The organism is Staphylococcus lugdunensis, assembly GCF_001558775.1.
Lineage (GTDB): Bacteria > Bacillota > Bacilli > Staphylococcales > Staphylococcaceae > Staphylococcus > Staphylococcus lugdunensis.
In genome coordinates this window covers 1,242,501-1,473,186 of record NZ_CP014022.1, presented here as the reverse complement: position 1 = coordinate 1,473,186, position 230,686 = coordinate 1,242,501, and the positions used below count along the sequence as shown (strand labels likewise).

The 230,686-nt window shown below is 34.9% G+C and carries 206 protein-coding genes, 11 tRNA genes, 6 rRNA genes, 1 other RNA gene, 1 pseudogene, 2 riboswitches and 2 other annotated features (2 of these 229 only partly in view); of the genes and pseudogenes, 153 read left to right on the top strand and 72 right to left on the bottom strand.

Going from position 1 to position 230,686, the window contains the following annotated elements:
• From AL499_RS06970 to AL499_RS06960, 4 genes and pseudogenes are all read right to left on the bottom strand, one after another.
• Positions 1-217, bottom strand: the 5' portion of a protein-coding gene (locus AL499_RS06970) for an ABC transporter permease (RefSeq protein WP_002460972.1). The gene continues 518 nt to the left of window position 1, outside the view; only the first 217 of its 735 coding nucleotides appear in the window; its start codon is at positions 215-217; its stop codon lies beyond the left edge, outside the window.
• Positions 214-1,077, bottom strand: a complete 864-nt coding sequence (locus AL499_RS06965; RefSeq protein ID WP_002492018.1) for an ATP-binding cassette domain-containing protein — start codon at positions 1,075-1,077, stop codon at positions 214-216. Before AL499_RS06965 ends, AL499_RS06970 begins: the two co-directional genes overlap by 4 nt.
• A 59-nt stretch (positions 1,078-1,136) precedes the next feature.
• Positions 1,137-1,289 (bottom strand): stapholysin S, encoded by a 153-nt coding sequence (stsA, locus tag AL499_RS12535; protein ID WP_103284522.1) that lies wholly within the window; start codon positions 1,287-1,289, stop codon positions 1,137-1,139.
• A gap of 292 nt (positions 1,290-1,581) precedes the next feature.
• Positions 1,582-1,770: pseudogene (locus AL499_RS06960) on the bottom strand (IS5/IS1182 family transposase); the annotation flags it as partial.
• A 706-nt stretch (positions 1,771-2,476) separates the two neighbouring features.
• Here AL499_RS06960 and AL499_RS12835 point away from each other — a divergent pair.
• Positions 2,477-2,542, top strand: coding sequence for an epsilon family phenol-soluble modulin (locus AL499_RS12835; protein WP_095658920.1), 66 nt, complete (start codon positions 2,477-2,479; stop codon positions 2,540-2,542).
• 450 nt (positions 2,543-2,992) lie between these two features.
• Positions 2,993-3,973 carry a tRNA dihydrouridine synthase gene (locus tag AL499_RS06955; protein ID WP_002460979.1) on the top strand — a complete coding sequence of 327 codons (981 nt, stop codon included), beginning with the start codon at positions 2,993-2,995 and terminating at the stop codon, positions 3,971-3,973.
• Between the two features lie 421 nt (positions 3,974-4,394).
• On the opposite strand, the gene AL499_RS06950 is transcribed toward AL499_RS06955, so the two are convergent.
• Entirely contained in the window at positions 4,395-5,033 is a 639-nt protein-coding gene (locus AL499_RS06950) for an SDR family oxidoreductase (protein ID WP_002492065.1), read from the bottom strand.
• A 21-nt stretch (positions 5,034-5,054) separates the two neighbouring features.
• The gene (locus tag AL499_RS06945) at positions 5,055-5,969 is read right to left on the bottom strand and encodes an alpha/beta hydrolase (protein WP_002492060.1); all 915 of its coding nucleotides are present in this window, start codon (positions 5,967-5,969) and stop codon (positions 5,055-5,057) included.
• Positions 5,970-6,144: 175 nt separating this feature from the next.
• Here AL499_RS06945 and AL499_RS06940 point away from each other — a divergent pair, with 175 nt between their 5' ends.
• Positions 6,145-6,699 carry a TetR/AcrR family transcriptional regulator gene (locus AL499_RS06940; RefSeq protein WP_002492048.1) on the top strand — a complete coding sequence of 185 codons (555 nt, stop codon included), beginning with the start codon at positions 6,145-6,147 and terminating at the stop codon, positions 6,697-6,699.
• 107 nt (positions 6,700-6,806) lie between these two features.
• Here AL499_RS06940 and sph read toward each other — a convergent pair whose 3' ends face one another.
• From sph to AL499_RS06925, 3 genes are all read right to left on the bottom strand, one after another.
• Positions 6,807-7,787 (bottom strand): sphingomyelin phosphodiesterase, encoded by a 981-nt coding sequence (gene sph, locus AL499_RS06935; protein ID WP_172412345.1) that lies wholly within the window; start codon positions 7,785-7,787, stop codon positions 6,807-6,809.
• Between the two features lie 474 nt (positions 7,788-8,261).
• Positions 8,262-8,747: an immunodominant staphylococcal antigen IsaB family protein gene (isaB, locus tag AL499_RS06930; RefSeq protein WP_002492049.1), complete on the bottom strand. Its 486-nt coding sequence runs from the start codon at positions 8,745-8,747 to the stop codon at positions 8,262-8,264.
• A gap of 784 nt (positions 8,748-9,531) precedes the next feature.
• On the bottom strand, positions 9,532-9,891 hold the full coding sequence (locus AL499_RS06925) for an Lrp/AsnC family transcriptional regulator (protein WP_228865515.1): 360 nt from the start codon (positions 9,889-9,891) through the stop codon (positions 9,532-9,534).
• Between the two features lie 156 nt (positions 9,892-10,047).
• On the opposite strand from AL499_RS06925, the gene AL499_RS06920 reads away from it, so the two are divergent.
• Positions 10,048-10,464 (top strand): carboxymuconolactone decarboxylase family protein, encoded by a 417-nt coding sequence (locus AL499_RS06920; protein ID WP_002492050.1) that lies wholly within the window; start codon positions 10,048-10,050, stop codon positions 10,462-10,464.
• A 189-nt stretch (positions 10,465-10,653) separates the two neighbouring features.
• Here AL499_RS06920 and rlmH read toward each other — a convergent pair whose 3' ends face one another.
• Together rlmH and AL499_RS06910 are read right to left on the bottom strand one after the other, a co-directional pair.
• Positions 10,654-11,133: a 23S rRNA (pseudouridine(1915)-N(3))-methyltransferase RlmH gene (rlmH, locus tag AL499_RS06915; protein WP_037540905.1), complete on the bottom strand. Its 480-nt coding sequence runs from the start codon at positions 11,131-11,133 to the stop codon at positions 10,654-10,656.
• A 404-nt stretch (positions 11,134-11,537) separates the two neighbouring features.
• Positions 11,538-12,338, bottom strand: a complete 801-nt coding sequence (locus AL499_RS06910; RefSeq protein WP_037540904.1) for an MBL fold metallo-hydrolase — start codon at positions 12,336-12,338, stop codon at positions 11,538-11,540.
• A 589-nt stretch (positions 12,339-12,927) separates the two neighbouring features.
• Between AL499_RS06910 and AL499_RS06905 the strand changes: the two genes are divergently transcribed.
• From AL499_RS06905 to icaC, 5 genes are all read left to right on the top strand, one after another.
• Entirely contained in the window at positions 12,928-13,962 is a 1,035-nt protein-coding gene (locus tag AL499_RS06905) for a family 20 glycosylhydrolase (RefSeq protein WP_002492037.1), read from the top strand.
• Between the two features lie 251 nt (positions 13,963-14,213).
• Positions 14,214-15,437 carry a poly-beta-1,6 N-acetyl-D-glucosamine synthase IcaA gene (gene icaA, locus AL499_RS06900; RefSeq protein WP_037540903.1) on the top strand — a complete coding sequence of 408 codons (1,224 nt, stop codon included), beginning with the start codon at positions 14,214-14,216 and terminating at the stop codon, positions 15,435-15,437.
• Positions 15,407-15,733 (top strand): intracellular adhesion protein IcaD, encoded by a 327-nt coding sequence (gene icaD, locus AL499_RS06895; protein ID WP_002461006.1) that lies wholly within the window; start codon positions 15,407-15,409, stop codon positions 15,731-15,733. The genes icaA and icaD overlap by 31 nt, the downstream gene beginning before the upstream one ends.
• Complete coding sequence (gene icaB / locus AL499_RS06890; RefSeq protein WP_002492063.1) at positions 15,717-16,580, top strand: intercellular adhesin biosynthesis polysaccharide N-deacetylase; 864 nt, start codon at positions 15,717-15,719, stop codon at positions 16,578-16,580. The genes icaD and icaB overlap by 17 nt, the downstream gene beginning before the upstream one ends.
• On the top strand, positions 16,570-17,643 hold the full coding sequence (gene icaC / locus AL499_RS06885) for a polysaccharide intercellular adhesin biosynthesis/export protein IcaC (RefSeq protein ID WP_002461010.1): 1,074 nt from the start codon (positions 16,570-16,572) through the stop codon (positions 17,641-17,643). Before icaB ends, icaC begins: the two co-directional genes overlap by 11 nt.
• Before the next feature lie 170 nt (positions 17,644-17,813).
• Here icaC and AL499_RS06880 read toward each other — a convergent pair whose 3' ends face one another.
• The 15 genes from AL499_RS06880 to serS all read right to left on the bottom strand — a co-directional run bounded on the left by AL499_RS06880 (position 17,814) and on the right by serS (position 33,818).
• The gene (locus AL499_RS06880; protein ID WP_002492053.1) at positions 17,814-18,605 is read right to left on the bottom strand and encodes a two-component system regulatory protein YycI; all 792 of its coding nucleotides are present in this window, start codon (positions 18,603-18,605) and stop codon (positions 17,814-17,816) included.
• Positions 18,606-19,937, bottom strand: coding sequence for a two-component system activity regulator YycH (gene yycH / locus AL499_RS06875; RefSeq protein WP_002492045.1), 1,332 nt, complete (start codon positions 19,935-19,937; stop codon positions 18,606-18,608).
• Positions 19,930-21,753, bottom strand: a complete 1,824-nt coding sequence (walK, locus tag AL499_RS06870; protein ID WP_002461016.1) for a cell wall metabolism sensor histidine kinase WalK — start codon at positions 21,751-21,753, stop codon at positions 19,930-19,932. The genes yycH and walK overlap by 8 nt, the downstream gene beginning before the upstream one ends.
• Before the next feature lie 12 nt (positions 21,754-21,765).
• On the bottom strand, positions 21,766-22,467 hold the full coding sequence (gene yycF / locus AL499_RS06865) for a response regulator YycF (protein ID WP_002479194.1): 702 nt from the start codon (positions 22,465-22,467) through the stop codon (positions 21,766-21,768).
• A gap of 454 nt (positions 22,468-22,921) precedes the next feature.
• A tRNA-Asp gene (locus AL499_RS06860) sits at positions 22,922-22,994 on the bottom strand.
• Between the two features lie 8 nt (positions 22,995-23,002).
• A tRNA-Glu gene (locus AL499_RS06855) sits at positions 23,003-23,077 on the bottom strand.
• Between the two features lie 349 nt (positions 23,078-23,426).
• On the bottom strand, positions 23,427-24,710 hold the full coding sequence (locus AL499_RS06850) for an adenylosuccinate synthase (RefSeq protein ID WP_002492010.1): 1,284 nt from the start codon (positions 24,708-24,710) through the stop codon (positions 23,427-23,429).
• A gap of 285 nt (positions 24,711-24,995) precedes the next feature.
• Positions 24,996-26,393, bottom strand: coding sequence for a replicative DNA helicase (gene dnaB, locus AL499_RS06845; protein WP_002461019.1), 1,398 nt, complete (start codon positions 26,391-26,393; stop codon positions 24,996-24,998).
• A 69-nt stretch (positions 26,394-26,462) separates the two neighbouring features.
• On the bottom strand, positions 26,463-26,909 hold the full coding sequence (gene rplI, locus AL499_RS06840; protein ID WP_002461020.1) for a 50S ribosomal protein L9: 447 nt from the start codon (positions 26,907-26,909) through the stop codon (positions 26,463-26,465).
• Positions 26,906-28,873 carry a DHH family phosphoesterase gene (locus AL499_RS06835; RefSeq protein ID WP_002461021.1) on the bottom strand — a complete coding sequence of 656 codons (1,968 nt, stop codon included), beginning with the start codon at positions 28,871-28,873 and terminating at the stop codon, positions 26,906-26,908. The genes rplI and AL499_RS06835 overlap by 4 nt, the downstream gene beginning before the upstream one ends.
• A 21-nt stretch (positions 28,874-28,894) precedes the next feature.
• Entirely contained in the window at positions 28,895-29,824 is a 930-nt protein-coding gene (locus AL499_RS06830; RefSeq protein ID WP_002479195.1) for a DUF2232 domain-containing protein, read from the bottom strand.
• 173 nt (positions 29,825-29,997) lie between these two features.
• On the bottom strand, positions 29,998-30,966 hold the full coding sequence (metX, locus tag AL499_RS06825; protein ID WP_002492027.1) for a homoserine O-acetyltransferase MetX: 969 nt from the start codon (positions 30,964-30,966) through the stop codon (positions 29,998-30,000).
• A gap of 66 nt (positions 30,967-31,032) precedes the next feature.
• Positions 31,033-31,131, bottom strand: a riboswitch (SAM riboswitch).
• Between the two features lie 88 nt (positions 31,132-31,219).
• Positions 31,220-31,549: an AzlD domain-containing protein gene (locus AL499_RS06820; protein WP_002479197.1), complete on the bottom strand. Its 330-nt coding sequence runs from the start codon at positions 31,547-31,549 to the stop codon at positions 31,220-31,222.
• On the bottom strand, positions 31,546-32,241 hold the full coding sequence (locus AL499_RS06815) for an AzlC family ABC transporter permease (RefSeq protein WP_002461029.1): 696 nt from the start codon (positions 32,239-32,241) through the stop codon (positions 31,546-31,548). The genes AL499_RS06820 and AL499_RS06815 overlap by 4 nt, the downstream gene beginning before the upstream one ends.
• A gap of 293 nt (positions 32,242-32,534) precedes the next feature.
• Positions 32,535-33,818 carry a serine--tRNA ligase gene (gene serS / locus AL499_RS06810; protein WP_002479198.1) on the bottom strand — a complete coding sequence of 428 codons (1,284 nt, stop codon included), beginning with the start codon at positions 33,816-33,818 and terminating at the stop codon, positions 32,535-32,537.
• A 66-nt stretch (positions 33,819-33,884) separates the two neighbouring features.
• Positions 33,885-34,088 (bottom strand) — a binding site (T-box leader).
• A gap of 251 nt (positions 34,089-34,339) precedes the next feature.
• On the opposite strand from serS, the gene AL499_RS06805 reads away from it, so the two are divergent.
• On the top strand, positions 34,340-35,158 hold the full coding sequence (locus AL499_RS06805) for an NAD(P)H-hydrate dehydratase (RefSeq protein ID WP_002461032.1): 819 nt from the start codon (positions 34,340-34,342) through the stop codon (positions 35,156-35,158).
• A 157-nt stretch (positions 35,159-35,315) separates the two neighbouring features.
• Here the strand turns inward: AL499_RS06805 and gyrA are convergent, their stop codons facing one another.
• The 6 genes from gyrA to dnaA all read right to left on the bottom strand — a co-directional run bounded on the left by gyrA (position 35,316) and on the right by dnaA (position 44,472).
• On the bottom strand, positions 35,316-38,000 hold the full coding sequence (gyrA, locus tag AL499_RS06800) for a DNA gyrase subunit A (RefSeq protein WP_002492068.1): 2,685 nt from the start codon (positions 37,998-38,000) through the stop codon (positions 35,316-35,318).
• A 36-nt stretch (positions 38,001-38,036) separates the two neighbouring features.
• On the bottom strand, positions 38,037-39,971 hold the full coding sequence (gene gyrB / locus AL499_RS06795; RefSeq protein ID WP_002461035.1) for a DNA topoisomerase (ATP-hydrolyzing) subunit B: 1,935 nt from the start codon (positions 39,969-39,971) through the stop codon (positions 38,037-38,039).
• Between the two features lie 9 nt (positions 39,972-39,980).
• Positions 39,981-41,096: a DNA replication/repair protein RecF gene (gene recF, locus AL499_RS06790; RefSeq protein WP_002492041.1), complete on the bottom strand. Its 1,116-nt coding sequence runs from the start codon at positions 41,094-41,096 to the stop codon at positions 39,981-39,983.
• Positions 41,093-41,335 (bottom strand): S4 domain-containing protein YaaA, encoded by a 243-nt coding sequence (gene yaaA, locus AL499_RS06785; protein ID WP_002461038.1) that lies wholly within the window; start codon positions 41,333-41,335, stop codon positions 41,093-41,095. Before yaaA ends, recF begins: the two co-directional genes overlap by 4 nt.
• 349 nt (positions 41,336-41,684) lie before the next feature.
• Positions 41,685-42,818, bottom strand: coding sequence for a DNA polymerase III subunit beta (gene dnaN, locus AL499_RS06780; protein ID WP_002461039.1), 1,134 nt, complete (start codon positions 42,816-42,818; stop codon positions 41,685-41,687).
• Positions 42,819-43,104: 286 nt separating this feature from the next.
• Positions 43,105-44,472, bottom strand: coding sequence for a chromosomal replication initiator protein DnaA (gene dnaA, locus AL499_RS06775; protein ID WP_002492036.1), 1,368 nt, complete (start codon positions 44,470-44,472; stop codon positions 43,105-43,107).
• A gap of 650 nt (positions 44,473-45,122) precedes the next feature.
• Between dnaA and rpmH the strand changes: the two genes are divergently transcribed.
• The 15 genes from rpmH (at position 45,123) to AL499_RS06700 (ending at position 60,137) form a co-directional block, all read left to right on the top strand.
• Positions 45,123-45,260, top strand: coding sequence for a 50S ribosomal protein L34 (rpmH, locus tag AL499_RS06770; RefSeq protein WP_000240855.1), 138 nt, complete (start codon positions 45,123-45,125; stop codon positions 45,258-45,260).
• A 79-nt stretch (positions 45,261-45,339) separates the two neighbouring features.
• Positions 45,340-45,687, top strand: a complete 348-nt coding sequence (gene rnpA, locus AL499_RS06765; protein WP_002461042.1) for a ribonuclease P protein component — start codon at positions 45,340-45,342, stop codon at positions 45,685-45,687.
• A gap of 149 nt (positions 45,688-45,836) precedes the next feature.
• The gene (gene mnmE, locus AL499_RS06760; protein ID WP_002492059.1) at positions 45,837-47,216 is read left to right on the top strand and encodes a tRNA uridine-5-carboxymethylaminomethyl(34) synthesis GTPase MnmE; all 1,380 of its coding nucleotides are present in this window, start codon (positions 45,837-45,839) and stop codon (positions 47,214-47,216) included.
• A 52-nt stretch (positions 47,217-47,268) separates the two neighbouring features.
• Complete coding sequence (mnmG, locus tag AL499_RS06755) at positions 47,269-49,149, top strand: tRNA uridine-5-carboxymethylaminomethyl(34) synthesis enzyme MnmG (protein ID WP_002479206.1); 1,881 nt, start codon at positions 47,269-47,271, stop codon at positions 49,147-49,149.
• Complete coding sequence (gene rsmG, locus AL499_RS06750) at positions 49,146-49,868, top strand: 16S rRNA (guanine(527)-N(7))-methyltransferase RsmG (RefSeq protein WP_002492043.1); 723 nt, start codon at positions 49,146-49,148, stop codon at positions 49,866-49,868. Before mnmG ends, rsmG begins: the two co-directional genes overlap by 4 nt.
• Positions 49,869-49,910: 42 nt before the next feature.
• Positions 49,911-50,750 (top strand): ParB/RepB/Spo0J family partition protein, encoded by an 840-nt coding sequence (locus AL499_RS06745; protein WP_002492074.1) that lies wholly within the window; start codon positions 49,911-49,913, stop codon positions 50,748-50,750.
• A gap of 445 nt (positions 50,751-51,195) precedes the next feature.
• A complete protein-coding gene (locus AL499_RS06740; RefSeq protein WP_002461048.1) occupies positions 51,196-51,549 on the top strand; it encodes a DUF3147 family protein in 354 nt (117 codons plus the stop codon).
• Between the two features lie 19 nt (positions 51,550-51,568).
• On the top strand, positions 51,569-51,964 hold the full coding sequence (locus AL499_RS06735) for a DUF3147 family protein (RefSeq protein WP_002461049.1): 396 nt from the start codon (positions 51,569-51,571) through the stop codon (positions 51,962-51,964).
• Positions 51,930-52,475: a TetR/AcrR family transcriptional regulator gene (locus AL499_RS06730; protein ID WP_002479208.1), complete on the top strand. Its 546-nt coding sequence runs from the start codon at positions 51,930-51,932 to the stop codon at positions 52,473-52,475. Before AL499_RS06735 ends, AL499_RS06730 begins: the two co-directional genes overlap by 35 nt.
• Positions 52,476-52,777: 302 nt before the next feature.
• Positions 52,778-53,857, top strand: coding sequence for an NAD(P)-dependent alcohol dehydrogenase (locus AL499_RS06725; RefSeq protein ID WP_002479209.1), 1,080 nt, complete (start codon positions 52,778-52,780; stop codon positions 53,855-53,857).
• A 429-nt stretch (positions 53,858-54,286) separates the two neighbouring features.
• Complete coding sequence (locus AL499_RS06720) at positions 54,287-55,888, top strand: xylulokinase (RefSeq protein WP_002492011.1); 1,602 nt, start codon at positions 54,287-54,289, stop codon at positions 55,886-55,888.
• 35 nt (positions 55,889-55,923) lie between these two features.
• Complete coding sequence (locus AL499_RS06715; protein ID WP_002461056.1) at positions 55,924-57,219, top strand: MFS transporter; 1,296 nt, start codon at positions 55,924-55,926, stop codon at positions 57,217-57,219.
• 3 nt (positions 57,220-57,222) lie between these two features.
• Positions 57,223-58,005 carry a glucose 1-dehydrogenase gene (locus AL499_RS06710; RefSeq protein ID WP_002479212.1) on the top strand — a complete coding sequence of 261 codons (783 nt, stop codon included), beginning with the start codon at positions 57,223-57,225 and terminating at the stop codon, positions 58,003-58,005.
• Between the two features lie 251 nt (positions 58,006-58,256).
• The gene (gene phnD, locus AL499_RS06705; protein WP_002461059.1) at positions 58,257-59,162 is read left to right on the top strand and encodes a phosphate/phosphite/phosphonate ABC transporter substrate-binding protein; all 906 of its coding nucleotides are present in this window, start codon (positions 58,257-58,259) and stop codon (positions 59,160-59,162) included.
• Positions 59,163-59,567: 405 nt separating this feature from the next.
• Positions 59,568-60,137, top strand: coding sequence for a helix-turn-helix domain-containing protein (locus AL499_RS06700; protein WP_037540915.1), 570 nt, complete (start codon positions 59,568-59,570; stop codon positions 60,135-60,137).
• Between the two features lie 64 nt (positions 60,138-60,201).
• On the opposite strand, the gene AL499_RS06695 is transcribed toward AL499_RS06700, so the two are convergent.
• The 3 genes from AL499_RS06695 to AL499_RS06685 are packed head-to-tail and all read right to left on the bottom strand — an operon-like array spanning position 60,202 to position 63,058.
• Positions 60,202-60,399 carry a VraH family peptide resistance protein gene (locus AL499_RS06695; protein WP_002461061.1) on the bottom strand — a complete coding sequence of 66 codons (198 nt, stop codon included), beginning with the start codon at positions 60,397-60,399 and terminating at the stop codon, positions 60,202-60,204.
• Between the two features lie 24 nt (positions 60,400-60,423).
• On the bottom strand, positions 60,424-62,310 hold the full coding sequence (locus AL499_RS06690) for an FtsX-like permease family protein (protein WP_002492061.1): 1,887 nt from the start codon (positions 62,308-62,310) through the stop codon (positions 60,424-60,426).
• Complete coding sequence (locus AL499_RS06685; protein ID WP_002492014.1) at positions 62,300-63,058, bottom strand: ABC transporter ATP-binding protein; 759 nt, start codon at positions 63,056-63,058, stop codon at positions 62,300-62,302. The genes AL499_RS06690 and AL499_RS06685 overlap by 11 nt, the downstream gene beginning before the upstream one ends.
• 284 nt (positions 63,059-63,342) lie before the next feature.
• On the opposite strand from AL499_RS06685, the gene lepB reads away from it, so the two are divergent.
• Both lepB and AL499_RS06675 read left to right on the top strand, forming a co-directional pair.
• Positions 63,343-63,921: a signal peptidase I gene (lepB, locus tag AL499_RS06680; protein WP_002461066.1), complete on the top strand. Its 579-nt coding sequence runs from the start codon at positions 63,343-63,345 to the stop codon at positions 63,919-63,921.
• 127 nt (positions 63,922-64,048) lie between these two features.
• The gene (locus AL499_RS06675; RefSeq protein ID WP_002492069.1) at positions 64,049-65,473 is read left to right on the top strand and encodes a DUF6056 family protein; all 1,425 of its coding nucleotides are present in this window, start codon (positions 64,049-64,051) and stop codon (positions 65,471-65,473) included.
• A gap of 212 nt (positions 65,474-65,685) precedes the next feature.
• Here AL499_RS06675 and glpT read toward each other — a convergent pair whose 3' ends face one another.
• A complete protein-coding gene (glpT, locus tag AL499_RS06670) occupies positions 65,686-67,041 on the bottom strand; it encodes a glycerol-3-phosphate transporter (protein WP_002479215.1) in 1,356 nt (451 codons plus the stop codon).
• A gap of 344 nt (positions 67,042-67,385) precedes the next feature.
• Here glpT and AL499_RS06665 point away from each other — a divergent pair, with 344 nt between their 5' ends.
• Complete coding sequence (locus AL499_RS06665) at positions 67,386-67,949, top strand: GNAT family N-acetyltransferase (protein WP_002479217.1); 564 nt, start codon at positions 67,386-67,388, stop codon at positions 67,947-67,949.
• Between the two features lie 244 nt (positions 67,950-68,193).
• Here AL499_RS06665 and AL499_RS06660 read toward each other — a convergent pair whose 3' ends face one another.
• Positions 68,194-69,072, bottom strand: coding sequence for a YwqG family protein (locus AL499_RS06660; protein WP_002492033.1), 879 nt, complete (start codon positions 69,070-69,072; stop codon positions 68,194-68,196).
• Between the two features lie 296 nt (positions 69,073-69,368).
• Here AL499_RS06660 and AL499_RS06655 point away from each other — a divergent pair, with 296 nt between their 5' ends.
• Positions 69,369-69,773 (top strand): hypothetical protein, encoded by a 405-nt coding sequence (locus AL499_RS06655; protein WP_002479219.1) that lies wholly within the window; start codon positions 69,369-69,371, stop codon positions 69,771-69,773.
• Between the two features lie 108 nt (positions 69,774-69,881).
• Here the strand turns inward: AL499_RS06655 and AL499_RS06650 are convergent, their stop codons facing one another.
• The 3 genes from AL499_RS06650 to AL499_RS06640 form a co-directional block, all read right to left on the bottom strand.
• Positions 69,882-70,859 carry a LacI family DNA-binding transcriptional regulator gene (locus tag AL499_RS06650; RefSeq protein ID WP_002461073.1) on the bottom strand — a complete coding sequence of 326 codons (978 nt, stop codon included), beginning with the start codon at positions 70,857-70,859 and terminating at the stop codon, positions 69,882-69,884.
• 179 nt (positions 70,860-71,038) lie between these two features.
• Positions 71,039-72,454, bottom strand: coding sequence for a glycoside hydrolase family 32 protein (locus tag AL499_RS06645; protein ID WP_037540913.1), 1,416 nt, complete (start codon positions 72,452-72,454; stop codon positions 71,039-71,041).
• 20 nt (positions 72,455-72,474) lie between these two features.
• Positions 72,475-73,752, bottom strand: coding sequence for an MFS transporter (locus AL499_RS06640; RefSeq protein WP_002461076.1), 1,278 nt, complete (start codon positions 73,750-73,752; stop codon positions 72,475-72,477).
• A gap of 278 nt (positions 73,753-74,030) precedes the next feature.
• Here AL499_RS06640 and AL499_RS06635 point away from each other — a divergent pair, with 278 nt between their 5' ends.
• From AL499_RS06635 to AL499_RS06615, 5 genes are all read left to right on the top strand, one after another.
• A complete protein-coding gene (locus tag AL499_RS06635; RefSeq protein ID WP_002492051.1) occupies positions 74,031-74,702 on the top strand; it encodes a response regulator transcription factor in 672 nt (223 codons plus the stop codon).
• Between the two features lie 90 nt (positions 74,703-74,792).
• Complete coding sequence (locus AL499_RS06630) at positions 74,793-75,707, top strand: ATP-binding cassette domain-containing protein (protein ID WP_002492044.1); 915 nt, start codon at positions 74,793-74,795, stop codon at positions 75,705-75,707.
• Positions 75,700-76,449 (top strand): membrane protein, encoded by a 750-nt coding sequence (locus AL499_RS06625; protein ID WP_002492056.1) that lies wholly within the window; start codon positions 75,700-75,702, stop codon positions 76,447-76,449. The genes AL499_RS06630 and AL499_RS06625 overlap by 8 nt, the downstream gene beginning before the upstream one ends.
• A 22-nt stretch (positions 76,450-76,471) precedes the next feature.
• Positions 76,472-77,374, top strand: coding sequence for a sensor histidine kinase (locus tag AL499_RS06620; protein WP_002479225.1), 903 nt, complete (start codon positions 76,472-76,474; stop codon positions 77,372-77,374).
• A 36-nt stretch (positions 77,375-77,410) separates the two neighbouring features.
• Entirely contained in the window at positions 77,411-77,716 is a 306-nt protein-coding gene (locus AL499_RS06615) for a hypothetical protein (RefSeq protein WP_037540900.1), read from the top strand.
• Between the two features lie 246 nt (positions 77,717-77,962).
• Here the strand turns inward: AL499_RS06615 and AL499_RS06610 are convergent, their stop codons facing one another.
• Positions 77,963-78,379, bottom strand: coding sequence for a VOC family protein (locus AL499_RS06610; RefSeq protein ID WP_002492055.1), 417 nt, complete (start codon positions 78,377-78,379; stop codon positions 77,963-77,965).
• Positions 78,380-78,546: 167 nt separating this feature from the next.
• Between AL499_RS06610 and AL499_RS06605 the strand changes: the two genes are divergently transcribed.
• The 3 genes from AL499_RS06605 to AL499_RS06595 are packed head-to-tail and all read left to right on the top strand — an operon-like array spanning position 78,547 to position 81,540.
• Positions 78,547-79,668 (top strand): efflux RND transporter periplasmic adaptor subunit, encoded by a 1,122-nt coding sequence (locus AL499_RS06605; protein ID WP_037540899.1) that lies wholly within the window; start codon positions 78,547-78,549, stop codon positions 79,666-79,668.
• Positions 79,665-80,360: an ABC transporter ATP-binding protein gene (locus AL499_RS06600; protein WP_002492046.1), complete on the top strand. Its 696-nt coding sequence runs from the start codon at positions 79,665-79,667 to the stop codon at positions 80,358-80,360. Before AL499_RS06605 ends, AL499_RS06600 begins: the two co-directional genes overlap by 4 nt.
• Positions 80,344-81,540 carry an ABC transporter permease gene (locus tag AL499_RS06595; protein WP_002492042.1) on the top strand — a complete coding sequence of 399 codons (1,197 nt, stop codon included), beginning with the start codon at positions 80,344-80,346 and terminating at the stop codon, positions 81,538-81,540. The genes AL499_RS06600 and AL499_RS06595 overlap by 17 nt, the downstream gene beginning before the upstream one ends.
• 71 nt (positions 81,541-81,611) lie before the next feature.
• On the opposite strand, the gene AL499_RS06590 is transcribed toward AL499_RS06595, so the two are convergent.
• The 8 genes from AL499_RS06590 to AL499_RS06555 form a co-directional block, all read right to left on the bottom strand.
• Positions 81,612-82,499, bottom strand: coding sequence for a CobW family GTP-binding protein (locus tag AL499_RS06590; protein ID WP_002492020.1), 888 nt, complete (start codon positions 82,497-82,499; stop codon positions 81,612-81,614).
• A 15-nt stretch (positions 82,500-82,514) separates the two neighbouring features.
• The gene (locus tag AL499_RS06585; RefSeq protein WP_002492013.1) at positions 82,515-83,864 is read right to left on the bottom strand and encodes a nucleoside recognition domain-containing protein; all 1,350 of its coding nucleotides are present in this window, start codon (positions 83,862-83,864) and stop codon (positions 82,515-82,517) included.
• Complete coding sequence (locus AL499_RS06580; RefSeq protein ID WP_002492021.1) at positions 83,858-84,973, bottom strand: NAD(P)/FAD-dependent oxidoreductase; 1,116 nt, start codon at positions 84,971-84,973, stop codon at positions 83,858-83,860. Before AL499_RS06580 ends, AL499_RS06585 begins: the two co-directional genes overlap by 7 nt.
• Before the next feature lie 226 nt (positions 84,974-85,199).
• A complete protein-coding gene (locus tag AL499_RS06575) occupies positions 85,200-85,943 on the bottom strand; it encodes a cyclase family protein (RefSeq protein ID WP_002461090.1) in 744 nt (247 codons plus the stop codon).
• 224 nt (positions 85,944-86,167) lie between these two features.
• Positions 86,168-88,396: a 5-methyltetrahydropteroyltriglutamate--homocysteine S-methyltransferase gene (gene metE, locus AL499_RS06570; protein ID WP_002479233.1), complete on the bottom strand. Its 2,229-nt coding sequence runs from the start codon at positions 88,394-88,396 to the stop codon at positions 86,168-86,170.
• Positions 88,393-90,231 (bottom strand): bifunctional homocysteine S-methyltransferase/methylenetetrahydrofolate reductase, encoded by a 1,839-nt coding sequence (locus AL499_RS06565; protein ID WP_002492034.1) that lies wholly within the window; start codon positions 90,229-90,231, stop codon positions 88,393-88,395. Before AL499_RS06565 ends, metE begins: the two co-directional genes overlap by 4 nt.
• A complete protein-coding gene (gene metC, locus AL499_RS06560; RefSeq protein ID WP_002461093.1) occupies positions 90,185-91,360 on the bottom strand; it encodes a cystathionine beta-lyase MetC in 1,176 nt (391 codons plus the stop codon). Before metC ends, AL499_RS06565 begins: the two co-directional genes overlap by 47 nt.
• A 4-nt stretch (positions 91,361-91,364) precedes the next feature.
• Complete coding sequence (locus AL499_RS06555) at positions 91,365-92,459, bottom strand: PLP-dependent transferase (protein WP_002479235.1); 1,095 nt, start codon at positions 92,457-92,459, stop codon at positions 91,365-91,367.
• Positions 92,460-92,527: 68 nt separating this feature from the next.
• Positions 92,528-92,920 (bottom strand) — a binding site (T-box leader).
• A gap of 272 nt (positions 92,921-93,192) precedes the next feature.
• On the opposite strand from AL499_RS06555, the gene AL499_RS06550 reads away from it, so the two are divergent.
• The 4 genes from AL499_RS06550 to ychF all read left to right on the top strand — a co-directional run bounded on the left by AL499_RS06550 (position 93,193) and on the right by ychF (position 96,440).
• Positions 93,193-94,020, top strand: a complete 828-nt coding sequence (locus AL499_RS06550) for a ParB/RepB/Spo0J family partition protein (RefSeq protein WP_002492025.1) — start codon at positions 93,193-93,195, stop codon at positions 94,018-94,020.
• A gap of 208 nt (positions 94,021-94,228) precedes the next feature.
• The gene (locus AL499_RS06545; protein WP_002479237.1) at positions 94,229-95,110 is read left to right on the top strand and encodes a mechanosensitive ion channel family protein; all 882 of its coding nucleotides are present in this window, start codon (positions 94,229-94,231) and stop codon (positions 95,108-95,110) included.
• 17 nt (positions 95,111-95,127) lie between these two features.
• Positions 95,128-95,343: a DUF951 domain-containing protein gene (locus AL499_RS06540; RefSeq protein WP_002479238.1), complete on the top strand. Its 216-nt coding sequence runs from the start codon at positions 95,128-95,130 to the stop codon at positions 95,341-95,343.
• Complete coding sequence (ychF, locus tag AL499_RS06535) at positions 95,343-96,440, top strand: redox-regulated ATPase YchF (protein ID WP_002479239.1); 1,098 nt, start codon at positions 95,343-95,345, stop codon at positions 96,438-96,440. Before AL499_RS06540 ends, ychF begins: the two co-directional genes overlap by 1 nt.
• A 239-nt stretch (positions 96,441-96,679) precedes the next feature.
• Here the strand turns inward: ychF and AL499_RS06530 are convergent, their stop codons facing one another.
• Both AL499_RS06530 and AL499_RS06525 read right to left on the bottom strand, forming a co-directional pair.
• Positions 96,680-96,871, bottom strand: a complete 192-nt coding sequence (locus AL499_RS06530) for a hypothetical protein (RefSeq protein ID WP_002479240.1) — start codon at positions 96,869-96,871, stop codon at positions 96,680-96,682.
• A gap of 61 nt (positions 96,872-96,932) precedes the next feature.
• A complete protein-coding gene (locus AL499_RS06525) occupies positions 96,933-97,718 on the bottom strand; it encodes a GH25 family lysozyme (RefSeq protein ID WP_002461100.1) in 786 nt (261 codons plus the stop codon).
• A 317-nt stretch (positions 97,719-98,035) separates the two neighbouring features.
• Between AL499_RS06525 and rpsF the strand changes: the two genes are divergently transcribed.
• The 3 genes from rpsF to rpsR are packed head-to-tail and all read left to right on the top strand — an operon-like array spanning position 98,036 to position 99,152.
• Positions 98,036-98,332: a 30S ribosomal protein S6 gene (rpsF, locus tag AL499_RS06520; RefSeq protein ID WP_002461101.1), complete on the top strand. Its 297-nt coding sequence runs from the start codon at positions 98,036-98,038 to the stop codon at positions 98,330-98,332.
• Between the two features lie 21 nt (positions 98,333-98,353).
• A complete protein-coding gene (gene ssb / locus AL499_RS06515; RefSeq protein WP_002461102.1) occupies positions 98,354-98,863 on the top strand; it encodes a single-stranded DNA-binding protein in 510 nt (169 codons plus the stop codon).
• A 46-nt stretch (positions 98,864-98,909) separates the two neighbouring features.
• On the top strand, positions 98,910-99,152 hold the full coding sequence (rpsR, locus tag AL499_RS06510; protein ID WP_002461103.1) for a 30S ribosomal protein S18: 243 nt from the start codon (positions 98,910-98,912) through the stop codon (positions 99,150-99,152).
• A gap of 145 nt (positions 99,153-99,297) precedes the next feature.
• Here rpsR and AL499_RS06505 read toward each other — a convergent pair whose 3' ends face one another.
• Genes AL499_RS06505 through AL499_RS06495 form a run of 3 tightly spaced genes read right to left on the bottom strand, consistent with a single transcriptional unit; the run spans position 99,298 to position 101,846 of the window.
• Positions 99,298-100,518, bottom strand: coding sequence for a tyrosine-type recombinase/integrase (locus tag AL499_RS06505; RefSeq protein WP_002492008.1), 1,221 nt, complete (start codon positions 100,516-100,518; stop codon positions 99,298-99,300).
• Between the two features lie 36 nt (positions 100,519-100,554).
• On the bottom strand, positions 100,555-101,247 hold the full coding sequence (locus AL499_RS06500) for a hypothetical protein (protein WP_002459649.1): 693 nt from the start codon (positions 101,245-101,247) through the stop codon (positions 100,555-100,557).
• Positions 101,248-101,273: 26 nt separating this feature from the next.
• The gene (locus tag AL499_RS06495) at positions 101,274-101,846 is read right to left on the bottom strand and encodes a helix-turn-helix domain-containing protein (RefSeq protein WP_002459648.1); all 573 of its coding nucleotides are present in this window, start codon (positions 101,844-101,846) and stop codon (positions 101,274-101,276) included.
• Between the two features lie 171 nt (positions 101,847-102,017).
• Between AL499_RS06495 and AL499_RS06490 the strand changes: the two genes are divergently transcribed.
• The 16 genes from AL499_RS06490 to AL499_RS06415 all read left to right on the top strand — a co-directional run bounded on the left by AL499_RS06490 (position 102,018) and on the right by AL499_RS06415 (position 113,217).
• Complete coding sequence (locus AL499_RS06490) at positions 102,018-102,239, top strand: helix-turn-helix transcriptional regulator (RefSeq protein ID WP_002492076.1); 222 nt, start codon at positions 102,018-102,020, stop codon at positions 102,237-102,239.
• The gene (locus tag AL499_RS06485; protein ID WP_002492070.1) at positions 102,240-102,512 is read left to right on the top strand and encodes a helix-turn-helix domain-containing protein; all 273 of its coding nucleotides are present in this window, start codon (positions 102,240-102,242) and stop codon (positions 102,510-102,512) included.
• Between the two features lie 16 nt (positions 102,513-102,528).
• Entirely contained in the window at positions 102,529-102,687 is a 159-nt protein-coding gene (locus tag AL499_RS12650; protein ID WP_002492040.1) for a hypothetical protein, read from the top strand.
• Entirely contained in the window at positions 102,677-103,096 is a 420-nt protein-coding gene (locus AL499_RS06480; protein ID WP_002492019.1) for a hypothetical protein, read from the top strand. Before AL499_RS12650 ends, AL499_RS06480 begins: the two co-directional genes overlap by 11 nt.
• Positions 103,096-103,398, top strand: a complete 303-nt coding sequence (gene tscT, locus AL499_RS06475; protein WP_002492064.1) for a type II toxin-antitoxin system toxin TscT — start codon at positions 103,096-103,098, stop codon at positions 103,396-103,398. The genes AL499_RS06480 and tscT overlap by 1 nt, the downstream gene beginning before the upstream one ends.
• Before the next feature lie 93 nt (positions 103,399-103,491).
• Positions 103,492-104,361 carry a primase alpha helix C-terminal domain-containing protein gene (locus AL499_RS06470; protein ID WP_002492075.1) on the top strand — a complete coding sequence of 290 codons (870 nt, stop codon included), beginning with the start codon at positions 103,492-103,494 and terminating at the stop codon, positions 104,359-104,361.
• Positions 104,362-104,374: 13 nt separating this feature from the next.
• On the top strand, positions 104,375-106,084 hold the full coding sequence (locus AL499_RS06465; RefSeq protein ID WP_002492057.1) for a DUF927 domain-containing protein: 1,710 nt from the start codon (positions 104,375-104,377) through the stop codon (positions 106,082-106,084).
• A 324-nt stretch (positions 106,085-106,408) separates the two neighbouring features.
• Positions 106,409-106,930, top strand: coding sequence for a hypothetical protein (locus AL499_RS06460; protein ID WP_002492062.1), 522 nt, complete (start codon positions 106,409-106,411; stop codon positions 106,928-106,930).
• 1 nt (position 106,931) lies between these two features.
• Positions 106,932-107,573, top strand: coding sequence for a pathogenicity island protein (locus AL499_RS06455; RefSeq protein WP_002492071.1), 642 nt, complete (start codon positions 106,932-106,934; stop codon positions 107,571-107,573).
• A gap of 285 nt (positions 107,574-107,858) precedes the next feature.
• Positions 107,859-108,203, top strand: a complete 345-nt coding sequence (locus tag AL499_RS06450; protein ID WP_002445374.1) for a hypothetical protein — start codon at positions 107,859-107,861, stop codon at positions 108,201-108,203.
• A gap of 13 nt (positions 108,204-108,216) precedes the next feature.
• On the top strand, positions 108,217-108,450 hold the full coding sequence (locus AL499_RS06445; RefSeq protein ID WP_002492317.1) for a hypothetical protein: 234 nt from the start codon (positions 108,217-108,219) through the stop codon (positions 108,448-108,450).
• A gap of 11 nt (positions 108,451-108,461) precedes the next feature.
• Positions 108,462-108,983 carry a coiled-coil domain-containing protein gene (locus AL499_RS06440; RefSeq protein WP_002445376.1) on the top strand — a complete coding sequence of 174 codons (522 nt, stop codon included), beginning with the start codon at positions 108,462-108,464 and terminating at the stop codon, positions 108,981-108,983.
• A gap of 62 nt (positions 108,984-109,045) precedes the next feature.
• Positions 109,046-109,618, top strand: coding sequence for a terminase small subunit (locus AL499_RS06435; protein ID WP_002445377.1), 573 nt, complete (start codon positions 109,046-109,048; stop codon positions 109,616-109,618).
• Between the two features lie 634 nt (positions 109,619-110,252).
• Positions 110,253-110,870, top strand: coding sequence for a CadD family cadmium resistance transporter (locus tag AL499_RS06425; RefSeq protein WP_001832940.1), 618 nt, complete (start codon positions 110,253-110,255; stop codon positions 110,868-110,870).
• Positions 110,871-110,888: 18 nt separating this feature from the next.
• Entirely contained in the window at positions 110,889-111,236 is a 348-nt protein-coding gene (locus AL499_RS06420; protein ID WP_002492180.1) for an ArsR/SmtB family transcription factor, read from the top strand.
• A gap of 1,783 nt (positions 111,237-113,019) precedes the next feature.
• Positions 113,020-113,217, top strand: coding sequence for a hypothetical protein (locus tag AL499_RS06415; protein WP_002492167.1), 198 nt, complete (start codon positions 113,020-113,022; stop codon positions 113,215-113,217).
• A gap of 343 nt (positions 113,218-113,560) precedes the next feature.
• On the opposite strand, the gene AL499_RS12645 is transcribed toward AL499_RS06415, so the two are convergent.
• Complete coding sequence (locus AL499_RS12645; protein WP_002479244.1) at positions 113,561-113,725, bottom strand: hypothetical protein; 165 nt, start codon at positions 113,723-113,725, stop codon at positions 113,561-113,563.
• Positions 113,726-114,207: 482 nt separating this feature from the next.
• A complete protein-coding gene (locus tag AL499_RS06410) occupies positions 114,208-114,465 on the bottom strand; it encodes a hypothetical protein (RefSeq protein WP_002461107.1) in 258 nt (85 codons plus the stop codon).
• Between the two features lie 238 nt (positions 114,466-114,703).
• Here AL499_RS06410 and AL499_RS06405 point away from each other — a divergent pair, with 238 nt between their 5' ends.
• From AL499_RS06405 to AL499_RS06395, 3 genes are all read left to right on the top strand, one after another.
• Positions 114,704-114,934 (top strand): DUF3923 family protein, encoded by a 231-nt coding sequence (locus AL499_RS06405; RefSeq protein WP_002492175.1) that lies wholly within the window; start codon positions 114,704-114,706, stop codon positions 114,932-114,934.
• A gap of 148 nt (positions 114,935-115,082) precedes the next feature.
• Positions 115,083-115,334, top strand: coding sequence for a GlsB/YeaQ/YmgE family stress response membrane protein (locus tag AL499_RS06400; protein WP_172412362.1), 252 nt, complete (start codon positions 115,083-115,085; stop codon positions 115,332-115,334).
• 469 nt (positions 115,335-115,803) lie between these two features.
• Entirely contained in the window at positions 115,804-116,382 is a 579-nt protein-coding gene (locus AL499_RS06395; protein ID WP_002461110.1) for a histidine phosphatase family protein, read from the top strand.
• Between the two features lie 224 nt (positions 116,383-116,606).
• Here AL499_RS06395 and AL499_RS06390 read toward each other — a convergent pair whose 3' ends face one another.
• From AL499_RS06390 to AL499_RS06370, 5 genes are all read right to left on the bottom strand, one after another.
• Complete coding sequence (locus AL499_RS06390) at positions 116,607-116,792, bottom strand: hypothetical protein (RefSeq protein ID WP_230578665.1); 186 nt, start codon at positions 116,790-116,792, stop codon at positions 116,607-116,609.
• Between the two features lie 272 nt (positions 116,793-117,064).
• On the bottom strand, positions 117,065-117,688 hold the full coding sequence (locus AL499_RS06385; RefSeq protein WP_002461112.1) for an NDxxF motif lipoprotein: 624 nt from the start codon (positions 117,686-117,688) through the stop codon (positions 117,065-117,067).
• 415 nt (positions 117,689-118,103) lie between these two features.
• The gene (ahpF, locus tag AL499_RS06380; RefSeq protein ID WP_002461113.1) at positions 118,104-119,627 is read right to left on the bottom strand and encodes an alkyl hydroperoxide reductase subunit F; all 1,524 of its coding nucleotides are present in this window, start codon (positions 119,625-119,627) and stop codon (positions 118,104-118,106) included.
• Positions 119,628-119,644: 17 nt separating this feature from the next.
• On the bottom strand, positions 119,645-120,214 hold the full coding sequence (gene ahpC, locus AL499_RS06375) for an alkyl hydroperoxide reductase subunit C (RefSeq protein WP_002461114.1): 570 nt from the start codon (positions 120,212-120,214) through the stop codon (positions 119,645-119,647).
• A gap of 526 nt (positions 120,215-120,740) precedes the next feature.
• The gene (locus AL499_RS06370; protein WP_002492158.1) at positions 120,741-121,520 is read right to left on the bottom strand and encodes a 2-keto-4-pentenoate hydratase; all 780 of its coding nucleotides are present in this window, start codon (positions 121,518-121,520) and stop codon (positions 120,741-120,743) included.
• A 165-nt stretch (positions 121,521-121,685) separates the two neighbouring features.
• Between AL499_RS06370 and AL499_RS06365 the strand changes: the two genes are divergently transcribed.
• The gene (locus AL499_RS06365; RefSeq protein ID WP_002492181.1) at positions 121,686-122,441 is read left to right on the top strand and encodes an NADPH-dependent oxidoreductase; all 756 of its coding nucleotides are present in this window, start codon (positions 121,686-121,688) and stop codon (positions 122,439-122,441) included.
• A gap of 183 nt (positions 122,442-122,624) precedes the next feature.
• On the opposite strand, the gene AL499_RS06360 is transcribed toward AL499_RS06365, so the two are convergent.
• The 4 genes from AL499_RS06360 to AL499_RS06345 form a co-directional block, all read right to left on the bottom strand.
• Positions 122,625-124,013 carry an L-cystine transporter gene (locus AL499_RS06360; RefSeq protein WP_002492171.1) on the bottom strand — a complete coding sequence of 463 codons (1,389 nt, stop codon included), beginning with the start codon at positions 124,011-124,013 and terminating at the stop codon, positions 122,625-122,627.
• A 619-nt stretch (positions 124,014-124,632) separates the two neighbouring features.
• Positions 124,633-125,643 (bottom strand): hypothetical protein, encoded by a 1,011-nt coding sequence (locus AL499_RS06355; protein ID WP_002492179.1) that lies wholly within the window; start codon positions 125,641-125,643, stop codon positions 124,633-124,635.
• 116 nt (positions 125,644-125,759) lie between these two features.
• Positions 125,760-126,431 (bottom strand): hypothetical protein, encoded by a 672-nt coding sequence (locus tag AL499_RS06350; RefSeq protein ID WP_002492160.1) that lies wholly within the window; start codon positions 126,429-126,431, stop codon positions 125,760-125,762.
• Positions 126,432-126,576: 145 nt separating this feature from the next.
• A complete protein-coding gene (locus AL499_RS06345) occupies positions 126,577-126,984 on the bottom strand; it encodes a general stress protein (protein ID WP_002461120.1) in 408 nt (135 codons plus the stop codon).
• Positions 126,985-127,200: 216 nt separating this feature from the next.
• Positions 127,201-127,303, top strand: a riboswitch (purine riboswitch).
• Between the two features lie 214 nt (positions 127,304-127,517).
• Here AL499_RS06345 and xpt point away from each other — a divergent pair.
• The 8 genes from xpt to AL499_RS06305 all read left to right on the top strand — a co-directional run bounded on the left by xpt (position 127,518) and on the right by AL499_RS06305 (position 136,276).
• Positions 127,518-128,099, top strand: coding sequence for a xanthine phosphoribosyltransferase (gene xpt / locus AL499_RS06340; RefSeq protein WP_002461121.1), 582 nt, complete (start codon positions 127,518-127,520; stop codon positions 128,097-128,099).
• Positions 128,096-129,364, top strand: coding sequence for a xanthine permease PbuX (pbuX, locus tag AL499_RS06335; protein ID WP_002492170.1), 1,269 nt, complete (start codon positions 128,096-128,098; stop codon positions 129,362-129,364). The genes xpt and pbuX overlap by 4 nt, the downstream gene beginning before the upstream one ends.
• 36 nt (positions 129,365-129,400) lie before the next feature.
• Positions 129,401-130,867 carry an IMP dehydrogenase gene (guaB, locus tag AL499_RS06330; protein WP_002492164.1) on the top strand — a complete coding sequence of 489 codons (1,467 nt, stop codon included), beginning with the start codon at positions 129,401-129,403 and terminating at the stop codon, positions 130,865-130,867.
• A 128-nt stretch (positions 130,868-130,995) separates the two neighbouring features.
• Entirely contained in the window at positions 130,996-132,537 is a 1,542-nt protein-coding gene (gene guaA, locus AL499_RS06325) for a glutamine-hydrolyzing GMP synthase (protein WP_002479253.1), read from the top strand.
• 216 nt (positions 132,538-132,753) lie between these two features.
• On the top strand, positions 132,754-133,620 hold the full coding sequence (locus tag AL499_RS06320) for a patatin-like phospholipase family protein (RefSeq protein ID WP_002492159.1): 867 nt from the start codon (positions 132,754-132,756) through the stop codon (positions 133,618-133,620).
• Positions 133,621-133,725: 105 nt separating this feature from the next.
• A complete protein-coding gene (locus AL499_RS06315; protein WP_002492186.1) occupies positions 133,726-134,151 on the top strand; it encodes a MarR family winged helix-turn-helix transcriptional regulator in 426 nt (141 codons plus the stop codon).
• Between the two features lie 17 nt (positions 134,152-134,168).
• Complete coding sequence (locus AL499_RS06310; protein WP_002492184.1) at positions 134,169-134,987, top strand: N-acyl homoserine lactonase family protein; 819 nt, start codon at positions 134,169-134,171, stop codon at positions 134,985-134,987.
• A 95-nt stretch (positions 134,988-135,082) separates the two neighbouring features.
• Entirely contained in the window at positions 135,083-136,276 is a 1,194-nt protein-coding gene (locus tag AL499_RS06305) for a GTP-binding protein (RefSeq protein WP_002492172.1), read from the top strand.
• 59 nt (positions 136,277-136,335) lie between these two features.
• Here AL499_RS06305 and AL499_RS06300 read toward each other — a convergent pair whose 3' ends face one another.
• Positions 136,336-136,578, bottom strand: coding sequence for a hypothetical protein (locus AL499_RS06300; protein ID WP_002461134.1), 243 nt, complete (start codon positions 136,576-136,578; stop codon positions 136,336-136,338).
• A 754-nt stretch (positions 136,579-137,332) separates the two neighbouring features.
• Here AL499_RS06300 and AL499_RS06295 point away from each other — a divergent pair.
• The 7 genes from AL499_RS06295 to AL499_RS06265 all read left to right on the top strand — a co-directional run bounded on the left by AL499_RS06295 (position 137,333) and on the right by AL499_RS06265 (position 145,278).
• The gene (locus AL499_RS06295; protein ID WP_002492182.1) at positions 137,333-138,832 is read left to right on the top strand and encodes an NADH dehydrogenase subunit 5; all 1,500 of its coding nucleotides are present in this window, start codon (positions 137,333-137,335) and stop codon (positions 138,830-138,832) included.
• A 14-nt stretch (positions 138,833-138,846) separates the two neighbouring features.
• The gene (locus tag AL499_RS06290) at positions 138,847-141,417 is read left to right on the top strand and encodes a DUF2309 domain-containing protein (RefSeq protein WP_002492183.1); all 2,571 of its coding nucleotides are present in this window, start codon (positions 138,847-138,849) and stop codon (positions 141,415-141,417) included.
• A gap of 120 nt (positions 141,418-141,537) precedes the next feature.
• Complete coding sequence (locus AL499_RS06285; RefSeq protein ID WP_002479260.1) at positions 141,538-141,900, top strand: Na-translocating system protein MpsC family protein; 363 nt, start codon at positions 141,538-141,540, stop codon at positions 141,898-141,900.
• 182 nt (positions 141,901-142,082) lie between these two features.
• On the top strand, positions 142,083-142,751 hold the full coding sequence (locus tag AL499_RS06280; protein WP_002492169.1) for a phosphatase PAP2 family protein: 669 nt from the start codon (positions 142,083-142,085) through the stop codon (positions 142,749-142,751).
• A gap of 40 nt (positions 142,752-142,791) precedes the next feature.
• The gene (locus AL499_RS06275) at positions 142,792-143,520 is read left to right on the top strand and encodes an alpha/beta hydrolase (RefSeq protein WP_002492156.1); all 729 of its coding nucleotides are present in this window, start codon (positions 142,792-142,794) and stop codon (positions 143,518-143,520) included.
• Positions 143,521-143,549: 29 nt separating this feature from the next.
• Positions 143,550-143,804, top strand: coding sequence for a hypothetical protein (locus AL499_RS06270; RefSeq protein WP_002461144.1), 255 nt, complete (start codon positions 143,550-143,552; stop codon positions 143,802-143,804).
• A gap of 142 nt (positions 143,805-143,946) precedes the next feature.
• Positions 143,947-145,278 carry a sodium-dependent transporter gene (locus tag AL499_RS06265; protein ID WP_002479263.1) on the top strand — a complete coding sequence of 444 codons (1,332 nt, stop codon included), beginning with the start codon at positions 143,947-143,949 and terminating at the stop codon, positions 145,276-145,278.
• Positions 145,279-145,384: 106 nt separating this feature from the next.
• On the opposite strand, the gene AL499_RS06260 is transcribed toward AL499_RS06265, so the two are convergent.
• Complete coding sequence (locus AL499_RS06260) at positions 145,385-145,915, bottom strand: pentapeptide repeat-containing protein (RefSeq protein WP_002492161.1); 531 nt, start codon at positions 145,913-145,915, stop codon at positions 145,385-145,387.
• 288 nt (positions 145,916-146,203) lie between these two features.
• Here AL499_RS06260 and AL499_RS06255 point away from each other — a divergent pair, with 288 nt between their 5' ends.
• The 8 genes from AL499_RS06255 (at position 146,204) to AL499_RS06220 (ending at position 156,641) form a co-directional block, all read left to right on the top strand.
• A complete protein-coding gene (locus AL499_RS06255; protein WP_002492154.1) occupies positions 146,204-147,100 on the top strand; it encodes a PLP-dependent cysteine synthase family protein in 897 nt (298 codons plus the stop codon).
• Positions 147,101-147,106: 6 nt separating this feature from the next.
• A complete protein-coding gene (locus AL499_RS06250) occupies positions 147,107-148,252 on the top strand; it encodes a bifunctional cystathionine gamma-lyase/homocysteine desulfhydrase (protein ID WP_002492168.1) in 1,146 nt (381 codons plus the stop codon).
• Between the two features lie 283 nt (positions 148,253-148,535).
• Positions 148,536-150,317, top strand: a complete 1,782-nt coding sequence (locus tag AL499_RS06245; protein ID WP_002461151.1) for an ABC transporter ATP-binding protein — start codon at positions 148,536-148,538, stop codon at positions 150,315-150,317.
• Complete coding sequence (locus AL499_RS06240) at positions 150,314-152,056, top strand: ABC transporter ATP-binding protein (protein WP_002492165.1); 1,743 nt, start codon at positions 150,314-150,316, stop codon at positions 152,054-152,056. Before AL499_RS06245 ends, AL499_RS06240 begins: the two co-directional genes overlap by 4 nt.
• Before the next feature lie 204 nt (positions 152,057-152,260).
• Positions 152,261-153,283, top strand: a complete 1,023-nt coding sequence (locus tag AL499_RS06235) for a methionine ABC transporter ATP-binding protein (RefSeq protein ID WP_002492178.1) — start codon at positions 152,261-152,263, stop codon at positions 153,281-153,283.
• A 2-nt stretch (positions 153,284-153,285) separates the two neighbouring features.
• Positions 153,286-153,945 (top strand): methionine ABC transporter permease, encoded by a 660-nt coding sequence (locus AL499_RS06230; protein ID WP_002492153.1) that lies wholly within the window; start codon positions 153,286-153,288, stop codon positions 153,943-153,945.
• Positions 153,946-153,976: 31 nt separating this feature from the next.
• A complete protein-coding gene (gmpC, locus tag AL499_RS06225; protein WP_002492176.1) occupies positions 153,977-154,816 on the top strand; it encodes a dipeptide ABC transporter glycylmethionine-binding lipoprotein in 840 nt (279 codons plus the stop codon).
• 853 nt (positions 154,817-155,669) lie between these two features.
• Entirely contained in the window at positions 155,670-156,641 is a 972-nt protein-coding gene (locus AL499_RS06220) for a LysM peptidoglycan-binding domain-containing protein (RefSeq protein ID WP_002479270.1), read from the top strand.
• A gap of 205 nt (positions 156,642-156,846) precedes the next feature.
• Here AL499_RS06220 and AL499_RS06215 read toward each other — a convergent pair whose 3' ends face one another.
• On the bottom strand, positions 156,847-157,116 hold the full coding sequence (locus tag AL499_RS06215) for a hypothetical protein (RefSeq protein WP_002461160.1): 270 nt from the start codon (positions 157,114-157,116) through the stop codon (positions 156,847-156,849).
• 128 nt (positions 157,117-157,244) lie between these two features.
• Between AL499_RS06215 and AL499_RS06210 the strand changes: the two genes are divergently transcribed.
• The gene (locus AL499_RS06210) at positions 157,245-157,631 is read left to right on the top strand and encodes an NUDIX hydrolase (RefSeq protein WP_002479271.1); all 387 of its coding nucleotides are present in this window, start codon (positions 157,245-157,247) and stop codon (positions 157,629-157,631) included.
• A gap of 332 nt (positions 157,632-157,963) precedes the next feature.
• On the opposite strand, the gene AL499_RS06205 is transcribed toward AL499_RS06210, so the two are convergent.
• The 3 genes from AL499_RS06205 to gltC form a co-directional block, all read right to left on the bottom strand.
• Complete coding sequence (locus AL499_RS06205) at positions 157,964-158,746, bottom strand: YibE/F family protein (protein WP_002461163.1); 783 nt, start codon at positions 158,744-158,746, stop codon at positions 157,964-157,966.
• Entirely contained in the window at positions 158,743-159,855 is a 1,113-nt protein-coding gene (locus AL499_RS06200; protein ID WP_172412361.1) for a YibE/F family protein, read from the bottom strand. Before AL499_RS06200 ends, AL499_RS06205 begins: the two co-directional genes overlap by 4 nt.
• Positions 159,856-159,953: 98 nt before the next feature.
• Entirely contained in the window at positions 159,954-160,838 is an 885-nt protein-coding gene (gene gltC, locus AL499_RS06195) for a glutamate biosynthesis transcriptional regulator GltC (RefSeq protein ID WP_002492177.1), read from the bottom strand.
• A 143-nt stretch (positions 160,839-160,981) separates the two neighbouring features.
• On the opposite strand from gltC, the gene gltB reads away from it, so the two are divergent.
• The 16 genes from gltB to AL499_RS12735 all read left to right on the top strand — a co-directional run bounded on the left by gltB (position 160,982) and on the right by AL499_RS12735 (position 187,258).
• Entirely contained in the window at positions 160,982-165,478 is a 4,497-nt protein-coding gene (gltB, locus tag AL499_RS06190) for a glutamate synthase large subunit (RefSeq protein WP_002492174.1), read from the top strand.
• 17 nt (positions 165,479-165,495) lie between these two features.
• Positions 165,496-166,971 (top strand): glutamate synthase subunit beta, encoded by a 1,476-nt coding sequence (locus AL499_RS06185; protein ID WP_002492163.1) that lies wholly within the window; start codon positions 165,496-165,498, stop codon positions 166,969-166,971.
• Positions 166,972-167,018: 47 nt separating this feature from the next.
• Positions 167,019-167,111: transfer RNA gene (locus AL499_RS06180), tRNA-Ser, on the top strand.
• A gap of 292 nt (positions 167,112-167,403) precedes the next feature.
• Positions 167,404-168,849 carry a PTS system trehalose-specific EIIBC component gene (treP, locus tag AL499_RS06175; RefSeq protein ID WP_062248884.1) on the top strand — a complete coding sequence of 482 codons (1,446 nt, stop codon included), beginning with the start codon at positions 167,404-167,406 and terminating at the stop codon, positions 168,847-168,849.
• 77 nt (positions 168,850-168,926) lie between these two features.
• Entirely contained in the window at positions 168,927-170,564 is a 1,638-nt protein-coding gene (treC, locus tag AL499_RS06170) for an alpha,alpha-phosphotrehalase (RefSeq protein ID WP_002492157.1), read from the top strand.
• Between the two features lie 11 nt (positions 170,565-170,575).
• Positions 170,576-171,313 carry a trehalose operon repressor gene (treR, locus tag AL499_RS06165; protein WP_002461171.1) on the top strand — a complete coding sequence of 246 codons (738 nt, stop codon included), beginning with the start codon at positions 170,576-170,578 and terminating at the stop codon, positions 171,311-171,313.
• A gap of 87 nt (positions 171,314-171,400) precedes the next feature.
• Positions 171,401-171,670, top strand: an RNA gene (gene ffs / locus AL499_RS06160) — signal recognition particle sRNA large type.
• Between the two features lie 327 nt (positions 171,671-171,997).
• A complete protein-coding gene (locus AL499_RS06155; protein WP_002492187.1) occupies positions 171,998-172,522 on the top strand; it encodes a GNAT family N-acetyltransferase in 525 nt (174 codons plus the stop codon).
• 65 nt (positions 172,523-172,587) lie between these two features.
• A complete protein-coding gene (gene dnaX, locus AL499_RS06150; RefSeq protein WP_002492162.1) occupies positions 172,588-174,318 on the top strand; it encodes a DNA polymerase III subunit gamma/tau in 1,731 nt (576 codons plus the stop codon).
• Between the two features lie 87 nt (positions 174,319-174,405).
• Positions 174,406-174,723 carry a YbaB/EbfC family nucleoid-associated protein gene (locus AL499_RS06145; protein WP_002479279.1) on the top strand — a complete coding sequence of 106 codons (318 nt, stop codon included), beginning with the start codon at positions 174,406-174,408 and terminating at the stop codon, positions 174,721-174,723.
• Positions 174,724-174,729: 6 nt separating this feature from the next.
• A complete protein-coding gene (gene recR, locus AL499_RS06140) occupies positions 174,730-175,326 on the top strand; it encodes a recombination mediator RecR (protein ID WP_002461175.1) in 597 nt (198 codons plus the stop codon).
• 520 nt (positions 175,327-175,846) lie between these two features.
• A 16S ribosomal RNA gene (locus AL499_RS06135) occupies positions 175,847-177,397 on the top strand.
• 491 nt (positions 177,398-177,888) lie between these two features.
• Positions 177,889-180,810, top strand: a 23S ribosomal RNA gene (locus AL499_RS06130).
• Positions 180,811-180,877: 67 nt separating this feature from the next.
• A 5S ribosomal RNA gene (rrf, locus tag AL499_RS06125) occupies positions 180,878-180,992 on the top strand.
• Together the 16S, 23S and 5S rRNA genes form the textbook arrangement of a ribosomal RNA operon.
• Positions 180,993-181,276: 284 nt before the next feature.
• A complete protein-coding gene (locus AL499_RS06120) occupies positions 181,277-185,638 on the top strand; it encodes a MucBP domain-containing protein (RefSeq protein WP_002491862.1) in 4,362 nt (1,453 codons plus the stop codon).
• Complete coding sequence (locus AL499_RS12735; RefSeq protein WP_002491859.1) at positions 185,639-187,258, top strand: LPXTG cell wall anchor domain-containing protein; 1,620 nt, start codon at positions 185,639-185,641, stop codon at positions 187,256-187,258. It abuts the gene before it with no gap.
• Positions 187,259-187,310: 52 nt separating this feature from the next.
• Here the strand turns inward: AL499_RS12735 and AL499_RS06115 are convergent, their stop codons facing one another.
• Positions 187,311-187,532: a hypothetical protein gene (locus AL499_RS06115; protein ID WP_037555147.1), complete on the bottom strand. Its 222-nt coding sequence runs from the start codon at positions 187,530-187,532 to the stop codon at positions 187,311-187,313.
• A 269-nt stretch (positions 187,533-187,801) separates the two neighbouring features.
• Here AL499_RS06115 and AL499_RS06110 point away from each other — a divergent pair, with 269 nt between their 5' ends.
• The 49 genes from AL499_RS06110 to AL499_RS05870 all read left to right on the top strand — a co-directional run.
• Positions 187,802-188,329, top strand: a complete 528-nt coding sequence (locus AL499_RS06110) for a GNAT family N-acetyltransferase (RefSeq protein WP_002461496.1) — start codon at positions 187,802-187,804, stop codon at positions 188,327-188,329.
• 25 nt (positions 188,330-188,354) lie between these two features.
• A complete protein-coding gene (locus AL499_RS06105) occupies positions 188,355-189,698 on the top strand; it encodes an Orn/Lys/Arg family decarboxylase (protein ID WP_002491853.1) in 1,344 nt (447 codons plus the stop codon).
• A gap of 3 nt (positions 189,699-189,701) precedes the next feature.
• Positions 189,702-190,319 carry a dTMP kinase gene (tmk, locus tag AL499_RS06100; protein WP_002491855.1) on the top strand — a complete coding sequence of 206 codons (618 nt, stop codon included), beginning with the start codon at positions 189,702-189,704 and terminating at the stop codon, positions 190,317-190,319.
• Positions 190,320-190,346: 27 nt separating this feature from the next.
• Positions 190,347-190,676, top strand: coding sequence for a cyclic di-AMP receptor DarA (locus AL499_RS06095; protein WP_002461491.1), 330 nt, complete (start codon positions 190,347-190,349; stop codon positions 190,674-190,676).
• Between the two features lie 296 nt (positions 190,677-190,972).
• Complete coding sequence (locus AL499_RS06090) at positions 190,973-191,899, top strand: DNA polymerase III subunit (RefSeq protein ID WP_002461490.1); 927 nt, start codon at positions 190,973-190,975, stop codon at positions 191,897-191,899.
• Entirely contained in the window at positions 191,900-192,703 is an 804-nt protein-coding gene (locus AL499_RS06085; RefSeq protein WP_002461489.1) for a PSP1 domain-containing protein, read from the top strand. It abuts the gene before it with no gap.
• Between the two features lie 16 nt (positions 192,704-192,719).
• Positions 192,720-193,067 (top strand): DNA replication initiation control protein YabA, encoded by a 348-nt coding sequence (gene yabA, locus AL499_RS06080; protein ID WP_002461488.1) that lies wholly within the window; start codon positions 192,720-192,722, stop codon positions 193,065-193,067.
• A gap of 94 nt (positions 193,068-193,161) precedes the next feature.
• On the top strand, positions 193,162-193,887 hold the full coding sequence (locus AL499_RS06075; protein ID WP_002491869.1) for a tRNA1(Val) (adenine(37)-N6)-methyltransferase: 726 nt from the start codon (positions 193,162-193,164) through the stop codon (positions 193,885-193,887).
• Positions 193,880-194,128 (top strand): GIY-YIG nuclease family protein, encoded by a 249-nt coding sequence (locus AL499_RS06070; protein WP_002479480.1) that lies wholly within the window; start codon positions 193,880-193,882, stop codon positions 194,126-194,128. The genes AL499_RS06075 and AL499_RS06070 overlap by 8 nt, the downstream gene beginning before the upstream one ends.
• A gap of 1 nt (position 194,129) precedes the next feature.
• The gene (gene rsmI / locus AL499_RS06065) at positions 194,130-194,975 is read left to right on the top strand and encodes a 16S rRNA (cytidine(1402)-2'-O)-methyltransferase (RefSeq protein ID WP_002491867.1); all 846 of its coding nucleotides are present in this window, start codon (positions 194,130-194,132) and stop codon (positions 194,973-194,975) included.
• A 228-nt stretch (positions 194,976-195,203) separates the two neighbouring features.
• The gene (gene metG, locus AL499_RS06060) at positions 195,204-197,177 is read left to right on the top strand and encodes a methionine--tRNA ligase (protein WP_002461484.1); all 1,974 of its coding nucleotides are present in this window, start codon (positions 195,204-195,206) and stop codon (positions 197,175-197,177) included.
• Between the two features lie 25 nt (positions 197,178-197,202).
• Complete coding sequence (locus AL499_RS06055; protein WP_002491870.1) at positions 197,203-197,973, top strand: TatD family hydrolase; 771 nt, start codon at positions 197,203-197,205, stop codon at positions 197,971-197,973.
• 139 nt (positions 197,974-198,112) lie between these two features.
• A complete protein-coding gene (gene rnmV, locus AL499_RS06050; RefSeq protein ID WP_002491856.1) occupies positions 198,113-198,664 on the top strand; it encodes a ribonuclease M5 in 552 nt (183 codons plus the stop codon).
• On the top strand, positions 198,661-199,554 hold the full coding sequence (gene rsmA, locus AL499_RS06045; RefSeq protein WP_172412360.1) for a 16S rRNA (adenine(1518)-N(6)/adenine(1519)-N(6))-dimethyltransferase RsmA: 894 nt from the start codon (positions 198,661-198,663) through the stop codon (positions 199,552-199,554). The genes rnmV and rsmA overlap by 4 nt, the downstream gene beginning before the upstream one ends.
• A 99-nt stretch (positions 199,555-199,653) precedes the next feature.
• Complete coding sequence (gene veg / locus AL499_RS06040) at positions 199,654-199,917, top strand: biofilm formation stimulator Veg (RefSeq protein ID WP_002461480.1); 264 nt, start codon at positions 199,654-199,656, stop codon at positions 199,915-199,917.
• A gap of 235 nt (positions 199,918-200,152) precedes the next feature.
• Positions 200,153-201,001, top strand: a complete 849-nt coding sequence (gene ispE / locus AL499_RS06035; RefSeq protein WP_002461479.1) for a 4-(cytidine 5'-diphospho)-2-C-methyl-D-erythritol kinase — start codon at positions 200,153-200,155, stop codon at positions 200,999-201,001.
• A gap of 13 nt (positions 201,002-201,014) precedes the next feature.
• The gene (gene purR / locus AL499_RS06030) at positions 201,015-201,839 is read left to right on the top strand and encodes a pur operon repressor (RefSeq protein WP_002461478.1); all 825 of its coding nucleotides are present in this window, start codon (positions 201,015-201,017) and stop codon (positions 201,837-201,839) included.
• 16 nt (positions 201,840-201,855) lie between these two features.
• On the top strand, positions 201,856-202,233 hold the full coding sequence (locus tag AL499_RS06025; RefSeq protein WP_002461477.1) for a RidA family protein: 378 nt from the start codon (positions 201,856-201,858) through the stop codon (positions 202,231-202,233).
• 71 nt (positions 202,234-202,304) lie between these two features.
• Entirely contained in the window at positions 202,305-202,610 is a 306-nt protein-coding gene (gene spoVG, locus AL499_RS06020) for a septation regulator SpoVG (RefSeq protein ID WP_002461476.1), read from the top strand.
• Positions 202,611-202,817: 207 nt separating this feature from the next.
• Positions 202,818-204,173: a bifunctional UDP-N-acetylglucosamine diphosphorylase/glucosamine-1-phosphate N-acetyltransferase GlmU gene (glmU, locus tag AL499_RS06015; RefSeq protein ID WP_002491861.1), complete on the top strand. Its 1,356-nt coding sequence runs from the start codon at positions 202,818-202,820 to the stop codon at positions 204,171-204,173.
• 152 nt (positions 204,174-204,325) lie between these two features.
• Positions 204,326-205,291, top strand: a complete 966-nt coding sequence (locus tag AL499_RS06010; RefSeq protein WP_002479488.1) for a ribose-phosphate diphosphokinase — start codon at positions 204,326-204,328, stop codon at positions 205,289-205,291.
• A gap of 157 nt (positions 205,292-205,448) precedes the next feature.
• A complete protein-coding gene (locus tag AL499_RS06005; RefSeq protein WP_002461472.1) occupies positions 205,449-206,099 on the top strand; it encodes a 50S ribosomal protein L25/general stress protein Ctc in 651 nt (216 codons plus the stop codon).
• Between the two features lie 324 nt (positions 206,100-206,423).
• On the top strand, positions 206,424-206,996 hold the full coding sequence (pth, locus tag AL499_RS06000; RefSeq protein WP_002461471.1) for an aminoacyl-tRNA hydrolase: 573 nt from the start codon (positions 206,424-206,426) through the stop codon (positions 206,994-206,996).
• Positions 206,993-210,514: a transcription-repair coupling factor gene (gene mfd / locus AL499_RS05995; protein ID WP_037540660.1), complete on the top strand. Its 3,522-nt coding sequence runs from the start codon at positions 206,993-206,995 to the stop codon at positions 210,512-210,514. The genes pth and mfd overlap by 4 nt, the downstream gene beginning before the upstream one ends.
• Positions 210,492-212,021 (top strand): polysaccharide biosynthesis protein, encoded by a 1,530-nt coding sequence (locus AL499_RS05990; RefSeq protein ID WP_002491854.1) that lies wholly within the window; start codon positions 210,492-210,494, stop codon positions 212,019-212,021. Before mfd ends, AL499_RS05990 begins: the two co-directional genes overlap by 23 nt.
• A 1-nt stretch (position 212,022) precedes the next feature.
• Entirely contained in the window at positions 212,023-213,213 is a 1,191-nt protein-coding gene (locus AL499_RS05985; RefSeq protein ID WP_002491865.1) for a MazG nucleotide pyrophosphohydrolase domain-containing protein, read from the top strand.
• Entirely contained in the window at positions 213,210-213,488 is a 279-nt protein-coding gene (locus tag AL499_RS05980) for an RNA-binding S4 domain-containing protein (RefSeq protein ID WP_002461464.1), read from the top strand. The genes AL499_RS05985 and AL499_RS05980 overlap by 4 nt, the downstream gene beginning before the upstream one ends.
• Positions 213,489-213,511: 23 nt before the next feature.
• Complete coding sequence (gene divIC / locus AL499_RS05975; protein WP_002491863.1) at positions 213,512-213,910, top strand: cell division protein DivIC; 399 nt, start codon at positions 213,512-213,514, stop codon at positions 213,908-213,910.
• A 167-nt stretch (positions 213,911-214,077) separates the two neighbouring features.
• Positions 214,078-214,476, top strand: coding sequence for a S1 domain-containing RNA-binding protein (locus AL499_RS05970; RefSeq protein ID WP_002461461.1), 399 nt, complete (start codon positions 214,078-214,080; stop codon positions 214,474-214,476).
• A 103-nt stretch (positions 214,477-214,579) separates the two neighbouring features.
• Positions 214,580-215,872 (top strand): tRNA lysidine(34) synthetase TilS, encoded by a 1,293-nt coding sequence (tilS, locus tag AL499_RS05965; RefSeq protein WP_002461460.1) that lies wholly within the window; start codon positions 214,580-214,582, stop codon positions 215,870-215,872.
• 2 nt (positions 215,873-215,874) lie between these two features.
• Positions 215,875-216,414 carry a hypoxanthine phosphoribosyltransferase gene (gene hpt, locus AL499_RS05960; RefSeq protein WP_002461459.1) on the top strand — a complete coding sequence of 180 codons (540 nt, stop codon included), beginning with the start codon at positions 215,875-215,877 and terminating at the stop codon, positions 216,412-216,414.
• A gap of 277 nt (positions 216,415-216,691) precedes the next feature.
• Positions 216,692-218,779 carry an ATP-dependent zinc metalloprotease FtsH gene (gene ftsH, locus AL499_RS05955; RefSeq protein WP_002461458.1) on the top strand — a complete coding sequence of 696 codons (2,088 nt, stop codon included), beginning with the start codon at positions 216,692-216,694 and terminating at the stop codon, positions 218,777-218,779.
• 180 nt (positions 218,780-218,959) lie between these two features.
• Positions 218,960-219,844, top strand: coding sequence for an Hsp33 family molecular chaperone HslO (gene hslO, locus AL499_RS05950; RefSeq protein ID WP_002461457.1), 885 nt, complete (start codon positions 218,960-218,962; stop codon positions 219,842-219,844).
• A 177-nt stretch (positions 219,845-220,021) separates the two neighbouring features.
• The gene (gene cysK, locus AL499_RS05945) at positions 220,022-220,954 is read left to right on the top strand and encodes a cysteine synthase A (protein ID WP_002479495.1); all 933 of its coding nucleotides are present in this window, start codon (positions 220,022-220,024) and stop codon (positions 220,952-220,954) included.
• A gap of 222 nt (positions 220,955-221,176) precedes the next feature.
• Positions 221,177-221,980: a dihydropteroate synthase gene (gene folP, locus AL499_RS05940; RefSeq protein WP_002491860.1), complete on the top strand. Its 804-nt coding sequence runs from the start codon at positions 221,177-221,179 to the stop codon at positions 221,978-221,980.
• Positions 221,958-222,323: a dihydroneopterin aldolase gene (gene folB / locus AL499_RS05935; protein WP_002461453.1), complete on the top strand. Its 366-nt coding sequence runs from the start codon at positions 221,958-221,960 to the stop codon at positions 222,321-222,323. The genes folP and folB overlap by 23 nt, the downstream gene beginning before the upstream one ends.
• Positions 222,324-222,803 (top strand): 2-amino-4-hydroxy-6-hydroxymethyldihydropteridine diphosphokinase, encoded by a 480-nt coding sequence (folK, locus tag AL499_RS05930; RefSeq protein WP_002491868.1) that lies wholly within the window; start codon positions 222,324-222,326, stop codon positions 222,801-222,803.
• A gap of 524 nt (positions 222,804-223,327) precedes the next feature.
• Positions 223,328-224,815: a lysine--tRNA ligase gene (gene lysS / locus AL499_RS05925; RefSeq protein ID WP_002491864.1), complete on the top strand. Its 1,488-nt coding sequence runs from the start codon at positions 223,328-223,330 to the stop codon at positions 224,813-224,815.
• Positions 224,816-225,224: 409 nt separating this feature from the next.
• A 5S ribosomal RNA gene (gene rrf, locus AL499_RS05920) occupies positions 225,225-225,339 on the top strand.
• An 11-nt stretch (positions 225,340-225,350) separates the two neighbouring features.
• A tRNA-Val gene (locus tag AL499_RS05915) sits at positions 225,351-225,426 on the top strand.
• 8 nt (positions 225,427-225,434) lie between these two features.
• Positions 225,435-225,510, top strand: a tRNA-Thr gene (locus tag AL499_RS05910).
• A 6-nt stretch (positions 225,511-225,516) separates the two neighbouring features.
• A tRNA-Lys gene (locus AL499_RS05905) sits at positions 225,517-225,589 on the top strand.
• Positions 225,590-225,604: 15 nt separating this feature from the next.
• Positions 225,605-225,679 (top strand) — tRNA-Gly (locus AL499_RS05900).
• Positions 225,680-225,686: 7 nt separating this feature from the next.
• Positions 225,687-225,775, top strand: a tRNA-Leu gene (locus tag AL499_RS05895).
• A gap of 9 nt (positions 225,776-225,784) precedes the next feature.
• Positions 225,785-225,858, top strand: a tRNA-Arg gene (locus AL499_RS05890).
• 23 nt (positions 225,859-225,881) lie between these two features.
• A tRNA-Pro gene (locus tag AL499_RS05885) sits at positions 225,882-225,955 on the top strand.
• A gap of 14 nt (positions 225,956-225,969) precedes the next feature.
• Positions 225,970-226,045 (top strand) — tRNA-Ala (locus AL499_RS05880).
• Between the two features lie 121 nt (positions 226,046-226,166).
• Positions 226,167-227,717, top strand: a 16S ribosomal RNA gene (locus AL499_RS05875).
• Between the two features lie 491 nt (positions 227,718-228,208).
• Positions 228,209-230,686, top strand: a 23S ribosomal RNA gene (locus AL499_RS05870); it runs 445 nt beyond the window's last position.

The following is a 230,686-nucleotide window of genomic DNA, read 5'->3' as shown; positions in this document are numbered from 1 at the left end:
ACCAAATTGGAAAGCTAATAAAAGCAATCGGTAGCAGTCCAATACTCGTACTAATTAAAAAATATTTATCTATAAAGTGTCTCCCATTTCCTATACTAAAATTTCCATAAGACATAATAATAACTAACATCATGATGATTGGAAAAATTAATGAAAAGAACACTGATATAGGAACTCTAAATTGCATTTTTATGCTTAACAAAATTTTATTTATCATATTTCCTCCAAAGTTGAGATTAAATATGTTGAGTATATATTTTGCATGTTGATTTTAAATTCTATTTTTCGTTCATTTAATATGTTAATAACGTCGTTCATTTGCTCTTTATTGTGGGTAACAATTTTGGCATTAAAATATACATCAGCATTTATATTTTCAATATCATCTCTAACTAGATGATCTAACTCTTGATTCACTATTTCAATCAGCGCATAGTGATAAAATTTTGAGAAAAATTGATCTATACTCCCGTAATACAATAATTCTCCTTTATCTAATATGATTAATTTATTTGCCCAATTTTCAACCTCATCAAAGTAATGCGTAATTTTAATTACTGCTTTATTTTGGGTGATTTCTTTAGTTTTCTGTAATAAATTTTGTCTTTTTTCATAGTCTAATCCAGATGTTAATTCATCAAATATGTATAGCTTTTTTTGTTTATTTAAGACTAATCCTACAGTTAAGCGCTTTTGTTCTCCCAAGGATAAATCTTTAACAAATTTATTTATAAGATGTTCTAAAGAGAAAGCTTTTGTAAATGCTTTAAATTGTTCACTTCGTTTGCTGTAAGCTGTTGCTAAATAAATTAATTCATGTACTTTGATTAAATCTCCATACTTATTTTCCTGAAAAACAATCCCTATATCTTTAGAACTTATCTTTCTATCAATGACGCCGCTGTAATTTATCTCATTTAATAAACAATTAATTAAAGTCGTTTTCCCCGCGCCATTTTTCCCAATCAGTGCTATTTTATCTTCACTATAAATATTTATAGTACTATTATTAAGGTTTAGAATTTTTCTATTATTGATATCAACCTTTAAATCCTTAATAGTCATTAAACTTTCCATATACTCACCTTTAAAATTTGGAAAAGCTTGATCTATATAGACCAAGCTTCACCTTTGATTTATTGCTCTGCTGTTGAGGCACATGTACAAGAACATGAACAGCTACAAGAACATGAACAACTACAAGAGCAGCAACCTCCTGCATATTGCATCGCTTCAGAACTATTAATGTCTGAATATCCATTAATTGAATGGTTATTGATTTTCATTATTTTTCACCTCCTTCTCCCTAATAATAAATAATGTAAAATTACTATTTATTTAACTAAAAGTTAGCATCCGGTTTTTAAAAAGTCAATAAATTATAATTTTTAAAATATTAATTTTTTGTAAATTTTACAATTTTGTTAATATGCGATTTAATCAACCGTCAAAGTTGTGTTTATGTGTTTGATATGTATATAGAAAAAAGCGGGTCCGGGACATTAAGTTCTTAAACAATGTAAAAAAGACAATTTCTATTAAAATTATTTGATAGAAATTGTCTTTCTCTTATGTATTAGATAATATACAGCTCGTTATCATTTTAGGGTGATAAGATGTAGCCCCACGATGGTGTTTGAGTTCATCGAATTCATTATCTGGGATTGTTTCAACAATTTCATTTACATATCGAGAAATATTATTTGTAGGAATAAGAATTGAAGTTTCCATTGGTAGTGTAAATTGATTCATGCTATAATCTTTATACATAAGGCACCTCGTTCATTTAGTTTAGTGAAGTTTATTAAATGATACGAAAGTGCCTTATTTTTAAAGCATTTAAAGGTAAAATTACATGTTAATACGCAGTATTTATGGCGAGACTCCTGAGGGAGCAGTGCCAGTCGAAGACAGGGGCCCCAACAAAGAGAAATGCGAAAAGCATTTCGCCAAGCAAAGCAAGTTGGGGTGGGGCCCCAACAGATAGGCTTTCGAAAAGAAAGCCATCGGACCAAGCAAGTTGGAGTGCTGAGACGGCACCCTAGGAAAGTGAAGCCATGCAATACGAAGTATTGTGAAAATAGAGAACAGCAGCAAGATATTTTCTAATTGAAAATAATCTTACTGCTGTTTTTCTGACATTTATGTCCCAGACCCTATGAACTAAATATTGGCAGTAGTTGACTGAATTGAAAATACGCTGACACCTCAATAATTTAATAACCATGCATGCTATCACTCAGCTATATGTAGCAGACGGTCTCCATTTTAAATCGTTCCACAAAAATACTATCAAGCTTGTTTGAATTTATTTTATATTTGATGTTGAATTTTTAACATAAAAGTATTCTTAATTGTTATCATGAATTTTGTTTTTTTACATATATGTATAGTTTTTTATGTATTATGAATTATTAAACAAATAAAGCGCAATTCATTATACAATTAACTCAAGAAATAACGGGAGGTGAGTCAAATGTTTATCGTAAATTTAATTAAAAAAGTAATCGAATTCATCAAAAAATTATTTGGCAACAAATAATTAAAAGTAGCGATTTGATGTCAAAAGAGCTCAAAACCGCCCGTTCACTCGGGTGGTTTGTCGTGCGGCCTAAATCACCAGTTAATAATATGCGCTAACTATTTAACCAATTTTCAACTTTTTTCTCTTCATATCATCCTATCTACATGACATCCTTTATACCAAAACTTCGTCATTGATTATCCGCTTCTACTTATCAGTTAATTATGATCATATGAGAAATCCTTAAAGTATCACTTCACACTTATCCTCAAAAGTTAAATTACAATATCCCATCATTTATATTGCGCTAGAATTATGATGTGCACATACGTATTTTAGACTCCCCGTAGGCCTCCCTTTTAAAGCCTGTGCCTTTTCAAATTCCCTTTGTATAAGTTCATCATTTGTGGTAATATCATCATGCATAAAAATTCGAGATACTAATAAAGAAGAAGGTTTAATTATATTATGAAAGAAAACTTTTGGCGTGAATTGCCACGTCCATTTTTTATTTTGGCGCCTATGGAAGACGTGACAGATATCGTCTTTCGTCATGTAGTGAGTGAAGCAGCAAGACCGGATGTCTTCTTCACTGAATTTACAAATACTGAAAGCTATTGTCATCCTGAAGGGATCCACAGCGTACGCGGACGCTTAACATTTAGTGAAGATGAGCAGCCTATGGTCGCGCATATATGGGGTGACAAACCTGAGCAATTCCGAGAAATGAGTTTCGGTTTGGCTGAGATGGGCTTCAAAGGGATTGATTTGAATATGGGCTGTCCCGTAGCAAATGTTGCCAAAAAAGGTAAAGGATCTGGCTTGATTCTACGTCCCGAAACCGCAGCCGAGATTATTCAAGCAACAAAAGCGGGCGGTTTACCAGTAAGCGTTAAAACACGCCTTGGCTATTATGATATTGATGAGTGGAAAGACTGGTTAAAACACGTCTTCGAACAAGACATCGCAAACTTATCAATTCACCTCCGTACGCGTAAAGAGATGAGTAAAGTAGATGCACACTGGGAATTAATCGAAGCCATCAAGCATATGCGCGACGAAATTGCACCAAACACATTGTTAACAATTAACGGAGATATTCCAGATAGAAAAACTGGTATGGAACTCGCAACCAAATATGGTATTGATGGTGTCATGATTGGTAGAGGCATATTTCACAATCCCTTTGCCTTTGAAAAAGAACCACGTGAACATACGAGTGAAGAACTTTTAAGCCTATTTAGATTACACCTAACATTATTCGACAAACATTCTAGCGATGAAACGCAACAATTCAAAAGTTTACGCAGATTCTTTAAAATTTACGTACGTGGCATTAAAGGCGCTAGCCAACTACGTCATCAACTCATGGACACACAAACCACAGACGAAGCCCGCGCATTACTTGATGCATTTGAAGCCCAAAGACACGATGAGGTAGAGTCTTAATATACAGCGGTATAAATAAGGTTAAGCTTTTTTATCCCTTTAAAATTTTATGATTTATCGCATGACTTAAGCTGAAACATAAATGTCTTGGGCAAGATGAAGAAGTTCATTTACGATAAAAATAAAGGTGCACGTTCTTTAAATTCAATTAGCGGACTTAATAGCTTAAAAATGGTTCTGTGACAAAGTTGAATGCGCCTTATCTCGTAAAGATTATATTTATCGTGAACAAACATGTCATGATGATCTAGATAGCCGTTGCAGTTGCAATGAGTATGCTGATATATGATAGAAATGATAAACATGCTAAATAGAATCACAACTTGCTCGCAAAAAGCGACTACTTTAAGAAAGCAAAGTAGTCGCTTTTTCTTACTTTATAACTATTGATTATAACAGCATTAAAACATTTTAATTACATCTACATCCAGCTAGGTTTGTCGCCGTCTGTATTCGGTTTATTTAATCCAATATTTTCTTTTGAATGTCGTTTTGGATTTTGAGAAATTTTAACTGCTAAATCTGCAACACTTTTGCGAGAAACCTCTGTCCCTTTGAAAGGTTCATCTCTTTGTGTTACTTCATAATCTATTTCATCATAATTCGTTAACCAAGCCGGTCTGAATATTGTGTAGTCTAAATCTGAATTTTCAATGGCTTCAGTTGCTTCTCTAAAAGGTCCAAGATACGGGCCAATATTTTCATCATTCCACTCGCCAAATTTTCCTGGAACTTCATGAAGTGTATTAAGCGCAGTGACAAAGATTAAACGTTTCGTACCATTATCATTCATTGCTTCAATAATGGTCTTAGCTTGGTCTCCTAAAGTATCTCCGGTAGAACTAACAAACACAGTATCTACATTTTCTAAAGCCTTTGAAACAGCATTTTTATCTGTCGCATCACCTTCAAAGACTGTCACTCTATTTGAATCATAGTCAGGTAATTTCGATTTGTTTCTTGCTAATAGCGTTAAATCAAAATCTGTGTTCTGCAAATATAAGTCAATCGCCTCTTGTGAAATTTGACCACTAGCACCAATAATTAAAATACGAGTCATTGTTATACCACCCTTTTAAATTTATAGTGTTTCTTTATAGAATGATTCAAGTTTTGGTAGTACTTGATTGACATATTCTGGTATATCGTATAAATCGACGTGTGATGCGCCTTCTATTTTATATAATTCGTTGTTATTTCCAGCTGCTTTTTCAACTGCTTCCTCACTGTACTCAAAAGTGTCCGCTTCTGTACCTGCAATTGCTAAAAATGGTTGTGTTAACAGTTCATCAATATACGTAAATGGCGCAAATGTTAATACTTCAGAAAAGCTTCTTAATAAGATTTTGTTTGGTGCATTTTTATGATAACCACGTTCAGTTAAATAGTAATCATGACCTTGCACCATTGTTGAATTTTCAGGCATAGCATCATCAATTTCTTCTGGCACATAACCTGTATATGCATAGTCAGCACCACTTGCTTCTTCTGTACGTTGATCAGCAACTTGAGTCATGAAGCTTAGTTGATCTTCTATGGATATCACATCGCCAGGCCCTTTACGGAATAATGCACCAATATCAACCATACTTACTGTTGCTAGTGTTTTGATACGACGTTCAGTTCTTGCTGCACTGACTGTATAACCCCCACCAGCACAAATACCAAGGCCACCAATTCTACCATTATCTACAAAGTCTAATGTTGTAAGATAATCAACTGAAGCTCTCACATCTTCCGTTCTCGCAAATGGATCTTCTAAATATTTAGGTGAACCTTCACTTTCACCTTGATGAGAAGCATCATAGACCACAGTCACATAACCAAATTCAGCAAGTTTCTCTGCGTACATACCTGCAGTTTGTTCTTTAACGCCACCACCTGGATGGCACACTGTAATTGCAGGATACGTTTTACTTTCATCAAATTGTTCAGGTGTATATAAATGAGCTGTTAGTAAGTTCGTTTTACTTTTGAAATTAACTGATTGCTTCATAACTTTATTCCTCCATTTTATATATATAAAATTAATTCTCTGTGGATTTTTATTACTCTCGTGTGTATAATGCCATGGTAGAGTAATTAATTAAGTCTTTCAATTAATATATAGCCACATCTGTGTGTTACTACACAAATTGCTGATAATGGGTCTTAAGTAGGGGTGATTCACAATGAATATCAAGGATTTACGTGTCGTTAAAACAAGAGCAAGCATAAACAAAGCCTTTATTACACTTTTTTTCGAAAAAGATTTTGACACAATTTCAATTAAAGAAATTACAGAATATGCTCAAGTTGGGAGAAAAACATTTTATCTCCATTATATTGATAAATATGATTTACTAGATCAAGTCGTATCAGAAAAGCTTACGGAGCTCGAAAAAATTTGTGAAGCTAAAAAACTTCTTGGTCTACAAGAAGGTACACAATTATGGTTTGAGTTTTTCGAAAATAATAGGTCTTTTTTCATGAAACTTTTCAATATTAGTAACGCTTCAAGTTATAAGAAAAAACTTCTTCATTTTATTGAAGAAGAATTTAAGAAAAAAGTACCGACAACAGTCGCTACTGATAAAGGGCTAGATTATCATTTATATATTAACTTTATCAGTAACGGTATAATCGGCTTACTAGACAGCTATCTAAACAGCAGTGATAACACACAAGAACAAGAAAAAATACCTTTACACGTATCACGATTGTTATCTTTATATGATTTAGCCTAAAAGTAAAAAATAGGGAGCTATATGAGAAATCAATTTGGAACTTTGATCTCCGTATAGCTCCCATTTTAAGTATTAAAATTTAACAGTTTAATGCAAATATAAAAATGTTAATTCGCTGCATATGCAGAAACTGGATAATGGTCTGAATAGTCATTGTATCGGTAAGTCTTACCCCAAGATTTTACAGACCATTCTGGTGACTTCACTTTGTGTGTATGATTATGCCATGAACTTGGTTGTGCATGGTCTCGATCTAGTAAAATATAATCTAAATGTTGCGGCTCTAATTTAGGATAATTATAATTCGCAATGCCGTTAGTTTGTGTATCCCAACTATACGCGTTACCCTCGTATTGTTTAGGCATTGAAACATTCAAGTTATCAGACATTTTCTGATATTCCGCTGAACCTTTAATGACATTTAAATCACCGCCAATATATACAGGTTCATCTTTTGGAATATTTTTATCTTTGATAAATTGTTTGATTTCTTCCATTTGACTCTGTCTAATCGTTTGATCTTTCCCTTTCATACACACTGGATCTTCTGCTTGAAGGTGCGTTCCAATAATATGTTGGTATTTACCGTTTTTATTAATTTTAATGTATGCAAAGCCTTTATTGCCTACACTGTCAGCGCCGCAACCATTTTTGTAAATATGTTGTTCTTGTTGTACGATTGGCCATTTACTCACGATACCAACGCCACCGCTCACTTTTTTCAATTTTCTATAAGATCCAGATGTCTTTTGCCAACCTTCTGTACCTTGACCAACAATTGGTGTTTGATAAGGATATTGTGATTTTAAATTTGTTAAAAGTCGATTTGATGCCTTGTGATCAAATAATTCATTTAAAATTACAACGTCTTGACCTTGGATATAATCCGCTTTTGAAATTAAATCAGCACGCTGAGATTGCCCCCAATTAGGATATATTGCTGTGGGCAAGAAATAAACATTATGTGTTGTAATTTTAAGGCTGTCTTCAGTATTGCGTTCGCTAGCATATGTAATTGATGAAAATACTAATAATAAACTGCTCAATACGACCATCGTAGTTATGATACATTTACGTTGCCAATCCAAATACATCATTTATACACCTCATTTCATTTGATGCAATGATTATAACAAATGAAATAAAGTTATTTTTAAAAATTACTATAACTAAATAAAATTTTAATAAAAAATTAAAACCTAAATATTCTGTTTAATTCTATTGAAAGTATTACAGCGTTATCTAATTATATTCAAATTTAGTCTAGTCACGGGGCTGGTAGTATTTGTGATAAGTATCTAGATTCTGTTAAACGTCATCTTGTCATTTATTATAAAGCTGAAAACGATTGATTTACCGATGCTTTAATACTTGAATCACTCAGAAAAAAATTGAAAGCATAAGTTTTTAAAATATCATAAAGATTAATACTACTAATAAGAAAAAAGCTGTAAACTGAGCATCAAGACAAAAAAGCTAAGTTTAAAAACGCTCTAAATAATAAAACATGAGACTAAGTAACATCCATTTACTTAATCCCATGCTTTAACATAAAAATCATTCTACTCACTAATTATTTGACATTTAATTACATATCCCTTTTTATCAACATAAAATCTTACATCTTTGTTTCCAATTTTATAAGTACATTCTTTTCCCCATGCTGATGAAGAATAATATTTTGGTTCCCCGTAATGTTTAATTAATTCTTTTTTACTAACAGATTTGCCATCTAGTGAGAAAAAAACACCATTAGCTTTATGATTAGAAACCCAATAATATGTTTGATCATATAAATTTTTATGATTTTTAACTGATGAATTTTTAGTAATCTTATAACCATTAATCTTGAAAGTATCGAATTTTAAAGATTTTTTAAAATTCTTATCCAGTATAAACCGACTTTGATATGCTGTATAACCACTATAATTATAATAAGGTTTAACAGATTCTTGCGCATGTGCTTGAGTTACATTAAATAATTCGGGCGTTACGGAAAAGCCCAAAACAAGACTACTAGCTAAAATAATTTTAGAAACTTTTTTCATAAAAAACCCTCCTCATTAATTGTGTTACAGTTTTATTGTTACATTAATGTAACAATATTTCAAGAATATTACAAACGAAAATTTATATTTTGCCAATTACAATGTAAAATGCGTAATATAATTAAAAAAGAGCACTATATAAGTTATTTTAGATATCAAAAATTTGATAAAGATGTAATAGCAGTAGTTGATGGATATTAGTTTTATATTATTTACTAAAATTACCTTATAATAATAACTTTCTTCATTTGCTAAATTACCTATATAAAAAGCAGATGTCCTTTTTTAACTTTTATACCTAACTTATAACCATTCCCTTTCAATTTATATCCTCTTTTACTTTATAATTATTAATATAAACATATAATGGCATATAACAATTTATGATTATGTTCCGTTGAGTGATATTGTTTATAATCCCAGTAGCTACCTACATTTTTTAAGTCAATCAACTCAAATATCTTCTGTTTCAATGATTGATTTCTCATGCCAAAACAACTTCCAAATTTGTTACCTTTTATTATTTTTTCAAATGTATTATCTAACAATAGTATTGGCAAAAATATTAAAATATCATTTAAACTACAGTTATAAATAATGATTAATTATTAGTTTTACAATCTAAATCACTTATGATACTCTTCACAAAAACACAAGAGCAATTCTCATAAGCTTCATGTTTTCTAATACGTCCAAACCCCTTTACAAAGGTGCTAAAAAAACGTATCTATTAAGCATTTACTTTATTACAATTATTAATTACATTTACACATACTCTCTTCAGCTATATGACTTTTGAAAAAATAAACTGGCTTTTCGTGTGTCCATATGGCTGTAGTAAATCTATGAATGATTCTACTGAACTCATGTTTTCCAATCGAACTTTGAACACAAAGCAAGCGTCACCAGATACTCGATAACAAAAATCCACATTATCTTGTTCCGATATAAATTTTTTAAAATCTACGTATCTATTATTCTTGATAGTTATCTCAATCAAAATTTCAACGTCATATCCTAACTTCTCATAATCAATATTAATTGTGTAACTTTTTATTATGCCTAAATCTACCATCTTATTTATTCTTTCTCTTACAGCAGGTGCAGATAAATTCACCTGTTTACTTATTTCATTAATAGTCATTCTACTATTCTTTTCTAATATATTTAGTATTTTTTCATTTATTAAGTCATTCACTTATTTTACCTCATTTATTAAATAATTTAACAACATCTACCTTTGAATTGGTATTCATTATTTATTATAACATGTGTATTATTAATTAAAGGAGATGATAAAATGGCGTTAATAAATTATAGTAATATTGGTAAGACACCTTTTCAACAGTTATTAGGACACAATGAAAATATACTAAAATCTTGGAATGATTTAGCTAATCTTTTAAGTGATGATGGTGCTCTAAGTAAAGAACTTAAAGAAGAACTAAGAAGAATACTTGCTCAAGAAAATGGATGTCTATATTGTAAAGCAAAAGGTAGTCCTAGTAATGAATATCAAGATGAAAAATCATTACTATGTACTGGTTTTGTTGAAGTTTATTTAAAAACAAAAGAAAACGTACCTGAATCTACAATTCAATTACTGAAGAATGTAATGACAAATAAAGAAATTATTGAATTAATTACATTTACTTTATTTACTACAGCACAACAACATTTAGGAGCAATTTTGAAATTATCAAGTGAAACTAACTGATTTATTAAATCTTTGTATTTTAGCATCATCTCACATCAAATGAAGAAAGTTATGACTTGATGTTAAAATATTAAATATATTTTTAGTTTTCAAAAACCGTTGCTAAAGGAGATATGGAAAGCCATAACTACTGGTGAATTAGTAATAATTCCCAATAAACTCTTACTAGAAACTAGCTAAAAAACAGCATCACTTATGATACGCTTCGCCTCGCATAATTTTAAACGCACGGTAAACTTGTTCTATTAAAATCACGCGCATCATTTGGTGTGGAAAAGTCATTTTGCTGAATGAGAGTGCGTAGTTGCTACGTGTTAAGACGTCTTTATGTAATCCGTTTGATCCGCCAATAACAAAGACGAAGTCACTTTGGCCTTGGATCATACGTTGTTGTAATTCTTGTGCTAAGCCTTCTGATGACAGCATTTTCCCTGCAATTTCTAATGTAATGACTGTTGCTTGAGGCTTAATTTTAGCCAGGAGGCGTTGGCCTTCTTTGGCTTTTACTTGTTCTATTTCTTTGTTGCTCATATTTTCTGGTGCTTTTTCGTCTGGTACTTCTATCAGTTCTATTTTACTATAGGCACTCAAGCGTTTTTCGTATTCTGCAATAGCCTGCTTCCAATATTTTTCTTTTAATTTTCCTACTGCAAGTATTGTGATTTTCATATTAAACCTCCGTGATGAAGTAACTTATTCTAGTTATCCACAAGTTATTCACTTATCAACACTATACCCTCTTATTATACCAATAATGAATAAAAATAAGCCTTATTTTTGTGATTTATTTAGAAAAAAGCGTTAATAACTTGTGATTATGTGGATAACTCTGTGAATAATGTGTATATTTTTGTGTGTATTGTTCACAACACTGGATAACTTTGCATGAATTTGGGGATAACTTGCTTACCGTCTTACATAGTTATACACATATATTATGTGTTAACTGACAGCGTTTTAATTATTCATTTCTTAGACTGCCCTTCTACTTAATTAATTACAAATAAAAAGAGCAGGATTAAGTCTCTTATGTTAAGACTTTGTCATCCTGCTCATTAAAATAGCATTTAAAACTATAGTGTATAAATAGGTGTTGCTTGTGCTTTATCCGTATCACATAATAACACTTCTTTTTGTGTATCAATGTCATGTTCATTCAATACTTGACCGACACTCATACGTGCTAAATCTTTCATATTATTATCTTGAGATAAGTGCGATAAATAAATGCGCTTTGTGTTTCCTGTGATTACATCTGTCATTGCGTGTCCTGCATCTTCGTTAGACACATGCCCCATATCACTGAGGATACGTTGCTTTGTCTTCCATGGATATCGACACATGCGCAACATATCTACATCGTGGTTACTTTCAAACATAAAGACGTCACTACCATGTATCATGCCTTTCATGCGGTCTGAAATATATCCTGTATCCGTAATCATTGTAAATTTCTTATAATTATTATGAAAAATGTAAAATTGTGGATCGATCGCATCATGTGAAACGTTAAATGATTCAATATCAAAGCCTGCGATTGACTTCGTTTCATATGGATTGAATATAAATTTTTGTTCCATCGGTATTTTGTTATCTTTCTTTTCAATCATTTTCCATGTCTTTTCATTCGCATAAATTGGCAAATGATACTTACGTGCTAAGACTCCTAATCCTTTAATATGATCACTATGCTCATGTGTCACGAGTATACCGTTTAAATCGCTTATATTTCTGTCGATTTGGCTAAACAGATTTTCCATTTTCTTACCTGTTAAACCGACATCAACTAACAAGCTGCCTTTTTCACTTTCTACATAAGTAGCATTACCAGTACTGCCGCTAGCTAAGACGCTCATACGTATCACGTCACTCATCCTTCCTACTATCTGTCATGCTGTGTGTTATTATTTACACTCCCCTTAGAGGTCCTCCTATGTAAATCAACCATCCACACGTTATACATCAGTGACCGTTATTATCAATGATATGTTATCACGCTGTATCACAAGCACATCATCGTATTCCGTCCTCTAAAATATCTTTATATATTACTATACCAATTATAAGAACAATGTGCCAATACACAGATTTAAAATAGCGCGCATATTTTTATTTTAAGTTTCTGTATGTACGCTTATACATCTAGAAAATACTTCATATGTTATCACCTTTTGATCCTGCGCACTTCTTCTATCAATAGTTGCATCGTATATATTTTGTTTTCCTTATTGTGCTATATTTTATACTACCTTCACAGTTCCTTCTCTATACTGTAAGTCTTCCCTTATTGGATTATGCCGTTTGTTTTGTACTTCATAAAACTATAAATAAGCCTTGTGATATATAGATGGAAAATTACTATATATTGAAAAATGTAAACTTTTATTTTATTATCTTAAACAATTGTTATTGCACTATTACTAATTACTTATGCACCATATTAAAAATAAAAGAGGGGCAATTATGAAAAAGCTTAGTGCCATTATTGTTATTTTATTACTTATTGTATTCACTTTCTTTCCTAAGCATAGTAAGCAAGCTGATATTGAAAAGGGTATTTCTATTGATATTGCACGGACGCATTATACTAAAGAGAGTATTAAGAAAATCATCGGCGAGCTTAGCCGTGTCAATGGGCGTTATCTACAATTACACCTTGCTGACAATGACAATTATAGTATTTACTCAAATGTCTTAGGTCAAACGTCTACCCATTCAAATCACTATTACCTCACAAAAGCAGAATTGCGTGAGCTTGTTCAATATGCCAATAAACACCATGTCCAGCTTATTCCTGAATTAGACTTCCCTGCACATTCAAAAGCCATGCTGACGTTACTCCATAAACATCATCCCTCTCAATATCGACAGGTTGTTTCTAGCTATGATAATACAATGCTTGATTTTCAACAAAATCAGACAGCGCTTGATGTATCTCGTCAGTTAATCAATGAAGTTGCTGATATTTTCTATCAAACACCGTATAAAGACAATTTAAAAATGGTTATCGGTGGAGATGAGGTACCTGGTGGAGGCGCACAGCAACGTGATTTTGTTTCATACATGAATCAGCTTGCAGACACTGTCCAAGCAAAGCATTATACGCCTAAGATGTGGAATGATTCTTTGACACATGAAGGACTCAAAAATTTAAATCACAGCATTATTATTATGTATTGGCATCAACCATCCAAACAGTCACCATCGCCAACTGACTTTTTCACTAACCACTTTATGGTCGAAAATTTTAATCGTTCTGTTTACTACGTCTTTCCTAGAGCACAGCAAAGCACACATTCGTTAGTTAAGCAGAAAGCTGATATAGCCGACACACGTTTAACAGATTTTAATACAGCTAATATGCGTAAAGACCCGCATTTCAATAGTTATATTAATGGCGAATATCTCACATTTTGGGGAGAATTTGCTTCAGATTTAAAACAGACCAATTTAATCGAGTATGTATATAAGTTTATTCGCATTTATTTTAATTCCTAACTCCTTAAGGTTAATTTTTTTCAGCAAAAAAGATTTTCTTCACGATAATTGTTTTCGCTAGAAGAAAAGAAACACATATTGATTTTTCTTACAGATAAAATTTTTATTTGAATTTAGTGAGTTCATTTGTAGATTTTTTACAAACAAAATTATTTTTATATGTCTTTTTTATAAATTAAAAAAGTGTTGCAATACCTAAATTTTTACCTTATCATCATCAATGCACAATACATTTTTGATGGAGGGCGAAAATGAAATATTTAAATTTGTTAATTCTCTATCCACTTTTCATGTCAATGTTTTGGATAGTAGGAACGGTTATTTATATGCTCTTTTCAGAAATTTGGCTTAAAAGGAAGCCAAATAAAGACATCGGTGATCAAGGTATTTCCTTTTTAATTCCTTGTTTTAACGAGGAAGAGACGATTGAAGACACAATTTCGAATTTGTTATCGTTAGAGTTTCCAAATAAACAAATTATTGTGATTAATGATGGGAGCTCTGACAATTCTGCTGAAGTTATTTACAAGCTGCAAAAAACATTAGATTTCACTTTTGTTGATTTAGAAGAAAACCAAGGAAAAGCAAACGCCTTAAATCAAGGTTTGAACTATGCACAATATGATTTAGTGATGGGCATTGATGCAGATACCTTAATTGATGATGACGCACCTTATTTCATGTTAGAACATTTTATCGATAATCCGAAATTGGCTGCGGTAACTGGCAATCCTCGTATTAGAAATAAGAAGTCTATTTTAGGTAAAATTCAAACAATTGAGTATGCTAGCATGGTTGGCAGTATTAAACGTGCCCAATCTTTAACTGGCAAGGTCAATACTATATCAGGAGTTTTCACACTATTCAGAAAGCGTGCGATTGAACAAGTAGGTAAGTGGGATATCGATATGATTACAGAAGACATTGCGATTTCTTGGAAATTTCATCTTGCCAACTTACACATTAAATATGAGCCACGCGCATTATGTCGAATGCTTGTTCCTGAGACGATACCTGGCTTATGGAAACAACGTCTTCGATGGGCACAAGGTGGGCAAGAAGTTCTGATTCGGGACTTCAAACAAGGTATCAAAACACTTAATCCAGCAACGTATATGTTGATATTTGAACAAATCTTTTCATTGCTTTGGGTTCATTGCGTTGTGATTCTTTTAATTATCGATATCATTAACGCTAATTTTTTAGATTATTATTTCTTAAATTATCAATTTTCTTTATTAATCCTGTCAGCGCTGCTTTTGACTTTTATCAATACTGTACAATTTGTTATTGCGCTATTCGTGGATAGTCGCTATGAAAAAATTAATCTTTTAACCATATTTTACTTAAGTTGGTATTCAACAATATATTGGCTGTTAAATGCTTTGGTCGCTATTTCTGCCTTTCCAAAAGCATTAAGACGTAAAAAAGGAGCGTTTGCGACATGGACAAGTCCAGACAGAGGAAAAAATTAGTAATCCATGCTTTTTGCCATGCATTACGTGAAATAATTACATTTATTATTAGTTTAATATTTTGGCTCTATTTTATGATTGCTTGCATTTTAGTTATTGGTTCACTCTTCACGTTTAATATTGACATCGTGTTAATCATAAGAACGTTATTAAACGTTGAAGCAGTTACGATGAGTGACATCTTTTTTACCTTACTTAAATTTATCATCATTGACATTATTATCTTCTCACTTTGTTTAATTAGCAGAAAAATAATATATAAAAAAGAAGGTATTAATCATGGCAAAGTTTTTTAAATTATGTAGCATTTTAACGTTGTTAACAATCTTATGTATCTTTCAAACACATACCATTTCTAGTGCAAAAAGCAAAGAAAAAACGCTTAACGTCAAAGGTAATAGTGCATTAGCACTCAATTATCATCGTATCCGAGATGATAATTGGTTTAAAAACACCCTTTTTACCTTATCTAACAGTAAAGAAATTAAAAATTATAGTATTAGTAAAGAAGCGTTTGAGGCTGAAATTAAATGGCTTAAAGCACATGGGGCACATTTTTTAACAGAAAAAGAATTTCAACATTATAAAGAAAAAGGTAAATTCCCACCTAAAAGTGTCTGGATTAGCTTTGATGACATGGAACAATCCGTCTATGATAATGCAAATCCAATTATTGAAAAATATAAAATACCTGTTACAGGATTTATAATTACTGGTCAAATTGGCAATGAAAATTTTCATAATTTAAATCTTAGTGATTTAAGTACTTTAAAAATATTAAATCATTCTAAATATTGGACCTTTAGTTCACATACGGATAATTTACATTCACTGACTAAAGACAGAAAAGCCATCATGACAAGTACACCTGATGACAAGTTAAAAGATGATATTGTCAAAAGTAATCTTTTCATTCATAAACAGTTTCATAAAAATAATGATTCTATTGCTTATCCTTATGGTGAAGTAAGCAATCAAAATATAAAAGTACTTAAAAAAGAAGGTATTCGCTATGGCTATACACTCGAAGATAAAGCTGTTAAACCTAGTGAAAACAACTATCGTATTCCTCGTGTCTTAATGAATGAAGATGCGTTTAATAAATTAATTAAAAAATGGGATGGTTTTGCTGATGGCCGTTAAAAATAAAAAAAGGAAAGAACTTATTTATTTAAGAGCAATGTTGTGTATTATCATTATTATCACACATACATTAACACAATATATGCGAGGTATTGATGGCGATGATCTTAGACAATTAAAAGTCATCTATTATGCACAAAACATTTTTATCTTTGGCACGCCTTGCTTTATTATCTTGTCACAACTGTTAACAACATTAAATTATGCTTCATTACGCATCACCTATTTAACGTCACGTTTTAAATACATTATTTTGCCTTATTTATGTGTCGGTTGTTTCTATTGTTACAGTGAATCGCGTAAATTAGGTGATCCATTCTGGCATCAGTTTTGGCAAAATGTTGTATTAGGTTATTGGTATGGCTATTTTATTCTAATTATTATTCAATATTTTATCTTAAGCTATCTTATCTACAAAATAACACCTAAAATTTTTAATAGTAAATTATTATTAATTGGCTCATTTTTTGTACAGTATTTCTTTCTATACTATTTACATCATAACCACCAATTTGAGACATTTGTACATAAAATTTATCCTTTAAGTGATAATACCTTTATTTTAGGATGGATATTTTTCTTCTTCTTAGGTGGCTATATTGGTTATAACTATCATAAAATTATCGCATTTTTACATGATTTTCCTTTTATTATATTAACCTTAGCTGTTGGTTCGTATTTAATGTTTGTCTTTTTATTTGGAAAGCACGATTACTGGAATGTTACCAGCTATAGTGAATCGTTAATGTTATATCATATGAGTATGTTTTTACTATTATTGAGCTTATGTATTCATTATAAATACTTTATGTTTGGTGTTATTAATTTAATTAACTCATTCTCTTTCTTTATCTATCTCTTACATCCAATTGTATTAGAATATGTATATGAGTATACGTCTATTTTTATTAATACAAGTATTATTTTTATCATCTTTTCTGTTGTTGGAACGCTAGGTATTTGTATTGGCATTGGTATTATTTTACGTGAATTCTATATTTGCCGCTTTATTATTGGTAAGCAACCTTATAAGTTGGATATTGATTTTAAAGGAACATACTAATTTCTCGTTTCATCAATAACATGTTGCTACTGTCTGAGATGTAAATCCTTTAAAAAATTTAGCCAGTAAATGCGTTTTTGTAAATGCATTTACTGGCTTCTTTGTTTATCGTATTGTTGGCTCGCTTTCTTAGGGGACAGCTTCAGGCCACCCCAACCTGCGATGCGTGTTTAATGATCGATGACTTTAGGGTTATCTGAAGTGGCTTCTACATAATATGTCTTCACGGTATCTTTATTTTTATGTTTGACTTTGATTTCCCAGTTAGGTTGTAGCAACTGCACATTTGTTTCTCTCACGACAGAATAATAACCAAGACGTGCATCAATAACTTTGTCATTTTCTTTTAAATAGCGATTAAAGTATAGTGTTTCAACTGCTTTACGTGGTGTTATGATTTGCTTTTTATCATTGTTATCACTTTTTGCAGGTTCGATTTTATCCATAATGGTTTGTTCATATGCTTTTGCTTTGCCACCATCGATTGAGAACTTTAATTCGGCTTTACTATTATTCATAATAGGATAATCTTGATACGTTTGTTCATACGTAACGCTATTATTATTTACCCCACCTAACTGATAGAGTTTTCCATTATAAATATGTTCCATTAAGTACTTTTTCAAATCACTAAAGTTACTATCGCTCACATTTACGGTTGAATCTATGTCACCTTTTAACATTTTGCCTGATTTTTCGGCTTTTAGTGAAGAATGTGCTTTAGCATAACTTGTGAAGTCTTTAGAACTTGCTGTAATCATCTGCATTTTAATTCCTTTAACATCTTTATCTAAAATGTCTTTAGAAATTTTAATCTCTTCTTGTTGAAAATTGACTTGATTCTCATTTTCGGAATCATTAATTTGAGATTGTGTAACTTTATTAATATAGATGACGATAAGCGAAATGTTCACTAGAATAAATACGAAAATAAACAGTGTCTTTGTTAGTTTCCAGTTCATTTATTCAAGCCTCCCATTCTCATAGGCATACCACTCGCCATCATATTCAATATACCATTTAGGCATAAATTCACTATTGCGCTGTATTTCAATATCATTTTGTTCTGGCTTGTCATTTTCTTTGTAACCTACTGTGATATTGGTTACTTTTTCAAAATCTACATTAGGATCATTAGCCAATGAGGAACGAACGCTTTCTACGCTTGGCAATTTACAGCTCTTACCTTCTAACGGAACGCTAGAGCGTAATAAGGCACGTTGGTAATCATAAATACCTTTATCTCCCCATGTGACTTGAATTTGATTTAGATGCTGTTTACTAAAGGTTGGGTGGCCATTTAAGAACATTTGATATGTCAGTTGGCCATTATGATTATCTGTGCTGAACAGACGATAATCATCATTGACAAAGCCACCATGACTATTTATATAGTCAAAGGTACTTGGTATCGTTGTTTCCATATCGCTAGAGCTGGATTCGTCTTCTGAGAGATTACGATAATGATACTTTTCACTGTCGTTGTTGTAATTGGCAACTCCCGTATTGTTGTTATAGGTTGTTGCGCCGCCTCGACCGCTTCGTACAATGACAGAATCATCAAAAAGAATTGCATTCATCACCTCTACATTAATGGTATCGAATACCATGCGATATGACATCATTTCTTTGGGTTTCTTCGGTGCAAACACATGTGTTGCTTTATCAATCGTATTTTTATTAGTAATAATTTCTGAGTAATTGGTCATTCCTTTTTCAAGTTGATCCAACGATTTTATAAATGACTCTGCTTTAGCATCCATTGTTAATTTGATAGCATCATGGCGATCTTTACTAATCGCATACAACACGAGACGGTCATATGGATCTTTATCAATTAATATACGATTGAAGTTAAAGTTTTTAGGAATTTTAGCGCTAATATCGAGTACCTGTCCTAAATAGACATTCAATGGAAGGTCATATGTAAAATCAAGCACTGCATAATGGTTAGTTAACTCGGGAATGGTTAAATTATAGTCGTGATGTAACTTTTCTACCTTTTTAACTTTGTGTTTTTTTAATGGCTCAACCATTTGTAATATATTGGCCTTTGAACCTTCGATACCTTTTACATCATCGCCCCTTTTACGGATAATTTGAAATGGCGAGATTACCGTTTCTTCTTTCGCTGACATAGGTTTTCCAATACTCTTTGAACTTACTTTTTTACTATCCGTGCTGTCTAAATGTGTTAAATCTGGAGTGAAATTCCAAATCATATAGGTTAATACCACACTCATAAGTACTAGTAGAATTAAAATAATTGATTTGATATTCTCTCTATTACTCATCCCAATCACCATCATCAATCACTTCACATGGAAGTGTAATAAAGATTGATGTACCTTGCCCTTCGACACTATTTGCCCAAATGCGACCATGATGTGCCTCAACAATTTCTTTAGAGATAGCTAAACCTAGTCCAGTACCACCCATTTTACGCGTACGTGCTTTATCGACACGGTAAAAGCGGTCAAAGATTTTTTCAACTTTATTAATTGGAATACCAATACCATTATCTTTAATACGAATGGTCATACGATTATATAAAGCATTTTGTTTCACGTGAAACTCAACACGTTTATCACCGCGAGAATATTTCATAGCATTTGTAATTACGTTATCGAATACCTGTGTCATCTTGTCTGGATCAATTTCCGCAAAGATGGTTTCATTAGGAATTTCTCGCACAAAGGTTGTATCTTTGGCCGACATTTCATGGCGATTAATAATTTTATTGATAAACATATTGAAGTCGACAATTTCTTTATTAATTTGATCGGACTCGTTGTCCATTTTAGATAATTGCAATAAGTCATTAACTAAACGAATCATTCTTTCGGTTTCTTCACGTGTAACCGATAAGAATTGTGGTGCGAGTGCGCCATCTTTCCATGCGCCACTTTCTAACGCTTCAATATAGCTATTCATTGATGTTAATGGTGTCCGTAATTCATGTGAAACATTGGCAACAAACTCTCGGCGCTCACGTTCGACTTGTTGTTGCTCTGTAACGTCATGCAACACCGCAATATAACCAGTGACAAAGCCTGTTTCTTGCACAATTGTACTAAAGTTAACCCGGGCAATAATGCCTTCTTCTTCATTTATATCCAATAAGAAACTATCATTGTTCTCTTGAATTTCATCTAATGAAAATTCTTGTTCTAAATTTAACACGCTTAACATATAATAACCGATTAAATCTTCTTTAGCCATGCCAAGCATTTTAAGCGCCATATCGTTGATAATCCGAACACGGCCACGTCTATCCGTTGCGATAATACCATCGCTCATATGTGTGATGACAGAATCAAGACGACGCTTTTCACTTTCTGTATTCGCTTGGGCTTCTTGTACACGTTTAGATAAATTGTTAAACGCTAATGCTAATTCCCCGATTTCATCGTTTCCATAGATCTTCACGCGTTGTGTATAGTTACCTTTAGACATCTCAACCGTCTGATTACGCATATCGGTAATTGGTCGAGTAATGGTTCGCGCAATAAAGAAACCGAGTATCACCGTAATAAAGAGTGAAATCGCCGTACCTATAATAAATATTTGGTTAATATTGTTTAATTGATTGTACACATCATTGATATTTGCTTCGATATAAATATCGCCCACGGTATCTTTACCATTTTTCACGGGAAGATTATATACCCAGATTCGTTCCTTACCATTGCCATAGTCTTTTAGCACATTATGACTATTAGACTGTCCAAGTGAAATGGCCTTTTGAACGGAACTATCATTGACCTTTTGATTAATCATATTATGTGATGACAAACGTGCCGTTGCCATAATAATTTGATCTTTATCAATAAAGCGAATTTCTTCAATTTCTTGACGGTTGGCATACTCATTAAGTAAATTTTGAACTTCTTTCTGCATATTTACAGAATCGTCTTTATAACTACGCTCAATATTGACTTCTAATTGGGTTGCATATTGTTTAATATTCTTTCTAAAATTATCTGTCAGTTCCTTTTCTAAACTATTTGTAAAATACAAACCGATAATTTGCATTCCAATAATAATCAAAAGAACATATACAACAACCAATTTAGTGTGAAGGGATTGTAATTGTTTCAGCCACTTCATGCAAAGACTCCTCTAATCATGTTGTTGGAGGAAATATCCAACGCCTCTTCTAGTTACGATATATTCTGGATGTGATGGATCGTCTTCGATTTTTTCGCGTAAACGACGAATTGTTACGTCAACCGTACGTACATCTCCAAAATAGTCATAGCCCCAAACAGTTTGAAGCAAGTGCTCACGTGTCATCACTTGACCCATATGCTTAGATAAGTAATGGAACAACTCAAATTCACGATGTGTTAATTCAATATCTTCACCGCGTTTTTTAATAGAATATGCGTCTGGATAAATCACAATATCTTTAATTGTGATTTCGTTTGATGCGTTATTCACTTCTTGGGCAGGTTGTGAATAATGACGACGTAAATTAGCTTTAACTCGAGCAATTAATTCACGTGTACTGAAAGGTTTTGTGACGTAATCGTCAGCACCTAATTCAAGGCCTAATACTTTATCAATTTCAGAGTCTTTTGCCGTTAGCATGATAATTGGCATTTCGAATTTTTTACGTACTTCACGGCATACTTCCATGCCGTCTCGACCAGGTAACATGATATCTAATAACACAATGTCTGGTTCTTCCTCATAAATTAAATCAACGGCATCGTTACCATCATAGGCACAATAAACATCGTATCCTTCTTTTTTTAGATTAAATTCTAAAATATCAGCAATTGGTTTTTCATCATCAACTACAACAACTTTTCTTGCCATATCTAAAAACCTCATTTCTAAAATTGTAGTTCTTCACATCTGTTCTATTAAAAAGTTCTTTACTTATATAAAATAAATCTTCTGTGTAGAAATATCCAACAATCGTTCCTATCTACACAAGTATCTACTATATAATTTACCATTAATATACTGCGAATTCTATTTTCATAAGTAAAATTATAGAATAATATTTTTTATAAGTTTACCACTCTATGCCTAATTTACAAATAAGTTAGTCTATTCTATCTTTTGAATTTAGCCGATTTTTAAAAATCCAATTAAATATTACAAAATGATGTTATAACAATGGGTATTCATTGCGGGATTTCTTATCCATATCATTTAAAATATTAAGTTTTTATTGCAACATGCTATTGTAGTATTAACCCATGAGTGACTCAACTACTTTTATATAAAAGCATAAAAAAATGCCTACCCTATTGGGTAAGCAATACGGTCTCGACGGGAATCGAACCCGCGATCTCCTGCGTGACAGGCAGGCGTGTTAACCGCTACACTACGAGACCTAAATCAATGGTGACTCCTACGGGACTCGAACCCGTGTTACCGCCGTGAAAGGGCGGTGTCTTAACCGCTTGACCAAGGAGCCGTTCTTAAGCACAAGATAGATTATAGCATAGCTAATATTTTAAATACAAGACATTTTTACAGCATATTAATGTTTTTTTAATAAATTAATTCAACAGCAACACATTCCATTTTTACCATATAATATAGTAAAAGAACGCGCAGTAAAATTTTACCGCACGTTCCTAATTGTCAGTAACAGTTTGGAACATCATTATATTTTAGACTATGAACGATATATTGGCAGTAGTTGACTGGAATGAAAGCACGCTTATACCAAGCTTTTTTCAATCCTAGTCAACCTTGCCGGTACGGGACTACGAATTCATAATGTATTCTGTCCCGCTCTCCCTATGCATGCATTTATCTTTTTACCATAATTTTTCTAATAAGTTCGTTTGTTCACGGTCTGGACCTACTGAAAAGATTGAAATATGAACGCCGCATAATTCTGAAATACGTTCTAAATAGCGACGTGCATTATCAGGCAACGCTTCTAATGAACGACAGCCTGTAATATCTTCTGTCCAACCAGGTAATTCTTCAAATATTGGTTTACAACGTTTTAATTGATCAAGGTTAGCTGGATACTCTGTAATTTCTTCTCCATCTAACTCATAAGCTGTACAAATTTTTACCGTATCTAAACCTGTTAGTACATCAACAGAGTTAATAGATAAGTCTGTAATACCACTAACACGACGTGAGTGACGTAGCACGACTGAATCAAACCAACCCACGCGGCGTGGACGTCCTGTCGTCGTACCATATTCACGACCAACCTCTCTAATATGGTGCCCATCTTCATCAAATAGTTCAGTTGGGAAAGGACCATCGCCTACGCGAGATGTGTATGCTTTACACACACCAATTACTTTAGAAACGAAGGTTGGACCTACACCTGTACCAACAGTGACATTGCCGGCTACAGGATTGCTTGATGTGACGAAAGGATATGTACCATGATCAATATCTAACATAACACCTTGAGCACCTTCAAATAAGACTTTTTCTTCGGCAACAAATGCATCATCTAAGATTTTCGCTGTGTCCGTTACAAAGTCTTTTAAACGTTGACCAGCTGCATAATATTCTTCAAAAATGTCATCAAAAGTTGGGCAAGATTCATTGAACATACCTTTGAAATATGCGTCTTTATATTCAATATTTTCTTTTAAACGTCTTTCAAATGTCTCTTTTTCTAATAAATCTGCCATGCGGATACCGATACGTTGTACTTTATCTACATACGCAGGACCAATACCTTTCTTCGTTGTACCTATTTTGTTATCTCCTCGACGACGTTCTTCAAATTCATCTTGAGCAATATGATATGGCAAAATAACTTGTGCGCGGTTTGAAATACGTAAGTTACTTGTTGATACACCACGTTCATTTAAACCGTCTAACTCTTTTAACAGAGCTACAGGATCGACAACAACACCATTTCCAATTACAGCAAGTTTATCTTTATAAAAAATACCAGATGGTACTAAATGTAATTTATAGGTTTCTCCACCAAACTGAATGGTATGTCCAGCATTATTACCGCCAGAAAAACGTGCAATAACATCTGCCTGTTCCGCTAAGAAATCCGTGATTTTACCTTTACCTTCGTCTCCCCATTGTGTCCCAACTACTACGATTGATGACATAAGAGCACCTCCAAGTTTTCTCGATTAACCACTAGATATTCTATCAATAACAATCTGATATTGCAAATAAAAATCGAACATTAATTTTATAGTGTTTTTCACATTATTATTTTAGAATTTTGATGTCTATCCACTTCAAAAACACTTTAATATCAAGGTTTAAAGATGTTTTTACAAATTTCCAAGATACATACTTAGCTGTTAAAAAGTATGTTAAAACAAAATAAAAACCGTACATTTAAAATTAATCAAAATTAAACGTACGGAAATAAAAATATTCTTTTCTTACATTTCAGCATGTGCATAATCAATATCGGTAAATTTATTATATTGCTTCATAAAGTGAAGTTTGACGGTACCGGTTGGGCCGTTACGTTGCTTAGCTATAATAATTTCGATTTCACCATTATCATCATTTGTTTGTGGTTCGAAATTGCCACCATCTTCATCTTCTTCACCATCGCCACGATTATAATAATCATCACGATATAAAAATGCAACAATATCAGCATCTTGTTCTATAGAACCTGATTCACGAATGTCACTCATCATTGGTCGTTTATCTTGTCGTTGTTCAACACCACGAGATAGCTGACTTAACGCAATAACAGGACATTCTAATTCTCTAGCGATTGCTTTTAGTGTTCGAGAAATTTCTGAAACCTCTTGCTGACGATTATCAGATAAACGTGAACCGCTTCCTTGTATTAATTGCAAGTAGTCAATCATAATCATATCTAAACCATGTTCTTGCTTTAAGCGACGACATTTAGAACGGATATCTGTAATACGAATACCTGGTGTGTCATCGATAAATATTTTCGTACGTGATAATTTACCTACCGCAATGGTAAAGCGATTCCAATCTTCTTCAGTCATCGTCCCTGTTCTTAAACGGTTAGAATCTACGTTGCCTGAGCTACATATCATACGCGTAGCAAGTTGGTCTGCCCCCATCTCTAAAGAAAAGATACCTACTGTATAATTATCCTCGTGAACCGCTACTTTTTGAGCAATATTAAGTGCGAAGGCAGTCTTACCTACTGATGGTCTAGCTGCAATAATAATCAAATCATTACGATTAAAGCCAGCTGTCATTTGGTCTAAGTCACGATAGCCTGTTGGTATCCCAGGCGTTTGACCGCTATTTTGGTCAAGTTCTTCTGCTGTTTCATAAACTTGGCCTAAAATATCTCTAATATCTTTAAATCCTTCACTATCGCGTGTTGATGATAATTCTAAGATACGTCTTTCTGCATCACTTAAAATAGCATCTAACTCTAATTCATCATTATATCCGTCATTAGCAATACTATCTGCCGTTTGAATGAGCTTCCGCTTTAAAGCATGCTTCGCCACAATGTCAGTATAGTATTGAATGTTACGTGTCGTGGGTACGTTATTAGAAAGCTCAGCTAAATATTGCGGACCACCCGCTTCACTTAATGTACCATCATTTGTAAGTTGATCCATAAGTGTAACGACATCAATTTCTTTAGTATCTTCATTTAAATGCATCATTGCACGGAAGATATGTTGATGGGCGCCTCTATAAAATGACTCAGGAAGCAATACCTCCTGAGTCGAACTTAACAATTCTGGATCAATAATAATCGCACCTAAGACAGATTGTTCAGCTTCATTATTATGGGGCATTTGATTTTGCTCATATGATCTATCCATTATTGATTACACCTCTTAATCAAAAAGTTAAACCTCTTTGATATCAATCTTATCTTAATTAACAGCGTCTTATTGTTCTACTACATGTACACGAATTGTACCATCAACTTCTTTGTCTAATTTCACTGGTACATTCGTATAACCTAAAGCATGAATACCTTGTGGTAAGTCCATTTTACGTTTATCTAATTTAATATCATGCTGTTTTTTTAAACCTTCAGCAATTTGTTTTGTGCTTACAGAACCAAATAATTTGCCACCTTCACCTGTTTTAGCACTGATTTCAACTTCAATATCAGCTAATTTGGCTTTTAGCGCTTTGGCTTCATCAATTTCTTGTTGTCTATCTGCTGCTGCACGTTTATTTTGTTGTTCTAATTGTTTTAAATTGCCAGGAGTTGCTTCTACGGCATATTTATTTTTTAGTAAAAAGTTATTCGCATATCCTACTGGTACGTCTTTAACTTCTCCTTTTTTGCCTTTACCTTTAACATCTTGTGTAAAAATTACTTTCATGCATCTTCACTCCTACTGATTTGTTCTGTAATTGCTTGTTGTAATTGTTCGATTGCTTCATCAATGGTTACATCTTTAATTTGCGTTGCTGCATTGGTAAGATGGCCACCGCCACCTAATGCTTCCATAGTTAATTGTACATTAATTGAGCCTAACGAACGAGCAGAAATACCAATTAAATTGTCTTCTCTTTTTGCGACAACATATGACGCTTCAATACCTTCTAAACTTAACAGCTCATCTGCTGCTTGTGCAACAGTCACGGGATGGTAAATTTTATCATCTGAACCATGTGCAATAGCAATGCCATTATCTTGCACTTCTACAGTTTGAATCAGTTCAGAACGATTAATATACGTATCGACATCATCTTTTAAGAAATGCTGAGTCAATATCGTATCAGCACCATGTGCACGTAAGTAACTTGCAGCATCAAAAGTTCTAGAACCTGTTCTTAATGTAAAATTACGCGTATCAACGATAATTCCTGCATACATAACTGTTGATTCTAAGCGTGTTAAACGCTGTTCTGTCGGTTGATACTCTAATAATTCTGTAACAAGTTCAGCTGTTGAACTTGCATAAGGTTCCATGTAAATTAATAACGGGTTTGAAATAAAGCTTTCACCTCGTCTATGGTGGTCAATAACGACTTTACGATTAGCTTTATTTAAAATATTTTCGTCTAATACCATTTCTGGTTTGTGCGTATCGACAATGACGACTGTCGTTTTAGAAGTCATCATATCCCAAGCTTCATCTGATGTAACAAAGCGCTCTTTTAGTTCTGGCTTTTTATCAATTTCATTCATCACACGGCGTAAAGTTGGGTCAATATCCTCTTCATTTAACACAACATAGGCTTCTAAGTTATTCATTAGTGCAAAGCGAGAAACACCAATTGCAGCTCCGATTGCATCTAAATCTGGACGCTTATGTCCCATAATAATTACTTTGTCGCCTTCTGTTAAAATATCTTTCAAAGCATGAGATATAACACGCGCTCTCACACGCGTACGTTTTTCCATTGGGTCAGTCTTACCGCCGTAGAAACGTACATTACCATTCATACTTTTAATCGCAACTTGGTCTCCGCCTCGACCTAAAGCAAGATCAAGACCTGATTGTGATAATTCACCCAAATCTATAAGATTTTCTGTGCCTTCTCCAACACCAATGCTTAGTGTAAGTTGGGCGCGATAACCAACACTTTTTTCTCGCAACTGACTTAAAATTTCAAAGTTAGACTTCTCAATTTCAGCTAAAATCTTTTGATTAAGATAAGCTACGAATTGATCTGAACTATAGCGTTTAAAATAAATATTATATTCAGAAGCCCAACGACTGATAACACGTGTTACCATTGAGTTGATTTCTGAACGTTGCGTATCGTTCATATTCTGTGTTATTTCATCATAATTATCTAAAAATAACGTTGCTATAATTGGCTTAGAGTCTTCATACAACTTATTTGTATGCACCTCATCGGTAATATCAAAGAAATAAAGACAATGATCATCTTCACTATAGCGCACGTGATAATGATAATTATTATTCTCAATTTCTACTTCTTGAATCTTTTCCAATTGCTTTAAAATATTGGGGAAAACCTCATTAATAGGTTCAGAAATTACGTTTGATTCTAAATGATCTGACATAAACTGATTGATCCATTCAATATGATCATCCGCATCTAAAACGACCATTCCTATTGGCAAACGTTTAATTGCCCTATTACTTCCTGCTGAGATATGGCCACTTAAATCATCCACATAGTTATCCATTTTTATCATTGCTTGTCGGGCTAATACCGCACTGATAACGATAATTACAAAGAGAATCGCTGCCGCTATCCCTGCAACAAGTGGTTTAAAGATAAACCCCAATATAACAAGGGCTATCGCCGTTAGAACCATTAAAATGTACGGAACAAACAAAGCTTTTTTTGTGGATTGTCGGTTCATTTTTCCACCTCTATTCGCTTTTTAGTATCTTTTTTTTATTATCTGTTTTAAGTTAATTCCTAAATCAAGCACCCCTATAAGTGCAACAATATGCGTTACTGGCGAAATAATTGTCCCAATTACCATTAATATTATTGTTACTACGTCTGGCATGCGTTTTGCTTTTCCGAAGAAATGAATCACGCTTAATCCTTGGATGTACATCAATAATGATAACATAATCTGTAAGTTTATAACGATACTTTGGAAGATACTCGGTTGTGTTGCAAACATTACACATATTAAATCAATAACATATAACCACAAGACTGAACGTTTAAACTGCCATGCGAATAATGGTTTGAATATTGGTGTTGCTATTTTAAACTTTCTAAGAATTGGGAATGTGACAAGCAAATTGATTAAAATAAGGATAAATATTGCTATTATCATATAACTTGGAAGCTGAATAGACAATTGTTTAATGATAAAACTTAATGTTTGTTCATATTCTGCTTTCATGCCACTTTGAACATACGCTTGATCCAATAAATCTTCTAGTGGTTTTACTGCTGTTCGAACTAATACTTGTGCCTTGGGAATATGACCAAACACTTGTAATAACATAAAACCAATAATAGTTATTGTGCTGGCGACCGTCGTCGCTATGTAAAGAATCTGTTCTTTAGATGCACGTTCTTTAAGTAATTGTCCGATGACAATACTTGAGATAAGTACTAATATCATGGCACTTAATACGATTGTATTGCCGAATAATACTGCAATAACCAAAGTCACAATTGTAGCCAAACCAAATGATGGTATTGACTTATTCCAGAGAATAATTCCAGGAATGGTTGCAAATAAACATAACAGCCAACCCACTTCTGGTAATATATATGTGACTAAAGCGACTACAATTAATGCAAGCGTACCGATAATAGTAGCTTTAGGTTCTATTTTTGAAAACAACTTCGCCACTCCTATACTAAATTTAACTATAAGCACTATTTTAACCCGTGTAGCATATTAAAACAAATAAAGGACTTATTGGCATAGTAACTTTCATTTAAATGTCTAAATTAGCTTATCTTTAGACATTTTACACAGTCGTATGTCTTACCTCAATATCCATGATTGTCACTTCATTTACGTTTAAATGTTGATACCTTTAAAAAATGATATAAATTAGGTGCCCAAGTATTAAAATTAAGCAAAAAGCCATCATGTCCAACATTATCTGGAACAAAGAAATGACGGTGATATTTAAAGCGTACGCCTAATTGCTGTACCAGGTCATCTGGATATAGTAAATCATCGATAAATCCCATTGTCAGTACTTTAGTATCTAAAGATTGATATACTTCATCAACATCTGTTCTACCACGGTCAACGTTATGACTGTCTAAGACATCTAACATAGTTAAATAGCAATCCAAATCATAATGTTCTTTAAATTTATCACCTTGGTAACGTTGATAATTGACTACCTCATCAGGAGTAAAGCGTTCATCATAACTTTTAGATGAACGATATGTTAAAAATCCTAATTGTCTTGCAATACTCAAACCTTCTTTACCACCGATATGAATGGCTTGACGAGCAATCTCATTAAATGCACGACTGTATGATGATGTCTTATCGGTGGCTGCTAAAATTACTGCTTTATCAACAACAAATCGCCGATTATATAGTAATTCCATCACTTGCATCCCGCCAAGACTTCCACCAATTAATATGTTAATCTTGTTAAAACCTAATGCTTGAATTCCTAATTCTATTGCTTTGGTAACATCTCTTAAAGTCAATTTCTTAGGAAAATGTTGGTCTGTAAGATGTGAGCTAGAGCCAAATGGGCTTCCTATCACATTAAACGTTAGGAATTGATAATCATGAATTGGCATATAACCACCATCGATAATTTCACGCCACCAACCTGGCTGTTCATTGGTTCCATACGTTAAATGATTTCCAGTTAAGGCATGGCAAACCACAACCAAAGGCTGCCCTTGATAACCTACATGCTCATATCGCAGTTTTAAATTTTCTATTTTTTCGCCAGACTCTGTAGTAAATGCTCCAAGTTCCAAAGTATCGACAGTATAATTTATCATGACTATTCCTCCTTTAAATAATATAAAAAACCGCTCCTACTCTAAATGAAGTAAGAAGCGGTCATTGACTTATCATTCGAGTATCTCGTTGGTTTTAGCACCGTGCATTACTGTCGGTTGCTGAAGCGTCACTGGGCCAAATCCCTCAGCTTCTCATAATAAGATATATTTATGTCTATTATTAAGTTAAATTTAAATTTATTTTATCTAAAAAATATGATAACTGCAATGCCTTACTGCGATTTAGTATAGGTTAAAAGAATAAACGAAGCCCCGCCATTAACACAATGCCTGTCACAACTGTTATGGTCAAACTGCGTGAAATAAAAGCAACAACAATAGTCGGAATCGTAATAATCACGAATGATAAATTAATAGTAAAGCCTAAGCCGTGCGATGGTTGTTTTATCATAGCGTCTACAACTAATGCAGTAAACAGTGTAATAGGAATATAAGACAGCCATTTAACAACCTTCTCAGATAATTGTATGCGTGTAATCATAATAAAAGGCACAATTCGAATTATCAAAGTAACTAAACCACTAAAAAAGATAATAGCAAACATATACCAAGATGTTGTCATCGTTCCATCACCACCCCTAATGTCGAAGCAATGATAGCAGACAATAATATTGCCACATAAGTTGGCATAAACCAGCTAAAGATAAACATCATGACAATAACAGAGATGATTAAAACAATGTATATTTTAAGTTTAGAATTGGTAATAGCATCAAACTGCGCAATAGCTAAGAAGACAAACATTGCTGTAATAGCGTAATCTAGTCCAAAAACTTCAGGATTACTTATGAATTTGCCAAACACGGCACCGCCAATCGACGCAATCGTCCAAAAGACATATGCCGTAATATTTAAGCCATGAAGCCAGCGATCATTAATTTTTTCACCTTTTAAATAAGGTGAAATAGCCACGCCAAATGTTTCATCTGTCAATATTGAAGATAGCCCTACCCTATTCCATAACCCATATTGCTTATAATTGGGTGCAAGTGTCATTGATAATAAGAAAAAACGTGAATTGACAATAAGCGTCGTCACGATAATTGCTGTAATCGGTGTACCTGCAATGACTAACGCACAAATAATAAACTGAGCTGCTCCCGCATAAACAATCAGACATAAAAGGATAATTTCTAATAAACTAAAATGTTGTGATGCAGCTACAATGCCAAAAGAAATACCTACACCTGCATAACCTAATAATGTAGGTATACATTCTTTAACACCTTGTTTAAAGGAAAGATGTGTATCCATTTTATGCCTCCTCTTTTTATTTAATAACCAAGATAAGTCTAATATAACACTAGAACTGTATCAATCCTTTTATAATTCCGTTTGTCTGACGTTAGACAAACGAATGTCTAAAAATCTTTATATAAGTACCTTTAATTTTAATAAATTTTTCTGATAATTATTTAGACTACTCGCATTCAAATAACTTATCATTAAAAAAACAGGGAAACCATTGAGTTCGTATCTTTCTCAATCTTTCCCTGTATGATGATTTAATCTATGACATATAACGATGCGTCAACAAATAACGCTATTTATTTAACTGGTTTAATTTCTGTTTTACCGCCCATGAATGGCACTAAAGCTTCTGGAATAGTAATTGAACCGTCAGCATTTTGATAGTTTTCAACAATTGCCGCAAACGTACGTCCTACAGCAAGTCCACTACCGTTTAAAGTATGTGCTAATTCTGGCTTAGCAGCATGATCACGTTTGAATCGAATATTTGCACGACGCGCTTGGAAATCTGTACAGTTTGAGCATGAACTAATTTCTTTATAATCATTATAACTTGGTAACCATACTTCTAAGTCATATGTTTTAGCAGCACTGAATCCAATGTCTCCAGTACATAGAATAACACGACGATATGGTAATTTAAGCTCTTCTAAAATCGCTTCCGCATTCGTTGTCATTTCTTCTAGTGCATTCCAAGAATCTTCTGGTTTTTCAAAGCGAACCATTTCAACTTTATCGAATTGATGCAAACGGATTAAACCTCTTGTATCTCTACCAGCAGATCCAGCTTCACTACGGAAACAAGCAGATTGGCCAGTGAATTTTTCAGGTAAGACACCTGGTTGAATAATTTCATCACGATAATAGTTTGTTAATGGTACTTCTGCTGTAGGTATTGTGTATAGACCCTCTTTTTCTACTTTAAATAAATCTTCTTCAAATTTAGGTAATTGTCCAGTACCAAACATTGTATCAGCATTTACTAACTGAGGAACCATCATTTCAGTATAACCATGTTGTGTTGTATGTTTCGTAATCATATAGTTCATCAAAGCACGTTCCAATTGTGCACCGTCTTTTGTTAAATAAACAAAACGCGCACCTGATACTTTTGCAGCACGTTCAAAGTTAGCCATGTTTAATTCTTCAACTAAATCCCAATGTGCTTTTGGCTCAAAGTCGAAGTCACGTGGCGTTCCCCATTTTTTAAGTTCTACGTTTTCTTCATCAGAAGCCCCTTGTGGCACATCATCATGGATTAAATTAGGAATGCGGATTAATGTATCTTTGATCTTGTTATCAATTTCGTTAAGTTTAGTGTCAATTTCTTTAATTTTATCGCCTAGCTCACGCATTTCTTTAATAACATCATCCGCATTTTCTTGATTGCGTTTCTTTTCAGCAATTTGCTCACTTACTTTATTGCGATTCGCTTTCATTTCTTCAGTTTGACCAATTAATTTACGGCGTTGTTCATCTAATTGAAGCACGTCATCAACTACTTTAGGATCATCCCCGCGTAGTTTAATTTTATCCTTAACTTTTTCAGGCTCAGTTCTAAATAATCTAATATCTAACATGTAATATTCATCCTTCCCAAAATTTATATATAGTGCAGCAAAACACAAAAAAGACCACATCCCTAGACAAGGGACGTGGTCTTTACGCGTTGCCACCCTATTTAACAATTCATGCTAAAGCATCAATTGCACTTCACTATTATAACGGTATTACCGATTGCTCACATGAGTAGGTAGATTCATATAAATAGTGATTACTTGTTCACACTTTTACCACAAGCTCTCTGAAATCAACATGTTTATACTACTTATCCTACGAACAATAACTTATTAAGTTAATTTCAATATAGCAAAGTATCTTTCACATTTCAAGTTAAATTCTAAGCCATAACTTGTATAGATAATAATATTTACAAAATTGCCACTTTTTCTTCTACTTGAATTCATTATAAAATCTATTGACGAAATGCGATTACAGGTATAGTATTTTCTATTGTATTTATAGGACTTAGAATATATAGAAAAAATAGACATTTAATCATTATCATACAGTTAAAGTATAGGTTAAAGGAGGATATATAATGGAAACGTTAAATTCAGTTAATATCCCTAAAAGAAAAGATGAAACACATAAAGGTGATTACGGCAAAATATTACTCATTGGTGGAACAGTAAATTTAGGTGGCGCAATTATGCTAGCAGCACGCGCTTGTGTTTTTAGTGGTAGTGGATTGATTACGGTCGCAACGCATCCTACAAACCATTCAGCGTTGCATTCACGTTGCCCAGAAGCCATGGTTATCGATATTAATGACACTAAAATGTTGACTAAAATGATTGAAAATACCGATTGTATCCTGATTGGTCCAGGGCTAGGTTGTGATTTTAAAGGCAACAATGCGATTACATTCCTTTTACAAAATATTCAGCCTCATCAAACCTTGATTGTTGATGGCGATGCAATTACAATTTTTAGCAAGCTTAAACCAGAAATTCCGACATGTCACGTTATATTTACGCCACATCAAAAGGAATGGGAACGTTTAAGTGGTATTCCAATTGAAGAACAAACTTACGAACGTAATCGCGAAGCAGTTGATAAACTTGGTGCAACAGTTGTCTTAAAAAAACATGGTACAGAAATCTATTTCAAAGAAGAAGATTACAAGCTTACTATTGGTAGCCCAGCAATGGCTACAGGTGGCATGGGTGATACACTTGCAGGTATGATTACAAGTTTTGTAGGACAATTTGATAACTATAAAGACGCTGTCACAAGTGCCACATATACACATAGCTACATTGGTGAAAAACTCTCTGAAAAAATGTACGTTGTACCACCTTCAACTTTAATCAGTAAGATTCCATATGTCATGAAAGAATTAGAAGTTAAAGCATAAGATTTTAAATTAAAACCACCCGTTCACACGGGTGGTTTGTTTTGCGGCTATAAACCTTTCATACTGGCCAGCCCTAAAAGGGCACTGATAAAGTCAGCCAACTGCACTACTATTCTAGCAACTCTAAAGCGTGACTATGTTTTCTTTTTATACCAATTTATTCTTCATGATCATCTTCAGTTGCATCACTATGATTTATGTCTTCGTTCACACGATCCATAAAATCTTGTCTAACATCAATACGATCATCATTTGATGTATTGTCATTATCTTCATGTTCTGCTTCAGGAGCCTCTGTATGAATTGCATCACCTGGTGCACTATTTTCAATGACTTCTTCACTATCGTTAGTTAATTTATTATCATCATCTGTCATTGCTTCACTCTGTTCATCATCTTCTGAATCATTTTGTACTTTAGCAACAGTTGATACAAATTGTTCATTACCTAAACGCATTAATCTTACACCTTGTGCAGCACGACCATTTTGTGAAATATCTTGAACGTCTAATCTAATAATAACGCCACCATTTGTGACAATCATTAAATCTTCTTCTCCAGTAACTGTAGTGATACAAACAACGTTACCATTTCGTTCCGTAATCGTAGCAGTCTTAATACCTTTACCACCACGATTAGACAAGCGATATTCTCTTACTGGCGTACGTTTACCATAACCATTTTCAGTAACGACTAAGACCTCATCTTCACTTTCTGAATGAGCAACATCTAAACCTACTACGGTATCTCCTTCTCTTAAAGTGATGCCTTTAACACCGGCAGCAGTACGACCAAGTGGACGTAGCGATGTTTCTGCAAAACGAATAAGTGATGCATGTGCTGTACCAATTAAGATATCTTGTTGACCATCTGTTAAGCGTACCGCAATAAGTTCATCATCTTCTTTAAAGCCAATCGCAATTTTACCGTTTTTATTGATATGTGAAAAGTTACTTAATGCTGAACGCTTCACAATACCATTTTTAGTAGCAAAAATTAAATAGTTACCTTCGCTTTCTAAGTCATTGACGGCAATCATGGTACTAATTGATTCATCATTCGCAAGTTCTATTGCATTAACGACTGGAATACCTTTAGATTGGCGAGATAATTCTGGTACTTCATAGCCTTTAAGTTTGTAGACACGACCCTTATTCGTAAAGAAGAGCACATGGTCATGTGTACTTAACGTAACCAATTGGCTAACAAAGTCTTCTTCTAATGTATTCATACCTTGCACACCTCTGCCGCCTCTATTTTGAGCACGGTAAGTTGATACTGGTAATCGTTTAATGTAGTTATTATGACTTAACGTAATCACGATTTGTTCTTCAGGAATGAGGTCTTCATCCTCAATATTATCAATGCCACCTAACTGAATTTCCGTTCGACGTTCATCACCAAAACGCTCTTTAATTTCAGTCAGTTCATCACGCACTAATTGTAATAAGACCTCTTCATCAGCTAAAATTCGTTCAAGTTCATCGATGTATGCCAATAATTCATTATATTCCGCTTCGATTTTATCTCGTTCTAATCCAGTTAAACGGCGCAAACGCATATCTAAAATTGCTTGAGCTTGTCGCTCAGTTAACTTAAAGCGTTCTTGTAAGCTAGTCATTGCCACTTTGTCCGTCTCTGACTCGCGGATAGTGCTAATAATTTCATCAATATGATCTAACGCAATACGTAAACCTTCAAGGATGTGGGCACGATCTTTTGCTTTTCTTAAGTTATATTCTGTACGACGACGTACAACAACCTTTTGATGTTCTAAATATTGTACTAATGCTTCTTTTAAGTTAATTAACTTTGGTCGCCCATCAACAAGGGCAATCATATTCGCACCAAATGATGTTTGTAATGGCGTTAACTTGTATAAATTATTTAGAATTACGTTGGCATTAGCATCTTTACGAATATCAATTACAACTCTTACACCGGTGCGTAAGCTTGTTTCATCACGTAAATCAGTAATACCGTCTACTTTTTTATCACGTACCAATTCAGCAATTTTTTCAATCATACGAGCTTTGTTAACTTGATAAGGAATTTCTGTGACGACTATACGCTGACGACCGCCACCACGTTCTTCAATTTCTGCGCGTGCACGCATTTGAATGGAACCTCGACCTGTTTCATATGCACGACGAATACCACTTTTTCCTAAAATTATACCAGAGGTTGGGAAGTCCGGACCTTTAATATCTTCCATTAATTCAGCAATGGTTATGTCTGGGTTCTTACTGAGATTTAACACACCATCAATGACTTCAGTTAAATTATGTGGAGGAATGTTAGTAGCCATACCTACTGCAATACCTGATGCACCGTTAACTAATAAGTTAGGGAAGCGTGCTGGTAAGACTGCCGGCTCTCTTTCAGTACCATCATAATTATCTAAAAAGTCAATCGTGTCTTTATTGATGTCTCGAAGAAGTTCTAGCGTAATTTTAGTCATTTTTGCTTCGGTGTAACGCATTGCTGCAGCGCCATCACCATCCATAGAACCAAAGTTACCTTGACCATCTACGAGCGGATAACGATAGCTAAACGTTTGCGCCATTCTAACCATTGCATCATAAATTGACGAGTCACCATGAGGGTGATATTTCCCCATTACATCACCCACGATACGTGCTGATTTCTTATATGGTTTATCTGGTGTCATACCTTGTTCATTTAAACCGTATAGTATACGTCTGTGTACAGGTTTCAAACCATCTCGAACATCAGGTAAAGCACGTGAAACGATAACACTCATGGCGTAGTCTAAGAATGATTCTCGCATTTCACTGGTTATATTTCGTTCATTAATTCTTGATTGTGGTAAGTCAGCCATCAAGAAATCCTCCTTCAAAAGTTCATTTCATAGTGCTTAGAAATCTAAAGTTGCATATACCGCATTATCTTCAATAAATTGACGACGGTTTTCCACAACGTCACCCATCAACATTTCGAATGTTTTATCCGCTTCAATGGCATCATCTAATCTTACTTGTAACATCATACGATTATCTGGATTCATCGTTGTTTCCCAAAGTTGATCTGCGTTCATTTCTCCTAAACCTTTATATCGAGAAATTTGCCATTTAGGTGTTGGGCTTAACTCTGATTTTAATTTATCTAATTCTTTATCATTAAAGACATAATATTTTTGTTTACCTTGCGTTAACTTAAATAATGGTGGTTGCGCGATATAAACATAACCTGCTTCGATAAGTGGACGCATAAAGCGATAGAAGAATGTTAATAATAACGTTCTAATATGCGCACCATCAACATCAGCATCCGTCATAATAACAATTTTATGATAACGTGCTTTTGAAATATCAAATTCTCCACCAATACCAGTACCAAATGCAGTAATCATTTGGCGAATTTCGTTATTGTTTAGTATGCGATCTAAACGTGACTTTTCAACATTTAAGATTTTACCTCTTAACGGCAAAATTGCTTGTGTTCTAGAGTCACGACCTTCTTTCGTAGACCCCCCGGCAGAGTCACCCTCTACAATAAAGATTTCACTTTCATCAGGATTTTTACTTGAACAGTCTGCTAATTTACCTGGTAAGCTTGAAATTTCTAAATGAGATTTACGGCGTGTTACTTCTCGCGCCTTTTTAGCTGCAACGCGTGCACGTGAAGCCATAATTCCTTTTTCAACAATGATGCGTGCCACATTTGGATTTTCATATAAGAAGCGCTCGAAATACTCAGAAAATAGTTTATCTACCACTTGACGTACTTCTGAGTTTCCTAATTTTGTTTTTGTTTGTCCTTCAAACTGTGGATCACCATGTTTGATTGACACTACGGCCGTTAAACCTTCTCGTGTATCTTCACCTGACAATCTATCTTTGTCTTCTTTAATAATCTTACTTTTTGTACCATAGCTATTTAATACACGTGTTAGTGCACGTTTAAAACCATCTTCATGCGTTCCGCCTTCATACGTGTGTATATTATTCGCATAAGATAATAAATTCGTCGCATAACCACTGTTATATTGAATGGCTATTTCGATTTCAATATCATCTTTCATTTGATGAATATAAATCGGTTCTTCATGAATCGGCTCTTTATTTTCATTCATTAACTCAACATATGATTTAATACCGCCTTCGTAATGATATGTATCTTCTCGTTGTTCTTCATCATCACGTTCATCTTTTAATGTGATAGAAATACCTTTATTTAAGAAGGCTAGCTCACGAATACGCTTTTGCAATGTATCGTAATCATATACTGTTGTTTCGGTAAAAATTTCGCTATCCGCTTTAAAGCGAATCACCGTACCTGTTTTATCTGTTTCCCCAACTTCTTTTAAATCAAATTGAGGGACACCTTTTTTATAAGCTTGATGGTAAATCGTTTCATTTCGATGTACATAGACTTCTAAGTCTTCGGATAACGCATTTACAACGGAAGATCCTACACCATGAAGTCCACCCGAAACTTTATAGCCTCCGCCGCCAAATTTACCGCCGGCATGTAAGACTGTTAAGATAACTTCAACTGCTGGGCGCCCCATTTTTTCTTGAATATCAACTGGAATGCCACGGCCATTATCCGTTACTTTAATCCAATTATCCTTTTCAATAATTACTTCTATTTGATCTGCATATCCTGCTAAAGCTTCATCAATACTATTATCTACAATTTCCCAAACTAAATGATGTAGACCTCTTTCTGAAGTCGAGCCAATATACATACCTGGTCTTTTTCGAACCGCTTCAAGACCTTCTAATACTTGTATCTGTCCAGCACCATAGTTATCTGTGTTGTTTACATCTGACAATGTAGTCACCATCACTTTCTGTTACTTAATAATTTCACCTTGGTTAATGCGATATAACCTTGCATTATTCATAATGTCATGGTCGATACCGTCTACCGATGTTGTCGTTACAAATGTTTGTACTTTATGTTGAATCGTACTTAATAAATGTGTTTGTCTCGAATCATCTAATTCACTTAAAACGTCATCCAGTAATAAGATTGGATATTCCCCAACTTCAATATTCATTAATTCAATTTCTGCTAGTTTAATTGATAACGCCGTCGTACGTTGTTGACCTTGTGAACCATAAGTCTGTGCATCCATGCTATTTACATTAAATCCCAAATCGTCTCTATGCGGACCGAAAAGACAAACACCACGATCAATTTCTCTATCAAGATTGTCATTTAAAAACGTAATTACTTCTGACAATAAAATAGATTCATCTTGGCTTGTATCACTTAATTTAATACTTGGTAAATAATTAAGTAATAACGCTTCTTTATCGTTTGTTATTCCCGCATGAATGGGCTGTGCTAGAGCTTCTAAATCATGAATAAAATGCTCGCGTCTTAAAGTGACATTTAATGCATATTGCGCAAACTGTTGATTTAGGACTTCTAACATAGTGACGTCCGTCTTATGTCCGTATTGTAACTGCTTTAAGTAATTATTCTTTTGTTTAAGAATACGCTGATACTGAGCCAAATCATTCAGATATACTGCTGATATTTGTCCTAATTCCATATCGATAAATCGACGTCTTATTTGTGGAGACCCCTTAACAATATTTAAATCTTCAGGTGCAAAAAGAACCACGTTTAAATGACCGACATATTGAGTTAGTCGACTTTGTTCTAAGTGGTTCACTTTAACTTGTTTGCCCTTTTTAGTTATAAACATTGTTAGTGGCATTGTTCCGTGGCGATAATTTAGCTCACCTTCTATTTTAGCATACTCAGCTTTAAAACGTATAAGCTCTTTGTCATTTGAAGTACGGTGGCTTTTAGCCAATGCCAAAGTATAAATTGATTCAAGTAAATTCGTCTTCCCTTGAGCGTTCTCACCAATAAGGATATTCACTTCTGGATGACAATTTAACGTAACTGCTTCATAGTTACGATAGTTTTCTAATTGGAGTGTTTTTAATTTCATTGTTCACCTTGATGAATGATAATGAAGTCGTCTATTTCAGAAATTTCTGGAATAGCAATGCGATCATGATGTGTTAATTTTTTACCACGACGTGTTTCTCGACTTCCATTAATCAAGACTTCAACATCTTGGAGAAACCATTTTGCTTGTCCACCAGATTCAATAATACCCTCAGTCTTCAAAAATTGACCTAAAGTAATGTCTCCTGCAACAGCAATTTCTTGAACCAAATTAATCACTCCGTTTCTTTTTCATATCATTAGTATATTATACCTGTTTTATCAGGAAATTTCATTTAAAAGAAAGTGTGTAAGCGCTTAACAAATAATTTATTTTGTTATTTACAATAAAAAATGATGCAATACAGTAAAAATGAGAATAAGTAGAGGTTTAAAGTAGCTTATATCGTTTTTTGCATTTTAAAGGGGCATACAACGCATTTAACATATTTACTAAAACTTCATCATAAATTAAAAATTAGCCTCTAATTTAAGCTCTTAGAGGCTTTATATGAAGCATTGATAAACAAAAGAAAGCAAGATTGCTCTCTTTTGTTTGATTTGAACTAAATCATATACGCTATGTGTTTTAATATGTGCGGATTGGCAAGATAAGCTGTGTTACTGAGTCATCGGCTTTAGGTTTTAAAATGAATGGTTTCATTGTTCCAAAGAATTCTATTTCTACTTCATCATTATCGATGGCTTTTAACGCATCCATCATGTATTTAGAATTAAATGAAATTTTTAAATTTCCGCCCTCAACATTGGTTGCATTTACTTCTTCTTTAACTGTACCAATTTCAGGAGATGTTGAAGATAATTCAACGACGTCATTTCCTGTACTTAATTTAATGACATTATTTCCACCTTCACGTGCTAATAATGACGCACGATCAATCGCATGATAAAACTCACCATTATCAATGCCTAATTTGATTTCATAATTTTCAGGGAACAAGCGTGTTGTATCTGGATAATGTCCTTCTAACAAACGAGATGTGAAGTTGATATGGCCAACTTTAAATAAAACTTGGTTTTGTGCAAAAAAGATATCAATATCTTCTTCACTATCACTCATAATTTTATTTAATTCAGATAAAGCCTTTCCTGGAATGATGACATTTTTATTTTCTGAGTTATCTTCTAACTGCAATTTTCTAACAGCCAAACGATGTGAATCGGTTGCTGTGCATATTAATTCATTATCTTGTATAAGCCAGTTAACCCCAGTTAATACTGGTCGTGTTTCTGAGGTGGACACTGCGAAATTCGTTTGTGCTATCACATTTTTTAGTACTTTAACCGATAGTTGAATCGCATCGTCTCTTGAAACTTGTGGTAATAGTGGATATTGATCTGGATCTAAGCCACTAAGATTGAATTCAGAATGTCCAGATGTAATAAGTGTTTGAAATTGTTCGTTTGTAGATAGTTTAACTTCATTTCCTGGTAACTTTTTAATGATATCAACGAAGAAACGACCAGGAAGTACAACTGAACCAGTTTCAGAAATGGTAACAATATCTTCACCATCTACTTGTTTGGGTATTGTAATTTCAATAGATATCTCTGAATCTGAACCGGTCAAAATCACTTCATTATCTTTAGCATCAATTTTAATACCAGTTAAAATCGGTAATGTTGTTCTAGGTGAGATTGCTTTTAACGTATCATTGAGTTGTGTAATAAAGTAATCTCGTTTTATTGTGAATTCCATCATTAAATTAAACTCCTTCCAGTCGTTTATATATAATTATATAGGTTTTAAATTCATAGTAATAGTAGTAGGGCTTGTGGATTAGTGGATAAGTCTCTCAATCATTGATGATAGCTAAGTTATGCACATGTGGATAAACTGTGTACTGTGTGTATGACTTTTACACATTATCCACAAAATCACATTATCGTATTTTAAATATATAGTCTCATTTAAGAAATATTACAGTTATATATTCCCATAAATTGACGGGCTAATCTATAGCTAAACAATGAAAATAATTTCCCACTTATTGATTCCTAATTTCTTTTTCAAGATTTTCTACTTCTTGTTTGAAAGTTGAATCGGTTTTAATATCATTTGCAATCTTCTCATGCGCATGAATAACTGTCGTATGGTCACGTCCTCCGAATTCTTCACCTATTTTAGGCAATGAGAAATCAGTAAGTTCGCGAGACAGATACATTGCAATTTGTCTTGGATATGCAATGGATTTGGTACGTTTCTTTGCACTAAAATCTTCAATCCGTACACTATAGTACTGGCCAACAACTTTTTGAATATCTTGTATTGTTATTTTCTTAGATTTTGGAACTTGAATGATATCTTTGAGTGCTTCAGCAGTGAGTTCAGTAGTAATAGGTCGTCCTTGCAACTGAGAATAAGCCAATAATCTGGTTAGTGCACCTTCTAATTCTCTAATATTTGATTGAATTTGATTAGCTATATAGTTTAAGGCTTCCATTGGTATTTCTAAGTTTTCTTCTTCCATTTTCTTCTGTAAGATTGCCATACGTGTTTCATAATCTGGTGGTGTAATATCAACGATTAATCCCCATTCAAAGCGCGAGCGTAAGCGGTCTTCCAGTTTAGCGATTTCCTTTGGAGGACGGTCACTAGAAATAACGATTTGCTTATTATTTTGATGTAATTCATTGAATGTATGGAAGAACTCTTCTTGTGTTTGCTCTTTGTTTTGAATAAATTGAATATCATCGATTAACAGCACATCAATATTTCGATATTTTTCACGAAAGGCTTCATTTTCGCCGTCACGAATAGATTTGATAAATTCATTTGTAAATTTTTCACTAGAAGTATAAAGCACTTTGGCATTAGGATTATTACTTAAAACATGATGTCCAATTGCATGCATTAAATGTGTTTTACCTAGTCCAACACCACCATAGATAAATAAAGGATTGTATGCTTCGGCAGGCGCTTCAGCAACTGCTAAACTTGCGGCATGCGGAAATCTATTACCTGGCCCAATGACAAATGTATCGAAGGTATTATGTGTATTAAATTGATCAGTACCTACGTGCGCGTCATGTTCATCCTCTGCTTTAGCTTTTGATGATGCAGGCGCTTTTTTAGATGCTGAATCCCCTTCACTAACAATTTCAGCAAGTTGTTCGGCTGTAAGAAACTTAGGTGTAATATCTAATCCCATTATCTCTGAAAAGATGGATTCGAATATGGCTGAGTACTTTTGGTTGAGCCAACTAGCATAAAATTCATAACCAACAAGCACAATTGCTGTATTATTTTCAATTTTGTATAGTTCCGAATCTTTTAAAAAGGTGTTCATGCTTGTTTCTGAAATATGTAACTTTGCTGCTTCTAAAACTTTTTCCCAGATTTCTTGTTCTGACATAAAAACTCCATCTTTCTTTAATTTTGACTTATACACAAAATTCAGTATGGTGGATAAAGATAATCACAATATGTTAATAATTATCCACAAGTTAATCACAAATAGTGGATAACTCACTTAGTTTATCTCTTTATTCACAACCAAATTGTATATAATTTGAATAAATAACCCCTTATAAAATCAATATTCGAGCAACTTATCCACACAATTATAATTGTTAAGCTTAGAACATGTCAAATAACTGTGAATATGTGGTTAAATCGAGCGTAACTATGTGCATAACTGCAAAATTATCCACAGCTTATTTGGTTGTTTTTGTGTATAAGTGGATAACTTATGCACGTCTCATATTTTGACGATAACAGTTACGGGAAATAATTATACTGATTGCTTTTAAATTGAAATATATGTAGTGTTTATTTTCATTAAAACTGTGATGAAAATATTTTTGGTGTTCAGCTAAAACTATCTTGCTTTATAAAAAGTATTTTGTTATATTGTAGTAGTTGCTTGAATTATGACTAGATAAAACGAAAACAAATGAAGATTTCTGATAAACAGAAATGATATTTATCTATTAAAATAATCAGTTTCATTGGCTCAGGTGAATGAAAAGAGTTAGTTATTAGTTAAAGATGGAGGTGTTTTGCATGGTAAAACGTACTTATCAACCAAATAAACGTAAACACAGTAAAGTGCACGGTTTCAGAAAACGTATGAGCACTAAAAACGGCCGCAAAGTATTGGCGCGTCGTCGTCGTAAAGGTCGCAAAGTTTTATCAGCATAAGATCACTGATTCATCAGTGGTCTTTTTTTTCGTTTAGAATGTATTATATTAAAATAAGATAATGAATTAAGCGAGTGATGTGGACGTGGAAAAAGCATATCGAATTAAAAAAAATGCTGATTTTCAATTGATTTATCGCCATGGAAAGTCAGTAGCAAACAGACAATTTGTCGTATACACATATCAGAATCAGATAGCTCATTTTCGCTTAGGTATCAGTGTTTCTAAGAAGATTGGGAATGCAGTGATACGCAATAAGATTAAACGTGCGATCAGAGAGAATTTTAAAGTACACAAACAAGATATTATTGCCAAAGACATCATTGTTATTGCTAGGCATCCAGCTAAAAATATGACGACTTTAGAAATTCAAAGTAGTTTGGAACATGTCTTAAAAATAGCTAAAGTATTTAATAAAAAAATTTAGCAAGACGAAATAATTAGACATCCGTAAGTCTAACATCAGACAAACCGAACACTTACCTAAAGATATAAAGCGGGATACTCGCAATTTAAAATGAAACAATTTACAATGTTAAAATGAAATTTTACTTGAATAAGGAGGCGAGTAGCGTTATGGATTTCGATACAATTACTAGTATTTCGACACCGATGGGAGAAGGTGCTATTGGAATAGTCAGACTATCAGGACCACAAGCAATTGAAATCGGTGATAAGCTTTATAAAGGGAAATACAAATTAGCTGAAGTCGATTCTCATACGATAAACTACGGTCATATTGTTGATCCTGAAACGAATGAAGTAGTAGAAGAAGTAATGATATCTGTATTACGTGCGCCTAAAACGTTTACTAGAGAAGATATCATTGAAATTAATTGTCACGGCGGCATATTGACCATTAATCGCGTGTTAGAATTGACTATGACTCATGGTGCAAGGATGGCTGAACCAGGAGAATATTCTAAACGTGCCTTTTTAAATGGACGGATAGACTTATCACAAGCAGAAGCAGTTATGGATTTTATTCGCTCTAAAACAGACCGCGCATCAAAAGTTGCGATGAATCAAATTGAAGGGCGTTTAAGTGATTTAATAAAACGACAGCGACAATCTATTTTAGAAATATTGGCACAGGTAGAAGTGAATATCGATTATCCTGAATACGATGATGTCGAAGATGCTACGACCGAATTTTTATTGGAACAATCTAAAAATATTAAAGCCGAGATTGACAAGTTATTAGAGACAGGTGCTCAAGGTAAGATCATGCGAGAAGGTTTATCAACAGTCATCGTTGGTAAGCCAAACGTAGGCAAGTCTTCAATGCTTAACAACCTTATTCAAGATAATAAAGCAATCGTGACCGAAGTTGCAGGAACAACACGTGATGTGTTAGAAGAATACGTTAACGTAAGAGGCGTACCATTAAGATTAGTTGATACAGCAGGTATTAGAGACACAGAAGATATAGTAGAAAAAATAGGTGTTGAACGTTCTCGTAAAGCTTTAAGTCAAGCCGATTTAATTTTGTTTGTTCTTAATTATAATGAGCCTTTAACAAAAGAAGATCGTACTTTATTTGAAGTAATTGAAAATGAAGATGTTATCGTAATTGTTAATAAAACAGATTTAGCACAGCAATTAAACATTGAAGAAGTTCAGGAAATGATTGGTAATAAACCATTGATACAAACATCTATGCTTAAACAAGAAGGTATAGATGAACTTGAAATTCAAATACGAGATTTATTTTTTGGTGGAGATGTTCAAAATCAAGATATGACATATGTTTCTAATTCACGTCATATCGCATTGCTCAAACAGGCAAGACATGCAATTCAAGATGCTATTAACGCTGCTGAATCTGGCGTTCCAATGGATATGGTACAAATAGATTTAACACGAACATGGGAAATTTTAGGTGAAATCATTGGTGAATCAGCTAGTGATGAACTTATTAATCAGTTATTTAGTCAATTCTGTTTAGGAAAATAAATAAGTGGATTGGTAGTCTATAAATATGTAAATGGAAAAGGGAGGTTGAATCATGACACAAAATTATGACGTGATTGTTATTGGTGCTGGTCACGCAGGTATTGAAGCAGGTTTAGCTTCTGCGCGTCGTGGCGCTAAAACATTAATGTTAACCATCAATTTAGATAATATAGCGTTTATGCCATGTAATCCATCAGTTGGTGGGCCAGCAAAGGGTATCGTGGTAAGAGAAATCGATGCGTTAGGTGGCCAAATGGCGAAAACAATTGATAAAACACACATTCAAATGCGCATGTTAAACACAGGTAAAGGACCTGCAGTAAGAGCACTACGCGCTCAAGCTGACAAAGTGCTATACCAACAAGAAATGAAACGCGTTATTGAAGACGAAGCACATTTAGATATTATGCAAGGTATGGTTGATGATTTAATTATTGAAGATAATGTAGTTAAAGGTGTGCGTACAAATATTGGTACAGAATATCATGCTAAAGCAGTAGTCATTACTACAGGAACATTTTTACGTGGTGAAATTATTTTAGGAAATATGAAATATTCAAGTGGGCCGAACCATCAATTACCATCTATTACGTTAGCAGATAATTTAAGAGAACTCGGCTTTGAAGTAGTTCGTTTTAAAACTGGAACGCCACCACGTGTTAATGCGAAAACCATTGATTATTCTAAAACAGAAATTCAACCAGGTGATGATGTAGGTCGAGCATTTAGCTTTGAAACAACGGAATATATTTTAGATCAATTGCCATGTTGGCTAACTTATACTAATGGCGAAACACATAAAGTCATCGATGATAATTTACATTTATCAGCGATGTATTCAGGTATGATTAAAGGTACAGGACCACGCTATTGTCCTTCAATTGAAGATAAGTTTGTGCGCTTTAATGATAAACCACGCCATCAGTTATTCTTAGAGCCAGAAGGTCGCAATACGAATGAAGTATATGTTCAAGGGTTATCTACAAGCCTTCCTGAACACGTACAACGTCAAATGTTAGAAACCATTCCTGGTCTTGAAAAAGCTGATATGATGCGTGCAGGTTATGCAATTGAATATGATGCGATTGTGCCAACTCAATTATGGCCTACATTAGAAACGAAAAAGATTAAAAACCTATATACTGCAGGACAAATTAACGGTACGTCTGGATATGAAGAAGCGGCTGGCCAAGGTATTATGGCTGGTATTAATGCTGCAGGAAAAGTGCTAGGCACAGGTGAAAAAATTCTAAGTCGTTCAGATGCATATATTGGTGTGTTAATTGATGATTTGGTAACTAAAGGTACCAATGAACCATATCGTTTATTAACTTCTCGTGCCGAATATCGCTTATTACTTCGTCATGATAATGCTGATTTACGCTTGACTGACATAGGCTATGAATTAGGTATGATTTCTGAAGCACGCTATGCACGTTTTAATGAAAAACGTCAACAAATTCAAGATGAAATTGACCGTTTAACTCATATTCGCATTAAACCAAATGCACATACGCAATCTGTGATTGAAGCACATGGAGGTTCTCAGCTTAAAGATGGTATTCTAGCTATTGATTTATTACGTCGTCCTGAAATGACGTATGATACTATTTTAGAAATTTTAGGAGAAGCACATCAATTGCCTGAAGCAGTTGCTGAACAAGTTGAAATACAAACAAAATATGAAGGTTATATCAATAAATCATTACAACAAGTAGAAAAAGTGAAACGTATGGAACAAAAGAAAATTCCAGAAGACTTGGATTATAGTAAAGTCGATAGTTTGGCAACGGAAGCACGTGAAAAATTAGCCAAGGTTAAACCATTGAATATCGCACAAGCATCACGTATTTCAGGTGTTAATCCTGCAGATATTTCAATTTTACTTGTGTATTTAGAACAAGGTAAGTTGCAAAGGGTGAAAAGCGAATGAACGCTGTAAAATGGTTAACTGAGAAATTAAAAGAACATGATATTGTATTGACTGAAAAACAACAAGCACAATTTCAAACGTATTATCAATTACTTGTTGAGTGGAATGAAAAGATGAATTTAACAAGTATTACCGATGAACATGATGTTTATTTAAAACATTTCTATGATTCTATTACACCAAGTTTTTATCATGATTTTAATCAACCATTAACTGTTTGTGATGTTGGTGCAGGAGCTGGTTTTCCTAGCATTCCATTAAAAATCGTTTATCCAACTTTGAAAGTTACAATTGTTGATTCACTGAATAAGCGCATTCAATTTCTTAATCATTTAGCTAGTGAGCTAGAATTACAAGATGTTAGCTTTATTCATGATCGTGCAGAAACCTTTGGTAAAGGTGTCTACAGGGAGTCTTATGATATTGTAACAGCAAGGGCTGTGGCTCGTTTAACGGTACTTAGTGAATTATGCTTACCTCTTGTGAAAAAAGGCGGTCAGTTTATTGCATTGAAGTCGTCAAAAGGTGGCGAAGAACTCGAAGAAGCGCAATTTGCTATTAACGTTTTAGGCGGTAAACTAGCAATGACATTCAATTTTGACTTACCTGAAAATGCTGGTGAAAGACAAATGATTGTTATCGATAAACAACGACAAACAGCTAAAAAGTATCCGAGAAAACCTGGTACACCTAATAAATCTCCTTTACTTGAAAAATAAAACAGATTAAAATAACCTCAAATGAGAAGGAGCGAATGGATAATGAAAAAGCCTTTTTCAAAATTATTTGGTTTAAAAAATAAAGAAGACATTGTTGGCTATATTGAAGAAGATCGCAATTCTAATGTTGAATCCATTCAAATTGAACGTATTGTGCCAAATCGTTATCAACCACGACAGGTTTTTGACCCTAGTAAATTAAAAGAACTTGCTGAATCGATTGATGAACATGGTTTGTTACAACCCATTGTTGTAAGACCGATTGAAGAGCACATGTATGAAATTATTGCTGGAGAACGACGTTTTAGGGCATTGCAATCGTTACAAAAATCACATGCTGATGTCATTATTCGTGACATGAGTGATGAGGAAACGGCCGTAGTTGCTTTAATTGAAAATATTCAGAGAGAGAACTTATCTGTAGTAGAAGAAGCGGAAGCCTATAAAAAATTACTTGAAATAGGTAATACAACACAAAGTGAATTAGCTAAGAGTTTGGGGAAAAGCCAAAGCTTTATTGCCAATAAGTTACGTCTGTTGAAATTAGCACCTAAAGTTATCGTGCGCCTTAGAGAAGGTAAAATTACTGAACGACACGCACGAGCAGTCTTACCTCTGTCTAATGAAGTACAAGAACAGCTCATTGAACAAGTCATTCAACAAAAGCTTAATGTTAAACAAACAGAAGCACGAGTCAAGCAACAAGTAGGACCAGAAAAGGTTACAGCACAAACATTTCAGTTTTCGCATGATTTAACGCAAGCTAGGGATGAAGTGGGTAAGAGCATCCAAGCAATCGAACAGTCAGGTATTCGAGTAGAACATCGTGATAAAGATCACGATGATTACTATGAAATTAAAATTAAAATATATAAACACTAGATAATACAGATTGGGATATCGTTCCAAGAAACATAAGCCAGTAAATGAATTTTTGTAAAATCATTTACTGGCTTATTTGTTTATAATATTTTGTATTAGCATGTCTTTTTATATCAAATTATGTTTAAAAATAAAGCATATTTGCATCATTTAATAAACGTCACTTAACTAAATGAATACGGTGTCTTATGTATCAAAGGCAACATCCGTTACGAATAGAACTTTCAGCTTTAATACCTTTAAATAAGATTTCTTAACATATTAATGAGAGTGTGGAAATCATACTCGAAGAAAAGATTTTGGTGTTTCAATGATGTTTCGTTACAGTTAAATCCCTAACTGTTTTTATTTTCATTTGCCCTGTTTACAATTTAGAAATTACGATTTATATTAATAGTAAACGGTACGTTTCGTTTTACAATAAAATGTCAAAGAAGGGAAAAGATTGTTTAGTATTTCTAGTGCTATTCTACACTTTGTTATCGGTGGTTTTGCAGTGGCATTTGCATCGATTATGTCAGAAAAAATTGGAGGTAAGTTAGGAGGAATTATCGCTACACTGCCGGCAGTCTATTTAGCAGCAATCATTGCATTGGCAATTGATCATCGTGGTGAAGAACTTGTTAAAATGTCTATGCATTTGAGTACAGGTGCAATTATTGGTATTGCTTCTTGTATATTAACAGTGGCATTAACATCTATCTATATAAGTAAGAAAGGTTATGTTAAAGGTAGCATTTTTGCACTTGTTTGTTGGTTTATTATTTCAGTTGCCATATTTTTAGTAAAACACATTTAAATTTGGAGGCTTTCGTAACATGAAACTTGCTGTAATTAAATTTTTAGTTGGTGGCACGGCAGTCTTATTAAGCTATATTGTATCTGTCGTTTTGCCATGGAAAGAATTTGGAGGTATCTTTGCGACCTTACCGGCAGTCTTTTTAGTGTCATTATTTATTACGGGTATGCAATTTGGTGATGAAGTAGCCATGCATGTGAGTCGTGGTGCTATTTTTGGTATGACGGGTGTCTTATGTAGTATTATCGCAACATGGGCCATGCTCAACTATACACATCAGTGGCTATTAAGTGTTATTATTGGTTTCATAGTTTGGTTTGTAAGTGCATTTTTAATATTTGAGTTAGTTGAATTTATAGCACGTAAAAGAAGGGAACGACATGGCTGGAAGACCAAAGGATCCAACGATAGATAAAAAGATTTTTAGTGAAATTGAACGTTTGTTAGAAATGTCACACTACGGTGAGATTACGATAGAGCAAATTGCAGAAAATACTGGTGTATCGAAGGCAACGATTTATAGACGATGGAAAGATAAAGCATCCATTATTATCGATATGTTTGTTACGCATACACGTGATATTACGTTTAATCATATAAATTTATATGATGCATTGTTTGCTTTTGCCACACAAATCATGGCTATTTATAAGACGAATTTAGGAAGAGCTGTGATTGAGATATTAGTCAGTTCTAAGCAATCTGAGGCTAGAGGATTATTTATGAAAGGTTACTTTGAAAGTAATCGGCGAAATTTTAAAGAGATGATTGCACCTTATCTTAATGAAGAAGACCAAGATTTAATGATTGATTTAGTATTTTCACCCATTTATTTTAATATCTTAATTAAGCCTCAAGAGTTAGATGAGCATTATATTCAACGGTTATTAAAGCGTTTGCTTAAGGCCTATGATATTGAGCAATAACGATTTTAACAGTTTGGGACATCATTATGTTTTAGACTATGAACGATATATTGGCAGTAGTTGACTGATTTGAAAATACGTTTATACTAAGCTTTTTTCAATCCTGGTCAACCTTGCTGGAGCGGGACTACGAATTCATAATGAATTCAGTCCCGCTCACATTTTTATTTAACAAACTAATAATTATTGAAATCGTTTACATAATATATTCATAATGCTAGCATTAACTTAGCAATCTTGTGGAAAATCAAACATCGAGATATCGACATCAATGTAACAACAAAACAATGAGGTGGATAAAGATGGATCATGAAATTCCTAGAAAGATGAAAGTGGCAGTGTTAAATGAACCGTACGATATTGAAATTAAAGAAGTGAATGTGCCAGAACTTGGGCCGCATGATGTATTGGTACAAATGTTAGCAGTTGGTGTATGTGGCTCTGATGTGCATTATTATGCTCATGGTAGTGTCGGTGAATTTGTAGTTGAAGCACCACTTATTTTAGGACATGAATGCGCTGGAAAAGTAGCAGCTGTTGGCAGTGATGTAACGCATTTTAAACCTGGAGATCGCGTGGCAGTTGAACCGGGTGTGCCATGTGGAACATGTGAATATTGTAAAACCGGAAAATATAATTTGTGCCCAGACGTTGTATTTCTCGCAACACCTCCTGTTGACGGGGCATTTACGGAATATTTGAAGCATCCAGAAGATTACTTATTCCATATTCCAGACACATTGAGCTATGAACAAGCAACCCTGAATGAACCATTGTCAGTTGGTATACAAGCTTGTCGTCGAGCAAATATTCAACCAGGATCATCTGTAGTGATAATGGGAATGGGACCTGTGGGATTAATGACGGTTGTCGCGGCCAAAGCCTTTGGAGCTACTCAAATTATCGTATCTGATATGGAACAAAATCGTTTAGATGAAGCACTAAAATTAGGGGCAACAACAACTATTAATGTCAAAGACGAAGATGTTAATCAACGAATAAATGAATTAACACAGCAACATGGTGTTGACTACGCAATTGAGACAGCAGGAAATCAAATTGCCTTACGCAGTGCTTTAGCAGCATTAAAAAATGGTGGTACTCTAGCAGCGGTAGGTTTAGCTCAAGAGGCGGATAATCCTCTTAATATTCCTTTTATTACCAATCATGAAATAAACCTTGTTGGTATTTTTAGATATGCAAATACGTATGATACAGGCATTCAAATTTTAAGTCATACTGATGCAGATTTAAATTCTATGTTTACACATCAATATCCTTTGTCAGAAACAAAAGCAGCAATGGAGCGTGCAAGAACAGATAAATCTGGTTCGTTAAAAGTGATTGTATATCCAAATGGTATCGAAGCAGCCAAATTATAAATTTAGAGATAAATATTCAGTTTGGGACATCATTATATTTTAGACTATGAACGATATATTGGCAGTAGTTGACGGGATTGAAAATATGATTATACCAATATTTTTTCACTTCTAGTCAACTGTGCTAGGTTGGGACAGAATTCATCATGAATACTATCCCACTCACGGATATATCATTATTGATAAGGTTATACATTGTTATGCAATATAGCAGTATAGCCTTATTGTTTTTTAGTTTTAAGATATATTTTTGGAAATTCTATTTAATATTTTCTAATAAAGTTAGAAATATTGAACTTTTAGCATAAAGTTGTTATTTTATTCAAAATTAACTATGAAATACATGTTATTTTCCTATGGTTGTAAAATAAATTGTGTTAGCATTGTAAATGGTAACGGTTTCATAAAATGTGAAAAGGAGGGTTGTTAATGAATATTGAAGAAACAAAACGCTTTATTGAAGCGGGTCATCTTTCCGTAGGCATTGAATTTGGATCGACAAGAATTAAGACGGTAGCCATTGATGATGATTTTAATACAATAGCTACGGGCTCATTTGAATGGGAAAATAGTTTTGACAATGGCTATTGGACTTATTCCATGAATGATGCATGGGTTGGTTTACAAAAAAGTTATGGTGAAATGACACGATACGTTAAAGATACATATGATACGACTGTTAATCAAATAGCGTCATTAGGTATTAGTGGCATGATGCATGGTTATTTAGTATTTGATGAACATGATGATTTACTTGTACCTTTTAGAACATGGCGTAACAATAATGCGAATGAAGCAGCTACGGTATTACGTGAAGATTTTAATGTTAATATTCCCGAGCGTTGGAGTATCGCACAACTTTTTCAATCAGCGATGGAGACAGAACCCCATGTCGAACGTGTAAGATATATGACGACATTAGCGGGTTATATTCATTGGTATTTAACCGATGAAAAAGTGATTGGTATTGGTGATGCTTCCGGAATGTTTCCAATTGATAGTCAACGGCTAGATTATCGTCAAGATTTAATGGACCGCTTTAATAAGTTATTTGCGCAGCGTGGCTATAACCAAAAGATTGGTGACATTTTACCTCATGTTGTCGTAGCAGGTGAGTCTGCTGGTAGACTAACTGAAACAGGTGCAAAATTAATTGATCCAAATGGTGAGTTGCAGGCAGGATGTCCTCTTTGTGCCCCTGAGGGAGACGCAGCAACAGGTATGGTTGCAACGAATAGTGTAGCACCGCGTACAGGTAATGTTTCAGCAGGTACAAGTATCTTCTCAATGATTGTGTTAGAACAACCTATTCAACGTGTTTATCCAGAAGTAGATATTGTGACGACGCCAGATGGTTATGAGGTAGCCATGATTCATGCGAATAATTGCACGTCTGATATTAACCTATGGATAAATCTTTTTGAAGAAGTATTACAAACGATGGGCGTCAATTACGACAAAAATGAGCTTTTTACAAAAGTTTTTGAAAGCGCTTTAAACGGAGAGGATAACCTGGGAAATTTATTATCTTATGGCTATATCTCTGGGGAATTCATTACCGATGTACCTCAAGGTTATCCTATGTTAGTGCGGTCGGTAGATAGTAACTTTAATTTAGCAAACTTAATGAAAACGCATATTTATAGCGCATTCAGTACGTTGAAAATTGGCGTTGATTTATTGAAAGAAAATGAAAATATTACTATAGATTCTATGCTTGGTCACGGTGGTATTTTTAAAACTGAAAAGGTTGCGCAAACGTTTTTAGCAGCAGCGCTTGAAACAAATGTACGTGTCATGCAAACGGCAAGTGAAGGCGGTGCATGGGGCATTGCAGTATTAGCACAATATTTAAAAGACCAACGCAATAGTGATTTAGCCACTTATTTAAGCAACTATGCGTTTAAGAATACGACGTCTGTTGCTATTGAGCCAACTGCTGCAGAAGTGGAAAGTTTTCGAATGTATACTGAACGTTTCAAGCAAGGTATTCCACTTGAAAAATTAGCAGCAAAAAAATTCGGAATGTAAAAGTTTAAACAAAATAATGAAAGTGGGATGGAAACGTGGTTAATAAGATACAAAGTCAGCAAACAGAGCGTCAATTTTTAGGCTTACCAATGGTACTTATTTGGGGCTATGTTGCAGTGGCTATTTTTATGACGGGTGATGGTGTTGAGCAAGCGTTCTTGTCTAAATATATTGGGAGTCTAGGATTTAGTAGCTCAGAAGCTGGTAGAGTACTGGCTGTTTATGGCTTGGTTGTGGCTATCGCATCATGGTTATCAGGTGTGTTAGCAGAAATATTTAGCCCAAGACGTATCATGACATTTGCCTTTATTATTTGGATTATCTTTCATGTAGGATTTCTAGTGTTTGGTTTAGAACAACAAAACTATGCCATGATGCTTATCATGTATGGCATCCGTGGTTTTGCTTATCCAATGTTTATTTATAGCTTTGTTGTATGGATTACATATTCTTCACCTGCCTATAAACTCGCATCCGCGATGGGTTGGTTCTGGGCGATGTATTCTATAGGTATTGGTGTATTAGGTTCATATTTACCAAGCTTTACGATTCCATTTATTGGAGAGTTGGGTTCATTATGGTTATCAATTGTATTTATTCTAGTTGGTGGACTCATTGCAACGTTCTTGGTGAAAGATAAAAAAGGTGAAGACGTTGAAGCAAAGCGTATGACGACAAAAGAAATGTTTGCAGAATTTGGTCGAGGAATCACGCTGCTAGGTAATAAGCAAGTAGCTATTGCATTTGTGGTGCGAATTATTAACCAATTATCGCTATTTGGCTTAGTTGCTTTTTTACCGCGTGTATATACTGATGAATTTGGATTTACAACATCTGAATGGCTACGCGTATGGGGACTGATGTATTTTATCACAATCTTCACTAACTTATTCTGGGGTGTTGTCGGTGATAAAATTGGCTGGGTGCGCCAAGTGCGTTGGTTCGGTTGTATTGGCATGGCCTTATCAACTTTAGCCTTCTATTATTTGCCATCGTGGAGTGGTCCAAACATCTTTGTGACGACATTAATAGCGTTAATGTTAGGTTTCGCAGTGGCGGCATATGTACCGATGTCTGCTATTTTCCCAACATTAGTGCCGGAACATAAGGGTGCGGCAGTATCTGTACATAACCTGGCTGCAGGATTAAGTAATTTTTGTGGTCCTGCGATAGCAAGTGTCACATTAATGTTTACTACAGAAAAAGTAACTATTTGGGTCTATGCCATTCTTTATATCATAGGCTTCATCTTGACATTCTTTATGAAAGTGCAGCAACCAACGAAAGAAGTAGAAATAACAAATCAAGTACAAACGAATGAAGGAGTGTAATTTATGACAAATATTATTGATCAATTTAGAGTAAATGGTAAAGTAGCAATCGTAACTGGTGGGGCGATGGGTCTAGGTAAAGCAATGGCTGAAGCGCTAGCACAAGCAGGTGCAGATATTGTAATTGCCGACATTAAGTTAGATTTAGCAGAAGAAACAGCTCAAGCTATTGCACACAATGAAGGTGTTAAAACAACAGCATTAAAAGTAGATGTTACAAATCCTGATGATGTTAATAAGATGGTACAAGACGTTGTTAAAAAATATGGAAAAATTGATATTTTAGTTAATAATGCAGGAATGACAATTAATGAAAAAGCGGAAGATGTTTCTTATGAAAATTGGTTAAAAGTCATCAATCTTAACTTAAATGGGGTTTTCTTAGTGGCACAAGCAGTTGGACGCCAAATGATTAAACAAGGAAATGGTTCAATCATTAATACATCATCAATGTCTGGCTTAATTGCAAATAAACCACAAGAGCAAGCATCTTATAACGCATCTAAAGCAGGCGTCATTATGTTAACGAAAAGTTTAGCCATGGAATGGTCTAAATACGGTATTAAAGTAAATACAATCGCACCAGGTTATATGAAAACAGCATTAACTGAACCAATGTTTAATACTGGTGGCGATATGATTGATTATTGGATGGGAGCAACACCAATGGGTCGTCCAGGTGAGCCACACGAATTAGGCGGTATTGTCGTTTACCTCGCATCTGATGCATCAACATTTGCTCAAGGTAGTGTATTTACAATCGATGGTGGTTACACAGCATTATAATATAATTTCAAAACAGTCTGAGATATCAATCTCACAATAATAGCACAATGATGGTTTGCCATAATCATCGTTGTGCTTGTTTTATATTCAATGATCTTTTGAAATGTAAAATAAATCGCTAAATTTTGTTAAGGAATCGTATTAAATGGGATAAAAAATTAATAATTAATAATATTGTCAAAAATGGGGTGGTCAAAATGATTTGACTGGTATATGATAAAAGAAATTTCATACAGAAGGATGGAATATCATTGAAAAAGATTATACTAATTCTAATACTAACAATGTGTATGGCAATTTCTTTATATGGTTGCGAAGAGAACAAGAAAAAGAAAGTAGCAAAGAAGCCTGTTAATATTGAATATGTTGCGCCTCAATCACAAACGGGAAAGAAATATGACGATAAAATTGAGTCATTACAAAAGTTATTGTCTAAAGAGTTAAAAGCGCCTGTGAATATACAGCGTACAACTAGCGATTATAAGATGATTGAAGATTTAGCATCTAAAAAAATGGATGTGGCTATCATGTCGCCAGTAACCTATACAATTGGTCGAGATAAAGGAACAGTAGATGTTCTGTTAAAATCTAAAGACTATTTAGTTGATGATAAAGGAAATCAAACTAAGAAATTGGGAGATTATTATCGTTCACAAATTGTGGTTAAAAAAGATAGTGACATTAAAAAGCTTAAAGATTTAAAAGGGAAAAAAGTTGGGTTACAAGATGCAGATTCAGCTGCAGGATATATTTATCCATTAGCTGATTTGCAAAGAGAACATATTCCTAAAAGTGCATTGCGTGTGTCTCAATTTAAAGATGAAGATCAAGCATTAAAGACGTTGCTAGATGGAGATATAGATGCCGTGGCTACTTATGATGATGCACGTGTAGAGCTAAAAAAATCTAAACCTAATGTTTATAAAGATACGAGAGTCATTTATACATCAGATAAAATACCAAATGACACTATTTCGGTTCGTGTAGATTTAAGTGACGAATGGCGTAATAAAATTGCAAAAGCATTTATTAATGTCAGCAAAAAGAAAGAAGGACGTCAATTAATTCATGACCTCTTTGACCATGAAGGATATGAAAAAACAAGTGAAGCGGACTTTAAGAAAGTTAGAGATAACCGTATCTTGATAGACGGCTAGAAATATTAACAGAAGGGTATCACCATATCAGTTTGGGCATCATTATGTCCTAAGTTATGAACTAAATATTGGTAGTAGTTGATTGGATTGAAAATACGCTTATACCAAGCTGTTTTCATTCCTAGTCAACCTTGCTGGGGCGGGACTTCGAATTCATAATGCATTCTGTTCCGCTCCTTTTTTTACCAAAGATACACATTGTTTTGTAACACATAAATAAAATTTTAGACATACGGACGTCTAAAAAACACGATGATATCAAATTGTCAAAGCATTTTGTCACTATTAATACTGCAGTTTCTAAAGATATTTGATAGATTAATACTATAACATACGTTTCTATAAAACTATCACTTATTTAAATGAGTGAAATTTTCACAGAGATAATCTAAGGAGTGCAAAATGATAAATGTTGGGCAACAATTAAAAAAATATAGAATACAGCAAGGTTATTCACAAGAAGTATTGGCTGAAAAATTATATGTTTCTAGACAAACGATTTCTAACTGGGAAAATAATAAAAGTTTGCCCGATATCCACAATTTATTAATGATGTGCTCGCTATTTAATGTATCCTTAGATGATCTTGTTAAAGGAGACGTATATCAAATGGATAGAGAAGTAGTACGTAAGGAAATGAACAAATGGACATGGTGTATGTTAGTAACATTTGTAATAGCCGCTGTGTTGATAGGGCCTATGATACATTATTTTAGTTGGCTAGGATTATTTATCATATTGATTTTATACATGGTAGGGCTTTTTGCAAGTATACGAATAGACCGACTTAAATATAAACATAACATGGAAAATGCAGATCGTATTATTGCATTTATGAATGGAGAAGATCCTAATAAAGTTCAAGTAACGAAAAAACGTGAGCTCTTCACGAGTGCTTTAGCTTTTATCTGTTTTGTTGGTAGTATTATGATTATTGTACTGGCTAGTTTATGGTTAACTGATGTATTCTTATAAATTTAAAAATGGGGCAGTCATCACAGTTATTTCATTTAGCTGTGTTACTGCCCCTATATACTATCTACTTATGATTATTCTTTTCTTCACGACGTTTTAAGTAATAAGCGCCCCCGAGTAACCCTGCAGGCACACCAAGAATAGGTGTTGTTATACTACTTAAAATGATAACAGCTAGCGTTAATGTTATACCGTTAAACCAATTAACCTCTAAGTTTTTTAAATCCTCGTATGATTGTTTAACTAATTCTTTAAATTTCATGACAATACATCCTTTCAAAATATATTAATTTAATGCTTGTTTAATCTTATTGTTTGCATGGATAAATGAAATAACAGCAAATATTAAATAAACGATGGTATACACAACCATGACTACAATAACAGGTCTTAAATCTTGTTGACCTAATAAATTCATAAAAGCCAGAGCTGCGAATAAAGCATGTAATAAGGCAATCAATAAAGGTAAACCAAAGTTGAATAATATTTTAAAACCTATACCTTTCATCATATCAATATGCGTGAAACCAATACGACGTAAGATACGATAATTGCTCATTTCATCTTCGGTTTCATCCATCTGTTTAATATAAATAATACAACCCGCTGCAATTAAGAAGGCTAGACCAAGGAAGGAAGAAACAAACATTAAGATACCATTTGATTGATCTAGCATGGTTGTTGTTTGACTTTGAATCGTGACATTAGGTGCGACACGCTGAGCTATATGTTCGGCCTGTTTAAGCTGTTGATGCGTGTGAATATTATAGCCATAGTGTGTAGCAATGAGCTTATCATTTGCCAACGATTGGTATTTTTCCGGACTTACTTTTAATACAGGCCCGCCATTTGATGCAAGCATTGAAATCACTTCATCTTTATTTATTGCGTTAACGTTAAAGGTTTGTTGTGATTGTCCTTTAACAGTGACATTGCGATTTAAGTGAATGTTAACTATACCGCTTAATGGACCCTTGAGATTCGTTAGTGTTGCCTTATTACCATGTACTTTTTGATCTGGCATGATACCCAAGCTTAGTTGATTATTTGTATCATTTAATTTATTTTTTAGTGCTTCACTTTTGACAATTTTGGTCATTAAGACAGATACTTCTTTTTTATGATAACGAATGCCTTTTTGCTTTAACTGTTCTTCAAATTTTTGTGCAGAAGATGCTTTTGAAAAGTTGATATCTTGTGGTGACGTTGCCTTAAGTGTGTAATCAGTATTGGATTTACTAATGACACCAAAGCATAAAATCGTAACCGTGACCGCTGAAATGATTGCGATGATTGTTAGCGATAAAGCATTTTTCTTCATTCTGTGCATAATAGACGACGTAAAGACGACATCTGTAATATTAATACGCCCATGCTTTAATTTTTTCAAAGATTTAAAAATAATAGAAACTGAACTTCTGAAAAATAAATAGGCACCGACAATCGTTAAGAATAGAATAACAAAAGGTGATAACATTGTGAGTGTTAAGGCTTTAAATTGACCAAACATTTCCGTGGAAATATAATATCCAAAGGCTATCATGATGATACCTAATAGGCCGGCAACCGTTTCAGGTATGGTGATGCGTGCTTTAGTAGCTTCTGAAGATATATTATCTTTCATCATATCTAAAATGCTACGTTTCTTTAAAAAACGTCGATTTTGCAAAAATATCATAATAAAAGCTAATAGTAGCATGATCATGGTTTGAATCAACGCCATGGGTTCAAAACTAATTGAGACATTAATAGATAAATGCATCATACGTATTAAGATTGATAATAAAAGCTGTGAACCAAACGTTCCAATAAATATTCCTATAATACCTGTCAGTGCAAAAAAGGTAAACTGTTCTATTGATAACATACGTAAGATGTTATGTTTATTTAAACCAATCAATTGAAATAGTGCAAATTCTTTTGTTCGTCGTTTAATAAATAAATGATTGGTATACATTAAGAAAATGATAATAATAATGAAGAGAAAAATAGCACCTATCATTGCACCTTTTTGAACAATTGTACCAGCATTCTCGTTATTAATACTTTTTGTATATTGTAATGTGACAAAACTATAATACAGTACAATACTTAAAATAAGTGAAAATAAATACAACATATAGTTTTTGATGTTTTGACGTAAATTTTTTAAAATGATTTGATTAAACGTCATTAGCTACACCACCCATTGAAGACTGCAGTTGAATAATGCGGTCATAAAAGGCGCTTTTAGTGTGTTCACCTTGTCGGAAATCAGAATAAATAGCACCATCTTTTAACATAATGACACGTTGTGCGAAACTTGCTGCTGAAGGATCGTGAGTAACCATTACAATCGTTGTATTAAAGTGTTGGTTCATGTCTTCTAAACGATGTAGTAAATCTTGGGCGCTTTTAGAATCAAGCGCACCTGTAGGCTCGTCAGCAAAAATGATGCTTGGTTTATGAACGAAAGCACGAGCAGCTGCTGTTCTTTGTTGTTGACCACCAGAAATTTCACTAGGATATTTATGACTTAAGTCATGGATACCTAAGGCTTGTGTTACTTCGCTATAATTTTGCTCCATCTCTGCTGCAGATAACTTTTGTACTGATAGTGGTAACATGATGTTTTCTTTGACAGTTAACGTTGGTAAGACGCTATAGTCTTGAAAGATAAAACCTAGGTCTGTTTTACGAAATTGTGCAAGTTGTTTATCATTTAAGTTGTTTAATGTGTGACCATTAATTTCAACAGTACCACCTGATAATGTATCAATAGAGCTGATTACATTAAGTAACGTTGTTTTACCTGAACCAGATGGGCCCATAATTGCTACAAATTCTCCTTTATCAACCGAAAAGTTAATATCGTGTAGTGCTTTATATTTTTGTTTTTTACCATAAACTTTAGATAAATGATTAACATTTAATATAGGCATTGTGTCACTCCTCTTGTTTTATCGATATTTTTATTTTATGAGTTATTCAACACAAGCGCCTTTATCTAATCTTACAAACAATGATGTTTAACTTACAAAGTTGAAAGAAATAAATAATAACAAGCTATAGTTAATATGAGTTTTATTTTTAGCGGGAATAGATTATAATTTTAAAAATGAACTATGATAAAATAGAATATATCAAATAACGCAGATTATAAATTGTAAAATGAGACATAAGTCGTTAGCATAATAGAAATCTAAAATAATTAGGCGGGATAAAAGTGAAAAAAGAGATCTTAGAGTGGATTGTGTCTATAGCAGTTGCACTTATCATTGTAGGTATAGTTGTTAAATTTATTGGAGTTACATATTCAGTTTCGGGAGATTCAATGTATCCAACATTTAAAGATAGAGAAAAAGTAGTAGTGAGTAAAATTTCCAAAACGTTAGACCATATTGATAATGGTGATATCGTTGTCTTTAAAGAAGATAAAGATAGAGATTTTATTAAACGTTTAATTGGTAAACCTGGAGACAAAGTTGAGTATAAAGGTGACCAACTATATGTTAATAATAAAAAAATTGATGAGCCTTATTTAAAATATAACAAAGAGCATAAAAATGGTAAGTATCTGACAGGTTCTTTCAAATCGAGTGATTTGCAAAATGCTAATGGTGAGACGAAGATTCCTAAAGACAAATATTTAGTGTTAGGTGATAATCGTCAAAACAGTTTAGATAGTCGTTTTCCACAGGTAGGGCTTATTGATAAAGAACAAATTGTAGGTAAAGTTGTGTTACGTTTCTGGCCATTTGGTGAGTGGACAACAAAATTTAATCCTGGAACATTTGATAAGTAAATAATCAAAAGTAAGCGTACAATCTATGAGTAACAAAATAGATTGTGCGCTTTATTTTTTTGTCACATTTTGCTATAAAGATGATATAATGTTTTATAATTACATAATTGTATCAGGAGAAAATTAAATGAAAGTATTAAAGAATTATCAAAGTGTATTTATTATCTTATTTTTCTTACTTTTAAGTGCCATTACGCCATTAAGTGGTGATGATTGGACTTGGCGCACGCATGTTGGGATGGATAGATTAAAAAGTTTCTTTTATGACTATAATGGACGATATATCAGTAATATTATTGAGATTATCTTTGTGCGTTCAAGTTTTATTAGAGTGATAGGAATGACCATTTTTTCATCATTATTAATTTTATTAATGAGTCGTTTAGCATATAAGAAACGCGCGTTACAAAAAAGTATTGTCACATTAATTATTGTGATGCTTATGCCAACTCAGATTTTTGCTGAAACATTTGGATGGGTAGCAGGATATGTAAATTACGTAACTTCAGCTGTTGCCATGCTTTACTTTGTATTGTTGGGGCAGGCTATTGTTAATCGGCAATGGAAAGTTACACCGTTAAATGTTTTGCTAAATATTATTTTGGCAATTTTATCGATGTTACTTGTGGAACATGTAAGCTTATATTTATTGTTTGTCACTGTTTATTTTAGTATTATTTATTATTTAAAATATAAACGTATTTCTAAATATCTAGTCTATGGTTTTGTTAGTTTGTTTATTGGAGCTATAGTAATGTTCTCAAATAAAGCATATTATTCAATTGCTACAGCAAAAGATGCTTATCGCACGGTAGGTACAGACCAAGGCTTATTTAATGCGATGTTAGATATTTATTATACGCATAATATGTATTTGATTCCGCTTATTTTTCTAGCATGTGTTTATGTTGCTAAGAAACTGAATCGCATTGATAAAGTGAATGTGATATTATTACTCGGCATGTTTTTAGGAACGGTATATTTATTCTTTAACCATCGTAACTTAGAAGTACCACACCCTAGCATGACGCACATTGTAGCAGGTATATTATTTATTATTTACCTTGGTGCTTTTATAGGATTTGCTTTATATAATTTTTATCAAACATCACGTTTCGACATGTTAGTGCTGTATGCTTTAAGTACATTTGTCTGTACGGTACCATTTTTCTTTATCACACCATATGGTGGACGTACAGCATTAGCAAGTTTAATCTTTGTTCTATTAATTGTGTTAACCATGGTAGATGAGGTGACACCAGATGTTACCTTTACTTATAGTAATTGGATCAATGTGGGATTGATTGTGACGTTAGTCGTTACGATATTATTACCAATCGGTGAAAATAAGAAAACTGAAACGGAACGTACTCAAATTGTTGAACATCTACCTAAAAATACGAAAACAGTGGAGTTACCGGGCTTGCCATATCCACAGTTTCATCATATGGGAGACCCAACTGAAAATACCTATATGACACCATTTTTCAAATTGTATTATGGCATTGACTACAAAAAAACAAAGTTTATTATTAAAACACACTATCATTAATAAAAAATAAGTATTTATAAAAGGGAGCGGGACAAAATTCATAATGAATTCGTAGTCCCGCCCCGGCAAGGTTGACTAGGATTGAAAAAAGCTTGGCATTAGCGTATTTTCAATCCAGTCAACTAATGCCAATATAGAACTCAGAGCCTAAAATATAATTATGTCCCAGACTTTATTATATATTTAAAATGTATATAGATTAGTTTATTGGATTACACGGTTTCTTGACCACGTTTGTTCCAAGTTAAAATAAAGCTGAGCATAGCTAAAATGCTAACAATGGTTAATAAGATAAACCCAGCATCCCAGCCCATGTGATCAACAATAAAACCGAGTACGATGTTAGCCATCACTGCACCAAACAAATAGCCAAATAAGCCAGTTAAACCAGCTGCTGTACCTGCAGCTTTCTTTGGTACATAGTCTAGTGCTTGAAGGCCAATGAGCATAACAGGACCATAAATAAGGAATCCAATCATAATTAATGAGATATTATCTAACCAGGCATGTCCTGGTGGATTTAACCAGTAGATGAGTACAAAGACAGTAACACCTAGCATAAACAAAAATCCAGCTGGTCCACGACGTCCTTTAAAAACTTTATCAGATAGATAACCACAGATAATTGTGCCAGGTATTCCAGCCCATTCATATAGAAAATAAGCCCAACCAGAGCTTTTAAGATCAAAACTTTTTTCTTCACTCAAATAAGTAGGTGCCCAATCAAGCACACCATAGCGTACAAAATAAACAAAGATATTGGCAAAGGCGATAGCCCAAACCCATTTATTATTTAGCACGTACTTAAACAAAATATCTTTTGTAGTGAGTTCAGTTTCAAATGTTTCTTTCTTAGACGTCGGGTAGTCATCTTTATAAACTTCTATTGGTGGCAATCCTTGTGATTGTGGTGTGTCACGAACTAAAAAGAAGGCAATAATAGCTACAATGATGGCTAATAATGCAGGAAAGATAAACGCACCTTCAAACCCTTTTAAATAGCCTAAATGATATTGTGCTGTCACAAAAATACCCCAAGTTGCTAGTGGCGCCATTAATCCACCACCGATATTATGTGCAACATTCCAAATTGCTGTTTTACTACCACGTTCACTCACACTATACCAATGCACGAGTACACGACCAGACGGTGGCCATCCCATGCCTTGGAACCAACCATTGAGAAATAATAAAATGAACATAATAAGAATACTAGATGTGAAAAATGGTACAAATCCTAATAATAAGTTCACAACGGCCGTAAGGATTAAGCCAACTGTTAAAAAGATACGTGCATTGCTTCTATCACTTACCGTCCCCATCACAAATTTACTAAATCCATAAGCAATAGAAACAGCAGATAATGCAATACCGAGTTCTGCTTTACTAAATCCTTGTTCAATCAAAGCTGGCATTGCTAAAGAAAAGTTTTTGCGCAGTAAATAATAGCCTGCATAGCCAATAAAAATGCCTAAAAATACTTGCCAACGCAAACGCTTATAAGTTGCATCAACATCACTTTGTGGAAGTTGTTGTTTAGCTGCTGGCGGCTTTAAAAAGTTGAACATTTCAACACCCCTTTATTAAATTTACAAATACTTAACATCATCTTAATATAATTTTCTTGGTAATGGAATAATATTTTTATAATAAAAACAAATTAGTTATTAAAATATTATCGGTTAAAAATACATAATAAAATATATGGATGGTGGTCGAGAATGAGGTAAGGATATGTTAGTATAATGATAATTTATTATTGTATGTTAAAGGGAGCATGATGAAGATATTTGATTTTCAAGTCAATAATAGTATTCATTTCGAAAGATTAGAGATTGCTGAAGTAGATGCGTTATATCAACCTGTTGATTAATTTAGCTAATCATTATTTATAAATCATGGAGGGATAATAATGATATTTGGATATAAAATAGATGAAAGTATTAGTTTGAAAATACTAGAACAACGTGAAGCACCCCTTCTTTTCAAACTGGTAGATTCAAATCGTGAGTATCTATCCGAATTTTTACCTTTTGTTGAATACACAACAACAGTTGAAGATAGTAAAAAGTTTATACGTTCGGCGCTACAACAATTTAGTGATGGCAATGGCTTTCACAGTGGGATTTGGTTCGATGGAGAACTTGTCGGCGTCATTGGATTGCATTATTTGGACTTAGTTAATAAAAAAACATCGATAGGATATTACTTAGCAGAAACTTTTCAAAAGAAAGGGATTATGACTAAATGTACTGAAGCTTTAATTCGTTACATTTATGAGGAATTTGATGTAAATCGTATCGAGATTTGTATGAGTACCGATAATAAAAAAAGTCAATCAATACCTCAACGTCTTGGATTCACAAAAGAAGGTACTTTAAGAAGCAATGAAAGATTGCACGGAAAATTCTCTGATAGTTATGTATATAGTTTGTTGCGAGAAGAGTATGATCATTCATTATCGTTAAATAATTGAGAATTTTTCATGGATAAGTGTCATTATTTATGGGAGCGGGACAAAATTCATAATGAATTCGTAGTCCCGCCCCGGCAAGGTTGACTAGGATTGAAAAAGCTTGGCATTAGCGTATTTTCAATCCAGTCAACTAATGCCAATATAGAGTTCATAACTTAAAACATAATTATGTCCCAGGTTCTAAACGATAACGTTATTCATTGCGCCTAGAAATAGAGAATTAATTAAGTGTGGACGTTTCACATTATCCGCAATCCCAAGTATACATGTAATCATCAAATTTCAAAGCTAAGAGATCTTCGGGCTTAATAAAGATGTTACCAATTCCTAAATCTCCCCACATAATTTTAGCATTGCCTTTTTTTGTAGAATCAATCTGTAGTAAGAGCGTATCATATACTCTTAATCCTTTGTCATAAGCTCTTGGGTCTGCTTGCATAAATAGTGGATAGCCGCCTAGCTGGTTGCTTGGCTCTTCAGCAGAGAACGTATTAAATACAAGTTCCATTAAATCATCATAGCCATCAAACATTGATTCTAACTTAAATGAAGGGTTAACTTTATTCCAGATTGAGCGTAAATCTTCATCATATCTATAATCAGAAGAAGATATTGTTTGTTCAGTAAGCTTGTATTCTATTGAAAACGTTCCATCAAATGGAATATTCTCTTTATCAAACGCCAATGAATCCATATGAGCACGTACGTCTTCAAATGTTAAATTCGTAACTGGGTCTTTAATATAAATAAGACTTGAATTTGGATTGTCATTTTCTTTTTCATCAGACAAACCATACATTTCATTCTGTGCACTAATCCAGAATTGTATTATTCCTTCATTTACAGGAAATACTTTTTGTTCTTCTGGAAGTTCGCTTAAGTTAATCTGTGCTAACAAGGCCATAGGCTCTATATTTTCATCCAATGGAATATCATCCACTGACTTTAAAAATGGAACTCCACCAATCTTACTTTTAAGTAAAGTTTCATCTTGCATTTCAGATAGTTCCATTTTAATGTATGGGCGTACCGGCAGATTGCTCTGCTTCACCGATTCGACAAAGCGGTTATAAACCGTCTGTTCCTCTTCAGAAAGATGGCTGACATCTTGAATGTTTAGCATATGAACAGCTCCTTCTGTATGAATTAATACAATGCCATTATAAAGTAAAAGCATATCACTGTATAGTTTTGTATGCGCTAACGCATCCCTTGGATAGGCACTTCGTTAGGTTCAAGTATACCCAATATTATTATATGAAATTTGGGATAAACAACCGATAAAGGTAAATGATGTTATTTAAATTGTGCAAGTGATTTCGATAGAAATACCTTTTTACAAGAAACGTAAGTAAAATTATGTTACATTTGCAGTGGTTGTTAGATATGTTTGAATAAAATTAAAAGGAGAGTTTTATAATGAAAAAGAAACTAGCAACAATTATTGCAAGTACCATTATCCTTTCTCCATTAGCATTTAATTTGCCAAACGACATTAATCCAGTTTCACAAAACAATCACACCGCACATGCTGAAGGTAAAGTTCTTTCTAAATACACGCTTAGCAAAGGTGAGGTTAAATCAATGGCGTCATCCATGCCTAAAAAATATAAAAATATTAATAAGTGGGCAGGCATCGTATCAGAATTATTTGGTAAATATAGCATTCCTGTAGAAGCGTCAATTTTAGCTAGCAACCACGCACAGAAAAAGACAGTTGACACTTTTACGTCAGCAGCAAAGCAAAATAAAAGAATCCAAGTTATTATTAAATCAGGCCCAACACCAAACCTTAATACAGTTGAATATAAAATTGTAAAATAAACGATATATAAGGTGTGTTTCCTATATTTCTCAGGAAATACACCTTTGAATTTATGTACTAATTTAGAAATTATTAACTCACTATACGAAAAGAGCCTTTTTATTAAATTACCCTGTCGTTCCCTCATGCAATTCAACTGGAAAAATATACTCTTGATGCGTAGCCTTATTGTGAATTCTTTGCTCTAAGATGTCTATGGCTTTATCCGCAATTTGACTGATAGGTTGGATGATTGTTGTTAAGTAAGGATGCATATATCTCATGAGTTGAGTTCCATCATAACCAATCAATTTCAAATCGTCTGGTATTCGTTTACCAAGTACTTGGGCAAGATGATAGATTTGAATAGCATCTGTATCATTGGAGGCAAAGATGCCATCAACGTTAGGATGTTCTTGAAAAATACGATTAAAAATTGCTGATTTTTCTTCGTAGCCTAAGCTAAAATCAACAGTATAGGTCACTGGTGATAAACCATGTTTATGCATCGTTTGTTCATAACCGGTTTGTCTTAGATTGGCAGGCGTATTCACATCAATAGGCCCATTGGTATGAATGATATGACGCGCGCCTTGTTGGATAAGACGTTCTGTAGCAATAATACCACCATTAAGATTGTCTGAACGAATATCTGGTATATCTTCGTTCATAACTCTATCAATGGCCACAATCGGTAAGTTTCTATTATTGTATTGTTCAATACCAATATTATGCGTGCCAACGATCAGTGCATCTATTTGGTTTGATAATAATTGATTAATATAATGACGTTCTTTTTCTGGATTATTCATTGAGTTACCAATTATAACGATATAACCTTTATCATACAGCCTTTTTTCTAATTCAAAGATAAGTTCACCAAAGAATGGGTTGGCAACCGTTGGAAAGAGCAAGCCAATTATATTTGTTTTTTGTTGATAGAGTTGGCGAGCTGCGGAATTTGGTTGATAATTCAACTTTTGCATTGCATGATAAACCTTATCTTTCGTTTCTTGACTTATATAGCCTCGGTTATTTAGGACACGTGATACCGTTGTTTTAGAGACTTGCGCGAGCTTAGCAACATCTTCTAATTTAGGTTTCATTGTGTGACACTCCTACTCCATATAGATTATTAACTTTATTATGCACTTTTCATAACCAGAATGCGATACAAATGAAACAGAAGCGGGATCAAAGTTAACTTTCGATTGTATACACAACGTTGACTTCGTAATCCCGCTTCATAAAACAATGAGATATGATTATTTTTTATTGTTTTGATTTAATCAAATTGGATGGCGTTTTCTGCTAGTTCATAAATATGAGTATTAAGTTTGATAGGTGAATCTGCAGAAACCCATATCTTAGGGGCAGTTTCGCTATAGAATCTTTCTGTAAATACAGCTTCACCATCATTAATAAACAATTCTACTGAACTTGTATCAATATACATTTGAAGTTTAAGCTGAGCTGATGGTTTGATGGTTGTGTATCTGCAATCATTTAAATCATTACGGTATAAGGTAAACTTACATTTTGTTGCATCGTAGTCAACAGATAATAATTCACTTTGCTGACTCGTCAATTGAAGTTTAAAGTTCTGTTGAGGAAGTAAAAGATTAAGTTCAACTTGTTTCATACCTTCTGATAATAGCGTACGTTCGCTAACTGTCATCGTATCATGTACACCTTCATCTTTACGCAATTGCTTTAATTCTTCGATAGGCGTCATGTATAAGTGGCCATGATTTAAATGAAGTTCACGTGGTAATGTCAGTGCACCTGACCAACCATCTTCTTTTTCAGGCATATGGCTTTCCCACATAGCCATCCAGCCAATTAAAATGCGTCTACCATCAGGTGTTTGCATCGTCTGAGGTGCATAAAAGTCATGACCATGATCCAGTTCTTTGAAGTTATCACGTGTAAATCGATGGTTGTCATAATCAAAATCACCCACGAAATACCCATTTTGGAATAAATTTAAATATTGTTCTTCTTCTGCATCCATGCCTTGTGGTGAAAAGAGTAAGACATGCTGACCGTCTAATTCAAATAAATCTGGACATTCCCACATATAACCTTCGATTTGTTGACCGTTAGACATATCAACAGGACCAATGTAATCCCATGATAATAAATCGTGTGAGCGATAAAGAATAATACGTCCTAAGGATTCGTTATTTTGACTGCCAACAATCATATAGTAGTCATCTCCATGTTGCCAGACTTTCGGGTCTCTAAAGTGGTGTGTATTATCTTCAGGTGGCTTAGGAATAATCGCATTATGTTGATATTTGGTAAAATGTAGACCATCTTGTGAAAAAGCCATGTTTTGATTTTGCCAAAAATGATCGGGGTCATTATCACCATAATAGTGATGGCCGGTATAGAATAAATATAAAGTGTCATCTTTAACAATACCGGTACCTGAGAAACAGCCATCTTTATCTTCTGTATCTCCTGGAGTTAAAGCGATAGGTAATGTTTCCCAATGTACTAAATCTTTACTGCGCGCATGTCCCCAATGCATTGGTCCCCATTCAGGCGCATAAGGATAATGCTGGTAAAAGATATGATAGTAGCCATTAAAATAGGAAAAGCCGTTTGGATCATTTATCCATCCTGATTTAGGCATAATATGATAGCCTAAACGATATCTATCATTTGAAATTGCATTTGTATTTTGCGTCTCTATTTTTATTAACACTCCTTAATTTATTCTCTAATAAAAGGATCTCCAAAGACATATTCGTTATCTTTTCTTAATGTAACAAAGGCAAAAACACCTGCCAATAAGACGATTGAAGAGATAACAAAGAATGTCGGTTGATAGCCAATATGGTCTCTTAATGTACCGAGTGGACCTGATAATATCACTTGACCAACTTGAGCAGATACATTGTAACCTACCATGTATATAGTAGCGGATAATTTTGTATCAAAATGCAAGGTAATATATCTGAAAATCGGCAAAATAAACAGAGGAACTTCTAAAGCATGGAACATTTTTATAAATGATACACTAATAGGTCCTTGAGCAATGCCACATAGGCCAATACGTAAAAACATAACAGTCGCACCTAAAAGTAACGTTTTACGCACACCAATTTTTGACATGATAATTGGCACAATACCCATCATAATTGCCTCTAAAAATACTTGTACAGAATTTAATGTGCCGTACATTTGCTGCCCTACACTAGTAGATGAAAATAGTTTCGTATAGAAATCAGGAAACATTTGTTGGTCGAATATCGTATAGAAAGACCATGAAAATGTAATAAATATAATAATAATCCATAAGTCTTTTACTTTTAATAATGATAAGATACGATGCATTGATGGAACGGCTTCATCTTCGTTATCCTCAATACGTTCCTTAGCATTGATTTCTTCATCAGATTTCCAAAAGATGATGGTTAATAATAATATTAAACCAAGCAATGAGCCTAACCAGAAATTTAAATGTGGATTGATAACAAATGTGAAACCGGCAACAAGTGCCATTACGGCATATCCGAATGATCCCCATGCACGTGCTTGACCGTAATTAAAGTTAAAGAAACGACTGAATCTTTCTCCAACAGCTTCATATGCGCCCACAGCCGCTAAAAAACCACAAGATAGGAAGATAGCACCTAAAGCAACACCTAACCAAAACACATTTTGAATTAATGGTGCGTAAAGCCAAATGAAAAATGGTCCAACGAAAGTTGAAAAGAGTGAACAGAAAATAAGCAATGACCGTTTGATAACTAATTTATCTTGGATAATGCCATAGATGAACATCAATATGAGTGTGACAAAAGAATTGGCCGAATATATAGTACCAACCTTTCCGCCAGTTAAACCTAAACCGTTGCTATCTGAAGTAAGCCAAATTTGGAAAAATGACCACCAAATACTCCATGAAGCAAAAAAGAGCATGAACATTAATGAACTTTGTAAATAAGATTTGTTTTTAAAGGTAGCTATGAAATGTGTAGGTTTCATAATAGACCTCCTTATATCATTTTAGAAAACGCTTTCTTAATTTAGTTAAAGTGTAATCGCTTTCTAAAAATATGTCAACCGGATGACATATAATGTTTGGATGTAAGGATATACAAATTTAAACTTCCGGAAGTCTTAGCGCGCTTTTAAATTAAACGATGTTATTGAACTCATTGCTGTTTAACAGTTTTACTAGAATGCATACACATCATAAGTACGTCGAGCATTTGAATCGTGTTACACTATAATCGATGTAAAAAATAAAAAGGAGAATTACAATGGGTTATCATGCTTTAATTATTGAAGATGATATAGATATCGCACATATTTTATCGCTTACTTTGACAAAGATGCATATTAAAACGACGTTAAATTTTTCTGGACAGGAAGCAATAGAAACGTTAGAAAAAGACCAATTTGATTTAATTCTATTAGATTTAATGTTGCCAGAGGTAAGTGGAGAAGAAGTATTAAGCTATATTAAAGCACATACCAACAGCAGAGTCGTCGTTATTTCTGCTAAAACAGATGTTGAGGAGAAGGTACGTTTGCTAAGCAGTGGCGCCGATGATTATTTAACCAAACCGTTTGATACAAAAGAATTAGCTGCACGGATTGATGTACAATTGCGCAATTTGCAACAGATGCCACGTCAAGGTGACATCTTAACGTGGCGAGATCTCACGATAGATAAACAAACAAGAAAGGTGCAAGTTAAAAATCAGGTGCTCAATGTTACTAACACTGAATACGATATTCTATGTTTATTTATGTTGACACCCGAACAACCGATTTCTAAGCAAAAAATCTATGAAAATATTCAAGGTATCTATTTAGGTGATGACAATACAGTGAATGTACATATTTCTAATATTAGAAAAAAATTAGCTGCCTTCAGTGATGAATCTTATATTAAAACGGTATGGGGTATCGGTTTTATGCTTGAATAACAATCTTTATACTTTTTTTATATTTTACTTAAAGGACTTTAAGTATTTTCAAGTTAAAGTAAAGGTAACATTATAAGAGGAGATGATAATGTGAGCCTAGTTATTCAAACACAACAGTTAAGTAAAAAATACAAAGGTGCTCATGGCTTAATGCCAACGGGTTTTAAATTGTATCAAGGTCAAATTTGCGCACTTATTGGCCGAAATGGCGCGGGAAAATCGACATTTTTTAAATTATTAGCACATCAAATTGAACCAGATAGTGGACAAATTGAGCTATTTGGACAGCAGGCAACAATTAAGCAACAAACGCGTAAGCGAATTGGGTTTATGATTGAACAGCCAACATTTATTGGCCGTTTTACTGCGTTTCAAAATCTAAAATATTTTAGTATTCAAAGAGGAATGTCGAGCAATCATCATATCCATGAAGTATTGCGAACGGTAGAACTTGATAATGTGACAAAAAAATTTAAAGCCTATTCATTAGGTATGAAACAGCGTTTAGGCTTAGCGTTGGCACTGTTGAATGGACCTGATTTATTAGTGTTAGACGAACCTATTAATGGCCTTGATGCACAAGGAATAAAAGATTTTCGTAATTTAATTTTACGTTTAAATCAAGAGCACGGTATTACCATTTTATTATCAAGCCACATTTTAAGTGAATTACAACAAGTGGCACAGCGCTTTGTCTTTATTGACCAAGGCCAAATCATGCAAGATATAACGAAAGAAGAACTCAATCAACAAAGTGCCAAGCAACTAGTTATGACTGTCGATGATACAGCACATGCGGCACAAGTGCTTGAGGAGCATATTCCAGGTGTGAAATACAACGTGTTACAAGATGATACATTAATCATTTTTGAAAGTCAGATAAAATACAGTCAGATTAATACACTAATGTTCCAACATGGTGTGACAGTATATGAATTAAGCATGCAATCAGCGAATTTAGAAGATTATTTCTTGAAAATGAATCGAGGTGGCAAGAATGATTAACTATCTTAAAAGTGAAAACTATCGGTTGACACATAGTAAAGGTATTTATTTATATACTGCTATCATTTCTGGATTAATTATTTTAGCGGCACTCACGCTTGTGAATTTTGGTCATACGACAAATAATTTTCCATATAGTAGAGCAAAATACCTTTACGGTAATGTTATTAGTGGGGCTATACCAATTATGTTTGTTGCTTCAGCTATGAATTTGCTCGTCAACAGTAGAGAAAATAGACAAATAATAAAACAAAGTCTATCATTTGATATTTCAAAAGGAATTATTTATTGGTCTAAGTTTCTATTATTCTTAGTGTATTTTGTACTATTATGTGTGATTTGTATTCTTGTGACCATTGGCATGGGCCTAACAGTTTTTAATAAAGACATGAAGTCATTACATGATTTTGTTATATCTATTTGCAATATGGCGCCATTGGTTTTTGGTGCGTTAGCATTAGTACACGTGTTGAATAGCTTGAAAATAAATGGTATTTTTTCAATGATTTTAACGCTAATTATATACTACTATAGTGCGGGACTCTTACGTCTTTTAAAATATATTGATAAAGAATTTATTATTATTTATAAAAATTCTCCAATGCATGGATTTAAAAATATACTTGAAGAATACCTTAATGGCATGAGTACGTTTCATGTGGAATATTGGTTTTTAGGTATAGGTTTAAGTATCGTTATTTTAGCTTTAGGGCGATGGTTAGTGAATAAAGTAACGTATTAAATGATAAGTAAGGTGAATGGGTATGTTGATTTTTATAATAATCGTGTTGATTATAGGGATATTATTTTTAACTTATAAATACTTAGCACTCAAACGCGATGTGTCGCAACTGACGATACAATTGCAACAGTTGAGTCAAGATATTTCATCAAATCAACGCTTGCGTACAACAACACAGTTTCATGAAATGCAACAATTAACTAAGGCATTAAATCATATGTGTGATGAATATAAGCAACAACGTATCCAATTTAGAAAAAAAGAACTGATGTTGAATCAAGAAATCACAAATATTTCTCATGATTTACGCACACCATTAACAGCCATTAAAGGATATTCTGAACTCTTCACAGACGATATTGAAGTGACCGAGCAGAGACGCTATTTGAATATTATTAAAAATAAAACAACAACGCTTATCGAGACAGTTAATTTATTCCATGAAATTACGAAACTAAAGTCGTTAGATTATGAACTTAAAGTCGAACCAGTATCATTAAACACAGAGATAGAGCAAGTTTTCTTGTCGTATTATGCACAATTTACTAAACAACAACTTGAAGTGCGTTTCAATTTGCAACGTGTTTCCAACGTTAAGTTAGATTTAGCGGCCACGCGACGAATATTGACGAATTTAGTTCAAAATATTTTGCGCTACGGTAAAAGTTTTGTTGATATTTGCATATATGAACAAGAAGATTTTGTAGTAGTGAAGCTAGCCAATGATACAGATGAAGCTTTAACGGATGAAAATATACAAGATATATTCAAGCGTACCTATACACTTGATAAAAGTCGTCATCAAGGTAGGACGGGTATTGGGTTATACATTATTGCACAATTAGTTGAAAAACAAGGTGGAAATGTAAGCGCAAATATTAAAAATGACCTCTTTACGATAACAATGAAATTTCATAAAGGATAAAATATAGATATCATTAATTAAATTAAAGGAATAAATATGAATAAAACATGGTATAAGAACAATAAATATACATTGAGCTATATGATAATTTTTGGTGTCATCTTGTCATTTATTTTTGGGATACCATTAGGAACAGGGTTTGGTGTCGCAATTGGTGTCTCAACGGGTGTCGCACTTGGACAAGCAAAGCAAGTTAGTGTAGGAGCCCCAACAAAGAGCATTTCGAAAAGAAATTCATCAAGCAAAGCAAGTAGGGGTGGGGCCCCAACAAAGAGGATTTCGAGAAGAAATTCGTCAAACAAAGCAAGTAGGGGTGGGCCTAAGCACAGTAAAACTGACTAAACCAGTTTTTTCTAACAAAGAAAGCTGGAGTGGCTCAAGCTGTCCTCTAAGAAAGTGTGCCAATCATTCAGCGTATTAATTAAAGCAGAGTCGGGACATTATTATGTTTTAGGCTATGAACTAAATATTGGCAGTAGTTGACTAGATTGAAAATACACCGATACAACCTTTTTTCAATCCTAGTCAACCTTGCCGGGGTGGAACTATGAATTCATTATGACTTCTGTTCCGCTCTTTTTTTAATGCTTAATTTAATTGAATTTGTTGAATGACGTCGTCAAATGCTTCTTGTTTTATTAAAGGCTGTGTCAACGTAATCTGGTGACCATCAGGATCTTTAAGCGTCAATTCATAGGCATTCCAAGGTTTTAGAGTTAATGGCTCTAGGATGTTTTTGGGAGATACACGAGCTGCAACAGCATCAATGTCATCAACTAGTAGATTAAGGTAAATCGCGTTACCAACATGCCAATCTGTATCGTTAATTATAAGCATAATATCTTGATATTTAGCTAAACGCAGATGATTCATAAGCACTTGTTGCTTATCATTTCTAAACTTGAAGACACTTTTGAATCCGAGTGTTTTGCTATACCATTTTTCGGATTTAGCTATGTCTTGTACACAAAGTTTATTAAACATTGGCATAAGATAAAATTCCATATGTCTCACCTCCTTCTGATGTTTAATATAAAGTATGACGTAACGTCAATATCAATAGATAAATAAACGAACAGCTTGCTAACAATATTGTCATATGCCATAAAGACAACATTTTCGTCTGTATAATTAAAAAAGATATTGAGTTATAACAGAAAAGGAGTAGACAGATGACCAAGAAAAAAATATGGGCAATCAGTATTATTATTTTTATATTATTAATCATTAGTGTTGTTATTTTTAAATATATATTGCGAGATCATAAGCAACAACATTCAGGTTACGATACATATACAGTTAAAGCGGAAACACCGATTCAAATTGAAGGTAAGGCCGCGCCACAGTCAGTAAAAACTTATCAATATAATAGTCAAGTTGGTACGTTGATTGCTGCTACAGTTGAAGATGGACAAAAAGTACGCCAAGGTGAACGTCTTATTAGTTACGATACAAATACGAGTAAGCGTCAATCTATGGCCAATAAAGTGAATCAAGCACAGCAACAAGTGAATAAAGATGTGACGCAAATTAATCAAACGCCTAATGACCAGTCATTACAAACGAAGCTTACAGAGGACCAAAGTGCCTTATCAGAAGCACAACAGCAACTTGCACAATATGATAAACAGGTAAATGATAGTACGGTAGCTTCATTTAACGGTATTGTTAACATTAAAAATGGCAGTGATGCTAGCGATGGTGAACCTATTTTGCAGCTAATATCGAATCAACCTCAAGTTAAAGCAACCGTTTCAGAATTTGATATTGATAAAATTAAAGAAGGAGATAACGTCAATATTAAGATAAATAGTAATGGTAAAAGCGGGACTGGGAAAATCATCAAGATTGATCAACTCCCAACATCGTTTGAAGATTCAACAAATACAAATACTGCACAAGCAAGTCAACAAGGAAATATGGAAAGTAATGGCGAGGCGAGCGGGACACAAACAGCTATAAATCCAACTGTTAATAATCCATCAGGAGGTAAAGACGGAGCAGCATCAAAATACACGGTAATTATAGGGAATATAGATCTCCCAATTAGAGCAGGTTTTTCGTTAGAGGCCAAAATTCCATTGAAAACATTAAAATTACCGAAGAATGTTTTAACGAAAGATAATCAAGTATTCGTGTTGGATTCTGAGCATAAAGTACATAAACGCCATATTAAAATTGAACGCAATAATGATCAAATCATTGTTAAAAAAGGATTAAAAGCTGGAGATAAAGTAATTAAAAATCCTCAAGTCAATCTCAATGATGGTGAAAAAATTGAGGTGTCTTCATGATTGAGTTAAAAGGTGTCAACCGTGCTTTTAAGAATGGCAATGAAACAACCCAAGTATTAAAAGACATTAACTTGAACATTCAAGCAGGCGAATTTATTGCAGTTATGGGTCCGTCTGGTTCTGGGAAAAGTACGTTAATTAATATTTTAGGTTTTATTGATCGTGGTTATTCAGGAATCTATAATTTTGAACATGAATCTTACAAACAAAGTTCAGATAGTAAATTAGCTGAAATACGCAATCGTACAGTGGGTTTTGTTTTTCAAAATTTTAAATTAATTCAAAATCATACTATTTTTGAAAACGTCAGCATTCCACTTATTTACAATGGTATGTCAGCGAAAAAAAGATCAGTACGCGTGAAGCAACGGCTTGCTGATGTTGGACTCAAAGGGAAAGAAAATTTACTGCCTAGCAAGTTATCAGGAGGTCAGCAACAACGTGTGGCAATTGCTCGAGCAATCGTCAATGAACCAAGGTTTATTATTGCTGATGAGCCAACTGGTGCACTTGATTCTGAAACGTCGAAGGAGATTATGGCATTATTTGGAAGTTTAAATAAGGCACAACAAACAACATTAATTATGGTTACCCATGATCGCAAAGTGGCTGAACAAGCAGACCGTATTATTCATATATTAGATGGTCGCATACAAAGCGAAGAGGTGATGACACATGAGCAATTTATATAATGTTATTGTTGTCGCCTTGCGCTCAATATTAAAAAACAAACGACGTAACCTGTTAACTATGATTGGAATCATAATTGGTATTGCCGCTGTGATTACTATTATGTCGCTAGGTAATGGATTTAAACAATCGACCAATGAACAATTTGATGATGCAGGCGCGGGCAAGAATCAAGCAATAATCAGCTTTGCTACAGAAAACCAAAGCGCTCCAAAAGAAAATCCGTTTAAACATGAGGATATTCAGTTAGTAGAACAAGTCAATGGTGTGTCCTCGGCTAAAATCAAAGAAACACAAGAAAGTACATATGCAGCTAAAGCGACCAATACCCAAGGTAACGGCGAAGTTAACTTAAAAAAAGCAACAGCAGTAATAGCGGTAGATGAAGGCGATGGATATTCTACTGAAGACAATGATATGATTGAAAAAGTTGTCGTCATTGACCATAAACTCTCAAAACGAATCTTTCATAATGATGCGGTTGGGAAGTCATTATACATTAATGGTGAGGGCTTTAAAGTTGTTGGTGTGTCTGATGCTGATGTTACAGATGACAGTGGTTCACCAGTTGAAAACGTTGTGCAAATGCCTACGAAAACATTTAATCATTATATGAGCGATCTTTCACAAGGTACGCCGCAACTTCAGCTTACTGTGATGGCAGATGCACATAAGATAGATGTCGCCCAACAAGTTGAGAAGGAATTAAATAAAAAAGGCTCAGGGCTCTCTGAAGGTAAATATAGCTTTGTGGATAATGAAGATATGATGAAAAGTGTGGGTAATATTCTTGATACCATTACCTACTTTGTTGCTGCAGTAGCAGGAATATCATTGTTTATTGCTGGTATAGGTGTAATGAATGTCATGTACATTTCAGTGACCGAACGTACCGAGGAAATAGCGATTCGCCGTGCGTTTGGTGCAACCGGCAAGAACATTGAAGTACAGTTTTTAGTGGAAAGTGTTATCTTATGTTTAATTGGAGGTATTATTGGACTTATATTAGGCATTGGTTTGGCAACACTTATTGATTTCGTTACACCTGACATGATTAAGAGTTCGGTCAGTCTAGGGTCAGTCTTATTAGCAGTTAGTGTTTCTACACTAATTGGAATCATCTTTGGTTGGGTACCAGCACGTGCTGCGGCTAAAAAAGAATTAATTGATATTATTAAGTAGTAGTATAAAAACAACTAATAAAGGCCATAAAATGCATATCGTAGCGTGCATTTTATGGCCTATTCATTTTGTTACGTTTTGAAAGATGCACTTAGAGCGTCTTCTAAGTTTATACCTATCATCACGAGATAAAGTGGAATGTCTTGTTGCAGAGCAATAGGTGTTAATTCGATTTGTTGTTGTGTACATTGGACAAGGTAAGTGTAAGGTTTATCAGCAAAGCGCATAAAGCCTTTTAGTCTATATACATGTGTTGGTAAATGTTCTAAATGATCGATAAATGTATGTTGATTAACTATCGTCGGCTGTTCAATAAAAATATGATTCAGACGATGGTGATGTTGTCCAGAAGGCTTAGCATGTAAAGCCTGTGGTTGTATTAAATCACTTAAAGCTAATTGGCCTTGAACGCCCACTCGCACATCTGCATCTTGATGTTGTTGGCCTATGTTAACCAGAAATTCACTTAAGCTGTCTAAATCAACTCGATCTATTTTATTGATGAATAGTGTAGAACTATGCTCTAGTTGTGCAAAGAACAAGTGCTGAATGTCATCAGGATAGGTTGATAGCTTATTTGCCATTGCCGCATCGATGACATTGACAATACTATCAATACGAACGATAGGACTAAGCACTGGTGTTAAACATGCATCAACAACTGCCAGTGGTTCAGCCACGCCACTGCACTCGATAAAGACAACATCTGGTTGATAGTGTATATAAAGCTGATGTAGTTGTTCCGAAACATCCGCTTTCATAGCACAACAAATACAGCCTGATGTTATTTCTTCTAAAGGAATAGGTTGTTCAATTAGTAAGCCATCGATACTTTGCTTACCAAATTCATTCATAATCACAGCCGGATGCAAGTGATTGTCTATAGCATCTTTAACTAAATGATTTAACAGGGTAGTCTTCCCGCCGCCTAAAAAACCACCAATAATGATAATTCTCATACGATTGCCTCCTTATTAATGTAGCCAAATGGTGCAGATACGAACGATAAACCATGTAACCGTTATACACAAGCTTGCAGTTATCATTTGTTGTGAAATCATTTTCAAGCTTTGCAACCATCCTAAATGTCGTATTAACATAGTCATTGTAACAGTACATGATGTGAACGTTGAGCTGAAAAACACTAATAGTAGCAACTGTAAACTACTTAACTGCTTAAGCCAGAATCCATCATGCATATTGAAAAGCAACATGCCGTCCTTGCGTATAATTGAAAACAATATACCGGGAGATAACTGTGTTGGTATATTGAGATAAGATAATAAAGGCATAAAAATTTGTGAAATAAACGTTAATATGGGCGTTAATGCTAAGAGGCTAACAATAACACAAATGCCTATAAAAATAGGTAATGCTTGTAGCAAAAACATACGCACATTACACCATAAAGCATTACATAAAGAAAAAAACTGTGGCCAATGAAATTTAAAATTGTGATAAAAGTTCGAATTGGTTATTAATCTTTGCTGTTGTCGGTTCCTCCACAACTGGTTGTGTAACATACCGCCTAAAAAGACTAAAATTAAGTACGGTACAAATAACCAAGAGCGCTGTGCTACGTTGAAAATAGAAAGGGTTGCACCAATTTGATAGCTACAAGAGCTACCAAAACTAATTAAACTCATACACTGTGCTTTAGTACATTGGTGACATTGAGAAGCCGCTTGTGATACCGCTGCAGCATTACAACCGAAGCCTTCAAGCACGGGGATGATATCAGCTCCGTGTAGGCCCAACTTTTTCATAGTAGGCTCGATAGCCCATACAATATATTCTTTAAGATGTGTTTGAGCAACAATGGCTGTCGATAAGCTGATTAATATAACTACTGGTAACGCCCATATAAGTGAATAAGTACCTAGTGAGCCAATGCCATAATCTCCAAATAATATCGAATTTACCCAATGTTGACTGAATAGAGATAGCTTGGCTAAACGTTGTATGCCTTCTTCTACATAAGCAGTTTGTAAGCATGCTGAAAAATGATACGCCCCCCATACGGGTAGTGCAAACATAATCACAATCAATAACCAACCGAAAGACATATCACGCTTTTTTGGTTGTATCGTTTTGCATAACTGTACAAATTGAGTGAGTTGTTTCACAATGGCTTCACTATTCAAAGGACTTACTAATATGCGTTCATACAAAGAAATATCTAATTGATGTTTTACAATCCATTGGCGTAATAAAGTTTGTTGCTGGGTTGTTAGTTTAGTAATATTTGTTAACTTTAGATAATGAATATCATGTGGTATGGCATCATGTGTACCATTTTTTAAATCAAAGGTTATCTCTAGCATGAGCAGTTCACATCACAGCATTCATAATCATCTAGGTACATTTGATTATGCTTATAGCGGTCAACGATATTTTGATTGCCTGATAATCCTTCACGATCAGCAATTATCTTCGCTAATACCGCAAAACGTGCTCTAAATTTATAAATGTAGCATAACGTTGCATTGTTATGGCGGACTGTTGCACCAATCATAAACACATTTGGATATCGGGTTGATTCGTCTTGGTCTGTAAGTTTAATGTCTTGACCGTTAATATCAAAAAGTTGTTGTACCAATGGATTGGCCCTGACATCAAAACCAGTTGCAATAATAGGCTCAGTTTCAGATTGAGTAATAAGCCCATTTGTAAACGTTAAAGTATAGATGTCATTATCATATGAGATAGATGCTAATGTATAAGGTGTATGCATATCAATTTGAGCACCATTAGACATGGCACTTTTCAAACGATGATAGGTATATGATGATAAGCGAATACTTGGATCTGCATCCACTTGATTGAAACTTGATTGCTGTGCATAAATTGATACTTGGGCACCAACGTTAGACAGATGTATGGCAGCGTCAAAAGCACTTTCATTACCACCGATAATAGTGTAGCGTTTGTTGTCTTGTCCTAACGTGTTGAAATCATGGATCTTGCTGTAATGGCGACCATATTGAAATGGTTGATATGGAAAGTCAAAATCACCAGTAGCAATAAATAAATAATCAGCAGAGTAATCGCCATGATTTGTCTTTATGTAATAACAATCTTTCTTTGCTTCTATACTGTTTACAGTCGTCTTGGTTTCAACATTTAATTGATAATGTTGACTAATCAATTCCAAGTATTCACCATATGTTGAACCTGAAAGGTGCTCTTCTTTAAAGGTAAATGCTGGAGAAGTATCGATTGACACGGCATTAATATCAGGCATACCGAAGCCATTAGTAGTAAATGATGGCGTAATGGTTCTGGTTGACTTTGGCCATTGCTTAAAAGAATGACCAATACTATTTTTTTCTAAAATTAAGACGTCGGATAGGTTAAAATCTTGAAGGGTAATCGCCATTCCAATGCCAGCTGCACCAGCGCCAACAATAATAATAGAGTGATGTTGAGACATATATATGCTCCTTTATATAATTATAAATAGTAATGATTATGATTTGTAATTATATAATGAATATCCGGTGAATTCAAATGAAAGTAATAAGTAGAAGATTGAATAAAGTAAGAATCATAAAAACAACCAAGGCTTGAGGGTGTGTACCTTGGTTGTTCTGGTTATCATAGATGAGGCATTATTAAGGAGGCAAGTTGATGCCTTAATGATATAAAACGTGAGCTATTTAAGGCTTAATTGCAAATGCACGAACGGGGAATCCTGGTGCATTTTTAGGTTTAGGACTAATGGCATAAATAATGGCACCACGGGTTGGTAATTGATCAAGATGAGTCAATAATTCAAGTTGGAATGTGTCTTGACCTAGCACATAGCGTTCACCAACAATATCACCATTTTTAGCTGTATCTATTGAAGCATCTGTATCAAATGTTTCGTGACCAATAGATTTTACCTGACGTTCTTCTAGTAAGAACTTTAATGCGTCAAGTCCCCAACCTGGTAAATGTTGTTGACCTTTAGCATCTCTGTTTTCAAAGCGTTCTATATCAGGCCAGCGTTTTGACCAATCCGTACGCAAAGCGACAAAGGTATCAGGTTCAATTTGACCATGTTTCGCTTCCCAGGCTTCTAAATGAGCTCGAGTGACGACGAAATCATTGTTGTCAGCAGCTTCTTTAGAAAAATCCAACACGATAAGAGGCAGAACGAGTTCTTTTAAATCTAAGTCTTCTAAATAACGTTTACCTTCAACAAAGTGAATAGGTGCATCAATATGTGTACCATATTGTGTCACAATATTCCAACGTTGCACGTAAAAACCGTGTTCTTTTACAGTGAATAGTGTATCCACTTGACCTTTTTCGAATTCACTAAAACGAGGAATATCTGGATCAAACGTATGTGTAAGGTCAACCCATTGTGCTGATTTTAATTGATGAAGTTGTTCCCATAAAGGATAAGTTGTCATTACAATCACCTACTTTGAATAATATTAATCGTGATGAGTCTGGAATATCATCATATTTTAGGCTCTGAGCCCTATATTGGCAGTTGTTGACTGGATTGAAAAGCGCTTATACCAAGCTTTTTTAATCCTAGTCAACCTTGCCGGTGCCGGACTACGAATTCATATTAAACTCTGTCCCGCTCCCATCTTAAATCATCAGCGTATTAAGAAATATAAGATGTGTCTTATTCAGCGCGTTTTTTCTTCACGGTATTTACCAAGACGGTTAAAGCAGCTTTAACTTCATCTTCTTTACGTGTTTTTAAACCGCAATCTGGATTAACCCAGAAGAGTGAACGATCAATTTGTTGAAGTGAACGATCGATTGCCGTTTCAATTTCATTTTCAGTAGGAATACGTGGACTATGGATATCATAAACGCCTAGACCAATACCTAAATCATAGTTGATATCTTCAAAGTCTTGAATTAAATCGCCGTGACTACGTGATGTTTCAATTGAAATCACATCAGCATCTAATTCATGAATCGCATTGATGATTTGACCAAATTGAGAATAACACATATGCGTATGAATTTGTGTATCATCTCGCACAGATGATGTCGCAAGTTTAAATGAATGTACTGCGTCTTTTAAGTATTGTGCATGATATTCAGAGCGTAGTGGTAAGCCTTCACGTAATGCAGGTTCGTCTACTTGAATTACTTTGATGCCTGCAGCTTCAAGTGCTAACACTTCTTCATTGATTGCTAATGCAATTTGATCTTGTACAATTTTACGAGGTACATCGACACGTTCGAATGACCAGTTCAGAATGGTTACAGGACCAGTTAACATACCTTTTACCGGTTTGTCTGTTAAACTTTGAGCGTATACTGTTTCTTTAACAGTAAGTGGTTCGGTCCATTTTACATCACCGTAAATTACAGGTGGTTTTACGGCACGAGAGCCATAAGATTGTACCCATCCAAATTTTGTTACAAGGAAACCTTGTAATTTTTCTCCAAAGAATTCAACCATATCATTACGTTCAAATTCACCATGAACTAACACATCTAAACCGATATCTTCTTGAATTTTAATCCAACGCGCAATTTCACTTTCTAAGAAATCATTATAGGCTTTATCTGAAATTCGATGATTTTTCCAATCTGCTCGATATTTACGCACTTCCCGTGTTTGCGGGAATGATCCAATCGTTGTTGTAGGTAAGTCAGGTAAGTGTAAACGTGCATCTTGAGCTTTTTTACGAGCTGGGAATGCTGATTGACGATGTGTACGTACACTTTCAAAATCATATTCAAGATTTTTAAATGATTGACTTTGGAAACGTTCATAACGTGCTTTTAGTGCATCATATTTAGTGCTATCATTGTTGTTAAATAAACGACGAAGCGCATCCAATTCATCTAATTTTTCAGTAGCAAAGCTTAACCCTTCAGCGACTGACGCTTCTAATGTTTCATCATCTAATGATACTGGAACATGCAATAATGATGATGATGGTTGAATCACAATATGTTCTGTATATTGTTGCAATGTTTCAATGAGATTTTTCTTAGCTTCAATATCTGCAGCCCATACATTACGACCATCGATAATACCTGCGTATAATGTTTTTGAACGATCAAAGTCTCCGGCTTGAATTTGTTTTAAGTTGTAACCATTGTCATGAACAAAGTCTAAACCTAAGCCACCAACTGCTAAAGTACTTAAGAATTTAACATTAGCACGTTCAAAATATGTTTGAATGACTAATTTTTTGCCCAAGCCATCATGAGCTAAATAATCATATGCTTCTTTCGTGATTGTTTCATAATCACTGCTGCTATCAGTAACTAATATCGGTTCATCTACTTGAATGTATTGTGCACCAGCGTCAACTAATTGTTGTAACACTTCTTTATAAAGTGGTAGTAATGCACGCACTTTTTCCTCAAAAGATTGATGACCGCCTTTTGATAATTTTACAAAAGTAATAGGTCCTACAATGACAGGATGTGCATTGATATTTAGTGATTGTGCATATTTAAAGCGTTCTAACAAAGCATTATATTCGATTTTAGGAGTAACATTGTCCCATTCTGGTACGATATAGTGATAGTTGGTATTGAACCATTTGATTAAGGCACTAGCTACGTGTTCTTTATTTCCGCGTGCGATATCGAATAATAAATCATCATTCACTTCTCGGCCTTGGAAACGTTGAGGGATAATATTGAATAATAGGGATGTATCGAGAATATGGTCGTAAAGTGAAAAATCTCCTACAGGTACACTATCTAAATTGTAATTTTTTTGAAGTAGTAAATTTTCTCTGTGTAAGTCAGTTAATGTTTGGTCTAATTCAGCTTTATCAATTTTTTTAGCCCAATAACTTTCTATGGCTTTTTTCCATTCTCTTTTTCTACCTAATCTTGGGAATCCTAAATTTGAAGTGTTAATTGTTGTCATAATATTGCCTCCTTATTAGTGGTGATTGATCGTGAGTACGCTGCGAGTTCTAGAGAGTAATCTACACGCTGAAATGGTGTGATGATATACAATCCGTTAAAATATTGATGTACTGTATCAATCAAATCTTTTGATAGTCTTAAACTCAATTCTTTCGTCTTTTCTTTATCATCTTTAACTGCTTTAAACTGATTTAATACACTTTCTGACATCTTGATGCCTGGCACTTCATTATGTAAAAATAGTGCATTGTTGTAACTTGCAATAGGCATAATTCCTATAAATATAGGTATATTTAGATGTTTTGTTGCTTCATACACTTGAATGATTTTTTCTTTGCTATAAACCGGTTGTGTAATGAAATAACTCATGCCGCTTGCTATTTTCTTTTCTAAGCGTTTTACAGCGCCATCTAACTTTCGTACGTTTGGATCGAAAGCGCCAGCGATGTTGAAGTTGGTATGTTTCTTCAGCGCATCACCGTCTGTATTAATACCTTGATTAAAACGTAAAGCTAATTCTGTTAAACCTTTAGAGTTGACGTCGTAGACATTCGTTGAACCTGGTAAATGTCCTACCTTAGATGGATCTCCAGTAATAGCTAAAATTTCATTGACACCTATTAAAGATAGGCCTAATAAATGAGATTGTAAGCCAATTAAATTACGATCTCGGCAGGTAATATGTACTAAAGGTTCAATGTCATAGCGCTGTTTAATTAGACTGGCAGCAGCGATGTTACTAATGCGAACAGTGGCCAGCGAATTATCTGCTAACGTTACAGCATCGATATGTGCTGCATCCAATTTTCCTATATTTTCAAAGAATAAATCTGTATCCAAGTGCTTTGGAGTATCTAGTTCGACAATTACCGTTGGGCCTTGTTTAACTTTAGAAGTTAGTGATTGTTTTATCGAATCTGTTCGACGCTGATTACTCTTTTTATGAATAGGAATAACCTTTTTATGGTTAACAGGTGAGAGGTGTGACACCGAGGATTTAATGTAATGAATGTGTTGTGGTGTCGTTCCACAACAACCCCCAATCAAGCGTACACCTTGTTCGATTAATTTTTCTGCTACAGCACCAAAGTATTGTGCATTGTCACTATATTTAAATTCACTGTTTTCAATATCTAGTAAACTGGCATTGGGATAACACGAAAGATATGCATTATCTGGCAATGCGATATGAGAAAATGATTTTTCCATATGATGTGGTCCGTGATGACAGTTCAGGCCAACCACATCAGCACCACAAGTAACAAGTTGTGCTAAGGCATCATTGATTTCTGTACCGTCAACAAGATAAGTTGTGTTTGAAGCGGTTAATTGTGCGACTACCGGAATGTCATAATTACGTTTAGTCCAGGTAACAATACGTTTCAATTCATCTAAGTCGTAATATGTTTCAAATAGCAGTGCATTTACACCTTCTTCAATCAACGTATCAATTTGATTTTCCGTATGATACTGTATCGTTGATAAAGAAATATCATCTTGTTTAATACCGCGAAATCCGCCTACAGTACCTAATATAAATGTATTTTTAGTCGCAGCGCGCTTTGCAATTTTAACAGCAGCCTTATGAATTTCTTTAACTTTATGTTCTAAACCAAAGGGTTTTAATTTTTCAAAATTAGCACCATATGTGTTGGTTTGAATAACATCGGCGCCTGCCTCGATATATGAGCGATGAATTCGTTCAACTTTATCAGGATGAGTTAAGTTATAGGCTTCTGGGCAAGTATCTAAGCCTTCTGAATAAAGAATAGTACCTATAGCGCCATCAGCTACTAAGATATTGTTTTGTAACTGGTTGAGAAATTGACTCATTAAAAGCCTCCTTTAGTGCAAATTTGATGTCGGCAATCAGTTCGTCAGGTTGTTCTAATCCTACACTTAATCGGAATAAGCCAAAGGTAATACCGCGTTGATTTCGCACATCTTCTGGAATAGCTGCATGTGACATAGTAGCTGGATGAGATAAAATTGTCTCAACACCGCCTAAGCTGACGGAAACTAATGGTAGTGTCAATGCATCAACAAAGGTTTGTGCTTTTGACTCATCCTTTAATCTAAAGCCTATGACAGCACCGCCACTAGATGCTTGCTGCAGATGTTTAGCATGATTTCCTGGGTAATAAACTTCGGAAATTTCAGAACGTTGAGATAAAAATTCGACTAACCGTTCTGCATTGGCTGTAGCTTGCTTAAAGCGTACTGGCAAAGTCTTAAGATGTTTAGCTAGTGTCCAACTATCTTGTGCTGATAATGCGGTGCCAGTACCGTTTTGTAATAAGTAAAGTGCTTGAGCGACATCTTGTCGATTTGTAATTGCGGCACCTGCAATAATGTCACTGTGACCACTTAAAAATTTAGTTGCTGAGTGTACAACAATATCAGCGCCTAATGCTAAAGGTGACTGGCCTAGTGGTGTCATAAATGTATTATCAACCGCTAATAATAACTGATGTTGCTGTGAGATTTGGGCGACAGCACGAATATCAGTGATCTTAAAACATGGGTTCGATGGTGTTTCAACGTAAATCAACTTTGTGTTAGATTGAATCGCCTGTTCAATGTTATTGGGTTGTGTGGTATCGACAGTTGTAAATTCAATACCAAAACGGTTCAATATTTGTTCTGTTAAACGGAATGTACCTCCGTAAACATCATCAGGAAGTATGACATGGTCTCCGGACGACAGCGTTAACAATACAGCCGAGATAGCTGCAATACCTGAAGCATAAGCAAACGCGTAAGTCCCACCTTCTAACTTAGCTAATTTATCTTCAAGCAGTTGCCGGTTTGGATTGCCACTACGTGCGTAATCAAATGGTGCATTGCCACCTAATACTTGTTGATGAAATGTTGAAGAATCATACAGTGGTGGGTTTGCTGAGTCATAATCAATACCGCGTCGTTCATCAAAAATGACTTCAGTTTCTTTAGATAAAGCCATATCATCACTCCTCTTTAGCTTGTGTTAAAGCTTGAATAATATCTGCTTCAATATCTTGGTAATGTTCAATACCTATAGACAAACGTATTAAATATTCATCGATGCCACGTTTATCCTTTTCTTCATCTGGCATATCGACGTGTGTTTGCGTGTATGGGAAAGTAATAAAAGTTTCTGTTCCACCTAAACTTTCAGCGAATATACAAATTTCTAAATTTTCCAAAAATTTAGCAACTGAATAATGTTTGTTGAGACGTAAGCTTAGCATGCCTGTTCGTCCGCTATATAAAACTTCATCAATAGCTGCTAAGTCGTTACAACGCTGTGCAAGTTGTTGGGCATTTTGTTGAGCCCGTTCAACTCGGAGATGAAGTGTTTTTAAACCACGCTGTAATAAATAACTGTCTAATGGTGAGAGTGTTGCACCAGTCATATTATGAAATTGACCTAATGTTTCTGCTAATTGCGTATCCTTGACCGTGACGACGCCAGCCAACACATCATTATGGCCACCAATGTACTTTGTTGCTGAATGTAGCACTATATCAGCACCTTCAGTCAACGGTGTCGATAAGTATGGCGTAAGAAACGTATTATCGATAATCGTCAATAATCCATGACGCTGACTGAGATCATAATAAAGCGTGACATCAATTTCTATCATTTGTGGATTTGAGATCGGTTCAATAAACAATGCTTTAGTATGTGCATTGATATGCTGTAAAACGTCATCATAATTTAAGAAATCGACATATTTAAATTTAATGCCATATTGCTGTTCATAAAAATCAAACAGTCTAAATGTCCCACCATATAAATCAAATGCGACAAGCACTTCATCACCTGGTTTAAAGAGGTTACAGATAAGTTGGATAGCGGCCATGCCACTCGACGTCGCAAATGAGGCAACACCTTGTTCTAGTGCAGCGAATGCTTCCTCAAATGCACTGCGTGTTGGATTCTTTGTGCGCGAATAATCATAACCTGTTGATTCACCAAGATGAGGATGTTGAAATGCTGTTGATAAATAAATGGGATTCGCAATGGCGCCGGTCGCATCTTTAGTTAAAGCGATTTGAGCCAATTGTGTATCTTTCATATCAATGTCCTCCATTCCGTTTTTCAATAAAAAAAGCTTCCGTCCTTTAAACCCGATAGTTATCGGATGTAAAGGACGAAAGCTTGTTTCGCGGTACCACCTTTGTTTGTTACTTTATTGCTAAAGTAACCTCATTCAGTACGCCATATTTGTCTAGACATAAGTGAAACGAATATCACGTTTAGCCACGATTAATGTGAATTTAGAACACATTAAAAAACTCATTTAGTTCTAAAGAATTAAACGAGTATTAACCGGCATATCGTGACGTATTGCATTCCAGTACGCCATTCAACAAAATGTTAATACTGTATCGCTATAACGGGCGAACCCGTTGATACCTCCTATTGGTATCAACACTCAAAGGCCATTTTCAAACATGCTTCCAATGTTTCCTTTCAGCAAATGGAAACTCTCTGTGCTTGTAGTGTATGCTCTACTTTCCTTATTACAGTGTGTAGTGTTTTTGTAATGATATTTCATAGCTTACAGCTCAAAATTTAATTTGTCAACAACTTTTCTGAAAATTTAGATTAGAAAATTAATTCCGATAGATTATCGTAAACGATAAAACATGTGAGATAAATTAGATAAAAAGATTTTATTTTTTGGCTAAGGGTACGGTTAGCACTTGTGAAAACCACAATTAATTTTTAAAATAATATAAAGTAATAGAACACAATCATTTGATGTATAAAATAAATTTAGTAAAGGGAAGATGAGGTGAGAATTAGTGGCTATAGAAAATGATCATCGCCTACAGATAAATGAAGATGAGCAGATACGATGGATTGCAATTGAAGAAATTATGCCTAATCCATATCAACCAAGGAAAAATTTTGATGCAGAACGACTAAACGATTTAGCTGAGTCAATTAAAATTCACGGTATTTTACAACCCATTGTGCTCAGACAAACGGTTCAAGGATATTATATTGTAGTAGGTGAGAGACGTTATAGAGCTTCTCAACTTGCTGGATTGACAAAGTTGCCATCAATTATAAAAGAGTTATCTGATGCAGATATGATGGAACTCGCTATTATTGAAAATTTACAGCGTGAAGACTTAAATGCAATTGAAGAAGCAGAAAGTTATCAACGATTGATGGACGATTTGCAACTTACGCAACAAGAAGTCGCGCATCGCTTAGGTAAATCGCGTCCATATATTGCCAACATGTTAAGACTTCTGCATTTGCCCCCATCACTTAAAGATAGTGTACAACGAGGAGAACTCAGCGGCGCACATGGCAGAACATTACTCGGAATCAAGGATAAACAACGTATGATTCAAGTGGGCAGAAAAGCGTTTAAAGAATCATGGAGTGTAAGGTATTTAGAAAAGTATGTGAACAACATTCAAGAGGGAAGTCAGCCTTACCCCAAAGTAACTAAGGAACCACTAAAACCTAAATTCATTCAAAAACAAGAGCGGTTATTACGAGAACAATATGGTGCAAAAGTTGATATCTCTACTAAAAAACAAGTTGGTGCAATTACGTTTGAATTTAAGTCGAAAGAAGAATTTGAGCGGTTAATTAAATTATTGCATGATAAGTAATGCACGTTTTTTAGTCTTACTTACCCAATTTGAGGTTCGGATAATAAAAAGTGCATGCATATGATAGCAATAAGGTGTTACTATATAGCGGTGGAAAATGAAAACAAAAATCGTGATGTTGTTCATTATTCGAACCGTAGACGGATGACGGTATAACCGAATTTATATATAATGGCATAATTGTCGAAACATAGGGAGGTTTGCATAAATGAATCAAATAAAAAATGTACTAGCATCATTATTCGAACCGCTCACTAAGGTCGAAACATATGAAAACTTAATTACAAAATTAGCTTTAATCTTAATTTATATCTTAGTAGCAATCATTGTTATATCCATCTTAAATAAAATTATTGCTCAAGCGTTTAAAATCCAAAACAAGAGTAAAAAAGGAAATAAAAAACGTTCGAAAACACTCATATCCCTTGTACAAAATGTCGTAAAATATATTGTTTGGTTTATCGTTATTACAACCGTCTTAAGTAAATTTGGAATAAGTGTAGAAGGCATTATTGCTAGCGCTGGTGTGGTGGGATTAGCTGTAGGTTTCGGAGCCCAAACGATTGTAAAAGATGTTATCACGGGATTCTTTATTATTTTTGAAAACCAATTTGATGTTGGAGATTATGTTAAAATCAATAGCGGTGGAACGACAGTTGCAGAAGGTACAGTTAAATCGATTGGTTTGCGATCAACACGCATTAATACAATAACTGGAGAATTGACTATTCTTCCTAATGGTAGCATGGGTGAGATAACAAACTTTTCAATTACGAACGGTACTGCAATTGTAGTTATTCCTGTATCAGTTGAAGAGAATTTAGATGCAGTTGAAAAGAAATTAAATAAATTGTTTGTGTCAATGCGTAGTAAGTATTATTTATTTGTAACAGATCCAGTTGTTCTTGGGATAGATGCAATTGAGAATAATAAAGTAACATTTAGAATTTCTGCAGAAACCATTCCTGGTGAAGGTGCAGCTGGTGCACGTATTTTACGTAAGGAAATTCAAAAATTGTTTGTCCAAGAAGGTATTAAATTGCCTCAACCGGTCTTTTCTCAATACGAAAGTCAACAAAAGAGCAAATAAGGATTGGAGGTAACTTTATGACGTCAAAGTATGGAATAAATGATATAGTAGAAATGAAAAAACAACATGCTTGTGGTGCGAATAGATTTAAAATTATTCGTATGGGCGCTGATATTCGTATCAAATGCGAAAAATGTAATCGCAGCATCATGATTCCACGGCAGACGTTTAATAAGAAAATGAAAAAAATCGTTGTATCACAGCAAGATACAGAAAGTAAGGAGAATGAATAATGGCTTTAACAGCAGGTATTGTAGGTTTACCTAATGTAGGCAAATCTACCCTATTTAACGCAATTACTAAAGCAGGGGCTTTAGCAGCAAACTATCCGTTTGCTACCATTGATCCTAACGTTGGGATTGTGGAAGTGCCAGATACGCGTTTAGATAAATTAACAGAAATGGTAGAACCAAAGAAAACGATTCCTACAGCATTTGAATTTACAGATATTGCTGGGATTGTTAAAGGTGCATCTAAAGGAGAAGGTTTAGGCAATAAATTTCTATCACATATTCGTGAAGTAGATGCAATTTGCCAAGTTGTACGTGCATTTGATGATGATAATGTGACACATGTCGCTGGTCGCGTAAATCCGTTAGAAGATATCGAAGTCATTAATATGGAACTCGTGCTTGCAGACTTAGAATCAGTTGAAAAGCGTTTACCACGTATTGAAAAAATGGCTCGTCAAAAAGATAAAACAGCAGAAATGGAAATGCGTATTCTAAATCGTATTAAAGAAGCTTTAGAAGAAGGCAATCCAGTGCGTAGCCTTGAGTTTAATGAAGAAGATCAAAAATGGGTTAATCAAGCACAGCTATTAACATCTAAAAAAATGTTATATATCGCTAATGTAGGAGAAGATGAAATTGGCGATGTAGAAAACGATAAAGTAACAGCAATTCGAGAGTATGCTGCAAAGGAAGATTCTGAGGTTATCGTAATCAGTGCAAAAATTGAAGAAGAGATTGCAACACTTGATGATGAAGATAAAGCGATGTTCTTGGAAGACTTAGGCATTGAAGAACCTGGTTTAAATAAACTTATCCGTACGACTTATGATTTGTTAGGTTTATCAACATATTTTACGGCGGGTGTGCAAGAAGTACGTGCTTGGACATTTAAACAAGGTATGACGGCTCCACAATGTGCAGGTATTATCCATACAGATTTTGAACGTGGTTTCATTCGTGCAGAGGTAACAAGTTATAAAGACTATGTCGAATATAATGGTGAACAAGGTGCAAAAGAAGCTGGGAAACAACGTTTAGAAGGTAAAGACTATATCATGCAAGATGGAGATATTGTTCACTTTAGATTCAATGTCTAAAATTGGAATGATAACAATAAATTGCTAACTCATAGATAAAAAACAATGTAAGCTTCGAAAATGGCTAATGTGACGAGGGGCTTACATTGTTTTTATTTATTAACTTTGGAAAAGTATATATTGTGATTTAAGTTAAAATTGAATGAATAAGTTAGTTAACTGAAGACTTATACTACAAAATTGGTGTGGTCGTAATTGTTTCATGTCACTATTTATGAATAAGATAATGTCAAGATGATTTAAAAGAAAGGTATCACTTTACTCGCTTCAACAATATCTTCTGTGCTAAAAAACTGTTTACCTTCACCAGTATAAGCGGGTTGAAGTACCAAGTTTGCTTTAGCACAATAGAGCCAATCTGGGTGGATACCACTATTTAGAATGTCTTGAAATTCTTGAAAATCCTTAGACCAATCTAAATTTAACTGCATGTTAAACACCTCACATCGATATTATAGAACATACGTTCTGTTTTGTAAAGTGCTATTTAACCTAGTTGATAAAAAAATTCTGATTAAGATTTTGACTTACATAGTTAGCATCAACATTTTGTTTGAGTTCAGATGCATAATAGTGATCCGTGTATTGCCATAGGACATGTTCGCTTTGAGGTTCAGTTTGTTGATACGCTGCTAACCAACATCCATCATAAGCATTAATGGCGTTAGCAACATGATTTAACATGAAATTCTCGTAAGAATAGAACAATACCTTTTTATTTCCCGCTAACTTTTTCATTTCAGCAGCCCAAGCTTGAGTGGCAGCATTTTCATCACCAGATTTAACCGTTTGTTGTTCATAATCATTAATGTAAAAATCAGCTTTAGGTGCACGTTGATGAAGTGTACGAGCCTCATAACGCGCATCATCGGCATTTTCATACATACTATAAGAATAAACACCAAATTTCATATTGTATTTATCTAAAAGTGCAGAATTGTTTGCTAAACATTTATCGACATATTCAGAGCCATATTGTCCGCGAATAATGATGAAGTCATAGTTTTTCTTTAATGCTTTTACTTGAGCATCGGTAAGTGCACCTTGCCATTCAGATATATCTAAAATTCTTTTGCTGGATGACGAAACATTTGCCCGTGGTTTAGTTGGCATGCCTCCTCGGCCGCCTGCACCACTATTTATGTATTGTTTGTAACCAGAGCCCATTGTACCTTTATGATATTGATATACTGGTTTTTCTGCTAAAGCTGTGGTGGTACATAGAGTTGTCAGTAAAATTAAGAGGGTTATAATCGATCGTGATATTTTTATAAACATTAAGAGCCTCCTTATTATGTAAACTACAGTTGAAAGTGTTTAAATATTTTTTGAATGGTTCGTATAGAGGGTAAAATATTTAAAATGTATTAGCAACCATGTGTATTGCTCGATATATGAAATAGGCAATAAGTTTGATTTAAAAATAAAATGCGCACTATATTTTGGCGGTATGCGACATGTAAAAGACAAAATAATATAGATTGTAAAAAGTAAAACCCTATGCTATAATTATGGACTGTGAGTAATGAAAATTATTCCTTGCTTATTGATAAAGTTAATAAGCCGCATAGACCACAAGGAGGTGCAATTATAAAATGAGAACATATGAAATTATGTATGTCGTACGTCCAAATATTGAAGAAGATGCTAAAAAAGCTGTAGTAGAACGTTTTAACGGTATCTTAGCTTCAGAAGGATCAGAAGTTTTAGAAGAAAAAGATTGGGGTAAACGCCGTCTTGCTTATGAAATTGAAGATTTCAAAGAAGGCTTCTATAACATCGTACGCATTAAAACAGATAACAATAGAGCGACTGACGAATTCCAACGTTTAGCTAAGATTAATGATGATATCATTCGTTACATCGTTATCCGTGAAGACCAAGATAAGTAATAATTAGACGGGGGCGCTTATATGTTAAATAGAGTTGTATTAGTAGGTCGTTTAACCAAAGATCCAGAATACAGAACTACTCCCTCAGGCGTAAGTGTAGCGACTTTTACTTTAGCTGTTAATCGTACATTCACGAATGCTCAAGGGGAACGCGAAGCTGACTTTATCAACTGTGTTGTTTTTAGAAGACAAGCAGAAAACGTTAATAACTATTTAAATAAAGGTAGTTTAGCCGGCGTTGATGGTCGCTTACAATCACGTAGTTATGAAAATCAAGAAGGTCGTCGTATTTTTGTTACCGAAGTTGTATGCGACAGTGTTCAATTCCTTGAACCTAAGAACGCACAACATGGTGGCCAACGTTCACAAAACAATGAATTCCAAGACTATGGTCAAGGATTCGGTGGTCAACAATCAGGACAAAATACGTCATATAATAACAATAACGCATCAAAATCTAATCAAAACGATAATCCATTTGCCAATGCTAATGGACCGATTGATATTAGTGATGATGACTTACCATTCTAAAAAAATGAACGCATGAAATAAAAAATATTAAAGGAGGCAGTTAACCATGGCAGGTGGACCAAGAAGAGGCGGACGTCGTCGTAAAAAAGTATGTTATTTCACAGCAAATGGCATTACACATATCGACTATAAAGACACTGAGTTATTGAAACGTTTTATCTCAGAACGCGGTAAAATTTTACCACGTCGTGTAACTGGTACTTCAGCTAAATATCAACGTATGTTGACAACAGCTATCAAACGTGCACGTCATATGGCATTATTACCATATGTTAAAGAAGAAAACTAATATATAGTTTATTATAAAACCCCGTAAGCATAGGCTTATGGGGTTGTTTTTGTGTTTTGGAATATAGAAAAAGGGCAGAAAAAGGGCATGATATGACAGTTTTGCTTTATAAACCTAAAAAATACGCTTTTGATATAGACGTATTTCAAACAATATTGATAGTTTCTAATTTATTCATCATATCTTTAGTCATCTGATCAGTAACATGTGTGTATATCTCTAAGGTGGTTTTGTAGTCTGAGTGTCCTACACGGTCTTGTATAGCTTTTAGGTTAATCCCTAATTGCGCAAGTGTGGATATATGCGTGTGACGTAATGTGTGCGTTGTAACACGTTTCTTTATTGAACTAATATCAGTAGCCTCTTTGATGATGTTGTTTATTTTATTCAAGTCGATAGGGCTACCAGCTGTATTTGTGAATACATAACCTCTATCAATAAAATCTTCATTCCACTGGTTTTCTTTCTTATTCTCTAAAATAAGTGTTTTAAGTAAGTTGATACTTTGGGTAGTGAGTCCGATGGTTCTATAACTTTTACTTGTTTTAGTAGTTTCTTTTACTCCGAATGCTCCCGTTTCTTTATCAGTTACCCAATTAATTGTACCGTCAATTTCTAGTGTTTTATGCTCAAAATTTATATTGTCTTTCTTGATAGCAAGTAGCTCGCCGATACGCATGCCATTGGCAATTTGAAACTGTACTATAGCTTTAACCATGTTGTAGTTACGTTTGCGAGATGAATGGTTTTTATGCTTAATTAGATAGTCGAAACAATCTAACAACTCTTTAACTTCGCTATCTTCTAAATAATTGTTTCGTTTAGCTTGTAGTTCATCTCTAGTTTTAGCTTTTTTAGGGATATCAATTTTATCTAGTACACTTATATCTTGTAGATCATAGTATTTAAACGCATATTTGAACACAGAACGAATAATGATAACTAGTGATTGAACATGACCTTTACTGTGTAATTTAGCCCACTCGTTAATAATATCTTGTAGGTATGTATGCGTGATGTTGTTTATCAGCACTTCTTTATCAATAGCATTTTTAACTGTGTTTGTATTGCTAATCTTTTCTTTGATTGTTGTAGCCTTTGAACCAGAATGATTTTTATAATACTCTAACCACTCATCACATGCAGCATGGAAAGTTAGTGACTTAAGTGTAGTAGGTGTCTTATCGTTCAACTTCGCCTCTATACGCTTATTTAAGAGTTTCTGAGCCTCCTTTTGTGATTGCTTACCATTCTTATTAAGAACCACGCTAACACGTCTCCATTTGGCAGTGAGAGGGTCTTTGTACTTCTCATAGAATCTATATTGAACGTCTCCATGCTTATTAGTAAATTTCTCATGCCACATGTGAATGAGCCTCCTTAAAATTATGAATAATATGTTTTAACTGTAGAAATATTTAATATAATTTTTCATGAATAAGTCACTTCTTTTCCAACCCTCAACGTTATAAATATGTTTAGTTCGACCATAAGTGATATAAAGGTTAGCCATGCTTGTATTTATACCATTTACATTTTTAATAGGGTAAACCGTTTTAGCAAAGCCATTTTGAGCAGTTAAGAAATAAATGTTTTCGGTTGTTAAAATTAAAATACCTTTATCAGTTGTTTCCAGATGATAGCCATATCGTTTATAATTTTTGACGTTTTTAGTAGCCCTAGCATTAACTACATCAATTACATGTTCAGTATCAGTTTTAATTTTATTGTAGTAAGCTGTAGCTTTTGAATTTGTTACATTAGCATCAATAAAATCTACACCGAAATAATCATGTGATCTTTGAATAGCAATTTGTTTTTCTTGTTCTCTAGCTCGCTCTTTTTCTTTAATTTTTTCTTCTTTCTTCCTTAAACGTTCATTTTGTTTAAATTCTTTATTACTAGTTTGTTTTGGTTGTTGAACCTTTGTATTGTTGTTTTCTGCATTAGTATTAATGGATTTTTTATCAACTAGTACAAATTTGGTTAAAGCAACTATTGATAAAATAAAAGCAATAATACTAATACCTTTGTTTGCAATACCAAATAAACTAGAAAATAAAATAACCCACATTATCCATTTATTAATTTTCATTGTTTTCCCCTTTGTTTAATTTTGTATTATTTTTGATTTTCATCATTATATATTCTTTGAATTACTGAATTAACAATCTCACTTAACATTTTTTTATCGCTTTCTGATAAAACTTCATTAAAACCAAAAGAATTTTTGTTATCTATGCCACTATAAAATAGTTTATATTCAGACTGGTTTAATAGCCATTTTAAATCAAAGTAAGGCTCGTCTATTTCCTCAATTTGGTATTGATTAAATTCGTTCATAGTAAGTTTAATTTCTTTTCTTTGGATTTTACTTGAATGCTTTTTTTGTTCTTCTTGGAATTTTTTAACAAACTGGTCATATTCTGTTCTCAATTGTTCATAGCTTATTTTTTTGTTTTCACTAAATATAGTTAGTAATTTTTCAATATCATCATGCATTTGAGATTGATCCATAAACAATACATACCAAAATAAAATATTTTTAGATGGAAAACGCTTACCATTTTCTAATTTACTAACATACACATCTGATACACCTAAGTACTTTGAAAGAGTATCTAAAGTTAAATCTTCTTCTTTTCTAAATTTTTTGAGAATGTTTGAAAAATCTTCAAGACTATTTTGTTGCATGTTTTATCAATCCTCCTGTAAATATCCTATTGTCTATGTTGATTATTATACTTTTATTCTTATTGTTCGTAAACAAGTAAATAAAAACTTGCCAAAAGAAAGCTAAGATGTTACTATTTGTTTGTAAACAAAATTAAAGTTTACAAACATTTAGCGTGAGGAGGTGTTTTTATGATTGCTAAAGTGAATTATTTGAAACGTTTGATTGCATTTGAAGGATTGAGTTTAAAAGATTTTGCAAGCGAAATAGAAGTGAATTCTAACTTTTTGAATTCCATTGTTAATGGTAAAAGAACGACATCCCCAAAAACAGCTAATAAAATAGCGAAAAGACTCAATGTTGATATAAAAGATATTTTCATCTTTATAGAAGAAAAAGAGGGGGTTAAATAAATGCCTAGAACAAAATTGCAAGATTTTCCATCAAAAGAAAATACAGTTACAGAACCTAAACAAGTAGTAGTTAAGCCAATCATGGCAAAGCCTAATGCTATCGCTAAACTATTCGGAATTTCTTATTCATCAGTTAATAGAATTCTCAAAGAATACGATAAAGATAACAAAGGTGTAGAGGATCTATATTTCAGCTTGTCATCTACAATGACAGTTATCTCTATTGATGGTTTCAGAGAATATTTAAGTAAACGTCATAAAGGATGGTTATAAAAAGGAGGTGTAAAACATGATGAAATTTACATTTAATATATTGGTTCTTTCAATAATCTCATTCCTTAGTGGTTGGTTACTGGGAATACATGTAGCGTTTGCTATTTATTTATTAGGTAGCGTAATTGCACTATTAAATTATGAAAACTTGGAGGTTCAACCAGATGAACAATAAACAAGAATTAAACAAACAAATTAAATTCAGAGAGGAAAATGAAAAGATGAAAAATTTAACTAATCAAGATTTTAAAACTATCAAAGGAAAATTGAACTATGAGCATATGGTGAATGGTAAAAAACATACTAGTAAAATGATTAAATTATTACAAAAACGTCATGCTAAAAATGTATCAGTTATTAAAAGTGAATATCCATATTTAAGTGATAACGAAATTTTAGAAATTCTTGCAGATTATCGAGAATACGAAGATTTACTATCAGCAACAGAAACTTTTATAGACTTCCCTAACATTTACGAAGGTTCTAATATTAGCAAATTCCTAACTTTAGATGATGTTGCAGAATTAAAAATAGCTATTGAAGAAATGACGATTTTTGTTGAAAGTTTGGAGGACAATGAATAATGAATTGGGAATTAAGAAATTTATTTGATGATTTAGAAGTAGTACAAGAGAAAATTAATGATGTTGTAACATCTTTTGTATGGTTTGATGATGAGTATTTCACACATGAACCTAATCATATGTTAACTAAAAAAGAAATATATACGCATGGCTGGAAATATCACGAGCATCGTATCAAAAACACACAAGTCATTGATTTAATGCTTATGTATATGAGAGATTTTGACGACATTATGAAAAAAATCCGTGACATAGAAAAAACGTTACCTGAGAACTTTGGCGAGGAATCAGATAACGCATAATATAATTATTTTAATTAATATCAGAGCAATAGGAAAATACTCTATTTGTATTATAACACCTTTGCTCTTGTTTTAATACATGGAGGTATAAATTTGAGCATAATTCAATTAGAAAATGATACTCAGGTGAGTGTTGTTTGGTATGGAAATGAAAAATCAACTTCATTCAAAAACTTCTCTCAACCTAAGTGGAGTGAATTGATTAGTCGTTTATCCATTCCACAAAATAATGGAAATAAGTACGCTAGAGGGACAGCAGTATATGGTGATGTTGCTGATGGTGTAGATGATGAAGGTAATGAATATCGAAAATATAGAAATAATGACAATGTACTTTATAGAGATGTACTTGTACTTGATTATGATGACGAAGATGATTTGAACATGCTACACAAGTCAATTAAAAGCGAATTAGAGGGCTTTGCATGGTTTTGGCATACAACATTCAGACACACAAATGAAAGTCCTAGAATACGCTTGTATGTGCCACTGAGTGAGCGTATAAGTGCAAATGAATATCGTGCATATGTGAGAACATTAGCACAAAAAATTGCGTGCAAAATTGATGAGGGCAGTTATCAACCATCTAGGGCTATGGCGTTACCCGTCAGAAAAAGTAATGAAAGTCCTTTTGAATTTCAATTTAACGATGCTGCAATATTAGATAAATCGATACTTAAAGAGTGGGCTAAATTATTTGATATTTCTACTCAAGAAAATTCTACTCAAAACTTTAAAAGACGTGACGCAAGTCATTGGGAAGAAAAAGCATTTGGCGTTAGTGAGGGAGGACGCAATTCATCGCTAACAAGTATTTTAGGCCACTTATTTCAGCGTAGAGTGAATGAACACATTATTTATTCTTTCGCTCAGATGTGGGGGCAATCATGCACACCACCAATGAATGAACGTGAGATAAACACTACTTTTTATTCAATTATGAAAAAACACTATAACAACTAGAGAGGAGTTTTCTATGAACTTTACTAATGATGAAATTATGAACGAAATTAAAGAGAATATGAATAAAAAGACATATACTCCCAATCTTATTCCAGATGGTTACAAAGTGAAGCCTAATAGTTATGGTGCAGCACTTTATCAAATTATCCCAAGTAGAAAAGATGGTGAACCAGATAAAGAAAGATTTATCACTACTACTATTCCAGAAATCAATACTAGGTATGAAAATATTGAAAATGGTGAAGTGAGTTATAACATGCACTTTTTTGATAATAGAACACCAGTAAATTTAAATGTTACTGCCGAAGAAATCACAGATAATAGACAACTCCTCAAACTAGCAAATAGGAAACTAGATGTAACTTCAAATACTTCATCAAAATTAGTTGATTACATCAATCAATCTAAGAGATATAGTCCACCTATCAATATAAAGGTAGCAACTCGATTAGGTCATGTAAAAGATTACTTCATTTATCCATATAAAGACGAAATGGAACATGAAAATATCAAGTTTTTTAATAATGATAAAGGCTTTCAAAAGCTAGTCAATTCATTTAAATCTAAAGGGACAATTGAAGATTATTCAAAAAAAGTATTTATAAAAATTAAAGATTTACCTATGGTTATGGTGATGTTATATGCCTCACTAGGTTCGGTATTACTTTATGAATTTGATATTATGCCATTTATTGTTGAACTTGCTGGAAGTACTTCAACAGGTAAAACATTCACTTTAAATCTAGTAGCTAGTGTGTGGGGTACTACTGACCTTACAACTACATGGAGTTCTACTAGAAACAGCATTGAGGCTATGGCTGCATTTTTGAACTCTTTTCCAATGTTTAAAGATGATACACGTAATATATCACCTAATTTTATAGCTAATGCAGTCTACAATTATTCAAGTGGTGAAAGTAAAAGCCGAAGTAATAAGAATTTAACTATTGATGAAAAGAAAGAATGGAAAAATATAATGCTTTCTACTGGTGAGGCCTCAATTACGAATATGGCAGAAGATAAAGCAGGGGTATCGGCTCGTGTCGTTACTTTAGAAGAACAACCTTACCCAGATAATTTTGATTTTATCTCATTAGATCATGAATTTAGAGAAAATTACGGAACGCTAGGAATTGAATTTATTAAACAGTATCAATCAAAAAAAGATGAATATAAAGAAAGCTTTGAAAGTTATTTAAGATACTTTAATGAAAAAGGTATCAACGAAGTAATGCAACGTATTGGGAAGTGCTTTGCCTTATTACAGCTTACCGGCGAAATTCTTAATGATATTGATGGCTTTGAACATGACTACTACAAGATTATTAATCAAGCATATGAAAATATGTTGAAGAATAATAAAACGATAGATAAACCTAAACAAATGCTTGAGGATATGCTGCAATATTTAGATGCTCACCGAAATAATATAACCGGAGATGGATATAGTCACGTGAAAAATGGAGAGATTAAAGCAGTATATAAACGTGGTTACCTATGTATTTTAGGCGATACAGTAAAAGATATATTAGGTCATGAAATGTACACCACAACAAAACAATGGGATAAAAAAGGTTATTTAGTTAAGAAAGAAAAAGACCGTTTACAAATACAGGTTAGACATGAGACTAAAAAACATAGAGGCTTTGCTATTAAAGATGAAGTTATAAAAGAAATGGGATTTGATTTCTCAAATTCTCACAATCCACATTCAAAATTTTAAAAGTACCACATGTACCCGTTGAGTACCCACTTAGAAATAGAAAACGGGTACTCGATAAACATTGTAATAACAAGGTTTAAAAAAGATAGTACCCGAAGTACCCACTAATTAATAATAGTGTATATAATTTTAAGAAATTTAGATTTTATAACTAATTAATACTCACTATTTAAATGTACATGCTAAAAGCATTTTAACGGGTACAACGGGTACTAACAACCTTAAACCCTTGTCTATCAACGATTTCAAGAGTACCCACTCAATAATTAATAACGGGTACGCATTGGGTACTAGTACCACATTTAATTAACATGGAGGTTAAGTATGCCAACAATTACAGAAATAGGACACCAACAATTTAAGATGTTTATAAATAATGATAAATTTCAGCAACATGTGAAGAAAGAACAAGAAAACATGGCCAAAGGTTTGATTATAAGTCTGTTAGCAAATCCAACTGGAATACATCAAACTTTTATACAAGAAGTCATTCAACTAACCAAGAAATGCTATCTCTATTGTGATGGTGGAGATATATTATTGATTACTAAAGATTTCAAAGCACTTATAAAATTTAACATTAGAAAGCCGAACCCGTTATTTAAACAACATTTTAATACTAGTTGGATCATTGAAATAGATAATTTGAATTCACTTAAAAAAGGACATGGCAAGATGCTGCTAAAAGATGTATTAGCAATTTCTACAAAGCTCAATCTTGAGTCTTGCTTATGGACTGAAAGCGATAATAATACAAAATATTTTGAAAGACATAATTTTAAAAGTATCGGTAAAGTTGGAAAAGATAATGAAAATTTAATGATTAGAAGGAAGGAACGTGTATAGTATGAACGTTGAAATTATAGCAAATGAGTTTGAAACTAGAGCAGCAACACTTTTAAGATATTTTACTGGCTTATGTGAAAGCAGTTATAAATTACCTTTTGCATTTAAGATATATAACGATCCGTTTAATGTTGTGTATCTAGTAAGCAAAGGGAAGATGTACGCTCATGTATTAATAAAAGATTGTGAAGTGAGACAATCGTTTGAATTAGCGTCATATAAGCATACAGAGGGGCTTATAAGAAGTATTGAGGGGCATTATACCGGATATGATATTGAAGATGACAAACACATCTCTATTAGCGATATGATGGCTAAATTCATGTTTGATAATGACTATTTCATGTATGGACTTGAGACGTTTGCAGAAAGTAATAATAGTGACATGTTCGACTATATGAGCAGAGATTTTAATATAGATGAACTTGAGGGTGTTCAATCTAGTAATGCAGATGTGATAGGTAATATGGAAATGTTGTATCAGTTAGCTACTGGAATTAATGGACCAGCACCAGAATTAGTTGAGGGGTTGAAGCTAGTAACTGAGTTTGTGCAAGACGAGAACGCTACACAAGACGATTACAAGGCGTTAGTGAGCAAGTTAAGTGAATTGAAAGCATCTTATTACAGTTTGAATAAGTAGGTTAATAAGGGGTCGCACGTGTTGTGTGGCTCCTATATATAGCTAATAAATGTTAATTGTTGTAGAAATACACTAGGGCATACGAGTTCTTAAAAACGAACATTAGTTCTTTTGACAACATACTATATTTTACTACTTAAATACTTTATTTAGTTGATTTAACAGTAAATTAGTGTATGTTAAGAAAAGGTTGTAATGATATAAATAACGAACGTTAGTTTGTGTTTTTCGTGTAAATTTAGTATAATTAAGGTATAAAGTAATTACAAAAGTGAGGTGAAACATATGCAGAAATTAGTCGAAAAAGAAAAGACGTACAACTTACCCGATGAACACCGCCAAGTACTCAATGTGATAAGAAATACGTCTAAGAAATATATTACTAAAACCAAAATCTTAAATCAATTGGGATATGAATATAATTCGAGTAATGAACGATGGTTAAGAAAGGTGATCAATTCATTAGTTTATGATTATGCCTATCCTATAGGGTGTAGTTATAAACGTAATGAACGTGGTTATTACATTATTACAACGGAACAAGAGAAGCAACAAGCAATGATTAGTATTAAAAAGTTAGCTGATGGCAGTATGAAACGCTATGAAGCTTTGAAACGAATTGAAGTTTAAAGGAGTATATTATATGAAAGCAAATCAGTACGAAGAATTAAGCGAAGTTTTAGATCTAACTGAAAGTCAAAAGCTGAAATTATATGTATATCAAGAGAGACAAAATAAAAACATAAAACAAGACAGTAAAGAATCAAAACAAAATAATGAAGAAGCAAATCGTGAAAAACGTCAAAAAATCTTGGATATAAAAGATGATGTAACTAGACAAAATGCAATTGCGAAAAATAGAGAGTTATTTAAATAGGAGGCATACCATTGAAAACATTAGATCAAATTGAAAAATATAAAACTAACATTGAGGATTACCGAAAAGAGATTAAAAACCTAGACGCAGAAGTTAAAAATGATGGCAAACAACTAGATGATATCAATCAAGAGTATCAAGATTTAGTGATTAATGGCGAAGTAGAAAAAGCTGACAAACTTTATACAAAAATAGAAAAATTAGAATCTGATTATAGAGCTAAAAGTAAACGTTTAATGGTTATGAAACAGTCATTCAAAAAAGTTGTCATAAAAAACTGTGAAAACATGCAAGATGTCGCGGATGAATTAAGTGATGAATACAATGAAACGTATCAAGATGATTTAAAGCGATACGAAACACTCAATCAACAACTTAAAGACGCTAAGGATAAACTTTTAGGTTATAACGACGAGTACAGTGCTAAACAAAGAACCTTAACACAATATATTGATCGATTGAAAAGAGAGAATAACATTCAACCTGTAGAATTTATAGGGAATGTAAATATTATTCAACCATTTAACATTTAATAAACGCATTGCTCACTCAAATGATTGGGTGGGCTTATTTTAACAGAGAGAAGTGAATAAATATGCCTAAATTAACGCCTAAACAAGAGCGTTTTGTGAATGAGTATATAAGAACATTAAATGTTACACAAAGCGCTATAACAGCCGGATATTCGCCTAAGACAGCACACGTTACGGGAAGTCGATTATTAAAGAAAAAACATATTAATGAATATATTCAAGAACAAAAGAAAAAAGTGATAGACGAAAGTATATTAAGTGCTAATGAGTTATTGCATTTATTAACAAATTCAGCTGTCGGTGACGAGACAGAAACAAAGGAAGTTATTGTTAAGCGTGGTGAATATAAAGAAAACCCGCAGAACGGTAAAATTCAGTTAGTGTATAATGAATATGTTGAACTTATAGAAATACCTATAAAACCAAGTGACCGTTTAAGAGCTCGTGATATGCTTGGGAAATATCATAAACTGTTTACTGAGAAAAAAGAGTTCACTGCTGACACTCCGGTAATTATAAATATTGGTGAATGGGACGAAGAAGATGAAGAAGATAAACAGAGAACACTAGATAAAATAAATGATAACTATCCTAATAGAACAATGATTGTTGATGATATACCGTTAGAGGATTAAATAGAGCCTATCTGATAACATTCAGATGGGCATTTTTTTGATTTTAATTGAGGAGTTATTTTGTTATTATTTAAATTAATTAATAAATTATAATTTAAAAGGAGTGAGAATATGTTAAACAACAATGTTAAATACCCTCATGCTAAGCTATTATTTGATGTTGTGGGTATTATTTCAAGTATTAGTATTTTATTATTAATAGCCTTTAATTTATATTTAAAGTTCGAAAGTAATGGAATTGTAGAGATAGGAGTTAAGTGGAACGAAAGTAGTTTGTATATAGGACTTACTTTGTTGTTTCTTATCATTTTTTGCGCTATTATCTCTTATATTCTTAAGTTTATTAAAAAGGGATTGAACTAAAAAATAAAAGGAGAATGGCAATTACCAATACTAATACTTTTAAAATTTTAGATGGGCTTGCTTTTGGTGTTTTAATCGTACTTTTGATTATTTGGATTATTGGATTTTTTAAGAAGTATTCACAAAAATAAATCACTCATTTATACCGATTTTGGAATTGTTAAGGGTTTGGAGGCTCAACGTCAATAAAGCAATTGGAATAAAGCACCTATGATTATTTAAAAATATTAGTTATAATACATTCAAAAATATTTTTGAATGAGGTGTAATTATGATTCAGACTATTGTAACTGCTGCTATTCTTTATATTGCGACAGCATTAGACTTATTAGTGATTTTATTAATGTTCTTTGCTAGAGCAAAGACTAGGAAAGAATATCGAGATATTTATATTGGTCAATATGTAGGATCTGTGGCATTGATTGTCATAAGTTTATTCTTTGCCTTTGTCTTAAATTATGTTCCTGAAAAATGGATATTAGGATTATTAGGGTTAATACCGATTTATTTAGGAATTAAAGTGGCTATTTATGGTGATAGTGACGGAGAAGAGAGAGCTAAAAAAGAATTGAATGAAAAAGGATTGTCTAAATTAGTTGGTACAATTGCAATTGTTACGATAGCAAGTTGTGGTGCTGATAATATCGGTTTATTTGTTCCCTATTTTGTGACATTAAGTGTTACTAATTTATTAATTACTTTGTTTGTCTTTTTAATTTTAATTTTCTTCTTGGTATTTACTGCACAAAAATTAGCTAATATTCCAGGAGTTGGAGAAATTGTTGAGAAATTTGGTCGTTGGATTATGGCTGTTATTTATATAGCTTTAGGTTTATTTATCATTATAGAAAATGACACTATTCAAACAATTTTAGGATTTATATTTTAATTTAGGGTGTGATTTCATATGAGTTATGAAAATGCTTGTGATGTGATCTGTGTACATGAAGATAAAGTTAACAATGCTTTAAGTTTTTTAGAAGATGATAAATCTAAGAAATTACTTAACATTTTAGAAAAGATTTGTGATGAGAAGAAATTGAAAATTATATTATCTTTGATTAAAGAAGATGAGTTGTGTGTTTGTGATATTTCTTTGATATTGAAAATGAGTGTTGCTTCAACTTCACATCATTTAAGACTTTTATATAAAAATGATGTACTTGATTTTTATAAAAAGGGAAAGATGGCATATTATTTTATTAAAGACGATGAAATAAAAGAATTTTTCTCTAAAAATCAGGAGGGTTTTTGAAACGAGTGAAACGAGTTTCTTCTTATCTTGATACTATATAGAAATAATAAAGAAATCAAAAATAAATGTAAGTATGACGTATAAACTTTTTATAAACACAAAAGTAAGCGTTTATCATTTACATTTAGAGTTTTCTTAAAGATAATGAACACATCTACTGAAATTTACTACTCAAAATTGAGTATCCTTTAAATGACTGTATCCGTTGGACGTAGTCTTTTTAACTTGTCAAAACTCTACATTTCATAATTCGATAAGAATATCAACTGTACCTATAAGTCCACATGTAAACAGTTCCTTAAAATAGGTATATGGTTTGATATTAGAATAAAGGGTGCCCCAAATTAGGGGTATCCTTTTCTGGGTAGGTACTTCGGTACTTGCCTATTTTTTATGTTATAATGTAATTATTCACGGTAACCATTCCGTTTATGCAGAGGACTTACTTGCGTAAAGCAGTAAGAAGCTGACTGCATATTTAAACCACTCATACTAGTTACTGGGTGGTTTTTATGTTATTATATAAATGTGAAATGGTCATTCTTGAAATGACTCGGTCGCTACTTGCACAGACCGTCTAAAGTGTCACCACTACATGAACTGAGAATTCATATGACGTTGCTGACGAGCGACAAAGCTCTGTGTTCCTGAATGGGAGTAGGTTTGTGTGGTGGTTTAATTTAGTAACAGCATAGACTGTCTATAGTAAAGTTGCCGAAGAGATTCTAAACGTATTTGTAAGTACGTGGTCTTTACTAGTTAACCGTATCTTTATTGATGCGGTTATTTTTATTCCCCTACAACCAAAACAAAAACACACCACCTATTAATTTAGGAGTGTGGTTGTTTTAAGGGCAAAAAAAGGGCATGATTTTGATGATAAGGGCAAGTGTATGAGTATGTTTGTTGGAAACATACGCCTATAATCATTGATATAAAGGTATTTTGATAGTGAATGAAATGATATAAAACACATCTATATAAAAGAAGAAAACTAATATATAGTTTATTATAAAACCCCGTAAGCATAGGCTTATGGGGTTGTTTTTGTGTTTTGAGAATTATAGAACCATTTATTAAAGGACCTGGGACATCATTATGTTTTAGGCTCTGAACTCTATATTGACAGTAGTTGACTGGAGTGCAAATATGTTGATACCAAGTTGTTTTCAATCTTAGTCAGCCTTGCCAGGGCGGGGACTACGAATTTATAGTGAATGCTGTCCCGCTCTCATTGCAGTAACGTCCTATGTTACACTTATAATTAAGATGACTATAAGCGAGGTAAACGGTTTTGAATATTTATGTAGCTTTGCTATTAGGCTTATTATTTATAGTATTATATTCTGTAACTTGTACTTTTTTCTATAACTTAAATTATAGAAGGATATATAAAGGTAATAATATGAACAAAAGACAGATTTATATTAACCTATTAGTGCATGGGTTTATCGGTCTGGTATATGTAACAGTAGTAATTTATTTTTCTTATTTTAAATAAAAAGATCATTTCAGACGCTTGAACGGAATCATTTATTGTATGTAATTTGAGTTTGCAAGATCGTATAACATAATTGTATATTGATAAAAAGGCTTCATTTTCAGCTTTGGAGATATTTGTTATCATATGTGGTAAATATAAAAAGTATTTATGGAGGCCATACATGCGAAGTAATAATAAACGTTATTGGTTCCATAATACATGCAATAATCATATAATTTACAGAAAAGCGGATGAGAATTTCAGAAATAGCAATAAGAATAATTAGACAGGAGTGTAACTATGGCAAAGTATTTTACTTCTATGAAAGTGATTTTGTACCTTTTAATCTTAATTATATTACAGCCAATCGTTTTTAATGTTTTAAATTTAGACGAATCTAAACTTCTAGGCATTATCGGTCATGTGATTATTATATTGATAGGTATTGCATTAATTTATTTACACGCTAAGTATAATAAAGATAGAAGTAATAATTAATTTTAAATCAACACAGCAAACGTGCAAGGTTATTTTGAATACACTAATAATAAATTAAAAGAAATACATGTAAATAATATTAGTGAAAAATACTGATATATATACAACGGGTATCACTAATTATATTTAAATACTTACATATAGTCATGAGTCAAAATAATATAAAAAGGACTGGGACATCATTATGTGTTAGGATTTGAACTAAATATTGGCAGTCGTTGAGTGGATTGAAAATGCACTTATACTAAGCTTTTTCAATCCTAGTCAACCATGCCGTGGCGGGACTACGAATTTATAATAAATGCTGTCCCGCCCCATTGCATCCATTAGGCCAATGATAATATTAGTACGTTTTACGATCTTGATACAGTATGCCCACGCCATAGCCACCTGTTCCAACTTGGTAATCAAATTTAATAATTTCGATATAAGGATTTTCTTCTAAAAATTGATTTACTTTCTTATTTAAACCATTTTCAGTCATTGTACTAAAGTTAATGAATTTCATCTTAATTATGCCTCCATATACGTATATTTTAATCATTGATTTTTACATAATTATAACATGTATTAGAATATAAAATTTAATATAATATGTTAGCTCGAGTCATTTGTTAATAAGGTGTAAAGATGTTGTAAATTACGAGTCTGTGATAAAATTAAAGTATGTTCAGATAGGCGCGAACATAGTGAATATTATGCCTAATGTTATATGTGTTCTTACACATACAGCGCACCCGTCTTCCAACCCAGGGCGGGTGTGCGTTGTATAAAAATAACGCCTGAGACATAATGATAAGCTCCCTTCAACGTAGACATTGAAAAAATGAAAACTTTGAAGGGAGCTTTTTGATATTTCGTAATCATATATTGGCAGTCGTTGAGTGGATTGCAAATACGCTTATACTAAGCTATTTAAAATCCTAGTCAATCTTGCCGGGGCCGGGACTATGAATTCACAATGAATGCTGTCCTGCGCCCAATATAAACTTAGAGACGAATATCTACGTCTTCTAATTGTTGTTGATATTCTTGATATTTACTTTCCACAAATAATTCATATGGTGCATCAAAGAAATCGGCTAAATTCATAGCGTCTTTAAATTCTGGTTCATGTTGATGATTTTCCCACTCCCATAATTGATGTGGCTCATAATGTGTACCATATTTTTTATTTAATAAATCTGTTAATTCATTAATTTCTAAGTTACGTTTTGTTCTTAAGTTAAATAAAGCATGTGAGCTCATAACATAACCTCCAATAAGTAATAGTCCTTTATATATTCTTGATATTTATATATATTATGCCTATTCTCAAAAATAATCAACTTATTAATTTTGGAACTTCAAAATAGCATTGTTATATAATAAACGAATTTAACAACGCGTTTTTTGTGCATCATTCATTTATAATTGCTATTATTTCGTAACTTTTGTTAAAAAGTTTGTAAATACACAATAATTAGAAAAGGACTTGTTGATATTTATGAAAACGTCATGGATCATATGGTGGATTGTGACTGTTTTTTGGATGATTACGTTTGCAGGCATGTCGTTGGCTATTTTGATTCGGAAAGTAGATGGTTCTGGCATGGTACAGTCACCTGAAGCTCGAATGTACGCTTTGATTGTACTTTTAATCGCTTACATTATTCCATTTATAATTCAGATTGTATGGCTGATTATTAATATTATCGTTAAATACAGAAAGCGGTAAAACACGAGGAAAGTTATATAGATTCCATAAAACCAAGTTTTAAAAAAGTTTATATAAAAATGCTATAAATTTTGTTGTGATGTTTATATTGTCGACAGAGTGGTATACATAAGGGACATAATAATTTAATTGATGAAGGAGAGAATAAATTATGGGATTTATATTAATGCTTATAGTCGGCGGATTAATTGGTTGGGCAGCAGGTGCCATTTTAGGTAAAGACATTCCAGGTGGTATACTTGGTAATATTATTGCTGGTATTGTAGGTTCTGCTGTAGGTAGTTGGTTACTAGGACATTGGGGACCATCTATTGCTGGTATTTACATTTTCCCAGCATTATTAGGTTCAATCATTTTAATTTTCTTAATTTCTTTAGCTTTAAAAGCATTAAGAAAATAGACATCGTATCATTTGAGCGACTGTATCAAGTATCGTAAAGACGGTACTGGTATAGTTCGCTTTTTTATTTTAATGAGGTTGTTCATATGGGATTTACCTTAAAATACATAAAAAAAGAGGATGACGTCGGGTTAAGGCGTCATCCAGGAGTATTATGTTCATGAATATAAAAGACTATGTAGTTATCTCTAACTACAGTTACATTTTAGCATGATTACATGTTACTAGCAATAAAAATAGTGATAATAATTAGAAATTTTGCACAATGAAATTACTTAATAATGATATTTTTTTAATAATAATTGTATCACATTGATGTATTCAGGTATGATACAATTGTTGTGATTGATTCATCAAAGTAACAGTCTTAAAATCATGTTGGTTTGTATCATAGTTTGCCCAACAAAAGTATTGTGATAAGAGACATTAAAATTATAAATATATTCTGCAGCATGAAAGGTAATAGACTATGAAAATATATTTTGTTAGACACGGAGAATCACAAGCTAATTTAGATAATCATCAAGGTAAGACATACTATTGCGGACAACTTGATGTTGATCTCACACAGACGGGAAGAAATAGTGCACAGGCACTTGAATCTTATTTTAATACTAAAGATATTCAGCATGTCTATGTGTCAGATTTAAAGCGCACAGTACAGACGTATAGCTGTATTTTCCCATATGATATTCCTACGACGCTAACGCCATTGCTTAGAGAACGTTCCCTAGGTGTATTTGAGGGGAAAAATCAACAAGAACTCGAACAGATATCCGAATATAAGAAATATTTTACCCAATCATCATATATGAATTTTAGAAATAGCTATACTCAACGTGTACCTCAAGGAGAAAACTATCAAGACGTTATTGATCGTTTTGAAGCGTTTTTTAATCATACCGTCAATTCGACGTATGATACTATTGTAGTTGTGGCGCATCAAATACTTATTCGCTGTGCCTTAGTGTATTTAGGTGTATTAAAACGTGAAGACGCCAAGCAAATACATATTGAAAACTGTAAACCCATTGTGGTAGAAATATAAAATAAGGAGCGGGACAGCAATCATGATGAATGAGTAGTCCCGCCCAGACAAGGTTGACTAGGGTTGAAAAAGCTTGGTATCATCGTATTTTCAATCCAGTCAACTACTGCCAATATTTAGTTCATAGCCTAGAACATAATAATGTCTCAGGCACTTTCTGCCAAAAATAAAGAATTTTAATGCTAGAAAATGATATATTAACCGAGCGTATTTTTGTCACGTATTTAATATAAATTAAGCAGTAGTATAACGATGGCGATAATGATATCAGTAACAACAATACCCATATTCTTTTTATAAATATTAGGAATGACGTTAATCAATAAGCCGATAATTAATAGTATAGGAATAATCAATTTAGGCAAATCAATAAAAAAGCTAATAATTAGGATAATTAAGGCTAATAACATACATATTGTTGATATATAATTTAAAATTTTGCAAAACAAAGGTTCATTATAATAATCTTTGTCCATATAGTGATACCCTCTATAGTGTTATTATTTCACTATAAAGGGTATCATAATTTGTTTGTGCTACCAACTTTAATCAATATTCTTAACATATTATTTAAATTATGAACTCAACATCATTTCATGTGTCATCTAAAAAGTCGCTTAGCGGTATGAGCATCGCATGCAATTAGAGTAAACTGAGACATCAATAAACTTATGCCTTAGTTTTATTTATCAAAGACATCAGTCTTAATATGTTTATCGTTTAAGAAAGATTTGATTTTGTTTTGAACTTTACCATTTACATCACCAGCATAATGTGTTGGAACATCTACTACATTAATTGAGTTTTGTGGTTGATAGTTTAATTCTTCAATAGATTTATCAACATCAGAAATGGTGCTATTTAAAGCATGAAAATACTTAATGATACGTTCGGTATTTGCTTCGTATCCCTTTGGCAGGGTATTATTTTTTACAAAGTTTTTGAAGTGCATATCGTTTTTAACTGCATTATTAGATAATTGACTTAACTCTTTAGCCTGCTTGTCAGTTACTTTATTTTGACTATCAGATTGCTTATCTAATTTACTTTGCATTAAATATTTATTGTCAAGGATAATTGAATTAACATCTAAATATTTTTGGATCGCTTGATTCATCTCTTTTTCACTGAGTTTTTCATTTTGTTTATTAGAAGAAAAGATGTCTTTTTCAGTTATTTTTTTAACATTTTTGGGTGCATGGATACCATTTGCGTGGTGGTCATTATCATCTATATCACCATTTGAGCAAGCGCTTAAGACGAGCACAATAGTGAATAATAAAGCATAAATTATTCTTTTTTTCATCGTATTTTGTATACTCCTTTATAACTATCGCATGAATGTTTGTTTGCATACATAATAATAGATTATCACGTATATCACAATAAATGAACGTTTACGATATATTAAATTTTATAATATGAAGAAAATATGGCGATAATTTGTATGGATATTAAAGTTAGTGTCGTAGAGTGTATACTTATTGGATTCATTAGAAAGTTTTTGCTGATGCAAAATGATGAATAATGAAAGATCTTCAAAAGACTGTGAAATCATTATGTTTTAGGTTATGAACTAAATATTGGTAGTAGTTGACTAGGAATTCATAATGAATTCTGTCCTGTTCCCTTGGCTCACTTCATCATTTTAAAACATAAAAAACGAACCTCATTATCGAGGTTCGTCTTTAAAGATATTGTTGATAGGTGGGCTAATTTAATTAATTTCGGATGAGATAATCAAATGCGTTTAATGCAGCATTAGCACCTGATCCCATAGAGATAATAATTTGTTTATTTTTTTGATCTGTTACATCTCCTGCAGCAAAGATACCAGGAACGTTAGTTTGATTATTGCGGTCAGTCACAATTTCTTTACGTTCATTAAGCTCAACTGCATTTCCTAACCATGCTGTATTAGGAACTAATCCAATTTGAACAAAGATACCATCTAAAGTTAATTCTTTAATTTCATTAGTTGACATATCTTCATATTGGATACCAGTCACATGATCATCACCAAGAACTTCTGTTGTTCTAGCATTTGTTGTAATATCAACATTAGATAATGAACGAAGACGTTCTTGTAACACAGTATCTGCTTTAAGCTCTGGTGCAAATTCAAATAATGTAACGTGTTTTACTATACCAGCTAAATCAATGGCTGCTTCAACACCTGAATTACCACCACCGATAACTGCCACATTTTTATTTTCAAAAAGTGGACCGTCACAGTGCGGGCAGAATGCCACACCTTTATTGATTAGGCGATCTTCTCCAGGAACGTTGAGTTTACGCCAACTTGCGCCCGTTGAAATAATCGCAGTTTTTGTTTCCAATACTGCATTATTTTCGAGTGTAACACGAATAGCTGAATCTGTTTTTTCGATATTTGTGGCACGAATACCTGTCATAGCATCAATGTCATATTGCGCAATATGATCTGCTAAATTAGATGAAAACTCACTACCAGTCGTTTGTTTAACTGTAATAAAGTTTTCAATGCCAGCTGTATCATTAACTTGACCACCAATACGGTCAGCGATAATTCCAGTGCGTAGGCCTTTGCGGGCTGTGTAAATAGCCGCACTACCACTTGCTGGTCCACCACCTATGATAAGTACATCATAAGGGTCTTTATTTTCATATTCAGAAGCATCTTGTGTACTACCTAGTTTAGATAAAATATCTGAAATTGTCATGCGACCATTGCCAAACTCTTCACCGTCTAGGAAAACAGCGGGCACAGCCATGATATTTTCAGATTCATCGCGGAAAATCGCACCATCAATCATCGTATGCGTAATGTTAGGGTTAATTACACTCATTAAGTTTAATGCTTGAACGACATCTGGGCATTTTTGACACGTTAAACTAACATAAGTTTCAAAGTGATAGCTACCATCTAGTGCTTTAATTTGATTAATAATGCTTTCTTTTTCTTTAGGAGCACGACCACTTACTTGTAAGATAGCCAAGACTAGTGAATTGAATTCGTGGCCTAATGGAATACCGGCAAAGGTAATGCCGGTTTCTTCATTAGGACGATTGACTGAAAAACTTGGCGTACGTTTTAAGTCTTTTTCAACGACTGTTATACGCTCTGACATGCCTGAAATCTCATCTAAGAGATCTTTTAATTCTTTGGATTTATCGTCGGAACCAATGCTCGCTACAAATTGAACATCGCCTTCCATTAAGTCAAGAAGTTGAGACAATTGTTGTTTTAAATCTTTGTTAAGCATGCTTTTCGGATGCCCCCTTAAATTTTACCTACTAAATCTAATCCTGGTTGTAGCGTTTCTGAACCTTCTTCCCATTTAGCTGGGCAAACTTCACCTGGATGTTGACGAACATATTGAGCAGCTTTGATTTTGTGTACTAATGTGCTTGCATCACGGCCAATACCGTCAGCATTAATTTCAGCTGCTTGAACAACGCCATCAGGGTCTATAATAAATGTACCACGTTGAGCTAGACCTGATTCTTCATCTAATACGTCAAAGTTACGTGTAATAACTTGTGATGGGTCACCAATCATAACGTATTGGATTTTACTAATCGCATCTGAATGGTCATGCCAAGCTTTGTGTACAAAGTGAGTATCTGTTGAAACTGAGAATACATTCACACCTAAATCTTGTAATTGATCGTATTGATTTTGTAAATCTTCTAATTCAGTAGGACATACGAATGAAAAGTCTGCTGGATAGAAGCAAACAACACTCCATGAACCTTTTAAATCATCTTGAGAAACATCTTTGAATTCGTCTTTCTTTGGATCATAAGCTTCTGCTGTAAACGGTAAGATTTCTTTGTTAATTAATGACATAGGTAAATTCCTCCTAAATTTGATTGTAGATTGTGAATTAGAATCACTTCTTGATTATAATAATTCTAATCTCTTAATCGCTATTATCACATGGCAAGTTTAAATAGTCAACATAAGTAACTCACTAAATTATCAGAAAATAATTAGGATATGAATTAAGCTTAATAAACTTCAATAATTAGAATTAAAGTTCACAAATTATACAAGAACTTAAAAATATATTCATATTACCATTTAACCTCTTTTAACCTTGGTAAAACATGACAAGAAATTCTAGACACAAAAAAGTGGCAACAGCTACATACTTATTATAGTTATTGTAGGTTGCCACTTTGGAATTAAAAGAATGATTAGTTTAGAAAGGTTTGTGAACCTAATTACTTCTGTGTTTAGCATAAGGACTATCATAGATAATAATTAATATTATATGTGAATCTTTGTTTACAATTTTATCAATTAGATATTCATTTTCTCAATTAAATAGTAGTTAAGAATTGCTGTTGAATATCATAAATTAAATCATATCTTAATTTGTAACCGTTATGTCAACAGAACCAACTTCGCCATAGCTTGCTGTATAATTACCTTCTTCTAAAGTTAATGGCGAGATAAAAGTTTCTGATGATATGATTTGATCTTTTTTCAATTGCTTATCTTGAGACTGTAATTTATTGTTTAACCATTTTACGGATTCAATAGGATTGCCTAATACTTCATTTGAAAGGCCAGTTGCGATTTCTTTGCCATCTTTTACTAATGATAACGGAATATTCGCGAATGCATCGTAGTCTAATGGGTCAACAAATTTGCCAACTACAATAAGACCTGTAGCTGTATCGTCTGAAATAAGATCGGCTAAAGTGAAATTAGGGAACCAATCGATATATCGCGCATCAGGTATTTCAATGCCTGCCGCAACTTTAACATTAGATAAAATAGTTAGATTATCTGCGTCTTTAGGTAAGTCTGCCGTCAGTTTAAACAAAATTTCTGGCTCTAACAAAGGACTAAATAATTTAGATAATGAAATTGTGTCGCCCCCTTTGACTACTTTACTTGATAAAATAGTGCCGTAAGCGGGTTCGTTGGTATTGGCAATCGCTTGAGTTGCCGCACTGGTCATACTTACTTTATAACCAGCTACTTTAGAACCTTCATAAGATTGTAGTTGTTTAATTAAATCATCTTGCGTATGATAAGCTTCACTCTCATTTAATGAATAAGATTTACTTATAAACTCAATAGGTTGATGCGTTTTAAAAGCATTAAATAAAGCTGAAGATACGTGTTGATTAGCTTGAGTCATACTATCATCGCTCCTTAATATTCTGAAAATTTCTACTATTATGATAACGATATTTAACTTTGATGGCAAATGTTTTTAATTTATGACTAAATGGGTATGAAGCGAGTAAACATACAATTTAACAAATCATTGTTATAATGAAGCAACGATAAAGGAGTGGATAATGTGTCAGAATATGCATATGAATTGATGAAAGAACATCATTCTGTGAGACAATTTAAAGATAAACCATTAAGTGATGATGTCGTAAGAAAATTGGTTGAAGCAGGTCAAAGTGCTTCAACGTCAAGTTACTTGCAAACATATTCCATTATTGGCGTTGATGATCCTCAAATTAAAACAGATTTAAAAGAAGTATCTGGACAGCCATACGTTGTCGATAATGGATATTTATTTGTGTTTGTGCTTGATTACTATCGTCATCAAATGATTAACGAACGCACAGATAATGATATGACAGGATCATTTGAATCAGCAGAAGGATTATTGGTAGGTACGATTGATGTAGCTTTAGTCGCTGAAAATATGGCAGTCGCTGCCGAGGATATGGGTTATGGCATCGTTTATCTGGGCTCATTGCGCAATGATGTTGGTAGAGTGAGAGACATTTTAGACTTACCTGAGTATACCTTCCCGTTATTTGGTATGGCTATAGGTGAACCAGCCGATGATGAGCAGGGGACACCAAAACCACGATTACCATATGATAGTGTGTTCCATCAAAATAAATATAACGCAGATAAAGACAATATCACACGTGTATTAATAGAATATGACCAGTTAGTTAGTGACTATTATAAGAAGCGCACAAATGGTGCACGAGTAGAAACCTGGTCCGACCAAGTTCAGGCTTTCTTAAGTAATAAACCACGTCTAGATATGTTAGAACAATTAAATAAAGCGGGGTTTATGAAACGATAATCATTGATATATAGAATAAAAGAAGCTGGGACATAATTATGTTTTAAGTTATGTACTCTATATTGGCAGTAGTTGACTGGATTAAAAATACACTTATACCAAGCTTTTTCAATCCTAGTCAACCTTGCCGGGGCGGGACTAAGAATTCATAATGAATTCTGTCCCGCTCCCTTTTGTTTAACTTTAATTTGTTGTTAAATCACCGTAATGCTCAGAGTTGAATTTTTCTTTATCGAGATGGCGTGTTAATTTAGCTGTTCCTGTACCAGCTAGCATTGAATCATTGACATTTAATGCGGTACGTCCCATATCAATGAGTGGCTCAATAGATATTAAGACACCAGCGAGTGCTACAGGTAAGTTTAATGTTGATAATACTAAGATAGAAGCAAATGTTGCGCCGCCACCTACACCAGCAACACCAAATGAGCTAATAATTACTACAGCAACTACGGTTAAAATAAAGCTGAGATCTACTTTGACATCTGCGACAGGTGCTACCATGATAGCAAGCATTGCTGGATAAATGCCGGCACAGCCGTTTTGACCAATTGATAAACCAAAGCTTGCTGAGAAGTTAGCAATACCCTCTGGGACACCAAGACGTTGTGTTTGTGTTTGGATATTGAGCGGCAATGCACCTGCGCTTGAACGTGATGTAAACGCAAAGACCATAACTTCGAATGTTTTTTTCATATATTTAATTGGGTTAAGCCCCAAACCACCTAAAATGATTAGATGAATCATGTACATTGTAATCAGTGCTGCATATGATGCGAGCATAAATTTACCTAATGTCCATATTGCCGCAAAATCACTAGTAGCAATTGTAGATGACATAATGGCTAGAATACCGTATGGTGTAAGTCTTAAAACAAATGTCACAATAGCCATGACCAGTGTATATATCGCATCAATACCACGTTTTAAAAGGCTGCCATTTTGTGGTTGTTTACGAGCCACACGTAAGTATGCAAAACCAACGAACGTAGCAAAAATAACTACGGCAATCGTGGAAGTAGTTCTTTGACCAGTAAAGTCAAGGAATGGATTGCTTGGTAATAGTTCTAAAATTTGTTGTGGCAAGGTATTGGCTGTAAGGTCTTTAGCTTGCTTGCTTATTTCTGTACCACGAGAATGTTCAGCACTACCCAAATCGATACTAGATGCATCTAAACCGAAAAGCATCGCGTAAATGATACCGACAATCGCAGCAATTGCCACTGTACCAATTAAAAAAGCGAAAATATAACTACCTATTTTGGCAAATTTATCGCCTATTTCAATTTTACTAAAGGCTGAGACGATAGAAATAAATATGAGTGGCATTACAATCATTTGTAGTAACGCTACATAGCCATCGCCCACAATACTAAACCAATCTGTAGTTTGCGTTAATATATTTGAGTCTACGCCATAACTAAGGTGCAACACGATGCCATATACAATCCCAATACCTAAAGCAGTAAAAACGCGTTTAGGGAATGACACGTGCTTTTTAGCCATTATCCATAATGCAACAATAAAGGCAACTAAAATAAAGACGTTAATAACTGTAAAAAAATGTTGCATGTATAATCCTCCCAAAGATTTATTGTTTTAATTCTGATATATATTATAAGGATAATACTATTAATAACAGAATTCAATATAAAAGATATAAAAATTATATCTATAAAAGAAGTAAAACTATTCAGACAAAATTATAGTAAATATAAGTAGTATGGATAAAATAGCAAATGCCATCATTCATTTGAGAGGTGAAATATGGGAGGCAGATTGAATCAATCGTGCAATCAAAATAGTTGAGCGATTTAAAATATAAGTGCTTTTTAATGAGAAATGTGAGTTAAAAAGATCAAGAGTGGCAGGGAATAAAATGACCAGAACATATCAACAAGAGGTTATTTCAAAATGAAATATAATGAAACATGATTTAGTTAAGGTGAAATTGACTTAAGAAATGAAATAATGACGACTAAACAAAATGGAGTCTGGGACATAATTATATTTTAGGCTCTGAGTTCTATATTGGCAGTAGTTGACTGGATTGAAAATACGCTGGATACTAAGCTTTTTTCAATCCTAGTCAACCTTGCCGGGGCGGGACTACGAATTCATTATGAATTCTGTCCCGCTCCCTCTTAATTGAGTGTTATGTCTCATGTTTTTCTATTTATTACATAAAAATTTATAAATTGAATAAGCGTGCGAAGAAGCCCTTTTTCTCTTCTTTCGGTGCCGGTTGTTTTACTGAAGATGATTGAGAAGAAGCGGAATTTGCTGTTTGACTTTGTTGTTCAGAAGTTGACTGCGTTGATGTTTCAGATGAATTAGCAATATCTTCATCTAATTGTTTTGATTTGTCTTCAGATGTTGACTCTGATTCTGAATCTGAATGTTTAGTTATTGAGTCATCGGCCTTAATTGATACATTGCTAGTTGTTCCTTGCTCTTCAGCTTTTGTTGATTGATTGTCACTATCAGTTGAAGGTGTCTCAATATGACTTTGTTCCTTACTTTGATTGTCAGCTGTAACTGTTTTTGTATTATTCTGTTTCGCAGTTTGGTTATCCTTTGTAGATTCAAGGTCAGGTTCATTTAGTGATGATGCTTTAGTTGCTGCATCTTCTTGATTACTATTTGGTGCTACTGGTTGAGCTTTAATAATGTCGTTAACTAATTCGTTTCTTGTATATGCTGTTTGAGCTTTTTGTGCATTTGCTAAATCTTCTTGTGATGTTTGAATCGCTTTAATTGATGCTGTATTATCATCAATTTTAGTTGTTAGCTGTGTTTGTAGTGCTTTTAATTCTTGCTGTTGCTGATGGACTTGAGTCATCATTTGGCCAAGCATTTGGCGGTCTTCACGCATCTTTTGAATTTCTGTACGTAACACTTCTACAAGTTGTGGAATATTTTGATTAGTCGGCAACTTGCTATTGTCTTCTTTAACAAGTACTTGCAAGAAATCTTTTTCCTGTTCGAGTTCCTCGAATGCAAGGTCATAACTATTTGTTTGCTTCACTTTGTCTGCAATGTCACGGAATAATTCAATGTCGTCTTCTTTAAAATCTGTGGCTTCACGACCTCGGTACTCAGTTTTACTTAATTGATAACCACGTTCTTCTAAATGCTGAACGATTTTGCGCACTTGTTTTTCACTAAGTTCAACGCGTTGGGCGAATTCTTTTGTTAACATATGTTAAATCCTTTCTTTTTAGTTTTATGTATAGCGACGTTTGTCTACGGTCACTCAAACGTCAGTCTAACCTCATATGATAGTTTAACCCTAAAGCGCATCGTTTTCAAGTATTGTTAGAATGGACGGCGTAAATTCATTTTAACGAGCAAAGGATAAATGATATCTCTTGAAATACCGTTTGCAAACACATATTTTAATATGTAGTTTGATTTTACACTTGCTGGGAATACATCTTTACTTAATTTAATGTAAGGTTTGATGAATAAGTCAACGTCACTAGCAGAATTACCTGGAGTATTATTCGGATGTAAGTAGCGAATGTCTGTCTGTTTTTCAAACTGATGCTCGTATAAAAATTGGCGTCTACTATGTAAAATATCCTTTTGGCCATCGAATTCTTTTGGTGTTGTTTGAGGAACTTCTAGCATAATAAAGTTAACGTTTCTATTATGCACTTTATTAGAAAGTGAGTTAATTTGAGCTTCAATATGTGTGAGGGTTTCATCAAGAATGTTGTCGTGTTCAGGGCCATCTTGAGCTAATAAATAAATCAGAAAGGCAGAATTTGTCGTTGCTTCGTAGTGTGCTGTAGCCATACTAACAACCTGTTGATGCTCATTTAGACCAACTATAAAAGAATAGTCATTTTCAGTTTTGTTATTTTCCAATGAACGCTTAAAGATGTGAGCATCTTCTTGCAGCTTTATACCTAATTTACTGTCATATAACGTTAATGCTTGTTGATAATAAGGATCTTTGACACTGTCAATCAATTTAACGTTCATAAGTTCACCCCATAATCATTTTTCTCATTATAGCATATCAAAATGATGGTATTAAAATAGCGGGGTAAGACAGAACGCCTCTAAAGTCTGAATCTTACTCCCGCTTTATTTGAGTACTCATACATAAGGACTACGCACAGGACACTTATGATTTTGGACCTTTTGATTCATTAGCATAGTGAGTGATATCAATATTTTCATAAGCTGAATTATGTTCATCTACTTCTTTATGAGATGAGTCATCGCGTTCAGCAACAACAAGCATTTTATTATTTAAGATTTCACTTTTATACTTTTCTAATTCTTCATCATTAAGATGGAAACGTGATAATACAGCATGTTCGCCATCCTCACCAGTTAATAATTTAGACATTTGGTCACTAAATGAACCACTTGTAGCAATCAATGTAATTTGTGAGTTGTGCAAATCGTCGAGGTGTAATTTACTTTTACTGATGACCATTAATTCATTTTCTAAATAGCCTTCTGCTTTTTTGTCTTCCAAAACTTTGTACAATTCATAATCGTTATTAACTATAGTAAAGTTCGTCATAAATTTCGCCCTCCAATATTTTCGTTCTGTACTTTTAATAAAAATATACCCTTAAGTCTTTTAATAAAAACGTTACCAAATCAATTATATAACTATTGCAAATCTTATGACAAATAATAGCCGCAAATTTTTGAAGCGCTTACATTAAAAGAAGTTGATATAATGCTGCTGAAGAACATGTCTTATATTGAAAAATGTGTCAAAGTTTGCTATTATCATTAAATAATTTATATCACTCATATAATCTGAAGAATATGGCTTTAGAAGTTTCTACCATGTTGCCACAAACGACATGACTATGAGTTTAGCGATAATACAAAGACGTTTATTCAGCTCAATTTAAATAGGTAAGCAATGAATAGGGAAATCAATGCAATTTCAACTATACACAGTGCACATGTAGTGAAATTTCTAAACCTATTTGCTATTGGTTGGATATAAATATCTAAAGTATTGGTCGTTACCTCATAGATCCTGAAACTGGTTATGGTTTGAGGATTTTTTTGTACACAATTTGAGGAGGTTTTTAGAAAGTGGAATCGCTTAGACAAAAGGTTATTGAAGATGGCGTCGTCATTGACGAAAAGATTTTGAAAGTAGATGGGTTTTTAAATCATCAAATAGATGCCCAATTAATGCATGATGTAGGACAGACATTTTATGAGCAGTTTAAAGATCAAGGTGTAACAAAAATTTTAACTATTGAGGCATCAGGCATTGCACCGGCAATAATGGCAGCGTTACATTTCCAGGTTCCATGTTTATTTGCAAAAAAAGCAAAACCGAGTACGTTGAAAGATGGATTTTTTAGTACTGATATACATTCTTTTACTAAAAATAAAACAAGTACAGTCATTGTGTCACAAGAATTTCTAGATGAAAATGATAAAGTGCTTATTATCGATGATTTCTTAGCCAATGGGGATGCCTCACTTGGATTATATGATATCGCGAATCAAGCTAAAGCAGAGACTGTCGGAATTGGTATCGTCGTTGAAAAAAGTTTCCAAAGTGGAAGACAGCGTTTAGAAGATGCAGGTTTAAAAGTATCGTCGTTATGTAAAGTCGCTTCTTTAAAAGGTAATAAAGTGACTTTACTAGGTGACCATGAATGAAAAATTTCATCTTAAGTTTGCAACATCTCTTAGCTATGTACGCGGGCGCAATTCTTGTACCTATCATTGTTGGGACAAGCTTAAAGTTCACACCTGAAGAAATTGCATATTTAGTAACAGTTGATATCTTTATGTGTGGTATTGCAACCTTCTTACAAGCCAATAAAGTAACAGGTACTGGTTTACCTATCGTATTAGGATGTACATTCACAGCCGTAGCACCTATGATTCTGATTGGCCAAACAAAAGGTTTAGACGTTCTTTATGGTTCGCTCTTTTTATCAGGTATACTAGTGATACTGATCGCACCATTTTTCTCATATTTAGTCAAATTCTTTCCACCAGTTGTGACAGGTAGTGTAGTAACGATTATTGGGATTAATCTTATGCCTGTAGCAATGAATTACCTTGCTGGTGGAGAAGGTGCCAAAAATTATGGAGATCCTAAAAATTTAATTTTAGGTGCCGTTACGCTCGTCGTGATTTTAATTATTCAACGTTTTACAACAGGTTTCTTTAAATCCATTGCGATTTTAATTGGTCTTATTGTTGGTACCGTATTGGCTAGTTTCTTAGGTGTTGTTGATATTCACCAAGTTGGAGCAGCACACTGGTTTGGTATTCCGAGACCAATGCGATTTGCAGGCTTTGGTTTTGATTTTGGTGCAACCCTCGTATTCTTTATAGTGGCGATGGTCAGCTTAATTGAATCTACAGGTGTTTATCATGCATTAAGTGAGATTACAGGCAAACAACTTGAACGTAATGATTTTCGCAAAGGTTACACTGCGGAAGGTCTTGCGATTGTCTTAGGTTCCATTTTTAATGCCTTTCCTTATACGGCTTATTCTCAAAATGTGGGTCTTGTGTCCTTATCTGGTGCGAAAAAGAATAAAGTTATTTACGGTATGGTAGTACTATTATTAATTTGCGGATGCTTACCTAAACTAGGTGCTTTAGCTAATATCATCCCATTGCCAGTTCTAGGTGGCGCAATGATTGCGATGTTTGGAATGGTCATGGCTTATGGTGTGAGTATTTTAGGTCATATTGATTTTAAACATCAAAATAACTTATTAATTATTGCAGTATCAGTTGGTCTAGGTACAGGGATTAGTGCAGTACCACAAGCTTTTAAAGGTTTAGGCGAACAATTTGCATGGCTAACTCAAAATGGGATTGTCTTAGGTGCAATTTCCGCTATCATTTTAAATTTCTTTTTTAATGGAATTAACTATAAACAAAGCGAAGAAAATGTGAAATAATAGAATCAACTATAAAAAAATGGAGGCTGTATTTAAATGTGGGAAAACAAATTTGCTAAAGAATCATTAACATTTGACGATGTATTACTTATTCCAGCTGAATCAGATATTTTACCAAATGAGGTAGATTTGAGCGTAGCATTATCAGATAAATTAAAACTTAATATTCCAGTTATTTCAGCAGGTATGGATACAGTAACTGAATCAAAAATGGCGATTGCAATGGCAAGACAAGGCGGACTAGGCGTGATTCATAAGAATATGGGTGTCGAAGAACAAGCTGACGAAGTTCAAAAAGTTAAGCGCTCAGAAAATGGTGTTATTATGAATCCATTTTTCTTAACGCCTGAAGAAAGTGTTTATGAAGCAGAAGCTTTAATGGGGAAATACCGTATTTCTGGTGTCCCAATTGTGGATAATAAAGAAGTGCGTACGCTTGTTGGTATTATTACAAATCGAGACTTACGTTTCATTGAAGATTTTTCGATTAAAATTTCTGATGTCATGACTAAAGATAATTTAATCACAGCTCCAGTAGGTACAACATTAGATGAAGCAGAAGCTATATTACAAGAACATAAAATTGAAAAGTTACCACTTGTTGAAAATGGACGTCTTGAAGGTTTAATTACGATTAAAGATATTGAAAAAGTGCTTGAATTCCCACATGCAGCTAAAGATGAGCACGGACGTTTGCTTGTAGCAGCTGCTATTGGAATTGCGAAAGATACAGATATTCGTGCTCAAAAATTAGTTGAAGCCGGCGTCGATGCTTTAGTTATTGATACAGCACATGGTCATTCTAAAGGTGTGATTGAACAAGTGAAACATATTAAAAAAACATATCCAGACATTACATTAATTGCTGGTAATGTTGCAACAGCAGAAGCAACTAAAGCATTATATGAAGCGGGTGCAGATGTTGTGAAAGTGGGTATCGGACCGGGTTCAATTTGTACAACACGTGTAGTTGCTGGCGTAGGTGTTCCACAAATCACAGCGATTTACGATTGTGCTACGGAAGCGCGCAAACATGATAAAGCAATTATTGCTGACGGCGGTATTAAATTCTCAGGAGACATTATCAAAGCATTAGCTGCTGGTGGCCATGCAGTAATGTTAGGCAGCTTATTAGCAGGTACAGAAGAAAGCCCAGGTGCTACAGAAGTCTTCCAAGGACGCCAATACAAAGTATATCGTGGTATGGGTTCACTTGGCGCAATGGAAAGAGGGTCTAACGACCGTTACTTCCAAGAAGACAAGACACCTAAGAAATTTGTGCCAGAAGGTATTGAAGGACGTACAGCGTATAAAGGGCCTTTACAAGATACAGTTTATCAACTTATGGGCGGTGTGCGTTCTGGTATGGGTTATACAGGTTCAAGAAACTTAAAACAATTACGTGAAGAAGCGCAATTCACACGTATGGGACCTGCAGGATTAGCTGAAAGCCATCCACATAATGTTCAAATTACTAAAGAATCACCAAACTACTCATTCTAAAATCACATTTAATTCATTTTATTTAACACAAGGAGAGAACGCTTTTTGAGAACTGAAATCATTCAGGGCATCATGGAAAGCGTCTCTCTATGATTTATATAAATTCAATTTAAAGGAGAACTATAACTATGGAAATGGCGCAAGAGCAAGAGTTAATTCTTGTCTTAGACTTTGGTAGTCAATACAATCAGCTGATTACCCGTCGTATTCGTGAAATGGGTGTGTATAGTGAATTACATGACCATGAAATTTCAATAGAAGAAATTAAACGTATGAAGCCGAAAGGTATCATCTTATCAGGTGGTCCTAATTCAGTTTATGAAGAAGGTTCATTCACAATTGATCCGGAAATTTATAATTTAGGTATACCTGTATTAGGAATTTGTTACGGCATGCAATTAACAACTAAATTATTAGGTGGAAAGGTTGAACGTGCGAACCAAAGAGAATATGGTAAAGCAATGATTAATGCTAAATCAGACGAATTATTCTTTGGTTTACCTGATGAACAAACCGTTTGGATGAGCCACTCTGATAAAGTGATTGAAATACCAGAAGGCTTTGAAGTGATTGCTGACAGCCCAAGCACAAATTATGCTGCCATCGAAGATAAATCACGTCGTATTTATGGTGTACAATTCCATCCAGAAGTACGTCACACAGAATTTGGTAACGATTTATTACGTAATTTTGTGCGCCGAGTATGTAATTGTACTGGCGAGTGGACTATGGAGAACTTTATCGATATTGAAATTGATAAAATTCGCAAACGTGTTGGCGACCGCAAAGTGTTATGTGCGATGAGTGGCGGTGTAGATTCATCTGTTGTCGCAGTATTATTACATAAAGCGATTGGCGATCAATTAACATGTATCTTCGTGGACCATGGATTACTTCGAAAAGGTGAAGGTGACATGGTGATGGAACAATTTGGCGAAGGCTTTGATATGAATATTATTCGTGTTAATGCACAAGAGCGCTTTATGAACAAATTAAAAGGTGTTTCAGATCCAGAACAAAAACGTAAAATCATCGGTAACGAATTTGTCTATGTCTTTGATGATGAAGCGGCTAAGTTAACAGATGTTGATTTCTTAGCTCAAGGTACACTTTATACCGATGTCATTGAATCAGGTACAAAAACGGCGCAAACAATTAAGTCACATCACAATGTGGGTGGATTGCCTGAAGATATGGAATTTGAATTAATTGAACCAATCAATACGCTATTTAAAGATGAAGTACGTGCTTTAGGTATTGAGCTAGGTATTCCTGAACATTTAGTATGGCGACAACCGTTTCCTGGACCAGGTTTAGGTATCCGTGTATTAGGTGAAATTACCGAAGATAAATTAGAAATTGTTCGTGAATCAGATGCCATTCTAAGAGAAGTCATTCGTCAAGAAGGGCTTGAAAGGGATATTTGGCAATACTTTACAGTGTTACCAGGTATCCAATCTGTAGGTGTCATGGGAGACTATCGCACATATGATTATACAGTTGGTATCCGTGCCGTAACATCAATTGATGGTATGACAAGTGATTTTGCACGTATCGATTGGGAAGTATTACAAAAGATCTCAAGTCGTATCGTAAACGAAGTAGACCATGTTAACCGAGTTGTCTATGATATTACTTCTAAGCCACCAAGTACGATCGAATGGGAATAATGAAATAACATTAAATGATAGGCTAGAAAAACTTTTATTGTAGGGTTTCTAGTCTTTTTTATTTTAGTGTTGAATAAGTTTTAAATACGTTAGTGTCAAAAATTAATGTTATTTTCGAATTTTTTCAGCTTAGCTATAGTAGGTAGAATGTTTTTATTATTTAATTGGTAGTGATAAGCTATGAAGACTGACAAATGAAATGAGGTATATTTTGATATGACTGACAAAAGTAGTTTGGTGTTAAGTGGTGGTGGACATTACGGTATCGCATTTCACCTGGGTTTTCTTAAAGGTGTGGCAGATGCTGGATTAAATTTAAGACAAGTGGATTATATTGTAGGCACTTCTGCAGGTTCACAGGTAAGTGCGACTTTATCTTCTCCATTGGACTGGGAGACAATATGGCAGGAACAAATTGTTAAGAAAGTTAATGAAATAACTCCTATTTCTGATGCTGAAATGACTAATTTATTTAAAACGTTTGATGAATTGGCTAAAACGAGTTTGTCCGATAAGTCGTGGGTCGCTGGCATGGGTGAAATTTCAAAGAATACACACCCCTTCGTTTCTTTAGAAGAACGACGTAATATGATTAGAGAACGATTAGGGAGTGTGCCATTAGAATGGAATGAGCAATTACAAGTTGTGGCTACTGAATTAGAAACATCTGAGAGAAAGGTATTTAATAAATATTCAAATGTTGATTTAGTAGATGCTTTAGCAGCTAGTTCAGCATTGCAGGGGGTGTGGCAACCTATTCCTATCAATAATCATTTATATTATGATGGTGGCTCATATTCTATGGAAAATCCTGATGTCATAGATGGTGTGAATAAAGTGGTTATTTTAACGACCAATTTGCCTGTAGCAACGCCATATCGTTTGAACGATATTATTACACGAATGAAACGAGAAGGTAAAGCTGTTTTCTTAGTTAAACCTGATGCTAATGTGGTAAGTATTTTAGAACACTATAACTATAACACGGTAAATGCTGAGATGCGTGAAGCGGTCGCTTTAGCAGCTGTTAATCAGGGTAAAGAAACTGCGGATGAGTTGAAACGGTTTCTTGAACAATCTTAGGAACTTTCGCTTAATGCACTTTTAATCCATGAATCTCAAGATTAAAAGTGTCATTAATTTGCATAATAGTACACCTAGGTGTACTATTCGTTGTGAGGTGATGATATGAATCAAAGTACATTTCAAAATCTGAATCAAGCACATTTATTATTCATTGAATTAAGTAAAGCCATCAATGAAGTACTGGATGAACAAGATATAAATATTTCTAGGGAACAAATGGGCGTGTTTAAATTACTCAATAAACACGGTTCTCTGACAATTAATGAAATTGCTGAAGCGCAGGGTGTATTTAAGACGGCCATTTCTAAGCGAATTAGTAAATTACAACAAATGGGTTTTGTGATTAAACAAGCAGGGCACGATAAGCGTGAAAAGTTAGTATATTTAACTGAAAAAGGCATACATTTTTATGAAACACGACAAATGAAATTATACCAAGGATTAATGGATAAATTTCATATTAATGATCAACAAGTAGCTGAAATATTAGGTTATCTCGAACAAATCAAACGTACGATAAATAGTTAGTGATGGAGGGTTATGTAATGGAACAAATAAAAATTCATATTTTGCATACGGGAACAGTGATAGTTGATGAAGCGTTACCTTTTTCTAATGTGAGTCGTAATCCTTTAGCATGGACAGGATTATTTAGAAGTAAGAAACATCAGGTTGCTTTACCCGTTTCCGCATATTTAATTGAGCATCCTAAAGGTCTTATTTTAATAGATACCGGTTGGCATACTGATAATAGGACAAAGCAAATTCGTAATTTATCGTTTCAATATCCTGTGAATAAAGCGGTCTTGCCAGCGGGTCAGGCGATTCATGAACAGTTAGCACAACTGGGATATAAGCCGAGTGATATCGATTATATATTAATGAGCCATATGCACTGTGATCATGCCGATGGACTCAGACTAGTTAAACATGCCAAAAGGATTATGTTAAGTGAACCTGAATATGATGCGATTCAAACGGATAAAATGCATTATTTACAACATGAATGGATAGGTGTTCATTTACGGCCATTTAAATTTGAAGATACTGGAATAGGGCCTCAAGGCAAATCCTATGATGTATTTGGAGACAATTCTGTACAAATGATTTGGGTACCAGGGCATAGTAAAGGCTTATGCGCAACTAAGATTACCAATGATTATCAGGATTACGTCTTACTTGCGTCAGATGTGGGCTATGCAGAAAGATCTTGGAAGGAAGAGATTTTACCTGGTGTACTTGTAGATAAAGAAGCAGCAATAAAATCCTTGAAATGGGTTAAAGATTCGGCCAAAGATAAACATTGTATTGAAGCGATTGCTAATCATGATCGGCACATACAACCGCATTGTATTTTACTGTAACCATTATTTAAAATAATCAAAAAAAGGTTGCTAAAAATACCTGCTTTTACTAAAATTTAAAACGTAATTATTACGATTTGTAAAGGAAGGTTGTTATGGCAAAAATTCCAGTTACAGTATTAAGTGGTTATTTAGGTTCAGGAAAGACAACATTACTGAACTATATTCTTCAAAATCGTGAGGGGCGTCGCATTGCTGTCATCGTGAATGATATGAGTGAGATCAATATTGATAGAGAATTAGTTGCTCAAGGGGGTGGCTTGTCTCGTACGGATGAAAAGTTAGTTGAATTATCTAATGGATGTATATGTTGTACATTACGTGATGATTTGTTGAAAGAAGTAGAGCGACTTGTACTTAAAGGTGGCATTGATCAAATTGTCATTGAGTCAACAGGTATTTCTGAGCCTGTGCCAGTAGCTCAGACATTTTCTTATATGGATGAAGCTTTAGGAATTGATTTAACATCTTTATGTAGACTAGATACTATGGTGACCATGGTGGATGCAAATCGCTTTATTAATGATATTCGATCAGAAGATTTATTGGCCGATAGAGACCAGGAAGTAGGAGATGGAGATGAACGTACGATTGCTGATTTATTAATAGATCAAGTTGAATTTTGTGATGTGCTTATTATCAATAAAACTGACTTAGTCGCTGAGCATGATTTACAAAGGCTTGAACTTATTTTAAGGCAATTGCAACCACAAGCACACATAATTAAAACAACACAAGGCCAAGTCAATTTAGATGAAGTTCTGGATACTAAATTATTTGATTTTGATATCGCTAGAAATTCAGCTGGTTGGATTAAAGAATTAACAGAGGGTGGTCATAAGGCGCATACTCCTGAGACTGAAGAATATGGTATTGGCTCCTTTGTTTATCGCAGACGCTTGCCATTTCATGCCCAACGATTAGAACAATGGTTGATGCAACTGCCTCAAAATATCGTTAGGGCAAAAGGGATTGTATGGTTGGCACAGTATAATCAGGTAGCATGTTTATTGTCTCAAGCAGGGTCTTCACAACAAATAGAACCTGTTACTTATTGGGTGGCTAGTATGTCTGAAACGCAACAACGCCAAATTTTAGCAAAACGACCAGATGTTTTAAATGAATGGGACCCTGAGTATGGTGATAGACAAACACAATTTGTTATTATTGGTACAGACTTAGACCAAGAAAGAATAACTGCAGAGTTAGATCAGTGTCTCATTAATAGCAGCGAAATAAACCAAGACTGGTCGCTATTACCAGATCCGTATCAATGGCATTTGCAATAATATTTAAATAATAACGCGTTTGAAACTGATTTTGTGTTTCAAACGCGTCATAATGATTTTTAGGCTAAGATGATAGGTGCTGTAAATATGACTAGCATTATAATATTTAAGATAAATAATAAAATATATAAGACCGTATGTTTACCAAAATAGATACTGATAATAGTTAATGCTAGTGTAATAAATAAAATGATTGCACCTGGCCAATACCAAAAACTGAATAAGGTATTATTATATAAATTTGTAAACAGTGTGGTATAAACGATAAAAGCACTTATTAATGTGAATATGATCGTTGCCATGTTAAAAAAACGAGATTGTTTCAAATTTTAACAGTCCTTTCGTTGTTGTTTTTACCATAGTGGTTCAATGCTGGGTATAGCAGAATATACTAAAAAGTATAACTAATATTATGTAGGCAAATAAATAAAATAACAACCCTCATTGACTAAAAATAACAATGTTTGGTATATGATATAAAATATAAGTAAATGATATCTATCGTTGTGTTAACACTCTTAAAAGGAAATTTTACTGTATTTTAAAGTGTTTACACATAATTACTACATTCTTTTGTAGTAAAATATGTTACCCTTAAAATAAATGACAAATTCATTTTATCCACTTACGTCTGCCTATATTATAGGTAGATGTTTTATTATATATGGTTTAATTTAGCGTAATCGCTGAATCGCTTTTCAAGGTGAGCCTTCATAATTGTATGACTGGGTTTGACATTCATTACGTTATACAATATATTGTAATTATTATGCTTAAAATAGTATCTGAGTCTTTCTCGGGCAATTCATGTATCTATATGGATTGAACGGGGAGAAATGGATCGCTTATTTTACAAATGATAAACTTGATAACTTAGGTAGCTTTTTAAAAGATTATATAAGAAGTAAAGCGTTTACTTTATACATAATAAGTTGAAAAAGAAGCCTACAGTAGTATTGATACCTCTTCAAACTTATGAGAGTAGTCATGCTATTGTAGGCTTTTTTGTTTAGATCGTTATTCGACATAGCAATATTGTCAATTGGAGGAACAGTTATGCTGAGTGAGCAATTTTTACTTATTTTATTTTTTATTACTTTGTCCATTGCAATGTTAAGTGGCATCGTCTATATTTTACCGTCTTGTCCTATTAAATATATTAAACTGCATCTTTTATGCTTAACATTGCCTATTGTTGTTGCCATCATTGGACTTGTGACAACACAACAACGCCAAGTCATTAGTCTGTTTGCGGTTGATAAACTGGCATGGTTGCTAGTTAGCTTTATCTTAACGCTTGGCTTTATAATTCAAAAATTTTCTATGCGCTATCTGTTAGGTGATCATAATTATAAAAAATATTTCCCATGGTTTACTTGTACGACAGTATTTGCATCTATCGCATGGTTAAGTGATGATTTACGCCTAATGGTCTTTTGTTGGGGCTTAACTTTATTTGCACTGACGCAGCTGATTCGACTAAATCGTACTTGGAAAGTACCAGCTGAAGCAGCGAAAGTATCTGCGCGTGCTTTTTTATTAGGTTGGTTAGCATTAGTATTAGCAGTAGTTGTTTTATACATAGGGACAGGAGAGTGGCGAATTTATCCTAATATATCCAAGGAAACAACGATGAACGGAGCATTGTATTTCTTGATGAATTTATTGCTTGTGCTGTCAGTCATTATTCCGGCTGCACAATATCCATTTCAAAGTTGGTTAATTGAATCTGTCGTTGCACCGACGCCTGTTTCAGCAATCATGCATGCTGGAATTGTAAATGCTGGTGGAATTATTTTAACACGTTTTTCTCCAGTGTTTGATCATCCAATTGCTTTGACTATTTTATTGATAATCTCAAGCTTATCAGTGTTGATTGGTTCTGGGATTAGTCTGGTACATGTAGATTATAAGCGACAGCTTGTAGGTTCAACGATGAGCCAAATGGGATTTATGCTCGTTCAATGTGCCTTAGGTGTTTATTCGGCAGCAATTATACATTTGATTCTCCATGGTGTATTTAAAGCAACGTTATTTTTACAATCTGGTTCAATTGTTAAACGGTTTAATATCCCAACGCCTCCTAATGTTCAGCGTTCTTATGGTTGGACTTTAACTGGCAGGGGATTAGCGTTATTATTGGCAATATTATTTTGGATGATTAATGATCATAGTGCGTATAACTTAATTAGTGCATTTATTTTGGCATGGTCTATCTCAGTTTCTTGGAATCAATTGATCGCTTTAAATAGAGGGATTATTGGTAGACTATTGGGCATCGTGGTATTAATCTTTGTGGCAGCAGTTTATTATGTGACGCATGCGTTTTTTATCAATATTTTAAGTGCAATTTCTATACATGTTACACATCCACCTATGATCAGTGTTGTCATCAGTATCGCAATGCTAGTGTTTGGCAGCATACTGAGTATATGGGTAGCTCGCCGACGTGATTCGACAGCGTTTGCTATTGTGTACTTGTGGTTAGTGAAAATTGGAGAAGCTAAATTTAAATCAGTAGAAAGTCATCCTAATTATTTACAAAAATACTTATAAAGAGGTGAAATGTAATGACTACATCATATCGGGACATAGAAGATATTGTACAGGCAGCTTGCAAAGTGATTACGCCATTATCACCTATTTCTATCTTTGCGGCCAGAAACCCATGGGAAGCTATGGAGCATCGTACCTTTGATGAAGTTGTGCAATGGTTCAAGCATGTGCGTGATATAGATTTATATCCTAGTCGTTCGGCAGTCATGGCAGCTGCGGAAAAAGGTGAAATTGATGTGTCTATTGTTCAACAGGCGTTGAAACAAGATTTAAATAATTACGCTACGACGATTCCGCAAACACATATTGATAGTTATTGTAATAATGCACTTCAAATTATGCCCATACCAGAGGATTTAATCACTAAGGAAGGCTACTTTATGTTAGAGGTAGCAAAACTAAAAGTGGTATTTGAAGATGAAGCATTTAAATATGCGCGCTCGAAAAGTGCAAATGCCTATAATGCTAAAGGTGAGTCACTAATGGATGAATTAAATACGCATATTATTAAATGGACAAAGCTGTATATAGATCAGTTTCAATCGAGCTGGACGATGCCTAAAAGAGAGCATGGTTTCTATGCAGCATGGTTACATCTTGCGCAACATGATCCAATGTTAAGTAAGACGCAAAGAAAAATGATTAAGACTTTACCAGAAAATTATAAAGAAGCCTTGAATATTTCTTTAAATCATTTAGATATTGCAGAAGATGAAAAAGAAAGCTATTTAACAGGGCACTTGTTATCGCTGCCTGGATGGGCTGGAATATTGTATTATCGAGCGCAACAAAATGACAATGATAAAGATATACTAACGCAATACTTAGCTATTCGTTTAACGATGGAATGTATTTTATTAGATACTGAAAAAATGAGCCGTCCGGCAGTCTTAAATGTTGAAAGAAGAGTGAAAGAATTAGTTAGTAAATGGCTTTATTATGGCAATATGACGATTGATACATGGCTCTCATTATCAATTGATGACCAAATTGAACATCTGCGCTTTGCTAAGCGCTTTAATCCATTATATTTTAAAAAAATATGGTTAGAAGCTTGGGAAGAGACACATAAGCGGGAATTGGTCGAGGCATTATCTGAAGCAAAACCACCTGTAAATAAAGATACGCTAGTTCAATTAGCTTTTTGCATTGACGTGCGTTCTGAGCCATTTAGACGGCATATTGAGCATGCGGGGCCATTTAAAACAATAGGCATCGCGGGTTTCTTTGGGTTGCCAATAAGAAAAGAAGCGTTAGACGAACAATTTGCGCATAATTCATTGCCAGTTATGGTGCCACCAGCATATGCAATTAGAGAATACGCAAATCGTGAAGCGTTAGATATCTATAATCAGCAACAACATTCAGTAACTTCATTGTTTTACACATTTAAATTAATGAAACACAATGTCTTACCGAGTTTACTTTTACCTGAGCTCAGTGGACCATTTCTTAGTTTGAATACTGTAGCAAGTACGTTATTTCCTAAAACAACAGCCTATCTTGTAAAATTATGGCAGCACAAATGGTTGAAAAAACCGGAGACACATTTAACGATTGATAGAGAAGCACAAATTTATTCCCAGTTACCCGTAGGATTTACAAAAGCAGAACAAATTGCTTTTACAAAAAATGCATTACAGTTGATGGACTTAACAACTGACTTTGCACCATTAGTTGTCTTAGGGGGACATGCAAGTCGTTCTAATAATAATCCATATCATGCATCTTTAGAGTGTGGTGCTTGTGGTGGTGCGGCGAGTGGATTTAATGCGAAACTACTCGCAATGATGTGTAATCTTTCAGATGTACGCCTGGGATTAGAAGCGGAAGGTATTTCAATCCCAGAAGATACTGTGTTTGTTGCGGCAGAACATCAAACGTCAATTGATACACTTGAATGGCTGTATGTCCCTCAACTTACTGAAGCGGCACAGAAAGCATTTAATACGCTAAATCAAGCTATGCCAGAGATTAGCTACCATGCCAATTTAGAACGTTTGTCACAATTACCTAGTGTTAATCCTAAAGACAATGAACGTCATCCGCGGAGAGAGGCGCAACGTTATGCTTCTGACTGGAGTGAAATACGTCCAGAGTGGGGCTTGGCACGCAATGCATCGTTTATTATCGGACAGCGTGAGTTAACGGCTCAATGTAATTTAGAAGGACGTGCATTTCTACATAACTATGATTGGCGTAAAGACGAAGATGGACAATTACTAGATACCATTATTTCAGGTCCAGCACTTGTAGCACAATGGATTAATTTACAATATTATGCATCGACCGTTGCACCACATTTTTATGGTAGTGGTAATAAAACGACGCAATCTGTAACATCTGGCGTAGGTGTTATGCAAGGGAATTCTAGTGATTTGCTTTCAGGCTTACCTTGGCAATCTGTGATGGCTGGAGACAATGAAACCTATCATGCACCTATTCGTATTTTAATTATGATTCAGGCACCTGATAAATATATAGAAAGACTTTTAACTACAAATAAACATTTTGCTCAAAAGGTGGCGCATCAATGGCTAAGATTAGCTAGCATAGATGAAAACGGAGATATTAAAGATTGGTAATACTAAGGTACAACCCACTGTTTCGAAATAATATGTCAGGGTTGTACCTTTTATATCTTCGGAATTAGGCTAAAAAATGTTAAACTTAATATAATCTAATATTAGGAGAATATGATAGAAATGACTAAGACTAAAGGTAGCTATGAAGCGGATATTAGCACAGCTATTACGCAATGGGAAAAAGATTTTTTAGGTCGAGGCTCACTATCGGTTAAAACTGACATTTTAAGAGATATGGTCATTGTCAATTTACAAGGTGTGCTGACTCCAGCAGAGTATAGGGTATGTGAAACAAACGAAGGACGCCTTAACATAAAGAGAACGCGATCCGAGTTAGTTGAATCTGGGCAAGATGATTTAATGAATATTATTGATCACATTACGGGTGTTTCTGTTAAAAGTTTTCACTCAGATTTAAGTACAAAAACAGGAGAAAGAGTAATTATATTTAAATTAACAGAGAATTTGGAGAAACGATTATAATTTGAGGTGTCTCACTGTTACTTCAGGCACTTGCTGTACGACAGTGTAATTTTCAATATTTAACATTGTGTGGATAGTACGTCATACTTGATGCGAGATTGGGTTAGTCACGAACAATGTTATTTGAAGTATAGCACAGTGCACGCAATTTTAATCATAGAGAAAGAGGATTTATAAAATATATGATAAATAAACAATTTTATACGTCTAAATGGCTCATACCTATCTTTGTGATAAGCGTACTTATTTTTACATTATTAACTGTAGGTGTAATGCATCGCACATCATTTATACAACATATTGATGTGGCATCATTGCAGCTAATGACTGATTATTTTGGCACGCCAGAGCGCGGTTTTGAAGGTTCATGGTTCAACACTATTATGACGTTCTGTGCAACAATTGGTGAAGTATCAAGTGTGATGTTATTGATGGTTCTATTATCGGTAGTGATTGCTGTCAAATCTAAACGTACAGCATTATGGTCACTGATTGCTGTTTTTACAGGTAGTTGGATGAACTTCTTAATTAAACAAGTTGTTGCACGATCACGACCATACAATCATCTGCCTCAAGACCATGGCTTCTCATATCCAAGTGGTCACTCAAATGCAAGTACATTGATATGTATTGTTATTATAATTATGACGGTATCCTATGTAACGCGCTTATATGCGAAATGGACGATAATATCACTGGCATTATTATTCTGGATAGGTATTTTAAGTTGTCGCTTATATTTTCATGCGCATTATGTGGGAGATGTACTAGGCGGTGTAGCACTTGCAGTCATTTGGATGATGCTTTTCTTAGCTATATATCCACTGTTTTACATAAGAAATAAACAATAACGTCGTAAAGAACGATGGGTTATCAATGGAGGATAGAAGTATGAAATTAACTTCGCCAAGACCGATATATTTAGAAGGACATCGTGAAGAAGCTATCTTATTATTACATTCATTTACCGGCACGATTAGAGATGTGAAACCATTAGCGCAAGCATTGCATAAACAAGGTTTTACTTGTTACGCACCAAATTATCGAGGGCATGGATTACCGCTTACTGAATTAATAGCGTTTGATATTAATGATTGGTGGCATGATGCACAAAATGGATACAAGTTTTTACAACAACAAGGCTACAAACAAATATATGTTACAGGCGTTTCTTTAGGTGGATTATTGACACTTAAGATAGCTGAAACGTATCCTGTGGCTAAGATTGCTGTTATGTCAGCTCCCCATCAAAAAGCAGAAACAGGTATTGCGTGGCGTATGGAACGTTATGGACAGCGTATGAATGAATTACAACACCTGTCTGATAGTGAAGCACAAAAGCAATTAAACACAATTAAACAATATCATTCACAATTAACCGCATTTAGACTTTTTATAACAGATATCATGCATGATTTAGCACATATCAATGCAGAGGCAATGGTTCTATGTGGTGAACAAGATGACGCTTCTTATCAAGAAAGCGCACAATATATTGCTGAGCATATGACACAAACAAATAAGTCATTAACTGCATACCGGTTAAGTAAACACTTAATGACTTATGGTGAAGGGAGTGAAGATGTAATCAACGATATAGTGACATTTTTTCAATCTTGAGATAAAAAATACAAAGGAGATAGAATAAAATGAAACGTACATTTTTATTAATTTATACGACGACTTCAGGACAAACATTTAAAGAATTTAAAAGTTTTGATTATGGGAAAGATAAAGAAACGTGTCATCAACGTTTGATAGATGAATTTGACGAACTTGCATATTTATACTTAAACACAGGTAACAGTGTACATTATATTAATGTGGATCATATAGAAAGCTTAGAGATAACGGAAGTTACAGATGGACAGACTATTGCATATGGTTTCGAAGATTATGAATAACTTACCAGTAGTGCAGGCTTTGTGAATACGACAAAGTCACTGCACTATTTTTTTATTTTTATATGTATATTGCACGTATTGACTACACATGTTACAGTAGTACTTAAGCACATAAACGCTTTAACGTACTAAAGGAGTTGTTATGATGAGTAAGGAGTCACAATGGAAAACCTCAACTGGTTTTATTTTAGCCAGTGCTGGATCAGCTATTGGACTAGGCGCAATGTGGAAATTTCCTTATATGGCAGGAATATATGGTGGTGGCGCGTTTTTATCATTATTTTTACTGTTCACTATATTTGTGGGATTACCTCTGCTTATTATGGAATTTACTGTTGGTAAAATGGGACGTACTTATACGACCCAAATATACAGTAAATTGACAGGGAAAAAATGGTTGAATTTGATTGGTTGGAACGGAAATTTAGCAGTGTTTGTGCTATTTGGCTTCTATAGTGTTATTGGAGGCTGGATTATTATATATATAGGACATGTTATATTACAAATGCTGTCACTTGAACATAACTCCTTAACTCAGATTAGCTTTGAGGGCATGATAAGTAACCCTTGGATTACTGTAGTTGGACAAGGCATCTTTATCGCATTAACAATGGTCATCGTGATGTTAGGCGTTGAAGGTGGTCTGGAAAAAGCTTCTAAAATCATGATGCCATTATTATTTATATTTCTACTAATTATTGTAATAAAATCATTAACTTTAGACGGTGCGTTAGAGGGTGTGCAGTATATTTTGCAACCTCGCATACAAGATATTTCTATGCAAGGTGTACTCTTTGCGCTAGGCCAATCCTTTTTCACATTGTCTTTGGGAACGACGGGCATGATTACCTATGCAAGTTACGCACCTAAAGCTATGACCATTAAATCATCGGCACTTTCTATCGTTGTTATGAACATCATGATTTCAGTCATGGCTGGTTTAGCAATCTTTCCAGCATTGCATACGTTTGGTTACCATCCTCAAGAAGGACCAGGACTATTATTTAAGGTGTTGCCACTTGTATTTAGTAAAATGCATTTTGGAATTGCGTTTTACTTTATATTCCTCATTCTGTTTTTATTTGCAGCACTTACGTCATCTATATCGTTACTAGAACTAAATGTGTCTAATTTTACTAAAAATGATAACTCGAAACGTAAAGTTGTAGCGATGATTGCTAGTGCATTAGTGTTTATCATCAGTATTCCTGCAACATTATCCTTTAGTACGTTAAACAATTTTAAATTTTTAGCTGGTACAATTTTTGATAATATGGACTTTTTAGTGTCTAATATACTAATGCCTTTAGGCGCGTTAGGTACAACACTTGTTGTTGGTCAACTATTAGATAAAAAATTATTAAAAGAAAATTTTGGTAAAGATAAATTTAAACTTTTTATACCATGGTATTATCTTATTAAATACGTGATGCCACTTGTTATTATACTCGTGTTTTTAGTGCAGTTATTTTAAAGACGAACAATGATACGCGAACAGCATATGCTTTATAAATTATATAAATCTAGATTTAAAATAAGAGCGCTTAGCCAAGTTATGGGTAAGTGCTCTTATTTACTTATTAATTATCTTTAAAATGAACACCATCGTGCTGTAATTGTACTTTAAGTTTATCGGGCAAACTTGACTGATTAATCGTTACATTTTTGAATGTACACTGATTGAACGTTACATTATCAAGTTGGCATAAATCTAGTGTTATGTTTTCAAAGTACACCTTGTCATATACGACATTTTGTAGTGCCACATCGTGTAGGTAATGATGATTGAAATTACAATACTGAAATTCTATATTATTAAAGTGACTGCGCTCAAACGTTGTGGTAGTAAATTCAACATATTTAAATAACGTATTATAAAAATGAACATCATCAAAAATACTTTGAGTGAAATCACAATAGATGAATTTACTATTACTTATAGCTTTTATATTTTTAAAAATACCTTCTGAAAAATCACATTTTTTAAAGCGACTTTTATTTACTTCTAGCGCATCAAACATGCAATTCCTAAATGTTGTTGTGCTGTACTTTAATTTTTTAAATTGCTCATTTGTAAAAACAGAAAGCGATAAGTTCTGTTTCGATGGCATATGTCATCATCTCCCGATATGTTTTGTAAGTGTGGTTTGCCAATTGTTTTAATTTGTCCTTTTACATATTTATCCTAACATGCAAAGACAATTCAAGAACAGTCATATTGTGAGCCAGGCATTGTGCTACATGCAATAAACATAGAGATTGCAAAAAAAGAAGTTATAGCGTAAAATCCTTAGTTATTAAGTAAGATTTAATTTTTCAAGAAAGAAGGTTCAATGAGTTGACGATGCACGGTGGCTATAGACACTACGTACGCAGTGTTTGTCATACTCACAATTAATATGATCGCTTATGATTTAATAGGACATACGCCACTTGTTTTACTCGAAAGTTATAGTGATAACAATGTCCAGATATATGCAAAGTTAGAACAATTTAATCCGGGTGGTAGTGTGAAGGACCGTTTAGGCAAGTATTTGATTGAGACGGCTTTGCATGAAGGACGTCTAAATCTTGGGGATGCGATTGTTGAAGCTACTGCTGGTAATACAGGCATTGGGTTAGCCATCGCTGCTAACAGGTTTAATATAAATTGTAAAATATTTGCACCAGATGGTTTTTCAGAAGAAAAGATTACTATTATGCGCGCGCTAGGTGCTGATATTTCACGTACACCTAAAGCTGAAGGCATGCTTGGTGCACAATATCAAGCGCGGCAATATGCTGCAGCTACAGGGGCAGTATATATGAACCAATTTGAATCGCAAGACAACCCTGCTGCATATAAAAATACCTTGGGTCAAGAAATTACTCATTCATTACCACAAATTGATTATTTTGTGGCTGGCATAGGTTCAGGAGGGACATTTACTGGTGTGGCTTCGCATCTTAAACCTTTGAATGTGAAAAATATTTTAGTAGAGCCAGAAGGTTCAATACTTAATGGAGGGGAGAGCCACCCACATGATATTGAAGGGATAGGCTCTGAAAAGTGGCCTGTATTTCTCGAACGGAACCTCGTTGATGACATTATTACGGTAAGTGATGTTGATGGTTTTAACAATGTCAGACAATTAGCACAACGTGAAGGCTTACTTGTGGGAAGTTCTTCAGGAGCAGCGCTACAGGGTGCTTTGGAAATAAAACAACAACTCGATAAAGGTGTTATTGTAACTATTTTTCCCGACGGTAGTGATCGCTATATGTCAAAACAAATTTTCAATTATAAAGGAGTATGATTAAAGATGAATAAAAAAACGCAAATGGTTCATGGTGGACATACTACAGACACTTATACAGGTGCAGTAACGACCCCTATTTATCAAACAAGTACTTATTTACAAGATGATGTTGGTGATTTAAGACAAGGCTATGAATATTCACGAACAGCAAATCCTACACGTGGGGCTATTGAAAGTGTTATTGCTGATTTAGAACATGGTAAGCATGGATTTGCCTTTGGTTCGGGCATGGCAGCGGTGAGTGCCGTTATGATGTTACTAGATAAAGGAGACCACATTATTTTAAATTCTGATGTTTATGGTGGTACATATCGTGCTTTAACTAAAGTTTTTACACGTTATGGTATTGAAGTTGATTTTGTTGATACATCATATATTGAGAATGTAGAACAATTTATTAAACCACAAACAAGAATGTTATATATTGAAACACCATCCAATCCATTATTACGTGTTACAGATATTAAAAAAACAGCCGAAATTGCTAAACAGCATCAGTTAATTTCAGTTGTCGATAATACATTTATGACGCCGTATTATCAAAATCCGCTTGATTTTGGTATTGATATTGTACTTCATTCAGCAACGAAATATATTGGTGGTCACAGTGACGTAGTTGCAGGTTTAGTTGTCACAGCAAACGACGAGCTAGGAGAACGAATTGGCTTTATTTCCAATTCAACAGGAGGTGTTCTTGGACCTCAAGATAGTTATCTATTAGTAAGAGGAGTTAAGACACTTGGATTACGTATGGAACAAATTAATCGTAATGTGACAAGCATCATAGAGATGTTACAACAGCATCCAGCTGTTCAACAAGTCTTTCACCCAAGTATCAAGACACACTTAAATCATGATGTACATCTTGCTCAAGCAAGTGGACACACAGGAGTTGTTGCCTTTGAAGTGAAAGATACGGAGCTTGCCAAACGCGTCATACGTGAGGCACAGTATTTTACTTTAGCAGAAAGTTTAGGAGCAGTAGAAAGTTTGATATCTGTTCCAGCGCTGATGACCCATGCATCAATTCCCGCAGACATTCGCGCTAAAGAAGGTATTACAGATGGCTTAATTCGCTTATCGATAGGTATTGAAGATACAGAAGATTTAGTGAATGATCTTAGACAAGCGTTAGATACAATAAAATAAAGTTTAATTATAATAAAACCAAGCAGCTATATTTAGAGTTGCTTGGTTTTTTTAATCAATATTCATAAAGTGCTATAAAATTTTTAAGTGTAATTTGACATAAATATCATATAAGTATACATTTGTAATATATTAATTGATAATAATTTTCAATTATATTAGATAATATTCATTTTTATATTAAATATGCAAGAATGAAATAAGAAAGGAGAAGAGATGACGCTATTTTCGGTCGTCAAGCAACTTTTAAAATGAACATGAGTAGCTTAGTCTCGAAATTTATATGAAAAACCAACATTTAGACAAATTAAAAACACTCATGGGAAAGTATAAATATTTGTTTTATTTAGCGATTTTATTGTCTGTTGTTTCGAGTGTTATAAGTTTAGGCGCGTATTTGAATGTTTATTATGTTATTGAAAGTATGTTGTCAGCGAAAGGTAATTTAAATAAATCAGTCATTGAGAAGATGACATATTTTGGATGGCAATCTGTTATTTATGTATCAGTCGCATTTATGTTTTATGGTTTAGCTTTACTACTATCTCATATAGTGGCATTTAACACTGTAGCTAAATATCGAATAACACTTATCGATTATATGAACGAATTGCCGTTAGGATATTTTCAGAAAAGACAAAGTGGTAAATTACGTAAGCTTATTGAAAAGAATACTGAAGAAGTTGAACATTATATAGCACATCAGTTGCCTGATATGGCACAGGCATTAACGACACCAATCGCTTTTTTAGTATTGATTTTTATATTTGATTGGAAGCTATCTCTTATTTGTTTAATTCCAGTTATTTTAGGTTTTCTTCTTTTGAAATTTATGATGGGAGAAGATAGCAAAGCGTTTTTAGAAAAATATCAAGAAGCATCAGCAAATATGGGTAATGATGTTGTTGAATACGTTCGTGGTATATCAGTAGTAAAAATATTTGGGCAAACTGCTTTTTCATTTAAATCATTTAATCATGCTATCGAAAATTATAGGGATTTTACCGTAAGTTATGCATTATCAATGAAGAAAGCGATGAGCGGTTATATCGTTTGTGTTTATGGTATTTTTTCTTTTCTTATACCGGCAACCATTATCTTCTTTAATCATTCAGAGCAGCTAAAATCCCTACTCTTAAGTTATATTTTCTTTGTAATTTTTACACCACTAGTAGCATTTATGTTGATGAGAATTATGGAAAGTTCATATAAAGCTATGATTATTTTTCATGCAATGGATCATCTTGACAAAAAAATATATAAAGCAAAAGCATTATCAATGCCAACGATTTCTATAAAACCTACGCGTTTTGATATTACTTTTAATAAGGTCAGTTTTACATATGAAGACATGAAACAAAAAGCAATTAATAAATTATCATTTACATGTCATCCTAATAGTGTCACTGCAATTGTAGGTCCTTCTGGAAGTGGAAAGTCAACAATATTTAATTTGATTACTCGATTTTATGATGTGGATGAAGGTTCTGTATTAGTAGGCGGTGTCGATGTAAAGAAAATGTCATATGAAGATTTAATGTCTAATATTAGTTTTGTGTTTCAAGAGACGAAACTATTTAAACTTAGTTTGTTAGAAAATATTCGTTTTTATAAACCAGATGCTACAAAGGCAGAGGTTGAGCGCGTGGTTGATCAAGCGCAATGTCGTGAAATTATTAATAAAATGCCTAACGGTTTAGATACCGTGTTTGGTACATCAGGTAGCTATTTATCAGGAGGAGAAATTCAGAGAATAACAATAGCTAGGGCAATGTTGAAAGATGCCCCTATCGTTCTATTAGATGAAGCAACAGCCTTTAGTGATGCTGAGAATGAGTATAAAATCCAACAAGCACTTAATTCAATGATGAAAAATAAGACCGTTATCATGATAGCGCATCGATTGTCTACAGTGACGCATGCGGATCAAATTTTAGTCATTGACGAAGGAGAATTAGTTGAACAAGGACAACATCGTTCATTAATGAAAGAAAATGGTGTTTATGCACGAATGTATAATAATTATCAGCAAAGTGTTAATTGGAGAATAGGGGTGGAAAGATGAACATACAAACATTATTTTCTTTATCTAAACAAGGGAAACGTGATTTATATAAAACAACATTATTTACCTCAATTCATCAATTATCAGTTATTTTACCTGTGATATTACTTATTATGCTAACAGATGAAATGATAAGCCATATAAAAATAGGAGAACCTCACACAATTAATCTTTGGAAATATATTATATTAAGCTTAACTTTACTTACTTTAATATATATAATTTATCTAAAGACCTATCAGCAAATGTATGTTAATTCGGGCAAAGAAACTGCTATCATGCGCATAAGATTGGCAGAGAAATTCAGGAAACTCCCTTTATCTTATTTAAGTAGTAGAGATTTAAGTGATTTTACAAGTACGTTAATGGATGATGTTTCCGTAATTGAAAAGCAACTAACGAGCGACTTTGCTAATTTAATTGCTGGTATAGTATCAAGCATGGTGACATTAATTGTGCTCAGTTTTTACAATTGGCAAATGTCAGCCATACTATTTTTGATTATGCCAATTGCTTTATTGTTTATTGCGATATCTAAATTTGCAACTGCTGCTACAAATAAAAAGAATAGACAATTGAAACTTAATATTTCAGAAGCACTACAAGAATACTTAGAAAATATAAAAGTGATAAAATCTACTAATCAAAAAGAGAAATATATTCAACAATTGAAACAAACAATCAGGGCTATAGTACCATGGTCTATACTTTATGAAATATTAGTAGGGCTCTTTATATCTATTTCTTATAATATCATTCGCATGGGTTTGGGAATTATGGTACTAGTAGGAACGGTATTACTTGTAAATCAACAATTAAGTATACTGGGATTTATTTTATTTGTGTTTATTGCAGTGCGTATATATGATTCTTTAACAAATTCGTTATATAAAATAGGAGAATTTATTTATTCTTTAGTAAGTGCTAAACGTATTAAAGATATATTTGATATAAAAGAACAGGGCGGTTCAAAAGATATTCAACTTTCACAATTTGATATCCACTTTAATCACGTATCTTTTGGATACAATAAGAACCAGGTTATTCATGATGTCACATTTACAGCACATCAGGGAGAGATTACGGCTTTAGTAGGGCCTTCTGGATGTGGAAAAAGTACACTTTCGAAATTAGCATGTCGATTTTGGGACTTAAAAACAGGTGATATTACAATTGATGGTCATAACATTAATGACATCCATCCCGAACACTTACTGTCGTATTATTCATTTGTATTTCAAGATGTCACACTTTTCAATGATACGGTATTTAATAATATTAAAGTTGGTAACTATCAGGCTACAGATGAAGAGATTTATGCGGCAGCAAAAATGGCGAATTGCCAACAGTTTATAGATAAATTACCAGAAGGGTATCAAACTATAATTGGTGAAAACGGTCAGACTTTATCTGGAGGCGAACGACAAAGAATTTCTATTGCTCGAGCATTTTTAAAGCAAGCGCCAATTATTTTATTGGATGAAGCAACATCATCTTTAGATCCAGAAAACGAAACGCTTATTCAAGAAGCAATCAGTAAACTGATTCAAGATAAAACGGTCATTGTTATTGCACATCGCTTAAAAACAATTGAACATTGTGATCAAATAATTGTGTTGAAAGATGGAAAAATTGTGGAAAAAGGAAAGCATCAAGAATTAATGTCTAATCAGGATTTATATCAACACCTGGTTACATTACAGCGGAAAAGTAGTGATTGGAAAGTGAATGGTGTTTAAGCTTTTAAATAACGTTTCAATTGGAATCGTAAGATTTTAATTGGAGCGTTATTTTATGGTTTTGGTGTGCTTGCTAAATTGAAATTACAAATTTAAAAGTCGGAATATTAAATATTTTCAGCAAATTGTATTGACGGGCTACATATAATTCAATATAATGCATAATAATCATATTAAGTTAATCGGAATAAAGGGTGGATACTATTGATTGAATTTAAAAAAGTAAATAAAAGATTCAACAAAAAAGGTGAAACGATACAGGCTCTGAAAGATGTATCTTTTAAAATAGAAAAGCATGATATCTTTGGTGTGATAGGTTATAGCGGTGCAGGAAAGAGTACGCTTGTCCGCTTAGTGAATCAACTAGAACAAGTATCAGACGGTGAAGTAATCGTAGATGGTAAAGATATTAATACATATTCTGAAAAAGACTTAAGAAATGTTAAGAAAGATATCGGTATGATTTTTCAACATTTTAATTTATTGAATTCAGCGACTGTATTTAAAAATGTCGCGATGCCACTTATTTTAAGCCATAAACATAAAGATGAGATTAAAGCAAAAGTTGAAGAAATGCTAGAATTTGTGGGTTTAGCTGATAAAATGCATCAATTTCCGGATGAACTTTCAGGTGGGCAGAAGCAACGTGTTGCAATTGCGCGTGCACTTGTTACCAACCCTAAAATATTATTATGCGATGAGGCTACCAGTGCGTTAGACCCTGCTACAACAAGTTCTATTCTTAAATTATTGAGCAATGTTAACCAAACATTTGGTGTCACAATTATGTTGATTACTCATGAGATGAGTGTTATCCAAAAAATATGTAACCGTGTAGCTGTGATGGAACAAGGAGAAGTGATTGAACTGGGTACGGTTAAAGAAGTTTTCAGTCACCCACAAACAGAGACAACTAAAAACTTTGTGTCAACAGTGATTAATACAGAACCTTCAACACAATTACAAGCTTTATTTAAATTGGTAAATGACACCTCGCATGTTGTATATAGTTTGTTTTTAGATGCGCAACAAGTGACTTCTCCACTAATCAATACGCTAATACGCGATTATGGTGTAGATGTCAATATAATATATTCTTCAATGTCTGCCATACAAGAGAACACAGTTTGTTATTTATGGCTTGATATACAACTTAACGATGTTGATCGAACGCGTATAGAAAATTATTTTAGTCAACAGCATATCGAATATGAGGAGGTCGTTTAACAATGTTTGGGTCCAGTATAGATAGCTCACAACTATTACAAGCCTTATATGAAACACTTTATATGGTGACGATATCATTGATTATTGGTGCGCTTATCGGCATTCCTTTAGGTGTATTATTGGTTATTACTAGACGTCATGGCATATGGCCAAATACGGTAATTCATCAACTTTTAAATCCTATGATTAATATTTTAAGATCAATTCCATTCATTATTTTATTAATTGCGATTGTGCCGTTTACCAAACTATTGGTTGGCACCTCTATTGGTACTACAGCTGCCATAGTACCTTTAACCGTCTATGTTGCACCTTATATTGCACGTTTAGTAGAGAATTCGCTATTGGAAGTCGATGATGGCATTATCGAAGCGGCCAAAGCTATGGGGGCTTCACCGTTACAAATCATTCGTTACTTTTTAATACCTGAAGCATTAGGCTCATTAGTTTTAGCGATAACAACTGCAATCATAGGATTAATTGGTAGCACTGCAATGGCAGGTGCTGTAGGTGGCGGTGGAATTGGCGATTTAGCCTTAGTATATTGCTATCAACGTTTTGACACTCTAGTCATTATTATCACAGTCATTGTTTTAGTCATTTTAGTTCAATTTATTCAAACGTTAGGTAATTTTATTTCTCGACGTTTACGTCGAAATTAACTTTATTTTGTAAAATTAGGGGGAAGTATGTATGAAAAGATTATTTACTTTAGTACTTGCATTTATTTTTGTACTTGCAGCTTGTGGTGGTGGCAATAATAAAAAAGTAACGATAGGTGTTGCTTCAAATGATACGGCTGCATGGGAAAAGGTAAAAGAATTAGCTAAAAAGGATCATATTGATATCGAAATCAAACATTTTTCAGATTATAATGTGCCCAATAAAGCATTAAGTGACGGCGATATTGATATGAATGCGTTCCAACACTTTGCATTTTTAAATGCTTATAAAAAAGCACATAAAGATGCTAAAATCTCAGCTATAAGTACGACTGTGTTGGCGCCGTTAGGTATCTATTCAAAAAAAGTAAAAAACATTAAAAATGTCAAAGATGGTGCACAAGTCATTATTCCAAATGATGTATCAAACCAAGCACGTGCATTAAAATTACTTGAGGCTGCTGGACTGATTAAATTAAAAGACAATTTTGGTTTAAGTGGTTCAATTAAAGATATTAAAGATAATCCTAAGCATTTAAATATTAAAGCTGTAGATGCGCAACAAACGGCACGAGCATTAGACGATGTTGATTTATCAGTCATCAATAATGGTGTAGCTACTAAATCAGGTTTGGATGCTAAAAAAGATCCAATATACTTAGAAAAATCTGAGTCAGATGCTGTTAAACCTTATATAAACTTAGTAGCAGTTAATGATAAGGATAAAGATAATAAAACGTATCAAAAAATTGTGAAATTATATCACTCAAAAGAAGCACAAGAGGCATTGAAAAAAGACATTAAAGACGGAGAAAAATCCATTAATCTATCTCAAAAAGAAATCGAAGAGATTGAAAATAGCTTAAAATAACATAGTTAAAATGCATCTAATTAAGAAAAAGATAATTTCTATTGAAGTCAAATAGAGATTGTCTTTTTCGTTATTTTTCAACCTAACATTCTAGTGAAAATCAGAAATAGCACACAAACTCAAAGCCGGAGAATATAGATTGAGGGAAGATATATAGGATCCCTTTTAACATCATTGCAGGTCGGTATGTAGCATTATGATAATATTAGAAGCAATTATTAGGTATAGATTCGACAATATCATTAACATCATTAGAAATTAAAAAAGAAGTCACAATTGATAGCCCATTTCACCAAGCAAAGCAAGTTGGAGTGGGGCCCCAACACAGAGAATTTCGAAAAGAAATTCACCAAGCAAAGCAAGTTGGGGTGGGGCCCCAACAAAGAGGCTTTCGAAGCGAAAGGCAACGGACAACGCAAGTTGGGGTGAGGCCCAAGTACAGAAAAACTGGCTAAATCAGTTTTTTCTAGCAATGATATCGTGGCATCATTTTGTTTGTAGATTGCCATATAACCGACAAAAACATTGTTAAAAAAATAAATAAAAAAATAATATTTTAATAGCGCAAAGTAATGTATCATAACTTCACAATACTGTAATGTAATTGAAATGGTATTCTGCTGTTTTTTGTATTACCTTTAATATGTGGATTTATAAAAGACAGAACGAAAAGCCGAGACAATACATGAATGTGTATAGTATATGAAGTAAACTACGTCTCGACTTAATGCAATCATTTTCATCTATTTAGTCGAGAGATGCCATTACTGCTATTTAATGTAATGAGACATAGTGAGTAGTATGTTTATGAATAATACAAAGACACATTAAAATGATATTGGAGGTTTTTTTAGTGAAAAAGAAATATATGGCAGCAATTATTGGGACAAGTGCTTTAAGTACCGTATTCGCACATCAGGCAGAAGCAGCTACAACACATACAGTTAAAGCTGGAGAATCTGTTTGGTCAATTTCTCATAAATATGGTATGTCTATTGCACGATTAAAATCACTTAATGGATTAAAATCCAATTTAATTTTCCCTAATCAGGTGTTAAAAGTAAGTGGATCTAGCAAAAGTACAGCAAACCGTACTGCAAACACAAGTAGTAGTACATATACAGTGCAACCAGGAGATTCGTTATCTCTCATTGCATCGAAATATAACACAACATATCAAAAAATTATGCAATTAAATGGTTTAAATAATTTCTTTATTTATCCAGGTCAAAAATTAAAAGTGACTGGTACAGCTGCAAAGAACAATACAAAACCATCACAATCATCAAAATCTAGTATTTATACAGTGCAACCAGGAGATTCATTATCTTTAATTGCATCAAAATATAACACAACTTACCAAAAAATCATGCAATTAAATGGTTTAAATAATTTCTTTATTTACCCAGGTCAAAAATTAAAAGTGACTGGCACAGCTTCAGGTTCTTCAACAAGAACTTCAAATTCTAATAGCTATAGAACACCAATTTTTAGCCACAGTAACTTATATACATGGGGTCAATGTACATGGCATGTATTTAATCGTCGTGCAGCTATTGGTAAAGGTATCAGCACATATTGGTGGAATGCTAATAATTGGGATAACGCAGCTGCAGCGGATGGATACACAATTAACTATACGCCAACAGTAGGCTCAATTGCACAAACAGATATAGGATATTATGGTCATGTTGCGTTTGTAGAACGTGTTAACAGTGATGGTAGTATCTTAGTTTCAGAAATGAACTACAGTGCATCACCAGGAATTATGACATATCGCACAATACCTTCTTATCAAGTATCTTCATATAGATATATTCATTAATGAATGATGCTGTATCAATAAGATGAGAGATTAAAATATACTAAAATCTTGGCAACCTTACTTAAGGCTTGCAAAAAATAGAACCGTAATTTGTTAAATACAGCAAATTGCGGTTCTAATTGTTTATTTGTGAGTTGTAGATATAAAATAAGAAGAATGTCTGCAATAATGTTATTGACTAACACTATAAAATAACAATACGAAATTAGAAATCTTCTTTAATTTTACGATAACTTGTAGCTAAGCGTGTGACATTGATTATAAATAGAAATAGTGCAGCAAGTTTACGGATCTTTTTAGGAGATTTTAAAGATACATAGAAATCTAATAAAGTACCAGCAGTGCTTAAACCTAATGATAAATAAACTAAATTCTTTTCTTTTGCGTCATGCTTAATCCCATTGTATCCATCTACTAAAAAGCCGGCTAAACTAATTAAATTGGATACATGTGTTAATTTTGATTTTTTTGCCATGAAACATACCCTCCGATGAATATGATATGGTTATATTATAAACGAAATTGTAATAACGAAACATTTATTATGTTTGAAAGCACATAGTTACATGTAATAATCAAATTAATCCCAAAGGAATGGTCAAAGTGATTCGTTGTGTATGCTTAGTAGAAGAAACAGAAGATAAAATCTTGCTCGTACAGGTCAGACATAGAGAAAAATATTATTTTCCAGGTGGGAAAATAGAAGCTCATGAATCGATGTTAGATGCTATCCAGAGAGAAGTGAATGAAGAATTAAAGCTTGATATTCCTCAAACTCAATTTGAATATATTGGGACAGTGGTAGGGCAAGCATATCCGCAAAAAAATATGCAGACGGAGCTCAATGGTTATCGTGTGACGACAGATATAGATTGGGAACAAATTCAAATCGATAACGAAATTACAGATATTAAATGGGTTGATAAAACAGATACACATTTAATAGCGCCAGCAGTCCAAACATGGATTGCGCAAATATCTTCAAAATGATTCTTTCAAAATGTGTTGAACAAGGTTATAGAATTAAGGAAATAGGAAACGAGACAGCATTCATTATGAATCTGTAGTCTCGCTCCCGCAAGGTTGACAGGATTGAAAATACGCTGATACCAAGCTTTTTTCAATCCTGTCAACTACTGCCAATATTTAATTCATAACCTAGAAGGTAATGATGTCCCAGACTCATCGTATATTTCCCGGGAAAATACTTAAGCTAGAGCAACGCATGCCATAATGCTAAGGAGAAGGAAATCAAATTCAATGTTTAAATGAAAAATATAAGGCAGGTTACAACGTGCGTCATACGTGAACCTGCCTGATTGTTATTCAATTGTTTGAGAATGAGTGGCGGATAATTTTTTATGTTTAATGAAAAAGGCAGTAATCCATGCAGTGATAGGGATACTTATTGCAATGGCGATACCACCTAGCAAGATGGAAATAAATTCTTGAGTAAAGATTTTTGAATTGATAATGTGTTCAAATGAATAATTCAGTTTAAAAAACCAAAAGAATAATGTTAATTGACCACCAAAATAAGCCAAATAAATTGTGTTTGCAGAAGTAGCTAATATTTCTCGTCCAACCGTCATGCCGGATTTGAATAAATCTGTTTGAGATAATTTTGGATTTGCTTCGTGTAATTCGTACATTGGTGAACTGATGGTGATTGCTAAATCAATAACAGCTGCAATAACTGCTAACACAATGGTAAACACCATAAATTGCACCATATCGATACCAATGTTCATGGAAAATATATAAGTTTCATCCTGTTGTTCAGTAGTAAAACCTTGTAAATGACCGAGTCGAACAGATAAATAAATACCTAGAATAAGTATCATGATGGTTATCATTGTGCCTAGAAAGGCGGCTTTAGTTTTAATATTATAACTATTTAAAATGAATAAATTGCATGAAGCAACTACGATACAGAAAATGACGAGTACCACGTATATCGGTATACCCAACATAATACAAACGATACTTATCAATAAAATGATAAAATTTAAGAATAAGGTTAAAAATGAAATAAGCCCCTTAGTCCCGCCAAAAACAATCATTAATAAAAATAAGATAAATCCTAATAATGTAATTGCACTCATGATGGCTCACCTCGCAATTTAATAAAAAGGCTCATTAAAGTAATAGTAATAGGTATCGTTAAGACAATGCCAATCCCGCCAGAAATCGCTCGAGTAATTTCTAACGACCAATTCATTGAAATCGTGTAAGTAAATGTATTGGCATTTTTTAGATATATAAGTAGCATTGGTAGACTTCCAGACAAATATGAAAATAATAGTATATTCGTCATGGTTCCCATGATATCTTGACCGATACGTCGTCCGGCTACTGCAAGGCGCTGTATACTTATGTCAGGTGTACGTTGATAAATTTCATACATACCACTAGATAAAGTGATAGCAACATCCATAACTGCACCGAGAGACCCAATTAAGACGGAAGCTAAAAATACTTCTTTAGGTGGTAATGTGAGAAAACTCATTGTTTCATATTTTATACCTGCACCACCGGTTAAACGAATGACCAATGCAGTAATGCCAATGCTTAATAGAGTACCGAGTAAAGTACTGGCAATCGTTATCCATGACCTCAGCTTTAATCCGGTGACTAGTAGTAGCGTGACAATTGTCGCTAAGGTAACAGCAATTGTCATAAGTCCAAAGAGACTTAATGAAGGATGCTGGTTATGAAGTTGAATAGCCAATAAGACGGCACAAGTATTGAAGGCTAGTGATAGAATCGATTGCAAACCGACTTTCTTACCAACAATGAGTACGGCGAGTATGAATACTCCAGATATTGCAACGACTAGGGAATCACGTTTTTTTTCGATAATAGTTGCGCTTTTTAATGAATCTGTTATATGTAAAAGTACTTTGTTATTTTTAGAAAAGGCTTCTGTATCTGCTTGAGATGCTACATATGTATGGTTAATGGTTGTTGTTTGATGCTGAAACTTACCATTTAATATTTCTAATGTTAGACGTTGTTTGTACTTTGTATCTGTATTATGGTGTTCATCAGTTATTTTTTGCTGATGAACTTGTTCGACATTTGTAATCTTGGCAATAGGCGTGTGGTAGAGTCGATCGTTGAAAAATGTAAAAATAAACACTGCTAATATAAGGACTGCTAAACTGCAAATTAGCCAAAAAAATCTTGAAGTCAATATGTTTTTATATTGCATCATGTTAAGACGGTCCTTTCACTTTAAAGATAGAGTGATTATACGCCCTAAGCTTTAGCATTTCAAATATTAGCAGCTTTATAAAGTGGCGTGAACGATTAATGATATGTTGAAACACGATTAAATAAAGTTTGTATCAGTGATGTTAATTGTTGTACATCAGGCTTATTATTTTCTTTACGCACTACGATGCAGATAGAGCGTTTTAAAGGCGTATGACTAAGTGAAATATCTTTATAATCAAGTGAACTGACAGTTAAGCGTTGATAATCCGGTGCTAATATAAAACCACGATGTTGTGCAAGTAAATATTGAGCTAGCGCCGGATGTGTGACGACGTGTAGTGTAGCTTTAGTTAATTGTTCAATTAAAGCTATCATTGTTGTGGACAGTGGCGTTAATGTAAAAATCGTTGCGCCTTCAAATTGAGCTAAGTGTGGGTTCATCGCCAGAGCTAACGGTTCTTCTTTAGGTAAATATAAATGGTATGTTTCTTCATATAATAAAGTTACATTTAAATCGTTGTTTTGTTGTAGCGTTGGAGTAAGCTCAGTAATCGCAACATCCAACGCATCCACTAATATCTGCTTCGTGGAATCTTGAGAAACTTGTTGTGGAATAATTTTACTATCATACTGACGTTCAAATGTTTGTATTAATGGTAATATACGTTCAGCAACATAGCCTTGTTCATATCCTAAATTAATAGAATAAAGATTATTGGATTCTTGTTGACGGAATAATGTCAAAGTTTCATCTACTTGATTTAATAATTTAGTGGCATGAATAACAAAGTCTTTACCTGCTGTGGTTAAACGAATGTTACGACCTTGACGCTTAAATAATTTGACTTGCAACTCATCTTCTAATTGTTGAATCTGCCGACTAATTGCCGACTGGGCGATATCTAGTTCTAATGCTGCATCAGAAAGATGTTCTCTTTTAGCTACCTCTAAAAAATATTTTAATTGTTTGATTTCCATGCCTATTCCTCCATTAACTATCATTGTTCTAAAAATTAGAAAGGTATTATCGAATTCGTATATTGTACAGATAAATATTTTACATTATAGTGAAGCATATTAACATAAATATTCAGAAAATTCTTGAAAATGGGGTATGCATCATGTGTGATTTAACAATAAAAAGAGGATTATATGATTATCGAGAAGAACATGATGCTTGTGGTATTGGTTTTTATGCCAATATGGATAATAAACGCTCGCATGACATCGTTGACAAATCATTAGAAATGTTACGTCGTTTAGATCATCGCGGTGGTGTGGGCGCAGATGGTATTACAGGCGATGGCGCAGGAATAATGACCGAAATACCATTTGATTATTTTAATAAACATGTTGATTTTGAACTTCCGTGTGAAGGGGAATACGCGGTAGGATTATTCTTTTCTCAAAAGGTCATAGTAAATACACGATATCAGAAAATGATAGATTTGTTATTTCGTAGTGAAGGACTAAAGGTGCTAGGATATCGTGAAGTACCTGTAAATAAAGAGGTATTAGCACAGCATGTAGCTAAGACTATGCCATATGTCTATCAAATCTTTGTCGACATTACTAATCATCAAGATATCGAGAAAAAGTTATATTTGGCAAGAAAACAAATTGAACACGAAGCTGAACAACAGGGGTTAGAACTTTATTTTACTAGCTTATCTCATAAAACAATTGTTTATAAAGGATGGCTGAGATCTGATCAGATTAAGGGGTTATATTTGGATTTACAACATTCAGATTATCAGTCTAAATTTGGATTGGTACATTCTCGTTTTAGCACGAATACATTCCCAAGTTGGAAACGGGCACATCCTAACCGTATGCTAATGCATAATGGAGAAATTAACACCATTCAAGGGAATGTGAACTGGATGCGGGCGCGTCAACGACAACTGATTCAAACATTATTTCCGAATGATGCACATAAGATTTGCCAGATTGTAGATGAAGATGGTAGTGATTCTGCTATTGTTGACAATGCGTTAGAATTTTTAACACTTGCTATGGAACCTGAACAAGCAGCGATGCTCCTTATACCAGAACCATGGCAACATGACAAAGCAAATGATGCAACGGTGCGTGCATTTTATGAATTTTATAGCTACTTGATGGAACCTTGGGACGGACCAACAATGATATCGTTTTGTAACGGCGATAAAATAGGCGCTTTAACAGATCGTAATGGTTTGAGACCTGGACGTTATACGATTACAAAGGATAATTATATTGTTTTTTCTTCTGAAGTTGGTGTGGTTGATATTCCAGAAGCGAATGTCGCTTATAAAGGGCAGTTAAATCCAGGTAAATTATTGCTTGTGGATTTTGAGACACAGCAAGTAATTGAAAATAATGAGCTGAAATCACGAATAGCAACACAATATCCTTATAAAACGTGGCTTGCAAAGCATAAAATTGATTTACATTTGGAACAAATAGGTTATCAATCATCGTGTTTATCTGAAACAACAATATTTAAGTTACAACAACAATTTGGCTATACCAAAGAAGATATTAATAAATATATGAGTGAACTTGTGACTGGCAAGAAAGATCCAATTGGTGCCATGGGTTATGATGTGCCAATAGCTGTATTAAATGAACAACCACAAAGTTTATTCAATTACTTTAAGCAATTATTTGCACAAGTTACTAATCCACCCATTGATGCTTATCGTGAGAAAATAGTAACAAGTGAACTGTCTTACCTAGGTGCAGAGGGGAATATATTACATCCGACGCCGGAAGCGCTAAAGCGAATTCAATTACAAAGACCTGTATTGACACCTAGTCAGCTTGAATATATTGAATCGAGTGAGTTCAAGACAGTACGATTATCTACCTTATATACAAATGTGCTTGCAGATGCACTTGAATTGCTTGGTCAACAGGCCATTGAAGCAGTTAAAGATGGCGCTGAAATTCTCGTATTAGATGATAGTTTGTTGAGCCAGAAAACAGCATATGCCATGCCTATATTACTTGCAACCAGCTATATTCATCAGCTACTCATTAAAGAAAATTTACGCATGAATACAAGTATCGTGGCTTATAGCGGAGAAACAAGAGAAGTTCATCATGTTGCGTGCTTATTAGGCTACGGAGCGAATGCGGTAGTACCATATCTTGCGCAAGCAACCATTGAACAGTTGACAGTACAGAAAAAGCTAACAGGTAAAGTTTCAAATAATGTCGAAACATATACTCAAATTTTATCTGAAGGCGTCATAAAAGTCATGGCTAAAATGGGTATTTCAACGGTACAAAGTTATCACGGTGCTCAAATTTTTGAAGCAATTGGTTTGTCTCATGAAGTTATTGAACGCTATTTCCCAGGCACGCCGTCTAAGCTATCAGGGTTATCCATAGCACAAATAGAAGCAGAAAATAAAGCACAGCAACAACGACACTTAGATTATTTACCTTCAGGAAGTGTATTTCAATGGAGACAACAAGGACAGCACCATGTATTTAATCCATTGACTATTTTCAAGTTACAACACGCATGTCGCGAAAATGACTACCAACAATTCAAAGAATTTACTGCTGCAGTTCATAGCAAACGGTTTGACCATATCAGAGACTTACTAACGTTTAAACAACAGCACCCAATCTCAATTGAAGAGGTGGAATCAGCAGAAGAGATTGTAAGACGATTTAATACAGGCGCAATGAGTTATGGTTCAATTTCGGCAGAAGCACATGAGACTTTAGCCAAAGCTATGAATCAGTTAGGTGGAAAAAGCAACAGTGGTGAGGGTGGAGAACATGCTTACCGCTATAAACAGCAAGCAGATGGCAGTAATATATCTAGTGCCATAAAGCAAGTAGCATCCGGTCGTTTTGGCGTAACAAGTGAATACTTACAACATGCAAAAGAGTTACAGATTAAAGTTGCTCAAGGTGCTAAACCAGGTGAAGGAGGACAATTACCAGGCAGTAAAGTATATCCTTGGATTGCCAAGGTGAGAGGTGCAACACCTGGGATTGGACTTATTTCACCACCACCGCATCATGATATTTATTCGATTGAGGATTTAGCACAATTGATTCATGATTTAAAAAATGCAAATAGAAATGCGGATGTGGCGGTAAAATTAGTATCGAAATCAGGCGTTGGTACGATTGCTTCTGGCGTCGCAAAAGCTTTTGCCGATAAGATCGTAATCAGTGGCTATGATGGTGGTACAGGTGCTTCACCAAAAACGAGTATACAACATGCAGGATTACCTTGGCAGATTGGGTTAGCAGAAACACATCAAACGTTAAAGCTTAATGATTTACGTAGTCGTGTCAAAATTGAAACGGACGGTAAATTACTTACAGGTAGAGATGTTGCACTTGCTTGCGCATTAGGTGCTGAAGAGTTTGGTTTTGCTACGGCACCACTTGTTGTGTTGGGATGTGTCATGATGCGGGTGTGTCATAAAGATACTTGTCCCGTGGGTATTGCTACTCAAAATAAGGATTTGCGTGCATTATTTAATGGCAAAGCAGAACATGTCGTGAATTTTATGTATTTTATCGCAGAAGAAATGCGGGAAATTTTAGCTTCTCTAGGTTTAAAACGCGTAGAAGATTTGATTGGTCGTACAGACTTGCTTGAGCGTGCAACGGATATACCGCCAAGATCTAAAGCGGCAACCTTAGATTTGTCGCCACTACTTGAACCAATAGCTGGTGTGAATTATCAACAGATGATGCAACAACATCATTTAGAACAAGGTTTTGATTTAAGTAGTTTGTACTACGATGCACAAATCGCAATTAAAGAAGGCCAACACTTTGAGGGGACATATGTTATTCATAATGAACAACGTGATGTTGGTGTTATTACGGGTAGTACGATAACAGAATACTATGGTCCGGATGGCTTGCCAGAAGATACCATTATAGTAAAAACATCTGGTCATGCTGGGCAAAGTATAGCAGCATTTGCGCCACAAGGATTAACAATACAACATACTGGTGATGCAAATGACTATGTTGGTAAAGGGTTGTCAGGTGGCAAAATTTGTATTAAAGCACCAAAACCTGAAAGAGAAAAAGATATTATTGTAGGAAATGTTTGTTTTTATGGTGCTACCGCCGGAGAGGCGTATATTAATGGTCGTGCTGGCGAACGATTTTGTATTCGTAATAGCGGTGTGAATGTTGTTGTAGAAGGAATCGGAGATCATGGCCTAGAGTATATGACAGGAGGACACGTGCTCATACTAGGAGACGTAGGTAAAAACTTTGGTCAAGGTATGAGTGGTGGTGTATGTTATGTCTTCCCGAGTGATGTTGAAGCATTCAAAGCTACACATGCACTAGAGACTTTGGCATTTAAACAAGTTGTACATCAAGAAGAACAAGCATTAATCCGTCAAATGCTAGAGGCACACATCGCCTATACAAATAGTACGAAAGCACGTGATGTGCTTAAACAGTTTGACCAAATAGAGTCACGTGCAGTTAAAGTGATACCAAAAGATTATGAATTAATGATGCAAAAAATCGAGATAAAACGACGTCAGTATAGCAGTGATGCTGATGCATTATTGGCGGCTTTTAATGATGATAGCACGTCGATAGATAAAGCATTGCAACCGACGTTAGTGTATTGATGGAAGGAGCGATGGTCATGGGGGAATATAAGGGTTTTATGATGTATGACAAACAATCGCTGACGGAATTATCATTAGCAGATCGACTGTTAAATCATCAGCCATTTCAACAACGTTTTACTAAAGAGGAAGCAAGGATTCAAGGTGCTCGATGTATGGATTGTGGCACACCTTTTTGTCAGACGGGGCTACCTTATGGCAAAGAAACGATAGGCTGCCCTATTGGTAATTACATTCCTGAATGGAACGATTTAGTGTATCATCAAGACTTTAAAAGTGCTTATGAGCGTCTAAAAGAAACAAATAATTTTCCGGAATTTACTGGCCGAGTTTGTCCAGCACCATGTGAAAACTCATGTGTTATGAAAATCAATAGAGAATCAGTTGCTATAAAAGGAATTGAGCGCACTATTATTGATGAAGCTTATGAGCATGGTTGGGTTTCACCTAAATACCCTCGTACCTCTAGAAATCAATCGGTGGCTATAGTTGGTAGTGGACCGGCTGGTTTAACTGCTGCTGAGGAATTAAACTATCAAGGATATCAGGTTACAGTATTTGAAAAGGCCCACGAGCCTGGTGGTTTGCTGATGTATGGTATTCCTAATATGAAATTGGACAAGAATGTAGTTCGCCGCCGTATTGCATTAATGGAAGAAGCAGGTATATGCTTTAAGACTGATGTTGAGGTGGGGGTAGATATCAGCAAAACAACGTTAGAAGATACGTTTGATGCTATTATTCTATGTACAGGTTCCCAACAGGCTAGAGATTTACCATTAGAAGGACGGATGGGATTTGGAATTCATTTTGCTATGGACTATCTAACTGAACAAATGCAGGTGTTAAATGGTGAAGTAAATCAGCCAACTATTACGGCAAAAAATAAAAATGTTATTGTTATTGGCGCAGGTGATACAGGAGCAGACTGCGTAGCTACGGCTTTACGTGAAAACTGTAAGTCTGTGGTTCAGTTCAATAAATATACACGGTTGCCAGAAAAGATGACCGTTGATTACAATACAGCATGGCCACTTGCGATGCCAGTATTCAAAATGGATTATGCCCATAAAGAATATGAAGCACGCTTTGGTAAAGAACCACGTGCTTATGGTGTTCAAACTATGCGCTATGATGTAGACCATTTAGGATATGTTAGAGGTGTCTTTACACAAGTTTTAGAGCAAACAGAAAATGGTATGTCAATCGTTGATGGTACAGAACGTCACTGGCCAGCAGACTTAGTGTTGCTATCCATTGGATTTGTTGGTACAGAAAATACAGTGCCACATGCATTTCATATTGCTACAGAACGTAATAAAATAGTAGCCGATGACATAAATTATCAAACAAATCATCCGCATATCTTTGCTGCTGGAGATGTGCGACGCGGACAAAGTTTGGTTGTGTGGGCTATTAGAGAAGGACGTGGAGTTGCTAAAGCAGTCCATCATTATTTAACTCAAAAAAACATGGCACAACATATAAAATAATATTGACTTTTAATGAACGCTATAATAAGATGTTTATTGTGTTCATTGGAGGAATACCCAAGTCCGGCTGAAGGGATCGGTCTTGAAAACCGACAGGGGCTTAACGGCCCGCGGGGGTTCGAATCCCTCTTCCTCCGCCATTATATTTAAAATCCAAGACTAATAGATATTTAATGCAAGCGCTTAGTTAATAAGGGCTTGCTTTTTTACGTGTTAAGTGAATAGTTAAAATATTGAATAAGTCAAAAAAGAAGTGTGAACTAAACCATTTACTAATGAATTACTGAAAAGGAAAATCAACATCGTTAAATAATTTGAGTTATTGTATCCTAAGAGATTATTTTAAAAACAAACCACTCCAATAATGAAAGCCTTTACATAACTTGTCTAGACAAGTTATACTGAAGCAAAGATAAAAAGGAAGTGGCTAACTTGGCTGTAAATAGAAAAGGTGTGCAGCACATTGTACAAGCAATTGGTGGTAAAGAAAATATTGATGCAGCAACGCATTGTGTGACTCGATTAAGAATCGTGCTTAAAGATGATAATAAAGTAAATAAAGACATGTTAAGTGACAATCCATTGGTCAAAGGGCAATTTAAAGCAAATCATCAGTATCAAATTGTTATTGGACCAGGAACAGTAGAGGAAGTATATAAGCACTTTATAGATGAAACGGGTGTTGAAGAGGCTTCCAAAGATGAAGCTAAGCAAGTAGCTGCAAAAAAAGGGAACCCTTTACAACGGCTGATTAAGTTATTAGGAGATATTTTTATTCCAATTTTACCTGCATTAGTTACAGCGGGTTTATTGATGGGAATTAACAACTTATTAACGATGAAAGGGCTTTTTGGGTCTAAGCCATTAGTCGAACAATATCAGCAATTAGGAGATATTTCTAATATCGTTAATGTGATTGGTAGTACGGCTTTTATTTTCTTACCTGCACTTATTGGGTGGAGTAGTATGCGTGTATTTGGGGGAAGTCCTATCTTAGGATTAGTACTTGGACTCATATTAATGCATCCACAACTGGTCTCTCAATATGATATTGGCAAGGGACATATTCCTACATGGCATTTATTTGGTTTAGAAATTAAACAATTAAATTATCAAGGACAAGTCTTGCCAGTGTTGTTTGCAGCATATGTATTGGCACAAATTGAAAAAGCATTAAATAAGGTAGTTCATGATTCCATTAAGATGTTGGTGGTAGGGCCTATTGCGCTTTTAGTTACCGGCTTTTTAGCATTTGTCATTATAGGTCCAATTGCATTAGTCATTGGTACTGGTATTACAGGTGCAATACAATTTGTATTTGAATATGCTGGATGGCTAGGAGGCTTCTTATATGGATTACTTTATGGCCCGCTTGTTATTACAGGGTTACATCATATGTTCTTAGCAGTTGACTTTCAATTGATGGGCAGTAAATTGGGAGGCACTTATCTATGGCCAATTGTTGCTATTTCAAACATGTGTCAAGGTTCAGCAGCATTTGGAGCTTGGTATGTGTATAAACGACGCAAAATGGTTAAAGAAGAGGGATTAGCATTAACTTCAAGTATTTCAGGCATTCTTGGGGTAACAGAGCCAGCAATGTTTGGGGTGAACTTACCTCTAAAATATCCATTTGTAGCAGCGATATCAACATCAGCGATACTAGGTGCAATTGTGGGGGCGAATCGAGTGCTAGGTAATGTAGGTGTAGGCGGATTTCCTGCATTTATTTCTATTCAACATCAATTTTGGTGGCCGGTATATCTTCCTATAACTATTGCAGCATTAGTGATTCCAGCAATATTAACGGTATTTTTAGCAAAATTTAGTCATGAAAAAACGAAAAAAATTGTAACACCTCCAGAAGCAGAAAAATAATTTGAACGACGTATAGATTAATCATTATAACCGAGATGCGTTTTTCTATACGAATAACATATAAAAAGGAGCAGGACATGGCAAACAATGACTGGAGAAAATCCGTAGTTTATCAAATTTATCCGAAATCTTTTAACGATACAACTGGGAGTGGTGAAGGAGATTTACAAGGTATCATTGACAAACTGGACTATATACAATATTTAGGTGTTGATTATATTTGGTTAACCCCGATTTATGAATCACCTATGAATGATAATGGTTATGATATTAGTAATTATTTTAAAATCAATGAACGATTTGGCACCATAGAAGACTTTCAAACATTGATTTCTGAAGCACATGACCGTAATCTAAAAGTTATGTTAGATATTGTCATTAATCATACTTCTACAGAACATGAATGGTTTAAACAAGCAATCAGTTCAAAAGACAACCCGTATCGTGATTTTTATTTTTTTAAAACATCTCCAGATGGGTCACCGACGAATTGGGAATCAAAGTTTGGTGGAAATGCATGGCAATATGATGAGAAGACTGATGCGTATTATCTTCACCTTTTCGATGTAACACAAGCTGATTTGAATTGGGGAAATGAAAAGGTACGTCAAGCGTTATATGATATTGTTAATTACTGGATTAAATTTGGGGTAGATGGCTTCCGTTTTGATGTTATTAATCTTATATCTAAAGGTGAATTTAAAGATTCATCAAAAATTGGAAAAGAATTTTATACGGATGGACCACGTGTTCATCAGTATTTACATGAGTTAAACCGCAATACTTTCGGCGATAAAGGAATGATGACAGTTGGTGAGATGTCATCAACAACGATTGAACATTGCATTAAATATACTAAACCAGAGCGTCAAGAACTTAACAGCGTATTTCATTTCCATCACCTCAAAGTTGATTATCTTAATGGTGAAAAGTGGTCAAATGCTAAGTTAAACTTTCTCAAGTTGAAGGAAATTTTGATGGAATGGCAAATAGGCATTTATCAAGGTGGGGGTTGGAACGCGATATTCTGGTGTAATCACGATCAACCACGTGTCGTGTCACGTTTTGGAGATGATTCGACTGAAGAAAATCGCCAAGCCAGTGCTAAAATGTTAGCAATTGTGTTGCATATGCTTCAAGGGACACCGTACATCTATCAAGGTGAAGAAATCGGTATGACCAATCCACATTTTACTACTATAGAACAATATCGCGATATTGAATCTCATAATGCGTATGAAAAATTAACTGCACAGGGTGAAAGTGATGCAGAGGCGCTTACGATTTTAGGACAAAAGTCTCGAGATAATTCACGCACACCTATGCAATGGAATAATGAAGCTTATGGAGGTTTCACTACAGGTAAGCCTTGGATTGATTTAGCACAAAATTATGAACAAGTAAATGTTCAACAAGCGATGCAAGATAAGCAATCTATTTTACAAACATATCGACAATTGATTGACATTCGACACCAATATGATATTGTGACTTACGGAAATATAGAAGCGCTATATATGGCACATGACAAGTTGTTTATATATCGACGTAATTATCAAGCAACTTCATGGTTAGTTGTCGCTAACTTTTCACAGCAACCAGTACGATTACCAGAAGATTTAAACATTAAAGGAAAAACAATTATTAGAAACGGGGAAATATCAAACCGACAAATAACTGGATATGGAGCGTTGGTGGTTGAGCAAGAATTATAGATAAGGAATTGGTGAACCAAGTGACAATTAAGAAATTCACAAAAATTTATAACCAATTAAAAACAGCCATTTTGAATGGAAGTTATACTAAAGGGAGTCAATTACCATCGGAACATGAGTTAATGAATATAAATAAAGCTTCACGTGAAACAGTGAGAAAAGCATTAGATTTATTAGTAGCTGATGGTATGATTCAGAAAATAAGAGGTAAGGGCTCTGTTGTTATATATCGAGGCGTAACGGAATTCCCATTTTCGGATTTAATTAGTTTTAAAGAAATAAAGGAACAATTAGGGCTCACCCACCATACGGAAATGCTTCTCAACGAAACATGTTATGCACATGAATTCCCAGTTGTTAAAGAAAAATTAGGGTTGAGAAACTATGAAAGACTTCTACACATTGTACGTACTCGAAGTATTGATGGGAAAGTTAAAATATTAGATGAAGATTTCTTTTTGGCATCCCAAGTACCAAGTTTGAGTCGAGAAGTTGTAGAGGATTCGATATATAATTATATTGAGCAACAACTCAACTTACAAATTAGTTATTCATGTAAAGCGATTACCTTCGAAGCATTTAATGATTATGAGTTAAGTATATTTGGAAATGTTGAGCCACCATATTCGGCAACAGTTAGAAGTATTATTTATCTTAAAGATACGACAGCTTTTCAATATAATATTTCAAAGCATATTGCTACAGATTTCACTTTTAAAGAATTTTCACGACGTTATCACAACTATTAAAAATGTGATTTATTGATTACGCATCTATTCTAAATGATAGACATTACACTTGCATATCAATGCTTATTTATAGTAATATAATTCTTGCCGTGCTAGGTGGGGAGGTAGCGGTTCCCTATACTCGAAATCCGCTTTATGCGAGACTTAATTCCTTTGTTGAGGGCACAATTTTGTGAAGTCTGCCCGAAGCACGTAGTGTTTGAAGATTTCGGTCCTATGCAATATGAACCCATGAATCATGTCAGGTCCTGACGGAAGCAGCATTAAGTGGATCCTCATATGTGCCGTAGGGTAGCCGAGATTTAGCTGTCGACTTCGGTAACGTTTATGAATTGTGTTCGATTCAGAGGTGTGCGGCTTTTTATATACAATCAAAACTTTACTATAAATAAATACAATACGAGGAGGCTGAGATATATTTAATAACTCAGCCTCTAATTACATTTTCGGAGCCTCAACAGAGAGGACTGGCACAATGCATTTCCAGAAGCAAAGTTACAAAATCTTTGTGATGAAATATGATTTTACTACTGCCCTTTTGATTAAAATAGCGAATATAGCAAAAATTTGATACATTTAAACTGTTATAAATTAAAGCTATGCTGATGCATTTCATTTTAACTATGTGCTATATAATGAAAGTGCATGTATTTGCGTCTATGCATACAATGTTCAGGAGGATATATGCAAGTATATTTAAGCACCTTAACTGAAGTAGATTATACTCAGACGCTAGAAAAAATCGAACAAAGTTATACAGAAAATCCGAAAAAAGGTAAAGCAAAAAGAGCGCTAGTAGCAAGGTTAAGACAGTCGCCAAGTTATCAATATGAACTAGAAGTAATTGCTAAAGATGAAGCAGCTGTAGTAGTAGGACATGTTATGTTAAGTAAAATTAATATCGTTGCGCAAGATGCGAAGTATCCTGCACTTGAACTTGCATCATTATCCGTAGATCCAGAAGTAAGAGCTCAAGGAATCGGCAAAGCTTTAGTAAATGCTGTTGAAGAACGTGCTAGAGCAGAAAATTTTAATACGATCATTGTATCTGGAGCGCCTGATTATTTTGAACAGTTGGGCTATGAAAAGGCAGAAATTTACGATATTTATTCCGACGAAAGTACGTTAGAACAGCTACAAGTGAAGTTTTTATGGGATCAATTAACAGACTATCCGCATGGAAAAGTAAAAGATGCAGATGTAGTATAAATGAATTGATATAAAATGGAGAACCCATGATATAATAATGAGTAATTGTTTATGGAGGTGTAGAAGTGAATTATCAGGCATTGTATCGAATGTTCAGACCTCAAAGCTTTTCCGATGTTGTTGGACAAGAACACGTAACGCAAACGCTGAAAAATGCGATATCGAAAGGTAAGCAATCACATGCCTATATTTTTAGTGGCCCAAGAGGTACAGGAAAAACAAGTATTGCTAAAGTGTTTGCAAAAGCAATCAATTGCTTAAATAGTAATGATGGTGAGCCTTGTAATGAATGTGCGATATGTAGGGGCATTACGACAGGCACTAACTCCGATGTCATCGAAATTGATGCGGCAAGTAATAATGGCGTAGATGAAATAAGAAATATTAGAGATAAAGTGAAGTATGCACCTAGTGAATCGAAATTCAAAGTTTATATTATAGATGAGGTTCACATGTTAACTACAGGGGCATTTAATGCGTTGTTAAAAACGTTAGAAGAGCCACCTGCACATGCGATTTTTATATTAGCAACAACAGAACCTCACAAAATTCCTCCGACAATCATTTCTAGGGCACAAAGATTTGATTTTAAAGCCATTAATAGTGAGCAAATCGTGGAACGGTTGCGCTTTGTGGCTGATGAACAACAAATCGATTATGATATTGCAGCCCTAGAATTTATAGCTAAAGCATCTGAAGGTGGCATGCGTGATGCATTAAGTATTATGGATCAGGCCATTGCGTTTGGAGATGACCACTTAACACTGAAAGACGCTTTAGACGTAACAGGAAGTGTAGACGAAGCGGCACTTAATGATTTATTTAAGGATATTGTTAATGGCGATGTGCGTGAAGCGTTCACCCGTTACCATCATTTTATTTCTGAAGGTAAAGAGGTTAATCGCCTTATCAATGATATGATTTATTTTGTCAGAGATACCATCATGAGTAAAACAGCAGACGAGTCAATGACATATGATGCATTAGCAGATTTTGATTTAGAAATGTTGTACCATATGATTGATATTATTAATGATACGCTTGTTTCTATTCGTTTTAGTGTCAATCAGAACGTACATTTCGAAGTTTTATTAGTAAAAATTGCAGAAATGATGAAAACCAGTCCAGAAAATGTCCAAAATGTTGCTACACCAGCTGCGGTAACACAACCAACAAATGATGCTTTGTTACAAAGAATGGAACAACTTGAAAATGAACTTAAGACACTTAAAGCCCAAGGTGTTATTGCTAAACCACAAAAGCCAACTGCTCAACGTGCAACAAGAAGTAATGTAGAAGTGAAACATGCATTTTCAATGAGCAAGATTACTAAAGTATTAGATAATGCAAATAAAGAAGATATTAAACTGTTAAAAGGGCGTTGGAATGACGTTATTGACCATGCTAAAAATAACGATAGAAAATCATTAGTAAGCTTGCTACAGAATTCCGAACCAGTGGCTGCAAGTGAAACAAATGTACTAGTGAAATTTGAGGAAGAAATTCATTGTGAAATAGTCAATAAGGATGTAGAAAAAAGAAATAATATAGAAAGTGTTGTTTGTGAGATTATCAATAAGAACGTCCAAGTTGTTGGTGTACCATCTGATCAATGGTTAAGAGTCAGATCTGAATATATACAACAGCGCAAAAATCATAATGGTGAGCAACATGAAACACAGGATGAATCATCACAGCAAACTAAGACGAGAGAACAATCACAACCCACTGATGTCGCACAAAAAGCGCGAGACTTATTTGGAGATGAAACCGTGCATCTTGTTGATGAAGAGTAAGACATGACAACAGTTATTTTCGTATGTATAATGAAATAAAAGTATAATTTGAACAAATAGATGTTTATTCAAGGAGGAAATGATATTATGCGCGGTGGCGGAAATATGCAACAAATGATGAAACAAATGCAAAAAATGCAAAAGAAAATGGCTCAAGAACAAGAAAAGCTTAAAGATGAGCGTATTGTAGGTACAGCTGGCGGTGGTATGGTAGCTGTAACTGTAACTGGACATAAAGAAGTAGTTGATGTTGAAATTAAAGAAGAAGCTGTTGATCCAGATGATATTGAAATGCTACAAGATTTAGTTTTAGCAGCTACGAATGAAGCAATGAACAAAGCTGATGAGCTAACACAAGAGCGCTTAGGTAAACATACACAAGGCCTAAACATTCCTGGAATGTGATAACTCATGCATTATCCAGAACCTATATCTAAACTCATAGACAGTTTTATGAAATTACCAGGCATTGGTCCTAAGACGGCTCAACGTCTGGCTTTTCATACTCTAAATATGAAAGAAGACGACGTAGTTCAATTTGCGAAGGCACTTGTTGATGTCAAAAGAGAGTTAACTTATTGCAGTGTTTGTGGACATATCACAGAAAATGACCCTTGCTATATTTGTGAAGATAAGCAAAGGGATCGGACAGTGATTTGTGTAGTCGAAGATGATAAAGACGTTATTGCTATGGAAAAAATGCGGGAGTATAAAGGGCTTTATCACGTCTTACATGGTTCTATATCGCCAATGGATGGTATTGGGCCTGAAGATATAAACATCCCTTCATTAATAGAAAGATTAAAAGATGAAGAAGTGAAAGAGCTTATATTAGCAATGAATCCAAATCTTGAAGGTGAATCGACAGCGATGTATATTTCTAGACTTGTTAAACCAATAGGCATTAAAGTAACAAGACTTGCACAAGGTTTGTCAGTTGGTGGAGATTTAGAGTATGCAGATGAAGTCACACTTTCAAAAGCAATCGCTGGAAGAACTGAAATGTAGTAAATGAGTTGAGCCAATAAGGCGCGCTTAACATATATTAATTCTGATAGATTAAGAACTTATATGTTTTAGAGCGACTTAATTGGCTTTTTTTAATTTTTTCATAAAAATTTGCTACAAACTAAAATTTGTAAAAATGCGGTATTATGACTATATTTATAAATTTTCATACAAAAATCGAGTGGATAGGCGAACTATTTACTCTCTAATCAAAATATTGTTCGCTTTATGGTGAGACGTATTTTAAATGTAAATGAATAGGTGTAATTTTTACTATTGTGATAAAGACACTCATCTTGTATAGTATTTATTTGTTGAGCAAATCAACTTAGCATTTCAAATAAAAATTAATTATATATAGTTGTTGACTTTTATGGCTATAGCTAGTATAATTAATTCTCGTCGGTAAGAAATGAACATTGAAAACTGAATGACAATATGTCAACGTTAATTCCAATAATGTAACGAAACGTTACAAAGATTTAATTAGTATTTATGAGCTAATCAAACATCATAATTTTTTATGGAGAGTTTGATCCTGGCTCAGGATGAACGCTGGCGGCGTGCCTAATACATGCAAGTCGAGCGAACAGATAAGGAGCTTGCTCCTTTGACGTTAGCGGCGGACGGGTGAGTAACACGTGGGTAACCTACCTATAAGACTGGGACAACTTCGGGAAACCGGAGCTAATACCGGATAATATGTTGAACCGCATGGTTCAATAGTGAAAGATGGTTTTGCTATCACTTATAGATGGACCCGCGCCGTATTAGCTAGTTGGTGAGGTAACGGCTCACCAAGGCAACGATACGTAGCCGACCTGAGAGGGTGATCGGCCACACTGGAACTGAGACACGGTCCAGACTCCTACGGGAGGCAGCAGTAGGGAATCTTCCGCAATGGGCGAAAGCCTGATGGAGCAACGCCGCGTGAGTGATGAAGGTCTTAGGATCGTAAAACTCTGTTATTAGGGAAGAACAAACGTGTAAGTAACTGTGCACGTCTTGACGGTACCTAATCAGAAAGCCACGGCTAACTACGTGCCAGCAGCCGCGGTAATACGTAGGTGGCAAGCGTTATCCGGAATTATTGGGCGTAAAGCGCGCGTAGGCGGTTTTTTAAGTCTGATGTGAAAGCCCACGGCTCAACCGTGGAGGGTCATTGGAAACTGGAAAACTTGAGTGCAGAAGAGGAAAGTGGAATTCCATGTGTAGCGGTGAAATGCGCAGAGATATGGAGGAACACCAGTGGCGAAGGCGACTTTCTGGTCTGTAACTGACGCTGATGTGCGAAAGCGTGGGGATCAAACAGGATTAGATACCCTGGTAGTCCACGCCGTAAACGATGAGTGCTAAGTGTTAGGGGGTTTCCGCCCCTTAGTGCTGCAGCTAACGCATTAAGCACTCCGCCTGGGGAGTACGACCGCAAGGTTGAAACTCAAAGGAATTGACGGGGACCCGCACAAGCGGTGGAGCATGTGGTTTAATTCGAAGCAACGCGAAGAACCTTACCAAATCTTGACATCCTTTGACCGCTCTAGAGATAGAGTCTTCCCCTTCGGGGGACAAAGTGACAGGTGGTGCATGGTTGTCGTCAGCTCGTGTCGTGAGATGTTGGGTTAAGTCCCGCAACGAGCGCAACCCTTAAGCTTAGTTGCCATCATTTAGTTGGGCACTCTAAGTTGACTGCCGGTGACAAACCGGAGGAAGGTGGGGATGACGTCAAATCATCATGCCCCTTATGATTTGGGCTACACACGTGCTACAATGGACAATACAAAGGGCAGCGAAACCGCGAGGTCAAGCAAATCCCATAAAGTTGTTCTCAGTTCGGATTGTAGTCTGCAACTCGACTACATGAAGCTGGAATCGCTAGTAATCGTAGATCAGCATGCTACGGTGAATACGTTCCCGGGTCTTGTACACACCGCCCGTCACACCACGAGAGTTTGTAACACCCGAAGCCGGTGGAGTAACCATTTGGAGCTAGCCGTCGAAGGTGGGACAAATGATTGGGGTGAAGTCGTAACAAGGTAGCCGTATCGGAAGGTGCGGCTGGATCACCTCCTTTCTAAGGATATATTCGGAACATCTTCTGCGAAGATGCGGAATAACGTGACATATTGTATTCAGTTTTGAATGTTTATTAACATTCAAATAAATCGTTTTAAAAGAGAGCGTTTGACAAATAATACTATTTGCCAATGCTTCATTTAAAATTGATTGTTGTACATTGAAAACTAGATAAGTAAGTAAATTAGATTTTACCAAGCAAAACCGAGTGAATTAGAGTTTTAAATAAGCTTGAATTCATAAGAAATAATCGCTAGTGTTCGAAAGAACACTCACAAGATTAATAACACATACACACTTATATAATTTTGAAAGAAAACGTTTGTCAGGCGAGGCGTTGAAGCATTTCTAAGCGCAGTTTACTTTTGTAAATGAGCATTAGAAATGATGAAACAACGAAGCATGCGAGCGTTTGACTCAAAATGAATGAGCTTTAAAAGAAATCGTATTCAGATAATGAGTTGAACCATTTTGAAGCGCAGTGTGGAAGATTAAGTTATTAAGGGCGCACGGTGGATGCCTTGGCACTAGAAGCCGATGAAGGACGTTACTAACGACGATATGCTTTGGGTAGCTGTAAGTAAGCATTGATCCAGAGATTTCCGAATGGGGAAACCCAGCACAAGTTATGTTGTGTTATCGACATGTGAATACATAGCATGTTAGAAGGCAGACCCGGAGAACTGAAACATCTTAGTACCCGGAGGAAGAGAAAGAAAAATCGATTCCCTGAGTAGCGGCGAGCGAAACGGGAAGAGCCCAAACCAATAAGCTTGCTTATTGGGGTTGTAGGACACTCTATACGGAGTTACAAAGGAATATATTAGACGAATCATCTGGAAAGATGAATCAAAGAAGGTAATAATCCTGTAGTTGAAAATATATTCTCTCTTGAGTGGATCCTGAGTACGACGGAGCACGTGAAATTCCGTCGGAATCTGGGAGGACCATCTCCTAAGGCTAAATACTCTCTAGTGACCGATAGTGAACCAGTACCGTGAGGGAAAGGTGAAAAGTACCCCGGAAGGGGAGTGAAAGAGAACTTGAAACCGTGTGCTTACAAGTAGTCAGAGCCCGTTAATGGGTGATGGCGTGCCTTTTGTAGAATGAACCGGCGAGTTACGATTTGATGCAAGGTTAAGCAGGAAATGTGGAGCCGTAGCGAAAGCGAGTCTGAATAGGGCGTTGAGTATTTGGTCGTAGACCCGAAACCAGGTGATCTACCCTTGGTCAGGTTGAAGTTCAGGTAACACTGAATGGAGGACCGAACCGACTTACGTTGAAAAGTGAGCGGATGAACTGAGGGTAGCGGAGAAATTCCAATCGAACTTGGAGATAGCTGGTTCTCTCCGAAATAGCTTTAGGGCTAGCCTCAAGTGATGATTATTGGAGGTAGAGCACTGTTTGGACGAGGGGCCCCTCTCGGGTTACCGAATTCAGACAAACTCCGAATGCCAATTAATTTAACTTGGGAGTCAGAACATGGGTGATAAGGTCCGTGTTCGAAAGGGAAACAGCCCAGACCACCAGCTAAGGTCCCAAAATATATGTTAAGTGGAAAAGGATGTGGCGTTGCCCAGACAACTAGGATGTTGGCTTAGAAGCAGCCATCATTTAAAGAGTGCGTAATAGCTCACTAGTCGAGTGACACTGCGCCGAAAATGTACCGGGGCTAAACATATTACCGAAGCTGTGGATTGTCCTTTGGACAATGGTAGGAGAGCGTTCTAAGGGCGTTGAAGCATGATCGCAAGAACATGTGGAGCGCTTAGAAGTGAGAATGCCGGTGTGAGTAGCGAAAGACGGGTGAGAATCCCGTCCACCGATTGACTAAGGTTTCCAGAGGAAGGCTCGTCCGCTCTGGGTTAGTCGGGTCCTAAGCTGAGGCCGACAGGCGTAGGCGATGGATAACAGGTTGATATTCCTGTACCACCTAGTATCGTTTTAATCGATGGGGGGACGCAGTAGGATAGGCGAAGCGTACGATTGGATTGTACGTCTAAGCAGTGAGACTGAGTGTTAGGCAAATCCGGCACTCATAAGGTCAAGCTGTGATGGGGAGAGGAAATTGTTTCCTTGAGTCGTTGATTTCACACTGCCAAGAAAAGCCTCTAGATAGATAACAGGTGCCCGTACCGCAAACCGACACAGGTAGTCAAGATGAGAATTCTAAGGTGAGCGAGCGAACTCTCGTTAAGGAACTCGGCAAAATGACCCCGTAACTTCGGGAGAAGGGGTGCTCTTTAGGGTGCAAGCCCAGAAGAGCCGCAGTGAATAGGCCCAAGCGACTGTTTATCAAAAACACAGGTCTCTGCTAAACCGTAAGGTGATGTATAGGGGCTGACGCCTGCCCGGTGCTGGAAGGTTAAGAGGAGTGGTTAGCTTCTGCGAAGCTACGAATCGAAGCCCCAGTAAACGGCGGCCGTAACTATAACGGTCCTAAGGTAGCGAAATTCCTTGTCGGGTAAGTTCCGACCCGCACGAAAGGCGTAACGATTTGGGCACTGTCTCAACGAGAGACTCGGTGAAATCATAGTACCTGTGAAGATGCAGGTTACCCGCGACAGGACGGAAAGACCCCGTGGAGCTTTACTGTAGCCTGATATTGAAATTCGGCACAGCTTGTACAGGATAGGTAGGAGCCATTGAAACGTGAGCGCTAGCTTACGTGGAGGCGCTGGTGGGATACTACCCTAGCTGTGTTGGCTTTCTAACCCGCACCACTTATCGTGGTGGGAGACAGTGTCAGGCGGGCAGTTTGACTGGGGCGGTCGCCTCCTAAAAGGTAACGGAGGCGCTCAAAGGTTCCCTCAGAATGGTTGGAAATCATTCATAGAGTGTAAAGGCATAAGGGAGCTTGACTGCGAGACCTACAAGTCGAGCAGGGTCGAAAGACGGACTTAGTGATCCGGTGGTTCCGCATGGAAGGGCCATCGCTCAACGGATAAAAGCTACCCCGGGGATAACAGGCTTATCTCCCCCAAGAGTTCACATCGACGGGGAGGTTTGGCACCTCGATGTCGGCTCATCGCATCCTGGGGCTGTAGTCGGTCCCAAGGGTTGGGCTGTTCGCCCATTAAAGCGGTACGCGAGCTGGGTTCAGAACGTCGTGAGACAGTTCGGTCCCTATCCGTCGTGGGCGTAGGAAATTTGAGAGGAGCTGTCCTTAGTACGAGAGGACCGGGATGGACATACCTCTGGTGTACCAGTTGTCGTGCCAACGGCATAGCTGGGTAGCTATGTATGGACGGGATAAGTGCTGAAAGCATCTAAGCATGAAGCCCCCCTCAAGATGAGATTTCCCAACTTCGGTTATAAGATCCCTCAAAGATGATGAGGTTAATAGGTTCGAGGTGGAAGCGTGGCGACACGTGGAGCTGACGAATACTAATCGATCGAAGACTTAATCAAATATATGTTTTGCGACGCAAAATCAATTTTACTTACTATCTAGTTTTGAATGTATAACATTCACTTGTCTGGTGATAATGGCAAGGAGGTCACACCTGTTCCCATGCCGAACACAGAAGTTAAGCTCCTTAGCGCCGATGGTAGTCGGACTTACGTTCCGCTAGAGTAGGACGTTGCCAGGCAAAGCAAATGGATGCGATGAGCCGCATTGAGACCGAGAGGTCTCTTTTTTTTATGCCAAAAATTGAAAAACAAGTCGACAAATAACGGCATTGCGAAGAGAAAGCGATTGAAGCTGATACGCTTAAGAATTTTTTAGCTATGAATTATAAAACAATCATATACAATTATTTTTTTAAAGCATTAATATTGTAAAATATTTTGCAACGTATTATTATTATAGTGTATGAGTCCGAGATAGATATAAGGGGTCTCTTAATAATTTCAATTAAGGAGAGAGAACCCATTGAAAAGGAAGAAAAGCAAACAAAAGGATTATTTCTCGAATGTTCAAAATAAATACTCCATAAGAAAATTTTCAGTAGGAATTACATCAATTTTAATAGGAGCATCTGTCATTTTTGGAGCTAATTCTGAAGCACATGCTGCAGAGATAAAAAGTGATGATAATACACAAAAAGTTGTTAATAAAGAATATAGCGATGGTATTTCGCAAGAACAACAGGATAAATCATTAAATCTTGCTCAAGACAAAGAAAAGTCAAATAATGTTAATAAAAATAAAGTAACAGACGTAGGAACATCTGATGTGTTAAAGGATACAAAGACAGCACATGAAAATGTACAGCAACAAGATAATGTTGCTTCAAAAGAAGAAACTACTAAAAAAACGCCTAGTGCTATAGATAAAAATAATACATCAGCACAATCTGAAGTTGTAACTTCGAGTGATGCTACTAAGACATCTACTGCTTTAAATCAAGTTGATAGAAATCAACTATCATCACAATCTACTTCAGAAAGACCGAAAAAACGCGTTAAACGTGACGTGGGTACTGATGACAAGCAATTAGTAGGGGAATTCGTATTTAGCGGCACAAATAGTAATGAAAGACGCTATAATTTAACATCAGATATCGTGTCTAACAGACGTGTAACAAGTACGTCATTTTCTTATTCAGCATCAGGGCATGGCACAATTGATAATGGCAAGCTGGTTTACGAAGCACCTAAAAAATTTATAATTTCAGAACCAACATTTTCAAAATCGGAATTTGTGACTAACAAGACAAATTTATCTGATAATGAGACATGGCGCTATCAATTTGATTTAAGACCACTTTCTGGTACATCAGCAGGTCAAATCAATATCAGTCAAGTTATTGGCGGGATGATTTGGACGGGACCAGGTGAAGGTGATGTTGTTACTTCAACAATGAAAATGTATCAGGGAGATACGCTTGTTGATACTAAACAAGTTAATGCAACATTTGATCATATAAAAGGTGGTTTATACATAGACCGAGGGCAAGAAAAACCGACGTCTATTTGGAGAATTACACGAAAATCAGCGGCTGCACAATCACCTACGATTGGAGTTATCAAAGAAGATGGGACAATTTCTGAGAAAACGGATAACTATCGCTATCAGGTGCCACTGCCAAGAGATAATTGGTTTTTAGAAAATCGGGATGATGCAGTATCACCACATTATTATTCACGTTATACTGATTTTAAATATAATATTTTAAATATTCCAAGTTGGTTAGAACTTGATCCAGATGCTAAAGGCAATAGATTTTGGACACAAGATGAATCAGGCATTCATCTCCATCTTAATGAAGGTGATATTTTACCTTATAATGGTTATACACCCGTATTAAAATTGAAAAAATCTGCATTAACACCAGAATTATTAGCAAAATTTAAAACTGACGGCTTTATTAAAGTAAACTTAGATTGGCAAACGATAGGCCGACTTCCAAATGGACAAGATTATATTCAAAATGTACCTGATCCAGAGGGAATTAAGTTTAAAATGATTAATGAGGCTGGTACAGCAACAAGTAATGTTTATTTTATGAATTTCCGACTGCAAGAGCCTTCACATTTGTTTTCAAAAGCAGATCACAAAAATGAAGTATTCCGTGTGCAAAAATATATATATGATAGAGACCAATCGAATAAATATGCACCTACTTACATGCATTCAATACAATTACCATCAGGGCAAGAAGGCGATTACTTTACTACCTTTAAGCTTTCATTACCTAGAATAAATTATAATAACGGTTCAAGTGATAAAAATGCAGATAAAGGAATAATATTAAAAGCACCATTTATTTTATACGGTGTAAATGCTGATGGATCTACTACAAAATTAAACGAATGGACGTCAATCAACAATACAAATAATACCTATGGATTGGGAGATAAAAAATATAATCATTTAATACTCCAAACACCAATTATTAGAGATACGGTTTCACCAGATAGTGAAGCAGAAAAGGACATTTATGGTTGGGAGGCAGATATCACATATGCAGTAGATGATCAGCGTTGGGAAACAGCTGCAAAAGATGATGATGTGACCCAAATGCAAAATGGAATTATTATTAATCAAGTAGCAGAAAATACGTTACAAGCTGCTAGTTCCGTTCCAACAAGGGCATTGACAGGTAATGAGTTACAACCAGCATATTCGTATATTCATACTAAGGATGCATTTAAACACACTTTAACAGATGTTGATGTAAGAAATACAAATTCAGGTTTAGGAAATGTATTAAACTATAATGAAAAAGCTAATGTCATTGTCAAAGCAGATACTAAAGATTATATGAAATATTTAAGTACGGATCCATTAGATAATAGTTCTGATATTAGCGTTGATAAATTAGATCATATTAATCATGTCTATTTATCATTAAGTGCGCCTGATGACACGGCAATAGGTAATGTGCGTGCATGGACGAATAATGAATTAATACGTACATCAACAGTTTGGAATCCTTCATTATATGAAACTACGCCATCGAATGTTCTAAAAACCCGCCCTGTCTTAAATCCAATTAAAGTGATAAAAAATTATAAAAATAGCGGTAGAACGTTATATATTTATGAAGCACCTGAAGGATATAAGTGGAATCAGTCGGTAAAGAATTCCATTACAGAACGAAGTTCAATCACTCAGAATACGCCAGAAATCACTTTTGATATTTATAATAGAGGTACGTTACCAACGGGAACTTATTCAATTAGATATGCTACGATATGGGATGAAAAATCGGAAATTGTGCGTCCTACTGAAGAACAATCTTTAAGTCATAATAATCTTGAATTATCTGATGTAATTACAGAAGATTTAAGTGGTAATAAAAAGTTTGTCTCAGTTATTGATGTGCCATTTAAAATTGCATTAGCTAAGGAATATGCTTCTACATTAACTATTGGTAAAGATGCGTCGAACAGTTTTGATAAATCTCAGGTTGATGTTAACTTAGGAGAAAGTGTGAATTTACAAACAAATACGGCCAACTTTACTAACAGTGAAGGAATTATTAAAGAAATCATTGTGACCATTCCGAAAGACAATATTAAAACGCATTTAACGGCGTTAATTCCTGACACTGAAAAATATCGTGTTGTTTATACAACAGACACGGATGTACGTAATGGCGTGTACAATTCTAATCCAACAGATTTAACAAAAGTTACGGCAGTTAAATATGTTTTTGATGAACCCCTTGTTTTAACAAATGGACAAAGTTTCCAAACAAATATGCGTGTTACTGTGCCAGAGGATGCACCTATTTTAACTAAAGCGCATTCTCAAATCTTTACTAAAGGTTTGGATAATACATGGCTTTCAGGGAATAAAGTTGAGCTTGAAACAGAAGATAACCGTGGAGACTTAGTGGTTAAGTATACTAATGAATCAGGGAATACAATTCAAAATTCACTGACATCAAAAGGTAAAAAGAATACGGAGTATAATGTTAGTGTGCCTCAAATGATTGATAGACTAAATCGACACTATAAATTTGTTAGGGTTGATAATCAACTTGATCCTACAACGGGTCATTATGCTAAAGGTCAAACTAAAATTGTTAATTTAATATACGTAGAAGTATTTGAAGGTAGTGTGATAGCCGACTATAAAACAACGGATGGAGAAGTGTTAAGTCCGCTAGTAACAGTTGTAAATAGTCAAATTGAAGGAACAGAATATACAGCTACACCAGCAACAATTCCAGATCGCGTAACCTTTGAAACAACTGATGACGGTAAAGTTAAAAAGACAATAAGTTATCATTTAATTTCGACACCAGAAAATCAATCTGGAACAGTTGTAGGTAAGCAGACAATAGAAGTTCACTATGTATACGAACCGATTACAACTTATGAACAGATACCGAACGACGCGCCGCAAGAAACGCCAGTTGCGTTAGAAGTAACACGTTACGTGGATAGTGAAGGTAATGAGGTGCAAGAGACAGAAGAAGGCACGCATCAACCACCAAGTATTATCGGAGACAAATGGCAATATACAGGTCAAACAACAACGGCAGATGGCATCACAACATATGTGTATGAACGTATCCAGTCAGAAATACCAAATGAAGCGCCGAAGGAAACGCCAATACAATTAGAAGTAACACGTTATGTAGATGGCGAAGGTAATGAAGTGCAAGAAACGGAAGAAGGCACACATAATGCGCCAGGTATTATCGGAGACAAATGGCAATATACGGGTCAAACAACAACAGAATCTGGCATTACGACGCATGTGTATGAACGTATACAATCGGAAATACCAAACGAAGCACCGCAAGAGACACCGGTACAATTAGAAGTAACACGTTAAGTGAATAGTGAAGGTAATGAGGTGCAAGAGACAGAAGAAGGCACGCATCAACCGCCTGGCATTATTGGAGATAAATGGCAGTATACAGGAAGAGTCACAGAAAAAGATGGCATCACAACGTATGTATATGAACGCATCCAATCAGCAATCCCGAACGAAGCACCGCAAGAAACGCCAGTACAATTAGAAATAACACGTTATGTGGATGGCAAAGGTAATGAGGTGCAAGAAACAACAGAAGGTAAACACGAACCACCAGGTATTATCGGAGATAGATGGCAGTACACAGGTCAAACAACAACGGCAGATGGTATCACAACATATGTATATGAACGTATCCAGTCAGAAATCCCGAATGAAGCGCCGCAAGAGACACCGGTACAATTAGAAGTAACGCGTTATGTGGATATTACCGGAAATGAAGTTCAAGAGACAGAAGAAGGTACGCATCAACCGCGTTATATCATTGGAGATAAATGGCGTTATTCTGGAGTAACAGTGACAGAAAATGGTATTACTAAACATGTCTATGAACGCATTCAATCAAAAGTTCCAAATGACGCACCACAAGAAACGCCAGTACAATTAGAAGTAACACGCTATGTGGACCCAGAAGGAAACGAAATACAAGAAACAACAGAAGGTAAACATCAACCGCCTGGCATTATTGGTGACAGATGGCAATATACAGGAAAAGTCACAGAAAAAGATGGCATCATAACATATGTTTATGAACGTATTCAGTCAGAAATACCAAATAATCCACCGCAAGAGACACCGGTAGAATTAGAAGTAACACGCTATGTAGATGGCGAAGGTAATGAAGTGCAAGAAACAACAGAAGGTAAACATCAACCGCCTAGCATTATTGGAGATAGATGGCAATACACAGGAAAAGTTACAGAAAAAGACGGCATTACAACATATGTCTATGAACGTATTCAGTCAGAAATACCAAATAATCCACCGCAAGAGACACCGGTACAATTAGAAGTAACACGCTATGTGGACCCAGAAGGAAACGAAGTACAAGAAACAACAGAAGGTAAACATCAACCGCCTAGCATTATTGGAGATAGATGGCAATACACAGGAAAAGTTACAGAAAAAGACGGCATTACAACATATGTCTATGAACGTATTCAATCAAAAGTTCCAAATGACGCACCGCGTGTAGACATTGATGAATTGAAAATCACAATTTATGTTGATACAAATGGTCGTGAAATTGTTCCATCACGAAAAGGTCAGTTACCACCAGAACAATTTATCGGACAAGATTGGCAATATACAGGACATAAGATTGAAAAAGATGGTATTACAACATATATTTATAAAAAAGTAGAGAATGCTGTGCCAGCAAAACAATTGAAAAAGACTAAGCATAATACGCAGTCTGAAAGTCAATTCAAACATACACCACAAGTTAAACAACAACTTGTTAAATATCATAATGTTAAAGAACAACGTTCTATTGAAAAGTCAGAACATACAGATATGCATGTGTCAGAGTTACCTGAAACAGGAGAAACAGCTAATAAAAACGGACTAATAGGTGGATTGTTAATAGCAATAGGTGCATTTTTCGTAACAAAAAGAAAAAAAGAAAACACAAAATAATATAGCAATACACGTCGAGACATAAATTTCCAAAAAATCGCACAAAGATGATTTATTTCAAATCATCTTTGTGCTTCTTTGTTATATTCAATAGTTTGTATTGCTGGCTCGCTTTCTTAGAGAACAGCTTCAGCCACCCCAACTTGCTTTGCTTGATGAATTTCTTCTCGAAATTCTTTCTGTTGGGGCCCCACCCCAACTCGCTTTGTCCGTTGGCTTTCTTTTCGAAAGCTCTTTGTTGGGGCCCCATCCTGAGCTTGTCTTGTTCTTTCAAGCTCTTGCTAAAATACTTCGTACTTAAAAGAAGTGTGCTTTTTCTTAATGACGCTTAATATAATAAAGAAACAGGCAAATTCTATTAAGTTTCAATAGAACTTGCCAGCTGAAGCTTTTAAAAGAAATTTATGTCTCGATCTTCATATATACTAAACCTTTGTGTACAACTACGTATGCGAGGGTTTTAGTATATAATCAATTTGCTATTAATATCATTTTACTTTCATTTGAATTTTCCATAAAATTTGAATAAAGGAGTGCATAAAAATGATTATTCGTGCATTAGAGGAAACCGATTTAGAATTCGTACATCAGCTCAATAATGAATATTCGATTATGTCATATTGGTTTGAAGAACCTTATCAATCACTGAGTGAATTGCAACATCTTTATAATAAGCATATTTTAGATGAAGATGAAAGACGATTTATTATAGAACAAGATGACCATGCTATTGGTATTGTTGAATTAGTTGAGATAGATTTTGTACATCGAAACTGTGAAGTCCAAATTATTGTTGATCCTGATTATAGTGGACACGGTTTTGCTAAACAAGCTTTTAAAATGGCCATAGACTATGCATTTTTAGTCTTGAATATGCATAAAGTATATCTATATGTTGATGTTAATAATGAAAAGGCTGTTCATATTTATGAAACACATAACTTTAATATTGAAGGCACATTAAAAGAACATTTTTATACTAATGGAGAATATCGAGATTGTTATGTTATGGGTTTATTAAAAAATCAGTGGTCTTATAGCAATCCCGACAATTTATCACATATTCGTTAATATTTAATTGAAAAGAGTGTTACACATGGCATTGCCAATTAATTATAAATTAAGCCAACTTATAAATGAAAAGGCTATATCTATGCATGTTCCTGGTCATAAAAATATGACAATTGGGACGTTACATGAACTAGATTTTAAATTTGATATGACTGAAATCACAGGTTTAGATGATTTGCATCATCCAGAAGATATTATTCTTAACAGTCAACATAATATGTCAAAACATGAGGACTACGATGCTTTTATACTTGTTAATGGAACAACGTCAGGTATATTAGCTACTATACAAGGGTTTTCAGCTGTGGATGGACGTTATTTAATTGCTAGAAATGTACATAAGTCTGTTTTTCATGGGCTTGATTTAACACATCAAAGTGCAGATATTTTACCTATGCAGGAAAGTCTTCAAACCCATCATTATTACGGTCCTCAAACAAGAGATTTTGATTCTGAACAATATAAATTAGCCGTAGTTACATACCCAAATTATTATGGAGAATGTTTTGATATTAATTCCTGTATTTCAAAATTGCATGCAGCTAATATACCTGTCTTAGTTGATGAAGCACACGGGGCACATTTTGATTTAGACGGCTTTCCTACTTCAGCGTTAAACATGAAAGCGGATTATGTCGTACAGTCATATCATAAAACGTTACCTGCGTTAACAATGGGATCAATATTGTTTATTCACAAACAAGCGCCGCAACGTGATAAAGTTATTCAATATTTGAGTTATTTTCAGACATCTAGTCCCTCATATCTTGTTATGGCTAGCCTTGAACAGGCAAACCAATTTTATCAACAGTATGATAGTAGATTGTTTTTTAAAAGACGACAACAGTTTATCGAAATGATGCAAGATAAAGGATTTATAATGATACAAATGGCTGATCCGCTAAAGCTAACAGTACAGCATAAGCATATGTTAGGATATCAAATTCAAGATTGGTTTGAAAAAATGTCTGTTTTCGTGGAACTTGCAGATGATTATCAAGTATTGCTTATTTTACCTTTATGGCACGAACAAGATAAATATCCATTTGATGAACTTATTGAACGTATACGTATGCAGCCTGTTGAGGATTTGATAAATCATAATCAGCAATCAAGTTACACTCGTTTACCTTGTGCCGCTGGTAGTTACGAGACAATGGATATTACCCATGTTACTTGGGTTGGGTTAGATAATGCGCAAGGTATGATATTAGCACAACATATAACGCCTTATCCACCAGGTATACCACTTTTCTTTACGGGCGAAAGAATCACTCAAAATATGTTAAAATTAATAACGCATTATATTGATTCTGGTGTCAGAGTGGAAGGGATTAACAATAAAAAAATTTTGGTTAAGGATGAATAAAATATGACAGCATTTATTACTTTTGAAGGACCAGAAGGCTCAGGGAAGACCACGGTGATTCAAGCTGTTGCAGAAAAGCTCGCACAAGACTTTGATGTAATTTCAACGCGTGAACCAGGTGGCGTACCTACTGGGGAAGAAATAAGAAAAGTTGTTCTTGATGGTAATCACATGGATATACGCACAGAAGCAATGTTATTTGCTGCTTCTAGAAGAGAACATCTTGTTGAAAAGGTCATTCCAGCATTAAAACAGCATAAAATTGTATTATGTGATCGCTATATTGATAGTTCTTTGGCTTATCAGGGATATGCACGGGGTATAGGTATAGAGGAAGTGAGAAAACTCAATGACTTTGCAATTAATGGCTTGTATCCAGATTTAACGATATATCTTGATATTTCAGCTGAGATAGGCAGACAACGTATTATGAATAATCAACGCGAACAAAATCGTTTAGACAAAGAAGATTTGAAATTTCATAATTTAGTAATTGAAGGATATCGACAAATTATGGAGAACGGGGACAAGCGATTTCGCAAAGTGGATGCCAGCCAAAATATAGCTAATGTTATTGAAGAGACGTACCAAATTATCATAAATTTTTTGGAAAAATTATGATATAATGACAAGAAGAGGTGTTATAAAATGAAAATGATTATAGCGATCATCCAAGATCAAGATAGTCAAGAACTTTCAGACCAACTCGTAAAGCATGACTTTAGAGCCACAAAATTAGCAACAACTGGTGGTTTTCTAAGAGCGGGAAATACGACATTTTTATGTGGTGTTGATGATGATCGAGTTGACGATATCTTAACTGTGATTGATAACACATGTGGTAATAGAGAACAATTAGTTTCTCCAATGACACCTATGGGCGGTAGTGCAGACTCTTACATACCGTATCCTGTAGAAGTGGAAGTCGGTGGCGCTACTGTATTTGTGATGCCAATCGATGCCTTCCATAGATTTTAAATATCGAAATAACAACGATGAATGAAAATAATGTTTGAAATTTAGAGGTCGGGACAAAAGTGTTTAGGATTTAAGCAGAACATAAAGTAGCACTGATGAAAAAGCAACGTTAAACGTGTTTCTTTAAATTTTTGTGAATAGCGGCAGTATTCAGTTAGAGCTTGCTTGTAGAAATGTTATATACATTTCTCTGTGCTGGGGCTCCGCGCAAATCCTACTTCTGGATTGCTTTGTTGGCTTTCCGAGGTGTATACGTTTTGTGTCTCTGCCTTTTTTATATATGAGGAGTTTAGATCATGGATGAATTTGAACGTCTTTTGAATGCTTTTGGTTCTAATAAGTTGTCGCATGCATATTTGTTTGAAGGTGATGATGCGGAGTCTATGAAACAAGTTGCTATGGATTTTGCTAAGTTAATTTTGTGCCAAAATAATCAGCAGTGTGAGTTGAAGGTAGCAGGATTTAATCATCCAGATTTTATGTATGTAGCTTCTGATGAATCAAGCATTAAAAAGGAACAAGTTGAGCAACTCGTGCATCGTATGAATCAGCTTCCAATTGAGGGAGCGTATAAAGTATATATTATAGAAAGTTTTGAAAAACTGACGGTTCAAGGGGAAAATAGTATTTTAAAATTTTTAGAAGAACCTCCGAAAAATACAATAGCTATTTTAATCTCTACAAAGCCAGAACAAATATTAGATACTATTCATTCGAGATGCCAGCATGTTTACTTTAAGCCAATGAACAAAGCGCATTTTGTAGAACAATTGACAGAAGTCTCTGTATCGCGTCCTGTTGCTGAAATGTTGAGCACCTACACAACTCAACTTGAAGCTGCATTAACATTGAACGAAGAAAATGATTTAACAGCATTACGCAAAGTGATTGTGCATTGGTGTGAATTGCTCATTGAAAACAAACCGATGGCATTAATTGGAATTATCGAGTTGTTAAAGAACGCCAAAAACCGCAAGTTGCAGTTGTTAACATTGGCTGCAGTAAATGGTTTTTTTGAGGATATTATGCATGCTAAATTAAAAGCTGGTAAACACTATACATTTCAAGATTTAAGCAATGAAATTGAGCGATATGCTGAAGCATTAACATTACAACAAATGATAAGAATATATGACCAATTAACAGAAGCGCATAAGAAATTAATGCAAAATGTAAATCCAACATTAGTATTTGAACAAATTGTAATTAAGGGTGTGAGATAAATGCCAAAGATAGTAGGTGTACAGTTTCAACAAGCTGGGAAGTTAGAATATTATGCGCCTCAAGAATTAACTATCAAAGAAGACGACTGGGTGATTGTAGAATCAAAACGTGGCCTGGAATTAGGACTTGTTAAATGTCCACCTTGTCATGTTGCTGATGGCGATGTAACACTGCCCCTTAAAGAAGTCATACGTAAGGCTACACCTAAGGATATTGAAATATATAAACAAAATGCACAAGATGCTAAAGCAGCACTAACTTTGTGTCACGATTTCATTAAACAGTTAGAACTAGATATGCGTCTTGTTAACTGTGAATATACGTTGGACAAGTCTAAAATCATCTTTAATTTTACGGCAGATGATCGTATCGACTTTCGGAAGTTGGTAAAATTATTAGCGCAACAATTAAAAACACGTATAGAATTACGGCAAATTGGTGTGCGTGACGAAGCTAAGCTTTTGGGTGGTATTGGACCATGTGGCCGTTCACTATGTTGTTCTACGTTTTTAGGAGATTTTGAACCTGTATCGATTAAGATGGCGAAAGATCAAAATTTATCTTTAAATCCGACTAAAATTTCGGGTGCATGTGGCCGACTTATGTGCTGTTTGAAATATGAAAATGATTTATATGAAGAAGTACGAGCACAATTGCCAGATGTGGGAGAGAAAATTTCGACACCTGATGGACAAGGGCGCGTAGTAGCACTTAATATTTTAGATATTTCTATGCAGGTTAAAATTGATGGATTAGAGCAACCACTGGAATACAAAATGGAAGAAATTGAAGCGTTTAATTAAGGAGGTTTCATGACTTTTGGAGCGAAATGAATTATTTGAGCGGCTTGTGAGTCTGGAAGCAAACGTTAATGCGATAACGCAAGATATGAATGAGATAAAAGAAATGGCTGTAGCTTTAGTTGAAGAGAACGTTGCATTACATATTGAAAACGATAATTTAAAGCGCTTGATGGACAAAGATGAGCTTTCACAAAATAGTCAGCCTAAGACAAAGGAAGCCAAACAAGTCAAAAAACCATTACCCAGTAAGGATAACTTAGCAATGTTATATGCTGAAGGGTTTCATATATGTAAAGGTGAATTATTTGGAAAACATCGACAAGGCGAAGATTGCTTGCTTTGTATGGCAGTACTTAATGACTAATGACTCAGTGATATAAATGACAGGGTGTATATACAAACAACAGACGCTTAGGACTGCTGTTATTGTAACACCCTTTTTTTAGGAGCGACACATAATGTTAAAAGCACATGAACGTATAGATTGTCTTATTAAAGAAAATTTGAAAGTAATACAAAACGACGACGTGTTTTCATTTTCAACTGATGCTTTATTATTAGGCTATTTTACTGAAGTAAGAAAAAAAGATACAATTATGGATTTGTGTTCTGGAAATGGTGTCATACCGCTACTATTATCTGCGAAAGGTACACAACAAATAGATGCGATGGAAATACAAATACAGTTAGTCGATATGGCGCGTCGAAGCTTTAAATATAACCATCTAGAAAATCGATTAAAGTTGTTTCATATGGATTTAAAAGAGACGACGCAATATTTCAAACCCTCACAATATTCTCTTGTGACATGTAACCCACCTTATTTTAAAATAAATCAACAGCATCAACACCAAAAAGAAGCACATAAAATCGCACGTCATGAGATTATGTGTACACTCAGTGATTGCATGAAGGCTGCGCAACATCTACTTAAGCAGGGCGGGCGATTAATGATGGTACATCGAGCAGAAAGGCTTATGGATGTCTTAACTGAAATGAGACAAGTAAACATTGAACCGAAACGCTTACATTTAATTTATAGTAAAAAAGGCAAAACAGCCCAAACGATTGTTGTGGAAGGTCGAAAAAGTGGAAAGCAAGGGTTAGAACTATGTGCACCGTTTTATATTTATAATGAAGACGGTAGTTACTCGGATAAGATGAAAGAGGTTTATTATGGATAAACATTTTGTATATATTGTGCAGTGTAAAGATCATAGTTTGTATACGGGTTATGCCAGAGATGTAGAAGCGCGAATTAAACAGCACAATCTAGGAAAAGGGGCCAAATATACAAAGGCAAGACGCCCAGTAGTCTTAGTTTATCAAGAAATGTACGATACGAAATCAGAAGCATTAAAAAGAGAATATGAAATTAAGCAATTATCAAGAAAGCAAAAATTAGCATTATTTAAGGAGAGATAATATGGGGACTTTATATTTAGTCGGGACACCTATTGGCAATTTAGGAGATATTACATATCGCGCCGTTCAAGTTCTTAAAGATGTTGACTTAATAGCCTGTGAAGATACTAGGGTGACTCGTAAATTATGTTCGCACTATGCGATTGATACCCCATTAAAATCTTATCATGAGCATAATAAAGAACAACAAACGAACTATTTAATAAAGCAATTACAAAATGGTTTAGATATCGCCTTAGTATCAGACGCAGGATTACCATTAATCAGTGATCCAGGTTATGAACTCGTAGTGGAAGCAAGAGAACAGCAGCTTAATGTTGTGCCTATTCCTGGTGCTAATGCTGGTTTAACTGCTTTGATGGCAAGTGGACTGCCATCTTACATCTATACATTTATAGGTTTTTTGCCACGCAAAGAAAAAGATAAAATTTCCATATTACAAGAACGTATGTACCAAGAAGCAACAATAATTATTTATGAGTCACCTTATCGAGTGATACAAACACTAAAGGCGATTCAAAGTATCGATGCAAAGCGACGGGTGACCATTGGTAGAGAGCTTACTAAAAAGTTTGAAGAAATCGTCACACTTGATATTGATTCAATGATAGCGATGGTTGAACAAGGCAAAATCCCTCAAAAAGGGGAATTTGTAATGTTAATTGAAGGTGCAAAGGCTTTGAAAGATAAGCAATGGTATGAAGAGATGACGATTCAAGAACATGTTACACACTATATTAAAAAACAACAGGTTAAGCCTAAAAAAGCAATTAAAATGGTGGCAGAAGATCGAAATATGAAGACAAGTGATGTTTACGATATCTATCATCAACTTAACGCAGAATAAATTATATTGAAATACCCATGAATTGCTGATTTTATGGTAATGTAGAAAAGATATCACGTTACTGTTTTTAGATAATGTATAATAAAGCTATAGAATTTATAGGTATATCTATATACTGATATAAGACAGTTAACATTCTGAAGCTCGACATATCCATGTGCGACTTCATTGAAAAGGAAAATAATGTTAGATAACATTGATAGTGTAAGAGAATAGGAGGACCCAGTGATGGCGAAAGAGACATTTTATATTACAACCCCAATTTATTATCCAAGTGGGAATTTACATATTGGACATGCGTATTCAACGGTAGCAGGTGACGTAATTGCCAGATATAAACGCATGCAAGGATATGATGTACGTTATTTAACAGGTACAGATGAACATGGACAAAAAATTCAAGAAAAAGCACAAAAAGCTGGTAAAACAGAATTAGAATATTTAGATGATATGATTGCAGGAATTAAAAGTTTATGGAGCAAACTTGAAATTTCAAATGATGACTTTATTAGAACAACAGAACAACGCCATAAACAAGTGGTTGAGAAAGTCTTTGAACGTTTACTTAAACAAGGCGATATTTATCTAGGTGAATATGAAGGTTGGTATTCTGTTCCTGATGAAACTTACTATACAGAATCACAACTTGTTGATCCTATATATGAAAATGGCAAAATCGTTGGCGGAAAAAGTCCGGATTCAGGACACGAAGTTGAACTTGTAAAAGAAGAAAGCTATTTCTTTAATATTAGCAAGTATACGGATCGTTTATTAGAATTTTACGATCAAAATCCGGATTTTATTCAACCACCATCTCGAAAAAATGAAATGATTAATAATTTTATCAAACCAGGTTTGGAAGATTTAGCTGTATCACGTACGTCTTTTGATTGGGGTGTTCGAGTGCCATCTAACCCTAAACATGTTGTTTATGTATGGATTGATGCACTTGTGAACTATATATCTTCACTAGGCTATTTATCAGATGATGATGCACTTTTCCAAAAATATTGGCCTGCAGACGTGCATTTAATGGCAAAAGAAATTGTACGTTTCCACTCTATTATTTGGCCAATTTTACTTATGGCATTAGATTTACCATTACCTAAAAAAGTGTTTGCGCACGGTTGGATTTTAATGAAAGACGGTAAAATGAGTAAATCGAAAGGGAATGTTGTAGATCCTAATGTGCTCATCGATCGTTACGGTTTAGATGCGACGCGTTATTACTTAATGCGTGAGTTGCCATTTGGTTCAGACGGTGTCTTCACACCAGAAGCATTTGTTGAACGTACAAACTATGATTTAGCAAATGACTTAGGCAATTTAGTTAATCGAACTATTTCGATGATTAATAAATATTTCCAAGGCGAACTTCCAGCTTATACGGGTCCAAAACATGAGTTGGATGATGCAATGGAAGCACTTGCACTTGAAACAGTAAAAGACTTTAATGATAACATGGAAAGCTTCCAATTTTCAGTTGCGTTAGCTACTGTTTGGAAATTGATAAGTCGTACCAATAAATATATTGACGAAACAACGCCATGGGTATTAGCTAAAGACGATAGTCAAAAGGATATGTTAGCCAATGTAATGGCACACTTGATTGAAAATATTCGTTTTGCAACAGTGTTATTGCGTCCGTTCTTAACGCATGCACCTAGAGAAGTCTTTAAACAATTAAATATTAATAGTCCAGAGTTGTTTGAATTGGCAAGCCTTGAACGTTACGGTGCACTAAAACAAGCTGTTATGGTTACTGAAAAGCCATCACCAATTTTCCCGAGACTAGATACAGAAGCTGAAATTGCATATATCAAAGCGTCTATGCAACCACCTAAATCTGAAAAAGTTGAACACGAGGCACCTAGTAAAGCACAAATTAATATTAAAGATTTCGATAAAGTAGAAATTAAAGCAGCAACGATTACGGATGCTGAAAATGTGAAAAAATCAGATAAATTGTTAAAAATTCAAGTTGATTTGGGAACTGAACAACGCCAAATTGTTTCAGGCATCGCTAAATTTTATAAACCAGAAGACATAATTGGTAAGAAAGTAGCTGTCGTTACGAATTTGAAACCAGCAAAATTAATGGGCCAAAGATCAGAAGGTATGATTTTATCAGCTGAAAAAGACGATGTTTTAACATTAGTAAGTTTACCTAACGCCATCGCTAATGGCGCGGTGATTAAGTAAAATTTGAAGCTTTAGGAGAGATATGATGTTAATCGATACACATGTGCATTTGAATGATGAACAATATGATGAAGATTTAAGCGAAGTGATTTCACGCGCACAACAGGCAGGTGTAGACCGTATGTTTGTCGTTGGTTTTGATACGGCTACCATTGAACGTGCGATGGAATTAATCGAACAATATGACTTTTTATATGCCATTATAGGATGGCATCCGGTTGATGCGATTGATTTTACTGAAGCGCGCTTAAGTTGGATTGAAACGCTTGCTGAGCATCCTAAAGTTATCGGTATTGGTGAAATGGGATTAGACTATCATTGGGATAAATCTCCAGCGGATGTTCAAAAAGAAGTTTTTAGAAAGCAAATTGCATTAGCTAAACGTGTTAAGTTGCCAATCGTCATTCATAATCGGGAAGCAACACAAGATTGTGTGGATATTCTACTTGAAGAACATGCTGAAGAAGTAGGTGGTATTATGCATAGTTTTAGTGGTTCTCCTGAAATTGCAGATGTGGTCATTAATAAACTGAATTTTTATATTTCACTAGGTGGTCCTGTTACTTTTAAAAATGCGAAACAACCTAAAGAAGTTGCGAAACATGTGCCAATGGAACGTTTGTTAGTTGAAACAGATGCGCCTTATTTATCGCCACATCCTTATAGAGGTAAGCGTAACGAGCCAGAACGTGTTACCCTAGTGGCGCAACAAATTGCAGAATTAAGAGGGATGACATATGAAGATGTATGTCGTCAAACTACAGAAAATGCGGAACGTTTATTTAACTTAAAGTAATATTTCTTTACATTGGGGTAAGACAGTCCATCTTGTCTTGCTCCTTTTAATTATTATAAATATAAAATTAATGTGAATTCGATGTGGTTTGCTTTAAAATAACTAATGAACAGTAAAAATAAAGAAGGGTTAAATCATAGTGAGAATAAATGAGTTTATAGTTGTAGAGGGACGCGATGATACGGAGCGCGTAAAGTTAGCAGTAGAATGCGATACAATTGAAACAAATGGCAGTGCCATCAATAGAGATACATTAGATGTAATTCGACATGCACAAGAAACTAGAGGTGTTATAGTACTAACAGATCCTGATTTCCCAGGTGATAAAATTCGCCATACGATTACAGAGCATGTATCTGGAGTAAAACACGCTTATATAGATAGAGAAAAAGCTAAAAATAAGCGTGGGAAAATTGGTGTTGAGCATGCAAAACCAGAAGATATTAGAGCCGCACTAATGCATGTAAGTTCACCCTTTGAAGAAGCAATAGAAACAATCGATAAAAGCGTATTACTCGAGCTAGGGCTAATCATTGGTAAAGATGCGCGTCGAAAGCGAGAAGTGATTGGTAGAAAACTTCACATTGGTCATTCAAATGGTAAACAATTATTGAAAAAATTAAATGCATTTGGTTATACAGAAGCGGATGTACGCCAGGCATTAGGTCTTGAGAAGGAGCGAGATGAATAATGGAGAATAAAGATATTGCAACACCATCCAGAACTAAAGAACTGTTAACGCGCTTTGGATTTAACTTTAAAAAGAGTTTAGGACAAAACTTCTTAGTTGATGTAAACATCATCCATAAAATTATTGATGCCAGTGATATTGATGAACGTACCGGAGTTATTGAAATTGGACCGGGAATGGGTTCATTAACAGAGCAACTAGCTAAAAAAGCAAAACAGGTTATCGCATTTGAAATTGATCAACGTCTTATCCCGGTGCTAGATTATACGCTGGCACCATACGAAAATGTGACTGTGATTAATGAAGATATATTGAAAGCCGATATATCAGCAGCTGTGCACACATATTTAAATGATTGTGAAAAGATTATGGTGGTTGCAAATTTACCATACTACATTACTACGCCAATTCTACTCAATTTAATGCAGCAAGATATTCCAATTGATGGATATGTCGTTATGATGCAAAAAGAAGTAGGAGAGCGGTTGAATGCGACTGTAGGAACAAAAGCTTATGGATCATTATCTATCGTGACACAATATTATACTGAAACAAGCAAAGTAGTAACAGTGCCGAAAAGTGTCTTTATGCCACCGCCCAATGTAGACTCTATTGTCGTAAAATTAATGCAGCGCTCACAACCTCTTGTAGATATAGATGATGAAACAGCATTCTTTAAATTGGCTAAAGCTGCATTTGCGCAACGTCGAAAAACAATTAATAACAATTACCAAAATCACTTTAAAGATGGCAAAAAACATAAAGAAGCTATATTATCTTGGCTTAACGCTGCTGAAATTGATCCTAAACGACGAGGTGAAACACTTTCGATACAAGATTTCGCACGTTTGTATAAAGAAAAGAAAAAATACCCTGAATTAGCTAATTAAACTGTTGACAAAAGCGTTGGACATTGATAAAATTTAAATTTTATTTGACGAAAAGGCTATGAATATGGTAAGATATACCTTGTAGCGAGGTGGAGCAATATGCCAAAATCAATTTTGGACATCAAAAATTCTATTGATTGTCATTTAGGAAATCGTATTGTACTTAAAGCCAACGGTGGTCGTAAAAAAACAATTGAACGTTGTGGGGTATTAAAAGAGACTTATCCATCAGTTTTCATTGTTGAATTAGACCAAGATAAGCATAACTTTGAAAGAGTATCTTATACATACACGGATGTGCTAACAGAGAATGTACAAGTTTCATTTGAAGAGGATAATCATCAAGAAGCAGTTGCACACTAATAAAGATATAAGTAAATAATTATTATTCAATTTGAGCGAGAGGTCAAATTGAATAAGAAGATATAAGCGTTAATGCAAAAAGCATAGCGCTTTTTTATATGTAAAATTCCGTATATTATTTTTCAAAAGACAATGTTTATTAAGTTTTTAGAGAAATATGTATAGTTTTAATCAAATATTTGGCTCCTTTATGTTAAAATCATCTTATTAATATATTGAAGAGAGGGGCGGAAAAATGATATATGAAACGGCTCCTGCCAAGATAAATTTTACGCTCGACACCCTTTTCAAAAGAGATGACGGCTATCATGAAATTGCAATGATTATGACGACGGTTGATTTAAATGATAGACTATCATTTAAAAAACGTACGGATAATAAGATTATTGTCGACATTGAGCACAACTATGTGCCTAATGATAGTAAAAATTTAGCTTATAGAGCTGCCGAATTAATGACACATACTTATGGGATTCAGCAAGGTGTAACGATAGCGATTGATAAAGACATTCCGGTATCAGCTGGTTTAGCTGGAGGTTCAGCAGATGCTGCTGCAACGATGAGAGGTATGAATCGCCTGTTCGACTTGGGTTTAACATTGCATGATTTAGCTCAATTGGGTATTCAAATTGGCACAGATGTACCGTTTTGTATTTATAATCAAACCGCTTTATGTACTGGCTTAGGTGAGAAGATTGAATTTTTAAACAAACCGCCAGCGACATGGGTAGTTTTAGCTAAACCAGATTTAGGTATTTCATCGCCAGACGTTTTTAAAGCTTTAGATTTAAATATTGCGCATGCCGTTCACACAGAAGCGTGCAAGGCAGCGATTAAACATGGTGACTATCAAAAGTTATGCCACAGTCTTTCTAATCGCTTGGAATTAGTCTCTATGGCTATGCACCCAGAAATAAAAAAGATTAAAAATAACATGCTTCAATGTGGTGCAGATGGCGCTTTAATGAGTGGTAGTGGACCAACTGTTTATGCATTAGCACAAAAAGAAAGTCAAGCTAAGAAAATATATAATGCAGTAAACGGCTGTTGTAATGAAGTTTATTTAGTAAGATTACTAGGATAGGAAGGTTGAGACAATGCGTTATAAACGAAGTGAGCGTATTGTGTTTATGACACAATATCTAATGAACCACCCCAATGAATTAATACCTTTAACATTTTTCGTTAAAAAATTTAAACAAGCAAAATCATCAATTAGCGAAGATGTACAAATTATTAAGAATACCTTTTTAAAAGAAAGACTAGGCACAGTCATTACGACGGCAGGAGCAAGTGGTGGTGTGACCTATAAACCAATGATGAGTAAAGAAGAAGCGGCAGAAGTTATCGATGACGTGATTCATTTATTGGATGAGAAAAATCGTTTATTGCCAGGCGGATATTTATTCTTATCAGACTTAGTAGGGAACCCTACATTATTGAATAGAGTTGGTAAATTAATTGCAACAATATACATGGATGAACAACTTGATGCAGTTGTGACAATAGCGACAAAAGGGATTTCACTTGCCAACGCGGTAGCAAACGTATTAAATTTACCTGTAGTAGTCATTCGCAAGGATAACAAAGTGACTGAAGGCTCAACAGTATCCATTAACTACGTTTCAGGTTCATCAAGAAAAATAGAAACAATGGTGCTATCGAAACGTACATTAGAAGAAAATTCTAATGTGTTGGTTGTCGATGACTTTATGAGAGCTGGTGGCTCAATTAATGGTGTGATGAATCTCATGAATGAGTTTAAAGCACATGTAAAAGGGGTATCAGTACTTGTAGAATCAAAAGAAGTTAAACAACGATTGATTGAAGATTATACTTCCTTGGTCAGATTATCTGATGTTGATGAATATAATCAAGAGTTTAACGTTGAGCAAGGTAATATTTTGTCTAAATTTTCTTAAAAGGAGTAATTACATCATGAAAACGATTAACGCTAATAGCGCACCTGAAGCTATAGGGCCTTATTCACACGCAACGGCTGTGAATGGTTTGGTATTTACATCTGGACAGCTACCATTGAATTCTAATGGTCAATTGGTAAGTGAGGATGTGCAAGAACAAACTAAACAAGTACTAGAAAATTTAAAAGTTGTGCTCAATGAAGCAGGTGCAGACTTTAATTCTGTCATTAAATCAACAATTTTCATTGCTGATATGAATGAATTTCAACAAATCAATGAAGTATACGCAGATTATTTTAGTGAACATCAACCTGCGCGTAGCTGTGTTGAAGTTTCACGTTTACCTAAAGATGTTAAAGTTGAAATTGAACTAATAGCCAAAACTAAGGAATGATAATTTTCAATGTTGAATTGTAAAGCTTCTAAAAACCACAAAGAGAGATATATACTAGGGGGGCTCACTGCATGAAAGTGACAGATGTAAGACTTAGAAAAATAGAAACAGACGGTAGAATGAAAGCACTTGTTTCAATTACTTTAGATAAGGCATTCGTTATTCATGACTTACGCGTAATTGAAGGAAATTCTGGTCTGTTCGTCGCAATGCCAAGTAAACGTACACCAGATGGTGAATTCCGTGATATTGCACATCCGATTAATTCTGATATGAGACAGGAGATTCAGGATGCTGTGATGAAAGTATATGATGAAACTGATGAAGTAGTTCCAGATAAAAATGCCTCATCAGAACAATCAGAAGACAATGATTAATATATAATTGATATAAACTTTAGAACAGGTTCAACATAATGCGGATGTTGGACCTGTTCTTTTAAAATACAAGCACATTAACATTATTATTAACAAGATGATAAGCCATTTACGTTTCGTTAACAACATCTTATAAATCTTGAAAGTGGCGTAATAATTAAATTATAATAATGACGAAGTGTAATTTTTATTGGAGGGTTAGCATTCATGCAGAGATATGCGATTATATTAGCAGCTGGTAAAGGTACAAGAATGAAGTCGAAAAGGTATAAAGTACTACATGAGGTTGCTGGGAAGCCGATGATTGAGCATGTATTAACGAATGTTAAAGCATCAGGTGTAGATCAAGTTGTAACTGTTGTAGGCCATGGTGCAGATGAGGTCAAAGAAACATTAGGACATCAATCATTGTATAGTTTTCAAGCTGAACAACTAGGTACGGCACATGCCGTGAAAACGGCTCAAGACCACTTAAGCAGTAAAGAAGGAACGACACTAGTTGTATGCGGAGATACGCCACTGATAACTGCTGAAACGTTACAAGCATTAATCGAACACCATGAGCGAAATAAGGCCCATGTCACAGTATTATCTGCAACGGCGATTAACCCATTTGGATATGGACGTATTATTCGTAATGAGCAACAACAGCTGGAACGTATAGTTGAAGAAAAAGATGCATCGGCGGCCGAAAAAACGATAAGTGAAATCAGTTCGGGTATTTTTGCTTTTGATAATCAAGTGCTCTTTGAAACGCTAAATCAGGTGCGAAATGACAATGCACAGGGAGAATATTATCTACCAGATGCAGTTGCCTTGATTTTACATAATCATGGTATTGCCGAAGTCTATCATACAGATGATTTTGATGAAATTATAGGTGTCAATGACCGTGTGATGCTTAGTCAAGCTGAAAAGGCGTTACAACAGCGCGTAAATGACTATCATATGCGAAATGGCGTAACTTTGATTGATCCAACTCAAACATATATTGCACCAGACGTTGAAATTGGTATGGATACGGTTATTGAACCTGGTGTAAGAATTACTGGGACAACAACGATTGGAGAAAATGTACATGTAGGTCAATATTCTGAAATTCATAATAGTAAGATTGCTGCACATGTCGAAATCAAGCAATCGGTGATTAACGATTCTGAAGTGGGCGCGTATACGAAAGTAGGGCCATTTGCACAATTACGTCCTGGTTCTAACCTGGGCAAAGATGTCAAGGTAGGTAACTTTGTTGAAGTTAAGAAAGCTGAGCTGAAAGATGGTGCAAAAGTATCTCACTTGAGCTATATTGGTGATGCTGAAGTCGGAGAACGTACAAATATTGGTTGTGGCTCTATCACTGTGAATTATGATGGCATAAATAAATTCCGTACAGTGATTGGAAGGGATGCCTTTATTGGATGTAATACTAATCTTATTGCACCAGTTACTGTTGGTGATGGCTCGCTCATTGCTGCAGGATCAACAATCACAGATGATATTCCTAATGATAGCTTAGCGCTTGCAAGAGCACGTCAAATCACTAAAGAAGGATATGTAAAAAAATAATACTAACAATCTAGAATATACTTTACGAACTGTAATCGTTATTCCGAATTGTCGAAATTAATAAATTTTAGTATGAATTTGATTGAGTCATAGTAAAAGACGCGTTTTTTATATATAATATGTATGCATAGAAAATAATTGGAGGACTATAAATGTTAAATAATGAATACAAGAATTCATCTTTAAAGATCTTTTCTCTTAAAGGAAATGAACCTTTGGCACAAGAAGTAGCTGATCGTGTAGGGATTGAATTAGGGAAGTGCTCTGTAAAACGTTTTAGTGATGGCGAAATTCAAATTAATATTGAAGAAAGCATCCGAGGATGTGACGTCTTTATTATTCAACCAACATCATATCCAGTCAACTTACATTTAATGGAATTGCTCATTATGATTGATGCATGCAAACGTGCGTCAGCAGCGAATATTAATATTGTGGTACCTTATTATGGATACGCACGTCAAGACAGAAAAGCACGTAGCCGTGAACCTATTACAGCAAAATTAGTAGCTAATTTAATTGAAACAGCTGGTGCAAATCGCATGATCGCTTTAGACTTACATGCGCCACAAATTCAAGGCTTCTTTGACATTCCGATTGATCATTTGATGGGTGTTCCTATTATTGGTCAACATTTCCAAAATGATCCAAACATAAATCCAGAAGAGTGTGTCGTTGTTTCACCAGATCATGGTGGTGTAACGCGTGCGCGCAAACTTGCTGACATTTTAAAAACTCCAATTGCAATTATCGATAAACGTCGCCCTAAACCTAATGTTGCAGAAGTTATGAATATCGTTGGAGATATTGAAGGGCGCACCGCAATTATTATCGATGATATTATTGATACAGCTGGAACGATAACTTTAGCTGCACAAGCGTTAAAAGATAAAGGTGCGAAAGAAGTATATGCATGTTGTACACACCCAGTACTGTCTGGTCCGGCTAAAGAACGTATCGAAAATTCAGCGATTAAAGAACTTATTGTGACAAATTCAATCTTATTAGATGAAAATCGCAAACCAGCAAATACGAAGCAATTATCTGTTGCTGGACTATTAGCACAAGCTATTGTCCGTGTATATGAACGAGAATCAGTAAGCGTCTTGTTTGATTAAGCCTAGTCACAGCAATTTGACTTCAAATTCATAAGCGTGTATAATACATTCGTTCGTGATTATACGAATGAAATAAACATTTGCAAGCAATGTTCGCATTGATGGGCAAATGAGGAGTGCTCTGTAAGAGAGCAAAATTCGAAAGGTGGAAATCAGAATGGCTTCATTAAAGTCAATCATCCGTCAAGGTAAACAAACTCGTTCAGAACTTAAAAAGATTAGAAGTTTAGGTAAAGTTCCTGCAGTTGTTTACGGTTATAGTACAAAAAATACTTCTGTTAAAGTTGATGAAGTTGAATTCATCAAAGTTATCCGTGAAGTTGGTCGTAACGGGGTTATCGATTTAGGCGTTGGCTCTAAATCAATTAAAGTTATGGTGTCAGATTACCAATTTGATCCGTTAAAAAACCAAATTACACATATTGACTTCTTAGCTATTAACATGACTGAAGAACGTACAGTAGAAGTGCCTGTACACTTAGTTGGTGAAGCAGTGGGTGCTAAAGAAGGTGGCGTTGTTGAACAACCATTATTCTACTTACAAGTTACAGCTACACCAGAAAATATCCCAGAAGCAATTGAAGTAGACGTTACTGACTTACAAATTAACGACAGCTACACAGTAGCAGATGTTAAAGTAACAGGTGACTACACTATTGAAGATGAACCAGAAACTTCAATCGTAACAGTAGTTCCACCAACTGAAGAACCAACTGAAGAAGAAGTGGAAGCTATGGAAGGCGATGCTGCTACGCCAGAACCAGAAGTTGTAGGAGAATCTAAAGAAGACGAAGAAGCTGAAGAATAAAGCTTATAACATTATTGTTTAGCTAATTGTACGATTTACAATTAATAGCTTATAGTGAGCCAAGTTAATTGTGATGTATAAAAGCGACGAATCATCGTCTTATATGAGCACTAAACTTATCAACATAAGTTTAGTGCTTTTTTGTGTTATGATGATGAATGATATAAAATAGTGTGTATCTTTAAAAAGTAAAGAATCAACTTATTTTAATAATGATAACCATATAATAATAGAATTAGAAAAACATACATGAGTGAGTCAATCTAATATAAATGCATCATGTATGGTACATTAATTTACAATTTGGCATGGAGGTTTCAACATATGAAATGTATTGTTGGTCTTGGAAATATAGGCAAACGATTCGAACATACAAGACACAATATTGGTTTTGAAGTGGTAGATTATCTTTTAGATAAATACAATTTTAATTTAGATAAACAAAAATTCAAAGGTGCATATACCATTGAGCGTATTGGTAATGATAAAGTCATGTTTATCGAACCAATGACAATGATGAATTTATCGGGGCAAGCAGTTGGGCCTTTAATGGATTATTACAATGTAGCAATAGATGAACTTATCGTGCTTTATGATGATTTAGATCTTAACCAAGGTCAAGTCAGATTAAGACAAAAGGGTAGTGCAGGTGGTCATAATGGTATGAAATCGATTATTCAACATTTAGGCACGGAGCAATTTAAGCGTATTCGCATCGGTGTTGGTAGACCGACTAATGGCATGTCAGTACCTGATTATGTATTACAAAAATTTTCAAAAGAAGAAATGATGACAATGGATCATGTAGTTGAACATGCAGCTCAAGCAGTAGAAGCATTTATCGATACGTCACGCTTTGACCATGTCATGAATAACTTTAATGGTGACGTCAATTGAAATCAGTGATAGCAGAATACATCCAACAAGATAAACGTTTCCAAGAATTAGATCAGGTATTTGGACAAGAAAATATTTTAGTCACTGGATTATCTCCATCGGCTAAAGCTACAATTATCGCGGAAAAATATCTTACTGACCATAAGCAAATGCTCCTTATAACAAATAATCTCTACCAAGCAGATAAATTAGAAACAGATTTATTGCAGTATATTGATTCGGCAGAAGTATACAAATATCCTGTACAAGATATTATGACAGAAGAATTTTCAACCCAAAGCCCTCAACTTATGAGCGAACGCGTACGCACACTTACTGCGTTAGCACAAAATGAGAAAGGGTTATTTATCGTGCCATTAAATGGTTTGAAAAAATGGCAAACACCTATAGACATATGGCAAGCACATCAAATCCATTTACATATTGGTCAAGATATTGATGTGGCACATTTACTACAGCAACTTGTGAACATGGGGTATCGCCGTGAATCTGTTGTTTCCCATATCGGTGAATTCTCAGTGCGTGGTGGTATTATCGACATCTATCCGTTGATTGGCGAACCGGTAAGAATCGAGTTGTTTGATACGGAAGTCGACTCAATTCGAGATTTTGATATTGAAACCCAACGTTCCAATAATAATTTAGATGGTGTCTCAATCACTTCTGCAAGTGACTATGTCATCACTGATGATGTCATTAAGCATTTACAAAGCAATTTAAAAGCTGCATATGAAGACACACGTCCAAAAATTGAAACATCGGTAAGGAATGACTTGAAAGAAACCTATGAAAGTTTCAATCTTATAGACACGACAGCCGTCGACCACCAATTATTACGACGTTTAGTTGCATTTATGTATGAAACGCCTGCTACTTTGATTGATTATTTTCAACAAGATGCCATTGTCGTAGTTGATGAATATAATCGTATCAAAGAAACAGAAGAAACGTTGACCACTGAAGTCGAGGACTTTATTCATAATTTAATAGAAAGTGGTAATGGTTTTATTGGGCAAACTTTTATGCAATATGACGGTTTTGAACATTTATTAACTCATTTTCCAGTGGCATACTTCACACTGTTTACATCCTCAATGACTGTTAAATTAGCTGATATTATCAAGTTTTCTTGTAAGCCAGTGCAACAGTTTTATGGACAATATGATATTATGCGTTCTGAGTTTCAACGCTACGTACAAAATGACTATACGATTGTAGTCTTGGTAGAAACAGAAACAAAGGTGGAACGTATTCAGGCAATGCTAAACGAAATGCATATTCCTACCGTTAAAAATATTCACAGCGGTATTGCCAGTGGACAAGCTATTGTGACGGAAGGAAGTTTATCTGAAGGTTTTGAACTACCTTATATGCAACTCGTGGTAATTACTGAACGAGAATTGTTTAAAACAAAACAGAAGAAACAGCGCAAACGTTCTAAGACAATATCAAATGCTGAAAAGATAAAATCATATCAAGATTTAAAAGTAGGTGACTATGTAGTTCATGTACATCACGGGGTAGGCCGCTATTTAGGTGTAGAAACACTTGAAGTTGGGGATGTTCATCGCGACTATATAAAATTACAATATAAAGGTACAGATCAATTATTTGTTCCAGTTGACCAAATGGATCAAGTCCAAAAATATGTTGCTTCAGAAGACAAATCGCCTAAATTAAATAAACTTGGTGGCTCTGAATGGAAGAAAACCAAAGCCAAGGTACAACAAAGCGTTGAAGATATTGCTGAAGAATTGATTGCTTTATATAAAGAACGAGAAATGTCAGTAGGTTACCAATTTGGAGAAGATACAGCTGAGCAACAAGCTTTTGAATTAGACTTTCCATATGAGTTAACACCTGATCAAGCAAAATCGATTGAAGAAATTAAAGCAGATATGGAACTACAAAAACCAATGGATCGTCTGTTATGTGGTGATGTTGGCTATGGTAAGACTGAAGTAGCGATTCGTGCAGCTTTTAAAGCAGTAATGGAAGGTAAACAGGTTGCATTTTTAGTTCCAACGACGATTCTTGCTCAACAACATTACGAAACATTGATTGAGCGAATGCAAGATTTCCCGGTTGAAATTCAACTTGTCAGTCGTTTTAGAACGGCGAAAGAGGTTAGAAAGACGAAAGAAGGGTTGAAGTCTGGTTATGTTGATATCGTTGTAGGGACACACAAGCTACTAAGCAAAGATATTCGATATAAGGATTTAGGGTTGCTTATTGTAGATGAAGAGCAACGATTTGGTGTTCGCCATAAAGAACGTATTAAGACATTGAAAACGAATGTTGATGTCTTAACACTAACAGCAACACCTATACCAAGAACGCTGCATATGAGTATGCTTGGTGTGCGTGATTTGTCAGTAATTGAAACGCCACCAGAAAATCGCTTCCCAGTTCAAACATATGTGCTAGAACAAAATACGAATTTTATTAAAGAAGCATTAGAGCGCGAACTATCTAGAGATGGTCAGGTGTTCTATTTATACAATAAAGTTCAGTCGATATATGAAAAGCGTGAACAACTACAAATGCTCATGCCTGAAGCAAGTATTGCTGTAGCACATGGACAAATGACTGAACGGGATTTAGAAGAAACTATGCTAAGTTTTATCAATGGAGACTACGATATATTAGTAACAACTACGATTATAGAGACAGGTGTGGATGTACCAAATGCCAATACATTGATTATTGAAGAAGCAGATCGATTTGGTTTAAGTCAATTGTATCAATTAAGAGGACGTGTTGGACGTTCGAGTCGTATCGGTTATGCTTATTTCTTACATCCGACAAATAAAGTATTAACCGAAACAGCTGAAGATCGTTTGCAAGCGATTAAGGAATTTACAGAGCTAGGATCTGGTTTCAAGATTGCGATGCGCGATTTAAATATTCGTGGTGCGGGTAACTTATTAGGTAAACAGCAACATGGCTTTATCGATTCAGTTGGATTTGATCTATATTCACAAATGTTAGAAGAAGCAGTAAATGAAAAACGCGGTATAACTGAAGAAACGCAAGATACACCTGAAGTAGAGATGGTATTAAATTTAGATGCCTATCTGCCAGCAGAATATATTCAAAACGAACAGGCTAAAATTGAGATATATAAAAAGTTAAGAAAAGTTGAAAATGAGGCACAACTTGACGATATTAGAGATGAATTGATGGATCGTTTTAATGATTATCCGATAGAAGTTGAACGTTTACTTGATAGTGTACAAATTAAGATACATGCATTACGTGCTGGGGTAACCTTGATAAAAGATCAAGGAAAAACAGTGGATATTACATTATCGGTGCAAGGAACGAAAGACATCGATGGTGAAGCATTGTTTAAACAAACACAACCGCTTGGTCGAGCTATGAAAGTAGGTGTTCAAGACGGGGTGATGAAAGTTACTTTGAAAAAATCAACACAATGGCTTGAGAATTTAAAATTTTTAGTGAAATGTCTAGAAGAAAGTAGAGTTATTAAAGATGAAGATGAAATCCGCATTTAGTGGTGTAGTGGTACTGACTGGTGCGCTCATTGTTGTCAAAGTATTAAGTGCACTTTATCGTGTACCGTATCAAAATGTATTGGGTGATGAAGGATTGTATGCCTATCAGCAAATATATCCTATTGTTGCGTTAGGCATGATATTATCAATGAATGCAATTCCTAGTGCAGTAACGCAAACTTTAGGTGGACATGGTACGGCGCAAAGATATTCAATGGTGCTTCGATATTTGCAGATAGTAGCTATTTTTATTACTGCATTATTATTTCTGTTAGCGCATCCAATGGCATGGATGATGGGAGATGTTCATCTAGAAACAATGATTAGAGCAGCAAGTTTAAGTTTCTTATTTGTTGGGGTTTTAGGCGTATTAAGAGGTCATTATCAAAGTCAACAATTAATGACTATTCCAGCAATTTCCCAGGTAATAGAGCAGATAATTCGAGTTACAGTTATCTTTGTAGCGATAGGATTATTTATACTTTATGGAAGAACGATTTATCAAGCTGGCATGCTTGCAATTTTAGGTTCATCGGTTGGTTTTCTAGGTTCAAGTCTTTATTTAATCTATCATCGGCCGTTTAAATATATGCGTCAGCTAGATACGATGACCATACCTTGGCGCCGACTATTGTTAGCAGTTATGGTGTTCGCTATAAGTCAACTATTAGTTATTTTATGGCAGTTCATCGACAGTTTTACAGTAGTACACATGTTAAAATCAAACCATTTATCATTTCATGAAGCGATTAAGCAAAAAGGCATCTATGATCGTGGCGCATCATTTATTCAAATGGGCTTAATTGTCACAACAACTTTTAGTTTTGTGTTGATTCCGTTATTAACATGTGCGTTGCAAGAACAACAATGGAATTTAATGAATCGTTATGCGAATGCCTCTCTGAAAATTACTATATTAATTAGTAGTGCTGCCGCAGTAGGATTAGTTAATTTATTACCATTGATGAATCAAGTTTTTTTTAAAACCAACAGTTTAGTCATAACGCTAAGTGTTTATATGATAACGGTAATATTGGTATCATTAATTATGATGTATATTGCTTTATTACAAGTGTTTAATGAGGTTGCAACGGTGATGATTAGTGTTGGTATTGGTTTAATCGTTAAAGGGCTGTTAAATATTATGTTGATTTATCAATTAGGAATTTTAGGTGCCAGTGTGAGTACCGTCTTGTCTTTAAGTGTGACAGGTTTGATTTGCCATCAGCGTGTAACGACACGTTATAAAATGCAAGGAATGGGTCGATTCTTTATTAAATTATTGGCAAGCATGTTAGTTATGAGTCTTGTCGTGCAAGCTGTGATGTGGCTTATTCCTACAACGGGACGCATTGGTGGATTACTTGAACTTCTAATTGCGGCATTTGCAGGAGTTGGGATATTTACCTGGCTTATAGCTGAATGGCGTATGTTAAGCTATAGAGAACTAAAACACTTACCTTATGGAGATAAATTATATCATTTTAAAACAAGGAGTCGACGATAATATGACGCATAAGATTACAATTATTGGTCTTGGAAATTATGGTTTAGACGATTTACCATTAGGAATATATCGATTTATTCAACAACAAGACTGTGTATATGCACGAACGTTAGCACATCCTGTTATAGAAGCATTGCGTGAGGATATACATTTTGAAACGTTTGATGATATCTATGAAGCACATCAATCTTTTGAAGATGTTTATCAAACCATTGTCGATCGTTTATTAGAATTGGCACAACAACAAGACGTCATTTATGCGGTGCCCGGTCATCCTTATGTTGCAGAAACAACGACGATGCTATTGTTAGAAGCGGAGAAGCAACGAGATGATGTCAGTGTGAATGTACTTGGAGGGAAAAGTTTTATCGATGATATTTTTGCCGCGGTAAAAATTGATCCGAATGATGGCTTTACAATGTTGGATGGTACAGATATACAGCCAGAACGTTTGAATGTGCGCACAGCTACAATCATTACACAAGTTTATAGTAATATGGTAGCTGCAGATTTGAAAATTACTTTGATGGAACGCTATCCGGATGATTACCATGTTAAAATCGTTGATGGTGCGCATGGTGATAATGCACAAATAACGGAGTTACCGCTCTACGAATTAGACCGTGATGCATCTTATTTTAATAATCTAACTAGTGTTTTTGTACCTGCAGTTGAAGACGAGCGTGTGCTATATTCAGACTTTGATTTTGCGGTACAAACCATTGACACACTTGTCGATGATGACCACGGTTGTCCTTGGGATAAAGCGCAAACACATGCCTCATTGAAACGCTATTTACTAGAAGAAACATTTGAATTATTTGAAGCGATTGATAATAAAGATGATTGGCATATGATTGAAGAACTTGGTGATATTTTACTACAAGTATTATTACATACGAGTATTGGTAAAAAAGAAGGCTATATGGATATACGTGAAGTTATTGACGGCTTAAATGCTAAAATGATTCGACGTCATCCTCATATCTTTGGAGAACAACATGCAGAAACAATAGATGATTTAAATACTATTTGGCTAGAGGCGAAACAACAAGAAGGCAAAACACCACGCGTCAAATTCGAGAAAGTATTTGCAGACCACTTCATGTCGTTGTATGATAAAACCAAAAATAAAGACTTTGATGAAAATATGCTCAAAGCCTATTTACAGCAAGGAGAGGCAGAGTCATGAGATTAGATAAATATTTAAAGGTATCACGTTTAGTAAAACGACGTACCTTGGCTAAAGAAATCAGTGACCAAGGTCGTATTACTGTAAATGGTAACGTTGCTAAAGCAGGTACAGATGTTAAGGTTGAAGATGAATTAGTCATTCGCTTTGGTCAAAAGTTAGTTACAGTTAAAGTAACTGCATTAAATGAACATGCAACAAAAGAAAATGCTAAAGGCATGTACGAATTGATCAAAGAAGAACGTACTAAAAATGAACCACAATTTGATGAATAATGGCTTAAAGGAGGTGACAAGCATTGGATAAAAAAGTAGAACAAATAGGTAATCAGTACACATCACAAAGAAACAAACAAAAACAACGAAATAAGATGAAAATGCGTATTGTTCGCCGTAGAATTACAGTGTTTGGTGGTATACTATTAGCCATTATATTAATGTTAATTATCGTGCTTGTCCTTCAAAAGCAAAGTAATAGTGAAGATGCTGCTGAACGAAAACATAAAGAAGAACAATTTCAAAAACAACAAGATGAAGAAATTGCATTAAAAGAAGAACTGAGTAATTTGAACGATTCGGATTACGTAGAGAAAATTGCGCGTGATGATTACTATTTGAGTAATAAAGGAGAGGTTATCTTTAAATTGCCAAGTGATAAACAGTCAGATAAGTCAAAGTCGACAGATGATGATCGCTAATCGCTTTATAAAATAGTAAAAACAATTAAATATAGAGGATACAGTTAACAGTTTTATTAGAAACAGCAGCTAATCTTAAAATAATCTAGCTATAGCATTGTGAAAATATTAAAACAGGAATATAATAAGGATAAAATCGAATCATATCGGGAGGATTTATTTAGAATATGTCAATCGAAGTAGGAAATAAGCTTAAAGGTAAAGTCACAGGTATCAAAAAATTTGGTGCGTTCGTCGAATTACCTGAAGGGAAAAGTGGCTTAGTACACATTAGTGAAGTGGCAGATAATTACGTTGAAAATGTAGAGGACCATTTATCAATCGGTGATGAAGTTGAAGTTAAAGTATTATCAATTGCGGATGACGGAAAAATCAGCTTATCAATTAAAAAAGCAAAAGATCGACCACGTAGACCACAACACAAATCACATCATAGTAAACCGCCACAAAAAGCTGAAGATTTTGAAAAGAAACTAAGTAATTTCTTAAAAGATAGTGAAGATAAACTCACAACGATTAAACGACAAACAGAATCTAGACGTGGTGGTAAAGGTTCAAGACGTTAATGCGTTTAAAAATAGACTGTTTCTACTCAAGGAGCAGTCTATTTTTATTGACAGCCCTTTGATAAAAATAGATACAGATTAAAATTATAAAAGGTGGGATTATATGAAAGTAGACACGAGTGGTTGGACTGTAGAGGACCATATTGTCTTAGCCGTATCTACAGGTGTTGATAGCATGTGCCTGTTATACGCTTTAACCCATCTCTATCGTGACACCTATCGCAAGTTAACATGTCTACATGTCAATCATGGTTTGCGAGAAGAATCGATAGAGGAAGAACGTTTTTTTCAAACCTACTGTGAACAACACCAGTTATCATATGATATTAAACATTTAGATTTATCACATTTAGTAGCTTCCGGGAAAAGTATACAAAATGACTCACGACAAATGCGTTATCAATGGTTTGATTATAAAATGCATGAATTAAATGCGGATGTGTTACTCACTGCACATCATTTAGATGATCAACTTGAAACAATCTTTTACCGTTTGTTTTCTGGACGGGCAACACGCAGTCGATTAGGCATGTCTTATCTTACGGCGAGAGAGCAATACAAAATATGCCGACCATTGCTACAATCTCATAAACAAGACATCCGATATTTTCAACAAGTGCATCATGTGCCTTTTTATGAAGATTGTTCAAATCATATAAATAAATATGTACGTAATGACATTCGCAATCGCTTAATACCTGAAATTAATGATAATGAGCAATTAGATGTTGAGCAATTATTGAAATTAAAAGCCTGGCATGATGCACAGATGGAGCAATTAGAAAATAAAATTTCGCGATTCATTCAAGATTATGTGAATATGAATCATAATCATACTATGATAACGTGCCCAAGAACACGATTCAATCGTCTGCCATATTACGATAAAGTCATGCTGATGGACTGCTTACTACAGTATACGGATATTCCTGCACCATACTCTGAAAGAACGTATCATGAATGGTTCCATCAAATAGCTAATGATAAAGCCCAATTTGAAATTGGGTTAACAGAACAATGGCATATTAAAATTGCATATGATAAATTTATAATAATGGCTAAATACCAACAGCAAACATCAGTTGAACCTATTAAAATTTATCACCATGGGCATTACCATTTTGGCAATAGTCATATTATAGTTGACGAGCAAATGCCAGCTGATGTTTTCCCGCTGACGATTCGTACGCGTAAAAACGGGGATATTTTTTGCTTAAATGGACAAACAGCACATAAAAAAGTCAGCCGTTTGATGATTGACCACAAGGTAGACATGAATGAAAGAAATATAATGCCTATTGTTGTTGATGCTGAGCAACATATTATAGCGGTTGGCCAACTATATATATCACGAACCCACCAAGATTATTTAACTATTAATAACGGAGATGAATAACTATGCATAATGATTTAAAGGAAATAATTTTAACAGAAGAAGAGATTCAAACACTTTGTAAAACACTAGGAGAACAAATCACACAAGATTATCAAAATAAACCATTAGTTTGTGTTGGGATCTTAAAAGGTTCTGTTATGTTTATGGCAGATTTAATTAAACGCATTGATACACATCTTGCTATAGATTTTATGGATGTTTCAAGTTATCACGGAGGTACAGAATCTACTGGTGAGGTTCAAATTATTAAAGATTTAGGTACATCAATTGAGAATAAAGATGTCTTAATCATTGAAGATATATTAGAGACAGGAACAACTTTAAAATCAATTACTGAGTTACTACAATCTAGAAAAGTAAATTCATTAGAAATTGTAACGCTATTAGACAAACCTAATCGCCGAAAAGCAGATATCGAAGCAAAATATGTAGGTAAAAAAATTCCCGATGAATTTGTTGTAGGTTATGGCTTAGATTATGGAGAACATTATCGTAATTTACCTTACATTGGCACGCTTAAACCCGAAGTTTACACAAAATAAGTGATTTATCTTCTGATATAAGATAAAGTAAAATACTATGCGAAAAATGTCTAATAGTGTAGACTCGATTTATATAACTCTCTTAAATAAATAGTGTACAAAAGAAATGTAACTATAATGTTTTATGTGCTATAGAAAATAGTGATAATAGGGAATGTAATAATGATAAGTAAAAAGGCTATAGAAACTAATATTAAAGTTGAAATACTAGCCTTAAAAAGATGTATTGTGTTACAATTTTTGTTAGTTTTATTATGGAAGTAGGAGGAAACGACGCATGCAAAAAGCATTTCGCAATGTGCTAGTTATCGCAATTATTGGCGTTATTTTGTTTGGCGTTTTCAATTATATAAACAATAATGGGAACATGCCAAAGCAACTTACATATACGCAATTTGTTAAACAGTTGGATAAAGGTGAACTGAAGTCTTTAGAAATCCAACCAGAGCAAAATGTTTACATGGTAAGTGGTAAGACGAAAAAAGATGAAGATTATTCATCAACAATACTTTATAACAATGAAAAAGACTTACAAAACATCACAGATAAAGCAAAAAAACAAGATGGGTTAAAATTCACTGTTAAAGAAGAAGAAAAACAAAGTGTATTTGTAAGTATCTTAACAACACTTATTCCAGTTTTAATTATTGCATTATTGTTCATCTTCTTCCTAAGTCAAGCACAAGGTGGGGGACAAGGCGGTCGTATGATGAACTTTGGTAAATCCAAAGCAAAAATGTACGATAACAAGAAACGTCGTGTACGCTTTAGTGATGTTGCCGGTGCTGACGAAGAGAAACAGGAATTAATTGAAATTGTTGACTTCTTAAAAGATAATAAGAAATTTAAACAAATGGGCTCACGTATACCTAAAGGTGTGCTTTTAGTAGGGCCTCCAGGTACAGGTAAAACATTGCTTGCGCGTGCCGTGGCCGGTGAAGCTGGTGCACCATTCTTCTCAATCAGTGGTTCAGACTTCGTTGAAATGTTCGTTGGTGTCGGCGCAAGTCGTGTGCGTGACTTATTTGAAAATGCTAAAAAGAATGCGCCTTGTATTATTTTTATCGATGAAATCGATGCCGTAGGTCGTCAACGTGGTGCAGGTGTTGGTGGTGGCCATGATGAACGAGAACAAACACTCAACCAACTCTTAGTAGAAATGGATGGCTTCGGTGAAAATGAAGGTATTATCATGATTGCAGCAACAAACCGACCAGACATTTTAGACCCAGCATTATTACGTCCAGGTCGTTTTGACCGTCAAATTCAAGTAGGTCGCCCTGATGTAAAAGGTCGTGAAGCGATTCTACATGTTCACGCTAAAAACAAACCGCTTGATGAAACTGTAGATTTAAAAGCTATTTCTCAAAGAACACCAGGATTTTCTGGTGCTGATTTAGAAAACTTACTAAATGAGGCATCATTGATTGCTGCGCGTGAAGGTAAAAATAAAATTGATATGCGCGATATTGAAGAAGCAACCGACCGCGTTATTGCTGGTCCAGCTAAGAAATCTCGTGTTATTTCTGATAAGGAACGAAATATCGTGGCACATCATGAAGCAGGACATACCATTATTGGGATGGTACTTGACGAGGCGGAAATTGTGCATAAAGTAACTATCGTACCACGTGGTCAAGCCGGTGGATATGCGATGATGTTACCTAAACAAGATCGCTTCTTAATGACAGAACCAGAATTGTTAGACAAAATTTGTGGTTTGCTTGGTGGACGTGTGTCTGAAGATATTAACTTTGGTGAAGTATCTACAGGGGCATCAAACGACTTTGAAAGAGCTACCCAAATTGCACGCTCAATGGTCACAGAATATGGTATGAGTAAAAAATTAGGACCATTACAATTTTCTAATAGTAGTAGCGGGCAAGTCTTCTTAGGCAAAGATATGCAAGGTGAACCTAATTATTCAGGTCAAATTGCTTATGAAATCGATAAAGAAGTACAACGTATTATTAAAGAACAATATGAACGTTGTAAACAAATATTAATAGAACATCAAGATCAGTTAAAACTTATTGCTAAAACACTATTAACTGAGGAAACATTAGTTGCTGAACAAATTCGCTCATTATTCTATGATGGTAAAATGCCAGAAGTAGATTATGATAGTGCAAAAATAGTAAATAAAGACGATACTGATTTTAGCGATGGTAAATATGGCAAATCGTATGATGAAATTCGTGAAGAACAATTAGAGCAAGGTGACAAAGACGAAGACACGAACAAAGATGCATCAGAAAAAGATCGTGCATCTGAGTCAGATGACACAGCACACGAACAAGCACCAAATATTGATAAACCATATAATCCAAGTGATCCAAACCAGCCTGATCATAGACAACAATGATATTAATCTGTCTCCTTCTGCATATGAATTATTGCGGAAGGAGACTTTTTGATTTTTTTAACGAAACGAAACTGATACAAGCAGGTCATTTTGTTGATATAAACAACAGGTGTATAATAATTGCTCATAATAAGAAAAAACTTGATAAATAAAATATAAAAGTATATAAGGAGATTGTTTATGACACATGATTATATAGTAAAAGCATTGGCGTATGGTGGAGAAATAAGAGCATATGCTGCACTTACCACAGAATCCGTACAAGAAGCTCAAACGCGTCATTATACTTGGCCAACTGCTTCTGCAGCTATGGGAAGAACTATGACTGCCACAGTGATGATGGGGGCAATGCTCAAAGGAGCGCAAAAATTAACAGTTACAGTTGACGGCAAAGGGCCGATAGGTAAAATTATTGCTGATGCTGATGCGCGAGGTAATATACGCGCTTATGTCGATCATCCTCAAACACATTTTCCATTAAATGCACAAGGAAAATTAGATGTAAAACGTGCAGTAGGAACAGAGGGGTCCATTATGGTAGTAAAAGATGTTGGAATGAAGGATTATTTTACAGGAACAAGTCCGATAGTGTCCGGAGAACTAGGAGAAGACTTCACATATTATTATGCAACAAGTGAACAAACACCATCTTCTGTTGGTTTAGGAGTGCTAGTTAATCCAGATAACTCTATTAAAGCAGCAGGTGGCTTTGTAATACAGGTTATGCCAGGCGCATCAAATGATACGATTACGCATTTAGAAAATGTAATTAAGCACATGACACCAGTATCCAAACTGATTGAACAAGGGTTAACACCTGAAAGCATTCTAAGCGAAATTCTTGGACAGGAACACGTTCAAATCATCGATAAGACACCCGTTCAGTTCGAATGTCAATGCAGTCATGAAAAATTTTTAAATGCTATTAAAGGGTTAGGAGAAGCAGAAATACAAGATATGATTACAAAGGATCATGGCGCAGAGGCTACATGTCATTTTTGTAATCAAAAATATAACTATACTGAAGCGGAGTTACAGGGGGTTCTCGAACAATTACAAGCATAGCATGAGTCAATGGTAGTTTAGATGATACTAGGTCAGGGAAACACAAAGATGTATAATAGTTTTAGAGGCATAAATAAGTAAATACATTTGTTTTTTTAGAAAATTCTGATATGATATAACTATATCCGATTAAAGAACTAAGCATTTAGTCAAACTAGAATAAAGGAGTGTTTTTTAATGGCACAAAAAATAGTTGATAATATTACAGAAATTATTGGCAATACACCAGTAGTCAAATTGAGAAACGTTGTAGACGCTGATGCAGCAGATGTATACGTGAAATTAGAATATCAAAATCCAGGTGGTTCTGTTAAAGATCGTATTGCGCTTGCTATGATAGAAAAAGCAGAAAAAGAAGGTAAAATTAAACCTGGCGATACGATAGTTGAACCTACAAGTGGTAACACTGGTATCGGACTTGCATTTGTTTGTGCTGCGAAAGGCTATAAAGCTGTATTTACAATGCCAGAAACAATGAGTTTAGAGCGCCGTAATTTATTGAAAGCTTATGGTGCAGAAGTAGTATTAACACCCGGATCAGAAGCGATGAAAGGTGCAATTAAAAAGGCTAAAGAATTAAAAGAAGAACATGGTTATTTCGAACCACAACAATTTGAAAACCCAGCAAACCCTGAAATTCACGAATTGACTACAGGTCCAGAAATTGTTGAACAATTTGAAGGTAAACAAATTGATGCTTTCTTAGCTGGTGTAGGTACGGGAGGAACTTTATCAGGTGCTGGTAAAGTATTAAAAGAAAAATATCCAAATATTGAAATCGTGGCAATCGAACCAGAAGCATCTCCAGTATTAAGTGGAGGTGAACCTGGTCCACACAAATTACAAGGTTTAGGTGCTGGTTTCGTTCCAGACACACTTAACACAGATATCTATGATAGCATCATTCAAGTTGGCAATGACATTGCGATGGAAACATCACGTCGTGTGGCTAAAGAAGAAGGTATTTTAGCAGGTATTTCTTCAGGTGCAGCCATTCACGCAGCAATTCAAAAAGCTAAAGAATTAGGTAAAGGAAAAACAGTATTAACCGTATTACCAAGTAATGGCGAACGTTACTTATCTACACCGTTATATTCATTTGACGACTAATTTATAGTTCATTTAATTATGCTAGTGAAGTCCCAGTTGGCTTCACTGGTTTTTTTGTTTTTTGAAAAAGCCAGTGTAAAATCTATAAGAGAAATAGATGAATTTTAAATTGCAAATACTGAAATGTTTCTCAAATGAGTGTATCATTATTTATAAGTTAATGATTTAAATGTAGTTGCAGTGTTACATATTCATTTTTTAAGAAAGCAAAGGGTGAAAAAAATGACGAAAACAAAAATTATGGGCATTTTAAATGTGACGCCGGATTCGTTCTCTGATGGGGGTAAATACAATTCAGTGGACAAGGCAGTCGCACGAGCAAAAGAGATGATAGATGAAGGTGTGGATATCATCGATGTGGGTGGCGTATCCACAAGACCAGGTCATACGGAAGTATCATTAGAGGAAGAAATGGAACGCGTTGTACCTGTAGTAGAACAATTGGTTAAATTAGACGTTCAAATTTCTGTTGATACATATCGTAGTGAGGTAGCAGAGGCTTGTTTAAAGCTTGGGGCTACAATGATAAATGACCAATGGGCGGGATTATATGACTCTAAAATATTTGATGTGGTTAGTGACTATAATGCAGAAATTGTGTTAATGCATAACGGCGATGGTCAGAGAGAACAACCTGTTGTTGAAGAAATGCTATTATCGTTATTGACTCAGGCTAATAAAGCAGAAATGGCAGGCATAGAAAAAGGGAACATATGGTTAGACCCTGGTATTGGTTTTGCTAAATCAAGAAGTGAAGAAAAAGAAGTCATGGCACGATTAGATGAACTTGTGGCAACAGAATATCCAGTGCTATTAGCCACGAGTCGTAAACGCTTTATTAAAGAAATGATTGGCAAAGAGACAACGCCAGCAGAACGAGATGAAGCAACAGCTGCTACGACGGTTTATGGTATAATGAAAGGCATTCAGGCGGTTCGCGTGCATAATGTAGACTTAAATGTAAAGCTTGCACAAAGCATCGACTTTTTAAAGGAGAATGAACATGAGCGACATCATCTTTCTTAATGGCATGCGTTTTTATGGCTATCATGGAGCGCTTCATGCAGAAAATGAACTTGGCCAAATTTTTATAGTAGATGTAACACTTAAAGTTGATTTGACTGAAGCAGGGAAAACGGATAATGTCAAAGACACTGTGCATTATGGTGAGGTCTTTGAAGATGTTAAAAACATTGTTGAAGGGCCATCTTGTCAATTGATAGAACATCTTGCAGAACGTATTGCAAAACGTATAAATTCACACTATAATCGTGTAATGGAAACGAAAGTCAGAATCACTAAAGAAAATCCTCCGATTGCAGGTCATTATGATGGCGTTGGTATAGAAATAGTGAGGGAGAATTATTAAATGGTACAAGCTTATCTAGGTTTAGGAAGTAATATTGGCAATCGTTACAAACAGTTGATGCAGGCAATAGACATCCTTGATCATTTTGATGGTATTAAGGTTACACAAGTTTCTCCAATATACGAAACAGCTCCTGTGGGTTATACAGAACAACCACAATTCTTAAATTTATGTGTTGAAATAAATACGCAACTTACACCACGAGAATTGCTCAATTGTTGTTTAGAAACTGAAAAACAGTTACATCGAGTGAGAGAAGTACGTTGGGGTCCACGCACATTAGATGTTGATATCTTATTATATGGAGATGACATCATAGAGTTGGATCAACTAACGATTCCCCACCCAAGGATGACAGAACGTGCATTCGTATTGATACCCCTCAATGACATTGCGTCGACGAAAATAGAACCTCATTCCAAACAAACGATTGGAAACCTAGTTAAGGCAGACGATTCAGTTAAAAAGTATAAACAATGAGAGGCTAATGAAATATGTGGAAAACTGGAGACGTAGAAATTGAAATAGCGTCGTATTAATCCCTTATGTATGGTGGGGGAATATTATTCCACTTTCCGACTTACCGTTTCTCAGTTAATGGCAATAGTGATAATCATCATCCTAACTTGAGAAAAAATGCTTGATTAATCGGGTATAGATGTTGTAATGATAAGATGAAAAGCCTTAGGTAATTCACGGATAATTTATCGTACCTTCCATTACCTCGAAACATGAGCACTTATAGATGAGCCAACTTTAAAAGATAAAGTGGAAATTGCTTTATTACATACGCGCCGTCTTGTAGAATTAAAGGGAGAAAAGATTGGTGTTATGGAAATGCGTAAACACACTTCTTGGTAATTAAAAGGTGTTAATGGCCATGGCAAAGCATGTAAAGCCCTTAAGCCGAAACAGAACAAGGAATGATTATACCTTACAACATTTCCAACAAGAAATTATGCAACAACCAACAGAAAAACAAGAAGTTTAAAGGAGAGAGCAGAATGTCAGAAGAAATGAATGACCAAATGCAGGTCCGTCGTCAAAAGCTACAAGAACTAATCGATTTAGGTATTGATCCTTTTGGGAAACGCTTCGAACGTACAGCTATGGCTGATGACTTAAAAGGAGCATGGGATCAATATTCTAAAGAGGAATTACATGATAAAGAGGCAGAAAGTCATGTAACCATCGCAGGTCGTTTAATGACTAAACGTGGTAAAGGTAAAGCAGGTTTTGCACATATTCAAGACTTGTCAGGTCAAATTCAAATATATGTACGTAAAGATCAAGTTGGAGAAGAACAGTTTGATATTTGGAAAATCGCTGACCTTGGAGACATTGTTGGTATTGATGGTGTTATGTTTAAAACGAATACAGGTGAATTAACAGTTAAAGCTAAAACCTTCACTTTATTATCTAAAGCATTACGTCCGTTACCTGATAAATTCCATGGTTTACAAGATATTGAACAACGCTATCGCCAACGTTATCTAGATTTAATTACAAACAAAGAAAGTACGCAAACGTTCATTCATCGTAGTAAAATCATTCAAGAAATGCGTAACTATTTAAATAATAAAGGATTTTTAGAAGTAGAAACACCAATGATGCATCAAATACCTGGTGGAGCTGCTGCACGTCCATTTGTAACACATCATAATGCCTTAGATGCAACTTTATATATGCGAATAGCTATTGAATTACATTTAAAACGTCTTATTGTAGGTGGCTTAGAAAAAGTATATGAAATAGGTCGTGTGTTCCGTAACGAAGGTGTCTCAACTCGACATAACCCAGAGTTTACAATGATTGAACTTTATGAAGCATATGCAGATTTCCACGATATTATGGATTTAACAGAATCACTCATTCGCCATATTGCACAAGAAGTATTTGGCTCAGCAAAAGTTCAATACAATGGAGAAGAAATCGATTTAGAATCATCTTGGACAAGATTGCATATTGTAGATGCAGTTAAAGAAGCTACAGGTGTAGATTTCTATCAAGTAAAATCAGACGAAGAAGCAATAGCATTAGCTAAAGAACACGGTATTGAAATTAAAGAAAACATGAAGTATGGACATATCTTGAATGAGTTCTTTGAACAAAAAGTTGAAGAAACACTTATTCAACCAACATTCATTTATGGACATCCAATCGAAATATCACCATTAGCGAAGAAAAATCCGGAAGACCCAAGATTTACAGATCGTTTTGAACTATTTATTGTTGGAAGAGAACATGCAAATGCCTTCACAGAACTAAATGACCCAATCGATCAAAGAGAACGCTTTGAAGCACAATTAGTAGAAAAAGCACAAGGTAATGATGAAGCACATGAAATGGATGAAGATTTCATTGAAGCATTAGAATATGGTATGCCGCCAACAGGTGGATTAGGAATCGGAATTGATAGACTTGTGATGTTATTAACAGATTCACCATCTATTCGTGATGTACTATTATTCCCATATATGCGACAAAAATAAATGATAGCAACAGATTTGTACAAAATACAAGTACGACACTGATAATCGAATATACGAAATAAATGCCCGAAGCAAATTAAGCTTTGGGCATTTTAAATATACAATTCATATCGCACTTAAATTAATAATCTTAGTTGTGAAGAAAAAATATATAAAAAAAGAATAGATTTTAACGTGCAGATATGATAACATTTATCGAGTGTCAAAGAGAAAAAATGATGAATGATATATCATGAAAAAATATATAAAAAACAATTGACATGACTAATGATGTGTTGTAACATATAAAAGTCGTCAATTTCATGGACGTGAAATTTAAACGCAATGTAAATCAATTTTAAACAAAGTGTAAAATTGACTATTGAAACGTTTGAATAAAGTTAGTAAAATTAGTAAAGTAAGCTATTTGTCTGGTGACAATGGCAAGGAGGTCACACCTGTTCCCATGCCGAACACAGAAGTTAAGCTCCTTAGCGCCGATGGTAGTCGGACTTACGTTCCGCTAGAGTAGGACGTTGCCAGGCAATGATGAATCGGAGAATTAGCTCAGCTGGGAGAGCATCTGCCTTACAAGCAGAGGGTCGGCGGTTCGAACCCGTCATTCTCCACCATTTGAATAGCCGGCCTAGCTCAATTGGCAGAGCAACTGACTTGTAATCAGTAGGTTGGGGGTTCGATTCCTCTGGCCGGCACCATCTTTTGAGCCATTAGCTCAGTTGGTAGAGCATCTGACTTTTAATCAGAGGGTCAGAGGTTCGAATCCTCTATGGCTCATTACGATTTATATAAGCAGAAGTAGTTCAGCGGTAGAATACGACCTTGCCAAGGTCGGGGTCGCGGGTTCGAATCCCGTCTTCTGCTCCATTATTTTGCCGGGGTGGCGGAACTGGCAGACGCACAGGACTTAAAATCCTGCGGTGAGAGATCACCGTACCGGTTCGATTCCGGTCCTCGGCACCATTTTATAAAGCGCCCGTAGCTCAACTGGATAGAGCGTTTGACTACGGATCAAGAGGTTATGGGTTCGACTCCTATCGGGCGCGCTTTTTATAAACATAATTTAATACGGGAAGTAGCTCAGCTTGGTAGAGCACTTGGTTTGGGACCAAGGGGTCGCAGGTTCGAATCCTGTCTTCCCGACTTCTTGAATAAATGGGGGCTTAGCTCAGCTGGGAGAGCGCCTGCTTTGCACGCAGGAGGTCAGCGGTTCGATCCCGCTAGTCTCCACCATTATTTTTTAGAAATGAACATTGAAAACTGAATGACAATATGTCAACGTTAATTCCAATAATGTAACGAAACGTTACAAAGATTTAATTAGTATTTATGAGCTAATCAAACATCATAATTTTTTATGGAGAGTTTGATCCTGGCTCAGGATGAACGCTGGCGGCGTGCCTAATACATGCAAGTCGAGCGAACAGATAAGGAGCTTGCTCCTTTGACGTTAGCGGCGGACGGGTGAGTAACACGTGGGTAACCTACCTATAAGACTGGGACAACTTCGGGAAACCGGAGCTAATACCGGATAATATGTTGAACCGCATGGTTCAATAGTGAAAGATGGTTTTGCTATCACTTATAGATGGACCCGCGCCGTATTAGCTAGTTGGTGAGGTAACGGCTTACCAAGGCAACGATACGTAGCCGACCTGAGAGGGTGATCGGCCACACTGGAACTGAGACACGGTCCAGACTCCTACGGGAGGCAGCAGTAGGGAATCTTCCGCAATGGGCGAAAGCCTGACGGAGCAACGCCGCGTGAGTGATGAAGGTCTTAGGATCGTAAAACTCTGTTATTAGGGAAGAACAAACGTGTAAGTAACTGTGCACGTCTTGACGGTACCTAATCAGAAAGCCACGGCTAACTACGTGCCAGCAGCCGCGGTAATACGTAGGTGGCAAGCGTTATCCGGAATTATTGGGCGTAAAGCGCGCGTAGGCGGTTTTTTAAGTCTGATGTGAAAGCCCACGGCTCAACCGTGGAGGGTCATTGGAAACTGGAAAACTTGAGTGCAGAAGAGGAAAGTGGAATTCCATGTGTAGCGGTGAAATGCGCAGAGATATGGAGGAACACCAGTGGCGAAGGCGACTTTCTGGTCTGTAACTGACGCTGATGTGCGAAAGCGTGGGGATCAAACAGGATTAGATACCCTGGTAGTCCACGCCGTAAACGATGAGTGCTAAGTGTTAGGGGGTTTCCGCCCCTTAGTGCTGCAGCTAACGCATTAAGCACTCCGCCTGGGGAGTACGACCGCAAGGTTGAAACTCAAAGGAATTGACGGGGACCCGCACAAGCGGTGGAGCATGTGGTTTAATTCGAAGCAACGCGAAGAACCTTACCAAATCTTGACATCCTTTGACCGCTCTAGAGATAGAGTCTTCCCCTTCGGGGGACAAAGTGACAGGTGGTGCATGGTTGTCGTCAGCTCGTGTCGTGAGATGTTGGGTTAAGTCCCGCAACGAGCGCAACCCTTAAGCTTAGTTGCCATCATTTAGTTGGGCACTCTAAGTTGACTGCCGGTGACAAACCGGAGGAAGGTGGGGATGACGTCAAATCATCATGCCCCTTATGATTTGGGCTACACACGTGCTACAATGGACAATACAAAGGGCAGCGAAACCGCGAGGTCAAGCAAATCCCATAAAGTTGTTCTCAGTTCGGATTGTAGTCTGCAACTCGACTACATGAAGCTGGAATCGCTAGTAATCGTAGATCAGCATGCTACGGTGAATACGTTCCCGGGTCTTGTACACACCGCCCGTCACACCACGAGAGTTTGTAACACCCGAAGCCGGTGGAGTAACCATTTGGAGCTAGCCGTCGAAGGTGGGACAAATGATTGGGGTGAAGTCGTAACAAGGTAGCCGTATCGGAAGGTGCGGCTGGATCACCTCCTTTCTAAGGATATATTCGGAACATCTTCTACGAAGATGCGGAATAACGTGACATATTGTATTCAGTTTTGAATGTTTATTAACATTCAAATAAATCGTTTTAAAAGAGAGCGTTTGACAAATAATACTATTTGCCAATGCTTCATTTAAAATTGATTGTTGTACTTTGAAAACTAGATAAGTAAGTAAATTAGATTTTACCAAGCAAAACCGAGTGAATTAGAGTTTTAAATAAGCTTGAATTCATAAGAAATAATCGCTAGTGTTCGAAAGAACACTCACAAGATTAATAACACATACACACTTATATAATTTTGAAAGAAAACGTTTGTCAGGCGAGGCGTTGAAGCATTTCTAAGCGCAGTTTACTTTTGTAAATGAGCATTAGAAATGATGAAACAACAAAGCATGCGCGCGTTTGACTCAAAATGAATGAGCTTTAAAATGGTGAAACGAAGCCATATGAATGCGATTGACTTAAAGCGCAGTGTGGAAGATTAAGTTATTAAGGGCGCACGGTGGATGCCTTGGCACTAGAAGCCGATGAAGGACGTTACTAACGACGATATGCTTTGGGTAGCTGTAAGTAAGCATTGATCCAGAGATTTCCGAATGGGGAAACCCAGCACAAGTTATGTTGTGTTATCGACATGTGAATACATAGCATGTTAGAAGGCAGACCCGGAGAACTGAAACATCTTAGTACCCGGAGGAAGAGAAAGAAAAATCGATTCCCTGAGTAGCGGCGAGCGAAACGGGAAGAGCCCAAACCAATAAGCTTGCTTATTGGGGTTGTAGGACACTCTATACGGAGTTACAAAGGAATATATTAGACGAATCATCTGGAAAGATGAATCAAAGAAGGTAATAATCCTGTAGTTGAAAATATGTTCTCTCTTGAGTGGATCCTGAGTACGACGGAGCACGTGAAATTCCGTCGGAATCTGGGAGGACCATCTCCTAAGGCTAAATACTCTCTAGTGACCGATAGTGAACCAGTACCGTGAGGGAAAGGTGAAAAGTACCCCGGAAGGGGAGTGAAAGAGAACTTGAAACCGTGTGCTTACAAGTAGTCAGAGCCCGTTAATGGGTGATGGCGTGCCTTTTGTAGAATGAACCGGCGAGTTACGATTTGATGCAAGGTTAAGCAGGAAATGTGGAGCCGTAGCGAAAGCGAGTCTGAATAGGGCGTTGAGTATTTGGTCGTAGACCCGAAACCAGGTGATCTACCCTTGGTCAGGTTGAAGTTCAGGTAACACTGAATGGAGGACCGAACCGACTTACGTTGAAAAGTGAGCGGATGAACTGAGGGTAGCGGAGAAATTCCAATCGAACTTGGAGATAGCTGGTTCTCTCCGAAATAGCTTTAGGGCTAGCCTCAGGTGATGATTATTGGAGGTAGAGCACTGTTTGGACGAGGGGCCCCTCTCGGGTTACCGAATTCAGACAAACTCCGAATGCCAATTAATTTAACTTGGGAGTCAGAACATGGGTGATAAGGTCCGTGTTCGAAAGGGAAACAGCCCAGACCACCAGCTAAGGTCCCAAAATATATGTTAAGTGGAAAAGGATGTGGCGTTGCCCAGACAACTAGGATGTTGGCTTAGAAGCAGCCATCATTTAAAGAGTGCGTAATAGCTCACTAGTCGAGTGACACTGCGCCGAAAATGTACCGGGGCTAAACATATTACCGAAGCTGTGGATTGTCCTTTGGACAATGGTAGGAGAGCGTTCTAAGGGCGTTGAAGCATGATCGCAAGGACATGTGGAGCGCTTAGAAGTGAGAATGCCGGTGTGAGTAGCGAAAGACGGGTGAGAATCCCGTCCACCGATTGACTAAGGTTTCCAGAGGAAGGCTCGTCCGCTCTGGGTTAGTCGGGTCCTAAGCTGAGGCCGACAGGCGTAGGCGATGGATAACAGGTTGATATTCCTGTACCACCTAGTATCGTTTTAATCGATGGGGGGGACGCAGTAGGATAGGCGAAGCGTACGATTGGATTGTACGTCTAAGCAGTGAGACTGAGTGTTAGGTAAATCCGGCACTCATAAGGTCAAGCTGTGATGGGGAGAGGAAATTGTTTCCTTGAGTCGTTGATTTCACACTGCCAAGAAAAGCCTCTAGATAGATAACAGGTGCCCGTACCGCAAACTGACACAGGTAGTCAAGATGAGAATTCTAAGGTGAGCGAGCGAACTCTCGTTAAGGAACTCGGCAAAATGACCCCGTAACTTCGGGAGAAGGGGTGCTCTTTAGGGTGCAAGCCCAGAAGAGCCGCAGTGAATAGGCCCAAGCGACTGTTTATCAAAAACACAGGTCTCTGCTAAACCGTAAGGTGATGTATAGGGGCTGACGCCTGCCCGGTGCTGGAAGGTTAAGAGGAGTGGTTAGCTTCTGCGAAGCTACGAATCGAAGCCCCAGTAAACGGCGGCCGTAACTATAACGGTCCTAAGGTAGCGAAATTCCTTGTCGGGTAAGTTCCGACCCGCACGAAAGGCGTAACGATTTGGGCACTGTCTCAACGAGAGACTCGGTGAAATCATAGTACCTGTGAAGATGCAGGTTACCCGCGACAGGACGGAAAGACCCCGTGGAGCTTTACTGTAGCCTGATATTGAAATTCGGCACAGCTTGTACAGGATAGGTAGGAGCCATTGAAACGTGAGCGCTAGCTTACGTGGAGGCGCTGGTGGGATACTACCCTAGCTGTGTTGGCTTTCTAACCCGCACCACTTATCGTGGTGGGAGACAGTGTCAGGCGGGCAGTTTGACTGGGGCGGTCGCCTCCTAAAAGGTAACGGAGGCGCTCAAAGGTTCCCTCAGAATGGTTGGAAATCATTCATAGAGTGTAAAGGCATAAGGGAGCTTGACTGCGAGACCTACAAGTCGAGCAGGGTCGAAAGACGGACTTAGTGATCCGGTGGTTCCGCATGGAAGGGCCATCGCTCAACGGATAAAAGCTACCCCGGGGATAA

Excerpts from the sequence above, each read along its gene's own strand:
- AL499_RS06920 (WP_002492050.1), top strand. The coding sequence starts at position 10,048 with ATGGCGTTAATAAATTATAGTAATATTGGTAAGACACCTTTTCAACAG.
- gyrB (WP_002461035.1), bottom strand. The coding sequence starts at position 39,971 with ATGGTGACTACATTGTCAGATGTAAACAACACAGATAACTATGGTGCT.
- AL499_RS06925 (WP_228865515.1), bottom strand. The coding sequence starts at position 9,891 with ATGACTATTAATGAAATAAGTAAACAGGTGAATTTATCTGCACCTGCT.
- AL499_RS06720 (WP_002492011.1), top strand. The coding sequence starts at position 54,287 with ATGAATATTGAAGAAACAAAACGCTTTATTGAAGCGGGTCATCTTTCC.
- tilS (WP_002461460.1), top strand. The coding sequence starts at position 214,580 with ATGAAAGTAGACACGAGTGGTTGGACTGTAGAGGACCATATTGTCTTA.
- AL499_RS06805 (WP_002461032.1), top strand. The coding sequence starts at position 34,340 with ATGGAAACGTTAAATTCAGTTAATATCCCTAAAAGAAAAGATGAAACA.
- AL499_RS12645 (WP_002479244.1), bottom strand. The coding sequence starts at position 113,725 with ATGAAATTCATTAACTTTAGTACAATGACTGAAAATGGTTTAAATAAG.
- rpsF (WP_002461101.1), top strand. The coding sequence starts at position 98,036 with ATGAGAACATATGAAATTATGTATGTCGTACGTCCAAATATTGAAGAA.
- AL499_RS06260 (WP_002492161.1), bottom strand. The coding sequence starts at position 145,915 with ATGCCATCGAAACAGAACTTATCGCTTTCTGTTTTTACAAATGAGCAA.
- AL499_RS06530 (WP_002479240.1), bottom strand. The coding sequence starts at position 96,871 with ATGCAGTTAAATTTAGATTGGTCTAAGGATTTTCAAGAATTTCAAGAC.
- AL499_RS05990 (WP_002491854.1), top strand. The coding sequence starts at position 210,492 with ATGAAGATGAAATCCGCATTTAGTGGTGTAGTGGTACTGACTGGTGCG.
- tscT (WP_002492064.1), top strand. The coding sequence starts at position 103,096 with ATGAATTGGGAATTAAGAAATTTATTTGATGATTTAGAAGTAGTACAA.
- AL499_RS06660 (WP_002492033.1), bottom strand. The coding sequence starts at position 69,072 with ATGCTAAACATTCAAGATGTCAGCCATCTTTCTGAAGAGGAACAGACG.
- rlmH (WP_037540905.1), bottom strand. The coding sequence starts at position 11,133 with ATGAAAATCACAATACTTGCAGTAGGAAAATTAAAAGAAAAATATTGG.
- AL499_RS06395 (WP_002461110.1), top strand. The coding sequence starts at position 115,804 with ATGAAAATATATTTTGTTAGACACGGAGAATCACAAGCTAATTTAGAT.
- AL499_RS06955 (WP_002460979.1), top strand. The coding sequence starts at position 2,993 with ATGAAAGAAAACTTTTGGCGTGAATTGCCACGTCCATTTTTTATTTTG.
- mnmG (WP_002479206.1), top strand. The coding sequence starts at position 47,269 with ATGACACAAAATTATGACGTGATTGTTATTGGTGCTGGTCACGCAGGT.
- AL499_RS06730 (WP_002479208.1), top strand. The coding sequence starts at position 51,930 with ATGGCTGGAAGACCAAAGGATCCAACGATAGATAAAAAGATTTTTAGT.
- AL499_RS06110 (WP_002461496.1), top strand. The coding sequence starts at position 187,802 with ATGATTATTCGTGCATTAGAGGAAACCGATTTAGAATTCGTACATCAG.
- AL499_RS06685 (WP_002492014.1), bottom strand. The coding sequence starts at position 63,058 with ATGCCTATATTAAATGTTAATCATTTATCTAAAGTTTATGGTAAAAAA.
- AL499_RS06085 (WP_002461489.1), top strand. The coding sequence starts at position 191,900 with ATGCCAAAGATAGTAGGTGTACAGTTTCAACAAGCTGGGAAGTTAGAA.
- AL499_RS06005 (WP_002461472.1), top strand. The coding sequence starts at position 205,449 with ATGGCTTCATTAAAGTCAATCATCCGTCAAGGTAAACAAACTCGTTCA.
- AL499_RS06735 (WP_002461049.1), top strand. The coding sequence starts at position 51,569 with ATGAAACTTGCTGTAATTAAATTTTTAGTTGGTGGCACGGCAGTCTTA.
- AL499_RS06650 (WP_002461073.1), bottom strand. The coding sequence starts at position 70,859 with ATGAAACCTAAATTAGAAGATGTTGCTAAGCTCGCGCAAGTCTCTAAA.
- AL499_RS06655 (WP_002479219.1), top strand. The coding sequence starts at position 69,369 with ATGAAAAAGAAACTAGCAACAATTATTGCAAGTACCATTATCCTTTCT.
- AL499_RS06690 (WP_002492061.1), bottom strand. The coding sequence starts at position 62,310 with ATGACGTTTAATCAAATCATTTTAAAAAATTTACGTCAAAACATCAAA.
- icaB (WP_002492063.1), top strand. The coding sequence starts at position 15,717 with ATGGCAAAGTTTTTTAAATTATGTAGCATTTTAACGTTGTTAACAATC.
- AL499_RS06425 (WP_001832940.1), top strand. The coding sequence starts at position 110,253 with ATGATTCAGACTATTGTAACTGCTGCTATTCTTTATATTGCGACAGCA.
- AL499_RS06565 (WP_002492034.1), bottom strand. The coding sequence starts at position 90,231 with ATGAGTCAATTTCTCAACCAGTTACAAAACAATATCTTAGTAGCTGAT.
- pth (WP_002461471.1), top strand. The coding sequence starts at position 206,424 with ATGAAATGTATTGTTGGTCTTGGAAATATAGGCAAACGATTCGAACAT.
- AL499_RS06185 (WP_002492163.1), top strand. The coding sequence starts at position 165,496 with ATGGGGGAATATAAGGGTTTTATGATGTATGACAAACAATCGCTGACG.
- AL499_RS06350 (WP_002492160.1), bottom strand. The coding sequence starts at position 126,431 with ATGAACGTTAAATTGATTGACAGTGTCAAAGATCCTTATTATCAACAA.
- AL499_RS06290 (WP_002492183.1), top strand. The coding sequence starts at position 138,847 with ATGACTACATCATATCGGGACATAGAAGATATTGTACAGGCAGCTTGC.
- AL499_RS06355 (WP_002492179.1), bottom strand. The coding sequence starts at position 125,643 with ATGTTAACAAAAGAATTCGCCCAACGCGTTGAACTTAGTGAAAAACAA.
- AL499_RS06300 (WP_002461134.1), bottom strand. The coding sequence starts at position 136,578 with ATGGCAACGATCATATTCACATTAATAAGTGCTTTTATCGTTTATACC.
- AL499_RS06410 (WP_002461107.1), bottom strand. The coding sequence starts at position 114,465 with ATGAGCTCACATGCTTTATTTAACTTAAGAACAAAACGTAACTTAGAA.
- AL499_RS06585 (WP_002492013.1), bottom strand. The coding sequence starts at position 83,864 with ATGCTAGAGATAACCTTTGATTTAAAAAATGGTACACATGATGCCATA.
- AL499_RS06450 (WP_002445374.1), top strand. The coding sequence starts at position 107,859 with ATGCAGAAATTAGTCGAAAAAGAAAAGACGTACAACTTACCCGATGAA.
- rsmG (WP_002492043.1), top strand. The coding sequence starts at position 49,146 with ATGAACGCTGTAAAATGGTTAACTGAGAAATTAAAAGAACATGATATT.
- AL499_RS06390 (WP_230578665.1), bottom strand. The coding sequence starts at position 116,792 with ATGTTATTAGCCTTAATTATCCTAATTATTAGCTTTTTTATTGATTTG.
- yycF (WP_002479194.1), bottom strand. The coding sequence starts at position 22,467 with ATGGCAAGAAAAGTTGTTGTAGTTGATGATGAAAAACCAATTGCTGAT.
- AL499_RS06205 (WP_002461163.1), bottom strand. The coding sequence starts at position 158,746 with ATGAGTGCAATTACATTATTAGGATTTATCTTATTTTTATTAATGATT.
- folP (WP_002491860.1), top strand. The coding sequence starts at position 221,177 with ATGACGAAAACAAAAATTATGGGCATTTTAAATGTGACGCCGGATTCG.
- ahpC (WP_002461114.1), bottom strand. The coding sequence starts at position 120,214 with ATGTCATTAATTAACAAAGAAATCTTACCGTTTACAGCAGAAGCTTAT.
- AL499_RS06345 (WP_002461120.1), bottom strand. The coding sequence starts at position 126,984 with ATGACGAACTTTACTATAGTTAATAACGATTATGAATTGTACAAAGTT.
- AL499_RS06295 (WP_002492182.1), top strand. The coding sequence starts at position 137,333 with ATGCTGAGTGAGCAATTTTTACTTATTTTATTTTTTATTACTTTGTCC.
- AL499_RS06545 (WP_002479237.1), top strand. The coding sequence starts at position 94,229 with ATGAATCAAATAAAAAATGTACTAGCATCATTATTCGAACCGCTCACT.
- AL499_RS06575 (WP_002461090.1), bottom strand. The coding sequence starts at position 85,943 with ATGACAACTTATCCTTTATGGGAACAACTTCATCAATTAAAATCAGCA.
- serS (WP_002479198.1), bottom strand. The coding sequence starts at position 33,818 with ATGTTAGATATTAGATTATTTAGAACTGAGCCTGAAAAAGTTAAGGAT.
- lysS (WP_002491864.1), top strand. The coding sequence starts at position 223,328 with ATGTCAGAAGAAATGAATGACCAAATGCAGGTCCGTCGTCAAAAGCTA.
- recR (WP_002461175.1), top strand. The coding sequence starts at position 174,730 with ATGCATTATCCAGAACCTATATCTAAACTCATAGACAGTTTTATGAAA.
- walK (WP_002461016.1), bottom strand. The coding sequence starts at position 21,753 with ATGAAGTGGCTGAAACAATTACAATCCCTTCACACTAAATTGGTTGTT.
- AL499_RS06385 (WP_002461112.1), bottom strand. The coding sequence starts at position 117,688 with ATGAAAAAAAGAATAATTTATGCTTTATTATTCACTATTGTGCTCGTC.
- AL499_RS06250 (WP_002492168.1), top strand. The coding sequence starts at position 147,107 with ATGAATAAAAAAACGCAAATGGTTCATGGTGGACATACTACAGACACT.
- ychF (WP_002479239.1), top strand. The coding sequence starts at position 95,343 with ATGGCTTTAACAGCAGGTATTGTAGGTTTACCTAATGTAGGCAAATCT.
- AL499_RS06230 (WP_002492153.1), top strand. The coding sequence starts at position 153,286 with ATGTTTGGGTCCAGTATAGATAGCTCACAACTATTACAAGCCTTATAT.
- AL499_RS06880 (WP_002492053.1), bottom strand. The coding sequence starts at position 18,605 with ATGAACTGGAAACTAACAAAGACACTGTTTATTTTCGTATTTATTCTA.
- AL499_RS06435 (WP_002445377.1), top strand. The coding sequence starts at position 109,046 with ATGCCTAAATTAACGCCTAAACAAGAGCGTTTTGTGAATGAGTATATA.
- AL499_RS06310 (WP_002492184.1), top strand. The coding sequence starts at position 134,169 with ATGGAACAAATAAAAATTCATATTTTGCATACGGGAACAGTGATAGTT.
- AL499_RS06615 (WP_037540900.1), top strand. The coding sequence starts at position 77,411 with ATGAATAAAACATGGTATAAGAACAATAAATATACATTGAGCTATATG.
- AL499_RS06695 (WP_002461061.1), bottom strand. The coding sequence starts at position 60,399 with ATGAAATTTAAAGAATTAGTTAAACAATCATACGAGGATTTAAAAAAC.
- AL499_RS06635 (WP_002492051.1), top strand. The coding sequence starts at position 74,031 with ATGGGTTATCATGCTTTAATTATTGAAGATGATATAGATATCGCACAT.
- AL499_RS06360 (WP_002492171.1), bottom strand. The coding sequence starts at position 124,013 with ATGCAACATTTTTTTACAGTTATTAACGTCTTTATTTTAGTTGCCTTT.
- AL499_RS06105 (WP_002491853.1), top strand. The coding sequence starts at position 188,355 with ATGGCATTGCCAATTAATTATAAATTAAGCCAACTTATAAATGAAAAG.
- AL499_RS06315 (WP_002492186.1), top strand. The coding sequence starts at position 133,726 with ATGAATCAAAGTACATTTCAAAATCTGAATCAAGCACATTTATTATTC.
- glpT (WP_002479215.1), bottom strand. The coding sequence starts at position 67,041 with ATGTTCAACTTTTTAAAGCCGCCAGCAGCTAAACAACAACTTCCACAA.
- AL499_RS06485 (WP_002492070.1), top strand. The coding sequence starts at position 102,240 with ATGCCTAGAACAAAATTGCAAGATTTTCCATCAAAAGAAAATACAGTT.
- AL499_RS06505 (WP_002492008.1), bottom strand. The coding sequence starts at position 100,518 with ATGTGGCATGAGAAATTTACTAATAAGCATGGAGACGTTCAATATAGA.
- AL499_RS06280 (WP_002492169.1), top strand. The coding sequence starts at position 142,083 with ATGATAAATAAACAATTTTATACGTCTAAATGGCTCATACCTATCTTT.
- AL499_RS06950 (WP_002492065.1), bottom strand. The coding sequence starts at position 5,033 with ATGACTCGTATTTTAATTATTGGTGCTAGTGGTCAAATTTCACAAGAG.
- icaA (WP_037540903.1), top strand. The coding sequence starts at position 14,214 with ATGAAATATTTAAATTTGTTAATTCTCTATCCACTTTTCATGTCAATG.
- AL499_RS06320 (WP_002492159.1), top strand. The coding sequence starts at position 132,754 with ATGACTGACAAAAGTAGTTTGGTGTTAAGTGGTGGTGGACATTACGGT.
- AL499_RS05980 (WP_002461464.1), top strand. The coding sequence starts at position 213,210 with ATGAGATTAGATAAATATTTAAAGGTATCACGTTTAGTAAAACGACGT.
- AL499_RS06500 (WP_002459649.1), bottom strand. The coding sequence starts at position 101,247 with ATGAAAATTAATAAATGGATAATGTGGGTTATTTTATTTTCTAGTTTA.
- hslO (WP_002461457.1), top strand. The coding sequence starts at position 218,960 with ATGACACATGATTATATAGTAAAAGCATTGGCGTATGGTGGAGAAATA.
- cysK (WP_002479495.1), top strand. The coding sequence starts at position 220,022 with ATGGCACAAAAAATAGTTGATAATATTACAGAAATTATTGGCAATACA.
- veg (WP_002461480.1), top strand. The coding sequence starts at position 199,654 with ATGCCAAAATCAATTTTGGACATCAAAAATTCTATTGATTGTCATTTA.
- icaC (WP_002461010.1), top strand. The coding sequence starts at position 16,570 with ATGGCCGTTAAAAATAAAAAAAGGAAAGAACTTATTTATTTAAGAGCA.
- tmk (WP_002491855.1), top strand. The coding sequence starts at position 189,702 with ATGACAGCATTTATTACTTTTGAAGGACCAGAAGGCTCAGGGAAGACC.
- AL499_RS06405 (WP_002492175.1), top strand. The coding sequence starts at position 114,704 with ATGAAAACGTCATGGATCATATGGTGGATTGTGACTGTTTTTTGGATG.
- folK (WP_002491868.1), top strand. The coding sequence starts at position 222,324 with ATGGTACAAGCTTATCTAGGTTTAGGAAGTAATATTGGCAATCGTTAC.
- AL499_RS06370 (WP_002492158.1), bottom strand. The coding sequence starts at position 121,520 with ATGACTCAAGCTAATCAACACGTATCTTCAGCTTTATTTAATGCTTTT.
- AL499_RS06555 (WP_002479235.1), bottom strand. The coding sequence starts at position 92,459 with ATGAAAGATACACAATTGGCTCAAATCGCTTTAACTAAAGATGCGACC.
- AL499_RS05970 (WP_002461461.1), top strand. The coding sequence starts at position 214,078 with ATGTCAATCGAAGTAGGAAATAAGCTTAAAGGTAAAGTCACAGGTATC.
- AL499_RS06710 (WP_002479212.1), top strand. The coding sequence starts at position 57,223 with ATGACAAATATTATTGATCAATTTAGAGTAAATGGTAAAGTAGCAATC.
- AL499_RS06675 (WP_002492069.1), top strand. The coding sequence starts at position 64,049 with ATGAAAGTATTAAAGAATTATCAAAGTGTATTTATTATCTTATTTTTC.
- guaB (WP_002492164.1), top strand. The coding sequence starts at position 129,401 with ATGTGGGAAAACAAATTTGCTAAAGAATCATTAACATTTGACGATGTA.
- AL499_RS06835 (WP_002461021.1), bottom strand. The coding sequence starts at position 28,873 with ATGAACCGACAATCCACAAAAAAAGCTTTGTTTGTTCCGTACATTTTA.
- AL499_RS06095 (WP_002461491.1), top strand. The coding sequence starts at position 190,347 with ATGAAAATGATTATAGCGATCATCCAAGATCAAGATAGTCAAGAACTT.
- metX (WP_002492027.1), bottom strand. The coding sequence starts at position 30,966 with ATGATAAATTATACTGTCGATACTTTGGAACTTGGAGCATTTACTACA.
- gltC (WP_002492177.1), bottom strand. The coding sequence starts at position 160,838 with ATGGAAATCAAACAATTAAAATATTTTTTAGAGGTAGCTAAAAGAGAA.
- AL499_RS06820 (WP_002479197.1), bottom strand. The coding sequence starts at position 31,549 with ATGACAACATCTTGGTATATGTTTGCTATTATCTTTTTTAGTGGTTTA.
- AL499_RS06595 (WP_002492042.1), top strand. The coding sequence starts at position 80,344 with ATGAGCAATTTATATAATGTTATTGTTGTCGCCTTGCGCTCAATATTA.
- AL499_RS06490 (WP_002492076.1), top strand. The coding sequence starts at position 102,018 with ATGATTGCTAAAGTGAATTATTTGAAACGTTTGATTGCATTTGAAGGA.
- AL499_RS06465 (WP_002492057.1), top strand. The coding sequence starts at position 104,375 with ATGAACTTTACTAATGATGAAATTATGAACGAAATTAAAGAGAATATG.
- spoVG (WP_002461476.1), top strand. The coding sequence starts at position 202,305 with ATGAAAGTGACAGATGTAAGACTTAGAAAAATAGAAACAGACGGTAGA.
- purR (WP_002461478.1), top strand. The coding sequence starts at position 201,015 with ATGCGTTATAAACGAAGTGAGCGTATTGTGTTTATGACACAATATCTA.
- recF (WP_002492041.1), bottom strand. The coding sequence starts at position 41,096 with ATGAAATTAAAAACACTCCAATTAGAAAACTATCGTAACTATGAAGCA.
- treC (WP_002492157.1), top strand. The coding sequence starts at position 168,927 with ATGGCAAACAATGACTGGAGAAAATCCGTAGTTTATCAAATTTATCCG.
- glmU (WP_002491861.1), top strand. The coding sequence starts at position 202,818 with ATGCAGAGATATGCGATTATATTAGCAGCTGGTAAAGGTACAAGAATG.
- AL499_RS06145 (WP_002479279.1), top strand. The coding sequence starts at position 174,406 with ATGCGCGGTGGCGGAAATATGCAACAAATGATGAAACAAATGCAAAAA.
- AL499_RS06590 (WP_002492020.1), bottom strand. The coding sequence starts at position 82,499 with ATGAGAATTATCATTATTGGTGGTTTTTTAGGCGGCGGGAAGACTACC.
- AL499_RS06480 (WP_002492019.1), top strand. The coding sequence starts at position 102,677 with ATGAACAATAAACAAGAATTAAACAAACAAATTAAATTCAGAGAGGAA.
- AL499_RS06200 (WP_172412361.1), bottom strand. The coding sequence starts at position 159,855 with ATGCAATATAAAAACATATTGACTTCAAGATTTTTTTGGCTAATTTGC.
- AL499_RS06010 (WP_002479488.1), top strand. The coding sequence starts at position 204,326 with ATGTTAAATAATGAATACAAGAATTCATCTTTAAAGATCTTTTCTCTT.
- AL499_RS12650 (WP_002492040.1), top strand. The coding sequence starts at position 102,529 with ATGATGAAATTTACATTTAATATATTGGTTCTTTCAATAATCTCATTC.
- metE (WP_002479233.1), bottom strand. The coding sequence starts at position 88,396 with ATGACAACAATTAACACTTCAAATTTAGGATTCCCAAGATTAGGTAGA.
- dnaB (WP_002461019.1), bottom strand. The coding sequence starts at position 26,393 with ATGGATAGATCATATGAGCAAAATCAAATGCCCCATAATAATGAAGCT.
- guaA (WP_002479253.1), top strand. The coding sequence starts at position 130,996 with ATGGAAATGGCGCAAGAGCAAGAGTTAATTCTTGTCTTAGACTTTGGT.
- AL499_RS06910 (WP_037540904.1), bottom strand. The coding sequence starts at position 12,338 with ATGAGTGACGTGATACGTATGAGCGTCTTAGCTAGCGGCAGTACTGGT.
- AL499_RS06275 (WP_002492156.1), top strand. The coding sequence starts at position 142,792 with ATGAAATTAACTTCGCCAAGACCGATATATTTAGAAGGACATCGTGAA.
- gmpC (WP_002492176.1), top strand. The coding sequence starts at position 153,977 with ATGAAAAGATTATTTACTTTAGTACTTGCATTTATTTTTGTACTTGCA.
- AL499_RS06455 (WP_002492071.1), top strand. The coding sequence starts at position 106,932 with ATGAACGTTGAAATTATAGCAAATGAGTTTGAAACTAGAGCAGCAACA.
- AL499_RS06495 (WP_002459648.1), bottom strand. The coding sequence starts at position 101,846 with ATGCAACAAAATAGTCTTGAAGATTTTTCAAACATTCTCAAAAAATTT.
- AL499_RS06600 (WP_002492046.1), top strand. The coding sequence starts at position 79,665 with ATGATTGAGTTAAAAGGTGTCAACCGTGCTTTTAAGAATGGCAATGAA.
- AL499_RS06610 (WP_002492055.1), bottom strand. The coding sequence starts at position 78,379 with ATGGAATTTTATCTTATGCCAATGTTTAATAAACTTTGTGTACAAGAC.
- AL499_RS06155 (WP_002492187.1), top strand. The coding sequence starts at position 171,998 with ATGCAAGTATATTTAAGCACCTTAACTGAAGTAGATTATACTCAGACG.
- AL499_RS06415 (WP_002492167.1), top strand. The coding sequence starts at position 113,020 with ATGGCAAAGTATTTTACTTCTATGAAAGTGATTTTGTACCTTTTAATC.
- AL499_RS06945 (WP_002492060.1), bottom strand. The coding sequence starts at position 5,969 with ATGAAGCAATCAGTTAATTTCAAAAGTAAAACGAACTTACTAACAGCT.
- AL499_RS06665 (WP_002479217.1), top strand. The coding sequence starts at position 67,386 with ATGATATTTGGATATAAAATAGATGAAAGTATTAGTTTGAAAATACTA.
- AL499_RS06270 (WP_002461144.1), top strand. The coding sequence starts at position 143,550 with ATGAAACGTACATTTTTATTAATTTATACGACGACTTCAGGACAAACA.
- AL499_RS06460 (WP_002492062.1), top strand. The coding sequence starts at position 106,409 with ATGCCAACAATTACAGAAATAGGACACCAACAATTTAAGATGTTTATA.
- AL499_RS06640 (WP_002461076.1), bottom strand. The coding sequence starts at position 73,752 with ATGAAACCTACACATTTCATAGCTACCTTTAAAAACAAATCTTATTTA.
- AL499_RS06055 (WP_002491870.1), top strand. The coding sequence starts at position 197,203 with ATGTTAATCGATACACATGTGCATTTGAATGATGAACAATATGATGAA.
- metG (WP_002461484.1), top strand. The coding sequence starts at position 195,204 with ATGGCGAAAGAGACATTTTATATTACAACCCCAATTTATTATCCAAGT.
- rpmH (WP_000240855.1), top strand. The coding sequence starts at position 45,123 with ATGGTAAAACGTACTTATCAACCAAATAAACGTAAACACAGTAAAGTG.
- AL499_RS06745 (WP_002492074.1), top strand. The coding sequence starts at position 49,911 with ATGAAAAAGCCTTTTTCAAAATTATTTGGTTTAAAAAATAAAGAAGAC.
- AL499_RS06075 (WP_002491869.1), top strand. The coding sequence starts at position 193,162 with ATGTTAAAAGCACATGAACGTATAGATTGTCTTATTAAAGAAAATTTG.
- mnmE (WP_002492059.1), top strand. The coding sequence starts at position 45,837 with ATGGATTTCGATACAATTACTAGTATTTCGACACCGATGGGAGAAGGT.
- AL499_RS06850 (WP_002492010.1), bottom strand. The coding sequence starts at position 24,710 with ATGTCATCAATCGTAGTAGTTGGGACACAATGGGGAGACGAAGGTAAA.
- AL499_RS06540 (WP_002479238.1), top strand. The coding sequence starts at position 95,128 with ATGACGTCAAAGTATGGAATAAATGATATAGTAGAAATGAAAAAACAA.
- AL499_RS06245 (WP_002461151.1), top strand. The coding sequence starts at position 148,536 with ATGAAAAACCAACATTTAGACAAATTAAAAACACTCATGGGAAAGTAT.
- ftsH (WP_002461458.1), top strand. The coding sequence starts at position 216,692 with ATGCAAAAAGCATTTCGCAATGTGCTAGTTATCGCAATTATTGGCGTT.
- AL499_RS06580 (WP_002492021.1), bottom strand. The coding sequence starts at position 84,973 with ATGTCTCAACATCACTCTATTATTATTGTTGGCGCTGGTGCAGCTGGC.
- hpt (WP_002461459.1), top strand. The coding sequence starts at position 215,875 with ATGCATAATGATTTAAAGGAAATAATTTTAACAGAAGAAGAGATTCAA.
- AL499_RS06625 (WP_002492056.1), top strand. The coding sequence starts at position 75,700 with ATGATTAACTATCTTAAAAGTGAAAACTATCGGTTGACACATAGTAAA.
- dnaA (WP_002492036.1), bottom strand. The coding sequence starts at position 44,472 with ATGTCAGAACAAGAAATCTGGGAAAAAGTTTTAGAAGCAGCAAAGTTA.
- AL499_RS06305 (WP_002492172.1), top strand. The coding sequence starts at position 135,083 with ATGGCAAAAATTCCAGTTACAGTATTAAGTGGTTATTTAGGTTCAGGA.
- AL499_RS06620 (WP_002479225.1), top strand. The coding sequence starts at position 76,472 with ATGTTGATTTTTATAATAATCGTGTTGATTATAGGGATATTATTTTTA.
- metC (WP_002461093.1), bottom strand. The coding sequence starts at position 91,360 with ATGGCTTTATCTAAAGAAACTGAAGTCATTTTTGATGAACGACGCGGT.
- gyrA (WP_002492068.1), bottom strand. The coding sequence starts at position 38,000 with ATGGCTGACTTACCACAATCAAGAATTAATGAACGAAATATAACCAGT.
- AL499_RS06255 (WP_002492154.1), top strand. The coding sequence starts at position 146,204 with ATGATCGCTTATGATTTAATAGGACATACGCCACTTGTTTTACTCGAA.
- AL499_RS06725 (WP_002479209.1), top strand. The coding sequence starts at position 52,778 with ATGGATCATGAAATTCCTAGAAAGATGAAAGTGGCAGTGTTAAATGAA.
- AL499_RS06090 (WP_002461490.1), top strand. The coding sequence starts at position 190,973 with ATGGATGAATTTGAACGTCTTTTGAATGCTTTTGGTTCTAATAAGTTG.
- AL499_RS06420 (WP_002492180.1), top strand. The coding sequence starts at position 110,889 with ATGAGTTATGAAAATGCTTGTGATGTGATCTGTGTACATGAAGATAAA.
- AL499_RS06605 (WP_037540899.1), top strand. The coding sequence starts at position 78,547 with ATGACCAAGAAAAAAATATGGGCAATCAGTATTATTATTTTTATATTA.
- AL499_RS06965 (WP_002492018.1), bottom strand. The coding sequence starts at position 1,077 with ATGGAAAGTTTAATGACTATTAAGGATTTAAAGGTTGATATCAATAAT.
- AL499_RS06525 (WP_002461100.1), bottom strand. The coding sequence starts at position 97,718 with ATGTTTATAAAAATATCACGATCGATTATAACCCTCTTAATTTTACTG.
- AL499_RS06940 (WP_002492048.1), top strand. The coding sequence starts at position 6,145 with ATGAATATCAAGGATTTACGTGTCGTTAAAACAAGAGCAAGCATAAAC.
- rplI (WP_002461020.1), bottom strand. The coding sequence starts at position 26,909 with ATGAAAGTAATTTTTACACAAGATGTTAAAGGTAAAGGCAAAAAAGGA.
- folB (WP_002461453.1), top strand. The coding sequence starts at position 221,958 with ATGAGCGACATCATCTTTCTTAATGGCATGCGTTTTTATGGCTATCAT.
- AL499_RS06070 (WP_002479480.1), top strand. The coding sequence starts at position 193,880 with ATGGATAAACATTTTGTATATATTGTGCAGTGTAAAGATCATAGTTTG.
- AL499_RS06905 (WP_002492037.1), top strand. The coding sequence starts at position 12,928 with ATGAAAAAGCTTAGTGCCATTATTGTTATTTTATTACTTATTGTATTC.
- rpsR (WP_002461103.1), top strand. The coding sequence starts at position 98,910 with ATGGCAGGTGGACCAAGAAGAGGCGGACGTCGTCGTAAAAAAGTATGT.
- rsmI (WP_002491867.1), top strand. The coding sequence starts at position 194,130 with ATGGGGACTTTATATTTAGTCGGGACACCTATTGGCAATTTAGGAGAT.
- AL499_RS06815 (WP_002461029.1), bottom strand. The coding sequence starts at position 32,241 with ATGGATACACATCTTTCCTTTAAACAAGGTGTTAAAGAATGTATACCT.
- ssb (WP_002461102.1), top strand. The coding sequence starts at position 98,354 with ATGTTAAATAGAGTTGTATTAGTAGGTCGTTTAACCAAAGATCCAGAA.
- ispE (WP_002461479.1), top strand. The coding sequence starts at position 200,153 with ATGATATATGAAACGGCTCCTGCCAAGATAAATTTTACGCTCGACACC.
- AL499_RS06445 (WP_002492317.1), top strand. The coding sequence starts at position 108,217 with ATGAAAGCAAATCAGTACGAAGAATTAAGCGAAGTTTTAGATCTAACT.
- icaD (WP_002461006.1), top strand. The coding sequence starts at position 15,407 with ATGGACAAGTCCAGACAGAGGAAAAAATTAGTAATCCATGCTTTTTGC.
- pbuX (WP_002492170.1), top strand. The coding sequence starts at position 128,096 with ATGAAAAATTTCATCTTAAGTTTGCAACATCTCTTAGCTATGTACGCG.
- AL499_RS06240 (WP_002492165.1), top strand. The coding sequence starts at position 150,314 with ATGAACATACAAACATTATTTTCTTTATCTAAACAAGGGAAACGTGAT.
- AL499_RS06265 (WP_002479263.1), top strand. The coding sequence starts at position 143,947 with ATGATGAGTAAGGAGTCACAATGGAAAACCTCAACTGGTTTTATTTTA.
- AL499_RS06285 (WP_002479260.1), top strand. The coding sequence starts at position 141,538 with ATGACTAAGACTAAAGGTAGCTATGAAGCGGATATTAGCACAGCTATT.
- yycH (WP_002492045.1), bottom strand. The coding sequence starts at position 19,937 with ATGAGTAATAGAGAGAATATCAAATCAATTATTTTAATTCTACTAGTA.
- AL499_RS05985 (WP_002491865.1), top strand. The coding sequence starts at position 212,023 with ATGACGCATAAGATTACAATTATTGGTCTTGGAAATTATGGTTTAGAC.
- gltB (WP_002492174.1), top strand. The coding sequence starts at position 160,982 with ATGTGTGATTTAACAATAAAAAGAGGATTATATGATTATCGAGAAGAA.
- dnaN (WP_002461039.1), bottom strand. The coding sequence starts at position 42,818 with ATGATGGAATTCACAATAAAACGAGATTACTTTATTACACAACTCAAT.
- AL499_RS06215 (WP_002461160.1), bottom strand. The coding sequence starts at position 157,116 with ATGGCAAAAAAATCAAAATTAACACATGTATCCAATTTAATTAGTTTA.
- AL499_RS06025 (WP_002461477.1), top strand. The coding sequence starts at position 201,856 with ATGAAAACGATTAACGCTAATAGCGCACCTGAAGCTATAGGGCCTTAT.
- isaB (WP_002492049.1), bottom strand. The coding sequence starts at position 8,747 with ATGAAAAAAGTTTCTAAAATTATTTTAGCTAGTAGTCTTGTTTTGGGC.
- ahpF (WP_002461113.1), bottom strand. The coding sequence starts at position 119,627 with ATGCTTAACAAAGATTTAAAACAACAATTGTCTCAACTTCTTGACTTA.